The organism is Pandoraea sp. NE5 (genome assembly GCF_024363545.1).
Classification (GTDB): domain Bacteria; phylum Pseudomonadota; class Gammaproteobacteria; order Burkholderiales; family Burkholderiaceae; genus Pandoraea; species Pandoraea cepalis.
Map to the genome: position 1 here is coordinate 3,025,525 of NZ_AP025517.1, position 230,686 is coordinate 3,256,210.

191 protein-coding genes, 4 tRNA genes, 2 pseudogenes and 3 riboswitches (2 of these 200 running past the window's edge) are annotated in these 230,686 nt (G+C 64.1%); of the genes and pseudogenes, 99 read left to right on the forward strand and 98 right to left on the reverse strand.

Annotated features, from left to right (window positions below):
- Window positions 1-252, forward strand: partial view of a glycosyltransferase family 9 protein gene (locus PanNE5_RS13840; RefSeq protein WP_261938165.1) — the 3' end only. 873 nt of this gene lie to the left of the window's left edge; 252 of the gene's 1,125 nt are visible here — the last part of the coding sequence; its start codon lies off the left edge, out of view; the stop codon is at window positions 250-252.
- A 246-nt stretch (window positions 253-498) separates the two neighbouring features.
- Here PanNE5_RS13840 and PanNE5_RS13845 read toward each other — a convergent pair whose 3' ends face one another.
- Both PanNE5_RS13845 and PanNE5_RS13850 read right to left on the reverse strand, forming a co-directional pair.
- A complete protein-coding gene (locus PanNE5_RS13845; protein ID WP_261938166.1) occupies window positions 499-1,659 on the reverse strand; it encodes an iron-containing alcohol dehydrogenase in 1,161 nt (386 codons plus the stop codon).
- A gap of 161 nt (window positions 1,660-1,820) precedes the next feature.
- Window positions 1,821-3,269 (reverse strand): NAD-dependent succinate-semialdehyde dehydrogenase, encoded by a 1,449-nt coding sequence (locus PanNE5_RS13850; RefSeq protein WP_017235229.1) that lies wholly within the window; start codon window positions 3,267-3,269, stop codon window positions 1,821-1,823.
- 245 nt (window positions 3,270-3,514) lie between these two features.
- Here PanNE5_RS13850 and PanNE5_RS13855 point away from each other — a divergent pair, with 245 nt between their 5' ends.
- Both PanNE5_RS13855 and PanNE5_RS13860 read left to right on the forward strand, forming a co-directional pair.
- Window positions 3,515-4,336, forward strand: a complete 822-nt coding sequence (locus tag PanNE5_RS13855; protein WP_261938167.1) for an IclR family transcriptional regulator — start codon at window positions 3,515-3,517, stop codon at window positions 4,334-4,336.
- Between the two features lie 537 nt (window positions 4,337-4,873).
- On the forward strand, window positions 4,874-5,521 hold the full coding sequence (locus PanNE5_RS13860; RefSeq protein WP_261938168.1) for a flavodoxin family protein: 648 nt from the start codon (window positions 4,874-4,876) through the stop codon (window positions 5,519-5,521).
- A gap of 54 nt (window positions 5,522-5,575) precedes the next feature.
- Here PanNE5_RS13860 and PanNE5_RS13865 read toward each other — a convergent pair whose 3' ends face one another.
- On the reverse strand, window positions 5,576-6,292 hold the full coding sequence (locus PanNE5_RS13865) for a GntR family transcriptional regulator (RefSeq protein WP_017235232.1): 717 nt from the start codon (window positions 6,290-6,292) through the stop codon (window positions 5,576-5,578).
- Between the two features lie 176 nt (window positions 6,293-6,468).
- Between PanNE5_RS13865 and PanNE5_RS13870 the strand changes: the two genes are divergently transcribed.
- The 6 genes from PanNE5_RS13870 to PanNE5_RS13895 all read left to right on the forward strand — a co-directional run bounded on the left by PanNE5_RS13870 (window position 6,469) and on the right by PanNE5_RS13895 (window position 13,845).
- Window positions 6,469-7,689: a pyridoxal-phosphate-dependent aminotransferase family protein gene (locus PanNE5_RS13870; protein ID WP_150563431.1), complete on the forward strand. Its 1,221-nt coding sequence runs from the start codon at window positions 6,469-6,471 to the stop codon at window positions 7,687-7,689.
- Window positions 7,690-7,876: 187 nt separating this feature from the next.
- A complete protein-coding gene (locus PanNE5_RS13875) occupies window positions 7,877-9,154 on the forward strand; it encodes an MFS transporter (protein WP_017235234.1) in 1,278 nt (425 codons plus the stop codon).
- 165 nt (window positions 9,155-9,319) lie between these two features.
- Complete coding sequence (locus tag PanNE5_RS13880) at window positions 9,320-12,316, forward strand: FAD-binding and (Fe-S)-binding domain-containing protein (RefSeq protein WP_261939849.1); 2,997 nt, start codon at window positions 9,320-9,322, stop codon at window positions 12,314-12,316.
- A gap of 154 nt (window positions 12,317-12,470) precedes the next feature.
- Window positions 12,471-13,556 (forward strand): DSD1 family PLP-dependent enzyme, encoded by a 1,086-nt coding sequence (locus tag PanNE5_RS13885; protein WP_261939850.1) that lies wholly within the window; start codon window positions 12,471-12,473, stop codon window positions 13,554-13,556.
- Between the two features lie 121 nt (window positions 13,557-13,677).
- Window positions 13,678-13,753 (forward strand) — tRNA-Ala (locus PanNE5_RS13890).
- 16 nt (window positions 13,754-13,769) lie between these two features.
- A tRNA-Glu gene (locus PanNE5_RS13895) sits at window positions 13,770-13,845 on the forward strand.
- A 175-nt stretch (window positions 13,846-14,020) separates the two neighbouring features.
- On the opposite strand, the gene PanNE5_RS13900 is transcribed toward PanNE5_RS13895, so the two are convergent.
- The 4 genes from PanNE5_RS13900 to PanNE5_RS13915 form a co-directional block, all read right to left on the reverse strand.
- Window positions 14,021-14,317, reverse strand: a complete 297-nt coding sequence (locus PanNE5_RS13900; protein WP_026132214.1) for a YciI-like protein — start codon at window positions 14,315-14,317, stop codon at window positions 14,021-14,023.
- Window positions 14,318-14,389: 72 nt separating this feature from the next.
- Window positions 14,390-14,707 (reverse strand): hypothetical protein, encoded by a 318-nt coding sequence (locus tag PanNE5_RS13905; protein ID WP_017235239.1) that lies wholly within the window; start codon window positions 14,705-14,707, stop codon window positions 14,390-14,392.
- 213 nt (window positions 14,708-14,920) lie between these two features.
- A complete protein-coding gene (locus tag PanNE5_RS13910; protein ID WP_017235240.1) occupies window positions 14,921-15,433 on the reverse strand; it encodes a hypothetical protein in 513 nt (170 codons plus the stop codon).
- A gap of 150 nt (window positions 15,434-15,583) precedes the next feature.
- A complete protein-coding gene (locus tag PanNE5_RS13915) occupies window positions 15,584-16,318 on the reverse strand; it encodes a YoaK family protein (protein ID WP_017235241.1) in 735 nt (244 codons plus the stop codon).
- Window positions 16,319-16,593: 275 nt separating this feature from the next.
- Between PanNE5_RS13915 and PanNE5_RS13920 the strand changes: the two genes are divergently transcribed.
- Entirely contained in the window at window positions 16,594-17,115 is a 522-nt protein-coding gene (locus PanNE5_RS13920) for a DUF1993 family protein (RefSeq protein WP_017235242.1), read from the forward strand.
- 107 nt (window positions 17,116-17,222) lie between these two features.
- On the opposite strand, the gene PanNE5_RS13925 is transcribed toward PanNE5_RS13920, so the two are convergent.
- Window positions 17,223-17,933: a type 1 glutamine amidotransferase domain-containing protein gene (locus tag PanNE5_RS13925; protein WP_017235243.1), complete on the reverse strand. Its 711-nt coding sequence runs from the start codon at window positions 17,931-17,933 to the stop codon at window positions 17,223-17,225.
- 239 nt (window positions 17,934-18,172) lie between these two features.
- On the opposite strand from PanNE5_RS13925, the gene PanNE5_RS13930 reads away from it, so the two are divergent.
- Entirely contained in the window at window positions 18,173-18,787 is a 615-nt protein-coding gene (locus PanNE5_RS13930; protein ID WP_017235244.1) for a glutathione S-transferase family protein, read from the forward strand.
- Window positions 18,788-18,844: 57 nt separating this feature from the next.
- On the opposite strand, the gene PanNE5_RS13935 is transcribed toward PanNE5_RS13930, so the two are convergent.
- From PanNE5_RS13935 to PanNE5_RS13950, 4 genes are all read right to left on the reverse strand, one after another.
- Window positions 18,845-19,606: an ABC transporter permease gene (locus PanNE5_RS13935; protein ID WP_026132215.1), complete on the reverse strand. Its 762-nt coding sequence runs from the start codon at window positions 19,604-19,606 to the stop codon at window positions 18,845-18,847.
- 8 nt (window positions 19,607-19,614) lie between these two features.
- Window positions 19,615-20,544, reverse strand: coding sequence for an ABC transporter ATP-binding protein (locus tag PanNE5_RS13940; protein WP_039830619.1), 930 nt, complete (start codon window positions 20,542-20,544; stop codon window positions 19,615-19,617).
- A 147-nt stretch (window positions 20,545-20,691) separates the two neighbouring features.
- Window positions 20,692-21,120 carry a VOC family protein gene (locus tag PanNE5_RS13945; protein ID WP_017235247.1) on the reverse strand — a complete coding sequence of 143 codons (429 nt, stop codon included), beginning with the start codon at window positions 21,118-21,120 and terminating at the stop codon, window positions 20,692-20,694.
- Window positions 21,121-21,183: 63 nt separating this feature from the next.
- Entirely contained in the window at window positions 21,184-21,603 is a 420-nt protein-coding gene (locus tag PanNE5_RS13950; RefSeq protein ID WP_017235248.1) for a YybH family protein, read from the reverse strand.
- A gap of 165 nt (window positions 21,604-21,768) precedes the next feature.
- Between PanNE5_RS13950 and PanNE5_RS13955 the strand changes: the two genes are divergently transcribed.
- Complete coding sequence (locus PanNE5_RS13955; protein ID WP_017235249.1) at window positions 21,769-22,440, forward strand: TetR/AcrR family transcriptional regulator; 672 nt, start codon at window positions 21,769-21,771, stop codon at window positions 22,438-22,440.
- Window positions 22,441-22,510: 70 nt separating this feature from the next.
- Here PanNE5_RS13955 and PanNE5_RS13960 read toward each other — a convergent pair whose 3' ends face one another.
- On the reverse strand, window positions 22,511-23,416 hold the full coding sequence (locus tag PanNE5_RS13960) for a LysR family transcriptional regulator (protein ID WP_017235250.1): 906 nt from the start codon (window positions 23,414-23,416) through the stop codon (window positions 22,511-22,513).
- A 218-nt stretch (window positions 23,417-23,634) separates the two neighbouring features.
- Between PanNE5_RS13960 and PanNE5_RS13965 the strand changes: the two genes are divergently transcribed.
- Window positions 23,635-24,393 carry an SDR family NAD(P)-dependent oxidoreductase gene (locus PanNE5_RS13965; protein ID WP_261938169.1) on the forward strand — a complete coding sequence of 253 codons (759 nt, stop codon included), beginning with the start codon at window positions 23,635-23,637 and terminating at the stop codon, window positions 24,391-24,393.
- Window positions 24,394-24,438: 45 nt separating this feature from the next.
- On the opposite strand, the gene PanNE5_RS13970 is transcribed toward PanNE5_RS13965, so the two are convergent.
- The gene (locus PanNE5_RS13970) at window positions 24,439-25,395 is read right to left on the reverse strand and encodes a DMT family transporter (protein WP_261938170.1); all 957 of its coding nucleotides are present in this window, start codon (window positions 25,393-25,395) and stop codon (window positions 24,439-24,441) included.
- Window positions 25,388-25,867, reverse strand: a complete 480-nt coding sequence (locus tag PanNE5_RS13975; RefSeq protein WP_017234283.1) for an Lrp/AsnC family transcriptional regulator — start codon at window positions 25,865-25,867, stop codon at window positions 25,388-25,390. The genes PanNE5_RS13970 and PanNE5_RS13975 overlap by 8 nt, the downstream gene beginning before the upstream one ends.
- Before the next feature lie 341 nt (window positions 25,868-26,208).
- Between PanNE5_RS13975 and PanNE5_RS13980 the strand changes: the two genes are divergently transcribed.
- The 3 genes from PanNE5_RS13980 to PanNE5_RS13990 all read left to right on the forward strand — a co-directional run bounded on the left by PanNE5_RS13980 (window position 26,209) and on the right by PanNE5_RS13990 (window position 29,777).
- The gene (locus PanNE5_RS13980; RefSeq protein ID WP_261938171.1) at window positions 26,209-28,437 is read left to right on the forward strand and encodes a TonB-dependent siderophore receptor; all 2,229 of its coding nucleotides are present in this window, start codon (window positions 26,209-26,211) and stop codon (window positions 28,435-28,437) included.
- Window positions 28,438-28,631: 194 nt separating this feature from the next.
- Complete coding sequence (locus PanNE5_RS13985) at window positions 28,632-29,216, forward strand: TetR/AcrR family transcriptional regulator (protein ID WP_026132008.1); 585 nt, start codon at window positions 28,632-28,634, stop codon at window positions 29,214-29,216.
- 135 nt (window positions 29,217-29,351) lie between these two features.
- Complete coding sequence (locus tag PanNE5_RS13990) at window positions 29,352-29,777, forward strand: organic hydroperoxide resistance protein (protein WP_017234280.1); 426 nt, start codon at window positions 29,352-29,354, stop codon at window positions 29,775-29,777.
- A 114-nt stretch (window positions 29,778-29,891) separates the two neighbouring features.
- On the opposite strand, the gene PanNE5_RS13995 is transcribed toward PanNE5_RS13990, so the two are convergent.
- The gene (locus PanNE5_RS13995; protein WP_017234279.1) at window positions 29,892-30,470 is read right to left on the reverse strand and encodes a DUF1439 domain-containing protein; all 579 of its coding nucleotides are present in this window, start codon (window positions 30,468-30,470) and stop codon (window positions 29,892-29,894) included.
- Window positions 30,471-30,722: 252 nt separating this feature from the next.
- Window positions 30,723-30,935: a SlyX family protein gene (locus PanNE5_RS14000; protein WP_017234278.1), complete on the reverse strand. Its 213-nt coding sequence runs from the start codon at window positions 30,933-30,935 to the stop codon at window positions 30,723-30,725.
- A gap of 102 nt (window positions 30,936-31,037) precedes the next feature.
- Here PanNE5_RS14000 and PanNE5_RS14005 point away from each other — a divergent pair, with 102 nt between their 5' ends.
- A complete protein-coding gene (locus tag PanNE5_RS14005) occupies window positions 31,038-31,355 on the forward strand; it encodes a YnfA family protein (RefSeq protein WP_026132006.1) in 318 nt (105 codons plus the stop codon).
- Window positions 31,356-31,360: 5 nt separating this feature from the next.
- Here the strand turns inward: PanNE5_RS14005 and PanNE5_RS14010 are convergent, their stop codons facing one another.
- Both PanNE5_RS14010 and PanNE5_RS14015 read right to left on the reverse strand, forming a co-directional pair.
- A complete protein-coding gene (locus tag PanNE5_RS14010; protein ID WP_017234276.1) occupies window positions 31,361-32,926 on the reverse strand; it encodes a GGDEF domain-containing protein in 1,566 nt (521 codons plus the stop codon).
- Between the two features lie 77 nt (window positions 32,927-33,003).
- Window positions 33,004-33,468 carry an Lrp/AsnC family transcriptional regulator gene (locus PanNE5_RS14015; protein ID WP_017234275.1) on the reverse strand — a complete coding sequence of 155 codons (465 nt, stop codon included), beginning with the start codon at window positions 33,466-33,468 and terminating at the stop codon, window positions 33,004-33,006.
- 267 nt (window positions 33,469-33,735) lie between these two features.
- Here PanNE5_RS14015 and PanNE5_RS14020 point away from each other — a divergent pair, with 267 nt between their 5' ends.
- From PanNE5_RS14020 to PanNE5_RS14040, 5 genes are all read left to right on the forward strand, one after another.
- Window positions 33,736-34,365: a LysE family translocator gene (locus PanNE5_RS14020; protein WP_017234274.1), complete on the forward strand. Its 630-nt coding sequence runs from the start codon at window positions 33,736-33,738 to the stop codon at window positions 34,363-34,365.
- A 510-nt stretch (window positions 34,366-34,875) separates the two neighbouring features.
- Window positions 34,876-35,913, forward strand: coding sequence for a ubiquinol oxidase subunit II (gene cyoA / locus PanNE5_RS14025; protein WP_261938172.1), 1,038 nt, complete (start codon window positions 34,876-34,878; stop codon window positions 35,911-35,913).
- A gap of 15 nt (window positions 35,914-35,928) precedes the next feature.
- Window positions 35,929-37,908: a cytochrome o ubiquinol oxidase subunit I gene (cyoB, locus tag PanNE5_RS14030; protein WP_026132005.1), complete on the forward strand. Its 1,980-nt coding sequence runs from the start codon at window positions 35,929-35,931 to the stop codon at window positions 37,906-37,908.
- Window positions 37,909-37,910: 2 nt separating this feature from the next.
- Window positions 37,911-38,537, forward strand: a complete 627-nt coding sequence (locus tag PanNE5_RS14035) for a cytochrome o ubiquinol oxidase subunit III (protein WP_017234270.1) — start codon at window positions 37,911-37,913, stop codon at window positions 38,535-38,537.
- Window positions 38,538-38,903: a cytochrome o ubiquinol oxidase subunit IV gene (locus PanNE5_RS14040; RefSeq protein WP_017234269.1), complete on the forward strand. Its 366-nt coding sequence runs from the start codon at window positions 38,538-38,540 to the stop codon at window positions 38,901-38,903.
- 735 nt (window positions 38,904-39,638) lie between these two features.
- Here the strand turns inward: PanNE5_RS14040 and PanNE5_RS14045 are convergent.
- Together PanNE5_RS14045 and PanNE5_RS14050 are read right to left on the reverse strand one after the other, a co-directional pair.
- Window positions 39,639-41,426: a peptidoglycan D,D-transpeptidase FtsI family protein gene (locus PanNE5_RS14045; RefSeq protein WP_017234268.1), complete on the reverse strand. Its 1,788-nt coding sequence runs from the start codon at window positions 41,424-41,426 to the stop codon at window positions 39,639-39,641.
- Between the two features lie 243 nt (window positions 41,427-41,669).
- Window positions 41,670-42,377 carry a DUF3047 domain-containing protein gene (locus PanNE5_RS14050; RefSeq protein ID WP_261938173.1) on the reverse strand — a complete coding sequence of 236 codons (708 nt, stop codon included), beginning with the start codon at window positions 42,375-42,377 and terminating at the stop codon, window positions 41,670-41,672.
- Between the two features lie 295 nt (window positions 42,378-42,672).
- On the opposite strand from PanNE5_RS14050, the gene PanNE5_RS14055 reads away from it, so the two are divergent.
- The gene (locus PanNE5_RS14055) at window positions 42,673-44,013 is read left to right on the forward strand and encodes a hypothetical protein (protein WP_261938174.1); all 1,341 of its coding nucleotides are present in this window, start codon (window positions 42,673-42,675) and stop codon (window positions 44,011-44,013) included.
- Window positions 44,014-44,040: 27 nt separating this feature from the next.
- Here PanNE5_RS14055 and PanNE5_RS14060 read toward each other — a convergent pair whose 3' ends face one another.
- Both PanNE5_RS14060 and PanNE5_RS14065 read right to left on the reverse strand, forming a co-directional pair.
- Window positions 44,041-44,571, reverse strand: a complete 531-nt coding sequence (locus PanNE5_RS14060; protein ID WP_017234266.1) for a chromate transporter — start codon at window positions 44,569-44,571, stop codon at window positions 44,041-44,043.
- Window positions 44,568-45,170 carry a chromate transporter gene (locus PanNE5_RS14065; protein WP_261938175.1) on the reverse strand — a complete coding sequence of 201 codons (603 nt, stop codon included), beginning with the start codon at window positions 45,168-45,170 and terminating at the stop codon, window positions 44,568-44,570. The genes PanNE5_RS14060 and PanNE5_RS14065 overlap by 4 nt, the downstream gene beginning before the upstream one ends.
- Window positions 45,171-45,328: 158 nt before the next feature.
- Between PanNE5_RS14065 and PanNE5_RS14070 the strand changes: the two genes are divergently transcribed.
- On the forward strand, window positions 45,329-46,252 hold the full coding sequence (locus PanNE5_RS14070) for a LysR family transcriptional regulator (protein ID WP_017234264.1): 924 nt from the start codon (window positions 45,329-45,331) through the stop codon (window positions 46,250-46,252).
- Window positions 46,253-46,308: 56 nt separating this feature from the next.
- On the opposite strand, the gene PanNE5_RS14075 is transcribed toward PanNE5_RS14070, so the two are convergent.
- Together PanNE5_RS14075 and PanNE5_RS14080 are read right to left on the reverse strand one after the other, a co-directional pair.
- A complete protein-coding gene (locus tag PanNE5_RS14075) occupies window positions 46,309-46,908 on the reverse strand; it encodes a TlpA family protein disulfide reductase (protein WP_017234263.1) in 600 nt (199 codons plus the stop codon).
- A gap of 26 nt (window positions 46,909-46,934) precedes the next feature.
- The gene (locus PanNE5_RS14080) at window positions 46,935-48,092 is read right to left on the reverse strand and encodes a transglutaminase-like domain-containing protein (protein ID WP_017234262.1); all 1,158 of its coding nucleotides are present in this window, start codon (window positions 48,090-48,092) and stop codon (window positions 46,935-46,937) included.
- A 294-nt stretch (window positions 48,093-48,386) separates the two neighbouring features.
- Between PanNE5_RS14080 and selD the strand changes: the two genes are divergently transcribed.
- Entirely contained in the window at window positions 48,387-49,466 is a 1,080-nt protein-coding gene (gene selD, locus PanNE5_RS14085) for a selenide, water dikinase SelD (RefSeq protein ID WP_017234261.1), read from the forward strand.
- A 54-nt stretch (window positions 49,467-49,520) separates the two neighbouring features.
- Here the strand turns inward: selD and PanNE5_RS14090 are convergent, their stop codons facing one another.
- The 4 genes from PanNE5_RS14090 to PanNE5_RS14105 all read right to left on the reverse strand — a co-directional run bounded on the left by PanNE5_RS14090 (window position 49,521) and on the right by PanNE5_RS14105 (window position 54,166).
- Entirely contained in the window at window positions 49,521-50,351 is an 831-nt protein-coding gene (locus PanNE5_RS14090; protein ID WP_017234260.1) for an alpha/beta fold hydrolase, read from the reverse strand.
- 14 nt (window positions 50,352-50,365) lie between these two features.
- Complete coding sequence (locus tag PanNE5_RS14095; RefSeq protein WP_261938176.1) at window positions 50,366-51,937, reverse strand: benzoate-CoA ligase family protein; 1,572 nt, start codon at window positions 51,935-51,937, stop codon at window positions 50,366-50,368.
- Between the two features lie 136 nt (window positions 51,938-52,073).
- Window positions 52,074-53,660, reverse strand: a complete 1,587-nt coding sequence (locus PanNE5_RS14100) for a 3,4-dehydroadipyl-CoA semialdehyde dehydrogenase (RefSeq protein WP_261938177.1) — start codon at window positions 53,658-53,660, stop codon at window positions 52,074-52,076.
- A 35-nt stretch (window positions 53,661-53,695) separates the two neighbouring features.
- Complete coding sequence (locus tag PanNE5_RS14105; protein ID WP_017234257.1) at window positions 53,696-54,166, reverse strand: DUF4863 family protein; 471 nt, start codon at window positions 54,164-54,166, stop codon at window positions 53,696-53,698.
- A 160-nt stretch (window positions 54,167-54,326) separates the two neighbouring features.
- On the opposite strand from PanNE5_RS14105, the gene PanNE5_RS14110 reads away from it, so the two are divergent.
- The 9 genes from PanNE5_RS14110 (at window position 54,327) to PanNE5_RS14150 (ending at window position 68,447) form a co-directional block, all read left to right on the forward strand.
- Complete coding sequence (locus PanNE5_RS14110; RefSeq protein WP_017234256.1) at window positions 54,327-55,241, forward strand: helix-turn-helix transcriptional regulator; 915 nt, start codon at window positions 54,327-54,329, stop codon at window positions 55,239-55,241.
- A 112-nt stretch (window positions 55,242-55,353) separates the two neighbouring features.
- The gene (gene boxC, locus PanNE5_RS14115) at window positions 55,354-57,009 is read left to right on the forward strand and encodes a 2,3-epoxybenzoyl-CoA dihydrolase (RefSeq protein ID WP_261938178.1); all 1,656 of its coding nucleotides are present in this window, start codon (window positions 55,354-55,356) and stop codon (window positions 57,007-57,009) included.
- Window positions 57,010-57,108: 99 nt separating this feature from the next.
- Window positions 57,109-58,536: a benzoyl-CoA 2,3-epoxidase subunit BoxB gene (gene boxB / locus PanNE5_RS14120; protein ID WP_017234254.1), complete on the forward strand. Its 1,428-nt coding sequence runs from the start codon at window positions 57,109-57,111 to the stop codon at window positions 58,534-58,536.
- Between the two features lie 47 nt (window positions 58,537-58,583).
- On the forward strand, window positions 58,584-59,840 hold the full coding sequence (boxA, locus tag PanNE5_RS14125) for a benzoyl-CoA 2,3-epoxidase subunit BoxA (protein WP_017234253.1): 1,257 nt from the start codon (window positions 58,584-58,586) through the stop codon (window positions 59,838-59,840).
- A 234-nt stretch (window positions 59,841-60,074) separates the two neighbouring features.
- Window positions 60,075-60,656: a DJ-1/PfpI family protein gene (locus tag PanNE5_RS14130; protein WP_017234252.1), complete on the forward strand. Its 582-nt coding sequence runs from the start codon at window positions 60,075-60,077 to the stop codon at window positions 60,654-60,656.
- Between the two features lie 336 nt (window positions 60,657-60,992).
- Window positions 60,993-62,138 (forward strand): hypothetical protein, encoded by a 1,146-nt coding sequence (locus tag PanNE5_RS14135; protein WP_261938179.1) that lies wholly within the window; start codon window positions 60,993-60,995, stop codon window positions 62,136-62,138.
- A 134-nt stretch (window positions 62,139-62,272) separates the two neighbouring features.
- Window positions 62,273-62,380: riboswitch (ZMP/ZTP riboswitch) on the forward strand.
- A gap of 98 nt (window positions 62,381-62,478) precedes the next feature.
- The gene (gene glyA, locus PanNE5_RS14140) at window positions 62,479-63,726 is read left to right on the forward strand and encodes a serine hydroxymethyltransferase (protein ID WP_017234250.1); all 1,248 of its coding nucleotides are present in this window, start codon (window positions 62,479-62,481) and stop codon (window positions 63,724-63,726) included.
- A gap of 18 nt (window positions 63,727-63,744) precedes the next feature.
- Entirely contained in the window at window positions 63,745-64,227 is a 483-nt protein-coding gene (gene nrdR / locus PanNE5_RS14145; protein WP_017234249.1) for a transcriptional regulator NrdR, read from the forward strand.
- 701 nt (window positions 64,228-64,928) lie between these two features.
- Complete coding sequence (locus tag PanNE5_RS14150; protein ID WP_157211480.1) at window positions 64,929-68,447, forward strand: autotransporter outer membrane beta-barrel domain-containing protein; 3,519 nt, start codon at window positions 64,929-64,931, stop codon at window positions 68,445-68,447.
- A 216-nt stretch (window positions 68,448-68,663) separates the two neighbouring features.
- Here PanNE5_RS14150 and PanNE5_RS14155 read toward each other — a convergent pair whose 3' ends face one another.
- Window positions 68,664-69,728 carry a porin gene (locus tag PanNE5_RS14155; RefSeq protein ID WP_017234248.1) on the reverse strand — a complete coding sequence of 355 codons (1,065 nt, stop codon included), beginning with the start codon at window positions 69,726-69,728 and terminating at the stop codon, window positions 68,664-68,666.
- Between the two features lie 519 nt (window positions 69,729-70,247).
- Complete coding sequence (locus PanNE5_RS14160) at window positions 70,248-71,177, reverse strand: LysR family transcriptional regulator (protein WP_017234246.1); 930 nt, start codon at window positions 71,175-71,177, stop codon at window positions 70,248-70,250.
- A gap of 175 nt (window positions 71,178-71,352) precedes the next feature.
- Between PanNE5_RS14160 and PanNE5_RS14165 the strand changes: the two genes are divergently transcribed.
- From PanNE5_RS14165 to PanNE5_RS14175, 3 genes are all read left to right on the forward strand, one after another.
- A complete protein-coding gene (locus PanNE5_RS14165) occupies window positions 71,353-72,234 on the forward strand; it encodes an NAD(P)-dependent oxidoreductase (RefSeq protein ID WP_261938180.1) in 882 nt (293 codons plus the stop codon).
- A 102-nt stretch (window positions 72,235-72,336) separates the two neighbouring features.
- Window positions 72,337-73,851 carry an aldehyde dehydrogenase family protein gene (locus PanNE5_RS14170; protein WP_261938181.1) on the forward strand — a complete coding sequence of 505 codons (1,515 nt, stop codon included), beginning with the start codon at window positions 72,337-72,339 and terminating at the stop codon, window positions 73,849-73,851.
- Window positions 73,852-74,246: 395 nt separating this feature from the next.
- Complete coding sequence (locus tag PanNE5_RS14175; RefSeq protein WP_017234243.1) at window positions 74,247-75,614, forward strand: DUF3100 domain-containing protein; 1,368 nt, start codon at window positions 74,247-74,249, stop codon at window positions 75,612-75,614.
- 104 nt (window positions 75,615-75,718) lie between these two features.
- Here PanNE5_RS14175 and PanNE5_RS14180 read toward each other — a convergent pair whose 3' ends face one another.
- On the reverse strand, window positions 75,719-76,291 hold the full coding sequence (locus PanNE5_RS14180) for an EF-hand domain-containing protein (RefSeq protein WP_017234242.1): 573 nt from the start codon (window positions 76,289-76,291) through the stop codon (window positions 75,719-75,721).
- Between the two features lie 100 nt (window positions 76,292-76,391).
- Window positions 76,392-76,658: a glycine zipper 2TM domain-containing protein gene (locus PanNE5_RS14185; protein ID WP_017234241.1), complete on the reverse strand. Its 267-nt coding sequence runs from the start codon at window positions 76,656-76,658 to the stop codon at window positions 76,392-76,394.
- Here PanNE5_RS14185 and PanNE5_RS14190 point away from each other — a divergent pair.
- From PanNE5_RS14190 to PanNE5_RS14200, 3 genes are all read left to right on the forward strand, one after another.
- The gene (locus PanNE5_RS14190; protein WP_261938182.1) at window positions 76,657-76,947 is read left to right on the forward strand and encodes a hypothetical protein; all 291 of its coding nucleotides are present in this window, start codon (window positions 76,657-76,659) and stop codon (window positions 76,945-76,947) included. The two genes, PanNE5_RS14185 and PanNE5_RS14190, sit on opposite strands and share 2 nt — an antisense overlap.
- A 480-nt stretch (window positions 76,948-77,427) precedes the next feature.
- Window positions 77,428-78,102, forward strand: coding sequence for a TetR/AcrR family transcriptional regulator (locus PanNE5_RS14195; protein WP_261938183.1), 675 nt, complete (start codon window positions 77,428-77,430; stop codon window positions 78,100-78,102).
- A gap of 11 nt (window positions 78,103-78,113) precedes the next feature.
- Window positions 78,114-79,070 (forward strand): LysR substrate-binding domain-containing protein, encoded by a 957-nt coding sequence (locus tag PanNE5_RS14200; protein WP_017234238.1) that lies wholly within the window; start codon window positions 78,114-78,116, stop codon window positions 79,068-79,070.
- A 210-nt stretch (window positions 79,071-79,280) separates the two neighbouring features.
- On the opposite strand, the gene PanNE5_RS14205 is transcribed toward PanNE5_RS14200, so the two are convergent.
- The 12 genes from PanNE5_RS14205 to PanNE5_RS14260 all read right to left on the reverse strand — a co-directional run bounded on the left by PanNE5_RS14205 (window position 79,281) and on the right by PanNE5_RS14260 (window position 90,049).
- Window positions 79,281-79,640: a helix-turn-helix domain-containing protein gene (locus PanNE5_RS14205; RefSeq protein ID WP_017234237.1), complete on the reverse strand. Its 360-nt coding sequence runs from the start codon at window positions 79,638-79,640 to the stop codon at window positions 79,281-79,283.
- A gap of 212 nt (window positions 79,641-79,852) precedes the next feature.
- Entirely contained in the window at window positions 79,853-80,563 is a 711-nt protein-coding gene (locus PanNE5_RS14210; RefSeq protein ID WP_017234236.1) for an ABC transporter ATP-binding protein, read from the reverse strand.
- Entirely contained in the window at window positions 80,560-81,330 is a 771-nt protein-coding gene (locus PanNE5_RS14215) for an ABC transporter ATP-binding protein (protein WP_017234235.1), read from the reverse strand. The genes PanNE5_RS14210 and PanNE5_RS14215 overlap by 4 nt, the downstream gene beginning before the upstream one ends.
- Window positions 81,327-82,301, reverse strand: a complete 975-nt coding sequence (locus PanNE5_RS14220; protein WP_017234234.1) for a branched-chain amino acid ABC transporter permease — start codon at window positions 82,299-82,301, stop codon at window positions 81,327-81,329. Before PanNE5_RS14220 ends, PanNE5_RS14215 begins: the two co-directional genes overlap by 4 nt.
- An 8-nt stretch (window positions 82,302-82,309) precedes the next feature.
- Window positions 82,310-83,230, reverse strand: coding sequence for a branched-chain amino acid ABC transporter permease (locus tag PanNE5_RS14225; RefSeq protein WP_017234233.1), 921 nt, complete (start codon window positions 83,228-83,230; stop codon window positions 82,310-82,312).
- Complete coding sequence (locus tag PanNE5_RS14230; RefSeq protein ID WP_017234232.1) at window positions 83,227-84,099, reverse strand: alpha/beta hydrolase; 873 nt, start codon at window positions 84,097-84,099, stop codon at window positions 83,227-83,229. Before PanNE5_RS14230 ends, PanNE5_RS14225 begins: the two co-directional genes overlap by 4 nt.
- A 159-nt stretch (window positions 84,100-84,258) precedes the next feature.
- Window positions 84,259-85,452: an ABC transporter substrate-binding protein gene (locus PanNE5_RS14235; protein ID WP_017234231.1), complete on the reverse strand. Its 1,194-nt coding sequence runs from the start codon at window positions 85,450-85,452 to the stop codon at window positions 84,259-84,261.
- A gap of 209 nt (window positions 85,453-85,661) precedes the next feature.
- Window positions 85,662-86,657, reverse strand: a complete 996-nt coding sequence (locus PanNE5_RS14240) for an amidohydrolase family protein (protein WP_261938184.1) — start codon at window positions 86,655-86,657, stop codon at window positions 85,662-85,664.
- Window positions 86,658-86,694: 37 nt separating this feature from the next.
- A complete protein-coding gene (locus PanNE5_RS14245; RefSeq protein WP_261938185.1) occupies window positions 86,695-87,249 on the reverse strand; it encodes a 3-hydroxyanthranilate 3,4-dioxygenase in 555 nt (184 codons plus the stop codon).
- A gap of 45 nt (window positions 87,250-87,294) precedes the next feature.
- Window positions 87,295-87,729, reverse strand: coding sequence for a RidA family protein (locus PanNE5_RS14250; RefSeq protein ID WP_261938186.1), 435 nt, complete (start codon window positions 87,727-87,729; stop codon window positions 87,295-87,297).
- Between the two features lie 88 nt (window positions 87,730-87,817).
- Window positions 87,818-89,290, reverse strand: a complete 1,473-nt coding sequence (locus PanNE5_RS14255) for a 2-hydroxymuconic semialdehyde dehydrogenase (protein WP_017234227.1) — start codon at window positions 89,288-89,290, stop codon at window positions 87,818-87,820.
- 192 nt (window positions 89,291-89,482) lie between these two features.
- Window positions 89,483-90,049 carry an SRPBCC family protein gene (locus tag PanNE5_RS14260; protein ID WP_261938187.1) on the reverse strand — a complete coding sequence of 189 codons (567 nt, stop codon included), beginning with the start codon at window positions 90,047-90,049 and terminating at the stop codon, window positions 89,483-89,485.
- A gap of 314 nt (window positions 90,050-90,363) precedes the next feature.
- On the opposite strand from PanNE5_RS14260, the gene PanNE5_RS14265 reads away from it, so the two are divergent.
- From PanNE5_RS14265 to PanNE5_RS14290, 6 genes are all read left to right on the forward strand, one after another.
- Complete coding sequence (locus tag PanNE5_RS14265) at window positions 90,364-91,407, forward strand: LacI family DNA-binding transcriptional regulator (RefSeq protein WP_017234225.1); 1,044 nt, start codon at window positions 90,364-90,366, stop codon at window positions 91,405-91,407.
- 186 nt (window positions 91,408-91,593) lie between these two features.
- A complete protein-coding gene (locus PanNE5_RS14270; RefSeq protein WP_017234224.1) occupies window positions 91,594-92,607 on the forward strand; it encodes an extracellular solute-binding protein in 1,014 nt (337 codons plus the stop codon).
- 55 nt (window positions 92,608-92,662) lie between these two features.
- Complete coding sequence (locus PanNE5_RS14275) at window positions 92,663-93,487, forward strand: ABC transporter permease (RefSeq protein ID WP_261938188.1); 825 nt, start codon at window positions 92,663-92,665, stop codon at window positions 93,485-93,487.
- The gene (locus tag PanNE5_RS14280; protein WP_410007530.1) at window positions 93,427-94,308 is read left to right on the forward strand and encodes an ABC transporter permease; all 882 of its coding nucleotides are present in this window, start codon (window positions 93,427-93,429) and stop codon (window positions 94,306-94,308) included. Before PanNE5_RS14275 ends, PanNE5_RS14280 begins: the two co-directional genes overlap by 61 nt.
- A gap of 43 nt (window positions 94,309-94,351) precedes the next feature.
- Window positions 94,352-95,395 carry an ABC transporter ATP-binding protein gene (locus tag PanNE5_RS14285; protein WP_017234221.1) on the forward strand — a complete coding sequence of 348 codons (1,044 nt, stop codon included), beginning with the start codon at window positions 94,352-94,354 and terminating at the stop codon, window positions 95,393-95,395.
- Between the two features lie 7 nt (window positions 95,396-95,402).
- The gene (locus PanNE5_RS14290; RefSeq protein WP_261938190.1) at window positions 95,403-96,230 is read left to right on the forward strand and encodes a phosphodiesterase; all 828 of its coding nucleotides are present in this window, start codon (window positions 95,403-95,405) and stop codon (window positions 96,228-96,230) included.
- A gap of 106 nt (window positions 96,231-96,336) precedes the next feature.
- Here PanNE5_RS14290 and hmpA read toward each other — a convergent pair whose 3' ends face one another.
- From hmpA to PanNE5_RS14305, 3 genes are all read right to left on the reverse strand, one after another.
- A complete protein-coding gene (gene hmpA / locus PanNE5_RS14295; protein ID WP_261938191.1) occupies window positions 96,337-97,539 on the reverse strand; it encodes an NO-inducible flavohemoprotein in 1,203 nt (400 codons plus the stop codon).
- Window positions 97,540-97,835: 296 nt separating this feature from the next.
- Entirely contained in the window at window positions 97,836-99,407 is a 1,572-nt protein-coding gene (locus PanNE5_RS14300) for a hypothetical protein (RefSeq protein ID WP_261938192.1), read from the reverse strand.
- Window positions 99,408-99,692: 285 nt separating this feature from the next.
- Entirely contained in the window at window positions 99,693-100,769 is a 1,077-nt protein-coding gene (locus PanNE5_RS14305; RefSeq protein ID WP_261938193.1) for a hypothetical protein, read from the reverse strand.
- Between the two features lie 340 nt (window positions 100,770-101,109).
- Here PanNE5_RS14305 and PanNE5_RS14310 point away from each other — a divergent pair, with 340 nt between their 5' ends.
- Window positions 101,110-101,739 (forward strand): DUF1415 domain-containing protein, encoded by a 630-nt coding sequence (locus PanNE5_RS14310; RefSeq protein ID WP_017234214.1) that lies wholly within the window; start codon window positions 101,110-101,112, stop codon window positions 101,737-101,739.
- 192 nt (window positions 101,740-101,931) lie between these two features.
- Here the strand turns inward: PanNE5_RS14310 and PanNE5_RS14315 are convergent.
- From PanNE5_RS14315 to PanNE5_RS14325, 3 genes are all read right to left on the reverse strand, one after another.
- A tRNA-Thr gene (locus PanNE5_RS14315) sits at window positions 101,932-102,007 on the reverse strand.
- A gap of 203 nt (window positions 102,008-102,210) precedes the next feature.
- Window positions 102,211-103,233: a class 1 fructose-bisphosphatase gene (locus PanNE5_RS14320; protein WP_261938194.1), complete on the reverse strand. Its 1,023-nt coding sequence runs from the start codon at window positions 103,231-103,233 to the stop codon at window positions 102,211-102,213.
- A gap of 151 nt (window positions 103,234-103,384) precedes the next feature.
- Window positions 103,385-104,668, reverse strand: coding sequence for an aspartate carbamoyltransferase (locus PanNE5_RS14325; protein WP_026131998.1), 1,284 nt, complete (start codon window positions 104,666-104,668; stop codon window positions 103,385-103,387).
- A 134-nt stretch (window positions 104,669-104,802) separates the two neighbouring features.
- Here PanNE5_RS14325 and PanNE5_RS14330 point away from each other — a divergent pair, with 134 nt between their 5' ends.
- From PanNE5_RS14330 to PanNE5_RS14340, 3 genes are all read left to right on the forward strand, one after another.
- The gene (locus PanNE5_RS14330) at window positions 104,803-105,723 is read left to right on the forward strand and encodes a LysR substrate-binding domain-containing protein (RefSeq protein ID WP_026131997.1); all 921 of its coding nucleotides are present in this window, start codon (window positions 104,803-104,805) and stop codon (window positions 105,721-105,723) included.
- A 512-nt stretch (window positions 105,724-106,235) separates the two neighbouring features.
- On the forward strand, window positions 106,236-107,654 hold the full coding sequence (locus tag PanNE5_RS14335) for an MFS transporter (protein WP_261938195.1): 1,419 nt from the start codon (window positions 106,236-106,238) through the stop codon (window positions 107,652-107,654).
- Between the two features lie 57 nt (window positions 107,655-107,711).
- Window positions 107,712-108,305, forward strand: a complete 594-nt coding sequence (locus PanNE5_RS14340; protein WP_017234209.1) for a class I SAM-dependent methyltransferase — start codon at window positions 107,712-107,714, stop codon at window positions 108,303-108,305.
- 34 nt (window positions 108,306-108,339) lie between these two features.
- Here the strand turns inward: PanNE5_RS14340 and PanNE5_RS14345 are convergent, their stop codons facing one another.
- Window positions 108,340-109,263, reverse strand: a complete 924-nt coding sequence (locus tag PanNE5_RS14345; protein WP_261938196.1) for a LysR family transcriptional regulator — start codon at window positions 109,261-109,263, stop codon at window positions 108,340-108,342.
- Window positions 109,264-109,398: 135 nt separating this feature from the next.
- On the opposite strand from PanNE5_RS14345, the gene metE reads away from it, so the two are divergent.
- On the forward strand, window positions 109,399-111,705 hold the full coding sequence (gene metE, locus PanNE5_RS14350) for a 5-methyltetrahydropteroyltriglutamate--homocysteine S-methyltransferase (protein WP_261938197.1): 2,307 nt from the start codon (window positions 109,399-109,401) through the stop codon (window positions 111,703-111,705).
- Between the two features lie 105 nt (window positions 111,706-111,810).
- On the opposite strand, the gene pepN is transcribed toward metE, so the two are convergent.
- Window positions 111,811-114,522 carry an aminopeptidase N gene (pepN, locus tag PanNE5_RS14355; RefSeq protein ID WP_261938198.1) on the reverse strand — a complete coding sequence of 904 codons (2,712 nt, stop codon included), beginning with the start codon at window positions 114,520-114,522 and terminating at the stop codon, window positions 111,811-111,813.
- A 200-nt stretch (window positions 114,523-114,722) separates the two neighbouring features.
- Between pepN and PanNE5_RS14360 the strand changes: the two genes are divergently transcribed.
- A complete protein-coding gene (locus PanNE5_RS14360; RefSeq protein WP_017234205.1) occupies window positions 114,723-115,331 on the forward strand; it encodes a DUF4136 domain-containing protein in 609 nt (202 codons plus the stop codon).
- Window positions 115,332-115,501: 170 nt separating this feature from the next.
- On the opposite strand, the gene PanNE5_RS14365 is transcribed toward PanNE5_RS14360, so the two are convergent.
- The 7 genes from PanNE5_RS14365 to xdhA all read right to left on the reverse strand — a co-directional run bounded on the left by PanNE5_RS14365 (window position 115,502) and on the right by xdhA (window position 125,701).
- Window positions 115,502-116,059 carry a TMEM165/GDT1 family protein gene (locus PanNE5_RS14365; protein ID WP_130027900.1) on the reverse strand — a complete coding sequence of 186 codons (558 nt, stop codon included), beginning with the start codon at window positions 116,057-116,059 and terminating at the stop codon, window positions 115,502-115,504.
- A gap of 17 nt (window positions 116,060-116,076) precedes the next feature.
- Window positions 116,077-116,260: riboswitch (yybP-ykoY riboswitch) on the reverse strand.
- A gap of 343 nt (window positions 116,261-116,603) precedes the next feature.
- Entirely contained in the window at window positions 116,604-117,941 is a 1,338-nt protein-coding gene (guaD, locus tag PanNE5_RS14370; protein WP_017234203.1) for a guanine deaminase, read from the reverse strand.
- 19 nt (window positions 117,942-117,960) lie between these two features.
- Window positions 117,961-119,385, reverse strand: coding sequence for an NCS2 family permease (locus PanNE5_RS14375; RefSeq protein WP_017234202.1), 1,425 nt, complete (start codon window positions 119,383-119,385; stop codon window positions 117,961-117,963).
- 276 nt (window positions 119,386-119,661) lie between these two features.
- A complete protein-coding gene (locus PanNE5_RS14380; protein WP_261938199.1) occupies window positions 119,662-120,702 on the reverse strand; it encodes an adenosine deaminase in 1,041 nt (346 codons plus the stop codon).
- A gap of 86 nt (window positions 120,703-120,788) precedes the next feature.
- Window positions 120,789-121,868: a xanthine dehydrogenase accessory protein XdhC gene (gene xdhC / locus PanNE5_RS14385; RefSeq protein ID WP_261938200.1), complete on the reverse strand. Its 1,080-nt coding sequence runs from the start codon at window positions 121,866-121,868 to the stop codon at window positions 120,789-120,791.
- Entirely contained in the window at window positions 121,868-124,216 is a 2,349-nt protein-coding gene (xdhB, locus tag PanNE5_RS14390) for a xanthine dehydrogenase molybdopterin binding subunit (protein ID WP_017234199.1), read from the reverse strand. Before xdhB ends, xdhC begins: the two co-directional genes overlap by 1 nt.
- Before the next feature lie 12 nt (window positions 124,217-124,228).
- Window positions 124,229-125,701, reverse strand: coding sequence for a xanthine dehydrogenase small subunit (xdhA, locus tag PanNE5_RS14395; RefSeq protein ID WP_261938201.1), 1,473 nt, complete (start codon window positions 125,699-125,701; stop codon window positions 124,229-124,231).
- 190 nt (window positions 125,702-125,891) lie between these two features.
- Between xdhA and PanNE5_RS14400 the strand changes: the two genes are divergently transcribed.
- Window positions 125,892-126,857 (forward strand): LysR substrate-binding domain-containing protein, encoded by a 966-nt coding sequence (locus PanNE5_RS14400; RefSeq protein ID WP_017234197.1) that lies wholly within the window; start codon window positions 125,892-125,894, stop codon window positions 126,855-126,857.
- Window positions 126,858-126,952: 95 nt separating this feature from the next.
- On the opposite strand, the gene PanNE5_RS14405 is transcribed toward PanNE5_RS14400, so the two are convergent.
- The 4 genes from PanNE5_RS14405 to PanNE5_RS14420 form a co-directional block, all read right to left on the reverse strand.
- Window positions 126,953-127,465: a disulfide bond formation protein B gene (locus PanNE5_RS14405; RefSeq protein ID WP_017234196.1), complete on the reverse strand. Its 513-nt coding sequence runs from the start codon at window positions 127,463-127,465 to the stop codon at window positions 126,953-126,955.
- Window positions 127,466-127,686: 221 nt separating this feature from the next.
- Window positions 127,687-129,072, reverse strand: a complete 1,386-nt coding sequence (locus PanNE5_RS14410) for an amidase (RefSeq protein WP_017234195.1) — start codon at window positions 129,070-129,072, stop codon at window positions 127,687-127,689.
- 2 nt (window positions 129,073-129,074) lie between these two features.
- A complete protein-coding gene (locus PanNE5_RS14415; RefSeq protein ID WP_017234194.1) occupies window positions 129,075-129,788 on the reverse strand; it encodes a GntR family transcriptional regulator in 714 nt (237 codons plus the stop codon).
- A gap of 71 nt (window positions 129,789-129,859) precedes the next feature.
- Window positions 129,860-130,549 (reverse strand): DUF2848 domain-containing protein, encoded by a 690-nt coding sequence (locus tag PanNE5_RS14420; RefSeq protein ID WP_261938202.1) that lies wholly within the window; start codon window positions 130,547-130,549, stop codon window positions 129,860-129,862.
- Between the two features lie 460 nt (window positions 130,550-131,009).
- Between PanNE5_RS14420 and PanNE5_RS14425 the strand changes: the two genes are divergently transcribed.
- Complete coding sequence (locus PanNE5_RS14425) at window positions 131,010-132,791, forward strand: cation:proton antiporter (protein ID WP_017234192.1); 1,782 nt, start codon at window positions 131,010-131,012, stop codon at window positions 132,789-132,791.
- Between the two features lie 106 nt (window positions 132,792-132,897).
- Here PanNE5_RS14425 and PanNE5_RS14430 read toward each other — a convergent pair whose 3' ends face one another.
- The 3 genes from PanNE5_RS14430 to PanNE5_RS14440 all read right to left on the reverse strand — a co-directional run bounded on the left by PanNE5_RS14430 (window position 132,898) and on the right by PanNE5_RS14440 (window position 135,102).
- Window positions 132,898-133,464 (reverse strand): PaaI family thioesterase, encoded by a 567-nt coding sequence (locus PanNE5_RS14430; RefSeq protein ID WP_017234191.1) that lies wholly within the window; start codon window positions 133,462-133,464, stop codon window positions 132,898-132,900.
- A 188-nt stretch (window positions 133,465-133,652) separates the two neighbouring features.
- Window positions 133,653-134,396, reverse strand: coding sequence for a 3,4-dihydroxy-2-butanone-4-phosphate synthase (ribB, locus tag PanNE5_RS14435; RefSeq protein WP_261938203.1), 744 nt, complete (start codon window positions 134,394-134,396; stop codon window positions 133,653-133,655).
- A 97-nt stretch (window positions 134,397-134,493) separates the two neighbouring features.
- Window positions 134,494-134,673, reverse strand: a riboswitch (FMN riboswitch).
- Window positions 134,674-134,901: 228 nt separating this feature from the next.
- A complete protein-coding gene (locus PanNE5_RS14440; protein ID WP_026131995.1) occupies window positions 134,902-135,102 on the reverse strand; it encodes a heavy-metal-associated domain-containing protein in 201 nt (66 codons plus the stop codon).
- A 271-nt stretch (window positions 135,103-135,373) separates the two neighbouring features.
- Here PanNE5_RS14440 and PanNE5_RS14445 point away from each other — a divergent pair, with 271 nt between their 5' ends.
- The 4 genes and pseudogenes from PanNE5_RS14445 (at window position 135,374) to PanNE5_RS14460 (ending at window position 139,924) form a co-directional block, all read left to right on the forward strand.
- The gene (locus PanNE5_RS14445; protein WP_017234188.1) at window positions 135,374-137,920 is read left to right on the forward strand and encodes a heavy metal translocating P-type ATPase; all 2,547 of its coding nucleotides are present in this window, start codon (window positions 135,374-135,376) and stop codon (window positions 137,918-137,920) included.
- A gap of 174 nt (window positions 137,921-138,094) precedes the next feature.
- Window positions 138,095-138,913: an endonuclease/exonuclease/phosphatase family protein gene (locus PanNE5_RS14450; protein WP_261938204.1), complete on the forward strand. Its 819-nt coding sequence runs from the start codon at window positions 138,095-138,097 to the stop codon at window positions 138,911-138,913.
- Window positions 138,910-139,299: pseudogene (cueR, locus tag PanNE5_RS14455) on the forward strand (Cu(I)-responsive transcriptional regulator); the annotation flags it as partial. The gene PanNE5_RS14450 and the pseudogene cueR, both read left to right, overlap by 4 nt.
- Window positions 139,300-139,783: 484 nt before the next feature.
- Window positions 139,784-139,924 (forward strand): DUF3563 family protein, encoded by a 141-nt coding sequence (locus PanNE5_RS14460; RefSeq protein WP_017234185.1) that lies wholly within the window; start codon window positions 139,784-139,786, stop codon window positions 139,922-139,924.
- Window positions 139,925-140,167: 243 nt separating this feature from the next.
- On the opposite strand, the gene PanNE5_RS14465 is transcribed toward PanNE5_RS14460, so the two are convergent.
- Entirely contained in the window at window positions 140,168-140,632 is a 465-nt protein-coding gene (locus PanNE5_RS14465; protein WP_261938205.1) for a DUF995 domain-containing protein, read from the reverse strand.
- An 83-nt stretch (window positions 140,633-140,715) separates the two neighbouring features.
- Window positions 140,716-140,904: a hypothetical protein gene (locus tag PanNE5_RS23065; RefSeq protein ID WP_410007590.1), complete on the reverse strand. Its 189-nt coding sequence runs from the start codon at window positions 140,902-140,904 to the stop codon at window positions 140,716-140,718.
- A 128-nt stretch (window positions 140,905-141,032) separates the two neighbouring features.
- On the opposite strand from PanNE5_RS23065, the gene PanNE5_RS14475 reads away from it, so the two are divergent.
- Window positions 141,033-141,509: a DUF1348 family protein gene (locus PanNE5_RS14475; RefSeq protein ID WP_017234183.1), complete on the forward strand. Its 477-nt coding sequence runs from the start codon at window positions 141,033-141,035 to the stop codon at window positions 141,507-141,509.
- 58 nt (window positions 141,510-141,567) lie between these two features.
- Here the strand turns inward: PanNE5_RS14475 and PanNE5_RS14480 are convergent, their stop codons facing one another.
- Window positions 141,568-142,878 (reverse strand): Nramp family divalent metal transporter, encoded by a 1,311-nt coding sequence (locus tag PanNE5_RS14480; RefSeq protein WP_261938206.1) that lies wholly within the window; start codon window positions 142,876-142,878, stop codon window positions 141,568-141,570.
- A gap of 19 nt (window positions 142,879-142,897) precedes the next feature.
- Between PanNE5_RS14480 and imuA the strand changes: the two genes are divergently transcribed.
- The 5 genes and pseudogenes from imuA to PanNE5_RS14505 all read left to right on the forward strand — a co-directional run bounded on the left by imuA (window position 142,898) and on the right by PanNE5_RS14505 (window position 149,300).
- A complete protein-coding gene (gene imuA, locus PanNE5_RS14485) occupies window positions 142,898-143,896 on the forward strand; it encodes a translesion DNA synthesis-associated protein ImuA (RefSeq protein WP_261938207.1) in 999 nt (332 codons plus the stop codon).
- On the forward strand, window positions 143,826-145,364 hold the full coding sequence (locus PanNE5_RS14490; protein ID WP_261938208.1) for a Y-family DNA polymerase: 1,539 nt from the start codon (window positions 143,826-143,828) through the stop codon (window positions 145,362-145,364). The genes imuA and PanNE5_RS14490 overlap by 71 nt, the downstream gene beginning before the upstream one ends.
- Window positions 145,365-145,385: 21 nt before the next feature.
- Window positions 145,386-148,694: an error-prone DNA polymerase gene (locus tag PanNE5_RS14495; RefSeq protein ID WP_261938209.1), complete on the forward strand. Its 3,309-nt coding sequence runs from the start codon at window positions 145,386-145,388 to the stop codon at window positions 148,692-148,694.
- A 33-nt stretch (window positions 148,695-148,727) separates the two neighbouring features.
- Window positions 148,728-148,925, forward strand: a pseudogene (locus tag PanNE5_RS14500) (type II toxin-antitoxin system RelE/ParE family toxin); the annotation flags it as partial.
- Between the two features lie 63 nt (window positions 148,926-148,988).
- On the forward strand, window positions 148,989-149,300 hold the full coding sequence (locus PanNE5_RS14505) for a HigA family addiction module antitoxin (RefSeq protein ID WP_017231791.1): 312 nt from the start codon (window positions 148,989-148,991) through the stop codon (window positions 149,298-149,300).
- 61 nt (window positions 149,301-149,361) lie between these two features.
- On the opposite strand, the gene PanNE5_RS14510 is transcribed toward PanNE5_RS14505, so the two are convergent.
- The 6 genes from PanNE5_RS14510 to PanNE5_RS14535 form a co-directional block, all read right to left on the reverse strand.
- Window positions 149,362-150,732 (reverse strand): nucleobase:cation symporter-2 family protein, encoded by a 1,371-nt coding sequence (locus PanNE5_RS14510; RefSeq protein ID WP_017231792.1) that lies wholly within the window; start codon window positions 150,730-150,732, stop codon window positions 149,362-149,364.
- Between the two features lie 431 nt (window positions 150,733-151,163).
- The gene (locus PanNE5_RS14515; RefSeq protein WP_017231793.1) at window positions 151,164-152,672 is read right to left on the reverse strand and encodes an HDOD domain-containing protein; all 1,509 of its coding nucleotides are present in this window, start codon (window positions 152,670-152,672) and stop codon (window positions 151,164-151,166) included.
- 18 nt (window positions 152,673-152,690) lie between these two features.
- Window positions 152,691-154,412, reverse strand: a complete 1,722-nt coding sequence (locus tag PanNE5_RS14520; protein WP_198288636.1) for a putative bifunctional diguanylate cyclase/phosphodiesterase — start codon at window positions 154,410-154,412, stop codon at window positions 152,691-152,693.
- Window positions 154,413-154,766: 354 nt separating this feature from the next.
- Window positions 154,767-155,519 carry an aspartate/glutamate racemase family protein gene (locus PanNE5_RS14525; protein ID WP_083902162.1) on the reverse strand — a complete coding sequence of 251 codons (753 nt, stop codon included), beginning with the start codon at window positions 155,517-155,519 and terminating at the stop codon, window positions 154,767-154,769.
- 77 nt (window positions 155,520-155,596) lie between these two features.
- Entirely contained in the window at window positions 155,597-156,499 is a 903-nt protein-coding gene (locus PanNE5_RS14530; RefSeq protein ID WP_017231796.1) for a transporter substrate-binding domain-containing protein, read from the reverse strand.
- 191 nt (window positions 156,500-156,690) lie between these two features.
- On the reverse strand, window positions 156,691-157,947 hold the full coding sequence (locus PanNE5_RS14535; protein WP_261938210.1) for a D-amino acid dehydrogenase: 1,257 nt from the start codon (window positions 157,945-157,947) through the stop codon (window positions 156,691-156,693).
- Window positions 157,948-158,167: 220 nt separating this feature from the next.
- Between PanNE5_RS14535 and PanNE5_RS14540 the strand changes: the two genes are divergently transcribed.
- The gene (locus tag PanNE5_RS14540) at window positions 158,168-159,127 is read left to right on the forward strand and encodes a LysR family transcriptional regulator (protein ID WP_261938211.1); all 960 of its coding nucleotides are present in this window, start codon (window positions 158,168-158,170) and stop codon (window positions 159,125-159,127) included.
- Between the two features lie 15 nt (window positions 159,128-159,142).
- Here the strand turns inward: PanNE5_RS14540 and PanNE5_RS14545 are convergent, their stop codons facing one another.
- Together PanNE5_RS14545 and dbpA are read right to left on the reverse strand one after the other, a co-directional pair.
- Complete coding sequence (locus PanNE5_RS14545; protein WP_261938212.1) at window positions 159,143-159,754, reverse strand: hypothetical protein; 612 nt, start codon at window positions 159,752-159,754, stop codon at window positions 159,143-159,145.
- A 75-nt stretch (window positions 159,755-159,829) separates the two neighbouring features.
- Window positions 159,830-161,242, reverse strand: coding sequence for an ATP-dependent RNA helicase DbpA (gene dbpA, locus PanNE5_RS14550; RefSeq protein ID WP_261938213.1), 1,413 nt, complete (start codon window positions 161,240-161,242; stop codon window positions 159,830-159,832).
- A gap of 141 nt (window positions 161,243-161,383) precedes the next feature.
- Here dbpA and PanNE5_RS14555 point away from each other — a divergent pair, with 141 nt between their 5' ends.
- Both PanNE5_RS14555 and PanNE5_RS14560 read left to right on the forward strand, forming a co-directional pair.
- On the forward strand, window positions 161,384-166,444 hold the full coding sequence (locus PanNE5_RS14555) for an NAD-glutamate dehydrogenase (protein WP_261938214.1): 5,061 nt from the start codon (window positions 161,384-161,386) through the stop codon (window positions 166,442-166,444).
- A 236-nt stretch (window positions 166,445-166,680) separates the two neighbouring features.
- Window positions 166,681-167,901, forward strand: coding sequence for an MFS transporter (locus PanNE5_RS14560; RefSeq protein WP_261938215.1), 1,221 nt, complete (start codon window positions 166,681-166,683; stop codon window positions 167,899-167,901).
- 15 nt (window positions 167,902-167,916) lie between these two features.
- Here PanNE5_RS14560 and PanNE5_RS14565 read toward each other — a convergent pair whose 3' ends face one another.
- Entirely contained in the window at window positions 167,917-169,554 is a 1,638-nt protein-coding gene (locus tag PanNE5_RS14565; protein ID WP_261938216.1) for a PLP-dependent aminotransferase family protein, read from the reverse strand.
- Between the two features lie 96 nt (window positions 169,555-169,650).
- Here PanNE5_RS14565 and PanNE5_RS14570 point away from each other — a divergent pair, with 96 nt between their 5' ends.
- On the forward strand, window positions 169,651-170,376 hold the full coding sequence (locus PanNE5_RS14570; RefSeq protein ID WP_261938217.1) for a GNAT family N-acetyltransferase: 726 nt from the start codon (window positions 169,651-169,653) through the stop codon (window positions 170,374-170,376).
- Between the two features lie 72 nt (window positions 170,377-170,448).
- Here PanNE5_RS14570 and PanNE5_RS14575 read toward each other — a convergent pair whose 3' ends face one another.
- From PanNE5_RS14575 to PanNE5_RS14585, 3 genes are all read right to left on the reverse strand, one after another.
- Window positions 170,449-171,741, reverse strand: a complete 1,293-nt coding sequence (locus PanNE5_RS14575; RefSeq protein ID WP_017231806.1) for an NCS2 family permease — start codon at window positions 171,739-171,741, stop codon at window positions 170,449-170,451.
- A gap of 91 nt (window positions 171,742-171,832) precedes the next feature.
- The gene (locus PanNE5_RS14580) at window positions 171,833-172,873 is read right to left on the reverse strand and encodes a porin (RefSeq protein ID WP_261938218.1); all 1,041 of its coding nucleotides are present in this window, start codon (window positions 172,871-172,873) and stop codon (window positions 171,833-171,835) included.
- 1,117 nt (window positions 172,874-173,990) lie between these two features.
- Window positions 173,991-174,830: a metal-dependent hydrolase gene (locus PanNE5_RS14585; RefSeq protein ID WP_017231808.1), complete on the reverse strand. Its 840-nt coding sequence runs from the start codon at window positions 174,828-174,830 to the stop codon at window positions 173,991-173,993.
- Between the two features lie 157 nt (window positions 174,831-174,987).
- Between PanNE5_RS14585 and PanNE5_RS14590 the strand changes: the two genes are divergently transcribed.
- Entirely contained in the window at window positions 174,988-175,638 is a 651-nt protein-coding gene (locus PanNE5_RS14590; protein ID WP_261938219.1) for a TetR/AcrR family transcriptional regulator, read from the forward strand.
- A 121-nt stretch (window positions 175,639-175,759) separates the two neighbouring features.
- On the opposite strand, the gene PanNE5_RS14595 is transcribed toward PanNE5_RS14590, so the two are convergent.
- The 5 genes from PanNE5_RS14595 to PanNE5_RS14615 form a co-directional block, all read right to left on the reverse strand.
- Entirely contained in the window at window positions 175,760-178,000 is a 2,241-nt protein-coding gene (locus PanNE5_RS14595) for an NADP-dependent isocitrate dehydrogenase (protein WP_150562823.1), read from the reverse strand.
- A gap of 602 nt (window positions 178,001-178,602) precedes the next feature.
- A tRNA-Val gene (locus PanNE5_RS14600) sits at window positions 178,603-178,677 on the reverse strand.
- 257 nt (window positions 178,678-178,934) lie between these two features.
- Window positions 178,935-179,675, reverse strand: a complete 741-nt coding sequence (dnaQ, locus tag PanNE5_RS14605; RefSeq protein ID WP_017231811.1) for a DNA polymerase III subunit epsilon — start codon at window positions 179,673-179,675, stop codon at window positions 178,935-178,937.
- Window positions 179,676-179,787: 112 nt separating this feature from the next.
- A complete protein-coding gene (gene rnhA, locus PanNE5_RS14610) occupies window positions 179,788-180,237 on the reverse strand; it encodes a ribonuclease HI (protein ID WP_017231812.1) in 450 nt (149 codons plus the stop codon).
- 11 nt (window positions 180,238-180,248) lie between these two features.
- The gene (locus tag PanNE5_RS14615) at window positions 180,249-181,109 is read right to left on the reverse strand and encodes a methyltransferase domain-containing protein (protein WP_017231813.1); all 861 of its coding nucleotides are present in this window, start codon (window positions 181,107-181,109) and stop codon (window positions 180,249-180,251) included.
- Window positions 181,110-181,168: 59 nt separating this feature from the next.
- On the opposite strand from PanNE5_RS14615, the gene gloB reads away from it, so the two are divergent.
- Together gloB and PanNE5_RS14625 are read left to right on the forward strand one after the other, a co-directional pair.
- A complete protein-coding gene (gloB, locus tag PanNE5_RS14620; RefSeq protein WP_026131570.1) occupies window positions 181,169-181,951 on the forward strand; it encodes a hydroxyacylglutathione hydrolase in 783 nt (260 codons plus the stop codon).
- A 325-nt stretch (window positions 181,952-182,276) separates the two neighbouring features.
- Window positions 182,277-183,953: a transglycosylase SLT domain-containing protein gene (locus tag PanNE5_RS14625; protein ID WP_261938220.1), complete on the forward strand. Its 1,677-nt coding sequence runs from the start codon at window positions 182,277-182,279 to the stop codon at window positions 183,951-183,953.
- 75 nt (window positions 183,954-184,028) lie between these two features.
- Here PanNE5_RS14625 and PanNE5_RS14630 read toward each other — a convergent pair whose 3' ends face one another.
- The 6 genes from PanNE5_RS14630 to PanNE5_RS14655 form a co-directional block, all read right to left on the reverse strand.
- Window positions 184,029-185,285 carry a DUF2087 domain-containing protein gene (locus PanNE5_RS14630; protein WP_261938221.1) on the reverse strand — a complete coding sequence of 419 codons (1,257 nt, stop codon included), beginning with the start codon at window positions 185,283-185,285 and terminating at the stop codon, window positions 184,029-184,031.
- A 7-nt stretch (window positions 185,286-185,292) separates the two neighbouring features.
- Complete coding sequence (locus tag PanNE5_RS14635) at window positions 185,293-185,988, reverse strand: hypothetical protein (RefSeq protein WP_261938222.1); 696 nt, start codon at window positions 185,986-185,988, stop codon at window positions 185,293-185,295.
- Window positions 185,989-185,994: 6 nt separating this feature from the next.
- Window positions 185,995-186,873 (reverse strand): class I SAM-dependent methyltransferase, encoded by an 879-nt coding sequence (locus tag PanNE5_RS14640; protein WP_017231818.1) that lies wholly within the window; start codon window positions 186,871-186,873, stop codon window positions 185,995-185,997.
- Window positions 186,873-188,075 carry an MFS transporter gene (locus PanNE5_RS14645; protein ID WP_261938223.1) on the reverse strand — a complete coding sequence of 401 codons (1,203 nt, stop codon included), beginning with the start codon at window positions 188,073-188,075 and terminating at the stop codon, window positions 186,873-186,875. Before PanNE5_RS14645 ends, PanNE5_RS14640 begins: the two co-directional genes overlap by 1 nt.
- Window positions 188,075-189,265, reverse strand: coding sequence for a hypothetical protein (locus PanNE5_RS14650; protein WP_017231820.1), 1,191 nt, complete (start codon window positions 189,263-189,265; stop codon window positions 188,075-188,077). The genes PanNE5_RS14645 and PanNE5_RS14650 overlap by 1 nt, the downstream gene beginning before the upstream one ends.
- A gap of 100 nt (window positions 189,266-189,365) precedes the next feature.
- Window positions 189,366-189,548, reverse strand: coding sequence for a hypothetical protein (locus PanNE5_RS14655; protein ID WP_017231821.1), 183 nt, complete (start codon window positions 189,546-189,548; stop codon window positions 189,366-189,368).
- A 754-nt stretch (window positions 189,549-190,302) separates the two neighbouring features.
- Here PanNE5_RS14655 and PanNE5_RS14660 point away from each other — a divergent pair.
- Window positions 190,303-192,204: a propionate--CoA ligase gene (locus PanNE5_RS14660; RefSeq protein WP_261938224.1), complete on the forward strand. Its 1,902-nt coding sequence runs from the start codon at window positions 190,303-190,305 to the stop codon at window positions 192,202-192,204.
- Window positions 192,205-192,287: 83 nt separating this feature from the next.
- Here PanNE5_RS14660 and PanNE5_RS14665 read toward each other — a convergent pair whose 3' ends face one another.
- Window positions 192,288-193,205 (reverse strand): LysR family transcriptional regulator, encoded by a 918-nt coding sequence (locus tag PanNE5_RS14665; protein ID WP_017231823.1) that lies wholly within the window; start codon window positions 193,203-193,205, stop codon window positions 192,288-192,290.
- Window positions 193,206-193,422: 217 nt separating this feature from the next.
- Between PanNE5_RS14665 and PanNE5_RS14670 the strand changes: the two genes are divergently transcribed.
- From PanNE5_RS14670 to mctP, 11 genes are all read left to right on the forward strand, one after another.
- On the forward strand, window positions 193,423-194,820 hold the full coding sequence (locus PanNE5_RS14670; protein ID WP_261938225.1) for a M20 family metallopeptidase: 1,398 nt from the start codon (window positions 193,423-193,425) through the stop codon (window positions 194,818-194,820).
- On the forward strand, window positions 194,817-196,172 hold the full coding sequence (locus PanNE5_RS14675) for an MFS transporter (protein WP_261938226.1): 1,356 nt from the start codon (window positions 194,817-194,819) through the stop codon (window positions 196,170-196,172). The genes PanNE5_RS14670 and PanNE5_RS14675 overlap by 4 nt, the downstream gene beginning before the upstream one ends.
- 568 nt (window positions 196,173-196,740) lie before the next feature.
- Window positions 196,741-199,083 carry a bifunctional salicylyl-CoA 5-hydroxylase/oxidoreductase gene (locus PanNE5_RS14680; protein ID WP_261938227.1) on the forward strand — a complete coding sequence of 781 codons (2,343 nt, stop codon included), beginning with the start codon at window positions 196,741-196,743 and terminating at the stop codon, window positions 199,081-199,083.
- 9 nt (window positions 199,084-199,092) lie between these two features.
- Complete coding sequence (locus PanNE5_RS14685; RefSeq protein WP_017231827.1) at window positions 199,093-199,905, forward strand: SDR family NAD(P)-dependent oxidoreductase; 813 nt, start codon at window positions 199,093-199,095, stop codon at window positions 199,903-199,905.
- Window positions 199,906-199,940: 35 nt separating this feature from the next.
- Complete coding sequence (locus PanNE5_RS14690; protein ID WP_261938228.1) at window positions 199,941-200,804, forward strand: enoyl-CoA hydratase family protein; 864 nt, start codon at window positions 199,941-199,943, stop codon at window positions 200,802-200,804.
- 13 nt (window positions 200,805-200,817) lie between these two features.
- On the forward strand, window positions 200,818-202,002 hold the full coding sequence (locus PanNE5_RS14695; RefSeq protein WP_261938229.1) for an acyl-CoA dehydrogenase family protein: 1,185 nt from the start codon (window positions 200,818-200,820) through the stop codon (window positions 202,000-202,002).
- A 59-nt stretch (window positions 202,003-202,061) separates the two neighbouring features.
- Entirely contained in the window at window positions 202,062-203,705 is a 1,644-nt protein-coding gene (locus PanNE5_RS14700) for an AMP-binding protein (RefSeq protein ID WP_261938230.1), read from the forward strand.
- 87 nt (window positions 203,706-203,792) lie between these two features.
- Entirely contained in the window at window positions 203,793-204,263 is a 471-nt protein-coding gene (locus tag PanNE5_RS14705; RefSeq protein WP_017231831.1) for an acyl-CoA thioesterase, read from the forward strand.
- 2 nt (window positions 204,264-204,265) lie between these two features.
- Window positions 204,266-204,673 carry a RidA family protein gene (locus PanNE5_RS14710; RefSeq protein ID WP_026131573.1) on the forward strand — a complete coding sequence of 136 codons (408 nt, stop codon included), beginning with the start codon at window positions 204,266-204,268 and terminating at the stop codon, window positions 204,671-204,673.
- Window positions 204,674-204,881: 208 nt separating this feature from the next.
- Window positions 204,882-205,112, forward strand: a complete 231-nt coding sequence (locus PanNE5_RS14715; protein ID WP_017231833.1) for a DUF3311 domain-containing protein — start codon at window positions 204,882-204,884, stop codon at window positions 205,110-205,112.
- Entirely contained in the window at window positions 205,109-206,659 is a 1,551-nt protein-coding gene (mctP, locus tag PanNE5_RS14720) for a monocarboxylate uptake permease MctP (protein WP_261938231.1), read from the forward strand. The genes PanNE5_RS14715 and mctP overlap by 4 nt, the downstream gene beginning before the upstream one ends.
- A 470-nt stretch (window positions 206,660-207,129) precedes the next feature.
- Here mctP and PanNE5_RS14725 read toward each other — a convergent pair whose 3' ends face one another.
- The 3 genes from PanNE5_RS14725 to PanNE5_RS14735 all read right to left on the reverse strand — a co-directional run bounded on the left by PanNE5_RS14725 (window position 207,130) and on the right by PanNE5_RS14735 (window position 210,176).
- Window positions 207,130-207,663: an ureidoglycolate lyase gene (locus tag PanNE5_RS14725; RefSeq protein WP_150564802.1), complete on the reverse strand. Its 534-nt coding sequence runs from the start codon at window positions 207,661-207,663 to the stop codon at window positions 207,130-207,132.
- Between the two features lie 77 nt (window positions 207,664-207,740).
- Complete coding sequence (gene alc, locus PanNE5_RS14730) at window positions 207,741-208,763, reverse strand: allantoicase (RefSeq protein WP_261938232.1); 1,023 nt, start codon at window positions 208,761-208,763, stop codon at window positions 207,741-207,743.
- Window positions 208,764-208,844: 81 nt separating this feature from the next.
- On the reverse strand, window positions 208,845-210,176 hold the full coding sequence (locus PanNE5_RS14735) for a C4-dicarboxylate transporter DctA (protein WP_017231914.1): 1,332 nt from the start codon (window positions 210,174-210,176) through the stop codon (window positions 208,845-208,847).
- 432 nt (window positions 210,177-210,608) lie between these two features.
- On the opposite strand from PanNE5_RS14735, the gene PanNE5_RS14740 reads away from it, so the two are divergent.
- The 8 genes from PanNE5_RS14740 (at window position 210,609) to PanNE5_RS14775 (ending at window position 220,454) form a co-directional block, all read left to right on the forward strand.
- A complete protein-coding gene (locus PanNE5_RS14740; RefSeq protein WP_026131594.1) occupies window positions 210,609-211,376 on the forward strand; it encodes an SDR family NAD(P)-dependent oxidoreductase in 768 nt (255 codons plus the stop codon).
- Entirely contained in the window at window positions 211,373-213,016 is a 1,644-nt protein-coding gene (gene treF, locus PanNE5_RS14745) for an alpha,alpha-trehalase TreF (RefSeq protein WP_017231912.1), read from the forward strand. The genes PanNE5_RS14740 and treF overlap by 4 nt, the downstream gene beginning before the upstream one ends.
- Window positions 213,017-213,160: 144 nt before the next feature.
- The gene (locus tag PanNE5_RS14750; protein WP_017231911.1) at window positions 213,161-213,922 is read left to right on the forward strand and encodes a FadR/GntR family transcriptional regulator; all 762 of its coding nucleotides are present in this window, start codon (window positions 213,161-213,163) and stop codon (window positions 213,920-213,922) included.
- Between the two features lie 195 nt (window positions 213,923-214,117).
- Window positions 214,118-215,263: a glutamine-hydrolyzing carbamoyl-phosphate synthase small subunit gene (gene carA / locus PanNE5_RS14755; protein WP_017231910.1), complete on the forward strand. Its 1,146-nt coding sequence runs from the start codon at window positions 214,118-214,120 to the stop codon at window positions 215,261-215,263.
- A gap of 39 nt (window positions 215,264-215,302) precedes the next feature.
- On the forward strand, window positions 215,303-215,971 hold the full coding sequence (gene leuE / locus PanNE5_RS14760; RefSeq protein ID WP_150562794.1) for a leucine efflux protein LeuE: 669 nt from the start codon (window positions 215,303-215,305) through the stop codon (window positions 215,969-215,971).
- 18 nt (window positions 215,972-215,989) lie between these two features.
- Complete coding sequence (gene carB / locus PanNE5_RS14765) at window positions 215,990-219,232, forward strand: carbamoyl-phosphate synthase large subunit (RefSeq protein WP_017231908.1); 3,243 nt, start codon at window positions 215,990-215,992, stop codon at window positions 219,230-219,232.
- 246 nt (window positions 219,233-219,478) lie between these two features.
- Entirely contained in the window at window positions 219,479-219,955 is a 477-nt protein-coding gene (greA, locus tag PanNE5_RS14770; RefSeq protein ID WP_017231907.1) for a transcription elongation factor GreA, read from the forward strand.
- Window positions 219,939-220,454 (forward strand): DUF4149 domain-containing protein, encoded by a 516-nt coding sequence (locus PanNE5_RS14775; RefSeq protein ID WP_261938233.1) that lies wholly within the window; start codon window positions 219,939-219,941, stop codon window positions 220,452-220,454. Before greA ends, PanNE5_RS14775 begins: the two co-directional genes overlap by 17 nt.
- 118 nt (window positions 220,455-220,572) lie before the next feature.
- Here the strand turns inward: PanNE5_RS14775 and yhbY are convergent, their stop codons facing one another.
- Entirely contained in the window at window positions 220,573-221,073 is a 501-nt protein-coding gene (yhbY, locus tag PanNE5_RS14780) for a ribosome assembly RNA-binding protein YhbY (RefSeq protein WP_017231905.1), read from the reverse strand.
- A 139-nt stretch (window positions 221,074-221,212) separates the two neighbouring features.
- Here yhbY and PanNE5_RS14785 point away from each other — a divergent pair, with 139 nt between their 5' ends.
- The 8 genes from PanNE5_RS14785 to pstB all read left to right on the forward strand — a co-directional run.
- On the forward strand, window positions 221,213-221,863 hold the full coding sequence (locus tag PanNE5_RS14785) for an RlmE family RNA methyltransferase (RefSeq protein ID WP_017231904.1): 651 nt from the start codon (window positions 221,213-221,215) through the stop codon (window positions 221,861-221,863).
- A 119-nt stretch (window positions 221,864-221,982) separates the two neighbouring features.
- The gene (gene ftsH, locus PanNE5_RS14790) at window positions 221,983-223,857 is read left to right on the forward strand and encodes an ATP-dependent zinc metalloprotease FtsH (protein ID WP_261938234.1); all 1,875 of its coding nucleotides are present in this window, start codon (window positions 221,983-221,985) and stop codon (window positions 223,855-223,857) included.
- A 312-nt stretch (window positions 223,858-224,169) separates the two neighbouring features.
- On the forward strand, window positions 224,170-225,066 hold the full coding sequence (gene folP, locus PanNE5_RS14795) for a dihydropteroate synthase (RefSeq protein ID WP_410007531.1): 897 nt from the start codon (window positions 224,170-224,172) through the stop codon (window positions 225,064-225,066).
- Window positions 225,067-225,257: 191 nt separating this feature from the next.
- Window positions 225,258-226,601, forward strand: coding sequence for a phosphoglucosamine mutase (glmM, locus tag PanNE5_RS14800; protein WP_150562791.1), 1,344 nt, complete (start codon window positions 225,258-225,260; stop codon window positions 226,599-226,601).
- Between the two features lie 490 nt (window positions 226,602-227,091).
- Window positions 227,092-228,126, forward strand: a complete 1,035-nt coding sequence (gene pstS / locus PanNE5_RS14805; RefSeq protein ID WP_017231900.1) for a phosphate ABC transporter substrate-binding protein PstS — start codon at window positions 227,092-227,094, stop codon at window positions 228,124-228,126.
- Window positions 228,127-228,262: 136 nt separating this feature from the next.
- The gene (gene pstC / locus PanNE5_RS14810) at window positions 228,263-229,237 is read left to right on the forward strand and encodes a phosphate ABC transporter permease PstC (RefSeq protein ID WP_017231899.1); all 975 of its coding nucleotides are present in this window, start codon (window positions 228,263-228,265) and stop codon (window positions 229,235-229,237) included.
- Window positions 229,237-230,133, forward strand: a complete 897-nt coding sequence (gene pstA, locus PanNE5_RS14815; RefSeq protein ID WP_017231898.1) for a phosphate ABC transporter permease PstA — start codon at window positions 229,237-229,239, stop codon at window positions 230,131-230,133. Before pstC ends, pstA begins: the two co-directional genes overlap by 1 nt.
- A 60-nt stretch (window positions 230,134-230,193) precedes the next feature.
- Window positions 230,194-230,686, forward strand: the 5' portion of a protein-coding gene (pstB, locus tag PanNE5_RS14820) for a phosphate ABC transporter ATP-binding protein PstB (protein ID WP_017231897.1). Its footprint extends 290 nt past the window's final position; 493 of the gene's 783 nt are visible here — the first part of the coding sequence; its start codon is at window positions 230,194-230,196; its stop codon lies off the right edge, out of view.

A 230,686-nucleotide genomic window follows, 5' to 3' on the forward strand; every position in this document is an offset into this window, starting at 1 on the left:
TTGCGCGAAGCGAAGCGGGTGATTGCGAATGCGGCGTTATTCGTGGGTGCCGATGGTGGGTTGATGCATGTGGCGCACACGACGTTGACGCCGAGCGTCACGTTGTTTGCGAAGGCGGAGCCGCCGTATCTCAGGCTCACACCGGGATGTCAGTCGACGCCGTTGCAGACCGATTCGGATGTGAGTGCGGTGGATGCAGCCGAGTTGGCGGAAACGGTGGTGTCGACGCTGGCGAGTATGCCGACGAGGTGAGGGATGGGGGGGGGGTGTTACGGGAAGAGACGGATCGGGGCCCCTTTCTGCAGCGAGTTGGGTTTATGTCTGAGAGGCGGAAAGGGGCCCCGGTCCGTCGTTGAAGCACTGAAGGGGTACGAAGCAGAGGTACGAAGCAGAGGTACGAAGCAGAGGTACGAAGCAGAGGTACGAAGCAGAGGTACGAAGCAGGGGGCCGCATCAGCGACCACAATCGGCGTCATGCAACACCGAGCAGGCGCCCGATCAAAGCGCCGCGCTATAAATGGCAAATGCATCGGCCTGGGTCACTTCGCGCGGGTTATTCACGAGAAGTCGGGTTTGCAGCATCGCGTCGCTGGCCAGACGGGCGATGTCGGTTTGTTTCACGCCGACTTCGCGCAGCGTGCGGGGGATGGCAGTGTCGACGATCAGCGATTCGATGTGTCGGATGAGGGCATCGGTCTTGGCTTCGTCGCTGCCTGATGCCTTGGCGGGCAGAATCACATCGGCCAGTTCCGCGTAGTGCTGGCTGGCGGCGGGGGCATTGAAGCGCATGACGTGAGAGAGCACGAGCGCGTTCGAGAGGCCATGTGCAACGTGAAAGATGCCGCCGATCGGGTAAGCCAGGGCGTGAACGGCGGCGACCGGCGAATTGGCGAACGCTTGTCCGGCGAACATCGCGCCAACCAGCATGGCTTCGCGAGCGGCGCGATTGTTGCCGTCGTGACAGGCGCTCAGCAGATTGCGCGAGAGTAACGCCAGCGCTTTCACGGCGAGCGTGTCCGAGATCGGATTCTTCAAATGGGCGGACGTATAAGCTTCGATCGCGTGCACCATCGCGTCGATGCCTGTGGCGGCCGTGGCCGCGCGGGGTAGACCGAGCGTGAGTTCCGCGTCCAGAATCGCCAGATCCGCAAAAAGCTGCGGGGAGACAACCCCCATCTTCGTCGTCTCGCCTGTCGTCACGATCGACACGGCCGTCACTTCCGAGCCCGTACCGGCCGTCGTCGGCATCTGCACCAGCGGCAGGCGCGTGCCTGTCACCTTCTTGATGCCATACATCTCCTTGAGCGATTGCGCGCCAGGCAGCAGCACCGCAAGCAGCTTCGCCACATCCATCGACGAGCCGCCGCCCAACCCCAGCACGATCTCCGCGTCGGCAGCGCGAGCGCGTTGGGCCGCTTCCAGCACCACATGCTCCGGCGGGTCGGCGATCACATCGTCGATCACCGACACCTGCCAGCCATGCCTGGCGAGATCCGCCAGTGCCGGGGACAGCAAGCCGCTCTTGTGTAGAAAGCCGTCCGTCACCACACACAAACGCGTGCCCGTCGGATATTGCTCGCGCAGCAATGCCCCCAGACGACGCGCTGCGCCAAATTCCACAACGACGGTCGGAACCGTCTGGAAACGAAAAGCGTTCATGGCCGATATCCTCGTGAGACCTTCACTACCGCGTGCGCGACAAGCCTGCCGCGATCTATCCGGTCGATGCGGTTGACGTCGGCGGGCGCCGCGCCGCGCGCCACCGAACGATGCGAGCCTGAGCGTGAGCCTGATCCTGAACCTGATCTGTTACCCAGCCATCACAATTGCAGGCACAGGTACTTCATTTCGAGGTATTCCTCGATGCCATAACGCGACCCCTCGCGACCCACCCCCGATTGCTTGATGCCGCCGAACGGCGCCACCTCATTCGAGATCAGGCCGGTGTTCAGCCCCACCATGCCGTACTCGAGCGCCTCTGCCGTGCGCCATGCCCGTGCGATGTCGCGCGTGTACAAATAAGCCGCGAGCCCGAACTCCGTATCGTTCGCAAAGGCGACGGCGTCCGCGTCGTGCGTGAAACGGAACAGCGGCGCGACCGGACCGAAAATTTCCTCACGCGCCACGCGCATTTGCGAAGTGGCCTCCGCAATCACCGTCGGAGTGTAATAAGTGCCGCCCAGCGCGTGCGCGGTGCCGCCCACCAGCACGCGAGCGCCGCGCGACTTCGCGTCGTCCACCAGCGCCACGACCTTCTCGACCGCCTTGCCCTCGATCAGCGGGCCGACCACCACGCCGTCTTCCAGACCGTTGCCCACCTTCATGCCCGCCACGCGCTTGGCGAATTTTTCGGCGAAGGCGTCGTAAATGCCGTCCTGAATATAGAAGCGATTCGCACATACACAAGTCTGCCCGCCATTGCGGTACTTCGCCGCGATCGCGCCGTCAACGGCGGCGTCGAGGTCGGCATCGTCGAACACGATGAACGGCGCATTGCCCCCCAGCTCCAGCGACATGCGCTTGACCGTCGGCGCACACTGCGCCATCAGCAGTCGGCCCACCGCCGTGGACCCCGTGAACGACAACTTGCGCACCCCCGGATGCGACGTCAACACACCCCCCACCGCGCGTGCGTCGCCCGTTACCACCTGGAACACACCGCCCGGAATGCCGGCGCGGTGCGCCAGCTCGGCCAGGGCAAAAGCGGAGAGCGGCGTCAGTTCCGACGGCTTCACCACAATCGCGCAGCCCGCGGCCAACGCCGGGGCCACCTTCCGCGTAATCATCGCTGCCGGGAAATTCCACGGCGTGATCGCCGCGCACACGCCGACCGGTTGCTTGAGCGTGACCAGACGCTTGTCCGAGGCGGGCGTGGCGAGCACGTCGCCATCCACACGCTTGGCTTCTTCCGCAAACCACTCGATGAAACTCGCCGCATAGGCGATCTCGCCACGCGCCTCCGCCAGCGGCTTGCCCTGCTCGCGCGTCATCAGATACGCCAGGTCGTCCGTGTTGGCGACCATCAGATCGAACCAGCGGCGCAAGACCGCAGCACGTTCCTTGCCAGTGCGCGCGGCCCACGGCTTTTGCGCAGCTTCCGCGGCCGCGACGGCCCGCGTCGTCTCCGCCGCGCCGAGTTCCGGCACCTTGGCCAGGACTTCACCGGTGGCCGGGTCCAGTACGTCGAGCGTCTTGCCGCTGTCGGACGCAATCCATTGGCCATCGACCCAGGCGAGTGTCTTGAAGAGGGAGGTGTCTTTAAGTTGCATGGCAGTTGGCCGGGCTCGCCGGCAGTTCCGGTTGGGGAAACGACGCACGGCAGTCTCTCGAATCGCCGCTTGCCGTTCCATCTATTGAACGATATTCTATGTATTGAACCTCATTCTACGTAGCGAACGTTTTCCGTGCAACTCAGGGTTTTCCGAAGGCGGCATTCCCATCACTTGCCCGTACCCTACGGGCGGCGTAGCCCGCCCCGATCCATTTCGACCCTTCTGAAGCCGATTTCCGATTCATGCCCAAGCGCAAACTTGATATCCCCGCCAACGAAGCCCGCGACGGCGAACCGCTCAAGACCACCGCGCCCGCTGTGGTGCGCGCCGTACGCATCCTCGATGTGATTGCGGCGGCGGCCGAGCCGATCGCGCTGGCCGATCTGGCGAGGGAGACGGGCGTGCCCAAGAGCACACTGCACGGCCTGTGCGACACGCTGGTCAAGTTGCGGCTCGTGAAGCGCCACGCCAATGGCGGCATGACGATGGGCTCGTACGTGATGGGATGGGCGAATGCGTTCCTGTCGCAGACCCACGTCACCGAAGAATTCCGCGCGGTCTGGGAGGCGTCGTCCGCCTTCGAGCAGGAGACCGTCACGCTGTCTGTGCTCGATGGCACCGACGTGATCTATCTCGCCTGTCACAACGGCAATCGGCCGCTCGGCGTGACCTTCCGCATCGGCATGCGGTTGCCCGCGCCCTACACGGCGACCGGCAAGGCCATGCTCTCGACGCTGCCGGCGGATGAGGCCGCCGATCTGCTCGCCGGTGCCTGGCCCGCGCCGCTCACGCGTGCCAGTGTGGCGACGTATGCGGCGTTGGCCGAAGAGATGGCGCAGGCGCGTCGCGATGGCTACTCGATCGACAACGGGCAGATGCGCGAAGGCATGATCTGCTTCGGCGCACCGGTATTCGATGCGAGCGGTGAGCGCGCCGTCGCGGGGCTCGCCGTCAGTTTCGTCACGAACGACATCGACCTGGCAACGGGCCGGCGCCTCGGGCGCCAGATTCGCGAACTGGCCGATCAGTTGTCGGTACGACTTGGAGCGTCGGCGCGACGCTGAGACATTGCGCCGGTATGGTGCTAACCGTCCTGCGTCCTGCCGCGTTGCTGTCGGACCGGTTGGGAACCCCGTTGGCGATCGATTCCGGAGTGATCCTGGATTGATTTCGAAGTAATTTGAGACCAACTTCCGACGTCACCGGACAAAGAGGCTCGTTTTTCCTTCGGACTTATCCCAAATTCGGCGGCAAAAAAGGCGCGAGTTTGCGCAGGGATCTCGTTGATTTGTGGCGTGGCGAGCCCGTCCAGGGCGCAGGGTTACCGGATCGCCTCGATCCGGAAGGGAGCACGGCCCGACCTGCCGTCAGCGGCGTGCCATCTTCCTGTCAGGTACGTGATGACTGGCCGACAGCGTGGCGTCGCCGTTCGATTGTTATCGTTGGCGGAACAGTCATGTTCGATTCTGCCGGCTATTCCCCTAGGGTTTTCACTGGCATCATTTGGCCTTGACCGATGTCCAGACAAGCCAGCGGAAGCGCGGGGAAGCGCGATCCGGGCGGTGCCATGGGGCGGACATCCATTCGGGAAGCACTACGCCATGTCCAATATCGCAATCGTCTATTACTCGCAAGGCGGCGCGACCGCCATGATTGCGCATTCCGTCGCCCAAGGGGTCAACGACGCCGGTGCGCATGCGCAATTGCTCAGCATCGAGCCGCATCAATTCATCGACGGGCAGTGGCACGACGAGGCCATGCTCATGCGCCTGGCTTCGGCGGACGCCATTATTTTCGGCGCCCCGGCCTTCAAGGGCGGCATCGCCGCGCCGTTCAAGGCGTTTGTCGATGCGACGACCGGCATGTGGCGCCTGCTCGGCTGGCGCAACAAAGTCGCTGGCGGGTTTTCGTTCAGCTATCGTCCCGGCGACGACAAGCGCGACACGCTGGACTACTTCGCGGCGCTCGCCGCGCAGCAGGGCATGTTGTGGGCCGATGCCGATGCCGACGACGGCGAGATTGCGCCGCGCGCGAGCGCATCCCTGCAACCGCTCGCCAGTTTTCCGGCCGTCACGGCACCCGGAGGGGATGTCGATGCCGCCTACGCGCTAGACCCGGTGGACGTGATCGCCGGCAAGCAATACGGTCGTCATGTCGCGGCGCTCGTCGCGCGTCTGGCCGGCGAGGTGCTCGAGTCACCGGCCGTGCTGGCACGTCGCGCACGCGAAGCGGCCGAGCGCCGACTGTGATCGGAATCGGCAGCGTCTGAGCGCTGTCGATGCGTGTCAGACGGCCGCTCGAATTCAGTTGCTCGGCGCGCCTTGCGCCGGTTCGGCGTGGATTTGCAACACGGCGTCGCGTTTGGCGAGCAAATGCTTGCGCAGGATGTCGCCGAGGCGTTTGCCGTCGTGCTTTTCCAGCGCGTCGATCATCTGCTCGTGCTCGGCAATGGCGCGATCCCATTTGTCCGCGTGGAAGTTCGAGCGAAAACGCAGCGCCATCAACCGGCGGTTGATCGCGACATAGGTCTGGCGCAACGCCCCGTTGCGCGCGGCTTCATTGATGCGATCGTGAATCGCCTGATTGCGTGCGTAATAGCCCGGCAAATCCTGCTGCGCGCGGCACGCGAGCATCGCATAGTGCAGCGCCTTGATTTCGGCCAGCTCGACCGGCGTCATCCGTTCGGCGGCCAACTCGCCTGAAAACGCTTCGAGCGCGCTCATCAGCTCGAACATCTCCCGGATTTCCTTCTCCGTCATGCGGGCAACACTTGCCCCGCGATTCGGCGCAATCTCGATCAGTCCCTCGGCGGCCAGCACTTTGAAGGCCTCGCGCAGCGGCGTGCGCGAGATGCCTAGCGTCTCGCACAACTCCCGTTCATTGAGTTTCACGCCCGGCGATAGCACGCCCTCGATGATGAGCTTGCGCAGGTGCTCGACGACCGTGTCGTGCAAGCGCAGGCGCTCCACTCGGGGAATGTCTGGGGCGGCAATCGTCGACGTGTTTTCCATGCTTTGCATTCAAAATCCGTAAATCTCTATGGTCGTGATTGTAACGTATGGCGCGACGCGCTCGTGTCTCTAGGGTAAACGACTGTATTAAAACGGCTTCCTGCCTCTTGCGAAAGTAGCGTGCTCTGCTAAAGTATTTTGCATGCAAAATTCAAAATAGAATTTTCAAGAGGAGAAAGACGTTCATGCTGAAGCTTGATTTTCATCCCTCGGGCCGCCATTTCCTGCAAATTCCAGGCCCCAGCCCGGTGCCCGATCGCATTCTGCGCGCCATGAGTTACCCGACGATCGATCATCGCGGCCCGGAATTCGGCGCGCTCGGCCGCAAGGTGCTCGCCGACATCAAGAAGATTTTCAAGACCGAGCAGCCGGTGGTGATCTACCCGGCATCGGGCACCGGTGCGTGGGAGGCGGCGCTGTCGAACACGCTCTCGCCGGGGGATTCTGTGCTGATGTTCGAGACGGGGCATTTCTCCACGTTGTGGAAGAAGATGGCCGAGAGTCTCGGCTTGAAGCCCGAGTTCATCGGCCTGCCGGGGACCGACGGCTGGCGCCGCGGGGTGCAGCCCGACATGATCGAAGCGCGTCTGCGCGCCGACACCGGGCACGCGCTCAAGGCCGTGTGCGTGGTGCATAACGAAACCTCGACGGGCGTCACGTCCGACATCGCGGCCGTGCGCCGTGCCATCGACGCGGCCGGACATCCCGCGCTGTTGCTCGTCGACACGATTTCGGGCCTGGGCTCGGCCGATTACCGTCATGACGAATGGGGCGTGGACGTCACCGTCTCGGGCTCGCAAAAGGGACTGATGCTGCCGCCGGGCATCAGCTTCAACGCGGTCTCGACCAAGGCGCTCGACGCCGGTCGCCACGCAAAACTGCCGCGCGCGTTCTGGGGCTGGCAAGACATCATCGAAGCGAACAAGAACGGCTACTGGCCGTATACGCCGAATACGAACCTGCTGTATGGCCTGTCCGAAGCGCTCGACATGATCTTCGAGGAAGGGCTGGACAACGTGTTCGCGCGCCACCAACGCCTGGCCGAAGCCACGCGCCGCGCGGTGCGCGCGTGGGGGCTGGAGATTCAGTGTCAGGACCCGTCGGTCTACAGCCCGGTGCTCACCGGCGTGGTCATGCCGCAAGGCGTGGACGCCGACGACGTGCGCAAGCGCATCTACGAACGTTTCGACATGTCGCTGGGGCAGGCGCTGGGCAAGATTCGGGGCACGATGTTCCGCATCGGGCATCTGGGCGACTGCAACGACCTCACGCTGATGGCAACGCTTTCGGGGTGCGAAATGGGGCTGCGGATGTCCGGCGTGAAACTCGCCGGGTCAGGCGTGGTTGCCGCAATGGACTACCTGGCGCAAGCGCGGGACACGCCGTCGCTCAAGGTGGCCGCCTGAGGCGTCGTCGTCGCAGGGACTGGGAGATGGGGGGCCGCCAACGTCTGGGGCGCCCCTGCAGTGAACGCTTGATCTGTCCTTCAGACGGCACGGGGCCACACCATAGAAGGGCCCCGGCCGCCGCAACACCTTTTGCGCCGCCGGCATGTTGCCGGCGCGCTTCACAGGCTGTTTCAGGAGACATGCAATGAAGCTTTTCAGAGCGACCCGGGTCGTGCTGGTGATGCTATGCGTCATGTATTTCATCACCTATCTCGATCGCGTCAACGTCAGCACGGCCGCGGCCGGCTTCGGCAAGGAATTCAATCTCAACAAGACGGAAATCGGTCTCGTCTTCTCGGCATTTGCCTACCCCTACCTGGTCTTTCAAATCATTGGTGGCTGGGTGAGCGATCGCTTCGGAGCGAAGCGTACGCTGCTCGTGTGCGGTGCGTTGTGGGCGGTCGCGACGATCCTCACCGGCATGGCGGGTGGTCTCGTCACGCTGTTACTCGCGCGCCTGCTGCTCGGCCTTGGCGAGGGCGCCACGTTCCCGGCCGCCACGTCGGCCATGTCGCGCTGGGTCGCCAAGGAGAAGCGCGGCTTTGCGCAGGGCATCACGCACGCGGCCTCGCGCATCGGTAACGCCGTGGCGCCCGCCGTCGTCGTGTTCATCATGGCCACGCATGGCTGGCGTGAGTCGTTCTATCTGTGCGGGATCGTGAGTCTGGTCTGGGTCGCGGTGTGGGGGCTCACGTTTACCGAGCGCCCGCAGGATCATCCGCGCATCACGACCGAAGAACTCGCCCTGTTGCCGCCGGTGAAAGCCAAGCGCGCGTCGTTGCCGTGGGGACCGCTCTTCAAGCGCATGATGCCGGTCACCATCGTGTACTTCTGCTACGGCTGGACGCTTTGGCTCTTCCTGTCGTGGATTCCCCAATACTTCCTGCACAGCTACGACCTCAATCTGAAGAAGTCGGCGCTGTTCGCCTCGAGTGTGTTCTTCGCCGGTGTGCTCGGCGATACGTTGGGCGGTATCGTGACCGACAAACTGTACGAGCGCACCGGCAGCCTGAAGCGCGCACGTAGCTGGATGGTGTCGATCTGCATGCTGCTCACGCTGCTCTCGCTTGTGCCGATGCTGTTCACGCACCAACTGTATGTGTCGGTGGCATGCCTGGCGTTCGGCTTCTTCTTCGCCGAGATGACGATCGGGCCGATGTGGTCGATTCCGATGGATATCGCGCCGGAACACTCGGGCACGGCCAGCGGCATGATGAACACCGGGTCGGCACTGGCGGCGATTCTCTCGCCGGTGATCTCGGGGTATCTCATCGATCGCACGGGCAACTGGGAATTGCCGTTCGTCGGCAGCATGATGCTCATGGCCCTCGGTGTCGTGCTGGCCTTCCGCATGCAGCCCGAGAGCAAATTCTCCCTCGACGGCGATGCCGCCGCAGCGAGCAACACCCGTCAGGCCGTCTGACTTGCGCATAACCCCTGCCGGACCGGCGTCACGCCTGCCCGGCAGGATCGTCTCGCCCCGATTTGCCCTGGGTCCGTCTCGTCCAACACCCGCAACGTCATGAATTCCCAATCGAACTCTCGCGCGAACGCGCATCCGAATCTCGTCGGCCAGCCCGTGCCTCTGATGCCAATGCAGCGCGGCGGCGTTGCGCTCACGCCGTTGCAGGACCGTCTGCGTCGCGAGCTGCGCGGCGATGTGTGCTTCGATCGCGCGAGCCGTGGCCGCTACGCGACCGACGCGTCGATCTATCAAATTTTTCCGATCGGCGTGGTGGTGCCGCGCGATCAGGACGATCTGATCCTCGCCCTCGATATCGCGCGCGACCTGCGCGTACCGGTGCTCGCACGCGGCGCGGGCACGAGCCAGTGCGGCCAGACCATCGGCGAGGCGCTTGTCATCGACAACAGCAAGTGGCTGGGCCGCGTGGTAGCGTTCGACGCCGTGGCGCGCACGGTCACCGTCGAGCCGGGCATCGTGCTCGATCACCTGAATGCGTGGCTCAAGCCGCACGGCCTGTGGTTCCCGGTGGACGTGTCGACGGCCGCGCAATGCACCGTCGGCGGTATGACGGGCAACAACTCGTGCGGCTCGCGCTCCCTCGAGTACGGCAACATGGTGCACAACGTGCTGAGCATCGATGCCGTGCTGGCCGACGGCGCGCAACTGCATTTCGGCGCGCTCCATTCGCCGCCCACCGACGCCCGCACGCAGGCGATTCTCGCGAGCGTGCACGCCATTGCCATGCGCGAGCGCGAGGAATTGCGCGAGCGTGTGCCGCGCGTGCTGCGGCGTGTCGCGGGCTACAACCTCGATCTGTTCGACTGCCTCAACCCGCGCGCCTATACGGACGACGGCGTCGCCAACCTGTCGCATCTGCTGGTCGGCTCGGAAGGCACGCTGGCGTACAGCCGCCAGATCACGCTCAAGCTCGTGCCGCTGCCGGTGCACAAGACGCTGGGCGTGGTGAACTTCCCCACGTTCTATCAGGCGATGGATCTCACACAGCACATCGTCAAGCTGGGGCCGGTGGCGGTGGAACTGGTCGACCGCACGATGATCGACCTGGCGATGGACAACCCCGCGTTCCGTCCCGTGATCGAGACGGCGCTCGTCGGCGATCCGCAAGCGATTCTGCTGGTGGAATTCGCGGGAGACGACGCCGGCGCGCTTCGCGCCAGGCTCGACGATCTCGCCACGCTCATGGCGGATCTCGGGTTGCCGGGCGTCGTGGTGAAGATGCCCGACGCGGGGCCGCAGAAAGCGCTCTGGGAAGTGCGCAAAGCGGGCCTGAACATCATGATGAGCATGAAGGGCGATGGCAAGCCGGTGTCGTTCATCGAAGATTGCGCGGTGCCGCTGGAACACCTTGCCGAATACACGCGGCGTCTGACCGAAGTGTTCCATCGTAACGGCACCGAGGGCACATGGTATGCGCATGCGAGCGTGGGCACGCTGCACGTGCGGCCGATCCTGGACATGCGTCGCGACGGCGCCGTGAAGATGCGTGCTATCGCCGAGGAGGCGGCGGCGCTCGTGCGCGAATACAAGGGCGCCTATTCAGGCGAGCACGGCGACGGGCTGTGCCGCGGCGAGTGGGTGGCGTGGCAATATGGTCCGCGGCTGAACGCGGCGTTCGGAGAGATCAAGCAACTGTTCGATCCGGACAATCGCTTCAACCCGGACAAGATGGTTCGTCCACCGAAGATGGACGCGCGCGAGTTGTTTCGCTTCGCACCCGGCTACGCCGCCCAACCGATCGCGCCCGCGCTCGACTGGACGGCGTGGAACGTACAGCGCAACGCGCTGACCGGCGAGCAGACGGCGCCCGACACCGGCACCGATGCCACACACGGACTCGCGTCGGCCGTCGAGATGTGCAACAACAACGGGCACTGTCGCAAGTTCGACGCGGGCACGATGTGTCCGAGCTACCGCGTCACGCGCGATGAACAGCACGTCACGCGCGGACGTGCGAATACATTGCGTCTGGCCGTGTCGGGGCAATTGGGCGAGGCGGGGCTCGCCAGCGACGACGTCAAGGCGGCGCTCGATCTGTGCGTGTCGTGCAAGGGCTGCAAGCGCGATTGCCCGACAGGCATCGACATGGCGCGCTTCAAGATCGAGGCGCGTCACGCGCGGGCCAAGCGTCACGGCGTGTCGCTGCGCGACAAGTTGATCGCCTATCTTCCGCGCTACGCCCCATGGGCCAGCCGCGTGGGCGGTCTGCTTGATGCGGCGCAGCGGCTGCCGGGCAGCAACGTGGCGAAGCGCTGGCTCGGCCTAGCGCCGGAGCGCTCGCTGCCGGCGCTGAAGGCTTCGTTCCTGGACCATCAGGTGCCGCTGGCGGACCCGAGCGCGGGAGATTCGGCGGGGCTGCGCCAGGTGCTGCTGTTCGTCGACACGTTCAACAATTACATGGAGCCGGAGAACGCGCGCGCCGCGAAGCGCGTGCTCGAAGCCGCCGGGTATACCGTTCACGTGAATCGGCGGGCGGGCGAGCGGCCGTTGTGCTGCGGTCGCACGTTCCTCGCGGCGGGGCTCGTGGATGAGGCGAAGGCGGAGGCGCGGCGCCTGCTCGACGCGCTGATGCCGTTCGTCGAGCGCGGCGTGCCGATCGTGGGCCTGGAGCCGTCGTGCCTGCTGTCGCTGCGCGACGAGGTGCTGAGCTACGGTTTTGGCGATGCGGCCCGCAAGTTGGCCGACAACGCGTTTCTCTTTGAGGAATTTCTGGTTCGTGAGAAGACGGCGGCGCGCTTCGACGTCGCCTGGCGCGCGCTGCCCGACGGTGTGGGCGAAGCCCTGGTGCACGGGCATTGCCATCAGAAGGCGTTCGACGCGTTCTCGCCCGTCACGGCGGTGCTTGGATGGGTGCCGGGGCTGAAGGTATCATCGATCGAATCGTCATGCTGCGGCATGGCGGGCAGTTTCGGATACGAGGCCGAGCACTATGACACGTCGCGAGCGATGTCCGAATTGACGCTATTGCCCGCGGTCAGACAGCGCGGCGAGAATGCCATTGTGGTTGCCGACGGCACCAGTTGCCGGCATCAGATCCACGATGGCGCGCAGACGCAAGCGCTTCATGTGGCATGTGTGCTGGACCGCGCGCTGCCCGCGTGAATGCCGTTTTTTTGCAAATGCCTTTCAAAGGATTGTGATGCCCGATTCGGACAATACGGCTTCGGCCTCTTCGGCCTCTTCGGACTCTTCGAGCGCCTCCTCCGGGCGTCTTGCGGTGCCGCCGGTCGCCCGTGTGGGAGATTCGCTTGCCCAGGTGGCCACGCCGTCCTTGCTGCTCGATCTCGACGCCTTCGACGCGAACGTCGCGCGCATGGCGAGCGCGGCCGCCGCGCGCGGGGTGGCGGTGCGTCCGCATGCCAAGGCGCACAAGTGCGCCACGATCGCCCAGGCGCAGATGGCGGCGGGCGCGGTGGGCATCTGCTGTCAGAAGCTCACCGAGGCGATTCCGTTCGTCAACGCGGGCATCGGCAGCATCCACATCAGCAACGAGTTCGTTGGCGAAGCCCGTGTGGCGCTGGCCGTGGCGATGGCCGCGCGCGTGACGCTGTCCGTGTGCGTGGACGACGTGCGTCAGGTGGCGCCGCTCGGCAAGGCGGCACAGCGCGCCGGTGTGCGCATCGCGGTGTTGCCCGAGGTCGATGTGGGGCAGGGGCGTTGCGGTGTCGATTCGACGCAGGCGGTGGGCAAGCTGATCGACGCGATCGATCATTACGAAGGGCTGCGCTTCGGCGGGTTGCAGGCGTATCACGGCAGTGCGCAGCATGTCGATGGCTGGCTCGCGCGACGCGACACGGCACGGCTTGCCGCCGATCGTGCGGCGGACTATGTGCGCTTTCTGGAGGCGCGCGGCATCATCTGTCCTGTGGTGACCGGCGGCGGGACCGGCACGGCCGAGTTCGACATCGAGAGCGGCGTTTATACGGAGGTTCAGCCTGGCTCGTATGTGTTTATCGACGGTCATTATGGCTCGCTGGAATGGCGCGGCGACTGGCGCTTTCGTCATGGGCTCTTTCTCGCGTCGACGGTCATGAGCACGGCGCGCGCGGGCATCATCGTTTGCGACGCGGGACTCAAGAGTGTGGCGACCGATTCCGGGTTGCCTCGCTTCTGGTCGTCGCAACAGGCGGGCCAGCCGCAATATCGCACGGCGTCGGACGAGCATGGCGTGCTCGAACTGGCGTCGCCCGACGAGGACGGCGCTCCCTGGCTCGGCGAGCCGATCCTGCTTGTGCCGGGACATTGCGATCCGACGGTCAATCTCTACGACCGATACGTCGCGGTGCGACACGGACGAGTCGAAGGGCTATGGCCTATCGAGGCGCGCGGACTCAGTCAGTGAGCGCGAGCGCGGCATGGCCGATCGGGATGGACGCCGATACGTCGCGTCCGCGCCAAATATTTTGGGGTGGGGGCTTCCCAACCTTCGAAAACCGCGCTATAGTCTCACTTCTTCGCCGTACGGGGGTATAGCTCAGCTGGGAGAGCGCTTGCATGGCATGCAAGAGGTCAGCGGTTCGATCCCGCTTACCTCCACCAAAACGGAAGACTTTATGTCCCCTTCGTCTAGAGGCCTAGGACATCACCCTTTCACGGTGAGTACAGGGGTTCGAATCCCCTAGGGGACGCCAGATTTACCGGCGTGACTCTCGGAGCTTTCCGAAAGCACGACGCTCAATCGGTTGTCGACAAACGCGCTTGGCTTCATCGCCAAGCGCGTTTTGTTTTTCTGCGGTGGATTGCGCGTGCATCCACGGCATGCGATGCGGCAATCGCAGACGCGAACGCACGCAATGGCCGTCGCGCTTAACGCACCGGCGAACTCGCCCGCTTCCCCACCACCGTTTTCCACGGGCGCACGCGCCACGACTTCACCAGTCCATGGGCTACGTAGGGATCGGCGTTCGCAAACGCTTCCGCCGCAGCCGGCGAGTCGCCTTCGAAGAGTAGGGCGGCCGTGTCGACGGGGGATTCCAGGGCGCCGGCCAGGAGCAGTTCGCCGCGTTCGGCCGCTTGCCATGCGAGCGCCAGATGCGCGTCGCGGTACTGACCTCGCCGTTCGAGATAATCGTCGACGAGGTCGTAGGTGAGCAGGTAATGCATGGTCATGCCTCCGTTGAGTTCGCTGCCGTACCGCGTTCATTATCCGCAAAACGCCGACGGCAGGGCAGAGGGCTACGCGTGACGCACCGCTACCCCGTAAGTGCTCACTATGCGTTGGTCCTGCTCCCTCGCGGAAAACGCTTCCCACATCAAGCCGTTGCAATCGGTGCTGCTCGAGTATTCCGGGGCGGCGTCGTCCTCGAAGCCGACGTGTCGCAGTTCTCCGGCGCGTGACGGCGATTGATTGATCGAGAAGTTCAGCAGATCGGTGCGCCACATGGCGTACGCACCCGACACGACAGCCGTTGGCGGCTGACCGAGACGGACCGAATAGTCCTGGATGGACTCGTCGAGATCGCGCACGGCGAGTGCGATGTGGAAGCGCTTCATAGGGTCTCCTGACGGTGAGCATAGCGATGCATCGACGCGGGGCAGTGTGAGTGCCCGCTCGCGTGGCAAGCGGAGCGTCGATGAAGCCCATCATAGAGCGCGTTGGAAGGCCCAGCCAGACGAGCCGCTATCCCGGTATTCAACGTAATGGGGTATGTCGCCGCTCCCGATAGAGCGCCCGACGACAACGCCGGGCGTTACGTGAGCGGGCGCTTACTGGGGCCGCTGGAAATCGTTCTCGATCCACGCGCGGGCGCTGTGGCGCGAGAGCTTGAACGTAGGCGGCACCTTGACCGACGCGACGGTTTCGCCGAAACGGTCGACAGCGCTCAGCACAGCGTGGGGGTCGTAGTCGTCGGGCACGATGTCGAGCGTGACGTCGATGTCGCCGTCGGGGCCGTCGACGCTCACGCGCTTGTGCAACTGGGCGCGCAACTGCTGTTCGTGACGGCGCAGCACTTCGTCGGCCGTTTTCACCAGCGTGTGGAAAGCGCCAACATCGAGCGGCTTCGGATTCTTCTTGTCACGCCCCATGGTCCAGGGACCGACGAGCGCCGGCTCGGATTCGCCGTCCTTGTACATGGCGACCGCCCAGCCGTCGTCGTCCTCGTTCTTGACGACCTTGGCCGTCCATCCGTCGTCGCGCCAAAGGCGGGCGTCGTGGATGGCATCGCCGCTATCGGCGGAGTTCTCGGTCGGAAGAAGGTTGGCGGGGGTGGCAGTCACTGGCGAAGATCGGTGCGTGGGGATGGGCGGATGATGGTGCGAGGCGCGTCGAAGCGCACGGCTGAAGGATGCGATTTTACCGCGTCCGGCCAAAGCGCGGACGCATTCGCTGCGCTGCGTAGGCAAACGCGTGATGCCAGCGTCAACCGCTCACTCGTTGGCGATCGCCAGCGCCACGAGCAGCAGCACTGGCAGCACCACGCACCAGAACCCCGTGCCGTGATACGCGAAGCCGCCGAAAACGGCCCCGACAGCGAACGCCGCCAAGGCGGGAATCATCTTGCGCAGACGCGCTCGCACGGCGTTGTCGTCGCTGCAATGACCGCTCGCCAACTCGACGATATCGATCACGATTTGCGTAGTGTTGCCGGTCATGATCGTGGTGGGGGCCAGATCGGCGAGCACCAGGCGCCCGACGGCATTCTGGATCGCGAGGGCAGCCACGCCGAACATGCCCGACAGAATCGCCAGCGGCGCATCGGCCGAGATGATGGGTTGTGCCGCCATGCCAACGATCATGAAGCCGAGCAGCAGCAACGTTTGCACCACGAGCAGCCGCCGCAGCGGCCGTCGTTCCGTTCGCGAGAAGCGCTGCACCACGAGTTTCACCAGCGCGACGACGATGACGAACACGGGCAGTGCCAACAGTTTGGCCAGCACGCCGACATGGGTGCTCGCGACCAACTGCACGCCGATCATCACGAAGTTGCCGGTCACGTGCGCGGTGAACAGTCCGAACAACGCGATGAAGCCTACGACGTCGATATAGCCCGCCACGAAGGCGAGTGTCATGCCGATGGCCGTGGGTTTGGCAAAGTGGCTCACCCACGTGCGCGCAACGGTGGCGGCCTCGGTCGGCGTGGGGATGTGGCGGGGGGCACCCATGGCAGCTCCTCTGTCGACTTGCATGGCAGGTTTTGCGCATCCGGTTCGGCATGCGAGGCAAGCGCAGGCAGGCACGGTGTGCGAGTGAAGCATATCACCGCCGTATGCGGGACGATCGCGCGGTGACACCGCGCAGCGTCGATCCCGCAGGCGATCGCGTCACCGTTTCCGTGAGGCGTCGGCGTGCCCGGCGAGAATGTTTCGGGGCTGATAGCATGTCTTATCGCACGTTTCGAGTGCGCTCACCGTCATGCCAAACTTCGAGGAGCCTTCCGATGTCGATCTCTCTTTATCGCGCCACCGTCCCGGTCTATCTGCGTGGCCTGACCGTCATGGCCGACTACCTGCAGAAGGCGCGCGCGCATTGCGAAGCGAACGCGCTCGACCCGGCGACGATTCTCAAGGCGAAGCTCGCCCCCGATATGCTCGACTTCGTGGCGCAAGTGCAGCGCGTGAGCGACACGGCCAAGTTCGCGGTCGCGCGAATCACGGGCGTGGAGTCGCCGAAGTTCGACGACAACGAGACGACGTTCGACCAACTGCGCGATCGCGTCGCGAACACCGAGGCGTTTATCGCCGGTATTCTCGAAGATCGATTCGATGGGGCCGAGTCGCGACAGATCACCCTGAAGTTCAAGGACCATCAGACGACGATGGACGCGGTCGACTATCTGTTGAAGTTCGCATTGCCGAACTTCTATTTTCATGTCACGACCACGCACGACATTCTGCGCGCGCAAGGCGTGGCGGTCGGCAAGGCGGATTATCTCGGCCCGTACGAGACGCAGAAAATCTGACCGGCGCGTGCCGATTGGCAGCGCCGGCGGGAAACGCGCCGATGCGGGCTGACTAAAGCCGCCGCGTCAGCGCGTGGAGCCGGCACGATGCAAGCGCCTCTCGTGCATCAGGGAAGGGACGACGGCAGAGACGGCAGACGCGGTTCCATCATGGCGAGCACCGTGCGCGCGGCTTCGTCCGACGAGGCCGGATTCTGGCCCGTGACCAGCCGGCCGTCGCCGACCACATGCGATTGCCAGTTGTCGGCCTTCTCATACAACCCGCCCAGCCGTTTGAGTTCGTCTTCAACCAGGAACGGCACCACGTCGGTGAGACCGACGGCGGCCTCCTCCTCGTTGGTGAAGCCTGTGACGTGGCGCCCCCGTACGAGCGGCTCACCGTTCGCGCTGCGCACCTGACGCAGCACCCCCGGCGCATGGCAGACGAAGCCGATGGGCTTGCCGGCGCGCTCGAAAGCTTCGATCAGACGGATGGAGTTCGGGTCTTGCGCGAGATCCCATAGCGGGCCGTGGCCGCCGGGGTAAAAGACGGCGTCGTAGTCGGTGACCTTGACGTCGGCGAGCCGGAGGGTGTTCGCCAGCGCCTGCTGCGCGACCGAGTCTTCACGGAAGCGTCGCGTGGCATCGGTCTGGGCATCGGGCTCGTCGCTTTTCGGATCGAGCGGCGGCTGGCCGCCTGCGGGGGACGCCAGCGTGACCGCCAGTCCCTCGTCGATGAACACGTAGTACGGTGAGGCGAATTCTTCGAGCCAGAAACCGGTCTTCTTGCCCGTGTCGCCGAGGCGGTCGTGCGAGGTCAGCACCATCAGGATGTTCATGAATCGTCTCCTTGTCGAGTCGGCCATTCGGGCAATTCTACCCGTCATCGGGCACGCTCGCCCGCGACGGGCTCGCGCGCGTCTCTTGTGAGCAAAATTCGCAGAAAGCGGTGATCGAATTCGATTTGCGGAGCATCGGACGTCCGCTATGCTTGTGCGGATGCCGGCACCGCCCGCCGCCATTCAGCCCACGCAAGACCCTACGACCCGGCGGCGACTGCCGTCCTCAGGAGCAAGACATGCAATTGATCGGAATGCTCGATTCCCCCTACGTGCGCCGCACGGCGATTTGCCTGAAGTTGCTGGGCCTACCGTATGCGCATCACGCGCTCTCCGTGTTTCGAACGTTTGACGAGTTTGCCGAGATCAATCCGGTCGTGAAGGCCCCGACGCTCGTGACCGACGACGGCACGGTGCTCATGGACTCCACGCTGATCCTGCAATACCTGGAGACGCTGGTCGATCCGGCGCAGCGGCTTGTACCGAGCGATCCTGCCGAGCGTTTGCGCGCATTGCGCCTGACGGGCCTGGCCTTGGCGGCGTGCGAAAAGTCGGTGCAACTGGTGTACGAGCGCGAACTGCGTCCGAGCGAGAAGCGGCACGTCCCGTGGACCGATCGCGTGCGCAAACAGGTGCATGCAGCCTTTCACGCGCTGGAGGTCGAACTGGCGCAAGTGCCTATCGTGGCAACGCCGGACCGGATCGGCGAGCACGGCGTGACGATCGCCGTGGCATGGCGGTTCCATCACCTGTTGGTGCCGGAACTCGACTTCACGGCCGAGTTTCCGGAAGTCGCCAGCTTTTCCGTGCAGGCGGAAGCGCTCCCGGCGTTTCTCGAAACACCGCCGACCTGACCGACACGGCGGCGGCACACGCCCGGCGCCGGACGGCTTGCCGTCCGGCAGGCGGGGTCAGCTCTTGAGCCGGTAACCGGTCTTGAACATCCAGGCGACGATGCTCAGGAAGACGGCGAGGAAAACGAGCGTCATGCCCAGACTCACCCCGACGCTCACGTCCGCCAGCCCGTAGAAGCTCCAGCGAAAACCGCTGATGAGATACACAACCGGATTGAACAGCGTGACGGTACGCCAGAACGGCGGCAGGATGTGCGTCGAGTAGAAGCTACCGCCGAGAAAGGTGAGCGGCGTGATGATGAGCAGCGGCACGAGTTGCAGTTTCTCGAAGCCGTCGGCCCAGATGCCGATGATGAAACCGAGCAGGCTGAACGTCACGGCCGTGAGCACCAGGAACAACACCATCCATATCGGATGTTCGATGCGCAGCGGCACGAACAACGCGGCCGTGCCGAGCATGATCACCCCGAGCACGATCGACTTGGTGGCTGCCGCGCCCACGTAGGCAATCACGATCTCCATATACGACACCGGCGCGGAGAGGAGTTCGTAGATCGTGCCGGTGAAGCGCGGGAAATAGATGCCGAACGACGCGTTCGTGACGCTCTGCGTGAGCAGCGAGAGCATGATGAGGCCCGGCACGATGAACGCGCCGTAAGGCACGCCCTCGATTTCGGGAATGCGCGAGCCGATGGCCGCACCGAACACCACGAAGTACAGCGAGGTCGAGATGACCGGCGAGATGATGCTCTGCATCAGCGTGCGACGCGTGCGCGCCATCTCGAAGTTGTAGATCGCCCTGACGGCGTAGAAATTCATGGCGCGGCTCATCCTTCTTTCCTGTGCACGAGCGAGACGAAGATATCTTCGAGCGAGCTTTGCGTCGTATGCAGATCCTTCACCGAGATACCGGCGCGTTCCATGTCGCGCAGCAGGGTGGCGATGGACGTCTGCTCGATGTTGGCGTCATAGGTGAAGACGAGTTCGGTGCCGTTGGCGTCGAGCGTGAGGCCGTAGGCAGCCAGCGCCTCGGGCACGGCGCTGAGCGGCTCGGTCAGTTGCAACGTGAGTTGCTTGCTGCCCATGTGCCGCATCAGCTCGGTCTTCTCCTGCACGAGCGTGATCTGCCCGCCGGTGATGATGCCCACGCGATCGGCCATCTCCTCGGCTTCTTCGATGTAGTGCGTGGTGAGGATCACGGTCACACCGGTCTCGCGCAACGAGTTCACGAGACGCCACATGTCGCGACGCAACTCCACGTCGACCCCGGCGGTGGGCTCGTCGAGGAACAGCACGCGCGGCTCGTGCGAGAGCGCCTTGGCGATCAGCACGCGCCGCTTCATGCCGCCCGAGAGCTGCATGATGCGACTGTCCTTCTTTTCCCACAGCGAGAGCGAGCGCAGCACCTTTTCGATGTGCGCCGGATTTGCGGGCTTGCCGAACAGGCCGCGCGAGAACGAGACAGTGGCCCACACCGACTCGAACGAGTCCGTGGTCAGCTCCTGCGGAACCAGCCCGATGGCCTCACGCGCGGCACGGTAGTCCGTGACGATATCGTGACCGTCGACGGTGACCGTGCCCGAGGTCGGACGCACGATGCCGCAAATGGTGCTGATGAGGGTCGTTTTGCCGGCGCCGTTCGGGCCGAGCAGGGCGAAGATCTCGCCGCGCTGGATTTCCAGATTGATGTTCTTGAGCGCCTGGAAACCGGTCGCGTACGTCTTCGACAGATTCTGGATTGAGATCACGGATGGCATGGCGGCGACGATAGCACAGGCGTGAAGAACTTGTTGGGCACGCCGCGCGGGCGCAAAAAAGCGGGCAGCGGGGCCGTCGTCGGCGCCGATACCCGCCCACAGCAACGAAGCGAGCGGCCGGACAAGTGCCCGGCGCGCGCCGATACCTCAGCCCTTCGGCATTTCTTTCGGCACGATCACCATCCAGTTCATGCCGAAGCGGTCCTTGACCATGCCAAACGTCTTCGCGAAGAAGGTCTCGCCGAGCGGCATGTTGACCTCGCCGCCGTCGGCGAGCGCGTGGAAAGCCTTCTCGGCCGCGGCCACTTCAGCGAAGTCGACCGACAGCGAGAAGCCGTCGAACTTGGGCTTGCCGCTCACCATGCCGTCCGAGGCCATCACCATCGAATCGCCGAGGGTGAATTCGCCATGCATGATCTTGTTCTCACTTCCGGGCGGCAGCATCCCCGACGGGCACGGCTCAGGGCTCTCGCCGTAGCGCATGAGCATGCCGCGCTTCGCGCCCAGCACTTTCTCGTAGAACGCAATGGCTTCTTCGCAACGACCTTCAAAAAACAAATAGGAATGGACTTGCATGGAACGCTCCTCTCGATTCGGATAAAGGGGGGGGGGGCGTGGCGACACCCCGGCAGACAAGGATTACGGTGCGAACGTCATGGGTACCGACGCGTGCTCGTGCACCACGCGCCAGCGACCTTGCGTCTTGCGATAGCCCACGGTCGCGCGCACGGTGGCGCCGTGCGTCTGTCCGTCGGGGCCGGTGTTGCGAACCACATTCACACTGTGGCTGAACGCCAGATCGCCGGCGTGCACGAGATGCCACTGCGTGACTTCGAAATGGATTGGCCCGACCGTGTGGCCGAACCAACCCTCGAGCAGACGGCGATACGCCTCGGTGCCGCGATGCTCGATGGGCGGCATCACGTCGAACACGACGACGTCAGGGTCGTAATGATCGAGCAGCGTGCCGACCGACTTGCTGCGCACGGCGTCGAGCCATGCCGAATGAATCGCCCGAATGGCGGCTTCGTCGCCGTGTGCAGGATACGTCTCAACCATAGTGCCTCCTGATGTAAAGCGAGTGACTTCTGGTGGGGAACGGCAACGTCGACGATACGCCCCTGCCGCCCGGTACATCGAGACATGATGCACCGCAACTTGTCTTTGTGGACAGTGTACACAAACAATAGCAGACATAATGGACACTGTCCACAAGGGGTTGTAATGACTGAACAGGTAACAACGGCCGGCCCGGCGCGCACGACATATCGACATGGCGACCTGCGCCGGGCGTTGCTCGAGGCCGGGATTGCGCTGGCACGCGAGGGCGGGCCGGATGCGGTTGTCTTGCGCGAGGCGACGCGCCGCGCCGGGGTCGTGCCGAATGCGGCGTACCGGCACTTCGCGAATCGTCAGGATTTGCTCGACGCCGTGCGCTCGGCGGCCCTGGCCGAATTGGCGGTGGCCATCGAACTTGAGTTGGCGGCACGGGAGACCTCGGCGCTCGACATGGTTGCGCGCGCCCGCGCCGGGCTGCGTGCTGTCGGCATCGGTTATCTGCACTTCGCTCGCGCGCATCCGGGGCTGTTTCGAACGGCCTTTTCTCCGTCGGAGAATGTGCGTTCGGCGGCCGATCCGGCCAAGGCGGGGGCGAGCGGTCTCAACCCGTTCGAACTGCTGGGGGCGGCGCTCGACGGTATGGTCGCGGCCAAGCTCATCGACGCGGCACAGCGACCCGGCGCGGAGTATCTGGCCTGGGCGGCCGTGCATGGATTGTCCGTGCTGGTCATCGACGGCCCGCTGCGCGATCTGCCCGACGATCAGGTCGACGGGTTGGGGCAGCGCCTCGTCGCAATGGTCGAGCGGGGGCTATCGCAAGGGGGGGAGTGTCAGTGAGGCGCAGACAGCCGCAATGGTCGTCGCGTGGGGCATTTGCCCACCGACTTCAACAGATGGCAACGCAACATTAAATCGCCGTCAGACGTGGTGTCAGTAAGTCGGCGAGCCAGTTCATGAACACCTGGGCGCGCCGGGGCAGGTGACGGCGGTTCGCATACAGCAAGGTGACCGCCAGCGGCTGCGCTTGAAACTCCGGCAGCACGGCTTGCAGCGTGCCGTCGGCCAACAGCCCTCGCACGCCGCTCTCGGGCGCCTGAATCAGCCCGAGTCCGGCGAGGCACGCCGCTTGATAGGCGTCGGCATTGTTCACGGTCAGTACGCCTTCCATTGGCCACTGCGCATAGCGTTCGCCGTCGAAGTATTCCCAGCCCACGGGGCGAGCGCCCAGCGTCGTCGCGTAGTGGATCAGTCGATGCGAGCGCAGGTCGTCGAGCGAGCGCGGTATGCCGTAGCGGGCGAGATACGCCGGGCTCGCGACGTTGATCTGCCGCATGTGGCCGAGCGGTCGCGCGATCAGCGTCGAATCGGCGACGGCGCCCACGCGCAGCACGCAGTCGAATCCTTCGCGCACGAGATCGACACGCCGATCGGTGCTCGACAGTTCAAGGCGCAGGGCCGGATGTTGCGCCAAGAAGGCGGGCAGTTGCGGAATGACGGTCGTACGCGCGAGCGTGGCAGGCAAATCGACGCGCAGACGGCCTGTCAGCGCTTCGTCGCGCGCGACGAACATCGTCTCCCACTCTTCCATGTCGGCGAGCAAATCCTGGCATCGCTCAAGGCACGCTTGGCCATCTTGCGTGAGTTGCACGCGTCGTGTGGTCCGATGCAGCAGGCGCGTGCCCAGCTTGGCCTCCAGTTGCTTGATGGCATTGGAGACGCTGGCGCGAGGCAGGCCAAGACTGTCGGCGGCCTGCGTGAAGCTGCCGGTCTGCGTAACACGCACGAAGATGCGCATGGCGTCGAGCTGATGCATGGTAAGCGACGGTCGATCCAATCGTTGATTGTTATGGAAATTTGATCAGTGTAATCAATTATTGCGGGTTTATTGGTGAAATTCGTTGCAATAACCTGTTGAACATACCGCCGCACCTCAACCTGCCGTCTGTCACCGACATCGAACGGCACGGGTGTCGATGGGGTTCAACAGGGCGTTGCCAACCGGCAAGGCCCAACGCCTTCAGGAGAAATACCATGACTCGCAAAATCGTTCTCATCACCGGTGGCAGCCGCGGCCTGGGCCGCGCGTCGGCGCTCGCAGCGGCACGTCGCGGAATCGACGTCATCCTCACCTATCGCAGCCAGCGCGCGGAAGCCGACGCGGTGGTGGCTGAGATCGTCGCGCTGGGTGCGAAAGCCGTGGCCTTGCCGCTCGACGTGTCGGATGCCTCGCAGTTCGGCCCGTTCGCCGCGCAAATCGGGCGCGTGTTGGGCGATGTCTGGCAGCGCGATACGTTCGATTTCCTCGTCAACAACGCCGGAACGGGCTTGCACGCGCCATTCGTCAAGACGACCGAAGCGCAGTTCGACGAGCTCGTGCGGCTGCACCTGAAGGGACCGTATTTCCTCACGCAGACGTTGCTGCCGCTGATCTCGGACGGCGGACGCATCCTGAACGTCTCGAGCGGTCTGGCGCGATTCTCGCTGCCGGGCGCGTCGGCCTACGCGATGATGAAGGGCGGTATCGAGGTGTTTTCGCGCTACCTGGCGAAGGAGTTGGGCGCGCGCGGTATTCGGGCCAATACGGTGGCGCCGGGCGCCATCGCGACGGACTTCAACGGCGGCACGGTGCGTGACAATCAGGGCGTCAATCAGATGGTGGCCGAGAACACGGCGCTGGGCCGCGTGGGCGAGGCCGACGACATCGGCGGCATTGTGGCGGCGCTGCTGGCCGACGAGACCGGCTGGATCAATGCCCAGCGCATCGAGGCGTCGGGCGGGATGTTCGTCTGACGGCCGACGGCCTCATGGGAGCCTCAGTGAGGGGGCGGTGAGGCATCAGTGAGCGGGACGGCGTGAGCGCATCGAACCGGACCAGGCCACGGCGCCGACGATGCACACACCGCCCGCGGCCATCTTGAGCGTGGGCGAGGTGCCGAACAGCGCCCATGCGAAGGCGATGGCGTAGACCGGCTCGAGGGCGATGACGACCGCGGCCTGGCTGGCTTTGACGGTGCGCAGCGCATGGATGAACAGCGTGTAGGCGAGGGCGGTGCACACGACGCCGAGGCATGCGAGCCACCCCCATTGCGTCGCGGGGAGCGACAGTGCCTCGCGCCAGGTGAACGGGCCGAGCACGAGCAGGATGCCGAAGCATTGCCACCAACTGGCCTGCAGCGGCGAGACCTGCGCGCCCAGCACGCGATTGGACAGGGCGATAACGGCGTAGAGGGCGCCGGAGAACACTCCCCACGCGAGACCGACGGTTGCCCCGGCGCGCCAGTCGAACGCCGGGGTGACGAGCGCCAGTCCGACGCACACGAGTGCGATGACGCCCGCGTCGCCCAAGGTGGGGCGCTCGCGACGCAATGGCCATTCAAGCAGGATCACGAACGCCGGGAAGCAGGCGAAGCCGAGCGTGCCGACGGCAACGCCGCCCGCTTTGATCGCCAGGAAGAACGCGAGCCAATGCGCGCCGAGGAGCCCGCCGGCGAGGATGAGTCGCAACGCCGAGGCGGGCGAGAGCCCGCGCCACGGCGCGCCGCCCGCGACCCGCGCGGCACTGCGCATGCCCGCCAGACCTGCGAGGGCAATGACGCTCAGCGCAAGCCACGAAAAGAGGCCGCGACCGAAGACGATCATCGCGCTGCTCGCGGCAATGTGCTCGCCGAACAGTGCCGAAGCGCCGAACAACATGGCCGCGACGTGCAAGGCGATCTGCTGGCCGGCCCCGCCGTGCGGGGGCTGGCCGGCGTCGGACGTCGCGAACGTAGCGGGGGACGCGGCCTCAGGCATCGCCGGAGCGGTCGGGCACCGGGACGGCCGTGGTGTACAAGACCTGCTTGAGCGCGAAACTGGAGCGAATGTTGCGGATGCCCGGGATGCGGGAGAGCCGATCGGTGATGAGCGTCTCGTAGGCACTCATGTCGCTGACCATAACGCGCAGGAGGTAATCGGCGTCGCCCGACATCAGGTAGCACTCCATGACGTTGGGCAATGCGGTGACGGCCGTTTCGAACGCATCCAGACCGTCGCGATTCTGGTTTTCGAGCGTGACGTGGATGAAAACGTTGATGTGCAACCCGAGCCGGGACGGATCGAGCAGCGTGACGCGCTGGCGAATGTAGCCCGCCGCTTCGAGCGCTTTCACGCGCGCCAGGCAAGGCGACGGCGAGAGGTTCACGCGCGAGGCGAGTTCTACGTTGGTGAGGCGGGCGTCCGCTTGCAGCTCCCGCAAAATCTTCAGATCAATGGCGTCGAGGTCCATACCACATTGCACGCGCGCCCCGGATGAGGGTCGGCGGTCCAGTCAATTAGCCGCTCGGTCGGCGACAGTGCCGCAATACTAGCCTATTTGACACGGTTTCCGATGCGCCGGTCAGACCACCGCCCCGAAACCACCGCCGCGGCAACTGTCCGGCAGCGTCGTTTGCCAACATTCCCTTCCTGTATGGGATGGAAATGTTGTATTTCCGTGTTGTCCCGCGACGCCGATCTTCAACACTTGTTGACGATACGTGAACGTTTGTTAATATTCCGATCTTTGAATGGGAATGTTAACGATTCGCATTCAATAAATATTTCAAATCGTCACTCGGGATTTGCAGCATGACCTTCGCTTACCATCACGGCGCCTCGGGGGAGGCTGGCCGCACCGCTACGGGCAACGTCGTCGTTCCCCGAAGCCGTCTGGCGCCGCTCGCGCTGGCCGCACTCCTGGCCTTTGTCGCCGCACCGGCCATCGCCCAGTCGATGGCGGCCACGTCCACGGATGGAACGACAACCGACGCCGATGCCCAAGCCACGCTCCAGGCCACAACGGTGACCGGCTCGGCCCTGCGTGAAACGCCGCAGAACCTCAAGCAGCCAGTGCAATCCGGCGCGCTTGGCTCGCGCAGCCAGCTCGATACGCCGTTCTCCACAACGGTGGTCAGCCAGGAGCAGCTCGAACAACGCCAACCCGCGAAGCTTGGCGACGTGTTCTCGACCGACGCCTCGGTGACCGACGGCAGCAACGCCTTCGATGCCTGGGCCGGCTACATCTATGTGCGCGGCATGCCGATCGACTGGCAATCCGGCTTCAAGCTCGACGGGATGCCCGTGATGACCTACGGCGTGACGATGCCGTACGAGCAGTTCGACCGCTTGGAACTGCTCAAGGGGTTGTCCGGTTTCATGTACGGCTTCGTTGCCCCGGGCGGTGTCGTCAACTATGTGACGAAAAAGCCGACGGACGAGCGCATCGCCAGCATCGATGTCGGTTTCCATTCGAACGGCATCTGGCGCGAGCATGTCGATCTCGGGGGGCGTGCCGGGCCGAACGACATGTTCGGCGCCCGGCTGAATTACACGCACGAGGAAGGCCGCACCTATTCGGACGGCAATCTGAATCGCGACACGGTGTCGCTCGCGCTCGACGCACGTTTGACGCCCGACCTGACGTGGAACTTCGGCGCGATGTACCAGGATCGCCGGGCGACGGGCACCACGCCCTCGCTCTCGACGGCGTCCTTCCAGGGCCATCAGTTGCCGGGGCCGATCAATGTGTCGAACGCGAAACTTCAGACGCAGGCCACGCATCTGAACACCATCACGCAGTTCTACACGACCGGCCTGCAATATCAGTTGAATCCGGACTGGAAGGTGTCGGCCAACTTCGGCTACAACAAGTCGACGCGCGACCGTAACGAAGCCACGCTCTATCTGCTCAACGGCGCAGGCGACTTCCGTGGCCTGAACGATCTGGGCGACGAAATCAATACGTTCCACGCGTGGCAGGTGGCGGCCGAGGGCAAGGTTCGTACGGGGCCACTCGCGCACCGGCTCACGTTCGGCTACGCATCGCAGTATCAGACGAACGACTACGCGTATCTGTACAGCCCGGTCACCGCGAACGCGTATGTTCCCTTCTCGACATACTCGGGCAATCTGTACCAGGGGGCGTCGTATCAGTTCTTTGGCGACGGCTCGACGCTCCAGGCGCAACGCGCCAGCGCCATTGAACAGCGCTCGGTCTTCGCCTCCGACACGGTACAGATCACGGATCGACTGTCGGTGCTCGGTGGCGCGCGCTTCACGAACTACAATCAGACGAACGCGCTAGGGATCTCGACCTACTCGACGAACGGTGTGTTCACGCCGACGCTCGCCATCATGTACAAGCTCGCGCCGAACACGATGACGTACGCCAGCTATGTGGAAGCGCTGGAGGCTGGCGAAGTGGTGGGGGCGACCTACGCCAACGCGGGCGCGGTGCTCAACCCGTTCAAGAGCCGTCAGTACGAGGTTGGCGTGAAGACGGAACAGGCCACATGGAGCACGACGGCGGCGCTCTTCCGCATTGAACGGGGTGCGGTATACACGAACAGCGCCAACGCGCGCGTCTCGGATGGCCAGTCGATCTACCAGGGGATCGAGTTGGCGGGGGCGGTGAAGCTGGGGCCACGGTGGACGCTCGGCGCCAGCGCCATGGCGCTCGATAGCTGGTACGCCCGTACGAACGGTTTCGACGGCAACCGGGTGGGCGGCGCGCCGCGCTTCGTGCTCTCGGGCAACGTCGAGTACAAGGTGCCTTACGTGCCGGGTCTGTCGGTCGGGGGCGATATTCGCTACAACGGTCGCACGGCGCTCAATCCGCAGAACTCGCTGACCGTCTCGGGCTATACGTTGATCAACCTCGGCGCAACGTACCGCACGCGCGTCGCAGGCAAGGACGTGACGCTGCGCGCGGCGGTGAGCAACCTGACCAACCGCAAGTATTGGGAATATCAGTACGACAACTACATCAAGCCGGCCGACCCGCGCATGGTCAGCCTGAACGCGAAGATCGACTTCTGAGCGACGTCGGACACCTGGCGAGATTTGGCCATTCATGGAGCAGCGGCTCGCAAGATTCGCTGTTTGTCTTCTTGGGCGCCGTACATGGGAGGGGGTGAAGTGGCGTCCCGGCTATGGCCTTCATTGAAAAAATCCATCGATCGATCCGATAAAACGGCTTGACTATCTATCTACTGATAGATAAAGTTCGTTTCATGAATCGCACACACACATCGCCAACGACACCGACGGTCAAGGAACAACTACTCGAGCATGCGCAGCGGTTCCTGATGACGCGGGGCTACAACGGCTTCAGCTATCGGGACCTCGCTGAGCAAGTCGGGGTCAAGACGTCGAGCATCCACTATTACTTCCCGGCCAAGGAAGATCTCGTACTCGAAGCCATCAAGGCTTACGACGCGTTGATCAAGGAAGGGCTGGCGGGCATCGACGAGGCACTGCCGCCTGCGCAGAAGCTGGCGTTGTACGCGCGAGGATTCGGGCGCATCGCGGCCGACGGGCATCGGATCTGTCTGTGCGGCATGCTGGCGGCCGACATCGAAACGCTGCCGGAGACGGTTCGCGAAGCGGTGCAGCGATTCTTCGCGTATCACGAAGCGTGGTTGGCACGTGTGCTGGCCCAGGGCGTGGCAGACGGTTCGCTCACGCTGACGTCGTCGCCCGATAGTACTGCGCGTGCGCTGTTTGCCGGGTTTCAGGGGAGCGTGATGGCTTCCCGTTTGTTCCGGGCGCCGTCGCGCCTGGAGGATGTGGTGGCGTCGGTGTGCGGCGTCGCTTGAGTTGACGCCGGCTCGCACGAGCCGGCCAGCGGATGTCAGAGGGGTCGTCGGGCCGGAAGGCAACACCGGGAAGGTGTGCCGGGCTGGGGCGATCGAAGTTTGGAAGTGAAATTCTCTACTCACCAGGAGTTCGTTATGTCGATCGAAAAAGTGCTGTACACCGCCCATGCCACCGCGACCGGAGGCCGTGATGGCCGTGCCGTGTCGTCCGACGGCGTGCTTGACGTCAAGCTGGTTGTACCCAAGGAAATGGGCGGCGCGGGCGTTGGCGGCACGAATCCGGAACAACTGTTTGCCGCGGGTTACTCGGCCTGCTTCCTGGGCGCGCTGAAGTTCGTGGCGGGCAAGGAAAAGATTGCGCTGCCCGCCGACACGAAGATCGACGGAAGCGTCGGAATCGGCCAGATCCCGACGGGCTTCGGCATTCAGGCGGAACTGAAGATCAGCGTGCCGGGCGTGGATCGCGCGACGGTCGAAGCGCTGGTACAGAAGGCACACATCGTGTGCCCGTACTCGAACGCCACGCGTGGCAACATCGACGTGACGCTGACGGTGGTCTGAGTTCGTGGCGTTCCCGGTCTCACGCGCAAGCGCGACGCCGGAGAACCCTGCGGCATAAGGCAAGGGCAGCCCGCGGGCTGCCCTTGTTCTTTTGCGACACGGCGCGCGATCCTGTCACTTCGTTTTGACTTCGACCTTGATGCCGTCGGACAGCACGGTGATGGCGCCCGGCTCGACATCGCGTCCGCCATAACGCAATTGCTCGGGTTTGAATGTATAGATCGGATACTGATTGAGTACTTGCTGGGCGAGAGAGCCGCCAATGGCCGTCAATTGTTGGTCGTATGCCGGGGGCATGCCGTTCACATCCACACGCTCGACGTTCGGGTTGTCGAGCAACACGGCGCGTTTGACCGGGTCGTATTTCAGCGCGCTCGACAGGCTCAGCACGCCAGCGAGCGGCTGGCCTTGCAGCAAGACGTTCTGCAATTGCGCGTCGATCTGCGTGATGACGCGATTGGCCTGCGGGTTGAAGCCGATTTTCGGATGCGTCAGTTCGACGGACAGCAGTTGGCCGTAGTTGAGCGTGGTGGGGAAGCGCTTGCCGACGGCCGCCTCGATGTCCTGACGTGTCATCGTGTACTCGCCGGTCCAGATGTTGTACGCGGCATTGGCCGGGCGCATGAGCGGGGCGAGCGCAAGGCCGAGGAGCCCCGCCGCCGTCAGGCGCAGCGCGTCGCGGCGCGAGGTCACGGAACTGTCCGAGGTGTCGGTGGGGAGGAGGCGACGAGGCGGGCGGTAAGCGGTCATGTTACGAAGGTCCGAGGGACGGGCACGGCACGGCGCGGCCATGCCTGAATCGTCGATGATGATGTGACCCGGACGACGCAGAATCGTTCTGCGTGCGGCAATTGCCCGTGCGAACCGTGTCAATCCGTGCCCACGCACGTTCGTCTTCGCGCAACGGCGCTACCGGCCCGCCAGTTCGATCCGGTTCGATCCAGTTCAATAATGCGGCGGGACTTCATGGCGTGGATTGCCATCGTTCCCCCCCTGTCCCTGCGACTGCATCTGCTGGTACAGCGCCTTGATCTGCTTTTGCAGCAAATCGAGCTGCTGCTCCTGACGCGTGACGATGTCGTTGAGCGTTTCAAGCAAATCTTCCTGAAACGCCGCCTTGACTTCGAGTTCGACGACGCGTGCTTCCAACGATTCCATGAGCTTCTCCGGTAGACGCGGCATTGTAGGCCACCCGGCGATTAGCCTGTCGATGTTGCCTGCGATATGACGCATTCGATTCGCGCCGGGCATAATCGCACGATGAAAACCTTCCTGCTTTATGTCGTCACGGCGGTGGCGGAGATCGTCGGCTGCTATTTGCCCTGGCTGTGGCTCAAGCACGATCGCAGCGCATGGCTGCTTGTGCCGGGGGCGATGTCGCTCGCGCTTTTCGCGTGGCTGCTGACGCTGCATCCGTCGGCGGCCGGTCGTGTTTATGCGGCGTACGGCGGCGTTTATATCAGCGTGGCGATCGTGTGGCTATGGCTCGTGGACGGGGTGCGCCCAACGCCGTGGGACATGGCCGGTGTGGCCATTGCGTTAGCGGGCATGAGCCTGATCGCGTTCCAGCCGCGCTAGTCGCTTCAGTCGCGACTGCCGCCACCGCTCATCTCGCCGGTGCCGGACGGCAGTCCATCGAGCACACGCCGTTCGTTCATGGTGCCGGCGTAGTGATTGCGCTTTTCTTCGTACATCAGCAAATCGGCCCGTTGGGTCGTGGCTTCGAGCCGCTCTCCAGCCTCGCACGTCGCCATCCCCATCGAGAAGGAGAGCGCCGTGCCAGGGTAGAACGAGTTGTTCAACTCCACGAGTTGGCGAATGCTCTCGATCAGCGTCGCGCCACTCGTCGCATCGGTGGAGGGCAGCAGCAACGCGAATTCGTCACCGCCGATGCGCGCCGCGATCTGCGGGGCGGTGACCGCTTTGCCCAACACCTCGCCCGCACGGCGTAGCAGCGCGTCGCCTGCGGCGTGCCCTAGCTGATCGTTCACGGTCTTCAGGCCGTTCAGGTCGGCGACGATCACCGTCACCGGATAGGGCCCCTTGCGCTCCAGCCGATTGAGTTCGTCGACATAGAACGAGCGGTTGCGCAGCTTGGTCAGCACGTCGTGCTTGCCGAGGAATTCGAGATACGACTCGGCCTTCTTGCGCGCGGTGATGTCAGTGAGCGCCACGAGCACCAGGTCCCAGCGCGCCTCGTGACCGGGCAGCACCGCGAATTGCAGATGAACGTTGATCTCGTTGCCATCGAGCGCGTAGTTGACGACTTCGCGCTGCTGGAACAGCTTGTTCTCCCACAGGTCGACCAACTGCTCGCGGAAATTGTGTCGCATGTCGTCGCGGAACACTTCGGGCAGGCGGGCGAGCAGCGAGGCCTTGTCGGGCGCGACGAACATCGCGAGCGTATGGCGATTCACGTCGAGCACGTGGATCTCGGTCATGCACCGTTCCACGAATTCGGGGTGAACGTCGGTAAACGTGCGGAAGTCCGTGATGCCACGCGCACGGGCGTCGTCGAGCAACAACTTGATGGCGCTGAAATCCTCGACCCAAAGCGAGACTGGCGAGTATTCGAACAGCCCGCGTGCGTATTGCTCGCCCATCGTCACGCGCTCGCGGGCGTGTTCGAGTTCGGTCACGTTTTCCAGCGAGATCAGCACGCGTCCCAGCGTGGCTTCGTGCCCGGGCAGGACCGAGCCGTTCAGGAGCACATCGAGACGCCGGCCATCGAGCGTGTAGTTGACCGTCTTGCTCGTGAAGTGTGTACGGCCGTCCCACAACTGGCAAAGCTCTTCGATGTGGGTCTTGAGCATGTCGTCGCGGAAGATGCGCGGCAGGCCGGCCACGAGCGCGTCGAGCGATGGGGCGTTGAACATCGACAACGTTCGTCGATTGACCTTGATGACACGAATGCGCCGCGAGCAAGCGGCGACGTGCGCCGGGTCGATCCTGAAGTGGGCGCGCAGGTCGGTGACCCCTTGCGCGCGCCATTCGTCGAACAGTTGCCTCACACCGCTGAAGTCCTCGAGCCAGAGCGAAACGGGCGCGAGATCGAACATCAGGGCGTCATCGTTGGCGGCGCTGGCCCCGAGCGCATTGCGCGGCAGGGAGGTCGGCTGGGAGGGTACGACGGGCGTGGCGTCCGGCATGAGGCACCTGAGGTCTGCTAAGTCGAGTCAGTCCGCCATTCTACGGGCAAATGCGCGCCACGCCGCCGAGAGTCGGATTAGAGCAACGGCGCACCGGTATCGCGTTTGACTTCTCGCAGCGACAGCATCGATTCGATTGACGAGACGCCGGGCAGGGCGCGCAGCACGTCGCGCGTAAACATGCCGTAATCGTCGAGATCCGTGGCAACCACCTCCAGCAGGTAATCGGCGCTGCCGGAGATGTTGTGGCACGACACGATGCGCTCGATGGCCTGGACTTCGCGCTCGAACTGCTCGGACAGCGCGCGGTCATGCACGGCGAAGCGCACATGCACGAATGCCGTCACGCCCAGCCCCAGCGCGCGGTTCGAAAGTTCTGCCCGATAGCTGGTGATATAGCCCTCGGCTTCGAGCCGTTTCAGACGTCGCGCACAGGGTGTTTCGGACAGCGACACACGTTCGGCGAGCCGGGCGTTGGAAATGCGGCCATCGCGCTGGACGATGGAGAGAATCGCCCGATCGATGGCGTCGAGTTCGTTCATGATGAGTATCCCGCTACGAAAGCTACTACAAAGATGGCATTCCACCACGATCTGCAATTTCCGGAAAGTGTTGCCCTCATCCTTCCGGATTAGGTTGATTGTCGCGGGTGTGACCTCTAACTTGGTGAGACTCCAATGTGAAATGCACTTTATTGGTGAAATAAGCTAAATTATTAAAGAATTGTGAGTGAAAAACGCTGTGTATCGCTCGTTGAATAGCGAGATCATGAGGTTCGTTTCCGCCATTGCGGCCGTCAGGGGAAAATCATGGTTTCGCTGCAGTTGCTCACCGTCTTCGTCGGTGCGTTGATCGTCGTCTACGCGTTGCCGGGCCCGGATATGGCGCTCGTCATGCAGACGAGCATGACGCGAGGGGTGCGGCACGGATTGGCGACGGCGGCCGGCTTGGCGCTGGCGCGTGCCGGGCACGTAACGCTCTCGGCCTGCGGCGTGGCGGCGTTGTTGCGTTCGGCGCCGTGGCTCTTCGAGACGGTGCGCATCGCGGGCGCGATCTATCTGGCGTGGGTGGCGATCCAGATCTGGCGTTCTCCGGCGTTCGGCATCGAGGCCGCGGCCGCGCCGACCGACGCTGCACCGCCGCTCGCGCATGCCGTGCGGCGCGGTGTGCTCTCCAGCGTGCTCAATCCGAAGGCGCTGCTGTTCTGTTCGGTGCTGCTGCCCCAGTTTGTCCGCGCCGAAGCCGGGCCCATGTGGTCGCAGGTGCTCGAACTGGGTGTACTGCTGCTGGTCGTGGGTGCGATCTTCGACGTGACGCTCGCCTTCGGTGCCGCCCGCATCGCCCGCTGGCTGCGCACCCGTCCGCTGGCACAAAAAGTCCAACGCTGGTCGTTCGGCGCGGCGCTCCTGGCGTTCGCCGTGCGCCTGTCGCTGGATTGAAACGCCGGGCCAACGTCCTCAGCTGCCTTCCCTTCCTCTCGATGCACCAATTCGGTGCGTTTCGCTGCGACACGGCAAATGGAGGTGCGACACAACGTCGCACCTCTTGAAATCTAAGAACCTTCCCGAATTGCTGCATTGCACAGCGTTTACCGCCAAACACGTGCCGATCTGCTTTGAAAACGTCGCGCGCGTATGCGTGAGGGCTGCGCGACACATTGTCGCGCCGGTGTGTGTGCGATGTCCGGCCTAATTAAACTTCGGCATAATGCCGCACCGTGATGGAAGTAAAAGACAAGAAGTCGGGCAGTGACTTGAGGTCTTCGGGGCGGCAACCCGCCCCGGTTCCCGTCTTTTCGATGACACAGTCGTCGTAGTTCGGCCGGTGCAATATCGGCGCGGCGACTGCTCCCGTCTCACCTTAACCCTTGCCAACCTCCTGCGACCCTGCATCAGGCCGGTAAGCCCGTGTTGCGCCGTTCGTTGGCCAACTCAACCCTGTCGTGTGACATGAAGAAACACAGAAACCCGCGATTGCTAAGGCTCCTCGCCCTGTGCTCGCCGCTGCTTTTGGCTGGCTGCGACATGGCCGTTCTCAACCCCAAGGGGCAGATCGGAGAAGAGACCAAATCCCTGATTCTCACGGCCACCTGGCTGATGCTGATCGTCGTGATTCCGGTCATCTTGATGACGCTGTGGTTTGCGTGGAAATATCGCGCGAGCAACAAGGCGGCCCGCTACGAACCGAACTGGTCGCACTCCACGGCCATCGAGGTCGTGGTCTGGCTCGTGCCGATCATCATCATTGCGATCCTCGCGCGCATCACCTGGGTCTCCACCCACGAACTCGATCCTTACAAGCCGCTGCAAAGCGATGTGAAGCCGATCACGGTCGAAGTGGTGTCGATGAACTACAAGTGGTTGTTCATCTACCCGGAGCAAGGGATTGCGTCGATCAACGAGTTGGCCGTTCCGGTCGATACCCCCGTGAATTTCAAGATCACGTCGGAATCGATCATGAACTCGTTCTTCATTCCGCAATTGGGTAGCCAGGTCTACTCGATGGCCGGTATGCAGACGAAGCTGCACTTGATCGCCAACCACGTCGGTGCGTACGACGGCATTTCGGCGAACTACAGCGGCGGCGGCTTCTCGGGCATGCGTTTCAAGACGTTGGCGATGACCGACAACGACTTCGAGCAATGGGTGACGAAGGTGCGCGAGTCGAAGAAGGTGCTCGACCGCGACGCCTACACATCGCTCGTGCCGATGAGCGAGAACACGCCGGTCACGTACTACAGCTCGGTCGACGCGAACCTGTTCCAGTCGATCGTGCACGCCCCCATGGCATCCGGCATGGCCCAGCAGCAGGACGGCCATGAGAACCACGGTGCCATGGACATGAAGGGCATGGACATGAAGATGGACATGAAGGGTGCGGCCAACGACACCGCGACGGCACCGGCCGCCGCGATGACCATGGCCATGGACAATGCCGGCGCGCATGCGATGCACGCCGGCGCGTCTGCGCACGCGCACAAGGAGTAAACAACAATGTCAACGCTGTTTGGCAAACTGACTCTCGAAGCCATCCCGTACCACGAGCCGATCATCGTCGGCGCGGTCGGCATGATGGTGCTGGGGGGGCTGGGCATCATTGGGCTGCTCACCTACTTCGGCAAGTGGAAGTACCTGTGGAACGAATGGGTCACGTCGGTCGATCACAAGAAGATCGGCATCATGTACGTGCTCGTCGCGCTCGTTATGCTGCTGCGCGGCTTTGCCGACGCCTTGATGATGCGTACGCAGCTCATGCTCGCGCACAACTCGCCGGGCATTCTCCCGCCGGAGCACTACGACCAGATCTTCACCGCCCACGGCGTGATCATGATCTTCTTCGTGGCGATGCCGTTCATGACGGGTCTCGTCAACCTCGTGGTGCCGCTGCAGATCGGCGCCCGCGACGTGGCATTCCCGTTCCTGAACACGCTCTCGTTCTGGCTGTTCGTGGCCGGCGCAGCGCTGGTGAACCTGTCGCTGGGCGTGGGTGAATTCGCGCGCACGGGCTGGCTGGCTTACCCGCCGCTCTCGGGCATTCAATACAGTCCGGGCGTGGGGGTGGATTACTACATCTGGGCCTTGCAGATCTCGGGTCTGGGGACGTTGCTCACGGGTGTGAACTTCGTCGTCACGATTCTGAAGATGCGTGCGCCGGGCATGAACCTGATGAAGATGCCGGTCTTCACGTGGACCTCGCTGTGCACGATGGTGCTGGTGTGCGCCGCGTTCCCGGTGCTGACGGTGACGCTGGCGCTGCTATCGCTCGACCGCTACCTCGACTTCCATTTCTTTACGAATGAGTTGGGCGGCAATCCGATGATGTACATCAACCTGATCTGGATCTGGGGTCACCCGGAGGTGTACATCCTGATTCTGCCGGCGTTCGGTATGTTCTCGGAGATCATCTCGACGTTTTCGGGCAAGAAGCTGTTCGGCTACAAGTCGATGGTGTACGCCACGGCCGCGATCATGGTGCTGTCGTTCCTCGTGTGGGCGCACCACTTCTTCACGATGGGCTCGGGTGCCAACGTGAACGCGTTCTTCGGTATCGCGACGATGATCATCTCGATCCCGACCGGCGTGAAGATCTTCAACTGGCTTTTCACGATGTATCGCGGTCGCGTACAAATGACCGTGCCGGTGCTGTGGACGCTGGGCTTCATCGTCACGTTCGTGATCGGTGGCATGACGGGGGTGCTGCTGGCCGTGCCGGGCGCCGACTTCGTGCTGCACAACTCGCTGTTCCTGATTGCTCACTTCCACAACGTGATCATCGGTGGCGTGCTGTTCGGTTACATCGCCGGGATGAACTACTGGTTCCCGAAGGCCTTCGGCTTCAAGCTCGACGAGCGTCTGGGCAAGGCAAGCTTCTGGTGCTGGCTGATCGGCTTCTACCTCGCGTTCATGCCGCTGTACGTGCTGGGCCTGATGGGCATGACCCGTCGCCTGAACCACTACGAAAACGCTGCGTGGCAGCCGTGGCTGATCGCCGCGTGGGTGGGGGCACTGTTCATCGCCGCCGGTATCGGTTTCCAGGTGCTGCAACTGGTCGTCTCGATCAAGAACCGCAAGGCGCTGGCCGACACGACGGGCGATCCCTGGAACGGCCGTACGCTGGAATGGATGACGTCGTCGCCGCCGCAGTTCTACAACTTTGCCGAAGAGCCGCGCGTGCATGACATCGACGAGCTGGCCTATCGCAAGGCCCACGGCATCAAGGGCGATCTGAAGACGAGCTACGCACCGATCCACATGCCGAAGAATACCGGCGCCGGTTTCATCATCAGTGCGTTCTCGCTGGTGTTCGGTTTCGCGGCCATCTGGCACATCTGGTGGCTGGCCATCGTCGGCTTCGTCGGCATGATCGTGACCTTCATCTGCCGCAGCAACGACGATTCGATCGACTACTACGTGCAGTCGCCGGAAGTGGTGGCCATTGAAACGGCTCACCATCAGGCACTGGCCGCAGCAGCAAAGGCTTAATCATGACGAGCGAAGTTCTCAAACACTCTGGCGCGCATGCCGATGCGCATGCGCACGACCACGCGCACCACGACACCGGTGGCAACACGATCTTCGGTTTCTGGGTGTACCTGATGACCGACCTGGTGCTGTTCGCCGGCCTGTTCGCCACCTTTGCGGTGTTGCGTGACTCGTCTGCGGGCGGCCCGACGGGCAAGGAACTGTTCGACCTGAAGTTCGTGCTGGTCGAAACGTTCATCCTGTTGTTCTCGTCGATCACCTATGGCTTTGCCATGGTGGGGCTGCACAACGGCAAGAAGAGCACGGTACTGGGCTGGCTGGCGGTGACCTGGTTGCTGGGTGCCGGGTTTATCGCGATGGAACTGTATGAGTTCCACCATCTGATTCTGGAAGGTGCGGGCCCGAACCGTAGCGGTTTCCTGTCGTCGTTCTTTGCCCTGGTGGGCACCCACGGTCTGCACGTGGCCTCGGGCCTGCTGTGGATGGCCGTGCTGATGTTCCAGATCGGCAAGAAGGGTCTGAACTCGACCACCACCACGCGCCTGCAATGCCTGTCGCTGTTCTGGCACTTCTTGGACGTGGTGTGGATTGGCGTGTTCACGGTCGTGTACCTGATGGGAGCGATGTAAATGAGCAATACGAAATCGGTGCAATCGCACGGCCACGACGCTGGCCACAATGCGGCCGGGGGTAGCCACGGCAGCGTGAAGTCGTACCTGATCGGCTTCGTGCTCGCGGTGATCCTCACGGTCGTGCCGTTCAAGCTGGTGATGGATGGCACGATGCCGCCGTCGACGGTGCTGCCGCTGATTCTCGGCGCGGCCCTCGTGCAGATCATCGTCCATCTGATCTACTTCCTGCACATGGACCGTTCGTCGGAACAGCGCTGGAACGTGATGGCCTTCGCGTTCACGATCCTGATCGTGTCCATCGTGCTGGTCGGCTCGCTGTGGATCATGCACAACGCCAACACACTGATGATGCCGGGGATGTAAGGCTTCTTCAGAACTTGTCTGCGTTTCTTCGGACAAGTGAGAGAAAGGCGGCGCCGGTTTCGGGGCCGCCTTTTTCTTTTTGGGGCGCTTTGGAGGGGCGGCCTTCCAGCCGATTTCCGAGCCGACTCGCTAACCGGTTTCGGTGAATGATTCGACGCGTTGCCGGGGGCACGGGCTTGTACCTGCCGTTTGGCGCCTCAGTACGCAAAAAAGGCAGTTCGAGTCATCGAACCGCCTTTTTTGCTCACACCTTCCCGATCCGTCGACACCGCCCGCTCATTCACCCCCAACGCCCCCGCAATCCCCCATACCCGCGACGCTTGCCGGTACCCTGACTGCGCTCCACTTTAAAGTCGCTCCGTCAGGGCACCGGCAAGCGTCGCTCACGCATCCTGTCTCACCACCCGCCTTGGTTGTCCCATGGGGGCGTCGCATCGCAATCGTTGACGGATCGGGGGCGGCGGCACGGTTCGCTCACGCGTCCTGTTTTACCAGCCACCTCGGTCGCCCGACGGGGGCGTCGCATCGTGTGCATTGACGTATCGGGTTGGGGGCCGCCCGCGGTGCGACTTAACAGGCATTGGAGTGCCGCGGGCGGCCCCCAACCCGATTTACCGCTGGCGTTGGAAGCGACCGGGCGCATCAGGACATACGGGCGCATCAAGACATACGGGCGCAACACGGAGCTACGAGGCACTACGAGACGCTACGAACCGATATCAAGCCCACAAAGCCCTATCCGTGCGACGCCGCCTTGTCATCCGGCGGCGTATCCGACGTCGGCGCGGCGAGGATGACCCCGGGCCGCACCGGCAGATCCGGACGAATCCCCAGCAGCGGCAACGCCTGCGATGCAATCTCCGCAAACGCCGGTCCCGCCGCCTGACCGCCAAAGTGCTGCGACGCCTTCGGCTCATCCACCGATACCGCAATCACCAGGCGCGGTGCCGACAACGGCGCGATCCCCACGAACGATGCCCGATACTTCGAGTGATCGTATCCGTGCGCGCCCGCCTTGTAAGCCGTACCGGTCTTGCCGCCAATGCTGTAACCGGCGACCTGCGCCGTCGTGGCCGTCCCGCCCGTATCGACCACGCCCGCCAGCATCTGACGCATTTCAGCCGCCGTGTGCGCGTCGATCACCCGCACGCCCTCGGGCTGCACCGGCGTATCCGGCTTGATGATGGTGATGGGCACGAGCACCCCATCGTTGGCAAAGATCGTGTACGCGCGCGCCAACTGGAACAGCGACGCCGAGATCCCGTAACCGTACGCCATCGTGGCCTGCTCAATCCGCCGCCACGATTTGTACGGACGCAAACGCCCCGATACCGCCCCCGGGAACCCCAGCTTCGGCTGCTGACCCAGTCCGATCTCGGTGAACATGTCCCACATTTCCTCCGCCCGCAACATCGTCGACACCTTGGTCATGCCGATGTTGCTCGACTTCTGAATGACACCCGCCGCCGTCAACACGCCATTCGCGCTGTCGTCGCTGATGGTCGCGCCTTCGAAGACGTATCGCCCGGGCCCCGTGTCAATGAGCGTGGTCGGCGTGAGCCGATGCAGGTCCAACGCCAGCGCCATGGTGAACGGCTTGAGAATCGAGCCCGGTTCGAAGACATCCGTGAACACGCGGTTGCGCAATTGCTCGCCCGTCAAATGCGCTCGGTCGTTCGGGTTGTAGGTCGGCAAGTTGGCCAGCGCCAGCACCTGACCGGACTTGGCATCGATGACGACCGCCATCGCCGCTTTCGCCCCCGTGCGTTCCAGTGCATTCTTCAACGCCTCGTAGGCGATGTACTGCACACGTGTATCCAGCGTCAGGCGAATGTCCTTGCCGTCTCGCGGCGGGCTGGAGTCGTCGAGGTCCTGAATGGTCCGGCCGATGCGGTCCTTGATGACGCGTCGCACGCCCGCCTTGCCCTCGAGCAAGGGCTCCTCGCCCAGCTCCATGCCCTCCTGACCCTTGTCTTCGACATTGGTGAAGCCCACCACATGTGCCGCGACTTCGCCTTCGGGGTAGAAGCGCTTGTATTCGCTGCTTTCGTACACGCCGGGGATGCCCAGGACTTCCATCTGTTTGCCGATCTCCGGCGAGACCTGACGCTTCACATAGACGAACTTCTTCTCGCCGATGAGCTTGGCGCGCAGTTCCTTCGCGGGAATGTCGAGCAGTTTGCTGGCCTTCTGCAGGGCACTGTCGGACAAGTCGTCCGGCACCTCGGCCGGTACCGCCCAGATGGTGCGCATCGGCAGGCTGGTCGCGAGTACGCGGCCGTCGCGATCCTCGATCTTGCCGCGCACCGCAGGCATGACAATGGTGTGCTCGTATCGCTTTTCGCCCTGCGCGATATAGAAACTATTGCCCGGGCCGGCAATCCAGAACGCTCGTGCGACCAGTCCGATGAACGCGAGGGTGATCGTGATGACGACGAACTTGGAGCGCCACATCGACATGCGCGACTGCAATACCGGACTGGAAGCGAACGTAACGTCCTTGGGCTGGCGATTCTTTTGCATGGCGCTCGCGGGGCGGTGAGAGGCGTGAACAGCAATGAGCCCGTCGACAAACTCTGGCTCAGATTCTAGGCGAGATAGCGTAGCACGCAAGTGACTGTTGTAATAGCGCAAAGGCCCCGTCAGACGGGGCGTTCCGGGATTTTTTCGACGGCATGGTCGCCGTCTCTCGAACCGGTGTCGGCAGATAAAACCGGACGCGGAATGTCTCGCGACATCGCCCTGCGCGCGGCGCACGCCGTGGCGTCACTTTCCCGCGCCGAACCGAACGTCGCCGTACCAGGCGTGCGCGCTGGCGTGCGTGTTGTCGCTGTCGGTAAAGATGCCATAGCCGAGCAGCTTGCCCGGCTTCTCCCGGTAGATGCGTTCGTAGTCCGCCGCCACGTTGCGCGAGAACGTTTGCCACTTGCCGAGCGACGCATTGCCGCCCGCCACCACGAGCATCTGCACCCGATCGGTGTGCGGGTTCTGGATGACGCCGCCCGGCGCGGCATCGTTGGACCAGATATACATCAGCGTGGCATAGGGCAGGTCTTTGCCCCCCGCCTTGGCCAGCGCCATGGCCGCCCGATCGCCGAACGGCAGCGACGATGTGTTGCCGTCGAAGAAAAACACCAGCCGCGCCGGCGAATCCTCCTTGTCGCCCACCCGGTTGTCGGCGCCCGGGATCGCCTGGTCGACTCTCCAGCGCCATGACACGACGGGCGTCACGCTCAGGTCGACGCCGTCGCCCTGAGCCATGAGCGCCGAGGCAGAGTCGACCGAAGTGGCCTCGATGACGTTGCGCCCGCCATCGACGACGACGGCGTAGGTGGTGAGTTTCTTCCCGCTCACGACCGGCAGGTTTCGCCATCCGGATGGCAAGGCACTGCCCGGCACGGCTTTTGAGAAGAGAAGGGCCTCCGGGGCAGGATCGGCCGCCCGTGCCACCGCCGCGCTCAGGCCGACGGCCACGACTGTCAGCGCGCCCACGAGCACACGCGTCCCCGCGCGCAGGGGGCCATCACGTCGACACGTCGGGACCCACGAGCGCGCGAGTCGCCCAAGCGGCCCAAGCAAAGCAGAGTGGGATGCGGCCAACTCGGGGACGATCGACATGGAGCCTCCAACGGATTCGGTGGCAACGCAATGCGTCCATCATCCCAGATTCTGCGTGAGGCGGTCCGACAGAAGGGCGGGCGAATCCTGAAGCGTCTTGCGCCGCAACGGTGGACGATGCTCGCTTTTCCGACATCCAGGAGGCGCCGACATGCCATTCGTTTCCCATGCAGCATCCCACCCGGTGAATCCGTTCATGCGCTTGGCCAACGAGGCAGTGAACTGCCTGCATGACGGGGTCCGCGGCGATTTCGCAGGCGCATCCGCGTGTTTGCGAGACAGCGGACTGCACCACCTGCTCAACGACGCATGGCAGAGCGCGTGCCTGGGGTATCAGCGACACGGCGCAGCACTCACCGGGGCCGCTGAGGTGACGTTCGCCTGTGCGCTAAGCGCCGTCACGGTGGGCGCCACGTGCCGATATCTTTGGCCCGAGCTGCGCGCGCTGGAGCGCGCCTGCACTGCGGGCGAGGGCGCGCTGCGCGAGTGGGCGCTCGACACCGATGCGCAACTGCGGCGTCGGACCGTGGAGGAAGTCACGGCCATGCGCCAGTGTCTGGCGGCATTCGACGCAACGCAGACCGCCGCCCATCCCCTGCCACCCACTGCGGTTTCGCAACGCGCCAGCGCAACGACGCGCCGCAAGTTCGCGGAACTGCGCATCGCGGAATCGCTGATTCTGCATCTCGCCGACGCGCCGCAAGCGAGCTTGGCGCAAAGCGACCGCGTCGTCGGGCTTTGCCAGTTACTGGCCCATGGCCTGGGTTTCCGGCTGTCCGGCGCCGTCCGGCACGCGCTCAACCTGAGCGACAACCGTCCCTCGCTGATCCGTGACGATGCTGCCTTCGCGCTGCTGCGCGAACGTCTCGAACCCGATTGGCGACACGATGCCGAGGGCTCGCCGACCTTCAGCGTTCATCCGGTCGACGTGCAACTGTTCGATCCGTTGGAGACGACTGACGATCTCTCGGACGACACGCGAGACGCCCGCGCGATGCTGACCCATCCGGAGGCCCTGCGGCGCGTTCGATCCCGCGTGGTCGCGCTGTTCGCCGCCAGCGTACGCGCTGACTGCGGCGGTGATGGCGACTGGCGAAATCTCGCCGTCCGCGCGCTGAATACCGCCGCGCAGCGCGGGCTGACCTGTGAGCGCGTACTTGACGCCATCGGCGTCGCGACACGCGCGAGTATCAGCGCGCGCTTCGCTTGGCGCTGGACCGACGAACCGGTGCCGCAGGCGGGAGAGGTCGTCGTTCCGGCGATCCCGATAGACGTTGCCCCCTGGATTGCCCGCTTGATGATGGTGGCCGGAACACCCGGGCGGCGTTCCCCATGCCCACCCCGGCTTGCGGCGCTGGCACGCGGCGATACGCCCGCGTCGCTGGTGATCGGGTCCACCGACTGGATGCATCTGGTCGACGGGATCGGCACGTTGGGCCGTGATCACTGGCACGCGTCGTACGCGCACGTGCGCGAGGCGGGCAGGGGGTGACGTAAGCGGCGGGCGCGACCGCTGCCGCTACAGGTACGCCCCACCGAGCAAACCCGCGATGCTGCCCGCAGCGAGCCACCACAGCGGATGCACGCGCGTGCGGATGGCGAGCACCGCCACGGCCGCCGTGATCCCGCCGAGCCACCACGATGTCGCCGACGCTTCGACGATCAAGGCCGCACTCGCGGCAACGAGTCCCGCCGTCATCGGCACCAGACCAGCCTGCACAAGGCGACGCCATGGCCGGTCCTTGAAGCGCTCCCACAGGTGCAACACGCCGATCGTGATGAGCGATGACGGCCCGAACTTCGCGAGCGATGTCACGAGCATGCCCTGCCAGCCGGCCACGTGCCATCCGACGAGCGGCACGATCATGAGGTTCGGGCCGGGCGCCGCCTGCCCCAGCGCAAACAGTGCGCTGAATTGTTCCGACGTCATCCAGTGATGCAGATCGACGACCTGACGCTCCATCTCCGGCAGGATGGTATTGCCGCCGCCGAAGGCCAGCACGGACAACTGCGAGAAGATGAGCGCGAGCGAGACGAGGGTGCCGGTCATTGCGACACCCGCCACGTGGCGTAAAGGGAGATCGGTGTCATCACCAGCATGGTGAGCACGAGCGGCACGCGCAGCACCGCGATGGCGATGAAACACGCCGCCGCCACCGCGGCAAGCACCACGGACTTGCGCAGCGGCCACGAGACTTTCCAGGCGATCTGGATCAACAGCCCGGCAGCGGCCGCTGCGAGTCCGGCGAAGAGATGCCGCACGTGCGGGTCGTGCTGAAAATGCTGATAGATCGTGCCCAGTGCGATCACCACCGCCGACGGCACGGCGATCAGGCCGAGGATCGATGCGAGCGCGCCGCGCCATCCATGAAAGCGCATGCCGAGCGCGACGGACAGATTGATGATGTTGCCGCCGGGCAGAAATTGGCACAGCCCGAGCAAGTCGGTGAATTCGGCGGGCGTGATCCATCGATGCTTCTCGACGATCATCCGACGCGCCAACGGCAGCGCTCCGCCGAACGCGGTCATGCCAAGGCCAAGGAAGCCCAGGAACAAGGCGCGAATGCTTGGGGCGTCGGCAACTGGCGGCGCCGGCGTCGTGGCGGGCAGGCCGGAGTCTGCAGGTGCGGAGGGGGCCGGAAGGCTCATGGCGGGTTCGATCTGAAAACGGGACTGCGGTGGGGGACGCAAGACAGGGGGCCATCGAAGGACGGACAGCACCGATGCCGCGCGCAACCCCTTGAGCGTAGGCGGATTGCGCTATATTGTCCAATATATGGAAGTGACTTGAATCATATCGAATCAATATGGCAAATATCGACGTGCGGTTATTGCGCTACTTCATTGCGGTGGCTGAAACGGGGCACATGACGCGCGCGGCCGAGCGTCTGGGCATCGGACAACCGCCGCTCTCGCAGCAGATCCGGGTGCTGGAAAGCCAGCTGGGCGTGACGCTCTTCGAGCGCCTGCCGCGCGGCATGGCGCTCACCGACGCCGGCCAGGCGTTTCTTGGCGACGCGTACGAGGTCGTGCGCAAACTCGATCAGGCGGTCGACGACGTGCGCCGCGTCGCGGCCGGCATCAAGGGACGGCTGTCGGTAGGCCTGACCAGTTCCGCAGCACTGCACCCGTTCGTGCCGACGGTGATTCGTACCTTCCGAAGCGATGCGCCAGCCGTCTCGCTGATGCTCGACGAGAGCAGTACAAGCGAGCTGCTCGACGGCCTGCGCGACGGGCAACTGGACGTTGCATTCGTACGCCAGCCGCAGGGGGATACCGCGCAGATTGTCTTCGTACCGGTGCTCGAAGAGCCGATGGTGCTCGCGGTCCCGTCGGCGCATCCGCTGGCCCTGACGGGGCGGGCGGGCAAAGCCGCCGTGCCGATGACGGCCATTGCCACGCAGAAGCTGATTTTGTATCGGCGCCGCACCGGGCAGGGGCTGTACGACGCCATCATCGCGGCGTGCCATGGCGCAGGCTTCAGTCCGAACATCGAGCAGGAAGCACCGCGTCTGCTGACGACGCTCTCGCTCGTCGCGGCCGGGTTGGGCGTGTCGGTCGTGCCCGCATCGCTCATGCGCATGCAGGTGGAAGGTATCGTCTACCGGCCGCTTGCGCCCGCGCCACGTGCACCGTTGTTTTGCGCCCACCGCGAAGGCGTGCTCGCCGGGCCGGCGGCGCGACTGCTCTATCACGTGCGCGAGGCCGCGCAGTCGATCGCAGCCGGATGAGGGGGGAAGTCGGAAGAGGCTTGATGCCGTGGGGGGGGGGCAGCAACGACGCACACTCAGGCCGTCGTGCCCCCCTTTTGCGTTAGCAACGCCTCGATATGCCCGTGCAGTCCCACGTCGCTCCATTCCAGTTCGCCCATGCGCCAGAAGCGCGCGTTGCCCGCGCGATCGACGAGATAGGTGGCCGGCAGCCCGAGCGATCCGAAACGCTTGTAGACGGCACCGTCGGCGTCGAGCAGCACGGTGCCGTCGATGGGAAGTTTGTCGAGGAACGGCTTGACTGTCGCCAGGGGTTCCTTGTAATTCACGGCGACCAGTGCGAGGCCGCGCTGACGGTATCGACGTGCCACCTCGCCCATCGCCGGAATCTCCTCGCGGCAGGGGCCGCACCACGTGGCCCAGAAGTTGAGGATGACCACGCGTCCACGCCATTCGGACAAGGCGTGCGGCCGGCCGTCGAGTCCATCGAGCGTAAAGGCGGGCGTGGCCCCACGCCACGCCGAGAGCGTGCCGCCGGACGTGCCCGCGAGCGCGCTGTCATCGACTTCCGCCGCCCCATTGACCGGCCCGGCGGCCCGCGCCGGTGCGCCGACGCCCCCCAGCGCACCGGCCGTGCCGAGGGCGCCGAGGGTGTGAAGAAAATGACGGCGATGCATGGCGGTGCGCTCCTTCGTGCGTGACGTCAGGCGGTGATTTCGCGGGCGTTCATGCGATAGCGGAAGGTGTCCGGATCGAGGCTGTCAAGTCGGGCGTGCGCCACCTCGCCATTCGGATACATGAGGAACGGCACGGTGCTCTGGCGCGCCGCCAGTGCGCCCGGGGCCTCCGGCAACGCAATGTCCGCGCCGTGATTGAACGCGACCCAGTTCATTTCCCATTGGCCGAAGAGCATCGCACGCGCGGCCCGCACGCGCAGGTCGTCGATCGGCAGACCGCCGGCCACTTCTTCGAGCATGACCTTGCGCACGTCCGCCGGGTCGACCGGCACCCACCCGTAGCCGGCCGCGTAGAACTCGGCGCGGCAATGCTGCGCCCGCGTGACGTCACCTGCCTTGCCCAGACTGTTGAAGCCCCGCCGCGACGTCGCGACGCGCACGCCATAGGCATCGCGGGCGGGGATGCCGACCGAGCGCGCGAGTGCGGTGAAGAGGGCGTTGATGTCGGCACATTTGCCCGCAAGGTTGCCGGTGGTGAGCATGTAGCGCACGTCGCCCGTGCCACAGCCGCGCACAGTGCCTTCGCGCCGGCAGTTTTCCACGATCCACTGATAGATGGCGCGCGCCTTTGCCACATCGCCCGTCTCGCCGCGCGTGATCTTCTCGGCCGTCTCGCGCACCAGGCCGTCGGTCGGCTGGAGCGCTGTCGGCTGGAGATACTGACGCAACACCTCCGGCGATTCGCGCGGGGCGTTGGCCGAGGGCGGCTGCGACAAGTCAACGGATCGGTCGCGCGTGGTAAAGGTATTCACCAGCGTGACGGTGCGCGTGTCCTGAGCCGCCCCCTCGGGCCATGCCACCGCGAGCATCGGCACACCGATGCCCGATGCGCCATGCACCATGCGCAACGCGGCATTCGCGCCCGGGGCCTCCCAGCGCGTGCCAAGGGCATGCTGGTAGGTACCGGACGGCGATATCGCCACCGGCAGCCAGACATTCGCCGGGCCTCTCGTGGCGGGCAAGTCGACGCGGGTGGTCAGCTCGAACGTACGCCAGCCGTCGGCCGGGCCCGGCGACGGCGAGTCCGTCGACGCGGCCTGGGCCGCGGTGGGAACGAGTGAAGTGGACAGAACGGAAGCGGGCAGGGCGAAGGCGCCCAGCGAGAGGAAGCGGCGGCGTTGCATGGTGGGGTCCCCTTAGGCGTCAGCGCTCACGGCGCGTAGTGGTTAGGGTGTTGCGATGCTGCGGCAATGGCGTCCCCCCGATGGCGGGACGCGGTGAATCGGTCGCCTCATGCCGTCGACCGCCATTTCGAGACAAATCGACATGCAAAAGCTGCTTCATAATACGTCGACTTTTGGCAAACTGTCGTCATTCCGGGCGCAGCGAGTGCGAATTTCTCGCCGGCGACGCGCCGATCGAGGCTGCCGCACGCCTTGTGACGGGTTCCCGGCCATTCGCAACGCACACCAACGACCATGACCGCAATCGATGCAACCCAAGCGGGCGCCACACCGGCCGCTCCGCGTCTCACTTCGCTCTCGCACGGCGGCGGCTGCGGCTGCAAGATCGCGCCGGGCGTGCTCTCCGAACTGCTCGCCCGCAACGACACGCCGCTGCCGGCACCCGCCGCGCTGCTCGTGGGCACGGAAACCTCCGACGACGCCGCGGTCTACCAGCTCAACGACGAGCAGGCCATCATCGCGACGACGGACTTCTTCATGCCGATTGTCGACGACCCGTTCGACTTCGGCCGCATCGCCGCGACCAACGCCCTGTCCGACATCTATGCGATGGGCGGCAAGCCGATTTTTGCGCTGGCGATCGTCGGCATGCCGATCAACGTGCTGCCACGCGAGACGATTCGCGAGATTCTGCGCGGCGGCGAATCGGTCTGCACCGAGGCGGGCATTCCGATTGCCGGCGGGCACAGCATCGATTCGGTCGAGCCGATCTACGGTCTCGCCGCGCTCGGGGTGGTGCATCCGAAGCGGCTCAAGCGCAACGCCGATGCACAGGCGGGCGACGTACTCGTGCTCGGCAAGCCTCTGGGCGTGGGCGTGATGTCGGCGGCGCTCAAGAAGAACCAACTGGATGCGGCGGGCTATCGCCGCATGATCGACGCCACGACGCGCCTGAACCGTGTCGGCCCGGCGCTCGCGGCATTGCCCGGCGTGCATGCCCTCACGGATGTGACGGGTTTCGGTTTGCTCGGTCACACGCTCGAAATGTGCCGCGGCGCGAATCTGGCGGCGTATCTGCGCATGTCCGACGTGCCGTTGTTCGACGGCGTGCGCGAACTGGCCGACCAGGGATGTATTACTGGCGCGTCTGGCCGGAATTGGGCGTCCTACGGGGCATCGGTCGAGCTGGGGGAGCGGCTGACGACGCGTGATCGCGATCTGTTGTGCGATCCGCAGACGGCGGGCGGCTTGCTGGTGTCGTGCGCGCCCGGCGCGGTCGACGATGTGCTCGCGGTCTTCCGCGCCGACGGCTTCCATGAAGCCGGCATCATTGGCGCCATGCGTCCGGGCACGCCCGGGGTGCGAGTGATCTGACGACGGGCATCGTCGCAACGCGCGCCCTCCCTCGGTGGGCGCGCGCCCGCCACGTCATGCCGCCTGACGGTTTGCCGCCGCGTGATGGCGGCCAATGAACGCGATGATGGCCTCGGCCAGTGGCTGGGGCGCGTCGCGGTGCGGTGAGTGTCCGCACGCCGGCAGCTTCACGACGCTCGCGTGCGGCACATGCGCGGCAATGCTGTCCATCTGCGCCATCGTGCCGTACTCGTCGTCCTCGCCCTGGATCGCGAGCAGCGGCTTCGAGATACTCGCCACCGCGCCGACCAGATTCCACTCGCGAAACGCCGGGTCCAGCCAGATATCGTTCCAACCCCAAAACGCCGAATCGACGTCGTCGTGATAGCGACCAAGCTTCGCGCGCAGGTCGGTCGTCTCGTACACCGCCTTCGTCTTCGCGATGCTCTGCACCGACAGATCCTCGACGAACAGATGAGGGGCGAGCACGACCGCACCGGCGAGCCGCTCGGGGAATGCCGCGCTGAACAGCAGCGCGATCGAGCCGCCGTCGCTATGGCCGACAAGCCACACGTGCCCGGCCTGCTCGGGGCCGACGCCCACCGCATCGAGAAAGGCGGGCAACACTTCCCGCGCCTGACGGTGCATGAAGTCGACCGGCCATTTCTCGCCGGGCTCACGCGGGGTGGAGCGGCCATAGCCGTTGCGCGAATAGACGAGCCCGCGAAAGCCGCCCGCGTCGCACAACTGCTGCGGCCAGTCTTTCCACATCGCAACAGAGCCCAGCCCCTCGTGCAGGAAGACCAGCAGCGGGGCGTCGGCAAGCTCACGGTTGAGCCATCGGTATTCCAGCGAGAGCGGGCCGTGCGAGGCCGTCTCGATCCGGGCGAACTGTACGTCCGACATCGTCTTGTCGTCTCCTAAAGCAACTCGCGCAGCTTGAAGCGCTGCACCTTGCCCGTCGCCGTCTTCGGCAGATCGTCGACGAACACCAACTCACGCGGGTATTTGTGCGGGGCGAGGCGCGCCTTGACGAAGGCCTTCAACTCGGTGGCCATCTCGTCGGTGGCTGCGATGCCGGGCTTGAGCACGACAAAGGCCTGTGTCTTGGTCAGGCCGCCGTCGTCGCGTCCCACGACGCCTGCCTCGAGCACCGCGTCGTGCTGCATCAGCACCATCTCGACTTCGATGGGCGAGACGTACTGGCCGCTGACCTTGAGCATATCGTCACTGCGCCCGGCATAGACGTAATACCCATTGGGCAGACGCTGGTACTTGTCGCCGCTCTTGAGCCAGTCGCCGAGGAACGTCGCGCGCGTCTTGTCGCGATTGCACCAATACATGAGCGCCGCGCTCGGGCCCTTGATGTACAGATCGCCGATCTCGCCGTCGGGCACGGGATGACCGTCTTCGTCGCGCAATGCCACGGCGTAGCCCGGCACCGGTTCGCCCGTCGTCCCGTAGGCGACCTGGCCGGCACGATTGGACAGGAAGATGTGCAACATTTCGGTCGAGCCGATGCCGTCGAGAATCTCCGCCCCGAAATGCGCCGTGAACCGTTCGCCGATTTCGCGCGGCAACGCCTCGCCCGCCGACGTGCACAGCCGCAGCGCCACGTCTTCACGGGCCGGCAGGTGCGGCGAGGCGAGAAGGTTGGCGTAGAGCGTCGGCACGCCGTAGAAAATCGTCGGGCGATGCTCGCGAAGCCGTTGTGCCACGGCTTGCGCGGTCGGTCGCTCGGCCATCAGCACGACGCTCGCGCCGACCGAGAGTGGGAACGTCAGCGCATTGCCCAACCCGTAAGCGAAGAAGAGCTTCGCCGCGGAGAAGGCGATGTCATCTTCGCGAATGCCGAGCACGTGGCGGCCATAGGTCTCGGCCGTCCAGTACAGGTTGGCGTGCGTGTGCACGGTGCCCTTGGGCTTGCCGGTCGAACCTGACGAATATAGCCAGAAGGCGATGTCGTCGCCGTCGGTGTCGGCGGGCAGTGCGCTCGGGGGGCCGTCGACCAGGGCGTCGAAGGTCGGCAGGGCGCGTGCGTTGCCCGCCTCGGTCGCGATCGGTTGCGAGACGATGCACGGCGGCGGCGCGGCGCCCTCGGCCACCTTGTCGAGCGCGGCCTGCACGGTCGGCAGGAGCGCACCGGACGCAATCACGAGCTGCGCCTTGCTGTGCGAGATCATGTAGGCGTAATCGTCGGCCGTGAGCAAGGTGTTGACGACGACAGGCACCACACCGGCGTACAGGGCGCCGAGAAAGGCGACCGGCAGGTCGATGGTGTCGAGCATGATGAGCAGAATGCGCTCTTCACGATGAATCCCCGCGCGCGCGAGCCCGGTCGCGAAACGTCGGCTTTGCTCGGCCAGCTCGCCATAGGTGAGCGCGCGCGTGTCGTCGAGATAAGCAGTCTTGGCAGCGCGCCCGCGGTTGAGCGCCTCCAGATGCGCGGCGAAGTTGAAGTTCGCCGGCGGTGGGGTAAGTACGGCTTCCATGGTGTCTCCGGTGGATCACCGCACGGCGCACTCGTTGGAGGCGTGCACGCGCGGCGTGAGGACTTGTCGGCGCTCTGGCGGCGCCTGAATGAATCACCTTGACTGCGACGGTTTGCGACGGCCGCTGAAGAACAGATTACGCCTTCGGGAGTTCGACAGCATCCTGCGTGATCGCTTCGATCAGCGCGGCGGGACCCTGAACGGCCGAGCGCACGTGATAGAAGCGCAACGCGCGCAAACCGCCCAGTTCCTCGCCGCCGCCGGCGCGGCCCGGGCCGCCATGCAGCGATTGCGGCATGACGTTGCCGTGGCCCGTCTGTGTCTTCACGACGGATGGGTCGACCGCGTGCACACGGCCGTGTGCGTCGGCCAGCGCGAGGGCGGGCGCGCGCATGGCCACGGCGTCGTTGCTGTACAGCGAGACGACGAGGGAGCCCTGCCCACGTTTGGCCAGCGCGACCGCTTCGTCGAGATCGCGATAGCCGACGAGCGTGGCGACCGGGCCGAAGACTTCGGTGTCGTGCACGCGCTGTCCGCGCGCACCATCGCGCAGGCCGAGCAGCACGGGGGCCACGCATGCGCTGTCGGTACCGGCGTCGACGAAGGCAGTCTCGCGATTGCCGTCGTAGAGGGTTTCGGCTTCCGCCTGCAGATAGGCGATGCCGTCGAGCACGGCGCGCTTTTGCGCCAGAGCGACGAGCGAGCCCATCTTGACGGCCTCGTTGCGCGGATTGCCGACGACCGTCTTGGCCAGACGCTCGGCAATGGCGGCGGCCGCGGCATCGAAGTGCGCGACGGGAACCATCGCGCGCCGAATGGCCGTGCATTTCTGGCCAGCCTTGACGGTCATCTCGCGCGCCACCTCGCGCACGAACTGGTCGAACGCGGCGGTGCCGGGCGCCGCGTCGGGCAGCAGCACGGCGCTGTTCAGGCTATCGGCCTCCACGTTGATGCGCGCCGAGCGTTCGGTAAACGCCGGATGCGCGCGCAGCGTGGCAGCGGTGTCGGCCGAGCCGGTGAAGGAGACCACGTCGAACGGGCCGATCCGGTCGAGCAGACCGGCGGCGCTGCCGCAAATCACCGACAGGCTGCCCGGCGGCAGCAGACCGGCGGCGACCACATCGGCCACCATGCGTTGCGTGAGCCAGGCGGTCGATGTCGCCGGTTTGACGATGACCGGCACGCCCGCGAGCAACGCGCCCGCGGCCTTCTCCCAAAGTCCCCACGCGGGGAAGTTGAACGCGTTGATGAACAGCGCCACACCCGGTGTCGGACGGAACACGTGACGCACGGCGAACGACGCATCCTTGGCCAACGGCACCGCCGCGCCGTCGAGCAGCGTGTGCGCGTCGCCCAGCGTTGCGCCGAGCTTGGCATACGTCGACAGGGTGTAGATAGCGCCATCGATGTCGACGGCGGAGTCGGTGGCGACCGTTCCTGAATTGGCTGTGGCGATGGCGTAGTAGTCGTCGCGGTTCGCCTGCAAGGTGGCGACAATCTGTGAGAGTCGCTGCGCGCGTTCGCCATACGACAAGGCGCGCAGCGCCGGGCCGGCGACGTCTCGCGCGAAGGCGAACGCGGCGTCGAGATCCAGACCGGCGCTCGATACGAAGGCGAGTGTCTCGCCTGTCACGGGATCGGTGAGCGCGGTGGGCGCGCCACTACCGGCCACCCAATGGCCGGCGACATAGTTTTCCAGCAAGGCAGGGGAGTGCATGAGCATGAACCGGGGGAATCAGGAAGGGGGCAGGCGCCGGATCAGGCGCTGCGCGTGAATTCAATGGCGCCGTCTGGCAACAGATACAGCACGAGGGCGCGTCCGTGGGCGACTGTCGGTCGATGGGCTGTGCCGGGACCGTAAACGCACCAGCCCGCCGGGTGTCCGTCGAACGTTGCGCCGGGAGTGAGCGGCATGATCAGATCGATTTCGCCATTCGGATGCGCATGGTGCGGTCCGGCCAGATCGGCCATGTCCACCACGTCGACGGAAAATCCGTGCGTGTCGGGCGTGGGCTTGATGACGCGTCCGTAGCGAATGCCACCGCCTTCGCGGTTGCACAGCCAGCCGTCGGCAACGCCGGTGCGACAGGCGTCGGCAAGTGCTTCGTAACCGGCGGAGCCGGCGCCGTAATGCGCGTTGAGCCAATCGGCGAGGGAGGCGTCGAGGGCGCGGCCATCGAGTTGTCGCGTCAGGTCGGCGATCAACGCCTGAAATTGAGGCACATCCATCCATGTCTCCTGGGGACGTCGATATGACGCCGATCAATGGCGGGACTCGGGATGTCCGGTCCGCGTTTGCTTTTTTATCGGCGCATGGTGAAAATTAGAGCATGCAATTTTGGCTGTCAAGCAATATATTACATGTTACCTGCATTGAGGATCTTGTCTGATGAATAAGAGTGCGCAAGCCGATGGGGTGCCGACGGCGCGAGGCGCCGGTGAGAAAGACCCGTTTCTGGTCGCGCTGGGTGAGCGGGTGCGCACGCTGCGCGCCCGGCGTGGCTTGACGCGCAAGGCGCTTGCGCTGGACGCCGGTGTTTCCGAGCGTCACGTGGCCAATCTGGAGTCGGGTGTCGGTAACGCGTCCGTGCTGTTCCTGCGTCAGCTTGCACAGGCACTAAATTGCACATTGGCCGAAATCGTGGGCGACGAGACGACGTCGTCAGCGGAATGGTTGCTCATTCGGGAAATTCTGCACGGGCGCGACGGCGAGGCGCTCACGCGTGCGCGTCAGGCGCTCAGCGAGCTGTTTGCCGGGAGCGAGCGCGACCCGGATCGGCGTGGCCGCATCGCGTTGATCGGGTTGCGGGGCGCGGGCAAGTCGACGCTGGGCCGCATGCTCGCCGACGACATGCATGTCCCGTTCGTCGAACTCAATCGCGTGATCGAACAACTGGCGGGGTGCCCGCCGTCGGAGATCTACTCGCTTTATGGCGCGAGCGCCTATCGCCGCTATGAGTTGCGTGCGCTCGAAGCCGTCGTGGCCGAGCATCCGCGTGCCGTGATCGCCTCGCCGGGCGGTATCGTGAGCGACGCGGCGACCTTCAACTTCCTGCTCACGCACTGCTATACGGTATGGCTGCAGGCGTCGCCCGAAGAGCATATGAAGCGGGTGGTGGCGCAGGGCGATCTGCGTCCAATGTCGGGCAATGCGGAAGCGATGGACGACCTCAAGCGTATTCTGGCCGGCCGCCAAGACTTCTATGCCAAGGCGGATATGAGCTTCGACACCGGCGGGCGGGTGCTGGCCGACGCCTATCTGCAACTGCGCGGCCGCCTCGCCGTGCAATTGTCGTCAGATTGACCTTCATGGGAATGCAAAATAATTCATTTTTGTTTGGAAAATTAGTTGACGGTGTAGTTGTGCTGCACTATATTGCAATCCAACAAGATCATTATTCGTGTTGGAGGCAATCATGTTCGGCAAACCCCACGTCGACTATCGTACGGATCCCACGCAGTACAAGCACTGGAAACTGAGCTTCGAAGGCCCGGTGGCGACGCTCGCCATCGATATCTCGGAAGACGGCGGCATTCGCGAAGGCTACAAGCTCAAGCTCAATTCGTACGATCTCGGTGTGGACATCGAACTGCACGATGCCGTTCAGCGCATCCGCTTCGAGCACCCGGAAGTGAAGACGGTGGTCGTCACGAGCGCCAAGGACCGCGTGTTCTGCTCCGGTGCGAATATCTTCATGCTCGGCCTGTCCACGCATGCGTGGAAGGTCAATTTCTGCAAGTTCACCAACGAAACGCGCAACGGTCTGGAGGATTCCAGCCGCCATTCCGGTCTGAAGTTCCTCGCCGCCGTGAACGGCGCGTGTGCGGGCGGCGGCTACGAGCTGGCGCTGGCCTGTGACGAGATCTATCTGGTCGACGACCGTTCGTCGTCGGTCTCGCTGCCGGAAGTGCCGCTGCTGGGCGTGCTGCCGGGCACCGGCGGCCTGACTCGCTTGACCGACAAGCGTCACGTGCGCAACGACCGCGCCGACATCTTCTGCACCGTCGTCGAGGGCATTCGCGGCGAGCGTGCCAAGCAATGGCGCCTGGTCGACGAAGTCGTCAAGCCCGCGCAATTCGCACAAACGGTGTCGGCGCGTGCGCTGGAACTCGCTCAAGGCAGCGACCGTCCGGGCGGCAAGGGTGTGACGCTCACGCGCCTGGAGCGCACCGACGAGCCGGACGCGATCCGCTATGAATTCGTCGACGTGGAAATCGACCGCGCCAACCGCACCGCCAGCCTCACCGTGAAGGCGCCGAAGTCCACGCCGCCGGCCGACATCGCCGGTATCGAGGCCGCCGGCGTGAACTGGTGGCCGCTGAAAATGGCGCGCGAACTCGACGACGCCATTCTCAATCTGCGCACGAACGAACTCGATATCGGCACGTGGCTGTTGCGCACCGAGGGCGAGGCGAAACACGTGCTGGCGGCTGATGCATCGCTGCTGGCCCATCAGGATCACTGGTTGGTGCGCGAGACCATCGGCATGCTGCGCCGCACGTTTGCGCGTATCGACGTGTCCTCACGCTCGCTCTTCGCGCTGATCGAACCGGATTCGTGCTTCACCGGCACGCTGGCCGAATTCGCCTTCGCGGCCGACCGCACGTACATGGCGGCGCTGCCCGCCAGCGAGGAAGACGAACCGGCAATCACGCTCACCGAAGTCAACTTCGGCCTGCTGCCGATGGTCACCGATCAATCGCGTCTGGCACGGCGCTTCTATGAAGACGCGGCGGAACTCGACGCCGTGCGCGCCACGATTGGCCGCCAGGTGCGCCCCGATGAGGCGGAACGCCTCGGGCTGGTCACGGCCGCCGTCGACGATCTCGACTGGCCGGACGAAATCCGCATCGCGATCGAGGAGCGCGCGGCCATGTCGCCCGACGCGCTCACCGGCCTCGAAGCGAACCTGCGCTTCAACGGCAAGGAGACGATGAACACCCGCATCTTCGGCCGTTTGTCGGCGTGGCAGAACTGGATCTTCATCCGTCCGAACGCCGTGGGCGAGAAGGGCGCGCTCAAGGTCTACGGCAAGGGCAACAAGGCGCAGTTCGATCCGAACCGCGTCTGACGAATGGGCTGCAACGTCGCCGGTGACGAACGCCGGGCGGTGGCAGGACCGAACAAGTCGTTTTACACAGAATACGTACGAGACACGAGGATTCCCACGATGGCTTCGATCAACTACAGCGAGAAGATCCCCAACAATGTCAACCTGTCGGACGATCGCACGCTGCAACGTGCGCTTGAACAGTGGCAGCCGAATTTCCTGTCCTGGTGGGGCGACATGGGGCCGGAAGGCTCGCACGGCTTCGACGTCTATCTGCGCACGGCGGTAAGCGTGGATCCGGGCGGCTGGGCGCACTTCGATCACGTGAAGATGCCGGACTATCGCTGGGGCATCTTCCTCACGCCGGGAGAAGCCGATCGCAAGATCCACTTCGGCGAGCACAAGGGCGAAGCTGCGTGGCAGGACGTGCCGGGCGAACACCGCGCGAACCTGCGTCGCATCATCGTCACGCAGGGCGACACGGAACCCGCGTCGGTCGAGCAACAGCGCCACCTCGGACTGACGGCGCCGTCGATGTACGACTTGCGCAACCTGTTCCAGGTGAACGTGGAAGAAGGCCGCCATCTGTGGGCAATGGTCTACCTGCTGCATCGCTACTTCGGCCGCGACGGCCGTGAAGAAGCCGAAGCGCTGCTCGGCCGCCGCTCGGGCGACGAAGACAATCCGCGAATTCTCGGTGCGTTCAACGAGAAGACGCCGGACTGGCTGGCGTTCTACATGTTCACGTACTTCACCGATCGCGACGGCAAGTTCCAGCTCTCGGCACTGGCCGAGTCGGGGTTCGACCCGCTCGCGCGCACCACGAAGTTCATGCTGACCGAAGAGGCGCACCACATGTTCGTGGGCGAGTCGGGCGTCTCGCGCGTGATTGCTCGCACGGCGCAAGTGATGAACGAATTGAAGACCGATGACGTCGCGAAGCTGCGGGCAGCGGGCGTGATCGATCTGCCGACGATTCAGCGCTACGTCAACTTCCACTACTCCGTGACGATCGACCTGTTCGGTGCGGATCAGTCGTCGAACGCGGCCATCTTCTACAGCTCGGGCCTGAAGGGCCGCTACGAAGAGGGCAAGCGCGACGACGACCATCAGCTCAACGGTCAAATGTATCGGCTGCTGGACGTGGACAACGGCAAGCTCGTCGAGCGCGAGGTGCCGATGCTCAACGCGATGAACGAAGTGCTGCGCGACGATTACATCAAGGACTCGGTCGCGGGGGTGAATCGCTGGAACAAGGTGCTGGAGAAGGCCGGTATCGACTTCCGCCTTAGCGTCCCGCACAAGGCATTCAATCGTCAGATCGGCACATTCGCGGGCGTGCGTGTGTCGCCGGACGGCCGTGTGGTGAGCGAGGCCGAATGGGCTGCGCATGAGCGTGAGTGGCTGCCGTCAGCGGAAGATCGCGCGTATGTGGCGTCGCTCATGGGCCGCGTGACCGAGCCGGGCAAGTTTGCCAACTGGATCGCGCCGCCCCCGCTCGGCATCAACCGTCAGCCGATCGATTTCGAGTACGTGCGCTTCAACTAAGGCCAACGAGAGCCCAGGCGCGAGCCATCCCACAAGGAGACAGCATCATGAACGGCCCCGTTCCGGTCGAAGTTCTGAAGCAGCATCTGATCGATCCGGAGATCTGCATTCGCTGCAACACCTGCGAGGAGACGTGTCCGGTCGACGCGATCACGCACGACGAGAACAACTACGTGGTGCGCGCGGACACGTGCAATGGGTGCATGGCGTGTATCTCGCCGTGCCCGACGGGGGCCATCGACAACTGGCGCGATGTGCTCAAGGCCGACGCGTATGCTGTCGACGACCAGCTCACGTGGGACGAGTTGCCCGTGCAGGACGATGCGCTCGCCGGTCAGGGCACGATCGGCGAGGCGGCGCCGGGCGTGGCTGGCGGTGCGTCGGCCGACGTTCCCGAGCCCGTCATCGCCGGCTCGGATTTCGTGCGCGGCTCTGTCGTGCCGCCGTGGTCCGCCGCCAAGCCCTATGTCAATCTGTACAACCACAAGGCGCCGGTACAGGCGACCGTGGTCGGCAACTATCGCCTGACCGACGCCAGCACCGAGAGCGACATCCACCATATCGTGCTCGACTTCGGCAAGCAGCCGTTCCCGGTGCTCGAAGGACAGTCGATCGGCATCATTCCGCCGGGCACGTCGGGCGACGGGCGGGCGCACCATGCGCGACAGTACTCGATTGCGTCGCCGCGCGACGGCGAGCGGCCCGGTTACAACAACCTGGCGCTCACGGTCAAACGCGTGACGAAGGATCACCAGGAGCAGGCGGTTGGCGGGGTGTGTTCGAACTACCTGTGCGATCTGAAGAAGGGCGACGTGGTGAACGTGATGGGCCCGTTCGGCAGTACGTTCCTGATGCCGAACCACGCCGATTCGCACCTGCTGATGATCTGCACCGGCACGGGGGCGGCCCCGATGCGGGCGATGACCGAGTATCGTCGTCGTCGCCGTCTGAAGGGCGCGACCGGCAAGCTCATGCTGTTCTTCGGCGCGCGCACGCAGGGCGAGCTGCCGTACTTCGGCCCCCTGCTCAACCTGCCGAAGGACTTCATCGACACGAATCTGGCCTTCTCGCGTACACCAGGACAGGCCAAGCGCTACGTGCAGGACGCCATGCGCGAGCGCGCGGCCGATGTGGCGGCGCTGCTGCGTCACGACCACACCTACATTTATGTGTGCGGGCTCAAGGGCATGGAGGACGGCGTGCTGCAAGTGCTGCAGACCATCGCGGGCGACGCCGGGCTCGACTGGCAGGCCCTCTGGCAACGGATGAAGACGGAAGGGCGTCTGCATCTGGAAACCTACTGATTGACTGACGACTGACGATATCGGCTCGCGCAGCACCCGGCAGAGGGTGTGGCGCGAACCTCGGCTTGACCGACGGCGTTTTGCGCCGGCTTGACACCGCGTGCTTCGGCACGCGGTTTTTTTTCGTTCGTCGATGACGGTCGGGGTATCGAAGGCTGTCGCGGCGACGTCACCGGAATTGAGTAACATGGAGGAGCGGTTTCCCTTCCATCTTTTCTCTGAACGGAGAGTCATATGGGCAAGAAGCGGATTCTGGTACTGGCAGGCGACTATGTCGAAGACTACGAGCTGATGGTGCCCGTGCAGGCACTCATGGCCGTGGGTCACCGGGTGGAAGTGGTCTGCCCCGGCAAGAAGGCGGGCGACAAGGTGCGCACTGCGATTCACGACTTCGAAGGCGATCAGACGTACAGCGAGAAGCGCGGTCACGACTTCACGCTCAATGCGACATTCGACGGACTGTCTCCCGCCGACTTCGACGCGCTGGTGATTCCCGGTGGCCGCGCGCCGGAATATCTGCGGTTGAATGATGAGGTCGTCGAGATCGTCAGACATTTTGCCGAGAGCGACAAACCGATTGCCGCGATCTGTCACGGGGCGCAGTTGCTGGCGGCGGCCGGTGTGATCGAAGGGCGCGAATGTTCGGCGTATCCGGCCTGTGCGCCGGAGGTGCGGCTGGCCGGCGGGAAGTACATGGAGATCGGGATCGACGAGGCGCATACCGACGGCAAGCTGGTGACCGCCCCCGCCTGGCCCGCGCATCCGGCGTGGATCGCGCAGTTCCTCGCCGTGCTGGGAACGAAGATCGAGCTCTGACGCGCGGCGGATTTGTCCGAACTTGCCTCGTTTTCGAAAGCTTGACGTCCGGTGGCGCAGCAAGATCGGCCGATCTCAACCAGGTCGGTCGGCAGGCGCTGCGCGCGCCGGAGCCCCGGCATACGACGAAGGAGGGTCGTGATGGACGTCAATGCTTATCCCTTCAGGGGCCATGCCGCAGGCTCCCCTGCCAGTCCCACGGCCGCTGGGCCGACGCGTGCCGGATTATTGCCGGAAGCCGGACCACTTGGAACGTTCGGGGCAGTCACCGGACATGACGGTAGCGGCACGCCGCTGCCGCCCATCGGACCTTACGATTTTTCTACCGCGCGGCGCGTGCACGAGGTCCTTCCGGCAGGGGCCCCCAGTGCGGCTGTTCGACTATCGTTCGAAGCGCACGCGCAAGCACCGCAATACGTGGTGACGGCGTTCCCAAGCGCTGGGCATGCCACGCGAGCGTGGCTTGCCTCTCGCCTGTTCGGCGCGTTGGGCCTGGCGACACCGACGGCCGTGTTGGTGCGGGGATGCTCGCTGGCATTCGATGGAACCCAGGCGCCTGAGCGGATCTACCTGGCGACGACGTATCTTCCCGTGTACCGGCCATTGGGGGAATGGTTGGAGGGGGAGGCCGCGCTGCGCGCGATCGACGCGGCAGATGGCGCGCAAAGCTCGCCGAGTGCGCGCGGCGGTGGGGGCGATGCGTGTGAGCGTGCTCGAGACGGCGCCCGCGCGGCCGGACGGCAAATGGCGCAAGTACTTGCGCAGTCCGGCGGTGCACCACTGCATGCGCTCGCTGGCGCGCCGGCACAGGCGTATGCCGACGCCACACGCACACGCGACGAAATGCGCGGCGTGCTCTGCGCTTGGCTCCCCGAAGTCTATCGATGCGCATTGGAGCGTCAGTACGTCGCCGCGCTGTGGCTGGGCAATCGGAATCTTTTCCACGCCGTCATGGAAAACGTCGGTGTCTGGCGAGACAAGAACGACTTGCCCTACATGATGACGGTCGATTTCCGGGCCTGCCTCGATGCGGGCTTTCAGGGCGCGCTGTCGGATTTGATGCCGTATCGCCTTGGCGAACCTTCCACGGCATTCGTGCGGCGGTTGGCCGGGCTGACACAGACCGTCGACAGCAAGACGGTGCTCGACGAACTGAAGAATCCGACGGGGGTTCGGGCACTGGCGGCCGAGATGGCCTTCCGCCTCGGGCGAATTTCGGCGCACCACATCGCGCCTTGGGTGGACGATGCCCAGGACTTGGTCCGCGCGACATCGGTCGCTGCCAAGGTGGCCGCGGCGGCCGAGGACTGGAGCGGAATCGTGCCCCACCTCCTGGCGCGACGCGACCGTCTCGTGACCCGGCTGGGTGGCGCCTGGGCCGCACAGGCGTGGACACAACTGTACCCGACGCGCGCCCGCGCCATCGAGGCGCATCAGGCGCCCTTTTTGCGTTCGGCCGCAGCCGAACGCGATCGTGTGTGAGCCCGTCGGATCGGGCCGTCCGACCCATTGTCAAGCCGCCTCGGCGAATGGCACCAATTTGGTGCGCGGCGCCGATTGACGTGCGTTTGCCCCGGTTGCCTAACGTCGCAAGCTCGCATAAACTATCGACGCCACAAACCCCGCGTGACTGGCGATTAGGGTGCACAGCCTTGTGTGCCCGAGGTGGAGCAACCCACCGGGAAGCGCCGGGGTCTTATTTGCCGTTCGCCTGGGCAGCCGTGATGGTTGGTGCTGCCCTGTCTATCGTCTTCCGAAGCACAAAGGAAGATGCGCTGCGCCATCCCCTCCCGGAAAATCTGTTCAATTCAACGGAAACGCCATGTTCGACAAATCGAAATCCACCGTTGCCTCCGTCGATCCCGACGTTTGGGCTGCGATTCAGAAAGAAAATCAGCGTCAGGAAGACCACATCGAGCTGATCGCATCGGAAAACTACACCAGCCCGGCCGTGATGGAAGCGCAGGGCTCGCAACTGACCAACAAGTATGCGGAAGGTTATCCGGGCAAGCGCTACTACGGTGGTTGCGAGTATGTCGACATCGTGGAACAACTGGCCATTGATCGCGTGAAGGCGCTGTTCGGTGCCGAAGCCGCGAACGTGCAGCCGAACTCGGGCTCGCAGGCTAACCAGGGCGTGTACTTCGCCATGCTCAAGCCGGGCGACACCATCATGGGCATGAGCCTGGCGCACGGTGGCCACCTCACGCACGGCTCGCCGGTGAACATGTCGGGCAAGTGGTTCAACGTGGTGAGCTACGGCCTGAACGAGAACGAAGACATCGATTACGACGCTGCCGAGAAGCTCGCGCAGCAGCACAAGCCGAAGATGATCGTGGCGGGCGCCTCGGCCTTCGCCTTGAGGATCGACTTCGAGCGTATGTCGCAGATCGCCAAGTCGGTCGGCGCGTACTTCATGGTCGACATGGCGCACTATGCCGGTCTGATCGCCGCCGGTGTGTACCCGAACCCGGTGCCGCATGCCGACTTCGTGACGACGACCACGCACAAGAGCCTGCGCGGCCCGCGCGGCGGCGTGATTCTGATGAAGGCCGAGTTCGAGAAGCCGATCAACTCGGCCATCTTCCCGGGCATCCAGGGCGGCCCGCTCATGCACGTGATCGCCGGCAAGGCCGTCGCGTTCAAGGAAGCCGCGTCGCCGGAATTCAAGGCGTACCAGGAACAAGTCGTGAAGAACGCCCGCGTGATGGCCGAGACGCTGGTCAAGCGCGGCCTGCGTATCGTGTCGGGCAAGACCGAATCGCACGTGATGCTGGTTGACCTGCGCGCCAAGAACATCACCGGCAAGGCCGCGGAAGCGGCGCTGGGCGAAGCGCACATCACTGTGAACAAGAATGCGATTCCGAACGATCCGGAAAAGCCGTTCGTGACGAGCGGCGTGCGTCTGGGCTCGCCGGCCATGACGACGCGCGGTTTCAAGGAAGCTGAAGCCGAACTCGTCGGCAACCTGATCGCCGACGTGCTGGAAAACCCGGAAGACGCCGACAACCTGGCTCGTGTGCGCGCACAAGTGGCTGAGTTGACGAAGCGTTTCCCGGTCTACGGCTAAGCCCCGGACGCCGCCCGCATGCGCTGCCCGTTCTGCCGTCACGACGACACGCAGGTCATCGACTCGCGTGAAGCGGAAGATGGCGCCGCCATCCGGCGGCGCCGGAAATGCCCGGCGTGCGACAAGCGTTTCACCACGTACGAGCGTGTCGAGCTAGCGATGCCGGCGGTCGTCAAGAAAGACGGCAGCCGCGCCGAGTACGACCGCGCGAAGGTGCGCGCCAGCATGCAGTTGGCGATTCGCAAGCGCCCTGTGAGTGCCGAAGCGATGGATGCCGCAATTGCGCGCATCGAATACAAGCTGCTGGCCGGTGCGGAGCGCGAGGTGATGAGTCAGCGTATTGGCGAATTGGTGATGCGCGAATTGAAGCGGCTCGACAAGATTGCGTACATTCGCTTTGCGTCGGTGTACCGCAGCTTCGAGGACATTGCCGAGTTTCGCGATGTGCTCGAGGAAATCGACAGCACCGATGTCAAGCCCAAGCGTAAGCCGGTGGCCTGAGTCGACGGCGATGCGAGAGCGCGTATGAGCTTGCGCTGGCGACCGTAAGGCCCGTTTGCTGTAAAGAAGGACAGGAAACCCGTCGTGTCTGAAAGGGCACGGCGGGTTTTTTTATGGCGCTCCCAGTGCTTTAGGGAACGTCAGCGTGCGCAAGGGCGAGAGCGCGCTAGGTGGCGGTATCTCGGCCAAGTATCGCTTCTGAGCCTGCGTACCCACGTCAGGCGGGCGAAGAATCGTCCTGTTGTGACCAAGCGGAAGTGAAGAAACCCGTCGTGCCTGAGAGAGCGCGGCGGGTTTTTTTATTGGCGCTGGGTATAGGCATTCGGCTCGCATTGTCCGGCCGGAACGCGGTGCAAAACGCATGATGCCGAGCAGAAATTTTTCGTTGGGATATCTCCCGCTTGGTTTCGATATCCGTTGTTTGCGTGTCGCATGCTTCGCATGATTGGGATTTTAATGATGGGATGTATTGAATTATTGGGACCTTCTTCTTTTTTGATTTTGAATATTTAAAGAATTATCCCAACTTATTGATGGATTGTTTTCTTGGGTTAAGTACCAAAACTCAATGACTTTGCGTCGATTTCGATAATCCGAATTTTAGACTTCGTGAGCCTTGACGCACGCCGTCGTGTCGTGTCGTGTCTGGAGCGTGATGGAGCAATTCGTCACTTTTCACGAATTAATTTATGGATTATCGAATGCAAAAGAACCATCCGAAGTCGAGCGCGCTGCGTCAGACAAAGATTTGCATGGCCGTCGCGGCCGTAGTGACCGCAGCAGCACTGCCGGGGTATGCGGCGGCGCAAACCGGGCAGAAACAATGGCAGGAGGATCGGACCGCTCGTCTGGGAAAAATTGATACCGATGCCAAGGCTGTGACGCCCGAACTCCAAAAGGCCATTGCCACGCGGCGACTTGCGGAACGTATGGCTGAGCAAATGGAAGCCGCCTCCGCCGTCATGGATTCCACGGCTACGTGGAGTGACAAGAGCTTGGCGCTTGAATTCGTAAGTGCCGCCGTCGGTTCCATTCTCACTGAAACTGCCGATGCTTCCATTTCCACTGACGGATTGTCAAAAAAGACGGCGCTCGCGACGCTGAAGTCGAGGATCGATGTGGCCGCGAAGGCAAAACATGCTGGGCGGGCAGAAGCATACGGTGACCTCGCAACCGAGATCAACAAGCACGCCACTTTTGCAAAGGCGAGTGCCGATGCCGTCACGCCGCTGCAACGCTCGGCCGATTTGTTGGCACTGAAGCAGGCGCGTGTGCAAGCCGCCGGGACAGAGGCGGCACTGACGGCGCTCAAGAATACGCGTCAACTGGACGCGGCCACGCCGAATGCTGAGAAGCAAGTCGCGCGTTTGACTTGGCACGACAAGCATCTGACCAACTTCATGGGGGACGAAGCGAATTCCGATACGCATGCCGTCATCGGCGCCGACACCACGCTGGAGATCACGAGTGCCTCCGGGAGGTCGTCGGATGCGATCCACGGTGTCGTCGGAGGCAAACGGGACGTGGGTACGCTTTACGTCGCCGAAGGCGCCGATCATGACGTTCTCGTCGCCGGTACGGGTAAGGAACTGATCGTTCATCGTGCCATCGAGGGTGCGGGCGATCTGTCCATTTCGGTCGTCGAGGGGGGCGCGCTGACCTTCGCCGCGCAAGGTGAGAATCAGACCGGTGCCATCTACGCGGAGAACGTTGCGCTGTCCGCGACCGGTGCAAACGGAAAGATCCAGTTCAATGAAGGCACCAGCGCCGGATCGGCAACGATTGCACTCAATAACGGTGGCGAACTGGTGTTCGGAACGAACGCCAATGCAGGCAACAGCCAGATCACTGTCGGCATGGCGGTGACCCAGGGCGATGTCGATGCCGCCCTGCTGGCGAATCCGAAATCCGGGCTTGGCGTTGCCGCCGCTGGGAAGCTGACGGTCAGTGATGCCTCGGCGGGCGACGCGACGGTCGTCAATTTTGGACTCGCATCGTTCGACAAGTCGAAGCTTCAGAATCTGGCGTTGCTGAATGCCGGCAAGACGACGCTCAGCAATCAATCCGAGGGCGGCAAGGCGGAAGTCATTAACCTTGGCGGCGCGACACTGGACATCGCCGATACGAAGCTGCAGCGCATGACGCTGACAAACGCCGGTGAAGTCACGATGTCAGGCAGCACGGTCGCGGGCGAAGCGACCATCAACCTCGTGGGCGGTTCTCTGGACGTGTCGGCGATTGCGCTTCCCGCGGCGGAGCCGAGCGATCCCGTTGTCAAAGCGCTCACTATCGGCTCGCTGACGGGCAGCGGCGAAGTTGTTGCCGGTGAGACCACGATTCGCCTCGGCGCATTGCATCAAGACGACGTGTTCGACGGCCGCATTCTGAGCGTCAAGGCTGCAGTGTCGGATAGTGACGACGTTACGGTCAGGCTGGACACGTTCAACAAACAGCCGCTCGCGCTGGGCGACGCGCCGTTGAGCCACCAAGCCGACGCGATCTCCGATCCACCCACCCACCTGCAAGTGGTCAAGGTGGGTAACGGCAACCTGACGCTGACCAACGACCAAAGCGCCGTCAAGCGCATGGAGATCGAGGCCGGTACGTTGACGGCGGCGCACGCCAATGCGATGGGCTCGGGCACCGTGAGCGTTGCCAGTGCGGGTACGGTTGCGCTGGGCGCAGACGTCAGCGGCGTGACCGACATCACGAATGCCGGCACGATTGAACTCGGTACGAACAAGCTGGCGGTGCGCAAGTACGCGTCGAGCGAGGGGGCGAAGATCAACTCGCGTGTTGCGAAGCAAGGTGAAGACCTGGCGTTCGGCGCGATTCAAGTCTCGGAAAGCAGCGATTTCCGCGCGACCAAGATCAACGTCGCCGTCGATGACGGCATCGAAGTCGCCGATCTGCTCAAGCAGCAAGTGACGGTCGTGGATGCGCCGGGCGACGCCGACGTGCAGATCGGTGAAGTCGAGTTCGGCAGCATCGCGACTGGCGATGGTGCCGATGGCGGCACCGATGGCAATACCGGCGGTCGAGTGACGATTACCGAAACCAGTGCAGTGAATTTCCTCGGGGCAGACGGCGGTTACAACGCCAACGAGCAAGCGGTGCTGGCCTCGGTCGACGGCGTGGCGTTGGGCGATCTGGCCTTGGGCAAGATCGGGGGCAGCGTGCTGTCGGCCATGGCGTTGCAAACGGCGGGTTCGGAAGAGCAACGTCGTTCGGCGCGTCTGCTCTCGGGTGAGTCGCTGGTGAACAACGCGACGACGGCGCAAGGGTCGGCTACGTCATTCCAGCGCGGCATGCAAACGCGCATGATCGCCGGTGGCACGATGTTCGACGACAAGACGGCGAACGGCGCGATGGCGGCGGACAACGGCATCGCGGGTTGGGCCTCGTTCAAGGGCGGCAACGCGAGCCAGCGCGGCGACGGCATGTCGTTCGACGTGAAGGGCCTGGACGGCGCGATCGGTATCGACAAGCGGGTGGGCCAGAATACGCTGGTGGGCGCGTCGATGGGCCTGGGCAACCAGGAGTCGAAGGCGAAGGGCATGCCGGGCGAGTCGAAGGTCAACAGCGTGAGCGTGGGCCTGTACGGATCGCACCTGAGCAGCGCGAACTGGTTCGTGAACGGCGCGTTGTCGTACACGAATCACAGCGTGAAGACGGATCGCACGGTGGCGGCGCGCAATGCGTCGGCCCGCTTGACGGGCAAAACGAGCGGTCAGACGTTCGGGATGTTCGGCGAGGTGGGTAAGCGCTTTGGGGTGTCGGGCGTGAACATCGATCCGTCGGTGGGCGTGCGCGTGGCCTCGACGCGTCTGAACGCGTTCGACGAAACGAACCGGGATGGCCAGGGTAACGACGGCCTGAAGGTGGGATCGCAAACGCAGACCTCGACGCGCGGGGTGTTGGGCGTACGACTGTGGAGCGAAGTGGCGAGCTTTGCGGGCGGCAAGGTGGCGCCGTCGCTGCGCCTGTCGTACGAGCACGAGTTCGGCAACACGCAGAGCCGCCTGACGAATGCGATCTACGGCGCGCCGCGTGACTTCACGGTGAAGGGGCCGAAGTTGGGCCGGGACATCATCGCGGCGGATCTGGGTGTGGACATGCAGATCAAGAAGCAACTGGAAGTGCGCGTGGGCGGCAACGTCAGCGTGCGCAAGGGCGAAAGCGCGATGGGTGGCGGTATCTCGGCTAAGTATCGGTTCTAAGGAAGTCGGCAAGACGCTTTCCTCGCAAGGGGAAAGCGCAGATCGCCTCCGAAGACGATTCAGATCGCGCATCGCGCAGTCATGATCGATGCGTTATTGGCCGAATACATTTGGGTCGAAACCCCCGCTACTTATCGTCAGGAAAAAGCCGTCCGGCAATGCGCCGGACGGCTTTTTCGCATCTCGCGCCCGGGGGCTCGCTACTACGCCGCCTGATCAGAACGAATGCGACACGCCGACATAGGCGCCGGTCTGGCCTTTCCCTGCGGGCGGGTTGTCGAGCGAGTCGCTCGGAATGGCCGCGACCGAGAAGTTCTGGTTCGAACTGTTTTTCACGTAAGCGAGGGTGCCATACAGGAACGTGCGCTTCGACAGGCTGTACGTCGTGCCCACCTCGAACATCGTCGCGTTGCCGAAGCCGCCCGGCACGTTGACATGATAAACCGCCGCATTAGCGGCCCAAACCGGGGTGGCTTGATACCTTACGCCGGCCCAGTAATGGTCGGCACGCGTGGCGAAGTCGGGCGCGGGCGCGTCCGGCGCGGACATATGCGTGTAGCCGAGTGAAATCGTGAAGCGGTTCAGGAACACATTCGCGCCGGCGAAGTACTCGCGCGACGTGGCGAAGACATCAGTGAAGCGCCCCGTGCTATCGCGAATTTCGTCATACAAGGCGCGCAACTGGAACCGGTCATGCGTGTAGGTCAACTGGGCCCCCATGCCACGCCCGTTGTTGAACTGCCCGGCGATGTTGGAGAACGCGTATTGGCCCGCCACGTCGAAGCCGTACCAGTTCGGGCTCTGGTAGTTGACGGTGTTGCTCGCCTGCGGCCAGTTACGCCCGCGCACGAGCGACGCCGAGGAGAAGGCTTGCTGCTGGAATGGATCGAAGTCCCAGACCCCGTTGCTGATGAACAGATTTCGCCCGATCGTCAGTTGCCCCCACGAGCGGGAGTTGAAGCCGACCAGCGCGCGCCGGTCGAAGATCGAACCCGCGCCATTGTTGTTGAAGCCGTTCATCAACTGGAAGCCGCCTTCCAGGTTGAATACCGCATGCAATCCTTGCCCGAGATCCTCATAGCCGCGCAGGCCGAACAGGCTCGTGCCGTAGTCGCCGCCTTGCGCGCTCCAGCGCGAGACGGTGCCGCCGTTGCCGTCCTGAAGGTGGTTCATGAACTGAAAGCCGCCATCGACGCGGCCATAAAGTTGCACGCTCGACTGCGCGTGCGCAAACGTGCCGATGCTGCAAAGCAGGCTCGCTGCGATGAGCTTCTTTTTCATGGTCTGCTCCCCAGTTGCGTTTTGCCCCGCACCTTCTTGCGCGGTTATGACCGTCGTCGTCGCACAGCGTCCAAGCGAAGACAACACGAGATGTCGTCGAAAAAGCTTGAAAAGCCTGAAAATTCGTTACGAGTGACAAAGCATCGGGAAGCGGGCACGCCTGGGCAACGGGCGCCGCATGGGGGCATGCGGGCGGTTGCGAGTGATGCCGTCACGCTCTGGTTGTCAGAGTTCATCGTCATGGCAGTCCACTGGCGTAGCGTCGTCGGCGGGGCGGCGCCAATACAGGCGCACACGCGGCCATACGACCGGATTCAGCTGGCGAGGCGGCAGGCGATGCTTCGCATGTCATGGACTGCGACGCAACGAGCCGTTATCGCCCGGATGGCTTCATTTATAGACGAATTCCCCCGCGCGCAACATCGGGGAAAGGCTTAATACGACGATTGTTGCGTGCCAGCAACCGAAGCCGGGCAACGCGGCGACCGGGTCCATGCCCGTCGACGTTGGCCGTTCACGTCAGTCCGGGGCGCCAAACGCTTCCATCTTGCTCGCCAAATGGGTCAGCAAGCGGTTGGCCGCGCCGGACAGCCGCCGGCCTGTGCGCGTGACGAGATGGGCTTCGGCCTGATTGAGAATCGGGTGATCGATCGGCAGCGCGCGCAGCTCGCCGGCCTCGATCTCCTGTGACACGGCAAACGCGGGCAGGAATGTGGCGCCCAGTCCGGCGCGCACGAAATGCTTGAGCACGGAAATCGAGTTGGTCGTGACCGCGGGCGTCAGCCGATACTTTTCCGACTGCTCGGCCAGCGCCATCAACTGGCGGGTGCCATACGCCCCATGCATAAGGGCGAGCGGCACGTCGTAGAGCGCGTCGAGCTTGAGTCCCCCGGCCGCGCGACACCGCTCTACGAGCGGCGAGTCGGGCGCGACGATCGCGTGCACCGGTTGGCGCATCTGCGCGCGCGACACGATCTTGGGTTCGATCGGGGGGTTATAGACCAGCCCGATGTCCGCATCGTCTTCCGCGACCCGCCGCATGACTTCGTTGGTTCCCGCCAGATCGAGCGTGAGCGTGATGTCCGGATAGCGCTTGCAGAAGTACTGCAGCGGCGCGCCCATCAGATCGCTGACGAACCCCTCGCCGACCGCCAGCCGGATATGCCCGCGCCGCAACCCCCGCACCTCCTGCAGCTTGGCAAGCAAGTCCTCCTGGTGTGCGCGCTGTTCCCGGTAATACTCCATGAGCAACCGGCCGGCCTGCGTCAGATGGACGCCGCGTTTGTGACGTTCGATCAACGGTAGCGCCATTTCGGCCTCCAGCAGGGCGATCTGACGGCTGACGGCCGAAGGGGCAATGTCCAGTCTGTCCGCCGCGGCGCGCACGGTGCCGCACTGGACGGCTTCAAACAGATACAGCAGTCGGTTTTCGTTGATGGCAGGTGTCATACCCTAAAGACTAATTTTTAGAACAAAAATCTTCAAGCGTTGTCATTGAGCGTCGTTTTTTTTCATCCCACACTGCCAATCAATGTCCAAGCGTTGGCCGGCACGTTCGGCCGACGAAGCAACGCGATGTCGCCCAAGGGGGAGACGTCATCCTCGCAGTCAATCTGGAGTCAACATGAAAATCATCGGAGTGGTCGGACTGGGCAACATGGGACGCGGCATGGCGCTGTCGTTGCAGCGCGGCGGTTTCACGGTGCTCGGCTTCGATCCGTCGCCGGCCGCCGGTCGCGCCTTGGCCGACGCGGGCGTCGGACTGCGGGCGTCGGTGGCCGAACTGGCCCGCGAAGCCGACGCCCTCGTGCTGTCGCTGCCGACCTCGCAGGTCGTCGAGGCCGTGGTGAATGGCGCCGATGGGATTGCCGCGAACGGTCGCAAGGGCCTGATCGTCATCGACACCTCGACGGCCGATCCGGCAAGCACGCGTGGACTGGCTGCCACGCTGCGCGAGAAGGGTATCGCGCTGGTCGACGCACCGGTCTCCGGCGGCCCGAAGGGCGCCCTGAACGGCGCGCTCACGATGGTGCTGGGCGGTTCGGTGGAGGACATCGCGCGGATCGAACCGGTGCTCGCCGCCATGTCCGCCAAGCGCGTGCATATCGGCGACGTGGGCGCCGGTCACGTGACCAAGCTGATCAACAACCTGATGTGCGCGGCGCATCTGGTCGTGGCGGGCGAAGCGATGCGTCTGGCCGAAGCCGCCGGCGTAGCGCCGGCGCAAGTGCTGGAGGGGCTGAATGCCGGCTCGGGCCGCAGCGGTGTGACACAGACCAACTACCCGACGTGGATCCTCAACAACGCGTTCGACTCCGGTTTCACGATGAAGCTCATGCGCAAGGACGTGCGTCTGGCGATGGCACTCGCCGAGCAGACGGGCACGCTCGCCACGGGACCGCTCTCGGCCGAAGTCGGTCGTCTGTGGGCCGCAAGCGCGGCAACGGTAGGCGATGACGAGGACTTCAATCGCATCGTGCAGTTCATCGAGCCGGGCCGGGCGTGATCGCGCGTCAGCCCGCTCCGGCATTACGCCGGGTCGTTTGATTTTCCATTGTTGTTTGACGAAACGATGCGCCCGATGCGGCGCGTCGCACGGAGTGTTCTCATGGCAGACCCACAAGCCGCCGCTTTGCTCGGCGCATTCGCAAAGTTCTTCCCCAAGGCCACCACCCTCGGCTCGTTCGTGAATGGCGAACTGCTCGAAGGCACGGGTGACGCGAACATCGAGATCGTGAACCCGGCCACCGGCCAGACGGTATTGTCGTATCGCGACGCCGGTGCCGCCGTCGTGGCCCAGGCGGCCCACGCCGCGCAAGCCGCGCAGAAAACCTGGTGGGCGCTGACCCATGCGGCGCGCGGTCGTGTGATGCAGGCCGTCGGCAGCAAGATCCGCGAAAACGCCGAAGCGCTCGCGCAACTCGAATCGATTGGCGCGGGCAAGCCGATTCGCGACTGCCGCGGTGAAGTCGCCAAGGTCGCCGAGATGTTCGAGTACTACGCGGGCTGGACCGACAAGTTCTATGGTGATGTCATCCCCGTACCGAGCACGCACCTGAACTACACGCGTCGCGAAGCGATGGGCGTGGTGTTGCAGATCACGCCGTGGAACGCCCCGGTCTTTACGTGCGGCTGGCAACTTGCCCCGGCTATCGCCATGGGCAACGGCGTGCTGCTCAAGCCGTCGGAACTGACCCCGGCCAGCTCACTGGCGGTGGCCGAACTGGCCGAGCAGGCGGGCGTGCCGCGCGGTCTCATCAACGTGCTCGCCGGTTTCGGTCACACCACCGGTCAGGCGGCGATCTCGCATCCGGTCGTCAAGAAAGTGGTGTTCGTCGGCTCGCCCGCCACGGGCAGCAAGATCGCCGCGGCCGCCGCGCAGCGCCTGCTGCCGAGCGTGCTGGAACTGGGCGGTAAGTCCGCCAATATCGTGTTCAACGATGCCGACCTGAAGCGCGCCTGCCTCGGCGCTCAGGCCGCCATCTTCTCGAGCGCGGGCCAGAGCTGTGTGGCCGGCTCGCGCCTGCTGGTGCAACGCGGCGTGTACGACGAGATGGTCGACATGCTCGCGCGCGGCGCAGAGAAGATCCGCGTGGGCGAGCCGCTCGACGACACGACCGAAGTCGGTCCGATCTGCAACCGCACCCAGTATCAGCACGTGATGAACATGATCGACGCAGGCGTCGCGGGCGGTGCACGTCTGGCGGCCGGCTCGCAGCAGCGCAGCGACGGCGGTTTCTTCGTGCGCCCCACGGTGCTGGCCGACGCGACCAATGCGATGGGCGTGGCGCGTACCGAAATCTTCGGTCCGGTCGTCGTGGCGATCCCCTTCGACACGGAGGAAGAGGCGCTGGCGATCGCCAATGACAGCGAGTTCGGCCTGGCCGGAGCGGTGTGGACGCAGGATGTCGCGCGCGCGCACCGTGTGGCGGCGCAGGTCAATGCCGGCACCTTCTGGATCAACGGCTACAAGACGATCAACGTGGCGTCGCCGTTCGGTGGCTACCACCATAGCGGTTACGGTCGCTCCAGCGGCATGGAAGCGCTGTATGAGTACACGCAGACGAAGAGCGTGTGGGTCGAGACCGCGGCGAACCCCGCCACGCCGTTTGGCTACGTCTGATGCTGGTCCGCGGCGAGCGTAGGGCCATCCGGGGGGAAGGGGTGTCGTCATGCGTTCGGTCGTCGGGGGCGTCGCGTCGACGGGGGCGCGCTGGACCGGGGCGACGGTCGTGAGACGCCGCTTGGTACGGAGCCGTTTCAGCCCGTGAGATTCGGGGCCGAAACGGCCATTTTGGCCGCGTATAATGCCGCCCTCGGGTGGTTCGGCGCGGAACGCTGTTGCTGTCACCGAGGCGTGCCAACCTGGCGAGCCGTCAGGCGTCATGGGGAAGTCCGACGGTCTGGGGACCGGACGGATGGCGTGCCGAATTTCCTTAACCACCGAAATGTTCGTACACCTTCCGGGTCACCGGACGGCACCGGACCGGTTCAATAGCATGTGCAGGGGAGACCCAGATGGCAGTCATGGAAAAAAGCGCGGGCCAACCGCAAGGGGGCGCCTTCAGCGATGGTGTGCGCCTATATATTTGGGCAATCGTGATTCTCGTCATCGCGGAGCTGATCGGGGCGATCAGCATCAATGCGGGGCACGGCAAGATCGTGTTGCTGCCGATGGTCTGGGCGTTGCTGCTCGGCGCGGCGTTGGGTTTGTCGCAAGCGCGTCTGCCGCGTTTTGCGCAGATCAACCTGCCGATGCAACACAAGGCGTCCGCCATTCTGCAACCGGCGCTACTGCTCTTCGTGGCCAAGCTGGGGCTGCTCGTGGGGGGCTCGCTGCCCAAACTCGTGGCCGCCGGTTGGGCGCTCGTGTTCCAGGAGTTTGGCCATTTCGTGGGCACGATCATCCTGGGCTTGCCGGTCGCGCTGATGCTCGGCATCAAGCGCGAGGCCATCGGAGCGACGTTCTCGGTCGGTCGTGAGCCGAGCCTGGCCATCATCGGTGAAAAGTATGGCTTCGATTCGCCGGAAGGCCGTGGCGTGCTGGCCGAGTACCTGACGGGCACGGTGTTCGGCGCAGTGTTCATCTCGCTGTTCGCGGGCTTCATCGCCAGCCTGAATCTGTTCCACCCGCACTCGCTCGCCATGGGCGCCGGCGTGGGCTCGGGTTCGATGATGGCCGCTGCCGCCGGCGCCATCGCCGCGCAGCAAACGCCGGAAGTCGCCAAGGAAGTGGCCACGTTCGCCGCCGCATCGAACCTGATCACGACGACCATCGGCACGTACTTCACGCTGTTCATCTCGCTGCCGCTCGCCGTGTGGGGCTACCGCGTGATGGAGCCGGTGCTGGGCCGCATGAGCCGCCGCGGTCGCGCCAACGCCGAAGCCGCTGCGGTGGCCGATGCCGACGCCGCCAAGGAACTCAAGGAAGCGAGCACGGCGCACACCGTCGAAATGAATTTCGGTGCACGTTTGTTCGCCTGGGTGTTCTCGGGTGCGCTGGCGCTGGTCGGTAACACCATCGCCTTCAAGACGCCGTTCCTCGACGGCGTGCCGGGCATGGTCATCATGATCGGTGCCGTGATCGTGGGCGAGGCGCTGTACTACGTCACGCGCCGCAAGGTGCCCGCCGTGTGCTGGGTGTCGCTCATTGCGATGTTCCTGACGTCGCCGGCTTTCCCGTTCGCGCCGATCGTCGAGCAGTTCACCGGGAAGATCAACTTCCTCTCGTTGGTGACGCCCATGCTGACGTACGCCGGTCTGTCGGTCGCCAAGGATGTGCCGGCGTTCCGTCGTCTGGGCTGGCGCATCGTGGTCGTGTCGTTCCTCGCGAACGCCGGTACGTTCCTCGGTGCTGCGCTCATTGCCGAGTTCTTCCACGTGTAATACGTGCCTGTTGTGCGCGGCGGTGACACGCCGCACGCATGACGCGCAAGCGAATACGCCACGGCATGCCGTGGCGTATTTTTTTGCGCTACCGAGCGAGGGGCTCAGGGTTTCGTGGTTGCCGCGTCGGCTTGCGCGCGCTCGTGATAGTAACGGCGGAAGTAAGCGCGAATCTCCGCGGGCGAGAGCTTGCCGTCACGATTGGCGTCGATCAGCTCGAAATGCCGATCGAGGAACGGCTCGGCGGCCGCCGTTTCGTCGCGGCTCAGATAACCGTCGCCATCCTTGTCCGCCGCCTTGAAATAGCGCTCGAACGTGGCGCGACGCGCCTGCAACTGGCTGTGCTGATAGGCCGACCATTCATTGCGGTCGATCTTGCCATCGCGATTGGTGTCGATGGCGTCGAACGAGCGTTGCAGGTACAGCCCGAGCGCTGCGTTCTGATCCGACGCGTCGCCGTAGTCCGGGCCCGGTAACGGCGCAGGCATGGGCGCCGAAGGTGTCGTCGGCACGACGCCGTTCATCGGCGTCCGCGTCTGTGCATGGCCGGGCAGCGCGACGAGCGACAGGGCGGCGGCGCTGGCGCAAAGCGTGATGACGGCGAGTGTCCGGCGCGCCGTACGCCGTGTCGCGAGGGTTCGAAGCGTACGTTGATGCGGTGTCTGTTGAGATGTCATGCCGCGCTTCTCCTGATTCGTTGAACAGTGACGGCGGTATCGGCCTCGCGATGCGATGCGCTGACGAGACGGGAGCCGCCCGATGACGGGGAGACCGGTATCAACGGCGACGGCGGTCGTCCGTGATGACGTTACCGATCACGCCGCCGACGACAGCGCCCCCCACGGTCGTGCCCAGGTCGCCGCCGGAGATGAGGGCGCCACCCAGGGCGCCGACGCCGGCGCCAACTGCCGTATTACGCGATTCGCGTGGCGTCATGCCGCCGCAGCCGGCCAGCGTGCCGATCAATGCGGCCCCTGCGAGTACCGGGCCGGCCGAGCGTGACAGACGGGAGAGGTGCGAGATCCATCGTTGTGTAGTTTTCATGACGCATGACTCCTTCAAAGAGGGGGGCGTCGGGCCCCGGGCAATCGCAGGCATCGCCTGCCGTTCAATAACAGCGGTCGCTGACGGCGCAGGCTTGATACACGATCCATTTACGGTCGATGCGCAGTCCAATGCGGTATTGCGCGGTATTGCGCGGTATTCGTATTCATGGCGTCTGTCGCCAGCGCTGATTGATTTAGGTTTGACGCAAGTTGCGGTATTTGGGTCGCCCGATCTTGTAAGACTTTGTAAAGCCCTTGGGTCGGGCGTGACGGTCGCGAACCTGTGAGCTCCACGGTGCTTTCTGTGCGATCGGTATATAAAATGCAGTCCGAAATAAATTGTGGACGTTCTGACGATGCGGAGGGCGACACCAGCGACGCTGGCGCACGCACCATCGCGCATGTTCCTGTGCTTGTGCGACGCCGCGGGCGGATGTCGTCGTAAAGCGGAGCTGGCGAAAGCGTGACATCGAAATTGTTCAAGTTTGAAATGTCTCGGCCGGCGGCTTTAAAAGCCGCCATTCACGCCGGAAGGTGCGGAATGCGCGGAGTATGCGATTACGCGGCGTATTACGCGATGTCTGTCATCGCAAATCGCGCTGAATGCGTTGAAACCATCGGGAAAGTCCGGGGGAGTATTTGCGCTTAGTTTTCGCCGCAAGCTGCGTTTGCGCTGGCATACTGTGCCCGCTGAAGTTCGGTACTGAATTCAGCGATTGTTGAGACAAATCGATTGAGGTGCTCGGCCTATCCGCTCAAGCTTATCCATGCCACAAGTCAAGAAAGAAGACATTCGTCTGGCCATTTTGGAAGCATCGCATGCCCTGTTTCTCGACAAGGGCTATGTCGAAACGACCATGGTGCAGATCGCAAAGCGTGCCGGCATTTCCCACGCGAACATCTACAGCTACTTCACCGCAAAGTTGCAGGTCTTCTTCTGCGTCTACGAAACCTGGTTCAAGGCGCGCATTACCTTGCTCGAAGCCGAGGTGATGGCGGCACACGGCGCCCATGCCCGCATGCGCACCCTGCTCGACGGCCTGCTGGTCCAGATGCCGAGACTCGACAACGGCTTTTCGCACAACCTGGTGCAGGCGCTGGCCACCGTCCGCCCGGGCGATCCGTACGACGCATCGCTGCTGCGCTGGTTTCGCGAGCATCTGTCGGGCATGCTGGCGGCAGTCGCACCGAGCCTTGCGCGCGATAGCGTGCGACGTGCGCGTCTGGTGGATATGCTTGTGCTGACGTTCGACGGATGCCTCGTCAACCATCATGTCAATCCGGCGTCCCTGCCGGACGCCGCGATGCTGGAGGAGTACGTCGTCGCATTCCTGCCGGGCGAACCTGCCGAGTCTGACGCGGCTGCGTCGGTGGCGCCCGCGGCGCAGGGCGTGCCGGGGGCGGGGGCGGTGATACCGTCCGGCTCCGCGGCGGCGGCCTGAACGGCACGCCGATGCGCTCGCTGCCCTGGACCTCCCTCAATCTCGGACGAAAGCTCAAGTTCCACCAGCTTCAGGTGTTCGATCGCGTGCTCGAGACGGGCTCGCTCGTGCGCGCCGCCAACGAAACCGGTCTCACACAACCGGCCGTGAGCAAGATCGTGCACGAGCTGGAATCGTGTTTCGAAGGACCGCTCTTCGTACGCAGTAATCGCGGCATGCAGCCTACGGAACTGGGCGAACTGCTCGGGCATCGCGTGAAATCGCTGATGGCCGAGCTGCGCTACCTCACGGACGAAGTGAATGCGTTCAGCGCAGGTACCAGTGGACACGTCATCGTCGGTACGCTCATCTCGGCCGCCGCGGATCTTCTCCCGCGCACGATTGCGATGCTCAAGTCGCGGACCCCGGGCGTACTGGTCACAGTGCGTGAAGCGACGACCGCGCAACTCTTCCCCGCGCTGGCCAGCGGCGATCTGGATATTGTCGTGGGCCGTCTGCCCGAGCGGGCATTGCCTGTCGCGAACGCCTTCGCCCTGACGCACGAAGTGCTCTTCAACGAATCGCTCAGCGTAGTCGGTGGGGCGCGTCACTGGCCACAGGGGCCGGCGCGCGTGCCGCTTGCGCAGTTGCGTGAAGGGGCGTGGATTCTGCCGGTGCCGGAATCGCCGTCGCGGCTCGCTGCCGAGCGGCTCTTCCACGATGCGGGGCTGGCATTGCCCGAGGACGTCGTCGAGTCGCTCTCGGTGCTGACCAACATCGGCTTGATGCTGGAGACCCCGCGAGTAGCGCTGATGCCGCGTGTGGCGGCCACGCCGTTCGTGGAATCGGGATTGCTGCGGGTGCTGGCCGATACCATGCCCGGCAGCTTCGGCGATGTGGGGTATTCGCTACGTGCCGACAGGCCGCCGAGTCCGGCTTGTGAGCGCTTCGTCGCCTGCCTTCGCGAAGCGTGCGGCCTCAGGCCGTAGCGCCTTCCTGCCGATGTCGCCAAAACGAAGGGCGGCATGCCGGTGCATCGGCGTGCCGCCCTTTGCGATGGGCCGGCGCATGAACCTGCCCACGCGCCCCAACGGTAACGCGAACTGCCGACGCGGCGAATGGCGTGAACGCAATCGCGACACTTGCGAAACCCTGCAGCGAAGCCACCACGGATGCGATGACGATCGTGCGAAGGCGGGTCAGAGACGTGCGAGCGACGAGACTAGCCCGGGGTTCTGTTGCACGAGCCGAATGAGGCAGGCGGCCTGGGCATTGGGGCGCGCGCGACCCTGCTCCCAGTTCTCCAGCGTGCGCGGATTCGTACGCAAGTAGTGCGCGAAGACGTTACGCGACATGCCGAGATGCTTGCGCAGGGCGAGCAATTCGTCGGGAAAAACTTCAAGTTTCGGAAGCGGTGTGCGCGGCAGCTCCTTGATATTGAGCGGAAGATCCGCAGGCAGGCCGTTCTTGACGTGCGCCGGTTCGGCAGGCGGTGGCGCACCGGTGTCCTGAGAGAGCAGCCAGCGGAAGGGATTCGAAGGCGTATTGGAGTAAGCCATAGTCCTACCCGGGTGTCGGTGTTAAGTGAAGGGATAAGCACGCTTGCGAAGTCAATCAAGCGGAACCGATTGCACCACAGAGTTCTACTGGGTGCTTTCACAAAACACTCCGGATTTTCGCGTATGACACCCATCGAGGACCAAGCACCCCGCCGAAACGAGGTGCCGTAGAGTGTACGCAAAACGGTGCGGTACGCAGCGTGGCGCGTGCCTCAAACGCCCAGATACGCCTGTAATTCCGGCAACGCGCGACGCAGGCTTGGCGAGTCGCCTTGCCAAGCTACACGGCCTTTGTCGACGATGTAGTGGCGATCGCCGAGTTCGAGCATCGGTGCAAGGTTCTTGTCGATGCACAGGATCGACAGACCGCTGCCTTTGAGTTGCTTCAGGCACTGCCAGATTTCACCCCGAATGAGCGGTGCCAGCCCCTCCGTCGCTTCGTCGAGAATGAGTAATTTCGGATTCGTCATCAGCGCGCGGCCGATCGCGAGCATCTGCTGCTCGCCGCCGGATAGGTTGCTGCCGAGGTTTTTCTCGCGTTCGCGCAGCCGCGGAAACAGGGCGTAGATGCGCTCCAGTGTCCACGGCGAGCGCGCACCATGACGATTGCTGGCGGTGGCCACGAGGTTCTCGCGCACTGTCAGCGTGGGGAAAATCTGGCGTCCCTCCGGCACGAGCCCCATGCCCGCGCGCGCGATACGGTGCGACGGACTGGCGTGCACCGGCTGTCCGTCGAACACGATTTCGCCACGGGCAGGGCGCATGAGGCCTGTCATCGACTTGACCGTGGTCGACTTGCCCATGCCGTTGCGGCCGAGCAGCGTGACGAACGCCCCCCGCTCGATGTCGAGTTGCATGCCGAACAGCGCCTGACTCGCGCCGTAGTACGACTCGACGCCAGACAAAGACAACAAGGGGCTCATGCGGTCGCTCCCAGCATTTCGTTGCGGGTGTCATCCCCGAGATAGGCTTCGCGCACGCCCGCGTCGTTGCGGATCGTGTCGGCGTTGCCGCAAGCGATGGCGCGCCCGTAGACGAGCACGGTGATGCGGTCGGCCAGGGCGAAGACCGCGTCCATGTCGTGCTCCACCAGCACGATGGCGTAATCGCCCTTGAGATCGGCGAGCAGATGCGTCATCTGTTCGGACTCGGCCTGCGACATGCCGGCCATCGGCTCGTCGAGCAGCAGCAGTTTCGGGCGTCCCGCGAGCGCCATGGCCAGTTCGAGCTGACGATGTTCGCCGTGGGCAAGCGCGCTGGCGGGCACGTGCATGCGCGCGGCCAGTCCGGTGCGCGCCAGGATCTCGCGCGCCGGCTCGACGAGCGCCGCTTCGCGAATGGCTGGCCGCCAGAAGCCGAAGCTATGGCCTTGCATCGCCTGCACGGCCACGAGCACGTTCTCCAGCGCGGTGAATTCTCGAAACACCGACGTGATCTGGTACGAGCGCGCGAGCCCCGAGCGGGCGCGCTGCTCGATCGGCATGGCCGTGATGTCGTGTCCGTCGAAATGGATGCTGCCTTCGTCGGCGCGAAGCTCGCCGGCCAGTTGGCCGATGAGCGTGCTCTTGCCGGCGCCGTTCGGGCCGATGATGGCGTGCAGCTCCCCCGGCGCGACATCCAGGCAAAAGTGATCGGTGGCGATCAGCCCGCCGTAGCGTTTGACCAGTTGGTCGACTTGAAGCAGGGTCATGCCTTGCCCTCCACGGTACGGGCGCGCCGGGCGAGCCGCACCTGCAGGTCGCCGAGCAGGCCATACAGGCCGCGTCGCGACACCAGCACCGCCACGACGATGAGCGGCCCGAAGATAATCATCCAGTGCTCCGTCATGCCCTTGAGCCATTCCTCGATCAGCAGCATGGCGGCGCTGCCCAGTACCGGCCCGAAGAACGATCCCAGCCCGCCGAGGACGACCATCACGATCAACTCGCCCGACGCCGTCCACGCCATGTAAGCGGGCGAGACGAAATGCGTGAGATTGGCGTAGAGCATACCCGCCACGCCGCAGGTCATGGCGCTGATGATGTAGGCCACCAGCTTGTAGCGCAGTGTCGGATAGCCGAGCGCGCGCATGCGGCGATCGTTTTGGCGCGCACCGCGAATGACCATGCCGAAGCGCGCATCGACCAGCCGGCGACCGGCCCATACGCACAGGCACAGCACGGCGAACGCCACGTAATACAGCGTGGCGGGGTCGTCGAGCGTCATGCTGCCGAAGCGGCTGCCGGCGGTGACCGGCAGGCCGTCGTCGCCGCCGTATTGCCTCAGGCCGACGGCGAGGAAGTAGAACATCTGGGCGAACGCCAGCGTAATCATGATGAAGGCGATGCCGGTCGTGCGCAGCGAGAGCAGACCGGTGACGGCGCCGACGACGGCACACAGCAGCAGCGTCGCCCCGAGATGCAGGAAGCCGTTGTCGATGCCGTGATAGCTGAGAATGCCGACGACATACGCGCCCAGCCCGAGATACAGCGCGTGGCCGAAACTCACCATGCCGCCGTAGCCGAGAATCAGATCGAGCGAGACGGCCGCGATGGCGAACACCACAATGCGCCCGAACAGGGTGAGATAGAACGGTTGCTGGGCAAACGTCGCGTAGAGGGGCACCAACGCCAGCACGGCGAGCAACAGCAGCGGCACGGCGGTGCGAAGATTGAGTTTCATTTCCATCGTCAACCGTGTTTGACCGGGAAGAGACCTTGCGGACGCACAGCAAGCACGGCGGCCATGACAAGGTAGATGAGCATCGAAGCGAGCGCGGGCCCGGCGGTGTCGGCGGTGCTGCGCTCCATGAGGCTGCGCAGCAGCGTGGGCAGGGCAGTGCGTCCCACGGTGTCGACCACGCCGACGATCAGCGCCGCGAGAAATGCCCCGCGCACCGAGCCGATGCCGCCGATCACGATCACGACCATCGTCAGGATCAGAATCGGCTCGCCCATGCCCGGCTGCACCGACAGGATGGGGCCGGCCATGAGCCCGGCGATCCCGGCGAGAATCGCGCCCAGTCCGAACAGCAGCGAGTTGAGCAGCACGATGTTCACGCCGAGCGCGCCGACCATCTGGCGATGGGTCGACCCGGCGCGGATCAGCATGCCGATGCGCGTGCGGTGAATCAGCAGATAGCAGCCCAGCGCCACGGCCAGCCCCACCACGATGATCAGGAAGCGATACGCCGGATACGCGAGGCCGAACAGATCCACCGTGCCGGCGAGCCAGTCGGGCACTTCCATGTAATACGGCGACGGCCCCCAGATCATGCGCGCGAGCTCGTTGAAGAACAGGATCAGACCGAAGGTGGCCAGCACCTGATCGAGGTGATCGCGGTCGTACAGCGTCTTGAGCGCGACGAATTCGACGATCAGGCCGATCACGAGCATTGCGGGAACGATGGCGATCGCGGCGAGCGCGAACGATCCCGTATGGTTGTACACGGTGGCGGCGATGAACGCCCCGATCATATAGAGCGAACCGTGTGCGAGGTTGACGAAGTTCATGATGCCGAACACCAGCGTGAGCCCGGCCGCCATCAGGAACAACAGCACCCCGAGTTGCAGCCCGTTCAGGCACTGCATGACGAAAAGCGTCAGACTCATGCGGCCTCCCGGGGTAGCCCCATCAGGCGAAAGATGGCTTGCGTGAGCGGACTGGCGGTGTCGTTGAGCGTGAGCACGATATCGAAGTGATTGGTGCCGGGCATCGGGACATAATCACCTGCGAAGCCACGGGCGCGCCATGCCGCGAGATAGTCCTCGCTCTGGCGCTTGAATTCCGCCGTCTCGCTCTCGCCGTAGGACACCACGATCGGGCAGCCGTGCGCGGGCAGATGGAAGTGGGGGCTGTTGCGATGCGCGTCGTCGGCGGACAGCTTCATCCAGTCGTTGATGTGCGTGAACGGAATCGGCGTGAGATCGAACAGGCCGGAGAGCGGGGCGGCGCCGGCGACGACGTCGTGGGGCACGCCGTAATCGGCGTGCCAACCCTGAGCGAGCAGCATGCCCACGAGGTGGCCACCGGCCGAGCTGCCGCACACGTGGATGCGGCGGGCGTCGCCGTGGTGTTCGCCAATGTGCCGGTGCACCCAGGCCAATGCACGGCGCGTCTGGTCGACGATGGTATCAAGCGAGGCGCCGGGCGCAAGCGAATAGTTGATCGTGACGACCGTCGCGCCGGCGCGTGTGAAGGCGGGCGCCATGTTGCTCGAATCGTCCTTGCCGAGCGCGCGCCAGTAGCCACCGTGAACAAAGAAGAAGACGGGGGCGTCGGGGACCGGTGACGGGAAGATGTCGAGCGTCTCGTCGGGGTGATCGCCGTAGGCGACATCGAGGACGCAGGGCGTGGTCGCGCGGGCGTGCGCGCTCTCGGTGGCGTACTGCGTCAGGATGTCGAGAACGTTGGGCGTGGTGGCGCGAGCGTTGTACTGAACGTCCAGCTCAGCCTCGTCGAAATTGCGGTAGCGCTTCATAAACCCTCGATCGTGCTCAGGTACGGCTCGGGTCGTGCACCTGCAGTGCCGCCGGCCTATCGCGTGGTATCGCGCCCGCCCGGGACGGCCGGGCGGCGCGTCGGCAACGGCGGGCATCGTCCGCGTCGAACCGCACGCCGGCGATGCCCGCCCGTCGCCTTACGACTTGATCTTGCACTGCGCGGCCAGGTCGGCGCGCGTCTTGATCTGAATCTGCCCCTTGGTCGCGAACCGGGCGCCGTTGGCGTCCTTCACGACATCCACGCGGTAGAACTGCGCCACGGGGAACTGGTTGCTGGCGAACTTGAACGGCCCGCGCACCGACGAGAAATCGGCCGCCTTGAGTGCGGCGCGCAACGCTTCGCGATCCGCCACGTTGCCCTTGGTCTTCGTGAGGGCCGAGTCGATCAGGTTGGCGGCGTCGTAGGACTGCGCGGCATACATCGACGGCACGCGGTTGTATTTCTTCTGGAAGGCCGCCACGAACTGCTTGTTCTGCGCGTTGTCGAGATCGGGCGAGTACGGGGCGCTGGTGATGGCGCCGACCGCCAGTTCCTTGAGCGCGGGCAGGGTCGAGCCGTCGATGGTCGACACGGAGATCAGCGGAATCTTGCCGAGCAGCCCGGCCTGACGGTATTGCTTGACGAAGTTCACACCCATGCCGCCTGGATAGAACACATAGACGGCGTCGGGCTTGGCGGCCTGCAACTGGGCGATTTCGGCCGAGTAGTCGGGCTGGTTGACCTGTGTGTACACCTCGTCGACGATCTGGCCCTTGTAGTCGCGCTTGAAGCCGTTCACGGCGTCGCGTCCGGCCTGATAGTTCGGGGCCATCACGTACATCTTCTTGTAGCCCAGGTCGCTCGAGAGCTGGCCACCGGCCTCGTGCAGTTCGTCGTTATCCCACGACGTCGAGAAGAAGTTCGGCGAGCATTGCGCGCCGGCAATCGGGGTCGGCCCGGCATTCGAGCCGACCATGACCACGCCCGCATTCGTCACGGTCTTGTGAATGGCCATCATGACGTTCGAGAACGTCACGCCGGTGATGAGCGACACCTTGTCGCGCTCCACCAGCTTCTGCGCGGCCTGCACGCCGACGTCGGGCTTGAGCTGGTCGTCTTCCTTGATCACCTGCACCGGCACGCCGCCCAGTTTGCCGCCCTTTTGCTCGATGGCGAGCATGAAGGCGTCGTACTGATCCTGGCCGAGCGCGCCGCCCGGGCCGGAGAGCGTGCCGATGAAGCCGATTTTCACCTGGGCGTGCGCGCCGCTCGAGGCGAATATCGCCGCGCCGGCGGCAAGGGCGCCGAGCACGGCGATGGCTTTGCGTTGCGTGGTCTTCGTTCCCGTCATCATGGTCTCCAAACTTAGTTCCAAAACAGGCAAACACTTTCCGCAGAGGACTCGCGCCGGGAGACTTGACCGCTTCTTCACGTCGGTCATCGCAGGCCAGGCGCGTCAGACTACCTAAATTGTTTAAGCATCAAATATTTAAGTACCCAGCGTAAACGACGCCTTTTACGTAGGCAAGCGATTTCAAAAACACCTCGGGAAAGCACCAGTTACAGGCCGAAGAACTCGCGGGCGTTCGCGGCCAGAATGCGGTGGCGAGCCACGTCGTCCAGATCGGGCTGCTCGGCCACCAGGCGGCCGATGTCCTGCTCGCCGAGCGGAAAAGGATGATCCGAGCCCAGCATGATGCGTTCCGAGCCCAGGGTGTCGACCAGCAGGCGCAAGGCGCGCGGGTCGAACACGGCGCTATCCACGTAGAAACGATCCAGATAATGGGACGGCGGATGCGGGCTGTCGGCACGCACGATGTCGCGGCAATGCCAGGCATTCTCGGCACGGCCCAGCAGATACGGGAACGCGCCGCCGCCGTGAGCGAAGCACAGCTTGAGCGAGCGGGGCAGACGCTCGAACGCGCCCGAGAGGATCAGCGAGAGGATCGAAAGCTGCGTCTCGGCAGGCATGGCGACGAGCCACGGCATCATCCATCGCTTCATGCGGCCGTCGGTCATCATGTCCCACGGATGCACGAGCACGGGGATGTGCTCGTTGCCGCAGTGCCGCAAGAAGGCCACGAGCTGTTCGTCGTCCAGGTCCTTGTCGCCGAGATGGTTGCCGATCTGCACGCCGACGTGGCCGCTCGCCTTGGCGCGCGAGGCTTCCGCGCAGGCCAGATCGAGGTTCTGCAGCGGTACTTGCGCCATCGCCTTCAGGCGCGACGGCGCGTAGGCACAGTGCTCGAGCGCCAGATCGTTCATGCGCTGCACCCAGTCCATGACTGCGTGCCCGTCGTAGCGATAGCCGAACATGATCGGCGTGGCACAGACCACTTGCAGGTCGATGCCGTGACGGTCGAGTTCTTCGACGCGCAGCGCGGGGTCCCACAGCGCGCGGTAGACCGGTCGGAAGGCGCGGTCGTCGATCATGATGTTGCCGGTCTCGCCGCCGTCGTCGATGCGCAGCCACGGCGCGGTAGCGGGGTCAAGGCGGGCCGCCTCGTCCCGCGTGATGCGCGGGAAGAAGTGGGCGTGCATGTCGATTTTCTTCATGACGTAACGGGTAAGGGGCTGGGCGCGGCGTCGCGAATCAGGCCGACGCCGGTGCCGTAGTCTTGGGTTGCGCGGCGCGGCCCGGGTGGATCTCGCCGCAACTCGGGCAGCGGCGCAGCGATTCGGTGCCGTAGAACGTTTCGAACAGCGGCGGCAGGTCGGTCACAATGCTCTTGAGCTGCACTTCCACACGGTGAACCAGCGTGCCGCATTGGAGGCAGTACCACTCGAAGCCGTCGAGCAGGCCGGGCGGGCGCTGGCGTTCGATCACCAGGCACAGGCTTCCCACTTCTGGCCGCTGCGGCGAGTGGCGCACATGCGGCGGCAGCAGGAAGATGTCGCCCTCCTTGAGGTCGATGCGCTCCGGGCGGCCGTCGATCCACAGATTGACCCACGCGTTGCCCTTGAACTGATAGAAGAACTCCTCGAGCGGGTCGTCGTGATAGTCGGTGCGATGGTTCGGTCCGCCCACCACCGTCACGATGAAATCGCTGTCCTGCCAGACCTGCTGATTGCCGACGGGCGGCTTGAGCAGTGACGCGTGATCGTCGATCCAGCGCTGGAAATTGAAGGGCTTGCCATACGTCAACATGCTGTCTCCCGGGTCATGCGGCGTCAGGTGGAGTCTCGGGGTGCTTCAGCGCGAACGCGGCGCGTAGGCCACGCACTTGATTTCGATAAGCAGCAACGGATGCGGCAACTGGTGGACGGCCACCGTGGTGCGCGTCGGCCCGCTCTCGTCGAAATACTCGCCGTACACAGCGTTGTAGCCGCCGAAGTCGTTCATGTTCACGAGGAACGCGCCGACTTCGACCACGTCGGCGAGGGCGGCGCCTTCGCTGGCGAGAATGTCGCGAATGTTTTCAATGACGGCGCGCGTCTGCTCACGAATGTCGAGCTGCGTCACGCCCAGCGCATCGACCTGCGCACCGGCGTAGGTGTTGTCCGGGCGGCGCGAACTGGTGCCCGAGACGAACAGAAAGTCGCCGGCGCGCTTGATGTGCGGGAACTTGCCGCGCGGCTTGGCCTTGCCGGCCACCACGCGGGCCTGCGTGTCTTGCGATGCGCTCATGTGTCGTCAGTCTCCGTTGTGCCTTGTTCTTGGGACGGCGCACGGGTGCGGGGGGCTCGACCCCCATCGATACCCCCGCACCGTCGCCTCACAGTTTGATGCAGATGTTGGTGATTTCGGAATAGAAGTCGAGCGAGTGGCGTCCGCCTTCGCGGCCCAGTCCCGAGCGCTTCACGCCGCCGAACGGCGTGCGCAGGTCTCTCAGGAACCAGGTGTTCACCCACACGAGCCCCGTCTGGAACTGACGCGCCACGCGATGCGCGCGCGACAGGTTCGTTGTCCATACGCAACCGGCAAGTCCGTACTCGCTGTCGTTGACGCGGCGAATCACTTCGTCCTCGCGATCGAACGGGGCGACGTGGCACACGGGGCCGAAGATCTCCTCGCGGACACAGCGCGCCGTATCGGGCAGGCCGGTCCAGACCGTGGGTTGGACGAAGGCGCCGTCGTCGCGGGCATCGCCGAAGGCGGGCACGCCGCCGCCGGTCACGACCGTCGCGCCTTCTTCCACCGCCAGACGATAGTAAGCGAGCACCTTCTCTCGATGTTTGCGAGACACGAGCGGACCCATCTGCACGCCGATGGCGTCGGGCGCGTCGATGCGCAACGCGGCGGCACGCTCGGCCAGCGCGGCGACGAAACGGTCGAAGATCGGTCGCTCGACATAGACGCGCTCCGAACACAGGCACACCTGACCCGCGTTGGTGAACGACGAGCGAACCACGCCATCGAGCGCGCGCTCGAAGTCGGCGTCCGCGAACACGACAGCGGCGTTCTTGCCGCCCAGTTCGAACGAGATTTCCTTCACGCCGTCGGCCACGGCCTTCATGATCGCGCTGCCGGTCCGCGACTCGCCGGTAAAGGTGATCGCCGCTACGTCCGGGTGTTTCGTCAGGTGTTCGCCGGCCGAGTCCGGGCCGAAGCCGTGCACGAGGTTGAAGACCCCGGGCGGCACGCCGGCGGCGTCCATCACCTCGGCGAGCAGGGTGGCGGAAGAGGGCGTTTCTTCCGACGGCTTGGCGACCACGCAGTTGCCCATCGCCAGCGCGGGGGCCACCTTCCATGTGAAGAGCAGCAGCGGCAGGTTCCACGGCGAGATGATGCCGATGACCCCGAGCGGTTTGCGCGTGACGTAGCTCATGACGTCGCCCCCGTCGGCGGCGCGCATGTCGTACATCTCGGTGCCGGCCGTCTTGACGAGATCGGCGAACATGCGGAAGTTGGCGATGCCGCGTGCGATGTCGAGGGTGCGGGCCTGTTCGACGGGGCGGCCCGTGTCGGCCACTTCGGCCGCGACGAAATCGTCGAAGCGCGCCTGGATGCCGTCGGCGATCCGATGCAGCACCGCGGCGCGCTCGGCGGGCGTGGTGTTGCCCCACGGCCCGTCGTGCAGGGCACGGCGCGCGGCGCGCACGGCGCGATCGACGGTAGCGGCGTCGGCTTCGCAAACCTTCGCGACGAGCCGCCCGTCGACAGGGCTGACATTATCGAACTGGCGATCGGTGGCAATGAACGCGCCATCTACGTAGTGCCGCAGCAGCGGCGGAGTCGCAAGGCTCACGAGGTCTCCTGGAGCAGGGTGTTTTGCGGGGTGGCGAGGGCGCGAACGCCAGGGCACAACCGCCGGATGCCCTCCAGTCTAGGCATCTGGCTATATAAAAAATAATGAAAACTATCGTGGCGTCTATTCCTGATTGGAATAGCAAGGGGCAGCAGGGAACAGAAAGGGGGCAGCGGGGAACAGCAGCCAGGCTCAGTGGTGCGCGTCGTGGCTCATCCGTGCGCGCGCCTCGCGCAGGTCACGCGCCTCGCGCGCTTCGCCGATGGCGGCGGGCGGCAGGTCGGTGTCGAGGCACTCGACCAGATGGGCGTTGAGCAATGCCGCGAGACCTTCGCCGCCACGTCGCATGACGTAGTTGTGATTCCAGCGGAACAGCGGACGGGCAATGGGCGCGAGCTTGTTCATCCAGGCGCGCTCCGTATGCACGTCCCAGGCATAGCGCACCGCCGTGATCGGCCCTTCCGTGTCGAAGCGCCACACGCCGGTGCCCTCCAGCTCGCCTGACGCGACACTGCGCACCTCGCGCATCGGGTCGACGTGCGTGACGCGCGTCTCGATGGTGAGCGAGTAGGGCAGCGCACCGTGCCAGGTCAGCACACGCACCGCGCCCACGCCTTGCGCGTCGCCCGGATCAAGCGTGCGCACGTCGCGCACGCACGGCCACCACCGTGCCCAGTGGTCGACGTCGCGAATCGCGTCCCAGACTTCGTCCAGCGGCGCGGTGAGCCGCCACAAGGTGAGGAAGTGATAGTCGTTCATGGCCGATCCCGGTCGTGGAGGGAGAGGGTGCCGTCATGCCCCTTCGGGCTGGGGAATTTCAGTATAGGCGGCATCCCGGGGGCCGGCGTGCCGCTGCTCATGTCGACCACGCCGGGCAATGCGAGCCAGGGCTGGACGGGCGAATTGCCGGCGGTGTCTGCCCGTTGTCGTTCCTTGTCATTTTTTGGGCGATGTCATGAATCCATCACATTGTCTCCATAGAATCCCGAAGTGAAAACGTTTTCGTAAACGTTTACATTTGCAAAAAATCCGTCAACGGCAAGTATCGACGGTACGACACAAGGGAGACGAGCGTGGCAGATATCCGGGACGTGGCGCAGCGCGCGGGGTGTTCGATTGCGACGGTGTCGCGCGCGCTCAATTCACCTCGGTTGGTGCGTCCCGAGACACTGGCGCGCGTGCAGGCGGCCGCCGCCGAGCTCAAATTCCGTCCCAATGCACTTGGCCGTCAGTTGCGCGGCGAGCGCACCGGACTGATCGGCGTGATGCTGCCCACGCTGGGCAACCCGGTCTTTGCCGATTGCCTGGAAGGCATTGAAGCCGCCATTGACGGCACGGGCCGACGGTTGTTGCTCGTTACCACCCAATACGACCCGGAGCGCGAGCGCAACGCCATCGAGACCTTGCTGCAACAGCGCGTTGATGGCCTGCTGCTGACGCTGGCCGACGCCGAGCACAGCGCGCTGCTCGACGATATCGCGGCGGAGGGCGTGGCGTGCCAACTCGTCTATAACGATGCGCCGGAGCGTCCATGCGTCTCCGTGGACAATCGGACCGCTGCCGCGCAGGGGGTGGCCATGCTGATCGAGGCGGGTCATCGCGACATCGTGATGGTGACGGGCGCGTTGCATGCTTCCGACCGCGCCAAGCGCCGCTATCTCGGCTACGGCGATGCCATGCAGGCCGCTGGGCTGACGCCGCGGCCGGCCTTTGAGATCGACTTCAACAGCGGGGCCCGTGGCGAGCGGGTGCGCGAATGGCTGGCGCAGCGCGAGCGCGACGGCGCGCGTCCCACGGCACTTTTTTGCTCCAACGATCTGCTCGCCCTTGGCGTGATGCGCGCCCTGCGCGAGGCGGGGCTGCGAGTGCCCGACGATATGTCGGTGCTGGGCTTCGACGGGCTGGGGGTGGGCGAGCTGCTTTCGCCGACGCTGGCGACTGTCGTACAACCGAGTGTGGACATCGGCCGTCACGCGGCGCAACGTTTGCTCGCCCAGATCGACGCGCGCGTCGGCGCGACGCCCTCGCACGACGCCTCACTCAGCCATGCGCTGATTCTGCCGCACGAGATTCGTCGCGGCGGCACGGTGTCGGCACCGCCGCGCCGGCGGGGGTGAGACGCGCCATCGAACGGTATTGCACGGTTTTGAAGGGAACGTAGTAGCAAGGAAAGCGGCCGACGACTGGCTCCGGAAAGAGAGTTCAGCGCCGGCCGAGGCAATCAGGCATCCGGGCATGAGGCCCGCACTTATCCGGCGGCACGTGAGTTCCGCCAACGCTCAGACATTCAGGAGCTTACCAACATGAAGCTTTGGATCACCCGCGCCGCCCGCACGCTGGCGCTGTTCACCCTGCTCGGCGCTGGCGCCGCGCAGGCCCAGCAGACGGCCATCTGCTACAACTGCCCGCCGGAATGGGCCGACTGGGCCGGTCAGGTCAAGGCGATTGCACAAGACACCGGCATTCGCGTGCCGCTCGATAACAAGAACTCCGGCCAGGCCGTTGCGCAATTGATCGCCGAGCAGAAAGCGCCGGTGGCCGACATTGTGTATCTGGGCATCACGTCTGCCATCGAAGCGGCGAAGAAGGGCCTGCTCGCGCCGTACAAGCCGGCGAACTGGGATCAGGTGCCGGCCGCCATGAAGGATCCGAACGGCATGTGGACGACGATCCATTCGGGCACGGTCGGCTTCTTCGTGAACCGCGACGCGCTGGAAGGCAAGCCGGTGCCGCGTTCGTGGGCCGACCTGCTCAAGCCGGAATATCGCGGCATGGTGGGTTACCTGGATCCGAGCAGCGCATTCGCCGGCTATGCCGCCGCGATTGCCGCCAATCAGGCGCTCGGCGGGTCGATGGACAACTTCGGTCCGGCCATCAGCTATCTCCAGAAGCTCAAGGCGAACGCGCCGATCGTGCCTAAGCAAACGGCGTATGCGCGCGTGCTCTCGGGTGAGATCCCCATCCTGATCGACTTCGATTTCAACGCCTACCGTGCCATCTACAAGGACCACGCCAACGTGCAGTTCGTGATCCCGAAGGAAGGCACCGTGTCGCTGCCGTACGTGATCGCGCTCGTGAAGAACGGCCCGCACCCGGACAACGGCAAGAAGGTGATCGACTACACGCTGTCCGACAAGGGCCAGGCGCATTGGGCGCAAGCGTTCCTGCGTCCGGTGCGCGCGAGCACGATGCCGGCCGAGGTCGCCGCCAAGTTCTTGCCCGCGAGCGACTACGCGCGGGTGAAACCGGTCGATTTGCAGAAGCTCGCCGCGCAGCAGGACGCGTTCGGTCAACAGTATCTGAAGAACGTGCGCTAAGCACGCAGGGTCGTTTCGCCCTGATGTTCAACGAGGAAGAGGAGCAAAACAAGCGATGCGTGACCTGACTCTGCCGCGCGGCTGGCGCGTGGCACTGCTGCTGCCGGCGCTGGCGGTCTTTCTGGCGTTCTGGCTGTTGCCAATGGCTGCCCTGGTGCAGGTGAGCGCCGACGGTCACGCGTTCGAGACCTATCGCGCCATTCTCACCAATGCGCGTTATCTCGACAGCCTGTGGCAGACCATCGCGCTCTCGGCGCTGGTCACCCTTGCCACGCTGGCGTTATCGCTGGTGGCGGGCCTCTTCCTCACCCGTCACGACTTCCTGGGGAAATCGGCGCTCGTATCGATGCTGACCCTGCCGTTGGCGTTCCCCGGCGTGGTGGTCGGCTTCATGGTCATCATGCTGGCGGGGCGTCAGGGGCTCATCGGCGATCTCTCGGCGAAACTCCTTGGCCACAAACTCGTGTTCGCGTACTCGCTCACCGGGCTCTTCATCGGCTACCTGTATTTCTCGATTCCGCGCGTAATCCTCGCCGTGATGGCCGCGGCGGAGTCGCTCGATCACTCGCTCACGGAAGCGGCCGCGTCGCTGGGCGCCGGGCCGTTCGCCATCGCGCGCGACGTGACGCTGCCTGCGTTGGCGCCGGCGCTGATCGCGTCGGGCGCGATGTGTTTCGCCACCTCGGTCGGCGCATTCGGCACGGCCTTTACGCTGGCGACCGACATCGACGTGCTGCCCATGACCATCTACACCGAGTTCACGCTCAACGCCAACGTGGCGACGGCGGCGGCGCTCTCGGTGGTGCTCGGCGTGGTGACGTGGGCGGTGCTCATGCTGGCCCGCAATTTCACGGGGCAGGCGGTTGCCGCCGGAGGTTGATTCGCATGCTCAAGAAAACGCTTTTCACGCTGCAACTGCTGCTCACGCTGCTGATGTGTGCGTTCCTGCTGGTGCCGGTGGGTATGTCGATACTTGCCGGGCTGTCGGTGAACTATTTCCGGGGGCCGTCGGCCGGCCTCACGTTCAAGTGGGTGATCCAGGTCTGGCAGGACTATCACGACGCGATTCTGAATTCGCTGTACGTCGGCGCCGCCACGCTTGTGCTGGTGACGCTGCTCGGGGTGCCGGCCGGTTACGTGCTGGCGCGCTGGCGCAGCCGCGTGGCGCGCTGGATCGAGGAGCTGCTGACGTTGCCCATCGCGCTCCCCGGGCTGGCCAGTGCGCTCGCGCTGATCAGCGTGTATGGCGGCATGCGCGGCTTCCGCGAGAGTCTCGCGTTCATTGTCGTGGGTCACGTCATCTTCACGCTGCCGTTCATGGTGCGTGCCGTGGCGGCGGCATGCGCCGACGCGCGCATCAAGCTGATGGAGGAGGGCGCGGCAAGCCTCGGCGCGGGTTTCCTGCGGCGCTTCACGACGGTGGTGCTGCCCAACATCCGCAGCGAGATCGTGGCGGCCGCACTCATCGTGGTGACGCTCTCGCTCGGCGAATTCAACCTGACATGGATGCTGCACACGCCCGACACGAAGACGCTGCCCGTGGGGCTGGCGGACGCTTACGCGTCGCTGCGCCTGGAGATCGGCAGCGCGTACACGGCGGTGTTTTTCGTGATGATCGTGCCGTTGCTGGTCGTCATGCAGATGACGGCGCAACGGGCCAAAGTGTCGAACGGGAAAACGTCGGCGCGTGGCCGCACTTGATCCGGCGGATGCGAGTACGCCACCGAATGCTTAGGATATGACGATGAAACTGACTTCCATCCCAATTCATCTCGAACGCTGTGCCAAGACGTTTCACGGCACCACGGTGTTGCAGCCCCTCGATCTGACGATCGGCGCGGGCGAGACGCTGGTGCTGCTCGGCCCGTCGGGGTGTGGCAAGACCACGACCCTGCGCATGATCGCCGGACTCGAGCGGCCCGACGCCGGCGGCCGCGTGCGCTTCGGCGACGAAGACGTCACGCGCCTGCCCATCGAAAAGCGCCGCGTGGGGATGGTGTTCCAGAACTACGCGCTGTTCCCGAACTTCACCGTGCGCGGCAATGTCGCTTACGGCCTGAAGCTGCGAGGCCTGCCGTCCGCGCAGATCGACAAGCGCGTGAACGAGCTGCTCGACCTCGTGCAGCTCACGCCGTTCGCCGAGCGCGCCATCGCGCAGCTCTCGGGCGGTCAGAAGCAGCGCGTGGCGTTGGCGCGCGCGCTCGCGCCGGAGCCGCGCGTGTTGCTGCTCGACGAGCCGCTCACGGCCCTCGACGCCAAGCTGCGCGAGACGGTGCGCGCCGATATGGATCGTCTGCTGCGTGGCCTGGGGGTCACAACGGTGTATGTCACCCACGATCAGGACGAGGCGATGGCGTTGGGCGATCGCATCGTGGTGATGAGCGCGGGTCGCATCGAGCAGATCGGCGCGCCGCGAGACATCTACTACCAACCGGCCTCGCGCCACGTGGCCAACTTTGTCGGCACGATCAACCGTCTGGCCGGCGTGTGGCGCGAAGGACATTTCCATCTGGAAGGCGGACGTTTTGCCTGCCCGAATGTGCGTGCCGACGTGCAGGAGTTGTACTTCCGCCCGGAAGATGCGGTGGTCGTGCCGGCGGACGATGCAGCGCTCGTCGGCCGTATCGAGGAAGTACAGTTTCTCGGCGACCGCACCCGACTGACGCTGGGCGGCGTGTCCGCCGCGGGGTCGGTGCTGGTCGAAGTGTCCAGCCGTCGCGCATGCCGCGTCGGCGAACAGGTCGGGTTGTCGCTGCCCGCCGCCCATGTCTTTTCGCTTCACGGATAAACTGCCCATGCTGTTCGCACAAATCAGCGACCTTCACATCAAACGGCCCGGCAAGCTGGCCTATCGGCGCGTGGATACCGCCGCCTATCTCGAACGCTGCGTGGCGCGTCTGAATACGCTGGTGCCGCGTCCCGAATTCGTTGTGCTGACGGGCGATCTCGTCGATTTCGGTGCGCGCGAGGAATATGAGCACCTGCGTCGTTTGCTCGCGCCGTTGCAGATCCCGTACTACCTCATCATCGGCAATCACGACGGTCGCGACGCACTGCGCGAGGTGTTTCCCGAGCACACGTATCTCGGCGAGCCGGGCAGCTTCGTGCAGTACACGGCGACGCTCGGCGCGCTGCGGCTCGTGGCGCTCGATACGCAGGACCCGCCCAACGGCGGTGGGCGCTTGTGCGACCAGCGTCTGCAATGGCTCGAAGCGGTGCTCGCCAGCGATACCGCCACGCCGACGGTGATCGCCATGCACCATCCGCCTTTCGCGTGTGGTATCGAGCACATGGATGCTCAGGCGCTCGATGCCGCCGATGCGGCAAAGCTCGCCGACGTGGTGCGCCGTTTCGACAACGTCGAGCGATTGATTTGCGGTCACGTCCATCGGCCGATTCATACGCGCTTTGCCGGCACCATTGCGAGCGTATGCCCGTCACCGGCCCACCAGGTCGCGCTCGATCTGCGCGAGGGCGGACCGTCCGCGTGGGCGCTCGATCCGCCGGCGTTCCAACTGCATCGATTCACGCCGCAGATCGGACTGGTCTCGCATCTGGCCTTCGTCGACGATGCGGGCGGCTCGCATCCGTTCTATGACGCCTCGGGCGCCTTGATCGACTGAGGTGTCATCGGCGGCGGCCCGCGCGGCGGGGGCGCTGCATCTCGATGACAAAACGACACGAGGCCCCCAGATTCGGGGGCCTCGTGTCGTTTACCGCGGGGCTGGATCAGAGCAGGTGATCGAGCGCGTCCGGACCGAAGACTTCACGATGCAGACGCTCAGCCGGCACGCCGGCGTCGCGCAGGGCGCGCCATTGCGTCTGCATGAACGGCACCGGGCCGCACAGCAGGTAATCGGCGTTGGCAGGCATTGCGAGGCGCGAGATGTCCATGCGGCCGGCGTAGCTGTAGTCGGCGCCTTCGCGTTCGTGGCTTTGCGGCGTTTCGAAGAACGTCGCCACGCGCAGGTTGGGCAGTTGCGTAGCCGCGAACGTCAGGTGACGGCGCAGAGCGACATGCGAGCCGTGGCGGGCGGCATGCGCGAACAGAATCTCGCGGCGCGACCCCTTGGCCGCCAGCGCGGCGACCATCGACATCATCGGCGTAATACCGACGCCGGCGCTGAGCAGCACGAGCGGGCGAGCCTCGTCGAGCGACGTCGTGAACTCGCCGTACGGCGCGCTCACGAGCAGGCGGTCGCCGGCCTTCACATTCGCGTGCAGCCAGTTCGAGACCTGACCGGCCGGCTTCGTTTCGTCGGCGGCCTCAGCCTTGACGGTGATGCGCCAGTGCGCGGCTTGCGGTGCGTCGGACAGACTATATTGACGGCGTTGTTGCAGGCCATCCGGCAGCGTTACCGAGACGCTCACATATTGTCCCGGGGCGAACTCACCCGGCGAGCCACCTTCGGGCGTGGTCAGGTAGTACGAGACGATGTGATCCGTTTCGCGGTCGACATCGGCCACCACCAGTTCGCGCAGCGCGCCCAGCGGCGAGTGCGTGCGTTCCGACAAACGGGCTTCGGCCGCGATCAGTTCGCCGGCGAGCAGCCAGTAGGCTTCGTCCCACGCGGCGATCAGTGCGGGCGTGGCGGCGTCGCCCAACACGTCCTTGATGGCACCGAGCAAATGGCGGCCAACGATCGGGTAATGCGACGGCGTGATGCCGACCGACACGTGCTTGTGCACGATACGCTCTAGCACCGGCCCAAGCGCTGCGGCGTTGTCGATGTTCGCGGCGTACGCGAACACGGCCGAGGCGAGCGACTGTTGCTGCGCGCCACTGGCTTGATTGCCCATGTTGAAGAGATTGCGCAGCTCAGGATGGGCTTCGAACATGCTTGCGTAGAAGTGGCGCGTGATCGCAAGACCGTGCTCGCGCAAAACCGGAACACTCGCATCGATGTAGGGGCGGGAAGCTGCGGAAAGCATGGCAAAAACTCCTGAGTTTGTAAGATGCAATTCATATGCATCTTTTTTGTCGCACTTGTGGGTATTCCATCAGCACCGCCGGATCTCATTGTGCGGAAGATTCTCGGTGCGGCATTCGGTCGCCGGTGTCCCAGGGCTCACAACACGACCATCTCTTTAGGGACCCGGCGAGCGCATTATAAGATGCAAATTAAATGCATGTTATGGGGATGCGGCGTAATGTCGCATCGTCGCGACGGGCTGTCGCGCGATCGACACGGCCGAAGCGCCCGATCCGCCGCATGTTGGGGCGCGCGCTATTGCCGTTGGGCGACCTTCTGTCGCGCGCTGTTGCGCGTCTCGGAGACGAACGCGAAGCTGGCCCGCACGAACCGGGTGCGCTCGGTGCTCAGGAACGAGAGTGCCGTATTTCCGCATCGATTGGGCCGGGTGGGATCGCCACCATACCGCAACGCTGTGCTCAGCATGTAGTCGGCCAGGATGGCGCTCTCACGCGTGCGGGTCGCGCCCGCCAGGGCGTGAATGAGCGTATTGCCGTCCGGCCCGCAGGCGTTGGCGTTCGGGTGGAGTGCGAGCAGCACTTCGGCGGCGCCGCAGTATCCCTGTCGGGCCAGCCACAGGACCGGGGGCGTGCCGTCGGTATGTCGTTGCCCGATGTCGACGCCGTCGCGCTGGAGCGACATCCCCAACTGGAAGATCGATTCGTGCGGCAGCAAGGGGTCGTGCCCCTGCGCGATGAGTCGATGCGCCTCGGCGGCCACGGCAATGACGAAGGGCGGTACATGACGGTTGGCGTTCTGGGCACCCGGCGCCGTGGAGGCCGACACGCCACGCCTTGCCCGCTCGCGAGCTTGCGCAATCATCGTCTGATTGAGCCGCAGGTACTGCGCAAGGCCGTCGCGAAGCAGTGCGCACGGCGTCGTGCCTTCCCGGTTGGGTTCGGCGGGATCGTGGCCGAATCGCAAGGCGAGGTTGAGCAGGAAAAAGGCGGAGACGGCGTGTTGCCGGAGGTGCGTCACGGCCGCGAGATAGTGCATGAGCGTATTGCCGTTGCGGTCGGGATGACTACCGCCCGCGCCGAGCGAAAGCAGGGCCTCTGCCGCGGCGCAATAGCCGTTCAGCGCGAGCAGCATGGCAGGGGGGGATCCGGTGCGGGAGCGCTGCGACAGATCGGCGCCATGTGACTGGAACATCGCGCCAAGTTGCTGATACGACACATGCGGGACGAGCAAATCGTGGCCCTCCGCATAGAGACGTTGGGCCTGGGCCGCCAGGGCGGTGGCCACGAGCGGCACACCGTTGACGGTGCGTTGATTGACGTCGGCGCCGTAGTTCAGCAGTGACGGCAACCATTCGGGCGCGACCTGGCTGCACACATGCGAGAGCGGGAGATGGACATCGCCCGCGACTTCGGACGCCGCGACGTCGTTGGTCGTGTCACGGCCGCAGGCGACGAGCACCCGGAGCGCCGCGGCGAGCGTCCCTGTCAGCTCGGCGGGGGCGTTCAGGATCGAATCGACAAACACGCTGAGGTAGCCCGATGGCGACGCGGCAAAACGGAGCCAGAGCCGCAGTCCTTCGTCGCTCAACAGCAAGGCGGCGTCCTCGGGGCGTAACCGATCCCGTCGGGTCCGGTCGATGAAGATGCCGGCGTCGTCGAGTTTGGCCAGAGTGCGGTCCTGCGCTGCCGTGCAGAACAGCGTGGCCATCGAAAAGGCCAATTCCTCGGGGCGGGACGCGCCGGAAATCAGGCAACTGTCGCGTAGCTCCCGGCCTGGCGTCGTGTTCAGGTTCATCAGTATTTCCCATGCCTGCTGCGGCGAGCATTGGCCGTCTTGTTTGGCGGTCAGCAGGCGATCGAGCGTCATGTCGGACAGGGCCGAGGACGCGGTGGCGACTGAACCGTTGGGGCCGATGTCTGAGGGCTTGGGCTGTGCTGCGGGACTCGGGCAAGCGGCGCCGCTACAAGCGGACGGTGTGGCCAGTGGCGACTGAGGCATCGAGAATAGGAGTACAAAGCAATATGGGGATGCGCAAGTCGAGGCAAGCGCGATGCGGCAAGCCGCCGTCGCGCGACGTCATGTCGCATGGCGATGGCCGCCACGCGAGGGCGTGCGCGCCGGAGGACGGCGGAACTCGGGCCGGTGCGCGAACTAGATCAGTGCGCGAATCCGTCGACGCGCCGTGGTTCTGACGGTGTCGAGGTGCTGATCGCCGATCTGCGGGGCGGCGGGCAACGGTTCGGGGATCCACGAGCGCGGCGTTTGTCCTGCATGGTTGGCTCGGGTCATGTCGCCGCCGTAGCCGGACGCGACGACGAGGGCGTGTCGCGCGAGGCACGCGCAGTCGATCTTTACCGGGTCGTCCTGCAGGCGAACGATGTACGCGAGATGGTGCATCAGCGTGTTGCCGTTCCGGTCGGGGGCGTTCGGATCGGCGCCGGCGGCGAGCAGGGCTTCGGCGGCGCCGCAGAGCCCGTGGAGCGTGAGCAGGGCCGGCCCGGGCATACCATCGCGATTCGATTGTGCGAGATCCGCGCCTTGGCGCCTGAGCAGTTGTGCGAGTTGGTGCAGCGAGTCGTGCGGATCAAGGGGATCGTGATCGGCGGTGTACAGGCGAAGCGCTTGCGCGCGCATGGCGACCACCGTCAGCGGCATGCCTTGGTCGTTCATCTGCTCGGGGCACGCACCGAGTTGGAGCAGGCGGCGCAGCCATTGTGGGGCGGTCTGGCTGCACAAATGCGCGAGGGGATTGCGAGGGGCCGTGGCGGTCGGGTTCGCGGGCGTGGCGTCGGTCTTGTCGCGCCCGACCGCCACCAGCACGCGAAGGATCTTGTCGATGCGCGCGCGGCTTTTGGTGGTGGCTTCGCCGAAGACGTCGGAGCCGTCGAACACGCTCAGATAGCAGGTCGGCGACGCGGCGTATTGCAGCCAGAGTTTCAGGCCTTCGTCGCTTCGCAGCAGGGCGGCGTCGTCGGCGCGAAGTTGCCGGGCGCGGGCCGGTACGAGGAAGATGCCCACGTCAATCAAACGATCCAGCGTGCGCTCCTCCTCGGGCGTGTTGAGCAGGGTTGCCATTTGGAGGAACAATGGTCCGTTGGGGGAGGCGCTCTCGCAAGCGAGTCGTAGTTCGCGACCCGCATCGGCTTGGGGATCGACTATCGCACGCCAGATATCCTGTGTGCGATAGTCGCGCGACCGGCTTGCCGCGAGCAGTTGACTGAGTGTCATGCTCGCCAATGACGCTGTGTCGCGATGGTGGATACGCCGCACGGCCCCATTTTCGGCGGAGGGCGGAGCAGGCGAGAGAATTTCGGGCGTGCTGGCGGCGGGAGACGGGATGGACGACGGACCGGGCATAGTCGTTGGACGCGTGGCGGTGGGAAAACCGCATGGTGGCGCAGATGCCGTCGGGCCGTTTTGGCATTCGTGCCCCTGAATTATCGATGCTGAGCATGCTGGCGGACATGCGTGTTGGACGCGGTGGGAATTACAATGCGGTATTCATGATGAATCGCCAAGTGCCCGTATGACGCAGAAGACCTTTCCCGTCCCTGACACCACACCCCCCATGGCGCAAGCGCAAGCGCAAGACCATGAGGCTGTGATCGCGGCGACGCGTCATTGGCTCACGCGTGCGGTGATCGGGCTGAACCTTTGCCCGTTTGCGAAGGCGGTGCACGTGAAGGAGCAGATTCGCTACGTCGTGAGCGCCGCGCGCGACATGGAAGGGACGTTGCTCGATCTCGAACGCGAGTTGCAGTGGTTGGCGCAAGCCGATCCACAAGCCGTGGACACGACGCTGCTGATCATGCCGGGTGCGCTGCTCGATTTTCACGAGTACAACGACGCGCTGTTCTTCGCGCAGCGCATGCTCAAGTCGTTGCATCTCGAGGGCGAACTACAGATCGCGAGTTTTCATCCGGACTATCAATTCGAAGGTACCGCGCCGGACGACGTGGAAAACTACACGAACCGCGCGCCGTATCCGATATGGCATTTGCTGCGCGAGTCGAGCATCGATCGCGCAGTCGAAGCGTTCCCCGAGGCCGAGATGATCTTCGAGCGCAACGAAGCGCTCATGCGGCAGATGGGCGTGGCGGGCTATCACGCGTGGATGGCGCAGGCGGCGGAAGATGAAGATGGGGCGAATGATAATGCGGTCGATGGCGCGGCCGACGGCAGCCAAGCGAAGCGCTGAACCGCGAGGCGATCGCTCGCGCCCCGGTCGTGGTGTGGTGTGGCGGGAGGCCTCGTTATGCCCCTAAAAATGCCCTCGGATGGGGCGAGAATAGGGGGGCATGGCGTCCCAATTGCGAGAAAACAAAAAACCCGCAAAGCTAATGCTTATGCGGGTTTTGAGGACTTCGTCGTACCCAACGATTTAAGTCGCTGGTGCCGGAGAGAGGAATCGAACCCCCGACCTTCTCATTACGAATGAGCTGCTCTACCGACTGAGCTACTCCGGCGCTGCGAAGAAGTGAGATAATAGCAGACTTTGCCCGTTTGTCACTACCTTTTCCAAAGATTTTTTACTGTCTTTGCGTGAGTCACGCGTAAATCTTTGAAATCTCGGACATTCAGCGCTTTCGTCGTCGCGAAGCATTTTTCCCAATCACGGGCTCGCGTCATGCGGCCTTCGCAACGACGATCCATCCGCCTTGATTCCGCTTCATTCGCCCTGTTTCGCACCCGCTTCCAGGTGATAGCCCGTCACGCGCTCGACTTCATGCTTCGAGCCGAGGAACACCGCCACGCGCTCATGCAACTTTTGCGGTTGAATTTCCAGAATGCGCTGCACGCCGTTCGTCGCCGCGCCACCCGCCTGTTCGACCAGGAAGCTCATCGGGTTCGCTTCATACATGATGCGCAGCTTGCCGGGCTTGTCCGGATCGCGCTTGTCGGCCGGGTACATGAACACACCGCCGCGCGTGAGAATGCGATGCACGTCGGCCACCATCGAGGCGATCCAGCGCATGTTGAAGTCCTTGCCGCGCACGCCTTCCTTGCCTTGCAGCAGCTCGTTGATGTAACGCTGCACCGGCGCATGCCAATGACGCTCGTTCGACATGTTGATCGCGAACTCCTTGGTGTCCTCCGGAATGCGCATGCCTTCCTGCGTGAGCACCCACGACCCCATCTCGCGATCGAGCGTGAAGCAGTTCACGCCGTGACCCGTTGTCAGCACCAGTACCGTTTGCGGGCCATACACCGCGTAACCGGCCGCGACCTGTTGCGTGCCCGGTTGCAGGAAGTCCTTCTCGGTCGGATCCGTCACGCCGTCCGGACAACGCAGCACCGAGAAAATCGTGCCGATCGACACGTTCACGTCGATATTTGACGAGCCGTCGAGCGGATCGAACATCAACAGATACTCGCCCTGCGGATAACGGTTCGGAATATGGAAGACGTCTTCCATCTCTTCCGATGCCATCGCCGCCAGATGACCGCCCCATTCGTTCGCTTCGAGCATGATTTCGTTGGAGATCACGTCGAGCTTCTTCTGCACTTCACCCTGGACGTTTTCGCTGCCGGCGCTGCCCAGCACGCCGCCAAGCGCGCCCTTGGACACGGCATGGCTGATCGACTTGCACGCGCGCGCGACCACTTCGATCAGCAGGCGCAGCTCAGCAGGAATATTGTCGAACTCCCGCTGCTGTTCGATGAGATATTGGGTAAGGGTCTTGCGCCGCATGTGGGCCTCCGGAAAAGCAAAAAAGCGTACCGATTCGAGATGGACGCAATTTTACTCGTAAAGACACACTGCCCCCGCGAAAAATCCTTGGGGGCAGTGCAATTTCAGGTGTGTCTGAGGTCGGTTTCGGTGTTTTCCGAGCGACGACCGATCAGTCGAGGCCGTCGAACAGGGCGTCGTCCGGGCCGATGTGCGAAGGCGCGCGCCACGCGGCGTCGCGCATGCTGTGCTGCACCTGCTTGTCCACGCCGAGCAGGATCGCGAAGATCGCCATGCGCACCGGAATGCCGTTGTCGGTCTGACGGAAGATCGCCAGGCGCGGGTCGTGATTCAGGTCCGTCGACAGATCGTTGGCGCCGGGCCGGCTGTCACGCGGCAGCGGGTGCATGATGATCGTGCGGGCGTCGCAGTACTGATTGATCAGCGCTTCGTTGATCTGGAAGTCCGGCGTATAGCCCTCGATGGCCTCATCGGCGAAGCGTTCCTTCTGGATGCGCGTGGCGTACACCACATCCGCACCGTTCAGATCGGCGAGCGAGTGGCTCTGCACGATCACGTGACCATTTTGCGAGATCTGATCGAGGATGTACGTCGGCATTTCCAGCGACGGCGGCGAGATCAACGTAAACTTCAGGCCGCGGTACAGGGCGAGCAGCTTGATGAGCGAGTGCACCGTGCGGCCGTAGCGCAGGTCGCCGACCATCGCGACATGCGCGCCGTCGACCAGCTTGCCCAGACGCGAAAATTCCCGGCCGATCGTGTACAGGTCGAGAATCGCCTGGCTCGGGTGTTCGCCCGGGCCGTCGCCGCCGTTGATCACGGGAATGTTCGTGGCGCGCGCAAACTCGGCGACCGAACCCTTTTCCGGGTGACGTACGACGAGCGCGTCGACATATCCGCTCATCACGCGACTCGTGTCGTAAATCGACTCGCCCTTGGCCATCGACGAGAACGTGAAGCCGGTCGTGTCGCACACCGAGCCGCCCAGGCGACAAAAGGCTGCGCCAAAGCTTACGCGGGTACGCGTGCTGGCTTCAAAGAACAGATTGCCGAGCACCGCGCCTTCGAGCACGCGCGAAATCTTTTGCCGGCGTGCAATCGGTTGCATGATATCGGCAACGTGGAACAGGGCTTCGAGCGAATCGCGCGAGAACTGGTCGACCGAGATCAGATGCGGCTTGCCGTCGAGGCCCATGCGTTCACGCAGCGGTTTGTGTGCGCTTTGCGTAGATTCCGAGGACGGAGCTTCGCGACCGAGGATTTCACCGACGAATTTCTCCACGATGCTCGGCATCGTGCGATATTCGCTCGAGTCCTCCGGCAGCAGCCAGGTGTCGAGGGCGCGCCGGCGAACGCCGATGCGCTCGGCGAAGCTGTCGCGGGTCATGTTCAGGCGGCGCATCGCGTCGCGCAGGAAAGTCTGCTGTGCACTCATGGTCGGGTCGGCAGGGAGGTGTACGCGATGCGTATAATAGGCGTCGATTCGTTGTTTGTCCAGCAAAAGACGTGCCCCGCGCGGGGCCGCGCCAGCCGGGCGTTTCCGGCATTTCCGGCGTATGCCGTACGGGTATGGAAAACCTTCTCCGCAAGCTAGACCTTACATCGTTGCGCCTTTTCGTGGCCGTGTGCCAGGAGCGGAGCATGGCGCGTGCCGCCGAGCGCGAATTCATTGCGCCGTCGGCGATCAGCCGGCGCATTGCCGACATCGAGGCGATCGTCGGCCTCCCGCTCATCCAGCGTCATCAGCGCGGTATTACCGTCACGCCGGTGGGCGAGACGGTGCGCCGCTATGCCGAACACATTCTCGGCACCATCGAATCGCTGGGGGCGGAGTTGTCGCAGTTCCACGAAGGTGCGCGCGGCAGTGTGCGCATCGCGGCGAACCTGTCGGCCATCGTGCAGTTCCTGCCGGAAGATCTGGCCGCGTTCGGCCGAGTGTTTTCCGCCGTGGACGTCGAGCTCGACGAACAGCACAGCAACGAAGTGCTCCAGCGCGTGGCCGAGCGGGCCGTGGACGTCGGAATCTGCAACGCCGTCGAAGGCATCGAGGCGTTCACGATGGTGCCGTACCGCCGCGACCGCCTCGCCGTGATTCTGCCCGCTGGACATCCGCTGGCCGCGCGTGCGGGCGAGATCCCGTTCTCGGCCTGTGCCGGCGAGACGCTGGTGGGCCTTCAAGGCAACAGCGCACTCACGCAGTTGCTGCGCCAGCAGGCGAGCGCAGCAGGGGCGCCGTTGCGGATCAAGATTCGCGTGTCCAGTCTCGACGCGTTGTGCCGCATGGCGCATGCGGGCCTGGGCATTGCCATCGCACCCGAGCAGGTCGGTCAACTCTACGTGGGCAAGCTCGATGTGGTTGTGCGCCCGCTGACCGACGAGTGGGCGCATCGCCAGCTCTGGCTCGTGTTCCCCTCGCGCGAGCAGTTGAGTGCGACAGCATCCGCCGTGGTGAATTTCCTCGCACAAGGGCAGGCGGGATCCGGGCTGTAACGGGAACTCGCGACGCGCGAAGGCCTTTCATCGGCTCGTCGGCGGCACGCCGGCGGCCCGAGGCGCCCCCGCAACGGGTCACGCCGACGCACCGAACCGGCGATCCGCCGCGCGCGCCTCACTTCGCAAACGGTCACGCCGGCCTTGCCAAGACGGCACGGCAGGGCGCAAACCGCGCCGCTATGCTGTCTTCGGGAGCACGGTCCGGCTGCGACGTTCGTTTCGGTGGCTGCATTCGGTTCCTGTCCGACGTTCCGGTCATCGTGCGCGGTGCGCGGACTTGATGAATATCGCCATTTTTCGTAGTACGTGGCAAAGCTGACAGGTGCGGTGTCATTCGTGGCACAATTTCGCCCCCTTGCCTGTCGATTCATGGTGTATCCGATGCGCCGGTCACGGCTCGTCAGGCGATTGCCTGCCAGCCGGTCGGCCGGGACGCGTCGGACAATGATCTGTTCGGCCATGACCGAGCGGGCCCGGAGACGATTTCCATGCTATCCCCCGACGCTTCAATGCCTTCCATGCCTCGCGCCGCTCAAGCCCCCGCTGCGGCAACCCGCCTGAGCGCCGGCGAGATCTCCGCCCGCCTCGACCGTTTGCCTCCGACGCGCACCGTCTGGAAACTGGTGGTGTTGCTCAGCCTGGGCTTCTTCTTCGAACTCTACGACCTACTGTACACGGGCTATGTGGCGCCCGGGCTGGTGAAAAGCGGCATCCTGACGCCCACGACATCGGGGTTGTTCGGGATGACGGGCGTGGCGAGCTTCATCGCGGCGCTGTTCACCGGTCTGTTCATCGGCACCATCGCCTGCGGCTTTCTCGCGGATCGGTACGGCCGTCGCGCCGTCTTCACGGGCTCGCTGCTCTGGTACACGGTGGCCAACGTCATCATGGCGCTTCAGGACACCGCCACGGGTTTGAACTTCTGGCGCTTCGTGGTGGGGCTTGGCATCGGCGTGGAGCTGGTGACGATCGGCACCTATATTGCCGAACTCGTACCCAAGCAGATTCGCGGTCGGGCGTTCGCGTGCGAACAGGCGGTCGGTTTCACCGCCGTGCCGGTCGTTGCGCTGCTCGCCTACTGGCTCGTGCCGCGCGAGTTCCTCGGCCTGGAGGGCTGGCGCTGGGTGGTGCTCATCGGCGCCCATGGTGCGGTGTTCGTCTGGTGGATTCGCCGCGCGCTGCCGGAGAGCCCGCGCTGGCTGGCGCAGAAGGGGCGCCTCGACGAGGCGGACCGCGTCTTGTCAGAACTCGAAGCGAAGGTCGCCCGCGAATACGGCAAACCGCTGCCGCCCCCGGGCGAGCCGGAGCGGGTCGTGCCGAAGGGCGCGTTTCGCGACATGTGGGTGCCGCCGTATCGCAAGCGCGCGATCATGATGATTCTGTTCAACATCTTCCAGACGGTCGGCTTCTACGGCTTCGCCAACTGGGTGCCGACGCTGCTCATCAAGCAGGGGATTACCGTGACGACGAGTCTGGCATACGCCAGCGTGATCGCGCTGGCCGCCCCCGTGGGTCCGCTGATCGGGCTGTGGATGGCAGACAAGGTCGAGCGCAAGCACGCCATCGTGTGGACGGCCGGCATCGGTATCGTGTGTGGGATCGCGTTCTCGCAGGTGACGTCGTCGTTTCTGCTCGTGGCAATGGGGATCGGCCTGACGCTCGCGAACAACATCATGTCTTACAGCTATCACGCGTATCAGACCGAACTGTTCCCCACGGGGATCCGGGCGCGCGCCGTCGGCTTCGTCTATTCGTGGAGCCGCTTCTCTGCGATCTTCACGGCGTTCCTGATCGCCGCCGCGCTGCGCCATTTCGGGGTGACCGGGGTGTTCGTGTTCATCTCCTGCGCGATGCTGATCGTCATGCTCGCCATTGGCCTGATGGGCCCGCGCACGCGTGACATCGCGCTGGAGAAAATCTCGCAGTAAGGCATAGTGCCACGCGCTGACGCGGTCATTCCCCGCTGGCTTCCGGAGTCGCCGATCATGACGGATCTGCAAACAGAAGCGGCCTACGAGGCCAACGCCGTTCGTTACAACGAGGACTGGTGCAACCAGCCGCCGCCGGACGACATGTACGCACTGCTGGTGCGCCATTTCGTCCCCGGTGGACGCACGATCGATGTGGGCTGCGGCAACGGACGCGATGCCGCCTGGCTCGCGCAGCAAGGGTTCGACGTGGTCGGCTACGACAGTTCGCCCGCGCTCGTCGAACTGGCGCGTCAATCGTTTCCGTCGGTGACGTTTCACCTCGGGCACCTCCCGGGACTGGAGGGCGTGACGGCGCAGTTCGATAACGTGGTGTGCGAGACGGTGCTGATGCATCTGCCCGCGAATGATGTGCCGCAGGCGGCCGCCCGGCTCTGGGCGCTCGTGCGTCCGGGGGGCGTGCTTTACGTTTCATGGCGTGTCACCGAGGGTGACGATCTTCGCCATGCGGACGGACGGCTCTACAGCGCCTTCTCGCCCGACGTGGTGCGCGCTGCCCTTCACGGCGGCGTTGTCTTGCACGAAGAAGACGTCACCAGCGCGAGTTCCGGTAAGCGAGTGTGCCGTCTGGTCGTACGTCGCCCGGCATGACACCGCGGATGGCTATCGGCCGCGCGACGCCGCGTCAGAGCAATTCGATTTCCGGAAGCGTGAGCAGGCTCGTCTCGCGCATGAGCGAGACGAATTCGCCGATATAGGGACGCGCGGTGATCGCTGGCAACGTTGCGGCCCAGAGTTCCGCGGTGAGCCCTTGTGGTGTGATCGGGCGCGCGCTCACATAGCGGCGCTCGAGATAGCCCGACACGGCCCACAGCGGCAGGGCAGCCAGCCCGCGCCGGCTGGCGACCAGTTGCAGAATCGCCACCGTCAACTCGGTGGTACGGCGCGTCGGTTCGATCCCTGCGGGACGCAGCACCTGACGCACGATATCGAGCATGTCGTCGGGCACGGGATAGGTGATGAGCGTTTCGTCACGGAAGTCCGCGGCGTCGAGATACGGTTTGCCGGCGAGCGGATGGTCGTTCGCCATGAGCGCCATTATCTGGAAGCGGAACAGCGGGTGGAAATCGACCGCCTCGCCTTCTTCACGTTCGGAAATGATCGCCAGATCGGCGCGGTCCTGATGCAACAGCCCGATGGGGTCGGCATGAAAGCCCGACACGATATCGAGTTCGACTTCCGGCCAGCGTTGCCGGAAGGCATCCATCGCGGGCATCAGCCAATCGAAACACGTGTGGCACTCGACCGCGATGCGCAGCGTGCCCTGGGTGCCCTGCGCAAGCCGCGTGAGGTCGCGACCCGCTTCGTCGACGGCCGGTACGACTTCTTCCGCCAACGCCAGCAGCCGCTTGCCCGCGGGGGTGAACACCAGCGGCGACGACTTGCGCACGAACAGCGGCAAGCCATAGAAATCCTCCAATGCCTTGATCTGATGCGAGAGCGCCGACTGCGTCAGGTGCAGCCACAGCGCCGCACGCGAAACGCTGCCCGTATCGCGCAGCGCGAGCAACGTCTGCAGATGGCGAAGTTCGATGGGAGTGCGTTGCATGAATAAAATTAATAATAAATGGCAAAAACTTTCGTTTGAATAATACACGGATGGCCGGGATACTGCCAGCCTGGGCGGGCATTGCCCGCAGACGACGACTTCGCAACATCGCACGCTTCCCGGAAGGACACCCCCATGGCTCAGACCCACGTACTCGGATTGCCGCGCATCGGCGCACACCGTGAACTCAAATTCGCCGTCGAGGCGTTCTGGCGCGGCGAGATGAGCGCCACCGCGTTGCAAGAGATCGGACGGCAGATTCGCGCGGCCAACCGGCGCGCGCAGCGCGAGGCGGGGCTCGACTGGATCACCGTCGGCGACTTCCATTGGTACGACCACGTGCTCTCGACGCTGGCGCTCGTCGGCGGGCTGCCGGCGCGCTTTGGCTGGGCGCCCGCAGCGCTCAGCCTCGACGACTACTTCGTCGCTGCGCGGGGCGATGCTGGCCAAAGCGCGATGGAAATGACCAAGTGGTTCGATACGAATTACCACTATCTCGTGCCGGAATACTCGCCGCAGACGCGTTTCGGCGAGGGCACCGAGTGGCTGTTCGACGACGTGGCGGAAGCGCTGGCCGAGGGCGGAAGCGTCAAGCCGGTGTTGCTCGGCCCGCTTTCGCTGCTGTACCTGGGCAAAGAGAAGAACGGCCTGGCCGACCGTCTCTCGTTGCTGCCCGACCTGCTCACGCAATATGAGCGGGTGCTGGCGCGCCTGAAGACGCAAGGCGTGACGTGGGTGCAGATCGACGAGCCGATTCTGGCGCTCGACCTGCCCGAGCCTTGGCGCGACGCCTTCACGCCTGTGTATCACCGTCTCGCGCCCGTCGCCCCATCACTGCTGCTCGCCACGTACTTTGGCGATGTCAGCGAGCACGCGGCGCTGCTGGCGGCGTTGCCCGTGGCCGGGGTGCATCTCGACGGCGTGCGTGCACCGAAGCAACTCGACACATTCGCCGCGCAGTGGCCGCAACAGAAGGTGCTGTCTGTGGGAGTGGTCGATAGTCGAAACGTCTGGCGCTGCGATCTGGCGAAGGCGAGGGCGTTGCTCGTGCCGTTGGCGGATGCGCTCGGGGACCGGCTGTGGGTGGCGTCGAGCGGCTCGCTGATGCACTGCCCGGTCGACCTGGTGAGCGAAGGGCGTCTGGACAAGGAAGTGCGCACTTGGCTCGCCTTTGCCGTGCAGAAGCTTGCTGAAGTGGCGTTGCTGCGCCGCTCGCTGGACGCTGCGGCGTTCGCGAGCGCCGACGTAAGCGCCGCCTTCGTCGCCGATGCCACCGCGCAGGCCGCGCGCCGAACGTCGCCGCGCATTCACAACAGCGTGGTGCAAAAGCGTCTGGCGTTGCTCACCGACGCGCACGCGCGCCGTGCGTCCGACTACCCAGCGCGTGCCAGCGCGCAGCGCGCGTGGCTCAAGCTGCCCGTACTGCCGACGACGACCATCGGATCGTTCCCGCAGACGCCGGCGATTCGTCGGGCGCGAGCCGACTTCAAGCGACGCGCGCTGTCGCATCTCGATTACCTGGAGACGATGCGTGCGCAGATTCGTCTGGCCGTCGAGAAGCAGGAAGCGTATGGACTCGACGTGCTCGTGCATGGCGAGGCCGAACGCAACGACATGGTCGAGTACTTCGGCGATCTGCTGTGGGGCTTCGTGATCACCGAGCAAGGCTGGGTGCAGAGCTACGGTTCGCGCTGCGTGAAGCCGCCGGTGATTTACGGCGACGTGTACCTGCCCGAGCCGATGACCGTCACATGGAGCGCTTATGCGCAGCAACTGACGGACAAGCCGGTCAAGGGCATGCTGACCGGCCCGGTGACGATGCTGCAATGGTCGTTCGTGCGCGACGATCAGCCGCGCGAACTCACGGCGTTGCAGATTGCGCTGGCGCTGCGCGAGGAAGTGGCTGCGCTGGAGAAGGCGGGCGTGCGGGTGATTCAGATCGACGAACCTGCGCTGCGTGAGGGGCTGCCGTTGCGCGAGGGCGATTGGCCGTCGTATCTGGCGTGGGCGGTGCGCGCGTTCCGCGTGTGTTCATCGGGCGTGGCCGACGACACGCAGATCCATACGCATATGTGCTATTCGGAGTTCCACGACATTCTGCCGTCGATTGTGGCGCTCGATGCCGACGTGATCTCCATCGAGACCACGCGCTCCGACATGGAACTGCTTGGCGCCTTCGAGGCCTTCGCGTATCCGAACGAGATCGGCCCGGGCGTGTACGACATTCACTCGCCGCGCGTGCCGTCGCAGGCGGAGATGGAGCATCTGATCGAGGCGGCGCTCACACGCATTCCGGCCGAGCGTCTGTGGGTCAACCCGGATTGCGGGTTGAAGACGCGCGACTGGGCGCAGGTCGATCGCGCGTTGACGAATATGGTTGCCGCCGCGAATGCCGTGCGCAAGCGTCTGTCGGCGGGGCAGCGGCAGGTGTTGGCTGCCTGACGTTGCGGTCGTCTCCGGCGTGGGGCATTCAAGACAAAACGCCGCTGATGCACGGGCGCATCGGCGGCGTTTCTTGCGTTGCGGGGCCGGTCAGCCCAGGTCAGCTCAGGCGAGCGATTTTTCGACGATCTCGCGCACATCCTTCGACAGTGCCGCGTGCTGCGAGACTTGCTGCAACGCCTCACACATGCGCTCGCGCAGGGCGGGCGTGTATTTGCGCCAGCGGTCGAGCACGCGAGCCAGCCGGGCGGCCACCTGCGGGTTCAGCGCGTCGAGCGCGAGGACCTGTTCGGCCCAGAATCGATAACCGGAACCGTCGGCCGCATGGAACTGCGCGGGATTGCCGCTGCAGAAGCTGAAAATCAGCGAGCGCGCGCGGTTGGGGTTCTTCAGCGTAAAAGCCGGATGCCCCATGAGGGCGCGCACCCCGTCGATCACGCAATGGCCGCCGTCGCCGCGTTGCATGGCTTGCAGCGCGAACCACTTGTCGATGGCGAGCGGCTCGTGCTCGAAGCGCTGATAGAAGTCTGCCAGTACCTCGGCGGCATGGAGCGACCCATGTGCCGCGTCGCTCTCGCGCGCGGCGCCGCCGCGTTGTACGAGCGCGGTGAGCGCGGCGAAACGGTCGGTCATGTTGTCGGCCGAGTCGTATTGGGTGCGCGCGGTCTGCGCGATACCCGCATCCGAGAGTTCCATCAGGTACGACAGCGCGAGGTTCTTCAGCGCGCGCTCGCCCGCCGAGGCGGCGTCCGGGCGGTAGGCGCCCGGCACGCGATGGTTGTGATACGCGGCGAGCCACTCGGTATGCAGCGATGCGGCCAGACGCTGACGCAGATACTGACGTGCCGCGTGAATGGCCGCCGGGTCGATTTCCGTCATCTGCTCGCCGAGATACGACTCGGCCGGCAGCGTGAGCGCTTGCGCGCGGAAGGCGGGGTCGAGCGTCTCGTCGCGCAGCACCTGGCGGAAGGCTTCGAGCACATAGCTGTCGACGCTCGGCAACTGGCCCATCTGAATCGATTCGACGAGCGCCAGCAACTGACGCGTGGCCAGCCGCTGTCCCGCCTCCCAGCGGTTGAACGGATCGCTGTCGTGCGCCATCAGGAACGCGAGTTCGTCGATGGTGTACTCGTGCTCGACGATCACCGGCGCCGAGAAGCCGCGCAGCAGCGACGGCATCGGGTTGTGCGGCACGTCGACGAACGTGAAGCTCTGGCGCTCCTGCGTGAAGTCGAGCACCTGCGTGGTGGCGGCCGGCGCATCGCCGGGCTCACCGGCCAGACGCAGTGCCATGTCGCGACCGTCGCGATCGAGCAGGCCGACGGCGAACGGGATATGGAACGGCTGCTTGACGAGCTGGCTGTCCTGCAGCTCCACACCGACCTTCGGGCAGCGCTGCGTCAGCGTGAGGGTATAGGTGCGCGCGGCCTCGTCATAGGCGGCTTCGACGCTTACGCGCGGGGTGCCGGCCTGGCTGTACCAGCGGCCAAACTGCGTGAGATCGCGCTGATTGGCATCGGCCATCGCGGCGCGGAACTCGTCGCACGTGACCGCCTGCCCGTCGTGACGCTCGAAGTACAGGTCCATGCCCCGGCGGAAGCCCTCGCGCCCGAGCAGCGTCTGATACATGCGCACGACTTCGGCGCCCTTTTCGTAGACGGTGACCGTGTAGAAGTTGTTGATTTCGACGTAGCTCTCGGGACGCACCGGGTGCGCCATCGGACCGGCGTCTTCCGGGAACTGGGCCTGACGCAGCACGCGCACGTCGTCGATACGCTTGACGGCGCGGCCCGACTCGGAGCCCATCATGTCGGCCGAGAATTCCTGATCGCGGAACACGGTCAGGCCTTCCTTCAGGCTCAACTGGAACCAGTCGCGGCAGGTCACGCGATTGCCGGTCCAGTTGTGGAAGTACTCGTGGCCCACCACGGCTTCGATGTTGCCGAAGTCGTCGTCGGTGGCGGTGGCGGCATCGGCCAGCACATACTTCGTATTGAAGATGTTCAGGCCCTTGTTCTCCATCGCGCCCATGTTGAAGTCGCTCACGGCCACGATCATGAAGCGGTCGAGATCGAGCACGCGGCCGAAGCGCTGCTCGTCCCACCGGATCGAGTTGACCAGCGAATCCATCGCATGTTCGGTCTTCTCCAGATCCTGCGGCTGTACCCAGACCTGGAGCAGCTTCTCGCGGCCGTCGCCGGCGACGAGGTGCTCCTCACGGCACACCAGTTGACCGGCGACCAGCGCGAACAGGTAGCTGGGCTTCTTGAACGGGTCGTCCCAGACGGCGAAATGACGGCCATCGGGCAGGTCGCCCTGGTCGATGAGGTTGCCGTTGGCCAGCAGCACCGGATACGCTTCGCGATCGGCGCGCAGCGTCACGGTGTACGTTGCCATCACATCCGGGCGGTCGAGGAAGTACGTGATCTTGCGAAAGCCCTCGGCTTCGCATTGCGTGAAGAAGTTGCCGCCCGAGACATACAGCCCCATGAGCGACGTGTTCTCCTGGGGGCGACAGCGCGTGACGAGCATGAGGTCGAAGGCCTCGGGGGGCGCGTCGACCGTGAGCGTTTCCTCGCCGGTGCGGTAGCCGGGCCAGGGCTTGCCGTCGAGTTCGAGGCTCACCAGTTGCAGGCCTTGCCCCACCAGTTCAAGCGCGCCGCCCGGACCCGCCGGGTTGCGGTGGACCCGCATGCGGCTGGTGACGGTGGTGACGTCGGGGGCGAGGTCGAAGTCGAGTTGGACGGTGTCGATCAGATACGCCGGGGGCGTATAGTCGGAGCGTTGGATGACACCTGCGAGGTCGGTTCTGAGCATGGACGGTGTTTTGCGGACGGCCAAGGATTTGCAAATTGTAACGGAGTGGCGGCGCCTTGGCGTTCAGGCGAGCGATTTGCTGAATTTTGCTTCGGCGCCGCCGTCAAAGGTTTCGGATGTGCGCGCTGCGCCGTCCTATGTTTAAATCGGCGCGACGGGTGCACGGCGGTGCGCCCGGCCGCTTACTGGAGCAGGCGATCATGGGGAAACGATGGGCCTTGGCGACGTTGGCCGTCGTCAGTGTTTTGCTGGCGGGGTGCGCCAGCACGGTCACGAGCCAGGTGACCGCGTTCGGCGATGCACCGGGCTTCGACGGCCCGCGAACTTACGCGCTCGTGCGCACGCCCGAACAGCAGAACAATCAGGAGCACGCGACTTACGAGCAGTGGCTGCGAACGCGTCTGGCCGGAGACGGCTTCAGCGAGCGAAGCCCGTCGAGCGCGCACTATCTGGTTGGGATGAGCTACGGCATCACCCAACAGATAATGCGTGTGGCTGAGCCCGTCTACGATCCGATGTTTGCGCCCGCCCCGTGGGGGCCTTGGGGGCGTCCGTGGGGCGGTTACGGCTACCCGTTCGGCGCGCCGCCCGCGTACGTCCAGCGGGATTATTCGTATGGGCTGGCGGGTTTGCAGTTGCGCTTCACGGACCGTGCGAGCGGCAAGGAGGTCTACCGAGTGCAGGCCAATACCAGTGACGCAGGCACGTCGCTGGCCTCGGCCATGCCGTACCTGATCGACGCCGCGCTCAGGCAGTTGCCGTTGCCGAGCGGGCGCACGATTAATGTCGAGCAGAAGGTCGGGCGTTAGGTGGGCGTCAGGCCGGCCGAGGGCGGGAAGGGGGTAGGTTGCCAGGGGAGAGACCCGGCAGACGTTGGGCGGTCATCCAGAGGTCACGCCGACGAACGGCATGCGACAGACTTACGCCAAGGCGAGGCGACGTGTCTTCGAGACGCGCGACTCGCCTTGGCGTTTGCGGTTTACTGCATCAACGTGATGATGCCGAGCACTGCGAAGATCACGGCGGCCACGGCGTGTACGGTCTTGGTCGGCAGACGACCGGCGAATTTGTGGCCCACGAGCACGGCCGGCACGTTGGCCAGCATCATGCCGAGCGTGGTGCCGGCCACCACGCCGAAGAAGTCCTGGTAGCGCGCGGCGAGCATTACCGTGGCGATCTGCGTCTTGTCGCCCATCTCGGCGATGAAGAACGTGAAGACGGTCGTCACGAACACGCCGAATTTGCGGCGCGTGGTGGTCTCTTCGTCATCGAGCTTGTCGGGGATGAGAATCCAGATCGCCATGCCGAGGAACGACGCGACGACGGCCCACTTCATGATGGCGGGACTGATGGCCGTGGACAGCCATTCGCCGACGGCGCCGGCAAAGCCATGATTGACGAGGGTGGCGACGAGAATGCCAAGAATGATCGGCACGGGCTTCTTGAAGCGCGCGGCGAGCACGAGGGACAGCAGTTGGGTTTTATCGCCGATTTCAGCGAGCGCGACCACACCGGTCGAGACCAGGAAGGGGGACATCGTATTTTTTATCTCCGCCGGGCCGTGAATACGCGAGCCAATGACCATGCGTCCCGGCCCGGATGGCGGAAGCATCGTCATCGGTCTCGCCAGGCCCGAGGGCTGCGCACGCCATAGCCGGTATCGGCCAAGTCTGTTGACGTACGCCCCTGCAGATGACAATCGTCTCTGACAGGGCGGCTACTCCCCAATGAATCGGAGCGGATTATAGCATTTGCCACGTGACATGGGCATGACGGGGAGGGTTGGCCGCTGGATGGGCACTTGATAAGCACTTGACGGGCGTATGCCGGGAAAGGAAAAAAGGGCAGCCGATCGGCTGCCCAAGGAGATCCCCGGCCGCATGCCCCTTGCGCGCGACCGGTGACCGCGAGGGAATGCGCGTCGTGCCAAGGCGACGGCGCGCGTTCTCTCGCGTAAGTCGTGACGCTCCGTGATGTCTCACAGCGTCTTGCAACGTCTCGCAGCGTCCCAAACGTCCCAAACGTCCCGAATGTCGTGAACAAGCTGAACGACCCGAACGCCCGTGCGGACGCCAGGCGCGTCAGTGCGTCAGTGCGTCCGTGCGGCGATGCACCGGCTGGCCGGCGGCGTAGGTTGTGGCGATGGCACGATCGTCGCCAAGCATGGCGAATGCGAACAGCAGCTCTTCGAGCGATTCGGCCAGTGCCGTGCGACGGGCGAGCAGCGGGGTGGCCTTCGGGTCGAGCACCACGAAGTCGGCCTCTGCGCCCACGGCCAGCGTGCCGATGGTGCCGTGCAGATCCAGCGCGTGCGCGGCGCCTTCGGTGGCCAGGTAGAACATGCGTTCGGCCGAGAGGTGATAGCCCGACAATCGCGCCACCTTGTGGGCCTCGTTCATCGTCTGCAGCATCGAGAAGGTCGAGCCGCCGCCCACGTCGGTCGCGAGCGTCACTGGCATGCGGCTCGCTTCCGCTGCCGCGAAGTCGAACAGACCACTGCCGAGGAACTGATTCGACGTCGGGCAATGCGCGGCGACAGTGCCCGTTTCGAACATGCGGCGACGATCATGCTCGTCGAGCCAGATGCAATGGCCGTACACGGCGCGCTTGCGCAGCAGCTTGTAGTGGTCGTACACGTCGAGGTAGCTGCGATGCCCGGGAAACAGCGAGCGCACCCATTCGACCTCGTCGGTGTTTTCGGCCACGTGGCTCTGGATGAATACGTCTGGATACTGCGTGGCGAGTTCGCCGCAAACGCCCAACTGGGCTTCGGTCGATGTCGGCGCGAAGCGCGGCGTGAGCGCGTAGAGCTGGCGTCCCTGGTTGTGCCAGCGCTGAATCAGCGCCTCGCTGTCGCGCGCGCCGCTCTCGGCCGTGTCGCGCAGGAATTCGGGGCAGTTGCGATCCATCATCACCTTGCCGGCGATCATGCGCAGATTGCGCGCGTCGCTGGCCGTGAAGAACGCATCGACCGAGCCGGGGTGCACCGTGCAGTACACGAGCGCGCTCGTGGTGCCGACACGCAGAAGTTCATCCAGGAAGAACTGGGCGACGTCGGCCGCGTAAGCCGGATTCTCGAAACGGCGTTCGGTCGGGAACGTGTACTTCTCGAGCCACGGCAGCAGCCCCGGCGCGGGCGACGCGATCATGTCCGTCTGCGGATAGTGGATGTGCGTGTCGATGAAGCCGGGCGTGACGACCTTGTCGCGCAGATCGTCGATCGGCGTGCCGTCGGGCAGCGTAGGGGCCACCTTCGCGTAGTCGCCCACGGCGGTGATGCGCCCATTCTCGAAGGCGACGAGGCCGTCGGTATGGTGCACGGTGCCTGGCGAGCCGTCGAGGTAGGCGCGCGACGGATCGTGCGTGAAGTAGACCAGTTGCGCGCGCACAGCGCGCAGGGCTTGGTGTGTCGTGGACATGTACAGGGTCCTTGCGTCGTTACATTTGCGTGAGCAGCAGCACTGCCAGCGCGGCGACGATCCACATCGCCGGCTTGATCTCCTTCACGCGTCCCGTGAACAGCTTGAGTACGACGAACGCGAGGAAGCTATAGGCAATACCGTCGGTGATCGAGTACGAAATCGGAATCATCACGACTGCGATGAAGCTCGGAATCGCTTCGTCCATGCGGTGCCATTCGATGCGCGCCACGGACTCCATCATAAACACCCCGACCAGGATCAGCGCCGGCGCCGTCGCGATGGCGGGCACCAGCGAGAGCATCGGGGAAACGAACAGGAACGGCAGAAACAGCAGGGCGCATACGACGGCGGTCAGCCCGGTGCGTCCGCCCTGGGCAATGCCGGCGGCCGATTCGATGTAGGCGTTGGCCGGGCTCGTGCCGAGCGGGCCGGAGATCAGCACCGAGAACGAATCGACGATCATGGCCTGACGCATATTGCGCGGATTGCCATCGCGATCCTTCATGTTGCCGGCCTCGGCAATGCTCATGAAGGTCGAGAGCGTATCAAAGAACGCGGTGAAGAGCATTACGAAGATGAACGGCAGGTACGCGACCTTGAGCGCACCCAGCAGATCGAGCTGGCCGATACCCGAGAAATCGGGCGCGGCGAAGAAACCGTGGAAGTTCACTAACGTGGCCGTGGCGATTTCCTTGGGGAAATACGCGCTGCCGTCGCCCCACAGACGTCCGACCGGAATGGCCATGAGCGTGGTCGCGATGATGCCGATCATCAGCGCACCGTTCACGCGGCGCGCGACGAGCACGGTCGTGAGCGCCAGCCCGATCAGGAACGTGACGGTCGGCGGCGACAAGTGGGCCAGCCGCACGACGGTTACCGGGTCGCCGACCACGAGCCGGGCGTTGACGAGGCCGATCACGGTGATGAACAGGCCGATGCCGCACGAGATCGCATAGCGCAGGTTCGCCGGAATCGCCTCGACCACGAAGCGTCGCACATTGAGCGCGGCGAGCAGCGCGAAGAGGATGCCCGACCAGAACACGCAGCCGAGTGCGGTCTGCCACGGCATGCCGACGCCGTGCACCATCGTGAACGCGAACAGCGCGTTCAGCCCCATGCCCGGCGCGACCAGCACCGGATTGCGCGCGTAGAGCCCCATCGCGCAGCTGCCGAAGAAGCTGATGAGCACCGTAGCGGTCAGGGCCGCCGGGAACGCCATGCCGGTCTTCGACAGAATGGCCGGGTTGACGACGATGATGTACATCGCGGCAAGGAACGTCGTGATACCCGCGATCACTTCCGTACGGAACGTCGATCCGAGTGCGGTGATGCCGAAATATCGGTCGAGGGTCGAGACAGGTTGCGCGCCCGCCACGCGCGCGCTGTCGTGGGCCGCTTCGGGCGCGGCACTGCCCGCAGGAGGGCTGAGCGATGAGTCCATGGGGTGTTGTCTCCGATGTTCTAAGGTGTCGTGCTCGCATGACGCCGCGGGTGTGGGGGCACCGCGTGACGCCTATCTGGGCACGCTCGAAAAATAGCATCGGGCCCCGGCGAAAATATTCCCCTTGCGGCATGTTCCACATCATCGCGAGATGATGTGGCGATGCATCGGGGCGCGGTGTGCGTTGCGCGGGCATAAAAAACGCCCGAAGGGCCTTCGGGCGTTGTGAGATTCGATGCGGTTCGGGGTGGCCGATCGACAAGGCTCGGCTAACGCTTACCCCGCCTGCGCGGCGCGAAAACGCGCTAATTCGTCCACCAGGCGTCGTTTTTCGCCGTCGTCGATGAACGAGGCTTCGATACTATTCCTTGCCAACGTGTAAGCGTCGTCGAGCGTCATGTCCAGCGCGTCGAACGTGGCGAGGAAGTTCTCATTCAGGTAGCCGCCGAAGTAAGCCGGGTCATCCGAGTTGATCGTGACGGCCAGTCCGCGCTTGAGCAACGCGTGCAGCGTGTGCTGACCCATATGGTCGAACACCTTGAGGCGGATGTTCGACAGCGGGCACACTGTCAGCGCGATCCTTTCCCGGGCCAGGCGCTCGAGCAGCGCCTCGTCTTCAATGGCGCGAACACCGTGGTCCACACGCTCAACGTGCAGCACGTCCAGCGCCTCGTGAATGTACGCGGGCGGCCCTTCTTCCCCGGCATGCGCCACGAGGTGCAGCCCCAACTCGCGGCACCGCGCGAACACGCGTGCGAATTTGGCGGGCGGGTGGCCTTGCTCGGACGAATCGAGGCCTACGCCGACGAGCCGGTGCCCGTGGCTGTTGAAATACGGCAGTGCTGTTTCCAGCGTTTGCAGGGCGTCTGCTTCGGGCAGATGACGCAGGAAGCAGAGGATCAGGCGGCTTGTGATGCCGTGCTGCGTCTCGGCTTCGGCCAGTGCGCGTTCGATGCCGTGGATCACCGTCGCCATCGATACGCCGCGCGCGGTGTGCGTCTGCGGATCGAAAAAGATTTCCGTATGGCGGATATTGTCGGCGGCCGCGCGCGCAAGGTAGGCGCGGGTCATGTCGTAGAAATCGTCTTCGGTGAGCAAGACGCTCGCGCCCGCGTAGTAGATGTCCAGGAACGACTGGAGATCGGTGAAGGCGTAGGCGTCGCGCAGGGCCTCTACGCTCGGGTAGGGCAGCGTGACGTGGTTGCGCTCGGCGAGCCGGAAGATCAGTTCGGGCTCCAGCGTGCCCTCGATATGCACGTGCAGCTCCGCCTTGGGCATGGCGCAAAGGGTCTTGGCGAGTTCGGGCGTGAGTGGCATGACTAGGTCTTGATGAGGGGGATGGGCGGGATTTTACCGTCGCCCGCGAAAGTCGGTCACCCGGTGTCCCGGGCGCCAGGGGGCCTTCAAACGTGGACACCGGTGTCCTGCGACGCGGCCGGTCCGCTGTGTTGCATCTGTTGCTCGCGCACGCGCAGCAGTTGCGCGGCGACCGCGATCGCGATCGTCGCCGGCGCCTTGCCCGTGATGCCCGCCACGCCGATCGGGCAGATCATCTGCGCGAAACGCTCCGGCGGCACCCCGCGATCGCGCAGGCGATGCTCGAACTGACGACGTTTGGTCATCGAGCCGATCAAGCCGAAGTAGGCGAAGTCGTCGCGCTTGAAAATGGCCTCGCACAGGCGCTGATCCAGCGCATGGTTGTGCGTCATGACCAGGAAATACGCGCCCGGTGGCGCTTCGTCAACGACGGCTTCGGGGGTGTCGGTCGACTCGACGATGGTGTTCGGCGGCACCGTTTCCGGGAAGGTCTCGGTCCGCTCGTCGGCCCAGGTGACGCGGCACGGCAGCGTGGCCAGCACCTGCACGATGGCCTGTCCGACGTGACCGGCACCGAACAGCACGATGTGGAAATCGCTGGGCGCCAGCCGCTCGCTCAGCCAGAGCCAGCCATCGCTGGCTTGCCAGAACGAGCAGGCGGCGTCGTCGGCGTCGCGGGTCAGCGTGTGCGGATGCGCGAGCGGTTCGCTCGGATCGAGTGCCGTGAGCAATACGGCGCCGCCTTGCTGCTGGCTGGCCGCCGCATCGGCCCCGGGTGCGCCGAACGCCACGCTGCGCAAGCTGGCCTCGCCGGCTGCGAGCCGTTTGTGCAGGGCACTTACCCAGGCCAGATCGGTTAGCGTGAGCACCTCGAAGGCGAGGGTGACGGCGCCGCCGCAGCACTGTCCGAGGCTCGGGCCGAGCGCGAAACGCTCGACGTGCCGCGCGCCTTGCTGTCCGTACTGGCGCAGCAACTGGCGCGCGACGTCCATCGCCCGCCATTCGAGATGGCCGCCGCCGATGGTCTCCCACGCTTGCTCGCGTGTCACAAGCAGGTGCGTGCCCGCTTCGCGCGGCGCGGAGCCTTCCACGCGCGCGATCGTCACCAGTACCGCGGCCTCGCCGCGGACCAGCAGCCTGTGAGCGGCCTCGACCCAGCGATGCATCAGGCGGCGCTCCGCGTGCGCAGCTCGGTGATCGCCGTGAGCAGCGCCTCGGACGTTGCCGGCGCATTGAGCACCGGCTCGTCCCGATAGTCGTTCACGCTCGCCACGGCGTCGCGCAACGCGTTGAACACCGAGAACGGCAGCAGCAGCGGCGGCTCGCCCACGGCCTTGGAGCGGTGGATGGAGTCCGACACGTTCGTGTTCTCGAACAGCGCCACGCGGAAATCCGTTGGGCAATCGCTGATGCCGGGGATCTTGTACGTGGACGGCGCGTGCGTCATGAGCTTGCCCTCCTGATTCCACCACAGTTCTTCGGTCGTCAGCCAGCCCATGCCTTGAATGAACGCCCCTTCCACCTGCCCGATGTCGAGCGCGGGGTTGATCGATTTGCCGGCGTCGTGAAGCACGTCGGCGCGTAGCAGACGCCATTCGCCGGTGAGCGTGTCGAGCACCACTTCGGAGACGGCCGCGCCGTAGGCGAAGTAGAAGAACGGGTTGCCGTTCATGGTCGCGGCGTCCCAAGACAGGCCCGGCGTGGCATAGAAGCCGTCGGACCACAATTGCACGCGGGCCCAATAAGCCGCTTCCACCAGATCGGGGAAGGGGATGTCGTGGCCATTTGCACTCACCACATCGTTGGCGAACTGCACGTCGTCGGGAGCACCGCCGTACTTCTGCGCGGCAAACGCGGCCAGACGTTGGCGGATCTGCCATGCGGCGTTCTGCGCGGCCTTGCCGTTCAGGTCGGCGCCCGTCGAAGCTGCGGTGGCCGACGTGTTCGCCACCTTGCTGGTGTCGGTCGCCGTCACGCGCACATGCGAGAGATCGACGCCCAGTTCGTGCGCCACGACCTGCGCAACCTTCGTGTTCAGGCCCTGGCCCATCTCGGTGCCGCCGTGATTGACCAGCATCGAACCGTCACGATAGATGTGCACCAGCGCGCCCGCCTGATTGAAGGCCTGCACGTTGAACGAAATGCCGAACTTGAGTGGGGTGAGCGCGAGGCCCTTGCGCAACACGGGACTCGTGCGATTGAACGCGCGCACGGCGTCGCGACGTGCGCGATACTCGCTCGTCTGCTCCAGTTGCGCGACGAGTTCGTGAATGATGTTGTCCTTGACGACCTGTCCGTACGGCGTGACGTTGCGCTCGGTCTTGCCGTAGAAGTTCACGCGGCGCACGTCGAGCGCGTCTTTGCCCAGGCGCCGTGCAATGGCGTCCTGTACGACTTCCATGATGAGCGCGCCCTGCGGGCCGCCGAAACCGCGAAACGCCGTGTTCGATTGCGTGTTCGTCTTGCCGCACAACGCGCGCAGGTCGGCGTCGGGCACGAAATAGGCGTTGTCGAAGTGGCAGATGGCGCGTGTGGCGACCGGTCCCGACAGGTCGGCCGAGAAACCGGCACGCAGTGTCATGTCGACCTTCGCGCCCGTGATACGGCCGTCGTCGTCGAAGCCGACGTCGTATTCGAAGTAAAAGCCGTGGCGCTTGCCGGTCATCATGAAATCGTCGTCGCGATCCAGACGCAGCTTGACCGGGCGTTTCAGACGCGTGGCGCACAACGCGGCGACACAGGCAAACAGCCCCGATTGCGATTCCTTGCCGCCGAAGCCGCCCCCCATGCGACGGCATTCGACCTGCACCTGATGGCTGTGCCAGCCCAGCGCGTGCGAGACGAGCGCCTGCATCTCGGTCGGGTGCTGCGTCGAGCAGTAGACGTGAATGCCGTCGTTTTCCTTCGGGATCGCGTACGAAATTTGCCCTTCGAGATAGAACTGCTCCTGCCCGTTGCACTCGAATGTGCCGCTCAGACGGTGCGGCGCGGCTTGCAGCGCGGCGTCGGCGTCGCCACGGCGCAGTTGATAGGGCGGCAGCACGCTGGCCCCCGCGGCCTTGGCGGCCTGTGGCGTGAGAATGGCGGGCAGGTCTTCGTATTCGCCCTTGGCCAGACGCGCCGCGCGGCGGGCCGCGTCATGCGATTCGGCCACCACGGCGAACATCGGCTGCCCGATGTACTGGACGAGGCCGTCCGCGAGAATCGGGTCGTCGTGAATGACCGGACCGCAATCGTTCACACCGGGGATGTCGGCGGCAGTGTAGACCGCGACCACGCCCGGCGCCCGACGCACGGCGTCGAGATCGAGCGAGAGCACGCGTGCGTGCGCCTTGGGCGACGCCCCGAGCGCGCAGTGCAGCGTGCCTTGCAGTTCGGGGATGTCGTCGGTGTAGGTGGCTTCGCCGGCCACGTGGAGTTCGGCCGACTCGTGGGGCCGCGAGCGGCCCACCTGTGCGCTGGCGCCTGCCGCGGCACCGGTCTGCGTCATGAAGCCTTCGACTTGCGTGTTCATGGGCAACTCCGGTTAGACGTTGGCGAACGCGTTGACTTCGTGTGCCGCAAGCGGCGCATCGAGGCGCGTCTCCAGGAAAAAACGATACAGCAGATTCTGCGCGCCGGCGAGCCGGTAGGCGCTGGTCGCGCGCATGTCCGAGAGCGGTTGGTAGTCGGCGGGCAAGGCCGACATTGCCGCGTGCACGGTGGCGTCGGTCCAGGGCTGGCCGATCAGGGCCGCTTCGATGGCGCTGCCGCGTTTGGGCGTGGCCGCCATGCCGCCGAAGGCCACGCGTGCCGAGCGTACGATCTCGCCGTCGAGTTCGACCGCGAAGGCCGCGCATACCGCCGAGATGTCCTGATCGAAACGCTTGGCCAGCTTGTAGGTGCGAAAGCGTTGCACCGCCGGGGGCAGCGGTACGCGGATGCCCTGCACGAATTCGCCCGCCTCGAGCGCGTTCTTCTGATAAGCCACGTAAAAGTCTTCGAGCGGCATCTCGCGCACGGCCCCGTCGCGATGCAGCACGATGCGCGTGCCGAGCACGATCAACGCGGGCATCGAATCGCCGATGGGCGAGCCGTTCGCGACGTTGCCGCCCAGCGTTCCGGCGTTGCGGATCGGGAACGAGGCGAAGCGCTGACGCAGCTCGGCCAGATCCGGATAGTGGGTGACGAGCGCATCGAACGCATCGTTGAGCAGCGCCCCCGCACCGATGTAGAGGCCGTTCGGACCCTCCGAAATCTCGCGTAGTTCCGCCACCTGTCCGATATAGATCAGATGCTTCAACTCGCGAAATTGCTTGGTGACCCACAGACCGACATCGGTGCTGCCAGCCAGAAGGCGCGCGTCCGGGTAGGCGGCGCGCAGTCGGCCCAGCTCGGCCAGCGTGCGCGGGGCGTGGAAGATCTGGCCGTCGTGCGAATACGACAGCGTGTCGTCGCGCTGCAACGCCTGGAGCTGCTTCGCCAGCGCCGCGCGGTCGAATTCCTGGCGCGGCAGGTCGAACATCTGCTGGGCGGCGTCGACGATCGGACGATACCCGGTGCAGCGGCACAGATTGCCGGAGAGCACGTCGTCGATCTCGCGGCGGGTCGGGCAGCCGGCCTGCTCGGGGCGGTTCACGTACATGGCCCACAGCGACATCACGAAGCCCGGCGTGCAGAAGCCGCATTGCGAGGCGTGGCAGTCCACGAGCGCCTGCTGCACCGGATGCAGTGCGCCGTCGGGCGCGCGCAGATCCTCGACCGTGAAGAGCGCGCGGCCGTCGAGCGTGGGCAGAAACTGGATGCAGGCGTTCACCGCGCGCAGCGCCACGTTGCCGTCGTCGGCCAGTTCGCCGATCACGACGGTGCAGGCGCCGCAGTCGCCCTCGGCACACCCTTCCTTGGTGCCGGTGCAGTGCAGGTCTTCGCGCGTGTACTGAAGCACGGTACGGGTCGTGGCTTCGCCAGTGACCTCGTGCACCTTGCCGCGGTAATAGAAGCGGATGGCTTGTGTCTCCATGGTTCTCAGTGTAGTGCAGTGGGATTGCGGGCGCGCCGGGACATGGCCGGCGTGGGAATGAGCCGAAGATAGCACCGGCGGCGGGGGTAAATATTTCGCGGCCATGATGATGGCTATTCGGTCGCCCCGATGACGTGGCATTGTCATAAACTATGGCTCGACCCCAAGCCTCGCAGAGCGCGCCCGCCCCATGCAAAGACCCCGCGAACAGATCGACGCGTACCTGCTGCGGGTACTGCACACACTGCTCACCGAGCAGAGTGTCTCACGCGCTGCGCTCAAGCTCGGCCAGTCGCAGCCGGCCATCAGCAACTCGCTGCGCCGCCTGCGCGAGATCACGGGTGACGCCATCCTGGTGCGCGGCAAGAGCGGCATGGTGGCGACCGAGCGTGGCCGGGAGTTGCTGGGCTACGCCACCGACGCGCTCGCCGCCATCGAGCGCATCACCCATCCCGCTACGGAATTCGCGCCTCAGACCACCACGCGGGCGTTTCGCCTCGGTGCCCCCGATTACCTGGACGCCGTCTTCCTGCCCAACATCGCCGAAGTGCTGCGCCGTGACGCCCCCTCGGCGCGGCTGCACGTGCAGCCGATCAACACCGCCTTCGACTACGCGGGCGCGTTGGAGAACGGTTCGCTCGACGTGGTGATCGGCAACTGGCTGGAGCCGCCGCCGCAACTGCACATGTCCCGGCTGTTCGACGACGAAGTGGTTTGCATGTTGGGCGCGCAGCATCCGCTCGCGAACAAGGGCATTTCGCTTAAGCATTATCTGGAATTGCCGCATCTGGCACCGACGCCTTACGTGGCCGAGCGCCAGAGTTTTATCGACGGATGTCTGGCCGAGCAGGGCCTGCGCCGCAATATCCAGATGACGATGCCTTACTTCGGACTCGTGCCGTACGTGCTGATGCGCACCGATCTGGTGTTCACGACCGGGCGGCAGTTTGCGCAGCACTATGCCCGCTATCTGCCGATTCGCGTGTTGCCGTCGCCCTTTGCCTTTCCGCCGATGCGCTTCTATCAGCTATGGCACGAGCGCACGCATGCCGCACCGGAGGTGACGTGGCTGCGCCGACGCGTGGCGGAGGTGGCAACGGAACTCGATGCCGCGAACGGCGGCGGGACGCCGGCGCCTGTGGTGGCGCGACCTTGACGGCGGGGGGCGGACGTTTGAACGACCGGACGGCTAAAGGGGCGGTGGGATAAGGCCGCTGCCAAGAAGCAGGCGGCCCGGGAGACGCGTGACGCTCAGCGCAGCGAAATCGCGCGGCGCGGACGATGCAACGCCAGCGAGAGGAAGATCACGACAAACGCGGCGAGCGACCACATCGGCAGGGTGAGACCGAGGATGGGCGGGTACATCGTCTGACACATCCCCTGAACCTGGAAGACTTGCGGCAGCAGGCGCGACGTCGGCAACGCATCGACGAATGCCTCGACCACGTCGTACCCGCAGCTCACCAGCGGATTGGCCTGCACGTAGATCAGATACCCCGACGCCGCCATGCCGCCGATCGCCGACAAAGCGGCGAGCACACGCGCGAACTGAATACCCGCCCAGCCACGCGAGACCGCGCCGGCCAGCCCGAAGATCGCGATCAGCACAAGTGCGTAACGCGCCAGAATGCACAGCGGACACGGATCCTCGTGACGCACATACTGGAAGTACAGCGCGCCGCCCAGCAAGGCGAGGCAGACGACGGTGAGCAGGAGGTACCGCAGGCGTTCGCGGCGCAGGGCCGGGTCGATTTGAGCGTTCATTTCACTTCGGGCGGTAGGCCATCACGAATCCCGCTCAACCCCACATGACGCCGGGCGGCAGGCACTTGGGCTGGCATTGTAACCCCAGCCCGAGGCGTGCGTGAGTCGAAAAGTTGCGGAACTATTTGCCCGAGAATGAGACGGTTGCGGACGCTGCGTCGACGGTCATGGCCCGGTGTTGCGGCGCAGCGCGAGCGGTGCCGCCGCCCGCGCTGCCAACATCAACCGCCCAGGCCGGCCGAGCGCAGGGCGTGCTCGATGGCGCGTCCGACCGGGAACAGGCGGGCGTCGTCGCCTGCCGCGGCGCTGACCATCAGGCCGATGGGCGCTTCGCCCTCGGCCTGGCACGGCAGCGAGAACGCGCAGCCGTCGATCATGTTGATGGCCGTCGGGTTGCGCAGCACCAGCGCGTTGGTGGCCGTAAAAGTGTCGTCGTTCGCCTCGAGCGGCGCGATGGCCGGTGGCGTGAGCGGCACGGTCGGACACAGCACCGCGTCGAAGCCCTGCCAGACAGGGGTCGCTGCGGCGATGAGCGCGGCGCGGGCGTTCAGCAGGTCAATGTAGTCGGCGGCGCTGGCCGGCTCACCCTTGCGGATGCGCACCAGCACCCGAGCGTCGTAGTCCTGCGCACGCTCGGCCTGCAGCTTGCGATGCCACGCGAAGGCTTCGATGGGCGAAAAGCCGAATCGATTGATGGCGGGCAACTGTTCGAACGGCGTGAACTGGAATTCCACCAGCGTCGCCCCCGCCCTGGCGAGCGTGGCGAGGGCGCGCTCGTAGATCTCGATGGCGGCGGGTTCCGCCCCGTCCAGCACGAAGTTCGTCAAGACGCCCAAGCGCATGCCGCGAACGTCGCGCGGCGGCGGCAGGGACTCGTCGACGGCATGGCCCGAGAGAATCGCATCGACCCAGGCGCAGCAATCGACCGAGCGGCCGATGGGGCCGACCGAGTCGAGCGATGTCGACAGCGGCAGGGCGCCGTCGCGCGGCGTGCGCGCCGCCGTCGGCTTGAAGCCTGTCAGGCCGCAGAAGGCCGACGGAATACGGATCGAGCCGCCGGTATCGGTGCCGAGTCCGACCGCCGCCATGCCATCGGCCACCGACGCGGCCGCGCCCGACGACGATCCCCCGGCAATGTGCCCGGCCTGACGCTGCCACGGCGAGCGCGGCGTGCCGTAATGCGGGTTCAGGCCGAGTCCGGAAAAGGCGAATTCGGTCATGTTGGTGCGGCCGATGATGACGGCGCCGGCCTGACGCAGGCGCGCCACGGCGAGGGCGTCGTGCTTGGCCGGGGCGGCGTTCGACAGGACTTTGGACCCTGCGCGCGTGACTTGTCCGGCGACGTCGAACAGATCCTTCACCGACACGGGAACGCCCATCAGCGGCGACAGACGTGCACCGGCCCGGCGCAGGGCGTCGAGGCCGTCGGCGGCGCTGCGCGCGGCTTGTGCATCGACTTGCGTGAAGACGACGTTGCCCTGACCCGCCGGATCATTGATGCGCGCGAGCGCCTGCTCGGTCAATGCGCGGCTGGTGGTGCGTCCGGCGTCGAGCGCGGCGGCGAGGTCGGACAGGGGGCGTTGCAGATCGATGGCGTCGGTGCTCATGGTCAGATCGCTTTCAGGATATGGGTACGGAATTCTTCGATATGCCGGGCGATGGCCCGGCGGGCGCGTTCGGCATCGTGCGCGGCGAGCGCTTCAAATAGTTCGAGGTGTTCCTCGTAGACGTCTTCCATATGGCTGGGCGTCGACAGGGCGAGGAACCAGAATCGCAGCGAGCGCTCGTGCAGACCGCGCAGAAGCTCGGCGAGCGTCTGGTTGCGCGAGGCGCGCGAGATGGCCAGATGGAAGTCGCGGTCGATGCGCATCATCGCCGCCACGTCGCGTGCGGCGATGGCCGCCTGAGACCGTGCCAGCACGGCTTCGATGGCGGCGAGGTCGTCCGGCGTGGCGGCGCGCGCGGCCAGCCCCGCGCAATACGTCTCGTTGATCATGCGCACGTCGATGATCTCGAGCGCATCGTTGAGCGAGACCGGCGCGACCATCGCCCCCTTGCGCGGCAGGATCACCACCCACCCTTCGAGGGCAAGGCGGTGCATCGCCTGATGCACCGGGGTGCGTCCGAGTCCCGTCGACTGCATCAACTGCGCTTCGTTGAGCGTCTCGCCCGGGCGTAGACGCAGCGTGATGATGTCGTGCTTGATCGCGTCGTACGCGCGCTCGGTCAGGCTGCGGCCATCTGCGGCGGCCTGCGGTGTGGCGGTAGCGGACGCATCGGGATTGGCCGCGAGAAGCGTGTCGTCGGGGGTGTCGTTGGGCATCGGGGCGGGTCGGTTCTGTCGGCCAGCGTCGGGTCGGCGCTTCGATGGGCGCCGGTCGGCGTCAGTCGGCTTTAGTCGGCAATCGCCAGCGCCTGCGTGGCGTAGCGATGTCGGATCGTGCGGCCGAGGACCGGATCGTGCAGTTCGATCTCGAACTGCTCGCCGCCAGCCACGCCGCCAATGGCAGCGAGTGTGCCACAGAACATGGCGGCGCCCGCCGGCAGGCCATCCGGCCCGAGTTTGTCCATCAATTCCTGCGGCGAGAGCAGGCTGGCCACGGTGCCTTCCTGATAGAGGCGCCGTTCGCCGTCGCACGTCACCCAGGAGCGCAGCATCAGCTGATCCCAGTGCGCGCCGACATCGGCAAAGCGCCACGCGTCGCGTGCCACCGGCTTCGCGCAGACTTGCTTCGAGACGGTCACGCCATAGGCTTCGACTTCGCGGTCGGTGTGATCCGAGCCCACGCTCACGAGCAAGTCGCCACCGTGGCGCACGAGCACGCATTCAGCTTCGCCGCTGCTCGTCTGGCCGACGACGTCGATGGTGTCATCTTGCGCGAGCAACGCGGGCGCCAGTCGGTAGAAGCACGGCGTGCTCGACGGGCGGCGCACGCCCAATGCGGCCAACTCGGCAATGTGGTGCTCGACGGCGTCGCGATCGCGTCCGGCCCAGCCGGCGATGATCAACGTGTCGACGGACACGTCGACGCACGGATGGGGGGGGCCGTCGCTGGACACCCTGAAGGACAGACGGGAACGCATACGTGACCACTCCTGTAAAATTCTGTTGATATCTGTGTGATATTTCACAAGGTCGGAAGACAAAAAGCAAGCGGAAAAATTTCGTCGTGTGCGACGAATATGGGGAATTTTTTATGAAAAGCCCCGTCAATCCTGGGTTGCGCGCGTGTTCGCCGATCGCGTATATTGAATCGGCATCGGTATTAGATTGGGTATTCGTCTGATTTTTGCCGAAACGGTCGCGGAGGCCGACGCCCCTCAGGGGGATTGGCGGGACAGCGGACCGGCGGCCAATGCCCGAGTGACGACCGGGCGAACGAGCGCAACGTCAATCAGGTCGGCGGCACACCGCCGGCTTCCCACCTTCATCAAGCATCGCGTTTTGCATCGTCGCGGCGGCCCGTCAGGGAAGCGGCGCGCGGCGGGCGTGACATCAAAAACAGCAAAATCGGCGCAGCGCGCCGCGGGGAGAACGTATCGGATGCATCACGCCATCGACTTCATTCAGGACCTGGCCGTCATCATGCTGCTGGCCGGCATCGTGACGGTCATCTTCAACCGGTTCCGACAGCCGGTCGTGCTCGGCTATATCGTGGCGGGCGTGATCATCGGCCCGTATACACCGCCGTTTGCGCTGATACATGACGAGAAGACGATCGGCATTCTGGCCGAGCTCGGTGTCGTGTTCCTGATGTTTTCGCTGGGGCTGGAGTTCAGCTTGCGCAAGCTTGCGCGAGTGGGCGTGACGGCATTCGTGGCGGCGATCACCGAGATTGTGCTGATGCTCTGGCTTGGCTACGAGATCGGCCGCTTCTTCGGTTGGAAGGCGATGGACTCGATTTTCCTTGGCGCGATGCTCGCCGTCTCGTCGACCACCATCATCGTCAAGGCGCTCGACGAACTCGGCATGAAGCGAGAGCGATTCGCCCAGCTCATCTTCGGTGTGCTGATCGTGGAAGACGTGCTCGCCATTGGCATGATCGCGCTGCTCTCGGGCATCGCCATCAGCGGCTCGGTGGATGCCGGCGAGGCCACCTTTACGCTGGGCAAGCTGCTGCTGTTCATGGTGGTGTCGCTTGTCGTGGGCATTCTGCTCGTGCCGCGAATTCTCGCGTACGTGGCGAAATTCAAGAGCGATGAGATGCTGCTGGTCGTCGTGCTCGGCCTGTGCTTCGGCTTCTGCCTGCTGGTGATCCAGATGGGTTACAGCGTGGCGCTCGGCGCGTTCCTGATCGGCGCGATCATGGCCGAGGCGCGAGAGCTGCATACCATCGAACGGTTGGTTGCACCGCTGCGCGACATGTTCAGCGCCGTGTTCTTCGTCACCATCGGACTGCTGCTCGATCCGCACGTGCTGGCGACGTACATCTGGCCGATTCTCGTCATCACCCTCGCCGTCGTGATCGGCAAGATCGTCTCGTGTGGATTGGGGGCGTACCTTTCGGGGCAGGACGGCCGGACGTCGATGCGCGTGGGCATGGGGCTGTCGCAAATTGGCGAGTTCTCGTTCATCATTGCGTCGCTCGGGTTATCGCTCAAGGTGACGAGCGACTTCCTCTACCCGATTGCGGTCGCCGTCTCGGTCATCACGACGCTGCTCACGCCGTACCTGATCAAGAGCGCCGATCCGTTCACGGGATGGCTCGGCCGCATGATGCCCGGGCGCCTGTCATACGTGCTGCGTCAGTACACGCAGTGGTTGCAGAGCATTCATCTGACGGGCGATAGCGCGGCGCTCGTCGGCATCGTGCGTCGCATCGTGATGAGCGTGGCGATCAATCTTGCGCTCGTGGTGACGATCTTCCTCGGCGGCGCCTTCTTCTATCGGCGTTTGGCGGCGCTGATGTCGCCGTGGGTGCGCGACCCGAGCCTGCAAAGCGCGGTGGTCTGGGGCGTGGCGCTCGTGCTGTCGCTGCCGTTCCTGATCGCGGTGTACCGCAAGCTCAAATCGCTCTCGCTACTGCTTGTGGAGTTGTCGGTGCCGCCGAGCCTGACCGGTCGCTACACATACCAGGTGCGCCGCGTGGTGGCCGAAATCCTGCCGATTGCCGCCATGGTCGGGGTGATCCTGCTGGTGGCGGCCTTGTCGGCGAGTATCCTGCCGTCCACGGAGATGGTCGTGCTGATCGTGGCGGGAACGGTGGTGCTGGCGATCATCATGCGGAGCTGGTTCGTGCGCATGCACGCCAAGCTGCAGATTGCACTCAAGGAGACGCTGGAACACCAGCCCGATAGCGAGCAGGGCGGCGGGTCCCCGCATTGAGCGACGCGCGAGCCGTGGCGACGTCCTGACGACGGCGCGCAGCGGCACAAAAGCCCGCCGGGGGATTTGCTTCCCCGGCGGGCTTTTTCATGGGGCGTCGCTGCCCTTATGTCTTGCGCGGCGGCAAGTCGAAGATCAGGCACGTCGTCGTGGCGTGCGCATACAGGGTGCCATCCGGACCGACGATGCGGCCCTCGGCGATGCCGACCTGACGCCCGACCTGGATGACTTCGCCTTCCGCACGCACGCAAGGCACGTCACGCGTGAGGGCGCGCACCATATTGGTCTTGAGTTCGAGCGTGGTGTAGCTGCGTCCGGCGGGTAGCGTGGAGTGCACCGCGCAGGCGACCGCGGAGTCGAGCAGCGTGGCGAACCAGCCGCCGTGTATGGCACCGAGCGGGTTGTAATAGGGCAACGCCGGGCGGCCCTGAAAGACCGCGCGGCCGTTCGCGGCTTCGATGGCGATGAAGCCCAGCGTCTCACTGATCGGCGGCAGCGGCAGCCTGCCGTCGAACATCGCTTCAAATATTTCCATGCCCGACAGGCCGATCACGTCGGACGGCGTTGCCACGCCGTAGCGTAGCGGACCGTTACGTGTGAGCCGTTCGCGCACGGCGGCTTCGTCGGCTTCCCATTGCGCCAGTACGGCGGCGGCATCCGGTCGGGTATTCATGGCGTTTTCCTCGTAACTTTTATCAGGCAAGCGATGGCGCGAGATTATAAAAGTCACGGTGCGCCCCGGGGGTTTCGGCGTTAGAGGGAAGCGTCGAGACCGGAGCACGGCAACGGCGGCTCACGCCGTCGCCGTGATTCGGGTTGTCGTCGTTACCTCGGAAGGAGGGGGCTGGCCGCGCCGCCAGCTCAGGCCGCTTGGGCGTGCCTGCGACGATACTGGGCCAATTCGTCGATGGTCAGGATCGGCAGGCCATGTTGCTCGGCGAAGCGCTCGATGTCGGCGCCGCGCGTCATCGTGCCATCTGGATTCATCAACTCGCACAGCACGGCGGCAGGTTTCAGGCCGGCAAGCACCGCCAGATCGACCGAGCCCTCCGTGTGACCGCGACGCGTCAGCACGCCGCCCGGCTGTGCGCGCAGCGGGAAGACATGGCCCGGGCGGGACAGGTCGGCGGGCTGGGCATCGTCGGCGATGGCGGCGCGAATCGTGGTCACGCGGTCGGCCGCGCTCACGCCGGTGCTCACGCCCTGGCGCGCCTCGATTGTCACGGTGAAGGCCGTGCCATGGCGGCTCTGATTCTGCTCGACCATCGGCGGCAGATCGAGACGGCGCAATGTCTCGTCAGGCAGACACAGGCACACGATGCCACTGCATTCGCGGATCAGCATGGCCATGGTGGCCTGCGTGATTTTCTCGGCGGCGACGATCAGATCGGCCTCGTTCTCGCGGTCCAGGTCGTCCATCAGAATGACCGGACGGCCTTCGCGCATGGCGTCGAGCGCGGCTGGCAGACGGACGTCGACCGGTGCCAGGTTGGCGAACGCCGGGTAGGCATGCAGATCGTCGGTTGTGCGGGTCGCATCGGCCCTGTGAGCGGTCGATGTAACGGCTTGCGATACGGCTTGGGTGGTGCTTTGGGTAACGGACATGAAACGCTCCTCGCGTAAATCAATCGGGCGAAAAACGTTTTCGGGGCATGCGAACGGACGCCTCCATGGGACAGTGCCCCATAGCGCGCGGGTATCGACGCATCTTCTCTCATCCGGACTATGACCGTCGGCTCTGGCTTCGCACCAGATCTGCTGACCCTGTCAGTGTCACGAAAGCGACGGTGACAGGCGCTCGCGGGCTCATGACCCACGCAGCTTGCACTGCGCGGCGTCACATACCGCCGGTGGGGACTTTCACCCCGCCCTGAAGACGTGTATGCCGCAAGCAGCGCGCCTCGCAGTCACTGATCGCGTGGCGTCGTTGCGTAGTCGGCGAGAGAGAGCGTAGCACAGGGTGTTGCTGCGCTGCAGGGAAGACTGCGCGGCGCTCGTGGGAATGATGGCGGACGATTGGCTCAACGTCGGCTCGGGAGGAAGGCCGGCGCGGATGTCGCGCCGACCGCCGATGTGAGCGTTGCGCGACGTCGGACGTGCCAGGCGATGCTCAGGCGTGGGTGCCCTTGACGGTGTACCCGGCGTCGGTGATGACGGCGCTGACCTCGGTGGGCGAGAGGCGGCTTTCGACGTCGACGCGACCCGAGTCCAGATCCACATTGACCTTGGCGGCCGGATCGCGCTCGGTGATCGCACGCGTGACGGCTTTGACGCAATGACCGCAGCTCATTCCTTCGACTTGCACTTGCATGTTGCACTCCTTGAAAGCGATTTCGGTGACGGTGATCAAACAAATCGATGATAGACCTTCCTACGACAGGAAGCTCAAGCGCTATTTTCAGTGTATTCGCTGGATCGCCCAGACGCAGCCCAAACCCGAGCGGTTCCGGGCGCGCTATCGTAATAAATGACGAGACTGTCATGGGATGGTGTGCGGCAGATTGACGCTGGCGGCTTGACCTTCCCTTCATGGAAAGGTCTATGCTTCGACGCATGATGACAGTCCTCCTGGAGACCCTGAAATGATTCGGAACTGGTCGGTCGGTATCGAAGGCATGACCTGCGCCTCATGTGTGACGCGGGTTGAGAAGGCATTGCGGCGCGCGCCGGGCGTGGCCAGCGCCAACGTCAATCTCGCGACCGAGACGGCGGCCGTGGAAGCTGCGCCCGGCGTGACGCCCGCGGCTCTGCTTGGCGCGGTCGAGACGGCCGTCAACGACGCGGGATACCAGGTGGCGGAGCAATCGTTCGAGTTGGCGATTGGCGGCATGACCTGCGCATCGTGCGTGGGGCGTGTGGAGAAGGCCCTTCGTCAGGTGCCCGGTGTGGTCGAGGCAAACGTGAACCTGGCGACGGAGCGTGCCGCCGTGCGCGGGGTGCGTGGCGTCGTCGACGTGGCGGCGCTCACCGCTGCCGTGGAGCAGGCGGGATACGAGGCGTCGCCAGTCACGGACCCCGCGCAGGCGGCCGCATCCCACGAAGGTCCGGCGTGGTGGCCGGTTGCCGTGGCGGCGGTCTTGTCCCTGCCGTTGTTGTTGCCAATGCTGCTCGAACCCTTCGGCATTCATCTGATGCTGCCGCCGTGGGTGCAATGGTTGCTCGCCACACCGGTGCAGTTCTGGCTCGGGGCGCGCTTCTATCGGGCGGGGTACAAAGCGGTGCGCGCCGGTAGCGGCAATATGGATTTGCTGGTGGCATTGGGCACGTCGGCCGCCTATGGGCTGAGTCTTTACGAATGGTGGCGTGCCCCGGCGCACGGCATGACGCACCTGTATTTCGAAGCGGCGGCCGTGGTCATCACGCTGGTGCTGCTTGGCAAGTGGCTGGAAGCGCGGGCAAAGCGTCGCACCGTGGAAGCGATTCGTGCGCTGGCGGCCTTGCGTCCCGAGACCGCGCGCGTGTTGCGCGATCCGCAGGGCGCGGCGAGCGAGGTGACGGTGCCGCTGGGCCAAGTGAAGGTCGGCGACTGGGTGGTGGTGCGCGCCGGTGAACGGGTGCCTGTCGACGGCGTCATTCGCGAGGGGGCGAGCCAGCTCGACGAGTCGTTGCTGACCGGCGAACCGTTACCGATCGAAAAAGCGGCCGGCGACAAGGTCGTTGGCGGCTCGATCAACGGCGCCGGTACGCTGCGGGTGGAGACGACGGCGGTCGGCGCCGATACGGCGCTGGCCCGCATCATTCGCATGGTCGAAGATGCGCAGGCGGGCAAGGCGCCGATCCAGCGCGCCGTCGATCGGGTGGCCGCGGTGTTCGTGCCGGTGGTGGTGCTGGTCGCCGTCGTGACGCTGGTCGTTGGCTGGGGGCTCGGCATCGGCCTGGAGACAGCGCTGCTCAATGCGGTGGCAGTGCTGGTCATCGCGTGCCCGTGTGCGCTGGGCCTGGCAACGCCTGCCGCGATCATGGTGGGCACTGGGGCGGCGGCACGGCAGGGCATTCTCATCAAGGATGCCGAAGCGCTCGAACTGGCGCACCGCATCCGCGTCGTGGCGTTCGACAAGACGGGCACGTTGACCGAGGGCAAGCCGCGCCTCGTGGCACACCTGCCGGTGACGGGGGTGCGTGCCGATACCTTGCTGCGATGGGCCGCGGCGGTGCAGTCGGGCAGTTCGCATCCGCTGGCGAAGGCGGTCACGACCGCCGCAGCGGAAGCCGGGGTGACCTCGGCGGTGCCGACGGCATTCGACATCGCTGCGCTGCCGGGGAGAGGGATGCGGGCACGTATCGAGGAAGTTGGGGAGGGTGGGGGTGTTGGGGGCGTCGAGAACGCGGGCGCCTCGCGCAACGGTCATACGCTGCAGCTGGGGAACGCGCGGTTGCTTGAGGAGTTGGGTGTCTCGGAAGGGGCGCTGGCTCACGAGGCAGCGCGTCTGGCGGCCGAGGGACGTACCGTCTCGTGGCTGGTCGAGACTTCAGGGGAGGGCGCAAATGTCGAGGCACCGGCGCGCTTGCTTGGGCTGTTGGCGTTCGGTGACACGCTCAAGGCCACGGCGCGGCCGGCCGTCGACCGCTTGCATGCGCTGGGCGTGCGTTGCGTGATGGTGACCGGCGACAACGCGGGGAGCGCCAAGGCGGTCGCCGACGCGTTGGGACTCGACGAGGTGCATGCCAACGTGCTGCCGGAGCACAAGGCGGCGGTGATCGCGCAACTCAAGCGTGACGGCGTGGTCGTAGCGATGGTGGGCGACGGCATTAACGACGCCCCAGCGTTGGCCGCGGCCGACGTCGGCATCGCGATGGGCTCGGGTACCGACGTGGCCATGCAGACGGCGGGCATCACACTCATGCGCGGCGATCCGCTGCGGGTGGCCGATGCCATCGATGTGTCGCGTCGCACCTGGTCGAAGATTCGCCAGAACCTCTTTTGGGCGTTCGCGTACAACGTGGTCGGGATTCCGCTGGCGGCGTTCGGGCTGTTGAGCCCGGTGATTGCGGGGGCGGCGATGGCGCTCAGCAGCGTGAGTGTGGTGAGCAACGCGTTGCTGCTGCGGCGCTGGCGTTCATCGGCGACGCAAGACGTCAGTGCCGGCGCTGCCGCCAAGATTGGCGAGGCCCGCAGCGCGAGTGCTTGAGGGCGGTTTGCCCGGGCACAAGGCGAACGGCGCATAATGAATTTGTTAGAGGCACGCGCGGTCGGCGACTGCCCGATGCGTTGCCTGAATTTTTAATTGACTTGAAATTCGTCGAAAGCGGCATCATTTGATTGGTATCGTCTGCCTTCCGGCGCGGAATGAATCCTGCCGAACATGAATAGCCTCCATATCGCAAGTTACAACATCCACAAGGGCTTTTCCGCATTCAACCGTCTGCGTGTTCACGAACTGCGTGCCGGCTTGGAAGGGCTTGCGCCGGATCTGGTCTTCTTGCAGGAAGTGCAGGGCCTGCATCAGGGGCATGCGGTGCGTCACAGGAATTGGCCGGTGCAGCCGCAACACGAGTTTCTGGCCGGCGCCATGTGGCGCGATCACGCGTATGGGCGCAATGTCGTCTATGAACAGGGGCATCATGGCAATGCGATTCTGAGCCGTTATCCGATCGTCAGGTCGGACAACCACGACATCACAACCTATAGTTTTGAGAAGCGCGGCATGCTTCACTGCGAGATTGCCGTGCCGGGTCTGAAGCAGCCGCTGCATTGCCTGTGTGTGCATTTGTCGTTGGCCGGACATGGTCGCCGTCGCCAGTTCGAAATGTTGACGGAGCGTGTGGCCGACGCTATTCCCGCCGATGCGCCGTTGATTATCGCGGGTGACTTTAATGACTGGAGCAATCAGGCAGACCGGTTGCTGGCGGAACGCTTGGCGCTGACCGAGGTGTTTCAGAACCGCGGGGGGCGTCCGGCGCGCAGTTTTCCGAGCGGATTGCCGCTTTTACGACTTGACCGCATTTACGCACGAGGCTTTCATATCGAAGGGGCGCAGGTTTTACACGGGCGTCCCTGGTCACGGATTTCCGATCATTCACCGATCAGCGCCCGACTTGTGCCGTCGGACGTCAACAGGACGATGAGCGGTTCCTCCACTCCCGTCGTTCAACCCTCGTTCCCCCCAGTGAGGCAGCCATGAACATCGGACAAGCGGCGCAGGCCAGCGGCGTCACGGCCAAGATGATCCGGTACTACGAAAGTATCGGCCTGATGCCCCCGAGTCCCCGCTCCGAGGCGGGTTACCGGCGATATGGCGAGCCGGATCTCCATCTGCTTCGCTTCATTCGCCAGGCGAGGCGGCTGGGTTTTGGGATCGATCAGATCCGTCAACTGCTGGCACTATGGCAGGATCGAGACCGATCCAGCGCGCAGGTGAAGGCGTTGGCGCAAACCCATGTCGATGAACTCAACCAACGCATCGGTGAATTGGTGGCCATGCGCGACACGCTCTCTCATCTCGCCATGCACTGTCACGGTGATGATCGTCCAGACTGCCCGATACTCGAGGGGATCGCTGCCGCTGACCTTCCCGGTGACCTGGGCGGCAAGGGGGCGCGTTTCGCGAGCGCGATAGCGTCGTGCGGTCCGGCGCAGTCGGCCACAGCCTCAGACGCCGCAACCGGCACCGATGCCCCGGCGTCGGCAGGCGGCTCGGTCAGTGACAGCGAGGGGCAGATCCGTCACGTCCCCCAGTCCTAACACATGAAGCCGACATGACCGGCTGACGCCCGATATCCCCTATGACGCGCCGCAATGACGGCGCTTTTTTTGTTTCCTGAATTTTGATTCGCCCGCTGCGACAGCATGCCGCAGCGGGTGTTGCGTTACGTCGACAGCCGAATATGTATTTGATTTTAAATAGAATTTTCACGAATTGACTGGATTCGAAGTGAGCCTCTAGCAGATTTTTGATGTTTTTCGCAAATAGAGGCTAACCCTTAACGGGAAAACCCTATACAATGCGAAGCACTGCTGCAATGCAGCACACTAAATGAATTGGAGAAACATCATGGTTGCCGCCCTGTTTGAAGTCGTGAACACTTGGTTTGAAACGGCTGAGCGTCGTCGTCGCGAAGCGTTCCTGGCTGAGTCGAAGGACATCATTGAGTTGGAACAACGTATCCGCGCGCTCGAAACCGCCGGTTACTAAGCAAGTTTGTAGCAAGTCCCTCCGGACGAACGGTCGTCGCTGGCGCAATCAGGCAAGTCGATCGTCACAGCGGGCGATCCCCGTCATCCATGCGATGGCGTGCGACGGCGCCCAACCGTGAGTCCGGATGCCAATCCCTGCGGTTTCGGGGTTGGCGAGTGCAAGCCCGCCACTTTGGCGGGCTTTGTCGTTAATGTCCTGCCCTTTCGTCCTTCGCTTTCGCCGTACCCCGGCGGAACGTGTCTATTTCTCGATTCTGAACTCGGTGGCGAGCGCCGCGCCGTTGGCGAGCGAGGTCACACCGTAGTACTTGTCACCGACCTTGAACATGAAGCGGCACCAGTTCTCGGTCATCGCGCGCCATTCGAGGTTCACGCAATACGAACCGTTGTCGTTGACCGACCACGTGCCGGTGGCGTGAGCGACCTGGTTCGCGCGGCTACCCGACCCGATGCTGCCCTTGTTGTCGCTCGTGGCATTGAGCGACCCATTGGTGTCGTTGATCCATTTGCGCGTACTGCCGTTGTTGGCGAGGTTGGTGATGTGCGCGCCGGGCATGAGCGAGCGCAATTCGTCGACACTGAGTTGCTGACCGCTGGCACTCTTGATATCGGAGAGATGCATCGGGTCCGCGTGGGCGAACGACGACAGTGCGAGCAGGCCGGTAGCAAGGAATGCCGTGGCGGGGGAAGTGAAGCGGCGGACCATGATGACTCCCGGACGAAGCCTGCCAATGTTGCGTGCAGGCCGACGGAACACGCGTCGCGATCGGTCGTGCGTGCCGTCAGACGTTATCGTCCCGCATTGAGACGCGGTGTCGCTATCGGTCCAGATGATGCGCTATTACTATAGGCGACAAGCGGGCGTCTGCACAGATGCGTGCCGTCCGGGGCGCGCGGTGAGCAACCCATCGCCTCGTCCCCGAAGATCTCGCGCAGCTTGGCCGGACTGACCTGGTGGATGTCGCCGGCTACGGTCAGGTCGTTCTGGCGGAACGACTCGTCGTCGTGTTAGTGCGTCGACGGAGGTATGCGCGCCGCTGCGCCAAGCGCAGCTTGGCGATACACTCGCACGGCTTTCCCCTCATACTTTCGATAGGAGTGTTGTCATGGCCGACAGTGAAGCCCGCCCGCCGTTTCCGCCATTCACGCGTGAGACTGCAATTCAGAAGATTCGTATGGCCGAGGACGGCTGGAACTCGCGCGATCCTGCACGGGTTGCGTTGGCCTATACGGTCGACAGCCGCTGGCGCAATCGGGCCGAATTTCCGCGTGGCCGTGAACAGATCGTCGAATTCCTGACGCGTAAATGGCAACGCGAACTCGACTACCGGCTAATCAAGGAACTGTGGGCGTTTACCGAGAATCGCATCGCGGTGCGGTTCGCTTACGAATGGCGAGACGATTCGGGCAGTTGGTTCCGTTCGTATGGCAACGAAAACTGGGCGTTCGACGCGCAAGGGCTCATGGCTGAGCGCCATGCCAGCATCAACGACTCGCGCATCACCGAAGGCGAGCGCCTGTTCCATTGGCCGCAGGGACGCCGTCCCGACGATCATCCGGGATTGACCGAACTCGGGCTGTAAAGCCGGCGGGCATGGCGACGATGACGCTGACGCGCGTCGCGTCGCCGTTTGCGCGACCTCAGTCCAACCCGACGATGAGCAGCAGGTTAGTGGCGGTGATGACCGCGAAGAGGCCCCACGCGAGCGCCTGTGCGGGACGCCCGAGCGTGTTGCCGTTCATCACGCGCGGGTCGCTCACCGAGCGGATGAGCGGCCACATGGCGAACGGTAGTTGCAGACTGAGCAGCACCTGACTCCATACCAGCAGCTTGCCCACGGCGCCGTCGCCGAGCCACAGCACGCCGATCAGCGCGGGCACGAGCGCCAGCCCGCGCGTGATCAGACGACGCTGATAGCAGGGGATCCGGGCGTGCAGAAATCCGTCCATGATGACTTGCCCGGCGATCGTCCCGGTGAGCGTGGAACTTTGTCCCGACGCAAGCAGGGCGATGCCGAACAGGAAGGCCGCGGCGCCGCCCGCAAGCGGCGTGATGAGCCGATATGCCTGCTCGATATCGGTGACGTTGGTCTGGCCGCTGGCGTAAAATACCGAACCCGCCAGTATCAGAATGGCCGCATTCACGCACATGGCGAGCGCGAGCGAGACCCATGTGTCGATGCGCACCAGCGCGAGGGTGTCGCGCACGTCGCCGCGTTTGCCGCCGACCACCCGCCGCGTCTGCACGACCGACGAATGCAGGTACAGATTGTGCGGCATGATCGTGGCACCGACGATGCCGAGCGCCAGCACGAGGGCATCGTGCCGGTCGTGGCTGGGCGCACCCGGCATGAGACCGGCGGCCACCGCATGCCAATCGGGCGGCACCATGGCCACTTGCGCGACGAAGCACAGCGCCATCGTGCCGATCAAGCCGAAGACAATGGCTTCGATCTGACGGAAGCCTTTGCCCTGCAGGCCGAGCACGATCATCGTGTCGAGCGCGGTGAGGACGATGCCCCAGGCGATCGGCACCCCCAGCAATAGCTTGAAGGCGAGCGCACAGCCCAGGACTTCGGCGATATCGCAGGCGACGATCGAGATCTCGGCGGTGATCCACTGGACGAGTCGTCCCGCCCGCCCGTAGCGCTCGTAGCTCGCCTGCGCGAGGTCGCGCCCGGCGACCAGTCCCAGCCGGGCAGCGAGCATCTGGAGAAAGATGGCGGCAAGGCTGGAGAGCGCCACCACCCAGAGCAGCGAATAGCCGAATTGCGATCCGGCCTGGATGTCCGTCGCCCAGTTGCCGGGGTCCATATAGCCGATGGCGACGAGCAGGCCCGGGCCGGCAAAACGCTTGAGTTTGATCCAGCGGGGTTCGCGTGCGTCGATGACGATGCTGCCTTTGACTTCGGAAGGACAGAAGGGCGCAGTGGCGGTGGTCGGCAGCGGCATGAGAAAAGGAGATCGGTCGATGACGCCAACGGTAGCCGGGCCGGCGCCTGCCCGCAAGCGCGATCATGGCGGCGGCAAGGTCACGGATATCACGGCGGTGGCAGATGAACTGTTATACTGTACATTCATACAGTATTTTGGGTGCGCGATGACCCTGCCACTTTCCTCTTTGCCTGCCGGGCTGTGGCGCGCCAGTGAACTGGCGCATTGCCACCGTGCTGGCCACACCACGGGTTTTGCCGCGCTGGACGCCGAGCTGCCCGGCGCCGGGTGGCCGCATGGTGCGGTGACGGAGTTGCTGAGCGAGCGTCCGGGCATCGGTGAATGGCGGTTGCTGGCCCCGACGCTACGCGATCTCACGCAGGCGGGCCAGCCGGTGATGGTGATTGCGCCGCCGATGCTGCCATATGCCCCGGCGCTGGCGGGATGGGGCATCGATCTGCGCTGGCTCAGTGTCGTGATGCGTCCGGTGAGTCCGGCACGTCAGGCGCCTCGGGCGCGCGGCACACGCGGCCTGAAGGCGGAGGATCGCGACATGCTCTGGTGTGCCGAGCAGGCCCTCAAAAGCGCGTGCTGCGGGGCGGTGCTCACCTGGCTTCCGGCCGCGACGCCCGAGCAGATCCGGCGGCTTCAGGTCGCGGCCGGTGGCGGCGAGACGCTGACCTGGGTGGTGCGAGGGCCCGCCGCCGTCGCGACCGCCTCGGCGGCACCGTTGCGACTGGGGCTTGCCGTTGGGCCGGGGAGTCGTCTCGGCGTGCAGTTTCACAAGCGGCGGGGGCCGCCGCGTCTCGAACCGCTCTGGCTGACGTTGCCCGCGCCGTATGCGCATGTCTCGCAACCGGTGACGGGCGCGGCCGACGATGCGCGGCCGGGGCCTGTCGGGCCTGGTCCGGCACCTTCGTCCACACCGTCCACGGTGCCTTTGGTTTCTGTTTCCGGAGTCTCGCATGGCTTGCTGGATCGCCCTGCATCTGCCCTATCTGGCGCTCGAGATCGCCTCTCCGCTCACACCGGCTGACACGCTGACCGACACAACGGTTGTGCTGGCGCAGTCGCGTGTCTGGCAGGCGAGTGAGGCGGCGCAGGCAGCCGGCGTGCAACCCGGCATGCGCCGTGGCGGCGTGCTGGCGCTATTGCCGCAGGCACGATTCCACGATCGCGACGAAGCGGCCGAGACGGTCGCGCTCGAGGCGCTGGCGCTGGCCTTGCTGCGCTTCGGCCCCGACGTTGCGATCGCCTCGCCACAATGCGTGCTGATCGACGTGGCACCGAGCCTGCGCCTGTTTGGCGGTCTGGCATCGCTGGCGGCGCAGGTGTTTGAGAGTGCCGAGGCGCTCGGGCACCGGGCGTCGTTGGGCCTTGCCGCCACGGCCAGCGCGGCGGCGTTGCTCGCGCGTGCCGGTACTCCTTGTGGGTCGCTGCGGTTGCCACCGACACCACCGACGCCGATGACGCTGCCGCAATCCCTCGATTCCCGCTCGGTCGCCTTGTTGCCCGAGGCGCAGCCGTGGCTCGACTGGCTCGCGCAAATCGGCTGTGCGACGTTGGGCGAACTGCGCGCGCTGCCTGCGGCGGGCGTGAGGCGCCGCTGCGGTGCGGAACTGCCCGCTGCGCTTTCCCGGGCCTATGGCGAGACGCCGGAAGCCCCCGCCTGGTATCGCGCCCCGCCCCATTTCGAGGCGATGCTGCCGCTGCCGTCGCTCACGCATGACGTGGACGTGCTGCTCTTCGGTCTGCGCCGTCTGCTCGCCCAACTCACGGGATGGCTGGCCGCCGGGCAACTGGCCACGCGCGCGCTCGCGCTGGTGCTCGAGCATGAGCCGCTCGGGCGGCAAACGCTGGCACCGACGCGTTTCGACATCCGTCTTGCCGAAGCGAGTGCGGCGCCCGCGCACTTGCTGTCGTTGTGCAAGGAGCGGCTGGCCCGCTCGCCACTGGTGGCCCCGGTGCTGACGTTGCGGCTCGATGTCACGCAGACGGCGCCCCATGTGCCGCAAAGCGGCTCGCTCCTGCCGGAGCCGGGCCGCGCCCGGCAGGATTTTGTGCAACTGATGGAGCGTGTGGCGGCGCGGTTGGGCGACGAGCACGTGCGGCGTTTGCAGGTGCGTGGCGATCACCGGCCCGAGGCGGCGTTCGTCAGCTTGCCGTATGGGGCGTCCGGCAATCCTTCCCATGCCTCCCACGGCACGATGTCCGGCGCGGTCGGTCATCGGCCCGATGGCGAGTCCCTGTTGCCGCCGCGCCCGGCGTGGCTGCTCGATGTACCGCAGCGCCTCGGCGTACGTCAGGAGCGCCCGTGGCGGCAGGGGCCGCTACAACTGATGAGCGGTCCTGAGCGTATCGAAGCCGGCTGGTGGGAGCCAGGCACCGTCACGCGCGACTACTTCATTGCGGCCGATATCACGGGGGCGTTGTTGTGGGTGTTTCGCGAGCGGCCCGTGAATGGGGCGGATGCCGCGTGGTACTTGCATGGCCTGTTCGGCTGAGTCCGGCGGGTCCGCTGTGCGATGAATGTCGACGATTTCCTGCCGTGGCAAGGCCCGACCGAAGGGCTGGCCGCCAATGATGAGCGTGCCGACGCGGCCGGCGCCGATCCGGCGGCGCCCCCCGATCCGCGTGCGGCCGACGACGGCAGCCTGCCTGCCTATGCCGAACTGCACTGCCTGTCGAATTTCTCGTTCCAGCGTGGCGCGTCGCATCCGGAGGAACTGATCGCGCGGGCCGCGCACCTGGGCTACACCGCGCTGGCGATGACCGACGAGTGCTCGCTGGCCGGTGTCGTTCGCGCACTGGCCGAGGCGGTGCAGTATCCGTCGGTGTCGTTGATCGTGGGCAGCGAGTTTCGTCTGACGCCCGAGGACAGCGCAGCCGCGCTGGGCAGTGTGCATCTGGTCGCGCTTGCGCAGCACCGCGAAGGCTACGGCAATCTTTCCGAGATGATTACACTCGGTCGCATGCGCGGCCCGAAGCGCGGTTATCGGTTGCACGCGCGAGACTTCAGCGCGCCGGCAACCGGGCAGGCGCATCTGCGGGGTCTGCCGGGGTGCCTGATGATCCTGGTGCCGGAGACCGGCGCGAGTCCCGAGCGCACGCTGGCCCAAACCCGCTGGGCGGCACAGACGTTCGGCGAAGGACGCGTGTGGCTCGCGCTCGAACGCCATCACCGAGCCGACGACGACGCGCATCTGGCCCGGCTGCGGGCGATCTCCGCCGAGTGCGACGTGCCGCTCGTCGCCACCGGCCATGTCCTCATGCATGTGCGCTCGCGCAAGCCGTTGCAGGACACGCTCACCGCCATTGGACTGGGCAAGCCGGTGCAGGCCTGCGGATTGGCGCTCGCCGCCAATGCGGAGCAGCATCTACGCACGCGGTTGCGGCTCGCGTGGCTCTATCCGCCGGACGCGCTGGCGCAAACGATTGCCATCGCCTCGCGTTGCCATTTCGATCTGCGCAGCCTGCGTTACGAGTATCCCGAGGAACTGGTGCCCGCCGGGCATACGCCGGTGACGTATTTGCATCAGGAAGTCGAGGCCGGCGCGGCGCGGCGCTATCCGAACGGGGTACCGCAGAAGGTGCGTCGTCTCATCGAAAGCGAACTGACGCTGATCCGGGAGCTGGCGTACGAGCCGTATTTCCTGACGGTCTACGACATCGTGCGTTTCGCCCGCAGCCAGAACATCCTGTGCCAGGGGCGCGGGTCGGCGGCCAACTCGGCGGTGTGCTATTGCCTGGGAATCACGGCGGTCAATCCTGACGAGGTGCAGGTGCTGTTCGGGCGTTTTCTGTCGAAGGAGCGCAACGAGCCGCCCGATATCGATGTGGACTTCGAGCATCAGCGGCGCGAAGAGGTGATCCAGTACATCTACGACAAGTACGGCACCGACCGGGCGGCGCTGGCTGCGACGGTGATTTCGTATCGCATGCGCAGTGCGGTGCGCGACACGGGGCGGGCGCTGGGCATCGATCTGTCGATTGTCGAGCAGGTCGCGCAGAGTCAGCAGTGGTGGGACGGTCGCGAGAATCTGCTCGCGCGCATGGCGGCACAAGGGTTGTCGCCCGACGCCCCGACCACGCGGCTATGGGCGGATCTGGTCGCCCGGCTGATCGGCTTTCCCCGGCATTTGTCGCAGCACGTGGGCGGTTTCGTGATTTCGCGCGACAAGCTCTCGCGCCTGGTGCCGATTGCGCCGGCGGCGATGGACAAGCGTTACGTCATTCAGTGGGACAAGGACGATATCGAGACGCTCAAGCTGCTCAAGGTCGATGTGCTGGCGCTCGGCATGCTGAGCGCGTTGCGCCGCACGCTCGATCTGCTGGGGGAATGGCGCGGTGAGCCGATCTCGCTGGCGGACATTCCGCGCGACGATCCGGCGACGTACGGCATGATTCGTCGTGCCGATACCGTGGGTGTCTTCCAGATCGAGTCGCGTGCGCAGATGAGCATGTTGCCGCGCTTGAAGCCGGACAAGTTCTACGACCTGGTGATCGAGGTGGCGATCGTGCGGCCGGGGCCGATTCAGGGCGGGATGGTGCATCCGTATCTGCGTCGCAAGCAGGGCAAGGAGGACGTGGTCTATCCGCGCGAGGAGATCAAGGCGGCGCTCGAGCGCACGCTGGGCGTGCCGATCTTTCAGGAGCAGGTGATGCAGATCGCGATGATCGCCGCCGATTTCTCGGCCGGCGATGCCGATCAGTTGCGTCGTTCGATGGCGGCCTGGAAACGCAAGGGCGGGCTCGAGAAATTCCAGACCCGCATTATCGACGGGATGCTGAAAAACGGCTATCCGCGCGAGTTTGCCGAGGCCATCTGCCGCCAGATCGAGGGCTTTGGCGAGTACGGTTTTCCGGAGAGTCATGCGGCAAGCTTCGCACTGCTCGCCTATGCGAGTGCGTGGCTCAAGTGTCATGCACCGGAGATGTTCCTGTGCGGGTTGCTCAACAGTTTGCCGATGGGATTCTATTCGGCGTCGCAGCTGGTGCAGGATGCGCGACGGCATCATGTCGAGGTGCGCGCGGTCGACGTTTGCGTGAGCGATGTCGAGTCGCGTCCCGAGGCGCGCATCGGGCGGTACGGCAATGCCCGCCGGCCGGCGGTGCGGCTAGGGCTGTCGCTGGTCAAGGGCTTGTCCGACGACGGGGCGCGCGCGATCGAGCGTGCGCGTCGGCAGCGACCGTTTACCGACATCGACGATCTGACCGCGCGGGCTGCGTTGTCACGTCGGGACCTCGACGCCCTGGCGGCTGCCGACGCGCTGTCGGCGTTGCTCGGCGGTCGGCGGCAGGCGCGCTGGGCGGTCGCCGCATGGCAGCCACCCACGCCGCTGCTGGGGGCGACGGTGCTGCGCGACGCGGTGCCGGGCAGTGCCGACGAGCAGGTGGCGCTGCCGCCGATGGCCGAGGGGCAGGACATCGTGGCCGATTACGCAAGCACGGGGCTGACGCTGCGGCGTCACCCGCTGCTGCTGTTGCGCGAGACGCTCACCCGGATGCGGGTGCGAACGGCGAGGGATTTGCAGACCGAGGGCGTGCACGGGCGCCGGGTGCGCACGGCGGGCATTGTGACGGGACGGCAGCGCCCGGGCACGGCCAATGGCACGGTCTTCGTCTCGCTGGAAGACGAAACGGGCGTCATCAACGTGATTGTCTGGCCCGATCTGGTCGAATCGCAGCGCACGGCGTTGCTGGCGTCGTCCTTATTGGGGGTGGAAGGGGTATGGCAACGCGAGGAGCGCGTGACCCATCTGGTGGCGCATCGTCTGGTCGATCTCTCGTCGATGCTCGGCGAACTCACGATCTCGAGTCGGAACTTTCACTAAGGGGACTTCGATAGGATGGGGTGTCTCCGGCCCCCCGCCATGCGCAAGCTTCAGCAATTGCATGCCGCCGCGACACTCGCTTTCTCGCGCGCACTGCCGGGTAACCGGCTCGAGGCGCTGAGAGGAAATCGCCTGGGGCAGTACAGCATTCGTATCAACGATCAGTGGCGCTTGTGTTTTCGCTTCGACGCGGGCAACGCCTCGGACGTCGAGATCGTGGATTACCACTGATCGGATGGGCGGGCGCGTTCCGATAATTCTGCGGATTCTGCTAAAGGTCGACGGAGGCCGAAGATGACCCGACAAGTACCCCTGGCGACGCCGGGCGAGATTCTCGCGCAGGACTGGCTGGGCCCGATGGGGCTTTCTCAATATGCGCTGGCGAGGGCCATTGACGTGCCGCCTCGCCGCATCAACGAAATTGTCCTGGGCAAGCGTGCGATTACCGTCGATACGGCGCTGCGCCTGGGGGCGTTCTTCGGCGTGGATGCACAGAGCTGGCTCAATCTGCAAAATCAGTACGATGCCGAGATCGCACGCGCCAACATGGCCGATGTGCTGCGCGACATCAAGCGACGTGCCCGGGATCTTCTCGCTACGGCGTGATGCTCCCCCCAACGACACGTCAGCCGTTGCCGTCGCGCGTCGACGGATGTCATGCCATTGCTCAATGCGCGGCGTCGGCCTGCTTGCCGGCCGCTTGCGCGAGGGCGCTCGCTTCGGCTTCGCTGCGCAGGCCGTTGAAGTGCGCGTTGAGCAGCACCGCGCTGATCGACGCGAGCAGAATGCCGCTGTGGAAGAACGGGGCGAGTGCATGCGGCAGTTTCATGAAGAACTTGTCCGACGCCACCGGAATCATCCCCACGCCAATACTGATCGCGATGATGTACAGGTTGTAACGATTCTTCGACAGGTCCACCGTCGAGAGAATCTTCACCCCCGTGGCCGTCACCATGCCGAACATCACGATGCCCGCGCCCCCCAGCACGAACTGCGGCACCGACGCCACCACGTGTGCCACCTTCGGAAACAAGCCCAGCGCGATCAGGATCAGGCCCCCCATGGCACACACCCAGCGGCTCTTCACCCCGGTCACGCCGACCAACCCCACGTTCTGCGAAAACGAGGTGTAGGGGAACGTGTTGAAGATGCCACCGATCATCGTGCCCAGCCCATCGACGCGCAAGCCGCGCACCAGCGTCTTCCTGTCGACCGGACGGCCGACAATGTCGCCCACCGCCAGGAACATGCCGGTCGATTCGATGAACGTCACGAGCATGACCAGCGTCATCGTCGCAATGGCAACCGGATCGAAGCGTGGCACGCCGAAATGGAACGGCATGACGAAGCCGAACCACGGCGCGTCGGATACGCCCGCAAACGACACTTTGCCCAGCGCCATCGCCACGATCGTGCCGAACAGAATGCCCAGCAGCACCGCAATGTTGGCGAAGAAGCCGCGCACGTACTTGGTGATGAACAAAATGCACAGGAGCACGGCGAACGACACGCCCAGATAGAGCGGATTGCCGTAATCGGGATTGCCGAAGCCGCCCGCCGCCCAGTTGATGCCCACGCCCATGAGGGAGATCCCGATCACCGTGATGACGGTCCCGGTCACCACCGGTGGGAACAGCCGCAGCAGCTTGCCGATGAGCGGTGCCATCAGAATGCCGATCAGGCCCGAGGCAATGGTCGCGCCATAGATATCGAGTAACCCGAGATCGGGATTCGTGCCGATGGCGATCATCGGCGTGACGGCGGTAAACGTCACCCCCATCATGATCGGCAGACGCAAGCCGAAGATCCACAGGCCGAGTGTCTGGATCAAGGTGGCGATCCCGCAGGCGAACAGATCGGCGTTGATCAGAAACGCGACCTGATCGACCGACATGTGGAGCGCACCGCCGACGATCAACGGTACCGCCACCGCCCCCGCATACATCACCAGTACGTGTTGCAGTCCCAGCGTGAACAACTTGGGGAGCGGCAGGCGCTCGTCGACCGGATGCACCGGTGCAGCAGCAGATTGCGTCATGTCTTCTCCTGGTCCGACGGTACGAATCGATTTACATGGTGGAACCGAGCGTAAATTTTTTACCGAGGCGCAGCGAGTGCCGTCAAAAATGCAGAGCGGATGGTGTGGGGTGCGTCGTGCTCGCCCCCCGGCGGGGCGTCATGGAGAAAAATTGAGGCATCGTGACAGGGTACGCCGGTTGGCGCCGCAGCGGGCGACTTCCCGGAAAGCCTTACGACGTATGGCTCAGACGTTGCGGGGGCGTGACAGGCGGGAGGGGCCGCGAAGCGTTCGGACGCGTGCGAATCGTACCGAGCTGTGCGGCGGCCGTTGGCCGCGCGCCGAGGATCATATCGAATCCGCAATACTAAAGATTGCAACTGACGTATGAATCTCGGCGACAGTGCGATACCGGGATATCGCCCCGCCACAACGCCGTAAGGCGGCGCGGCTCAGCGTGTGCCGGTTGTGCCGGAGGCCTTGCGGGCGAGCATATCGCCGGCATTGGCGGTAATGCCCGCGCCACCGCTTTGCTGTGCCACGCTATCGAGCTTGCTGGAGATCTCGTTGCCCATGTGCTGCAGGAATTCCAGCTCCTTCGCGCCGATGCCTCCCGCGCACAGCGTGCCGCCCCAGTCGCCGTAAAGCAGTGCCACGGTCTGGTTACGTTGGCGAACTGGCAGCAGGAAGAACGACTTCACGTTCGAGAAATGCTCACGGTGCCACATCGGAATACGCGGCACGATACGCGGCTCGCGAGCGTTGTCGATCAGAATCGCGCGGCCGTTGGTCAGAGCCAGATGGAAGACGTCCGGTTCGAAGGCTTCGGGGAACGACAGGCCCAGCGCGGGCTGCACGTCGCGGCCGATGCCGAAGCGCAGCTCGAACGACTTGCCCGCCGGCACGCGCACGAAGGCCGCGCAGTTGGCGAAACCCAGCGACTGCATGATCGCTTCGAGCGTCAGGTTGAGCAGACCGACCGCGTCGGTCTCGCCCGTGGCGGCCCGCACTTCCGAGAGACCGTCTGCCAGACGTCGCGCCGAGTCCAGCGGCTTGCCCGCCGGCGGCTGGCGCGTGCTCGACGCCTTGGTGCTGATCGCAATGAATTCCTGGTGGCTCGTGTCGCGCACCATTTCTTCGCCCACGGACACCACGTCTCGCACGTCCAGCGCGAGACGGTCGGCATAGCGCTCCGCCAATTCGGCCAGACGCTCCGGGTCGGCCCCGCGCGTGAGTTCCGTCACCATCTCGTTGGACATGTTCGCCACCGCACACAGCCAATCGCTATGCGAGAGCGGGGCGTCGCCCTCCAGATCGATCGGACGCATGCTCGTCGCGATCGACTCCGGCAAGCCCCACTTGCGGGCCGCCGCTTCGGCCAACTCCGGGAACGAGATGGCGAGCACCTGTTCGCAGGCGTCGCTGTCGCTGATGCCTTGCGCTGCGGCGAGGGTCTGGATTTCCCCCCATTCGGCCGGGAAGCAATAGGTCACGAGCAGTCGTGCGACATGGTGCAGCAAGGTGCAGACTACGGCTTCCTCGCCGTCGCGAATGCCATTCTTGGCGGTGATGTCACGGGCGAACGCCCCGGCGAGCGTGGCGCGCGCAAGTTCGCGGGCCATGTCGTCGCGCTGTGCGGCGACTTCACCGAAACCCTCGAGCAGTTTCAGGCTCAGGGCGAGGTGGCCGATCGTGTCGACACCGAGAATCATGATGGCGCGCGAGACCGTCGTCACGTTGCAGCCGAACGGCGCATACATGGCGGAGTTGGCCAGGCGGATCACTTTCTGGGTGAGGGCGAAGTCGGATAGCACCGACGCCGCCAGGTCGGCCGTGCTCGTGCTCTCGCTTTGCATGGCGCTCACGATGCCGCTGACGGAGCGCTGCAGCGACGGAAATTCGCCGCGCTCAGCCAGGCGCTGCCACAACAATTCGAGCGTTTTTTCTTTGGTCAGGCTCATGGTAGCGGGGTTATCCGGTCAGTGGCCGGCATCCACATTGAGACGCCCGCTCGCAAAGGCCGCCTCCAGTTCTCCCGCAGGCAGGGCCTTCGACACCAGCCAGCCCTGGATGGAATGGCAGCCGCGCTCGATCAGCATCTGCCGTTGTTCTTCTGTCTCGACCCCTTCGGCGACCGCCGACAGCCCCAGCTCACGCGCCAGTCCCAGGACTGCCGTCACAATCGTACGGTCATTCGATGACGTGGGCATGTCTTTCACGAAGCTGCGGTCGATCTTGAGCGCGGAGAGCGGGAAACGCTTGAGGTATCCCAGGCTCGAGTAGCCCGCGCCGAAATCGTCGACGGAGAAGCGCACGCCCAGCGTTTGCAACTCGCGCAGCACCAGATTGGCCTGTTCCGGGTCGCGCATCAGGACGCTCTCGGTAATTTCGAGCACCAACCGGTGCCCTTCCACGCCCGAATCGGCAATCGCTTGCCAGACCAGGCTCGGGAACGACGGATGGTGAAATTGCTGTGCCGAGACGTTGACCGACATGTACAGCCCGTCGAGCCGGGTGCGATCCCAGCGCGCGAGCTGCATGCAGGCGGCGCGTAACGCCCAGCCGCCCAGCAGGTTGATCAGGCCATTGGCCTCGGCCAGCGGAATGAATTCGTTCGGTGACACCGGGCCGAGCGCGGGATGCCAGCGCATGAGCGCCTCGACACCCTTCACGTTCAGCGAGATCGGATCGCAGATCGGCTGGTAGTGCAGGCTGAATTCGCCATTGTGAATCGCCTCGAACATTGCCGATTCGAGCGAGAACGCCTTGCGGTGCAAGTCGCCCAGATCGTCCGTATAGACGAACAGACCGTTACGGCCGCGATCCTTCGCGCAGTACATGGCGGCGTCGGCGTGCTTGATCAGCAGGCCGGCCGAGTCGCCATGGCGCGGATAAAACGACACGCCGATGCTCGTGGTGAGGTGCAGCAACTTGTCGCCAATCTGGAACGGTTGCTGCACCGCCGAGAGCAGGCGCTTCATGATGCCGCCAAGCGCCTGTTCGTCGTCGCAGCCGGGCAGCACGAGCACGAACTCGTCGCCGCCCATGCGCGCGGCCATGTCCGTCTCGCGGATCTGCGCGATCAGGCGTTGGCCAGCGTCGCACAGGAGCTGATCGCCCACGTCGTGGCCGAGCGAGTCGTTGACCTTCTTGAAGCCGTCCAGGTCGAGCAGGGCGACGGCAAAGTTCGGCCCGCCTTCACGCGCGTGCTGGATGGCTTCGGTAATGCATTGATGAATGTACTGACGATTCCCCAGCCCGGTCACCGCATCGCGCACCGCCAGATCGGACAGGCGTGCTTCGTTTTCCTTGAACGCGGTGATGTCCTCGCCGTGCACGACGAACGTTGCGCTCGTTCCGGCGATACGGGGCGTGTACTGGGCAATGCGCAGACGCATCCAGACCCGGTCCGTCAGACCGCGCAGCAGGCGCACGGTGCACTGCTGGGGACCGAGCATCTGGGCGGCGGAGAAGGCATCCTGCAGCGTCGGCACATCTTCGATACCGGTCAGCTCGAAGAGCGTGGCGTGATCGGTGTACTCGCGCGAATATTCCAGCAGGCGCAGGGAGGCTTCGGCAATGAAAAGGAAACGGCCGTCGGCAGCAACGTGCGCCGAGAGGCCGCCGGTCAGCTCGACCAGCGCCCGGGACAATGCCGGGGCCGGCACCGCGGCGTGAGCCTCGGCGATTGCCGATGCCAAGGTCGAAGGTTCGACCAAAGGGACGCCGGCGGGGAGTCGATCTGAACTCATTGTTGTTGTCTGTGCATGCATCACGTCGAGCGCGCTGCGACCCATGTGCTTCCCCGTTCAGGCAAACGCGCTCATGGCCGAACCTTGGTCCGGCAGGTGTCCGATGGATTGTGGGCCATTATAGCCAAAGACGCCAGCGAATTTGGTAGCGGGAATCCCCGATTCATGCCACTTTCCACACGTTTTCTCGCGTAGGTTTTTTTCTGACAAGGCGATCGGGGATTATTCCTGCGCGGCGGCTGGCCTGCCGCCGGTATTTCCTTGGAATTGCCCGTCAGATGGCACTTCCGCACATCGGGACATTCACTGGCGCGATTTTCCCGTGGGCGTCTCGTGCGCGAGCGACCAGGCGATGCAGGCGCGCGCGAGGGCGGCCGAGGCGTCCAGGCCGAAGCGGCCCAGCGGTGTTTCACAGGTGGCCAGCGCCACCGGGATTTCCGTACAGCCGAGAATGACGCGTTGCGCGCCGGCTGCCAGCAGGGTCTCCAACGCCATGGCCAGGGCCTCGCCGCCGCGACGATTCTCCCCGGCCTTGGTCAGCCGGATGCCTTCGTTCACGAGCGCCTGGTGCGCAAGCGGTTCGGCAACCTGAACGAAACGATAGCCCAGCGCTTCGAGCCGTGGCCGGTAGACGTTGGCGTGGTGGGTGCCTTCGGTGGCCATCAGGCCGATGAGCGCGCCCGGCGCGACGCATTGGGCCAGCTCGCCCGCGACGGCTTCGACCACATCGAGCACCGGCAGCCGGGTTCGATGACGCAGTGCGTCAAGCCAGGCATGGGCCGTGTTGCAGGCAATGGCAATGCAGCCAACGCCGGACTGCTCCAGCGCGTGAACGCCGTCGAGCATACCGTCCAGCGGTGAAGCACCGTCGCGCAATAGCGCCTCGGTGCGGTCGGGGATCTGGGGAACCGAGTAGAGAATGAACGGGATGTGATCCTGATCGCGGTGGGCCGGATGTTGATCGACGATCTTGCGGCAGAGGTCGATGCCGGCGGCGGGGCCCATGCCGCCGAGGATGCCGAGCGTGGCGTGCGAGTTCATGGTGATGACCATCATTCAACGGGAACGGCAAACATCGGGATCGCGCGCGAGGGCAGGGGCCGTGGCCCCGCCCCGCACGGCGTCCGACAGGATCAGTCGTAAGCCTTGGTGATCGGATCCTTGAACATGGCACGCATTTCCGCCGTCATCGGATAGTGCATATTCTGGTTCTTCGGCGGCACCGGTTCCATGAACCACTTGTTGTACAGCTTCTCCATCTCGCCGGACTTCTCCATCTTGGCGATGACCGTGTCGACGACCTTCGTGAACGCCGGATCATCGTGGCGCAGCATGCACGCATAGTTTTCGAACTGGAGGTTCGGACCGACGACTTCGTAGCCCTTGGCTTCGTCGGCCGACAGGGCGGCGCGCTGGCCGTAGAGCAACGGCTCGTCCATCACGAAGGCCACCGAGCGGCCTTGCTTGACGGTCAGGAAGCCGTCCGAGTGATCCTTCGTCTGAATCAGGTTGAAGCCGACCTCACCCTTCTTGCCCGAGAGAATCCGATCGGCGGTCGTGCCGGCGGTCGTCGCGATCGTCTTGCCCTTGAGGCTGTTCAGATCGGTGATGCCCGAGCCCGACTTGGCGATCATCTTGATCGAGTACAGGAAGATGTTGTGCGAGAAGCCTACTTGCTTCTCGCGCTCGAACGTGTGCGTGGTCGAGCCGCATTCCAGGTCGATCGTGCCGTTCTGCACCAGCGCGATACGGTTCTGCGACGTGATCGGCGTTTCCGTGACCTTCAGGTTCGGCAGGTTCAGGTCTTTCTTGACGGCGTCGACGATCTTGAGCGCGATTTCCTGCGAGTAGCCGATCGTCTTGCCGGCGTTGTCCGTGTACGAGAACGGAATCGACGACTCCCGCACCCCGAGCGCGATCACGCCGGTGTCCTTGATCTTCTTGAGCGTGCCGGTCAGTTCCTGCGCGCTCGCGGTGTGCGCGAACAGGGCGGCGGCGGCGCTGACGAGCAGCAGGGGAGCAAACAGCTTCTTCATGGTCTCTGTCCTATCGGAAGTGAATGGCACGGTGGTCCGCGCCGTTGGTATGTCAACTGCCAAAAACACTGGTACAACCCGACACGTCCTTCCGCTGTTCCCCACGGAAACGACGCCCCGCAATACTCCATAACGCCCCGTGTCATGACGGCGATCGACCCGGGAGGCCGGCTATGTTCGATCAACGCGATTCACGCGGCCAGCCGGGCAAACCCTGCCAGATCGACCGCGGGACGCTTGCCGCCGATGGCATCGGCAATCACGCGCGCCGCGCCCATCGACAACGTGAAGCCCAATCCGCCATGGCCAACGTTCAGCCACAAATTGTCCAACGTATCCGCGCGCTGGAGGATCGGGCGGCCGTGCGGCGTGGCCGGTCGCATACCGGTCCATTCCAGCGGGGGCCCCTCGCCGGCCAATGCGGGAAACAACGCCGCCGAGAGCGTGCGCAGCGCCTGGATGCGCCGGGCCGCGATGCGATAGTCGTACCCCACGAGGTCGGCCATGCCCGCCACTCGCAGATGCTCGCCGAGGCTGGCGTAGACGACCTTGTTGTCGGCGTCCGTCACCGATACCTGCGGGCGCGCGTCGACCGGGGCGTGGCGATACGTCAGGCTGTAGCCCTTGAGCGGGTAAAGCGACACCGACTCACCGACCTTGTGCAGCAACGGCATCGCCGCCAGGCCGTTGGCGACGACACAGGCATCGACGGCCACGTCGCCCATGCGTGTGCGAATCGACCGCACCGTGCCGCCACGCACATCGAAGCCGGTCACTTCGCGTTCATACAGCAACTTGCCGTCGGCGTGCGCACCGACGATCCGCGCCAGTTCCATGCATAACGACTGGCAGTCCCCGGTGCCTTCGCCCGGCGTGTGAATGCCGCCGGCCAGCTCACCGGCGATCGTCGCCAGGGCGGGCTCCAGCATGGCGCATGTCGCGGCGTCGACCCGACGCTGTGTGTAGCCGAGTCCGTTGGCCAGTTCGAGCGAGCGTTCGGCGGCGGCGAGCTTGTCCGCATCGCGGTACACCACGAGCTTGCCGCTCAGACGGTAATCGAACGACACCGATTCCCGCGCCAGAAATTCCTGCATTACCGCGCGGCTGTGCAGGCCGAGCGAGAGCAAACGCAATGTGGAGCTGGCGTTCGCCTGCGCATTGCAATGCTTGACGAATGCGATCGACCAGCGCCAGAAGTCCGGATCGAACGACGGCTTGATGCGCAGCGGCCCGGTGCGAGAGAACAGCAGCGAGGGCAACTGCGAAAGTACGCCGGGGGCGGCCAGTGGCGACACGTACCCGTAGCTCAGTTGGCCACCGTTGGCGAAACTTGTCGCCAGACCCGGACCGCGTCCGGCGTCGATGACCGTGACCGCATGGCCTGCGCGCAGCAGTTCATACGCGCTGGCGAGGCCCACGATGCCTGCCCCGATGACTCCAATATGCATAGCGATGAATGACAACCAAAAACGTCAGGGAATGCAAGGCGGGAAAATATTCGGCGTGGAGCGCGAGGCCTCGCGGCCGTGTTTTCCCCCTACCTTTGCTACGCAGTGTAGGGCGAGAAAATTCGGTAACCTATGCGGATTTGAGGCAGCATATGTCTTTTGGCTATAGGGTCGGCACCACCGCCGATCCGCTTTTCGCGACACGGGGACAACGTCAGGCATGAAATTGCGGCATATCGAGACGTTTCGCGCAGTGGTACTGACGGGCTCGGCCAGCGGCGCCGCGCAATTGCTCAACGTGTCGCAACCCGTCGTCTCGCGCGTCTTGCAACACGCCGAACAGCAACTCGGCTTCAAGCTGTTCGACCGCGTCAAGGGCCGACTCGTGCCGACGGCCGAAGCGCGTCGCCTCTATCCCGATGTCGAACGCATCTTCAGTGATCTGGAACGCCTGCGTACCACGTCGCGCAATCTACGCCAGCATGGCGTGGGTCATCTGCGCATTGCCGCGACACCGAGTCTTGCGCAGAGCCTGTTGCCTGCCGCCATCGAGCGCATGCGGCGCGCGCATCCAGACGTGGTCTTCGAACTCATTACGCACCACACGACCGAGATGATCACGGCGATCCTCACCTCGTCGGTCGACGTGGGCATCGTGTCGGCCCCGCCGATGGCGGCCGGCATCGTGAGCCGTCCGGTGGCGCAGGGGCATATTGTGCTGGCGGTGCCCGCGGCGTGGCCGAAGCTCTCGCGACGGGGGCCGGCCAGTGCCGAAGCGCTCGCCGGGCGCGATCTCATCAAGCTGCACGATGACACGCCGCTCGGTGCCCTGATCAACGAGCGTCTGGAGCAGACCGAGTTGCTGCAGGACGCCGAAGTGATGGTGCAGACCTATTCGCTCGCGGCGGCGCTCGTTGAGCACGGTCTGGGCTACGCGCTGCTCGATCAATTCACGGCGGCCAGTGCCCATGAGCAGGCGCAGCGCCTGTATCGCGTGGCTCCGGCCATCGAATTTCCGGTAGAGATGTTGCGGCCGTCGCATGAACCCGAGTCGGTGCTTGCCGACACCCTGCGGCGGCATCTGGCGGACGTGGCCAGCGAACTCAGCACGCGAGCCGAGGCGTTGTGCGAAGGGCGCGAGATCGTTCTGGCGCCGGGAACGGACATCGACGAGCCATAAGCGTGCCGGCAGGACTCACCGGCAGCCGGGCTCGCTCTTCATTTCGAAATAGGTAAACGGTTGCGGCTGGAGCTTACCGGCCAGCGACGGATAGTTCGCCTGCACGAAGCGCCGCGCGCCCGCCATGTCGAACTCGGTGCGCAGCCAGAGCTTGCCGTCGTGGCTATCGAGCATCAGGGTGCCCGCGTAGATCACATCGCCCCGCTGGACCTGCACCGTTGGCACCTTGCGGCCCTTGCAATAGCGAAAGCGATAACTCTTGTCGGCCGGCGTGAATTCCATCGGACCGAAGCGCTCGTTGCGCATGAGCGGCGAGACGCGCATCGCCACGAAGCCACGCGTCGGCGGATTGCTGTTGAGTGTGCGCGTGACCTTGCCGCCGACGATGCCATTCACTGTCTGTGAGAAGTCGGAGTAATTCCACGGCCCCCATGTGCTTTGCAGTGGCGTGTCGAGGCCAACGATGACGATCGCGTACTCGTCGAGCGTGTCTTCGGTGAGGACAGGGTTGGGCGGCACGCCCTGGGTGCTGCAGGCCGTCAGCCAGCCTGCGGCAAGCGCGGCGAGCGCCGAGCATCGCGCACGGCGCGCGACGGGAGAGAACCACAGGGTACGCAGTGACCTCATTGCAGCCTCCTTGCCGCGCGCGGCGCGCAGGGGACGATCCGAAAACGGCGTCGGACGCCGGCGTCTGACCCGCCCTTAATCCTGCAGGAATCTTACCTTGACCTTGCGGCCTTTGACGCGGCCGTCGGACAACTTGCGCAACGCCACCGGGGCGATGTCGCGCTCCACCGCAATATACGTGAAGTTATCCAGAACGTTGATTTTTCCGATCTGGCTGGCGGCAAAGCCGGCTTCGCCGGTGAGGGCGCCGAGCACGTCGCCTGGGCGGATTTTGTCTTTCTTGCCGCCCAGCATCTGGAGCGTGACCATTGGCGGCAGCAGGTGCCCGCCGCCCGACGGCGTGAGTTCCTCGAGCTTGTGCCACGGCACTTCGTGGCCCAGCGCCGCTTCGAGGTTACCCACGCGGCCCATCTCGTTCATGCTTGCCAGGCTGAAGGCCCAGCCCGCTTCGTCGGCGCGGCCCGTGCGGCCGATGCGGTGCACATACACCTCGGGGTCGGGCGTCACATCGACGTTGATCACGGCTTCGAGTTGCGTGATGTCCAGCCCGCGAGCGGCCACGTCGGTGGCGACCAGCACCGAGCAACTGCGGTTCGCGAACTGGATCAGCACGAGGTCGCGCTCGCGCTGCTCCAGCTCGCCGTGCAGCGTCAGGGCGTGAAAACCTTCGGCGCGCAGCACGTCGGTCAGATCGCGGCATTGCGCTCGCGTATTACAGAACGCGATGGTGCTGATCGGCCGGAAATGATCGAGCAACTGGCCCACGGCGTGCAGACGTTCCTCTTCGCGCACTTCGTAGAAGCGTTGGCGAATCTTGCTGGCGTCGTGCTTCTCGGTCAGACGAATTTCGCGCGGCGTGCGCAGCAGGCGTTGAGCGAGCTTCGCGATGCCCTCCGGGTACGTGGCGGAGAAGAGCAGCGTCTGGCGCGAGGCGGGCGTTTGACGCGCGACCGTGGCGATGTCGTCGAAAAAGCCCATGTCGAGCATGCGATCGGCTTCGTCGAGCACCAACGTCTTGATCCCGGCGAGCGAGAGCGTGCCGCGCTCCAGGTGATCCATGATGCGGCCCGGCGTGCCGACGACCACATGCGCGCCGTGGGCGAGGCTTTCCGCCTGCGGACGCAGCGGTGCGCCGCCGCACAGCGTCAGGATCTTGATGTTGTCTTCGGCGCGCGCGATGCGTCGCACTTCCTGCGCCACCTGCTCGGCGAGTTCTCGCGTGGGGCAGAGCACGGCGGCCTGCACCGCGAAATCGCGGGCATCGACGCGCTGGAGCAGGCCGAGCGAGAATGCGGCGGTCTTGCCGCTGCCGGTCTTGGCCTGGGCGATGAGGTCGTGCCCGGCGAGCATATCGGGGAGCGACGCCTGCTGAATGGGCGTCATCGAGACGTAACCCAGCCGTGCGAGGTTCTCCTGCATGGCAGGCGAGAGCGGCAGGCTCGAGAAGGGGGCGCTGTCGGTGCGCGAATCGGTGGCTTTTGAGTTCATGCGCAATTATACCGGGCCGACCGGGGCCGCCGGGGTGGGCGCCGACGCGGGGTTAGGGATCGCGCCGTTGCCAGTCCGGGGCCGCCGGGCGTAGCATGGCTTTGCTTGTCGATGTCTCGTCCATTCCCGCAGAGGTTGCCCATGCCTGTGAATCCGGAAGAGAAAGTCCGCCAGCATATGGCGGAAGTCGTCGCGATGGCCCGTGAGCGTGCGCCCGACGTGGTCGCGCTGTTCGAGCCCTTCGTGCGGCATTACTACGGTCTGGCCGATGCCGAGGACGTTGTCTCGCGCAGTGTCGACGACCTGTATGGCGCGGCGATGGCGCATTGGCAACTCGGCCAGAAGTTCGTCAGCGGCGAGCCACGCATCCGCATCTACAACCCCACGCTCGATCAGCATGGTTGGCATTGCAGCCATACGGTCGTCGAGATCGTCAACGACGACATGCCGTTTCTCGTCGATTCGGTGACGATGGAGATCAACCGGCAGGGGCTCGCACTGCACTCCGCGTTTCACCCGGTCTATCGCATCAAGCGCGACGGCGCGGGCAAGCGCCTCGCCGTGTCGCCGGGCGGTGGCCTTGGGCAGCCGGTGTCCGCGGGCGAGCGAGTGACGGGCGATAACGGTGATGGCGGCGATAGCGGCACTAAAGGGGCGAACGGCGTGAACGGCGGCGACGTCGGGGCGCTGCTGGCGTCGGGCGCGACGGCGCAACGGGCGGGCGATGCGAGCGCCGACGGCGGCCGCTTCGAGTCGTATATCCACATCGAAGTCGACCGTTTTTCCGAGCCGGACCGCATTCAGGCACTGGCTGACGGATTGCAGCGCGTGCTTGGCGATGTACGCGCGGCGGTCGAAGACTGGCGCGCGATGCAGGCGGCCGCGCATGCGGCCATCGAGTCCCTTCGGCAGCGGGCCGAACAAACGAGCGTGAGCCCGCCGGAGCGTGTGGAGATTGACGAAGCGCAGGCGTTTCTCGACTGGATGCTTGCCCGGCATTTCACGTTCCTCGGTTATCGCGATTACGCGCTGGTCGTGCGCGACGGCGAGCACTACCTGCAAGGCGTGGCGGGCACGGGGCTTGGCGTATTGCGCGAGGCCCGCCGCGATGCCAGCACCCCCGACGAGACGCGCCTGTCGCCCGGGGCCATTGGCGTGGCCCAGACGAGTACGCCGATCTTTTTGACCAAGGCCAATTCGCGGGCGAGCGTCCATCGTCCCGGCTATCTCGATTACGTAGGCGTCAAATGCTTCGATGCGCAGGGGCGCGTGTGCGGTGAGCGGCGCTTCCTCGGGCTTTACACGTCGAACGTCTACATGGTGCCCGCCGACGAAATTCCGCTCGTACGACGCAAGGTCGCCGAAGTGATCGGGCGCACGGGCTTCCTGCCCAACGGGCATCTGGCCAAGACGCTCGCGACGATCCTCGAACAATATCCGCGCGACGAACTCTTTCAGATCGACGTCGATCCCCTGGCCAATATCGCGCTGGGCATTCTGCGACTGCAGGAGCGCCAGCGCACGCGCCTGTTCGTGCGGCGCGACCGCTTCGATCGCTTTGTATCGTGCCTCGTCTTCGTGCCGCGCGAGAAATTCAACACCGATCTGCGTGTCCGCGTGCAGAACTTGTTGCAGGCGGCGTATCACGGGACCAGTGTTGAATTCACGCCGCAGCTCTCCGAGTCGATGCTCGCGCGCATTCACATCACCGTGCGGACCGAGCCGGGCAATGTGCCGGATGTCGATGTCAACGATCTGGAAGCGCGCATCGTCGAGGCGACCCGCCGGTGGCAGGACGATCTGTCCGACGCGCTGCGCGAGCAGTTTGGCGAAGAGCGCGGCACGCGCGCACTGCGGCGGTACGCGCAGGCGTTCCCCGCGGCGTATCGAGAAGATTACGCCGCGCGCATGGCGGTGCGCGACGTCGAGTTGATCGAGCCGCTGCTGAGCGTCGGACACGCGGTGCCGGTCGAGGCTTCCGACGCCACGCCGCTGGCCATGCAGCTCTACCGGCCGCTGGAGGCCGCGCCCGGCACGCTGCGCTTCAAGATCTATCAGGCGGGCGAGCCCATCGCGCTCTCGCGCAGCCTGCCGATGCTCGAACACCTCGGTGTGCGCGTCAACGACGAGCGCCCCTATCGGATCGAACCGGCCGACACCGGCGTTGTCTGGATGCACGACTTCGGCATGACCAGCCTCGACGGCGCGGATGTCGACCTGGAGAATGCCCGCCTGCGCTTCGAGGAGGCGTTCGCGCGCATCTGGGCGGGCGACGTCGAGAACGACGACCTCAACCGGCTGGTCTTGCGCGCCGGACTGACGTGGCGCGAAGTCCGCATTTTGCGCGCCTACGCGAAGTACATCCGCCAGGTGGGGTCGACCTTCAGCAATGCGTATATCGAGAATGCGCTGACCGGAAATCCGTCGATTTCGGGCATGCTCGTGCGGTTGTTCCTGGCCCGCTTCGATCCGGGGCTGGCGGCGCCGGATCGCGCATCGCAGGCGGAGCGGCTACGGGCGCAAATTCACGCGGCGCTCGAAGACGTTCCCAACCTCGACGAGGATCGCATTCTGCGTCAGTTCCTTGGCGTGCTCGAAGCGACCTTGCGCACCAATTACTTCCAGACGGGCAAGGACGGCGTGACGCAGAAGCGCTATCTGTCGTTCAAGTTCGATCCGTCGAAGGTGCCGGGTCTGCCCGAGCCGAAGCCGATGTTCGAGATATGGGTGTATTCGCCGCGCGTGGAGGGCGTGCATTTGCGAGGAGGGCGTGTGGCGCGGGGTGGCTTGCGCTGGTCGGATCGCCGCGAAGACTTCCGCACCGAGGTGCTGGGTCTCGTCAAGGCGCAGATGGTGAAAAACACCGTCATCGTGCCGGTCGGCTCGAAGGGCGGGTTCGTGGTGAAGCAACCGCCATCGCCAGGCGACCGGGATGCCTATCTGGCCGAGGGGGTGGCGTGCTACCAGACATTCCTGCGCGGGCTGCTGGATCTGACCGACAACTACGTCGACGGCCAATTGGTGCCCCCGTCGCAGACCGTGCGTATCGACGGCGACGATCCGTATCTCGTCGTCGCAGCCGACAAAGGGACGGCGACTTTTTCCGATTACGCCAACGCCATTTCGGCGGAGTACGGATTCTGGCTCGGCGATGCCTTTGCGTCCGGCGGCTCGGTCGGCTACGACCACAAGAAGATGGCCATCACGGCGCGCGGCGCGTGGGAGTCCGTCAAGCGGCATTTCAGCGAGATGGGCGTCGACACCCAGACGCAGGACTTCACCGTGGTGGGTATCGGCGATATGTCGGGCGATGTCTTCGGCAACGGCATGTTGCTCTCGAAACACATCCGGCTGGTGGCCGCGTTCGACCATCGGCACATCTTCCTCGACCCCACGCCTGATGCTGCAACGTCGTTTGCCGAGCGCGAGCGCCTGTTCCAACTGCCGCGTTCCAGCTGGGCCGACTACGACACGCGGTTGATTTCGGCGGGCGGCGGCGTGTTCCCGCGCACGGCCAAAGCCATTGTGCTCTCTGCGCCGGTGAGGGAACTGATCGGCACCGAGGCCACGGAGATGGCGCCGAACGACCTGTTGCGGGCGTTGTTGAAAGCGCCGGTCGATCTGCTGTACAACGGCGGCATTGGCACGTACGTCAAAGCGAGCACCGAGACGCATGCGCAGGTGGGCGATCGTGCCAACGACGGCTTGCGCGTGAATGGCGCGGAACTGCGTTGCAAGGTCGTGGCCGAGGGCGGCAACCTTGGGCTGACGCAGCTCGGGCGCATCGAGTACGCGCAGCATGGCGGTCGCATCAATACCGATGCCATCGACAATTCGGCCGGTGTCGATTGTTCCGATCACGAGGTCAACATCAAGATTCTTCTGGGCCTGGTGGTGACGGACGGCGAGATGACACTGAAGCAGCGCAACACGTTGCTCGCGGAGATGACCGAGGAAGTCGGCATTCTTGTGTTGCGCGACAACTATTTGCAGACGCAGGCGCTCTCACTGGGCCGGTTGCGAGCGGTGGCGTCGCTCGACGACGAGACGCGCTTCATGCGGTACCTGGAGCGGGCACAGCGGCTCTCGCGCACCATCGAGTTCCTGCCCGACGACGAAACACTTGACGCGCGGCGTGCGTCCGGCGCGGGGCTGACCTCCCCCGAACGCGCGGTCCTCATGGCCTACAGCAAGATGTGGCTCTACGACCTGCTGCTGGCAAGCGATCTGCCCGACGCCGATTTCGTTGCCGACGAATTGCCGTCGTACTTTCCCAAGCCGCTCGCGAGCCGATGCGGCGCGGCGATGTTGCGTCATCCACTCAAGCGGGAAATTCTCGCGACGATGCAGGCCAATGCGCTCGTCAACCGGGCGGGGGTCACGTTCGTGCATCGACTCAGCGAGGAAACGGGCGCTGAGCCGGCCGACGTCGTGCGGGCCAGTCTGGCGGCACGGGGGGCCTACGACCTCGACACGTTGTGGGGCGAGATCGATGCGCTTGACGCGCGCGTCTCGCACGAAACGCAGGCCTCGCTCTTTGCCGCGATTGCGCAGTGGCACGAACACGCCACCCTATGGTTCTTGCGGCGGCGTGTGGCCGACGTGCCGCAGACGCTCGAGCGTCTGCGCGCTGTGCTCACGCCCATCCTGCCGACACTGGACACGCTGGTCAGCGGCGCGGCCGCCGATGACGCGCGGGCCAGATGCCAGACCATGATCGATGCGGGCGTGCCGCCGTTGCTTGCACAAACGGCCGCGGGCGTCGGCGCGCGGGTGGCGTTGCTCGACATTGCCGAAGTGGCGAGCAGCAGCGGGTGCGAACCGTCGCTGGCCGCGCAGGTGTATTTCGCCCTCGACGCACCGCTTGGCTACGCTTGGCTCCAGGCGGGGGTGCTCGGCCTGCCGATGCAGACGCACTGGCAGCGCCTCGCGCGGGCCACCTTGCTCGAAGAATTGTCGGTATTGCGGCGACGCCTGACGGCGAGCGTGCTGGCGGGCGGCGAGGCGGTGCTTGATCCAGTGCATGCCGGCGAGCCAGCCGACCCAAGCCCGGCGGGCAAGCGCGTCGCCCACTGGGAGACGTTGCATGCAGACGCGCTCGCGCGCTACCACCGTGTGCTGGCCGACCAGGTCGCGGCCGGTAACGCCGACCTGGCCATGTTGTCGGTGAGCCTGAAAGCGTTGGCGGAAGTCGACCGCTGAGCCGAGCAGGACGGTCGCCCCCGAGCGCCGTGGGGGGCGTCCGCGCCGCGGCTGGCGAATACGCGACGGGCTGTCGTCGAAAGCCGTCGCGGGGGCATTTTTAAGCGTTTACACAAAAGTCACGAAACCGCGTATGATCCGGGAAAACCCTAGGATTGAGTTGACCTGCGCGGATGCTTGCCCGTCGCGCGGGGTGGCGCGTCCTGGGGTTTCGTCGATTCCTGAACTCCTGCGCAATGCCCAACGACACCCGCCCTGCGAACCCATCGTTCGCCACGACGCTGCAGATCGTCTCCACCGTGTTCTTCACGTTCCTCTGCTATCTGACGATCGGATTGCCGCTCGCGGTGTTGCCGTCGTTCGTGCATGTCGATCTCGCATACAGTTCGGTCATTGCCGGCTTGGCCATCAGCGTTCAGTACCTTGCGACGCTGCTCTCGCGTCCTTACGCCGGGCGGACTGCCGACGCCTGGGGCCCGAAACGCACCGTGTTGTGCGGACTGGTGGCTTGCGGTGCCTCCGGGTTGCTCGTGGCCTTGGGCGGTGTGTTTTCCGGCGTGCCATGGTTGGCGCTCCTCACGCTGATCCTTGGACGTCTTGTGCTTGGCTTTGGTGAGAGCTGGGTGTCGACGGGCGCGATCATGTGGGGCATCGGCCAGGTGGGTCCGTCGCACACTGCACGCGTCATCTCATGGAACGGCGTGGCAACCTACGGCGCGCTTGCGCTGGGCGCGCCGCTTGGCGTTGCACTCGACAATGCGTATGGCATCCAAGTACTTGGCGCGGCGATCGCGCTGGCGGGCGTCGCTGGCCTGCTGCTCGCGCGCATGAAGCGTGCGACGCCGGTTATCCATGGAGAACGTCTCGCATTCCGCGCCGTGCTCGGTCGCGTGTTGCCGTTCGGCATGGGGCTTGCGCTGGGCTCCATCGGTTTTGGTGCCATCTCCACGTTCATCACGCTTTACTACGCAAGCCATCACTGGGACAACGCTGCACTGGCGTTGACCGCGTTCGGCGTGTGCTTCATGGGCGTACGACTGCTCTTCGGCAGCAGCATCGGGCGCTTCGGCGGCTACCGTGTGGCCATGATGTCATTCACGCTCGAGGCCTTCGGCCTGATCGTGCTCGGGATCGCGCCTACGGGATTCACGGCGTTGCTCGGCGCGGCGCTCTCCGGCGCGGGGTTCTCGCTCGTGTTCCCGTCGTTGGGCGTGGCGGCCGTCAATCTGGTTCCTGCACAGAACCGGGGTGCGGCACTGGGGGCGTACTCCGTCTTCCTCGATGTTGCGCTTGGCGTGACCGGACCGGTGGCGGGCCTGATCGTCGGGGCATACGGCTACGCCGAGGTCTACCTGTGTGCATCAGTGGCTGCGGTGGCGGCCGTCTTGCTCACGCTATGGATGGCGCGAGCCGAGCAGGCGCGCGACGCCGACAAGAAAGTCGTACAGACGGCGTAATCGCTGACGGCGGGGTCAGTCGGTCGCCACCGTCTCCAACGTCGCCCGCTGCTGCGCCGCGACAATCGCGGCGAGCCGCTGGATCAGGCCCGGGATGCGTGCCGCGTCCGTATCGCCGTAGCCGATCACCAGACCGTTATCCGTGGGGTGTGGATCGAGTGCAAAGCTCGATAGGGCGCGGGGGCCGATGCCTTCGCACTGCGCGGCGGTCACGATCGCCTTGTCCGGGAATGCGGGATCGAGCCGCACCGTCAGGTGCAGGCCGCAGCGCTCGCCAATCACCGCATACGCCGGGTCGAAGTGGGTGGCCAGCGCGTTGCGCAAAGCCGTCTGACGTTCCCGATACAGCCGTCGCATGCGACCCAGATGCCGTGCAAACTGGCCGCTGCGGATGAATTCCGCCAGTGCCAGTTGTTCGAAGCGGTGCCCGCCGCGCAAGAGTTCGTCGAGGGCGTCGCGGGCTTGCGCGGCGAGCGCGGTCGGCAGAATCAGAAAGCCCAGGCGCAGCGCGGGAAACATCGTCTTGCTGAACGTCCCCACATAGACAACGGGGGCGTTGGCCACCATCCCCTGCATCGCGGCGATTGGTTCGCCTTGATGGCGAAACTCGCTGTCGTAATCATCTTCCAGAATCCAGGCGCCGTGACGCCGTGCCTGCGCGATCAGATCGAGGCGGCGCGAGGCCGACAGCACGCTGCCGAGCGGATACTGATGTGATGGTGTGACATACACCAGTCGTGGCGGCGAGCGTTCCCACTGTCCTTCCGGAATCACGACCCCCTCATCGTCGACGCGCAGCGCGTGAAGGCGAACATCGGCCGAATGGAAAGCGGCCTTCGCGCCGCGATAGCCTGGGTCTTCCATCCACACCGTATCGCCGGGATCCGTGAGCAGGCGGACGCAGAGAATCAGCGCCTCGTGGGCGCCTTCCGTGATCACGACTTGCGACGCATCGCAACGCACGCCGCGCGAGATCCGCAAGTGTGCGGCAATGGCGTCTCGCAGCGCGGGTTCGCCGAGGGGATCGCCGTAGTGATAGTGGCGGGGTTGGGCTTCACGCATGACGCGTTCGAGCGTGCGTCGCCAGGTACTGGTGGGAAAGTGGGTGAGTGCGGGAACCCCGGGCGTAAACGGCAGGGGCGACTCGTCGGCGCGGGCGGCGTGGCGCGTCGCGGGCAAGCGTTGGATGCGGCGCGAGGCGAGTGGTGTTGGGGGACCGTCGGGGGCGCTGGGGGGCGTCGCCACCGGGTCATTGGCTTTCGGCGTCTTGGCGCTGGCGGTATGTGCGGCTTTGGCGGCGAAGAGGGGATCGAGAGGGAGTTGGGCGACGCGGGTACCGAGCCGGTGGGGCACGATAAAGCCTTCGGCGGCCAGTTGGTCGTAGACGATCGAGACCGTGTTGCGTGAAATGGCGAGATCTTCGGCGAGCGTGCGCGAGGCGGGCAGACGGGCGCCGGCGGGCAAACGACCTTCGAGAATGGCGTGTTTGAGGCGGGAGAGGAGTTGTTTCTGAAGCGAGGTGCCAGCGCGCCCGGGGCCGGTCGTCAGGGGGCTGTCGAACAGTGCGGCGACGTTCTCCGGAGCAGGATCGGGAGTGCCGGGGCGGGGCGCCGGTCTGGCTTGCCGAGCGGTGGAGTGAGCGTGTGGCACCATGAGATTCTCAAAGAGTGGTGCTTTTCATCGTACCACTGAGGCGATACTTTAGACGTCATGACTTGCGTGTTGCGCCAACTTCCGGAGATGAGCGAGATGACTGACGCCCCGAATTTCAACGAATACGACCAGCCGATCGGTGCAGCGCTGCCGGACTGGAAGTCGAGAGCGCAGCCGCCGCGTGCGCCGATCGATGGGCGTTACTGCCGGATCGAGCCGATCGACGTGGAGCGTCACGCGAAGGACCTGTACGAGGCGTATGCCAGCGCCGCGGACGGTCGCGACTGGACATACATGAGTGGGGGGCCGTTTCCGGATTTCGACAGCTACTACGCGTACGCGACCAGGATGGCGGCGTCCAGCGACCCGTTGCATTACGCGATCATCGATCGGGAGACGGAGCGGGCGGTGGGGACGTTGGCGCTCATGCGCATCGACGCGGTGAACGGCGTAATTGAAGTCGGGCACGTGGCGTACTCGCCGATGCTCAAGCGCACGCGTGCTGGCACGGAGGCGCAATACTTGCTGATGCGTCGGGCGTTCGACGAGTTGGGGTATCGCCGATATGAGTGGAAATGCGACGCGCTCAATGCCCCGTCGCGGCGGGCGGCGGCACGTTACGGGTTCACGTTCGAGGGCATATTCCGTCAGGCGATCGTCTACCGGGGGCGTAGTCGCGACACGGCGTGGTTCTCGATCACGGATGGCGAATGGCCGGCCATCAGTCGGGGGTTCGAACAATGGCTTTCGCTGGAGAACTTTGACGCACAGGGCCGCCAGCGCACGGGGCTAGCCGAATTGATTTCGGCGGCGAGGGCGTGAGCCTCGGGTAGAAACAAACGGCCCGCCGGGGATGCTCCGGCGGGCCGTCACGCTATCGGGACATCGTCTCGATCAGCTCGGGAAGAACACGTACTTCAGTACGAAGAGCACGGCGATCACCCAGGCGGCCGGGTGGACATCCTTCGCGCGGCCCGTGAAGAGCTTGAGCACGGCGTACGAGATGAAGCCGAATGCCAGACCGGTGGCGATCGAATACGTGAACGGCATGGCGAGGGCGGTCAGGGCGGCCGGGGTGGCTTCCGTGATGTCGTCCCACTCCACGTCGAGCAGCTCGCGCAGCATCAACCCGGCCACATAGAGCAATGCCGGTGCGGCCGCGTAGGCGGGCACCGAACCGGCCAGCGGCGCAATGAACAGGGCGAGGATGAAGAGCGCGGCAATCGTGAGCGCGGTGAGGCCGGTGCGTCCGCCCGCCTGCACACCCGAGGCGCTTTCCACGTAGGCCGTCGTGCTGCTCGTGCCCAACAGCGAACCGAAGAAAATCGCAATCGAATCGGCGAAGAGCGCGCGGCCGAGGCCCTTGTAGTGCGTACCTTCGAGCAGGCCGGCTCGCTTTGCCACGCCCATCAGCGTGCCCGTTGCGTCAAACACTTCCACCAGCACGAAGGCCAGAATGACGTGAACGAAGCCTGCATGCAATGCGCCCGGGATGTCGAGTTTGAGGAACGTCGGGGCGAGGCTCGGCGGCATGGCGAAAACGCCCTGGAACTGATTCAGTCCCAACACCATCGAGAGCACCGTCACGGCCAGAATACCGATCAGGATCGCGCCGCGAACGCGCAGGGCGTCGAGCACGGCAATCAGGAAGAAGCCGAAAATCGCGAGCAGGGCTTGCGGGGCGTGGAGATCGCCCAGGCCGATCTTCGTTGCCGGATTGGCGACGACCACGCCGGCGTTACCGAGCGCGATGATGGCGAGGAAGAGACCGATACCGGCGGCGATGGCGCATCGCAACGATTTGGGTACCCCGGCAATCAGCCAGGAGCGTATGCCCGTCACCGTCAGAATGATGAACAAACAGCCTGAGATGAACACTGCCCCCAGGGCTTGCTGCCACGAGTAGCCCATCGCGCCCACGACCGTGAAGGCGAAGAAGGCGTTCAGCCCCATGCCCGGCGCCATACCGATCGGGTAGTTGGCGATGAAGGCCATTACCACCGAGCCGATCGCGGCTGCGAGACAGGTCGCCACGAACACGGCGCTCTTGTCCATGCCCGTTGTGCCGAGAATATTGGGGTTGACGAAGATGATGTACGACATGGTCAGGAAGGTCGTGAGACCTGCCACCATTTCGGTGCGTACGTTGGAGCCATGCTCCTGGAGTTTGAAGAATTTTGTCAGCAACGTGCTCTCCTTGTGCCTTTGTTATGCCGTTGTCCGTGTGCAGCGGGGGCGCGCGCATTGTACTGTGCGCGAGTCCGTGCAGCGGAGTTTCTCAGAACTTGGTTCGCATGCCCAGCCCAAAAGTATTCCCGGCCTCCAGCCCGGATACCTTGTCGTTCAGGTAGGCCACATACAGATCGGTGCGCTTCGAGACGTTGTAGTCATAACCGACGGCCCAGGTATTTCGGCTGACGTCGTTCTGGCCAGAATTCTTCGTATAGGCGTACGACGCGATCGCGCTGCCTGCGCCGAGCGGCACCGACACCCCGAACTGAGCGCCGTTCGACGTCAGATTGCCCCCGGTGATCGTGTTCTTGATGTACTGATATTGCCCGTAGAATTTGACGACGTGAAAATCGTAAGTCAGGCCAGCCTGGAGCGCTTGCTGATTGCGAAAGCCGGTGATGCCGGCCTGATCGTCGGGCGTCGAATCGAACTTCACTTGCTGATACGCGAGCGTGGCGGCGAGCGGGCCGTGAAAATACATCGCGGCGGCGCTCCACTTGTTCTGCCCGGTCTCGCCGGCTTTGTTGCCGAAGGCATAAGACACGCTGGCCCCGAGCCCCTTGTAATCCGGCGTGGCGTACATCACGGCGTTGTTCCATCCCGAATCACCGACGATGCCTTGGCCGGCGAGGCCGAGGAACGTGTGATAGACCATCGGGCTGAACGTATACGAGTCAACGAAGGGGTTGAACAGAATCGTCGAGACGAAATACGACGTGGTAAGTCGGCCCATCGTGACCGTACCGAGCGTATTCGACTGTAGGCCGACGTAGGCATTCCGGGAGAAGAAGCTGTCGCCGGTGAAGCGTCCGTAATGTCCGGTTTGCGGCAGGAAGAAGTCCTCCAGCGCAAAGATCGCCTTGAGACCGTCGCCGAGATCTTCCGTGCCCTTCATCCCCCAGTACGACGTGGACATTCCGCCGCCGGCCTGCGTCCAGGTGCGTTCACCGCCGGGCGTTTTGACCGCACCGGCCCAGGCGTCGACCTGACCGTAAAGCGATACGTTCGATTGCGCGTGGGCGACGCCCGCGGCTCCGCAAACCGCGAGGGCAAGCGCGCCCCGCAGCCAACCTGCTGCCTTGCTCATGACTGTGTCTCCGTCTCGTTTTGATTTATGCGTGCCTCTGAACTTCGCTTCTCACCGAAGGGTGCAAGGGGGCACGCCTGAGTCATTGACACACTGACTTCACGTTGCGCGGGTATCGGTGCTGCTTTGAGGTGTGATTATTATTATCAAGATGCCGCTTGTGGCATATCACTCGGCGTTGATACTCGGTATTCCGTTGTTGGGGTGACGCTTGACCCTCGCATCCCTCTGCGGTCGGCCGCCGGGCCGGTACCCGTTTTCGTCGCTCCACGAAATTCGCTTTGGAAAACGGGTACCGGCCCGACGACTCGAAACACGCCAATCCATCGTCGCAACCTTCCCATCTACCCACCCCGCCACCATCACCACCCCCACCGTCACGACGACACCGCCGCTTCATGCGCGCAGGCTCTCGCCGACCGTCCCCACGTGCTGCGCATCTGCTGGTGACGGTCGGCGAGACCCTCGACATCCCATCAGTCCCTCGCCTCGCCCAGTCCACAACGGCCGTGGCTACCGACAACGCTGCAACACCATGCGTCCAACCAGCCCATGCATCAATTCGCGACAACATCGCAATACCCGGTGCGATCAAGTGTTTCGGCGCGGGCCTAATCAGGGAGAGAAACAGCGCGCGGCGACGACATCACGGTACCTGGCGTGGCCAAGTGTTTCAGAGTGAGCCTACTCAGGGCGAGAAAAAACTCACGACGAAGACATCACGATGCGGGCGTGGCGAAGTGCTCCGGATGCGTCCAGATGGAGCGTGAAACATTTCGCGAAGAAGTCACGAAACCGGGCATAGGGAAGTGCTTGGGGGATGGCGAGGCTCTCGACGATCGTCACCAGCAGATGCGTAGCACGTGGGGACGGTCGGCGAGAGCCTGGGCGCATGAGAAGACGGTGTCATCGTGACGACGAGGTGGGGGAATGCGGTGAGGTGGGGGCGTGGGGGAGGGGGCGACGATGTGTGGGTGCGTTTCGAGCTGTCGGGCCGGTGCCCGTTTTCCAAAGCGAATTTCGTGGAGCGACGAAAACGGGCACCGGCCCGGCGGCCGACCGCAGAGGGAGGCGAGGGTCAAGCGCCAAGCAGCACGAACAAAGCGTCGAGCAAAAATCAGCGAACCGCCCGCCAATTGGCCTGATGCGCCGTCAGCCACTTTTCGGCGAGCGAAGGATCGCCGTGCCGGTTCGGATGAAACGAAGGCGCGAGGTACTTGAGCATTGGCCCGGTGCTACGCCAGACGACCCCATCGCGCCCGAAGAACATCGTGATGAAACCCCACCACGTGCGGGGCTTGAAGAGGGTGCCGTCATGCCAGAGGTTATTGATCGTCTGCGCGTGGCTCTCAACTGCGAACATGAACAGCACGTAGAGATACGTGAGAACGCGTTGGCGTTCGCTGCCGCCTAGCGCGCGATAGAGATCGAATGCCACAGCCTTGTGCTCCGTTTCCTCGGCCGCGTGCCAGCGCCACATCAGGCGCATCTTCGGTTCGGCCTTCGCGAGCCAACGGTCGTAGCGAAGGGCCCCGTCGCCGAATACCGCCGTGCAGTGCTCGTAGGCGGCCGTCACGGCCAGCATGTACATTGGCGAGAGCTTGCGGCGGCGCGCCCACTGAATGCGTGTCGTCGCCCAGTTCTCCCAGTGATTGACCAGTCCCTGCTTCGCCAATTGTGCGTTGTACTGACCATGCAGGTGCCGATGCGTCGCTTCCTGTCCGATGAACTGGGCGATGTCTGCCCGAAGCGTGTCGTAGCTCGCATCGGCGGGCAGGCGATCCATCGTGTCGCGCACCGAGTCGATGAACGATTGCTCGCCCACCGGGAAGCTCATCGACAGCGCGTTGTAATACATGGTGCGATAGGCATCGCCGCTGTGCCAATGACGCGCGAAGCCATCGGCCAGATCGACAGTCAGTTTGCGTACGGTCAGGGCAGAAATGTCGTGGCTCATGGTGTCTTGCCTCTGCGGCGATGTTGAGGGATTCGCAGCGCCGACGCGGCGCGGCAAGCGCGTTCCGTTGCGGTCTCTTGAGTTTTGCGGCGAATGTGAGCATTATTCATTTTTCAGGCGCTTTGCCGCAACTCGCTTCCCGCTCAGGTTTTTCAAAATGGCCACACCCAAGCCGCCCGCGACCCAGAACACCCCGTCCGCCATGCGAAAGCGGCCGATGCAGGCACGGGCGCAACACACCGTCGAGACCATTTTTGAGGCTACCGCTCAGGTTCTCGACGAAGAAGGCGAGGCGGCGCTCACAACCAATCGCATCGCCCGCAAGGCAGGCTTCTCCATCGGTACCCTGTACCAGTACTTCCCGACCAAGGAGGCGATTCTGCTCGCGATGATCGCGCGCGAACGGCGTCGGGTGATGGACGAACTCAACGAGCGCATCGCCCGAGCGGCGGACGAGGGGGCCGACCCGGAACGCGTGATTCGCGAGCGGCTGCGGGTGCTTATCGAAGCTTTCGGCGCAGGCGGGCGTGTGAAACGCTCGCTCATCAAGATGGCGTGGCAACTCGATCACCACGAGAACATCATGCAAGCCATGCGCGAGGCGGCCGAACATATCGCTGTCGCCATGTCGCGGCGCGACGCGCCCGAAATGCGTCCACCCACCGCCGCCACCGTCTTCGTGCTCACGCGGGCCGTCATGGGCACGCTGCGCTCGGCCGCGCTCGAAGACTCCCCCTTGCTTGGCACTCCCGAGTTCGAGGACGAGCTTTACCGGTTGTGCTGGGGGCTGTTGCGCGCGGACGGCTAAGGCTACGGGTGCCCGTGTTGAAGAAGGCAACAAAAAAGCTGGCATCTGCCAGCTTTTTTGTGGGGACTACCGGGCGATCCTTGATGATCGCCCGTCGTTCGGCCCGGACGTTACTTCTTCATTACGCCTTCGCGACGCTTTCCAATGCAGCGTTGAACGTCTTGCTCGGACGCATGACCTGCTCGAGCTTCTCGAAGTCCGGCTTGTAGTAGCCGCCGATATCCGCCGGCTTACCCTGCACGTCGGCGAATTCGCCCACGATGGCCTTCTCGTTCTCGGTCAGTTGCTTGGCGAGCGATACGAAGTGCTTGGCCAGATCGGCGTCGTCCTTCTGCTCGGCCAATTCCTGCGCCCAGTACATCGCCAGATAGAACTGGCTGCCACGGTTGTCCAACTGGCCGGTCTTCGGCGACGGACCCTTGCTGTTGTCGAGCAGCTTGCCGGTGGCAGCATCGAGCGTCTTGGCGAGGATCTTGGCGCGCTGGTTGCCCGTCTTGATGCCCAGGTCTTCCAGCGAGACTGCCAGTGCCAGGAATTCACCCAGCGAGTCCCAGCGCAAGTGGTTCTCTTCCACCAGTTGCTTGACGTGCTTAGGTGCCGAGCCGCCGGCACCCGTTTCGTACATGCCGCCACCGGCCATCAGCGGCACGATCGACAGCATCTTGGCGCTGGTGCCCAGTTCCATGATCGGGAACAGGTCGGTCAGGTAGTCGCGCAGAATGTTGCCGGTCACCGAGATGGTGTCCAGACCGCGAATCACGCGCTCGAGCGTGTAACGCATGGCGCGCACTTGCGACATGATCTGGATGTCGAGACCGTTGGTGTCGTAATCCTTCAGGTACGTTTCAACCTTCTTGATCAGCTCGGCTTCGTGCGGGCGGTACGGGTCGAGCCAGAACACGGCCGGCATGCCCGAATTGCGCACGCGGTTCACGGCGAGCTTCACCCAGTCACGGATCGGCGCGTCCTTGACCTGGCACATACGCCAGATGTCGCCGGCTTCCACGTTCTGCGAGAGCAGCACTTCGCCCGTGGCGATGTCGACGATGTTCGCCACGCCGTCTTCGGCGATTTCGAAGGTCTTGTCGTGTGAGCCGTACTCTTCCGCTTTCTGAGCCATCAGGCCGACGTTCGGCACCGTACCCATGGTAGTCGGGTCGAAGTTGCCGTTGGTCTTGCAGAAGTTGATGATTTCCTGATAGATGCGCGCGAACGTGCTCTCCGGGATCACGGCCTTCGTGTCCTTCGGACGGCCGTCGGCACCCCACATCTTGCCGCCGATACGGATCATGGCCGGCATCGAGGCGTCGACGATCACGTCGTTCGGCGCGTGCAGATTCGAAATACCCTTGGCGGAGTCGACCATCGCCAGTTCCGGGCGATGCTCGTGGCAAGCATGCAGGTCGCGGATGATCTCTTCACGCTGCGTGCTAGGCAGCGATTCGATCTTCTCGTACAGATTCACGAGGCCGTTGTTGACGTTCACGCCCAGTTCGTCGAACAGCTTGCCGTGCTTTTCGAAAGCTTCCTTGTAGAAGATCTTCACGGCGTGGCCGAACACGATCGGGTGCGAGACCTTCATCATGGTGGCCTTCACGTGCAGCGAGAGCATCACGCCGGTCTTGCGCGCGTCTTCCATCTGCTCTTCATAGAAGTCGCACAGCGCCTTCTTGCTCATGAACATGCTGTCGATGATTTCGCCGTCGAGCAGCGCGACCTTCGGCTTGAGCACGATCGTCTTGCCGCTCTTGGTGACGAGTTCCATCTTGACGTCACGGGCGCGGTCGAGCGTCATCGACTTTTCGCCGTGGTAGAAGTCGCCATGCTTCATGTGCGCCACGTGCGTGCGCGAAGCCATGCTCCACTCGCCCATGCTGTGGGGGTGCTTCTTGGCGTAGTTCTTGACGGCGAGCGGGGCGCGACGATCCGAGTTGCCTTCGCGCAGCACCGGGTTGACGGCCGAACCGAGGCACTTCGAGTAACGCTTCTGGATGGCTTTCTCTTCGTCGGACTTCGGGTCTTCCGGAAAGTCCGGCACCTTGTAGCCCTTCGATTGCAGTTCCTTGATCGCGCTCTGGAGCTGGAACACCGACGCGCTGATGTTCGGCAGCTTGATGATGTTCGTATCCGGATCTTGCGTCAGACGACCCAGTTCGGCGAGGTTGTCCGGCACGCGCTGCGCTTCCGTCAGGAACTCGGGGAATTCTCCGAGGATACGAGCCGCGACCGAGATGTCGCTCGTCTCGACCGACACGCCCGCCGGTGCCGTGAACGTACGAATGATCGGGAGGAAAGCGCTGGTGGCCAGAAGCGGTGCTTCGTCGGTCAGGGTGTAGATGATGCTGGGTTGCTGCGTACTCATCGCTGGTCTCGGATTCAAGAAGCAGGGAACGGTGGGGGAGCGCTGCCGACTGGGGTAACAGTCAGCTAGCCATGACGAATTTTTCCGATTGTGACACGGGTCGGGGGCAAAACTGAAATGCCTTTTCGTAATGTGAATGCTTTAGTCTTATATAAGACTGGCACTGAAGCGCCCATGATGTCGTGGAAAACCCCGTAGGACGGGGCACGGCTCACCGAAGCCTGGGTCATGAAGCGAGCGGAAAAGCGATTAATTCAGATTGTTCTTCATTTTCAATAGGTAAAATCTATTGAAAATGAGTGCGGCATGGACTCGGTAGCGCGAGATTCCGTGAGGCGTGCGTGCCGGTTATTCGCATTTCCCCGAGAGAACGAGGGCCTCAGCCTTTCGTGGCTGGAGACATGCCCATGCGACAAGTCCATGAACTACGCGCGTCCAAGTCTGAAATATGCGGGGGGAAGGGCGGACGCGGTTGCGAGCAGAGAGATGTGGGCGCTTTGTCGCCAATAGGATGACGGTCACGCGCCGGGCATTGTGTATTGGCGTATTCAATTCGGACGCCCAATGCAAAAAGGGCCGACGCATCGTCGGCCCTTCGAATCTGGTGGGTGGTACAGGGATTGAACCTGTGACCCCTGCCGTGTGAAGGCAGTGCTCTACCGCTGAGCTAACCACCCAAATCATTAACTAAATCAATGATTTAGTGCTGATTGCTGAAGCTTTTGTTTCGCAATCAGGAGCAGAACTTTAACTGTTTTCGTAGAAGCCTGCAACTTTTCTTTTGTTCTTTTTTGCTGCCGCCGTGACGATATCTCTCGATCACTTCACGCCGTTTCTCGCGATGACTCGCAAGCAGCAAAGACCGCAATTATAGGGATGTTTTTCGTGCTTGGGAAGGCCTTCGTGCGAATTTTCCGTGTGGTTCGTTGCGAACTCACGCCGTTTGTGCCGTGTCGCCTTCCGGGGGCGCCGGTTCGATACGCCATACGCACGTCCCCTTCATCCCCTTGTCGATGTCGTTCAGCACACCGGCATGCTGAGCGACCTCGTCATCTGCTGCCGCGATTACGGGAAGATCGAACTGGCGCAACGAAATCTTTTCGCGCTGGGTGCCCACATCGCCCCCGTCGCCATCGCCGATCTCGATGACGAGACTCTCCTGGCCGCGCGTCATGGCGAGGTACACGTCGGCGAGCAATTCCGCGTCGAGCAAGGCGCCGTGCAGCGTACGGTGCGCGTTGTTCACGCCGAGACGCTCACAGAGGGCGTCCAGCGAATTGCGTCGACCGGGGAACATCTCCCGGGCACGCAGCAGCGTGTCGATCAGACTCGAGCAATGCTGCATGAACGGCGGCCAGCCGAGGCGGGCGAATTCCATATCCAGGAAGCCCAGGTCGAACGCCGCGTTGTGAATAATGATTTCGGCGTCGCGGCAGTACTCGCGCAACTCTTCCGCAATCTCGGCGAATTTGGGTTTGTCGGAAAGGAATTCGGTGGTGAGTCCGTGCACCGCCAATGCGCCCGGATCGCTGTCGCGCTCGGGGTTGATATAGAAGTGCAGGTTGTTGCCGGTCAGGCGGCGATTGACCAGTTCGACGCAACCGATTTCCAGCAGACGGTCCCCCGTCTTCGCATTCAGGCCGGTGGTTTCGGTATCGAGGATCAGTTGTCGCATGCTGTTCGTTGAATCTAGTGTGCTTCGTGTGCTTTCGGAATTGACGCGCCGCGGGTCATGACCCCTCACGCAATGCGCGGATACTGCTCAAGCCGCGGCGATGGCCACCGGCTCACTGGCCGCGACGCAGGCTCTCAACGCCTCGGTTGGCCAACTGGTCGGCGGCTTCGTTGCCGTCGTGGCCGGCATGACCTTTCACCCAACGCCAGTCGATCTCGTGTTTCTGCGAGACGGCGTCGAGTGTCTGCCACAGGTCGGCGTTCTTCACCGGCGCCTTGGCGGCGGTTTTCCAGCCACGGGCCTTCCAGCCGTGAATCCACTCGCTGATGCCTTTCTGCACATACTGCGAGTCGGTGTGCAGCACCACGCTGCAGGGCTTGTTCAGGGCTTCGAGCGCGCGAATGACGGCCAGAAGCTCCATGCGGTTGTTGGTCGTGTTGGCTTCGCCGCCGAACATTTCCTTGCGGTGTTTGCCCGCGACGAGCAGGGCGCCCCAGCCGCCGGGGCCAGGATTGCCTTTGCAGGCACCGTCGGTGTAAATCTCAACTTGCGGCAAGGTCATCTCTCAAACGATCAATCGGGCGCGTCGGCCGCTTCCGCCATCTGGCGATGCGTGGTGTTGGGGGTTGCCACGGGGGCCGCCGCCGGCTGGAGGCCGAGTATACGCTTGCGCACTTTGCCGACCAAGCGCATGCCTCGCACGCGCTTGACCGCGCGCACCGCATAGAGTGCCCCGAAAATTGGCCACCAACGGTCGCCGGCCGGTTCCATGAACTCGAAGCGCTGCAGCCAGTGCTCGCCGCGCAGGGGCGGACGGTAGCAGCCGAAGCGGCCGCGATCGATGTCGAAAGAGAGCAGCTTGAGCCAGTCCTTCAGACGCGTGAAGGCGATGAGATCGGCGCCAGGCGGCAGGAACGGCGTGCCGGCGAGTCGTCCCAGCTCTTCGCGCGCACCCCACAGGCTCAGATTATTGAAGCCGGTGATGATGACCTGTCCCTCGGGCACGAGTATGCGTTCGACCTCGCGCAGGATGTCGTGCGGATTCTCGGCAAACTCGAGCACGTGCGGCAGGACCACGAGATCGGTGCTCGCCGTGGCGATAGGCAACTCGTCGAAGCGGCTCACGAGGATGTCGCGTGGGATCATGTCGGCCGCGCCCGCGTGGCACGACGGCGTGCCACTGGTTGTATCGCTGGCGGCCTTGGTCACGAGCGGCGAGGCGTCGGGGCCGCGCGCAGCCGTCAGGACGAGACCGCGATAAGGCATGCGGTTCTCGCGCAGGGTATCCAGTTCGGGGCGGCCAAGTTGCAGCGCGTGATAGCCGAACAGATCCCCGACCCATTGGTCGAAAAGGGCCTGTTCCCATGCGAGCGCGTAGCGGCCTGGTGGTGAGACGAGCCAGAGGGGCCAGTCTATAATCGGACGTTCTGACATGGTGGCGAGTATATATGGATGCGCACGCAGATGCGGTAAGTGAGGCGTCGGCCGGAACAATGACCGTCTTTCCCGTCCCCGCGTTCCAGGACAATTATCTCTGGGTCGTCGATAACGGCAAAGATGCCGTGGTGGTCGACCCGGGCGACGCCGCGCCGGTGCTCGCCTATCTCGAATCGCGTAATCTCACGCTGCGCGCCATTCTCATCACGCACAAACATGCCGATCACATCGGCGGTGTCGATGCGCTGCTCGAGCATTTCAACGTTCCCGTGCACGGCCCGGCCGGCGAAGCCATCGCCTGCGTCGATCATCCGCATGGCGGCGGCGAGACGGTTCACATCGCCGCCCCGGCCATGACGCTGGAAGTGATCGACGTGCCCGGCCACACCCAAGGGCATATCGCATATTTCCTCGGCGCCGGGGCCGCAGGCGCGCCGCATCTCTTCTGCGGCGACACACTGTTCTCGTGCGGCTGCGGACGCCTGTTCGAGGGCTCGCCTGCACAGATGCTCGCTTCGCTGGATGCGCTCGCCGCGCTGCCGCCCGCCACGCTCGTGCACTGCGCGCACGAATACACGCTGTCGAACATTCGCTTCGCGCTGGCGGTCGATCCGGATAACGCGGCGCTCAATGCGTGGCATCGGGAGGCAACGGCGCTTCGCGCGGCCGGCCGTCCCACATTGCCCACGACGCTCGCCCAGGAGCGCGTGACCAACCCCTTCCTGCGCAGCGACGCACCGGCCGTCATCGCGGCTGCGCAACGCCATGCAGGGCGTGCGTCGCTCTCTCGCGAGGCGGTATTCGCCACCGTGCGTAGCTGGAAAGACAGCTTCCGTTGATCGTGACTCTGCCACGCTGTCAACAGCGTGGCATGGCATGACATTGTCACAAAGCGGGCGTTGACATGTTCGCTCACACCTGCTCAGCCTTGCCGCATCCCCGCCCTGCGATGTTTCGGTCTCTTATCGATCCCATCGGGCCCGCCGTCCCGGCGTCTCGTTTCAGCCACATCGCGACCGTCCAAGATCGGGGATAACCCTCAAATTTGGGGTCTTTTTGCGTAAATTTTGCAAAAAAATTAGGCAGAATGGTTGACGCATCTGAAGGGTTTCCTTACCATTCTTGCCAATTTCATGAAGATGCAACCCAATTCGAGCCCGATCAATGCGACTTATCGTTAGCTTGCTACTGACGCTGCTTCTGGCGGCGTGTGCCGGCACAGCACCGACCAACGGTGCATTGAGTTCCACGCCGACTGCGCAAGGCCAATCGCCTCTCGCCACGACAGCCAAAGGCAAGCAACGCGTCTCAAGCGATCAGACCATTGACCTTGACAGCGACTCGATCAACGACCTGGCCTACGGCAGCGACGACGCCGACCTCTGGTCGCGCATTCGTCACGGTTTCGCGATCCCCGATCTGGACACCGACCTCGCGCAGGACCGCACGCAGTGGTACGCGCAGCGTCCCGAATACGTCGAGCGCATGATCGAGCGCTCGAGCAAATACCTGTTCCACATCGTTGAAGAACTCGAGCGCCGTCATATGCCGACGGAACTCGCGCTGCTGCCGTTCGTGGAAAGCGCGTATAACCCGCAGGCGCTCTCGACGGCGAAGGCGGCCGGCATGTGGCAGTTCATTCCCAGCACGGGCAAGACGTACAACCTCAAGCAGAACATGTTCCAGGACGAGCGCCGCGACGTGCTCGCCTCGACGACCGCAGCGCTCGACTACCTCTCGAAGCTCTATGCGATGTTCGGTGACTGGCAACTGGCGCTCGCGGCCTATAACTGGGGCGAAGGCAACGTGCAGCGTGCGATCGAGCGTAATCAGGCGCAAGGGTTGCCGACCGATTACCTGAGCCTGCGCATGCCGACCGAGACGCGTTACTACGTGCCGAAGCTGCAGGCGATCAAGAACATCATTGCGCACCCGGAAATCTACAGCGTGAAGCTGCCCGAGATTCCGAATCACCCGTACTTCGTCAGCGTGACCACCAAGCGCGACATCGACGTGGCATTGGCCGCGAAGCTGGCCGACCTGCCGCTCGACGAATTCCGCGCGCTCAATCCGTCGTTCCGCAAGCCGGTGATTCTTGGCGCGGCACAGCCGAAGATTCTCCTGCCGTTCGATAGCGCCGAAGTGTTTCAGCGTCGTCTGAAGGGTTATGACAAGCCGCTTTCGAGCTGGACGACCTACACGTCCGCATCGCGTGAGCGTCCGGAAGACGTCGCGCGCAAGCTGGGTGTCGACGCCGCGGTCATCCGTTCGGTCAATAACATTGCGCCGCGCATGCGCCTCAAGGCGGGCTCGACGTTGCTGGTGCCGCGCTCGGACGACATTGACCAGGACATCAGCGCGTCGGTAGCACGCAATGCCGTGCTTGCGTTGGAGCCGGATATTCCCGATACGCGCAAGGTGATGGTGCGCGCTCGCAAGCACGACACGCTCGCCCGCGTGGCCCAGCGCAGTGGCGTGAGCGTCGCACAGATCAAGAGCTGGAATCGTCTGCGTCGCGATACGCTCACGTCGGGCCAACTGCTGGTGCTTCACGTACCGGTCAAGGACGCCTTGCGCGTGGCGGCTGCGTCCGAGGCCCCGGCGGCCACGGGCGACGGCGAAGCGCAGCGTACGCGTCTGGTGCGCGGCAAGCATGGCAAGATGATCCGCGTGGTGGAGCGTCGGCCGGCCAAGGCTGCCGTCGCTGACAATAGGACCGCAACGGCCAAGGTGGCATCGAAGGGGCGGGCGAAGGCCCCTGCGAAGACAGTCGCCAAGATGGCTTCGAAGCCCACCGCCAAGAAGGCACCTGCGAAGGTGACCAAGACGGCACAACGCTGAGCGTAAGCTTTCTGTTAGCCGGGCGATCGCGCGTCCCCAAAGTCAGGTGAGGCAGGACGCCGGTGAGGAATTCAGTCACTGGTGTCCGTGAGATGTCCCCCTGGCTTCGCGATCCGACAGCACCCGTCGATAGACGCCATTGTGACGTTGCAACACACCGCGATCGACAAGATATCGCCGCAGTCGGGCGTAATCGGTGGTGAACAATTGGCAGATTCTGGATATCTCCAATTCCGTGTATTCGACTTCCGGAGCGAAAGCCGTCGCGATCTTTTCGATGACGAGATCCGTTTCCAGCTGTCGATCGCTCAAATCTTCAGCGCTACGATGCTGCCGATCGGCAATGTCCCCCCACGCCGTGTCGACATCCGAAAATCCACGCTCATTTCGCTGAATGAGACCAATGCTCAGTAACTGGGTCACGATTTTGCCGACGACCTTTGCATCGGTGCCAACTCTCTCCGCGATATCGGCAAGGCGACCGACGCCGAGGACGATTGCCGCGTAAACGGCGCGTGTCTCACGTGACGTCATCGTGGCAACGATGGCGTTTTTGCGAAGACGTTGGTTCAGTGCGTGCTCCCCAATCGGCAAGTAGCTGCTGCGAATTGGAATTTCTCCGAGTTCGACAAGCTCGGACTGCAGTGACTGCCAACGGAGCACGCGTTCACTCTGTTGACGCTTCCGAACAATACCCAAGCCACTTTGGCGATATTTGTGCGACTCCGGCAGCGTTATCAACTCGAACGAATTGTCCAGCCTGTGCAACAGGGCTTCCCAGATCGGCGTTCTGACTCTGCGAACGCGTGGCTCGCCATTCCTGCTGATGGTGGTCAGCATGGTCGGCTCATGCAGGCACAGAAAGCCACCGGGCGCGATGTGTTCCCAGAGCGCCGCGACGAATCTGACGTCGTCGGCCGGCGTGCCTGCATCGATCCACGCGATGTCTATCGGTCCCCATGAAGCGATGGTGGCGGCGTCGAGTGCATAGAAGTCGCGGTTGACGAAGGTCACGAATCCTCTGTCGATATCATGATGCTTCAATGCATCCCATGCCGCTTCGGCCGAGGAGCCTTCGACCGAGAAGTTGTCGATGGTAATCAGCCTGGGTTGATAGACGTCGGGAATTCCGGTCGGATCCAGAAGTGCGCTGCGTTCTTGCCAAGTCGAGGCATCCAGCAAATCCCTATCGTGTTGCCATGCCTGCCGCGCCTGCTGGAGTGCCTTCGCGATGAAAATCGTGCTGTCGCCGGCACCTATCTCGACGACGGTTGCGGGGCGGGTCATGCAGATAAGTGCCGAGATTAGACTGGCGCTGCTCTCGGTACCCATTCCGGATCTAATCATGTGCATAGGCACTCCCTCCAGAGAGTAATCGCAGCATGCCGGCTTCCACAAAGTTGGCGATGTTCAGCGGCACGGATTCCGGTATCGCTTTCCATTGCTCGTCCAGGGAGAAGATGCGTTGAGAAGCTTCGCTCAATCGAATGGTTCGGCCGTTAAGCTGGTTGATCACTACGCGTCCGATCCCGGGTGCGTCGGCAAAGCGGCAGGTGGGTTCGATCATGTAGCGGACCGCAGGAGATGCCGGGAACGCCTCATCGAGCTCGATGAATCCATGTCGATACAGCGCGACCAATAGCGTGGCCGCCTCATGCACTACACCATTGACTTCCATGCCCGACAACGCACCCACGGTCGTCCCTCCCACGAGCGCCTGAACGTCCGCATGACGAAACCCTCCAAACGCCTGCGCGCTTTCCACCACAACAAGCGACGATCGAACTCCCCGAGTACCGACAAGCCGAGGCGTGTCGTGAGCGATGCGTACCGAACGAGACCATCTGACTAAGTGATGTGGCTGCAGGAATTCAGGGCAGGCGGCAAGCGGGTTGTGCAATTGCGGCGGTATTGACTTGCAAAGCGTGTAGCTACCGTTTTCGTCGCCGTGGCCGCCCTGGAGATACTCGGCAAGCTGCCAGGCGTATCCGCCCGTGCCCCGATAGAAGTTGGGTTGAATCGGATCGGTTCTCATGGTCGTTCAAGCCGATTTCAATATGACAATTGCCGTTGCCATGCCTACGGCAGCCCCGTCCTGTACTTCGGACGGGATTATTTCTTCGACCGTGAGGCCGCTGGCCTGCGCGATGGGGACGATTGACGACGGTGTCCACATCCGGTCTCGAAGATCGCAAACGACCCCTTCGATATTCCCATCATCACTCCGTCCCGATTGCGCAAACACGGATCGATGCATGATCCGCTTGTCGCTGTCGTATTTGTAGGCCCACCAGATGAGCGTGGCTTCCCCGTTACTCCGCCGAAATGGCACTACGGTGCATCGCTTGTCCATGAACGAAAGGCGCTCGGGTGTCCCGTCACCGAAGACGGCGAGCATCATCCTTGAACCGCCATCGCGCAGTTGCGCCTTCGCGCCACGCAACAGCACTTCGAGCTTGTCGTCGTCGAGAATGAAATTGACGGTCGCATCGCCAAAAAGCACGACATCGAAGCGTCGTTCCGTGATCGGCCTCGGCAAATCAAATATGTCGCCTTGGAGCGCGTGAATGTGGTTGTGACTGATGGCCGCGTTGAAGCGGTCGATGGCCACGGGAGAGATGTCGATGCCAAAGCTCTCCTTCAGCGAAAACTTCCTGGCGAGCTGAAGGAGCAGCCGACCATCGCCGCAGCCGAGATCGAGAACATTTTGCCCATCGCGGACAATAGATTCCGCGGCGGAAAAATCCCACGTCGCACGGACGGTCGTTAACTCATACTCGTCGAATAGCGGCTCGTCGAAGTAGTAATGGCTGGCTCTGAGATTTGCTATGCCCGATGTCACGATGCGATCCAAAGGGGCTTGCAACGTTACCGAGTTCGAATCGTTTGGCTTCGATCCGAAGCGTCCTATCCCATCCATCAACAAGCTCCTTTTGTGACCATGCCTGGTCGGTTTTTGACGTTTAATGCGAGGCCGCAAGCGCCGACGATCGCCGCAGCGACGCCAGCAGCCACGAGCGCCGTGCTCACGTGCGCCGTACTGATCATGCCGGCGCTCAGGAAGCCGAGAAATACCGAAGACTGTATGCAAAACAGGTAGGCGGGCATCAGGTTGACACGCCGCTGAGGATCGATCGCCTTCATCATGAAACTCGCTGTGAGCGTGTTCTGAATGCCGTTCGCCGATCCAATCAGAAACGTGGCGCACATGATGATCCATGCCGTGTCGCTCAAGGCGAGCCATAAAATCCCGAAACCGATGACACTGGCTGCAATAGAGGCGCCGGCGGCGTCGCCGAATCTTGCCAACATCCCGGAAAAAAGCACGGGACCGACGATCAGTCCGACACTCAACGCGCTGATCACGAGTCCGTAGATATCCGCGCTGAATTGCAGTTCGGTGCGAATTCGGAAAATCAACAACACATTTAGGGTGGATGTCAGCACGACCGTCATCAACAATGGGGAGACCGCACGGACCACACCGGCTGTACGAAACAGACCGGTCAGGTCTAGTCGTGCCTTCCGCTTGTCTTGTGTGGGCACCTGATCGGATTTTCTGCCGCAAGCATCCAGTACGTTGAACGACCTCGCGGTGACAGACGCGGCGACCAGCACCAACAGCGCCAGCAGCAACAGCCCCCGCGAGCGCTCGGCCGTGCCGTATAGCAGCCCGCCGAGCGCGGGACCGCCCACGTAACCCATATTTCGCACCGATTGCGCAATCCGGTTGATGCGATCGATGTGCCGTTCGTTGTTGGTAACGCCAGGAATGGCGACCATGATTGCCGCCCACTGAAGGGATCCCGTGGATCCGAGCGCCATTGATACGACGACGTAGCTCCAGAAGTGGTTGGCCAATGACGCGATCGCGATCAGAAGCGATTGAATGAGAAAAGCCGCAGGAATCGTCTTGCGAGGCCCGATTCGCCGGAGGACCATGGGGGCAATCGGACCAGCAAGCATGCCTCCGATGAGACCGGCGGCGAGCAATATCGATATCGAGAGCGTATCGTCGGCCATCCTCAGGGCGAAAGTCACTTGAGCGGCCTCATCGGCGAAGCTGCCGAACGACACGGAGATGCCAATGAAAACGAGCGCCCATCGGCCCATGATGCTCATCAAAGGGCTCCCCACCGCGCCAGCGATGCGGCGACGCTCAGGAGATCATCGTTGAGCATTCGGTCTTTCCCGCTCGATAGGTTGGAAATATTCACTTGCTGGCCGGCGCTCAGGCGACTCAGAAAGTCGTGCAATGCACGGCTGTATCTGAAGTTGCCGCAATGGCCGTTGGCCGCGACCAGGACTTCTCCGTCCCGAAATACCGGCATCCACTGCAGCGTGCTGATGGCGTTGAGGGCGATGATGTTGTTCAGTGTTTCGACGTCAACGATTGGACGACCGACGTTCAACCGGCTGCTGGTGTCCGAGATGAGTTGGGAAATCATCATTCGTCTTTTCAGAGCCTTGTCGTCAAGCAAGGCCCTCAAGGACGAAAGCAGAAGCTCGTCATCGGGGTTCAGACTCGCGATGCCGGACGAGCGCACGTCATGGCGGGTACGATTGGGTGTCTGGAGGCGGTCCTGCACGTAGTTCGCGTTTTGCTGAGCGTCGTTGCCGGTCTCCCAGAATGCGATGTTCACGTTTACCGACACGTCGGATTTTGTTTCGGCAACGTGCAGCCAGTCCTCGGGGAAATAAGTAACTCGATTCCTTTTGTTCTCAAGCGGAATGGCTTCAGACTTGAATGACTCATAGTCTGGAAATCGCACGCCAATGAGATCCGACCGGACTCCGGGCCAAGTGAACATCGTTTTTCCATCGCGCAAGGTGAACCCGAAGTTGTGCGCATGATCCACATGAATTCCGATATGAGTGGATGAATATCGCCCGATAAAGCAATCAAGATCGACGCGGCCGCCAGGTCGATAGCCTATTGATAAGGCGAGTCGATCAGAAAACGCTTTTGCGATATCCCAGATAGTTGGGCTTGCCGCATGAAGCCCGTAGTACATGACCGCCCACTCGTCATCGCCGGCGAGACGCCCGACTCTAGACACATAATCCTCGAGCGTGTTATCCGTGGGAAGCGCAAGGAAATCAGGGCGCGGTTCTGGCGAGCGCTTTCCATTGAAAGCCGTTATGGCTTCGGAATTCGGGTTGCGGGAGCGAATGTCGCTCGCGCACGCAGCATATTCCTGGAGCGCACCCATCAAATCTTTTTCGTTGAATGGAATCTGCGATATGACCATTTCCGTCGCTTGCTTACCCCATAATTCATTCGCGAATTGCGGCGACAGGAAGGTGGCCATATTCGATGTTCCGTTCAGGGAGATTTGGGAAAATGAGCAAGAGGCATCGGCCTCTTGCTCGCAGCGCGGAAACAGCAATGAATGAGCTTTGTTTCGACTTTCAGGTGGCCTCTGCGACGGCCGTGACTTCGTCATCGTTACGCTGCGCATACTTGACATTGGCCACGACAGGCGCCACCTCGAAATCATTGCGCTGTGCATATTTCACGTTGGCTACGATTGGATCAACCTCGTCAGCGGTCAATTCACGATTTCTTGGGATGTTTTTCAGAGGAATCGGCATTTTGACAATCCTTTTAAAGAAATATGAATTTGTGAAAAGTTATGCGCACATCCTGATTTTTCCATTGGAAATGATGGCTGCGTGAGGATTAAAGTTGCATTAGATGTAATAGAAGTGTCAAGCGTGGGTGACGTCGATTTGGCGCGATAGATCCTTTGTGGGTGCACTGAATGAATCTATTTTCTCGGCTTTGATTCATTAAAATCAATGATTTAGAAAGTATCTCTGGGATTTTTCCGATTAATGCAAAGGAGGATGCGGCGGGGCTCAAGTTTCGGACGTTTTCGTACCACAAGGGCGCATCGGTTGAGCACGTGCCCAATCGTCGTTTCTGTTGGCAACTGTTGTAGTCTTGCCTACGCGACGTCGTGAGGTATCCGCCGCTGTCGGCGGGCGGTGCGGTAGTCCGTTCGTGGCGCTGCCAGTCGTCGAAGCTGGTGACGCAGTGCCGATGTCCTTGCTGCAGCTATGACTCCGGTCGCCGAGCCAGTCTGACTCAGCGTAATCCCCTAGCGTTTTGGGTCGCTGGTTAGCCCGTCCGGTAAGCCTTCCGTAAGCGTCAACGCGCACACTGAGCGCGAGGCACGGCATCCGTGTCCGACGATTTCATTGCACCGAAACGCATTGCCTGTCGACGGCGACATGCCGCTCGACCTTGCCGGCCCGATCCGGCGCCGCGCCACCTCCGTTCCCCACCGGCACTCCCGGTCGGGCACCGGGCGCGCGAGCCAATTCTTATATGCAAGGAGACACCATGACTTCGTATGCGTCGTTTCACGCCCGTTCCATTGCGCCCGATTCGCGCGCGGCCTTCTGGGAGGAGCAGGCCCATCTGATCGACTGGGAGACACCCTTCACCCAGGTGCTCGATTACGACAAGCCACCGTTTGCACGATGGTTCGTTGGTGGCCGAACGAATCTGTGCCACAACGCCGTCGACCGCCATTTGCCGTCGCGCGGCTCGCAAAATGCGCTGATCTGGGTGTCGACGGAGACCGAGCAGGAGCGTGTCTACACGTACGACGAACTGGCGGCAGAAGTGAATCGCATGGCGGCGTCGCTGCAATCGCTGGGCGTTGCGCGCGGCAAGCGGGTGCTGATCTACATGCCGATGGTGCCCGAAGCGCTGTTCGCGATGCTCGCCTGCACGCGGCTCGGTGCGATTCACTCGGTGGTGTTCGGTGGCTTCGCCTCAGTCAATCTGGCGGCACGCATCGACGACGCGCAACCGACTGTCATCGTCTCGGCCGACGCCGGTTCGCGCAACGGCAAGGTCGTGCCCTACAAGCCGCTGCTCGATGAAGGCATCGCGCTCGCGCAGCACAAGCCGTCGAATGTGCTGCTGATCGACCGGGGCCTCTCGCCGATGACACGTGTGCCCGGCCGCGACATCGACTACGCGCCATTGCGCGAGCAGTTTTTCGATGCCGCCGTGGCGTGCGAATGGCTCGAGTCGAGTGAGCCGTCCTATGTGCTCTACACCTCGGGTACGACGGGCAAGCCGAAGGGCGTACAACGCGATACCGGCGGGTATGCGGTGGCGCTGGCGGCGTCGATGCAGCACATCTTCTGCGCGAAGCCGGGCGACACGATGTTCTGCGCGTCGGACATTGGCTGGGTGGTCGGGCACAGCTATATCGTGTACGCGCCGTTGCTCGCCGGCATTGCGACCGTGATGTACGAAGGCACGCCGATCCGACCCGATGGCGGAATCTGGTGGCGCATCGTCGAGAAATACAAGGTCACGCAGCTTTTCACCGCGCCCACGGCGATTCGCGTGCTCAAGAAGCAAGACCCGGCGTATCTGACCCAATACGACCTGTCGTCGCTACGGCTGATCTTCCTCGCGGGCGAGCCGCTCGACGAACCCACGGCGCGGTGGCTCACCGACGGCGTGGGCAAACCGGTCGTCGACAACTACTGGCAGACGGAGACCGGCTGGCCGATTCTGGGCATGGTGCGCGGCGTGGAGGCCTTGCCGGGCAAGCTCGGGTCACCGGGCAAACCGGTGTATGGCTACGACGTGAAGCTCGTCAACGAGGTGACCGGCGAGGACTGCGGGCCGAACGAGAAGGGCGTGCTGGCCATCGAAGGGCCACTGCCGCCGGGCTGCATGAGCACCGTCTGGGGTGACGACGCGCGCTTCGTCAAGACCTATTGGCAGACGGTGCCAGGCCGCACGCTGTATTCGAGCTTCGACTGGGGCGTGCGCGATGAAGACGGCTATTACTTCATCCTCGGTCGCACCGACGACGTGATCAATGTGGCGGGGCACCGGCTTGGCTCGCGCGAGATCGAAGAGAGCATTTCGAGTCACCCGGCCGTGGCGGAAGTCGCGGTCATCGGTGCACAGGATGCCTTGAAGGGGCAGGTGGCCATCGCGTTCGCAGTGCTGCGTCAGCCCGCGTTGGCGGCCACGCCCGAGGCGCGTCTGGCGTTGGAGGGCGACGTCATGAAGACGGTGGACAAGCAACTGGGGGCAGTGGCGCGTCCGGCACGCGTGTTCTTCGTCGCGATGCTGCCCAAGACGCGCTCGGGCAAGCTGCTGCGTCGCGCCATCCAGGCCATCTGCGAAGGCCGCGAAACCGGCGACCTGATCACGCTGGAAGATCCGGCCGCGCTCGATCAGGTACGCGATGCGGTGAAGGGCGCGTAGTTCGCAGCGTCATGAGCACGGCGCAGGCGCGTGCTCATGACAGGTCATCGCCCGCCGACTTCCCGTCTCCCAATTCGACCTCGTCACCTGAATGGCTTGTCGAGAATTTCGGGCGCGCGGATGGCGTCGATCAGCAGGCCGAGAAACGCTTCGACGGGGGCGGGCAGGGTGCGTCCGGCCATTGTCTGCACTTGCAGTGAGCGTTGGTGCAGCGCCGGATTTCGAATGGGGATGGCGACGAGCCCTTCCGGATCGAGCCGGCTGCGCACCGTGAGCAGGCCGGTCAGTGTGACGGCGTTGCCGGAGCGCACGAAGCTGTGCAGCGAGGCGTGATAGTTGCTCACGAACACCGGTTCGAACAGCAGGCCTTCGAGAATGCAGCACAGGTCGAACATCTGGCGGATGGTCACGCCGGCATTCGATAGCGCCATCGGGTAAGGCAGCAAGTCGGCAAGCGCGATGTCGCGTCGTTTGGCGAGCGGGTGCTGCTTGGCCATCAAGGCATAGATCGGCGCCGGTTGTGTGTGAACGACCTGCACCCCTTTTTCCGGGGCGACGCTGAAACACACGGCGATATCCGCTTCGCCGTCGCGTACGCGCTCCGTGGCGACGAACGGCGAGACAACATCGAGCAGAAAGTGCGCGCCAGGGTAGGTTTCGCGAAAGCGTGCGAAGACCTGTGGCAGGAAATCCCGCGCGACACCCTCCGCACTGGCGACGCGAATCGTCGCGCGCCCCACTTCCGACAGCCCCCGGATTTCCGACGTGACGCGTTCCGCATCGAGCAGCATGCGACGCGCATGATCGGCAAGCAACTCACCTGCCTCACTCAACACCATGCCGCGCGGACGACGCTCGAACAACGGTGTGCCGAGATCTTCCTCGAGCTTCGCGATCTGTCGGCTCAAGGCAGAGACCGCCACGTGCAGGCGCTCGGAGGCGCGACTGAGCGAGCCGGTACGAGCGACTTCGAGAAAGTAGCGAAGTGCGTGTGTTTGCATGGGCGGATGGGCGGATGGCGCCGTCTGTTGCGAGAGGATTGGCTGCGATTTCAGCTTTGCCGAAACGGCAACGAAACCTTCGAAATATTATCATTGTTGTCAAAAATACCCGCTCCTAGAATGGCCTGAACGGTTGCGTTGCAGCGTGCTGCCGACACGCGTGGCCGTGTGTGCGAGCCAGGCAGCCGTGCCCTCAAAAGCCATCTGGAGACAAGCAGTGACACGTAGCGCAGCAATTTCCCAAGCCACCGCCCAATACGATTCGGGCGCGTTCCTCGATACGCTCAACCGCCGCGTCGCCTACAAGACCGAGAGTCAGGAGGCGGATAGCGGCGATGTCCTTCACTCGTACCTTGCGGATGAGATGACGCCTGCGCTCGCGGCGCTCGGCTTTACATCGCGCATCGTGCCCAACCCGGTGCCGGGCGGCGGCCCGTTCCTGATTGCGCAACGACACGAGAGCGACGATGTGCCCACGGTCCTCACCTACGGTCACGGCGACGTGGTGCGAGGCTACGACGCGCAATGGCGCGACGGCCTGAAGCCCTGGGAGATCGTGGTGGAAGGGGATCGTTGGTATGGACGCGGCACCGCCGACAACAAGGGGCAGCACACGATCAACCTGTCGGCGCTGGCGGAGGTGCTGGCGTTGCGTGGCGGCAAGCTCGGCTACAACGTGAAGATGATCGTGGAGATGGGCGAGGAGATGGGCTCGCCGGGCCTGCATGCGATTTGCGAGCAACTGCGTGACGAACTGCGGGCCGATGTGCTGATCGCCTCTGACGGGCCGCGACTGGCGGCGCAACGTCCGACGGTGTTTCTCGGCTCGCGCGGCTTGGTCAACTTCAAGCTCAGTCTGAATTTGCGCGACGGCGGGCATCACTCGGGAAACTGGGGCGGACTGTTGCGCAATCCCGGGGTGGTGCTGGCGAACGCGATTGCATCGATTGTCGATGGCAACGGCAAGATTCTCGTCGATGGCTTGCGTCCGCCCGAGGTGCCGGCGTCGGTGCGTCGCGCGCTGGCTGGGTTGGAAGTGGGCGGCGGACCGAACGATCCCGAGGTCGACGTTGATTATGGCGAGCCGGGATTGACGCCGACGGAGCGCGTGATTGGCTGGAACAACATCGAAGTGCTGGCGTTCAAGACCGGCAATCCGGAAAAGCCGGTCAACGCGATTCCGCCGTACGCCTATGCGCACATGCAGATTCGCTTCGTCGTCGGTACTGACTGGGAGCGGCTGGGCGAGATCGTGCGCGCGCATCTCGACGCGCATGGTTTCCCGATGGTCGAGGTGGAGGTCGAGCGCGGCGTGATGGCGACGCGTCTCGATCCGGAAGATCCGTGGGTGCTGTGGGCGTTGACGTCGATGCGCGAGACGACGGGCAAGCCGCCGGTGCTGCTGCCGAATCTGGGGGGCACGTTGCCGAACGATGTGTTCGCGGACGTTCTGGGGCTGCCGACGCTGTGGGTGCCGCACTCGTACCCGGCCTGTTCGCAGCACGCGCCGGACGAGCATCTGCTCGGGTCGGTGGCGCGCGAGGCGTTGCAGATCATGGCGGGTCTGTTCTGGGATCTGGGGGAAGTTGATCTGAAAGAGGGGAAGCCGCGATGAACAGCTCAGTGACCGCCGCTGGGGCGGATCAAACGAACGGCGCGCCGCGTGTCGGCAACGAGGGGGTGCGTGCCGACGTGCCCGTGTACAAGTTGATTGTCGCGACGTCGATCGGCAATGCGCTCGAGTGGTATGACCTGATCGTCTATGGCTACTTTGCCGTGACGATCTCCAAGTTGTTTTTTCCCGCGCACGATGCGACGGTGTCGCTGCTCATGGCGCTGGGGACGTTCGCGTTGTCATATCTTGCGCGTCCGCTGGGGGCGTTTGTGCTGGGCGCGTATGCGGACCGCTGTGGGCGTCGTGCGTCGTTGATGTTGTCGATTGCGATGATGACCTTGGGCACCGGGCTGATCGCGTTCATGCCGACGTATGCGGCGATTGGGGTTTGGGCGCCGATCGGCATTTTCTTGTCGCGCGTGTTGCAGGGATTTTCGGCGGGCGGCGAGTTTGGTAGCTCGACGGCATTTCTCGTTGAGCATGTACCGAACCGGCCGGGCTTCATGTCAAGCTGGCAGTTTGCGAGCCAGGGGGCGAGTACGTTGCTGGCGTCGGCGTTCGGGGCGGTGCTGACCGGGGCGCTGACCCAGCCGCAATTGGAATCGTGGGGATGGCGGATTCCGTTCCTGTTCGGGATGCTGGTCGGGCCGATCGGGCTTTACATCCGGAAGTACGTGGACGAGACGCCGGCGTTCGAGCATGACGTGGCGCGCAAGCGTCAGGCGCAGGTGGAGGGCGACGACGCGGGTCAATCGCCGGTACGAGAGGTGTTGGCAACGCAGAAGTCGCGTCTGCTGGTGTCGATTGGGGCGCTGGTGCTGACAACGACGGCCAACTACATGATCCTGTACATGCCGACTTACGCGACGAAACAGTTGGGTTTGCCGCCGGCGCAGGGCTACATTGCGACGCTGGTGACGGGCTTCGTCATCATGACGCTGACGCCGTTCGTGGGGCATTGGTCGGACAAGGTGGGGCGTATTCGCATCATGCTGGCGGCGGGGGCACTGTTCTTCTGTACGGTGTATCCGGCGTTTGCGTACATGAATGCGCATGCGTCGCTGCTGACGATGATGGTCGTGATGCTGTGGGTGGGCACGTTGAAGGCGGTGTACTTCGCACCGATTCCGGCGCTGATTTCGTCGTTGTTCCCGACACGAACACGGGCGACGGGCATGGCGGTGGGTTACAACCTCGGTACGACGATCTTTGGCGGCTTTACCCCGCTGGCGGTAGCGTGGCTGATTGCGTCGACGGGCAACAAGCTGGCGCCGGGGCTGTATTTGATGGTGGGGGCGGTGGTGAGTCTGACGACGCTAGTGATCGCCAAAACGCGGATGGGCGTGCGCTGAGGCGAGACGATTGGCTGTGGAATGAAGAGGCGCCCGGCGGCGTCGCGTGTGAGGGCTGCATGCGAGGCTGGCGTGGCGCCTTTTTTGTTTGTCAGTGATTCCCCTGCCGGAATATATGCGTTTTGCGATACATCCGGAATTCCGGTGAGCAGTCAATCGAGCGGTGCGCCGTGTTCATTTGAAGCATCTGCCCTGCAGTGTCGTTTTGCAACGTGACGTGCTATTCAAATTGGGGGGGGGCGTCGATGAACATGCAGCAGCCGGGGGGGGGCTTACACCCTGGCGTCAGACCAGAGGTTGGAAGGAACCATGAGTGACACGACGGCGAGAATTCTGGCAGACGAGCATTGCCAAATATTTCGGTTTTGGACCCATGGACGAAGTTTCGGAATCGTCCGATGACCGCCTCAGACGATTCACCTTCTAAGGGCTTTCCCGACCCGTCGAACATCAGGGTCTGACCACCTTGCCGGCCGTAATTTTTTTCGCTAGTATTTTAGGTATAAACTATTTATGATTTAACAAAGATCGGCAAACGCGACGCGATCTGTGAATCCGGAGGCTGGAGATGAATATCGTCTGTATCGGTGGCGGTCCCGCGGGCCTGTATTTCGGGTTGTTGATGAAGCTGCGCGACCCGTCGCATCGTGTGGTGGTGGTCGAGCGAAATCGGCCCTACGATACGTTCGGCTGGGGCGTTGTGTTCTCCGATGCCACCATGGACAACCTTCAGGAGGCCGATCCCGAGAGCGCCGCGCAGATCAACGCCGCCTTCAACCGGTGGGATGACATCGACATCCACTTCGAAGGCCGCACGATCACCTCGGGCGGTCACGGCTTCATCGGCATTGGCCGCAAGAAGCTGCTCAACATCCTTCAGGCGCGCTGCGAAGCGCTCGGCGTCGAACTGGTCTTCGAGACCGATGTCGACGACGACGAAGCGATCGCCCGCCGCTATCAGGCCGATCTGGTGATCGCCTCCGACGGACTGAACAGCCGCATCCGCACGCGTTACGCCGACACCTACCGCCCGGACATCGACACGCGTCAGAATCGTTTCGTCTGGCTCGGTACGCATCAACGCTTCGACGCGTTCACGTTCGCCTTCGAGAAGACCGAGCATGGCTGGTTTCAGGCGCACGCCTATCAGTTCGATGCCGACACGTCGACGTTCATCGTCGAGACGCCCGAGGAAGTCTGGCAGGCTCACGGCATCGATCAGATGAGCCAGGAAGAGGGCGTGAAGTTCTGCGAAAACCTCTTCGCGAAGTACCTCGGCGGCCATGAACTCATGAGCAACGCCAAGCACCTGCGCGGCTCGGCCATCTGGATCCGCTTCCCGCGCGTGATCTGCGAACACTGGGTGCACTGGCGCGATGTCGACGGCAAGCGCGTGCCCATCGTCCTCATGGGCGACGCCGCCCACACCGCGCACTTCTCGATCGGCTCGGGCACCAAGCTCGCGCTGGAAGACGCCATCGCGCTTGCGGACGGTCTGCGCACCCAGGGCATCGATGCCCTGCCGCGCGTGCTGGCCGACTACGAAGCGGCGCGCGGCGTCGAAGTGCTCAAGATTCAGAACGCCGCCCGCAATTCGACGGAGTGGTTCGAAACCGTCGAGCGCTACGCTCGCTTCGCGCCGGAGCAATTCGCCTACTCGCTGCTCACGCGCTCGCAACGGATCTCTCACGAGAACCTGCGCGTGCGCGACCCCGCCTATGTCGAAGGCTTCGAAGACTGGCTCGCCACGCGTTCCGGCGTGACGCGCGCCGACGGCCAGCAGGCGATTCCGCCGATGTTCACCCCGTACCGGGCGCGCGAACTCACGCTCAAGAACCGTATCGTGATGTCGCCGATGGCCATGTACTCGTCGGTCGACGGTGTGCCGGGCGACTTCCATCTCGTACACCTGGGCAGCCGCGCGCTGGGCGGTGCGGGCATGATCGTCGCGGAGATGACCTGCGTGTCGCCCGACGCACGCATCACGCCGGGGTGCCCCGGCCTGTGGAACGATACGCAACGCGACGCGTGGAAGCGCATCGTCGACTTCGTGCACGCAGGCAGCGACGCCAAGATCGCCATGCAGATCGGCCACGCCGGTCGCAAAGGTTCGACGCGCCTGGCCTGGGATGGTATCGACCAACCGCTCGACGACGGCAACTGGCCGCTGATCTCGGCCTCGCCGCTACCTTACATCGAGGGCGTGTCGCAGACGCCGCGCGAGATGACCCGCGCCGACATGGACCGCGTCAAGGACGACTTCGTGCACGCCGCCCGCCGCGCTGCCGAGGCGGGGTTCGACTGGCTCGAATTGCACTGCGCTCACGGCTATCTGCTCTCGAGCTTCATTTCTCCGCTCACGAACCAGCGTCAGGACGCGTACGGCGGCTCGCTGGAGAACCGACTGCGTTATCCGTTGGAAGTCTTCCATGCGGTGCGCGACGTGTGGCCGGCGGCCAAGCCGATGTCGGTGCGGATTTCGGCGCACGACTGGGTCGAAGGCGGCATCACGCCGGACGACGCCGTGACGATCGCGCGCGCCTTCAAGGACGCTGGTGCGGATCTGATCGACTGCTCGTCGGGCCAGGTCAGCAAGGACGAGAAGCCGGTCTACGGCCGCATGTTCCAGACGCCGTTTGCCGACCGTGTGCGCAACGAGGCCGGCATTCCGACGATGGCGGTGGGCGCGATTTTCGAGGCGGATCACGTGAACAGCATCATCGCGTCGGGCCGTGCCGATCTGTGTGCGCTGGCGCGACCGCACCTCGCCGATCCGTTCTGGACGCTGCACGAAGCCGCGAAGATCGGCTACAAGGATCTGCCATGGCCGTCGCAGTACTATGCGGGCAAGCGGCAGTACGAGACCAATCTGGAGCGTGCGGCTGCCTACGCTCAACAGATCGGTAAATAAGGACAGTTCATGACGTCAACGACAATCTCGGCCGGCGCGTCGCCAGCATCGCTGGCGGGCGTGCATGCGTTGGTGACGGGCGGCGCGCGCGGCATTGGCGAAGCCGTGGCGCGGTCGCTGCTTGCGCAGGGCGCACGAGTGACGCTGCTCGGGCGCAACCAGGCCACGCTCGCGAGCGGTGCACACGCCTTGGCCGCGCATGGCGAGGTGGCTTGGGTCAGCGCGGATATTTCGGACGCCGCCGCCGTCGCCGCGGCCTTTGCACGCGCGGCCGGCCGCTTCGGCCCGGTGCAGGTGCTGGTGAACAACGCGGGGCAAGCACTCAGCGCGCCATTCGGCAAGACGGACAGTGCGCTCTGGCAACAAATGATCGACGTCAACCTGACGGGGACGTTCCACTGTATTTCCGCCGCGCTGCCCTCGATGCTGTCGGCCGGGTGGGGCCGCATCGTGAACGTGGCGAGTACCGCCGGGCTGATCGGTTATCCGTATGTCACGGCGTATTGCGCGGCCAAGCACGGCGTGGTCGGGCTTACGCGCGCACTGGCGCTCGAAGTGGCGAAGAAAGGGGTGACGGTGAATGCCGTTTGCCCGGGGTATACGGAAACGGATATCGTGCGCGACGCGGTGGCCAATATCGTCGCGAAGACCGGTCGCGGTGAAGACGATGCGCGTGCCGAGCTGGCCCGCCGCAATCCGCAGGGCCGTCTCGTGCAACCGCAAGAGGTGGCCGACGCCGTGCTGTGGCTCTGCCAGCCGGGCGCCGGTGCCGTGACAGGACAATCGATCGCGGTGGCGGGCGGTGAAGTGACCGTCGGCTAAGCGGCCATGCACACACTATTTGAGGAGATCGGCCAATGAGTGACGTGAAACTGACGATGGCGCATCACAAGCGCACGTTCGCGAACTATGAAGCCAAGCACTTTCTGTGGTCGGTGTCGAACGACGCGCAAGGGCGCGCGAGCGTGGGCACGATCACGCTGAACCGTCCCGACAAGAAGAATCCGTTGACGTTCGACTCGTATGCCGAGTTGCGCGATCTGTTTCGCGGTCTCGTCTATGCCACGGATATCAAGACGGTCGTTGTGACCGGCGCGGGCGGCAATTTCTGCTCGGGCGGCGACGTTCACGAAATCATCGGCCCGCTCACGCAGATGAGCATGCCGGAGCTGCTCGACTTTACGCGCATGACGGGCGATCTGGTCAAGGCGATGCGCGCCTGTCCGCAGCCGATCGTCAGCGCCATCGACGGGATTTGCGCCGGGGCCGGGGCGATGATGGCGCTCGCCTCCGACATGCGTCTGGGCACGCCGCAGGCGAAGACGGCGTTCCTGTTCGTGCGCGTGGGGTTGGCGGGTGCCGACATGGGCGCGTGCACGCTGCTGCCGCGCATGATCGGACAGGGCCGCGCGTCGGAGTTGCTGTACACCGGTCGCGTGATGACGGCCGAGGAAGGCCTGCAATGGGGTTTTTTCAATGCCCTGCATGACAGCGGCACCGTGCTCTCGGCCGCGCAGACGCTGGCCGACCAGATCGCCTGCGGCCCGACGTTCGCGCACGGCGTGACCAAGAAGCTGCTGCATCAGGAGTGGAACATGGGCGTGGACGAGGCCATCGAGGCCGAAGCCGAAGCGCAGGCCATCTGTATGCAGACGAAGGATTTCCGCCGCGCTTACGACGCTTTCGTCGCCAAGCAGAAACCGGTGTTCAAGGGCGACTGACGCGAGCGAGACGATGAGCGATATCACTCCCCAAAACGCGCGCAATGGCGACTTTCTGGCATGGCCGTTTTTCGACGAGGCGCATCGCCGGTTGGGCGCGGAACTCGACGCCTGGTGCACGCGCGAACTGAAGGTCGATCACCACGCGGATACCGATGCGACATGCGTGTCGCTGGTGCGCCAACTGGGTCGCGCAGGCTGGCTGAAGTATTGCGTGAGCGCGCGTCATGGCGGCGCGCTGGATCAACTGGATTCGCGGGCGTTGTGCGTGCTGCGCGAGACGCTCGCGCGTCACGACGGACTGGCTGACTTCGCCTTTGCGATGCAGGGATTGGGTAGCGGCGCGATCACGCTGGCGGGCAGCGAGGCGCTCAAGCAGCGCTATCTGCCGCGCGTGGCCTCGGGCGAGGCGATTGCGGCGTTTGCGCTCTCGGAGCCGAATGCCGGGTCGGATGTGGCCGCGATGGCGTGTTCGGCCACGCGCGATGGCGACGACTACGTGCTGAACGGCGAGAAGACGTGGATTTCGAATGGCGGCATCGCGGACTTCTATTGTGTTTTCGTGCGTACGGGCGAGGCGCCCGGCGCCCGCGGTATCAGCGCGTTCGTGGTGGATGCCGACACGCCGGGGCTGACGATTGCCGAGCGAATCGATGTGAGCGCACCGCATCCGCTGGCGCGTCTGAAGTTCGAGAACTGTCGTGTGCCGGCTTCGCAGCGTTTGGGCGAGGCGGGACAGGGTTTCAAGGTGGCGATGATGACGCTGGATATTTTCCGCGCGTCGGTGGCGGCGGCGGCGCTGGGCTTTGCCCGTCGCGCGCTCGACGAAGGGCTGGCGCGCGCGAAGTCGCGCGAGATGTTCGGGCAGACGCTCGCCGATTTCCAGATCACGCAGGCGGCTTTGGGCGAGATGGCGACGTCGGTGGACGCCGCGGCGTTGCTGACGTATCGCGCGGCCTGGCAGCGTGACGTGCAGGGGCAGCGCACGACACGCGAGGCGGCGATGGCGAAGATGTTCGCGACGGAGTCGGCGCAGCAGGTGATCGACCGCGCGTTGCAGATGTTCGGCGGCGCGGGCGTGGTGTCGGGCGCGATCGTGGAGCGTCTGTACCGTGAGATTCGCTCGCTGCGGATCTACGAAGGGGCAACGGAAGTACAAAAACTGATCATCGCGCGCGAACTGCTCAAGGACGGCTGAGCGCGGTCTGTGGCGGCGCGCAGGCGCCAAGCTTGATTACCGGGGGCAAGGAGAAGCACATGGAACGATCTGGACATCTCGACACTTTCGCGCGCGACAATCTGCCGCCCGCGGATCAGTGGCCCGAGTTTCTGCTGGACAATCCGGACGTGGCGTACCCGGCGCGTATCAATTGCGCCGCCGAATTACTGGATCGCGCGATTGCGCAAGGTCGCGGCGAGGCGCCTGCGATTTATTCGGTGGAGAACGGTCAGCCGACGGTCACGACGTATTTCGGTTTGCGTGAGAGAGTCGACCGCATCGCGCACGTGCTGCGCAACGACATGGCGCTGGTGCCGGGCAATCGCGTGCTGTTGCGCGGACCCAATAACCTGTTCATGGCGGCCGCGTGGCTGGCGGTGATCAAGGCGGGGCTGGTGGGCGTGCCGACGATGCCGTTGCTGCGCGCGAAGGAACTCAAGCAGATCGTCGACAAGGCGGAGGTCGGCGCGGCGCTGTGCGACGGACGTCTGAAGGATGAACTGGAGTTCAACCGCCGGGCGGACCATGAGTATTTCTGTCCCGCGTTGACGCAGGTGGTGTACTTCCACGACGTGGGTGAGGACTCACTGGAGGCCCGCATGGCCCGCCAGCCGGCAAGCTTCGAAGCTTGCGATACGGCGGTGGACGATGTCTGCCTGATCGCTTTCACGAGCGGCACGACGGGGCAGCCGAAGGGCACAATGCATTTCCATCGCGATGTGTTGGCAATGTGCGATCTGTTTCCGCGTCATGTGCTAAAGCCGGGGCCGGAGGACATTTTCTGCGGCACACCCCCGTTAGCGTTCACTTTCGGTACGGGCGGCCTGTTGACGTTCCCGTTGCGCGTCGGAGCGGCGACGGTGTTGTTGGAGAAGCTCACGCCGGACAGTCTGCTGCAGGCGATCGAGCAGTACCGCGCGACGATCTGTTTTACGGCGCCGACGTTCTATCGTCAGATGGCTGCGCTGGTGGGCAAGTACGATCTGTCGAGTCTGAAGAAGACGGTGTCGGCGGGGGAGGCGTTGCCGGATGCGACGCGTCAACTCTGGAAGCAGGCGTCGGGTATCGAGATGATCGACGGCATTGGCGGCACGGAGATGATTCATATTTTCATCTCGGCGGCGAACGGCGACGTGGTGCCGGGCGCGATCGGCAAGCCGGTGCCCGGCTATATCGCGATGATCGTAGACGAGAACATGCAGCCGCTGCCGCCGGGCAAGGTAGGCAAGCTGGCGGTGAAGGGGCCGACGGGATGTCGATATCTCGCGGACTCGCGTCAGACGAATTATGTGAAGAACGGCTGGAATCTGCCGGGCGATACGTTCCGTTGCGACGAGGCCGGTAATTATTACTATCAGGCGCGCTCGGACGACATGATTGTGTCGGCGGGGTACAACATCGCGGGCCCGGAAGTGGAGTCGACTTTGCTGCAGCATCCGGCGGTGGCGGAGTGCGGGGTGGTGGGCGCGAGCGACGAGGCGCGCGGCCAGATCGTGAAGGCGTATGTGGTGCTCAAGGCGGGCGAGCCGCGCGACGACGCGATGGTGAAGGCGCTTCAGGAGTATGTGAAGGCTAACATCGCGCCGTACAAGTATCCGCGGGCGATTGAATTTGTCGATGCACTGCCGCGCACGGAGACGGGCAAGCTGCAGCGCTTCAAGCTGCGGCAGATGGCGCATTGAGGTGCATTGAGGCGAGGGTGGGGCGCTCCAGTTGGCGCCCACTCACGTTGACGCGGTGTGACGACGAGGCATGCGGGGGGAGAGGATATGTCGGAAGCTGAGGTGGCGGCGCACGCGTTTGTGAAGCCGTTGTTGGTGCGGTTCAAGCATTGCGACCCGGCCGGGATTGTGTTCTATCCGCGCTATTTCGAGATGATGAACGATCTGGTCGAGGACTGGTGCGCCGAAGGGCTGGGTCTGTCGTTCGGCGAGATGCATTTGCGTAATGCGATGGGCGTGCCGACGGCGAACATTGAGTGTCGCTTCAGTGCGCCGAGTTTTTTGGGTGAGACGCTCCAGCGTTCGCTGGAGGTCTCGCGTCTGGGTCGTTCGTCGATGACGTTGCGCATCCGGTTTTCCGGAGCGAACGACGAGACGCGTTTGCAAGCCACGCTGGTGTTGGTTTGGGTCGCGAAGGGCGAGGGCGGCAGGCCCGCCCCGATCGCGGTGCCCGACGCCCAGCGCGCGGCGATTGTGCGCTTTGCCGCACCTGATTCTGTTATTGAAGGAGTGTCCTGATGCTGCAAGTTCTGCAACCCCCCGAATGGGCGAAGCCGCGCGGCTATGCGAATGGCATGGCTTTCGAGATGACGGCGGGCAGCCGCATTGTGTTTGTCGGCGGTCAGATCGGCTGGAATGGGCAGCAACGTTTCGAGACGGACGATTTCGCGCTGCAGGTGCGTCAGACGCTTGAGAATATTGTGGCGATTCTGGCGGAGGGCAATGCGAAGCCGGAACATATTGTTCGCATGACGTGGTATGTGAAGAATAAGCGCGAGTATGTGGAGTGTTATCGCGCGATTGGGGAGCATTATCGCGCAGTGATCGGTCGTCATTTCCCGGCGATGACGGCGGTGGAAGTGGCCGATCTGGTGGAGGACGAAGCGAAGGTGGAGATCGAGGTGACCGCGGTAGTGCCGGCGGCGTAGGCGTTGGGAATGTTGGGTCGGTGAAGGAGGAAGCTGGATGGCGGGCATGGTCTGACGACGCCGGTTTTTCCTCGCGAAATGCGGCTTACGGCGAATCCGGTTGGGTTGGGGTTTGTCCGTAAGCCGTTTTGCTTTTCAGGACATATAGTCGTTATAGGCACACGTTGCGTGAGCGATCGGTGGCGATCCCGCCGGGAGGTACGCAATCATGAATGAAAACGCGTCGCTATCGCGCGGCAGGGGTTGGCTGTGGCTGTTGTTGCTGCCTTTCGCTGGCGTTCTGTGGGTGCCGTTCTACAACCGGCTCGAGCCGTCTCTCTTCGGTTTCCCGTTTTTCTATTGGTATCAGTTTGCGTGGGTGTTGGTGACCGCGCTGCTTACGGCGTGGGTGCACCGACGCACGGCGCCGGCTGACGCTGCGACGGGAGGTCGATCATGAACTGGACGGCCACGGTGGTTTTTGTCGCGCTGTTTGTGTTTGTCACGATCGTGGGGTTCGTGGCGGCGCACTGGCGACGCGGGGATCTCGCGCAGCTCGACGAGTGGGGGCTGGCAGGGCGACGCTTCGGCACGATTGTCAGTTGGTTTTTGCTCGGCGGCGATTTGTATACGGCTTATACGTTTATCGCTGTGCCGGCGTTGGTGTTCGGCGCCGGCGCGCTGGGGTTCTTCGCGTTGCCGTACACGATTCTGGTTTTTCCGTTTGCGTTTGTGGTCTTTCCGAAGCTTTGGCAGGTGTCGCGAAAGCATGGCTATGTGACGGCTGCGGATTTTGTGAGCGCTCGCTACGGCAGCGGTTGGCTAGGGCTGGCGATCGCGGTCACGGGGATCGTGGCAACGATGCCGTACATTGCCCTGCAATTGGTCGGGATCGAGGTGGTGATCGGCGCGCTGGGCTTTCACGCGACTGGCTGGCTCGGCGATTTGCCTCTGATTATCGCGTTCGTGATTCTCGCGGCTTACACGTACACCAGTGGATTGCGCGCACCGGCATTGATCGCGATTGTGAAGGACACGCTGATTTATCTGACGATTATCGCGGCGTTGATCGTGATTCCGATTCGCCTGGGCGGAATGTCGCATGTGTTCGCGGCAGTCCCCGCAGGGAATCTGCTGCTGAAACCGCCATCAGGCGGTTCGCTCGCAGGCTACAGTGCTTATGCAACGCTGGCATTGGGCTCGGCGTTCGCTCTGTTCTTGTACCCGCACTCGATTACGGCGCTGCTCAGCGCAAAGAGCGGTAATACGATTCGACGCAATATGGCGCTGTTGCCCGCCTATACGCTGCTGCTCGGGTTGATCGCCTTGCTCGGGTACATGGCGTTGGCCTCCGGAGTGAAGTCGATGCCTCAGTTCGCACCCTATTTCGCGCAATATGGGACGAATTTCGCCGTACCGGCGCTGTTCCTCTATGCCTTCCCTTCGTGGTTTGTCGGCGTGGCATTCGCCGCTATCGCCATCGGTGCTTTGGTCCCCGCCGCCATTATGTCGATCGCCGCCGCGAATCTCTATACACGTAATGTGCATAAGGAATTCCTGAATAAATCGGTGTCCGCTGCGCAGGAGACGCTGATCGCAAAACGTGTCTCGCTGGTGGTGAAGCTCGGCGCGCTGTTCTTCGTGCTGTTCTTGCCGCTTCAATACGCGATTCAGCTGCAACTGCTCGGCGGCATCTGGATCATTCAGACGCTTCCCGCAATCGTGCTCGGGCTTTATACGCGTTGGCTCGATCATCGCGGCCTGCTGATCGGTTGGTTCGCCGGTATCGCCGTCGGTACGTGGATGGCCGCCTCTACAGGCTTCAAGTCGTCTGTCTTCGCTCTGCACATCGGCTCGCTCACGATGCCCGGCTATGCCGCACTCTATTCGCTCTTCATCAATCTGCTCGTCGCCGTTCTGGTGACGGCGCTCGTCAAGGTGCTCGGCATGCAACCACGCTCTGATGCCACCCAGCCAGAGGATTATTCGGACGCAGTCCATTCTTGATGAGGTGTTTTGCTGGCGGATCGGGGCCTCAACACCACTCCCCTAGACGGACCGGGGCCCCTTTCCGCCTCTCAAACATAAACCCAACTCGCTGCAGAAAGGGGCCCCGGTCCATCCCCCTCCACGCCCCCAGTCCCCCCACCGACACCGCCCGCTTCCCACGCCTCCCCCCACACCGCCCCTGTCCCGTCGACACCGCCCGTCTCCATCGCCATCGCGACGCCGCACCCGCCCCGCGCGTGCTCCGCATCTGCCGCAGGACGGCCGCGTCGTCGCCCACGCCTCTCCAGTCCCTCTTCTCCTCCTACCTCCTTCTTGCTTCTCCTAGTGCCTCCTAGTGCCTCCTAGTGCCTCCTAGCGTCTCCTCTCGCTCGCCTCCATCGCTCGCTTTTTCATCCCCCCATATGCAAAACGCCGGGCTCTCCCCGGCGTCTTCGCTGTCCTGCACTTATCGTTCGCTACCACTTTGCTTATGCCGCCTTTCTCGCTGAGCGCACCGCCTCCAACGCCGCTCGCGTCAACACATACGTGCCCGGCAAATCCTGCTCGTCACAGTTGTGACCCTCTCCACCCCGATCCACCACCACGAAGTCACTCACCTCATCCAACGCCAACAACGGGTGATGCCACACGCCACGCGCATAGTTCACCCCCTGCCACCCCTCCGAAACAAACGCCCTCATCTGACTCACGTCCAATTCGCCCGCCGGCGCTACCACCACCAGGTACGGCGTCGTCTTCAACGGTATGAACGCCTGACTCCCCAACGGATGCCGCTCCAACATCTTCACCTCATACGGCAACTGCCTCGGCTGGCCACGAAACACATTGACCAACGTGCGGCCGCCCTCCGGCCCCAAATCTACCGTCGCCAAATCGTGAAACCGCTCCGTCGTCCCGCCATTGATCCCGAAATGCTTCGCCCCCGACAACTCAATCACATCGCCAAACGGCGCAAACGCCTCTCGCGTCAATCGCTCGATCTTCAACGCCGCTCCCGCCATGTCACTCTCCTTTTTTTCCTTTTTTCATTTCCCCCCCTCTCGCACCCCTGCCGGGCGCGAGAGGGATTCATTCGCGCTTACGCTTTCTTTTCGCTCAACCGGCCCCACAACCGCAAACGCGATACACCCCCGTCCGGAATGATGTTGAAGCGAATGTGCGTGATCGCCCCCAGCCTCTGTACCTGCTCCTCAAAGCTGAATTGCTTGTCCATCGCCAATTTCTGCTCAGGCAACAACTCCGGCCAGAACATCGACTGCGTAATCAAGGACTGCTCGGTGCCGCCCGTCACATACGCCGCCTGAATGGAACAACGATCCGGGAAGTTGCCCTTGAAGTGCGCCGTGTCCACTTCGATCTTCGCAATCTCGCCCGGCTGCGCCAACGCAATGATCGCCCAGTCGTTGCCCGGCTCACGACGTCGACGCGTCTCCCACCCATCGCCCATGTTCACCCCCCGGCCCGGCATCAACAGGTTCGATGCCATCCCGAAGTGCTGGTTGTTCGCCGCGACGACGTAACCGCCATTCTCCATCGCGATGAGGTCGATCAACTCGTCACGCGAGCGTCGCGCCCAATCGCTCTGCGGCAACCCATACACGCGCAAACGCGCCAGGCCACCATCGGGGTACAGGTTCACTCGCACATGGGTCACCGCACGCGACTGCGTAATCGCATGGTAGTGGTGCGCATTGCCCTGCAAGCTGGTCGACGCCAGCAATTCGAACCACTCGGCCGACTCGCCCGGGGCGCCGTCCGGGCTGTGGCAACCCTCGAGCGACGCGGCCGGCGGAAAGTTGCCGGTGAAGTGGCTGGTGTCGAGGTCAACGCCAAACAACACGCCCGGTCGCGCCAGCTTGACCACACACCAGTCGTAGCCGTTCACACGCTTGCGACGTGTCTCCCAACCATCCATCCACTTGCCGTTGTCGTCGTATTTGCCAGGGATGAACACGGCCGGCTCAGGGTTGAGCATGCGCTCCTTGGCCGCGAAAAACTCGTCGCTGGCCTCCAACGCCTGCGCACCCAGGCGCGGATCAGCCAAGTTGACGTAACGGCGCACAAATTCCGGTGCGTTCGGGTCTTGCGGGGCGAGGGCCATGTTGCGTTTGACTCCAGGAGTAGCTGCCGACGCCTCGCGTCGGCATTGGGTTCGTTGGTTCGTTTAAGTAGTGACGCTCGTTCAGCGTGTCAGTGCCACGTTGGCCGGCGTGCCAGCTTCGGCTATGTCGTCCACGGTCACCGCAATGGGCTCGTAAGGCAGCACGCCATCGAGCACTTTGTGGGCTCTCGCAAAGTCGACGTCTTTTTCCCACGCGGCCACGACGAGGGTCGCGACGCAGTTGCCCAACAGATTGGTGACGGCCCGCGCAATGCCTACGAACCAGTCGACCGGAAGGATCAGTACGAGGCCAATGACCGGGATGGCGGGAATGGCCGTGAGCGTCGCCGCCAGGATCACGATGGCCGACCCCGGAATGCCATGGGCCCCCTTGGACGTCAGCAGCGAGACGAGGATGACGAGGATCAGGTCATGGATGGACAACGGGGTGTTGGTCGCCTGGGCAATGAAGATGACGGCCAGCGTGAGGTAGATGGAAAAGCCATCGAGGTTGAAGGAGTAACCCGTAGGTATCACCAGACCCACGGTGGATTTTTTGATGCCCATCCACTCGAGCTTGCGCATGATGGCCGGCAATACGGCATCGGACGACGCGGTGCCCAACACGATGGACAACTCTTCACGGAAGTATTTGATGAACTTGAAGATGTTGAAGCCCGCCAGACGCAATACGGTACCCAGTACCACGGTGACGAAGACGAAGCAGCTCACGTAGAACACGAGCACGAGCATGCCAAGCTGCTTGAGCGACGACGCGCCGTATTTGCCGGTGGTGAACGCCACGGCACCCAAGACACCCAGCGGCGCGAGTCGGATGATGAACGCCATCACTCGGAAGAAAACGTGGCTCAGGTCTTCGATGAAGCGCGCGACAGGACGCCCACGCTCACCAAGGGCGGCCAAGGCACAGCCGAACATGACGGAGAAGACGAGAATCTGCAGGATGTCGCCTTTGGCAAAGGCGTCGGTGACGGTGTCGGGGATGATCTTCAACAGGAAGCCAGCGGTGTCCTGCAATCCCTTGGCATTCTCGGTGTACGCCGCCATCGCACTCGGATTGAGGCTGCGAACGTCGATGTTCATGCCCACGCCCGGATGCGTCGCCCAAGCCAGCAAAGCACCAATGACTAGCGCGAAGGTGGTGATGACTTCGAAGTACAAAACGGCCTTGACGCCAACCCGGCCGACTTTGCGCAAGTCACCCGCACTCGCCATGCCACTGACCACCACGCAGAAGACGATCGGTCCAATGACCATCTTGATGAGCTTCAGAAAGCCATCGCCCAACGGGCTCAATGACTCTCCCAAGTGCGGAAACCAAATGCCAAGCGCCACGCCAACGATCAGCGCAATGACGACTCGGCCAAACAACGAACGAAACAGCTTGGGCATGGTTTGTCTCCTCTGCCTGCAAAATCACTCTCTCGGATTTCGCAATCTCTACGCCTGACGGACTGCGCTCTCTGGGGGCTAATGTTTTCTACCGCAACCACAATTCGAATCAACACCCATCCATGTATTCAGACAAGTCATACCGGTCTGACCAGTGGTGTTATGGAGAATATTAGAAAGCCAATATGGTGGGGTCAAGACGTGTTTTCTGAGGGGATTCCCTAGGGCAGGGCGATGCCCCACGCAGCTTGGGCCAAGGGCGGCGATTCGCTCGCATTCGCCGGTTTTGTTGGGCGAATCCTCTGCAGTTTGTGTGAACTTCGATTTGGGACGGGCGGTCGCACTTGCGTAGGGTGCGCTGCCTCGACGCCCGGTGAAAGCCGCAAGGCAGTGTGCGCAGATCCCGCAATTTGTGCAGAAATAGGGGGCGCCATGCGAATGAAGGACACGGTGGTATTGGTTACCGGCAGTGCTCAGGGCATCGGACGCGCCATCGCGATCCGTCTCGCACAGGAGGGCGCACGCATCGTGGTGGAGGATCGGCAGCACAACGCGATGGCCGAACAGACGCTCGACGCGGTGCGCACGGCCGGTAGCGACGGCTGCGTGATCGCGGGAGATGTCGGTGTCGCCGCGGACGACCGCGCAGTGATTGCGCAAGCCGTCGAGGCCATGGGACGGGTCGATGTTCTGGTCAATAACGCGGGCGTGGAGCGGCGGGCGCCCTTTCTGGATGTGACGGAAGCGGACTACGACCTGGTGATGAATGTGAACCTGAAGGGGGCTTTCTTTCTCACACAGGCGTTTGTGCAGCACCTGCGCGACACGAAGCGCGGCGGGCGCATCGTCAACGTCAGCTCGGTTCACGAGGAGCTGCCGTTTCCGCATTTCACCAGTTACTGCGCCAGCAAGGGCGGCCTGAAGATGATGATGCGCAATCTCGCGATCGAACTCGCCCCGCTCGGTATTGCGGTCAACAACGTCGCGCCCGGCGCGGTCGGCACGGCGATCAATCATCAGCTCCTCGCCAATAAGGCGGAGCGCGACGCGCTGATCGCCAACATCCCCCTCGGGCGTCTCGCCGATCCGAGCGAAGTCGCCAACGCCGTGCTGTTCCTCGCCTCGCCGGACGCCAGTTATGTTACGGGCACTACGCTGTTCGTCGACGGCGGCCTGCTCTGGCGTTACGCGGAGCAATGACGATGACGGACACTGTACAACGCTCGCTGGCCGCCGGCGGCATGACGCCGGACGTCGCACATTCGGCACCGTCTGACGTACTCACCCCCGCCGATCGCTATCAGCAGTTGTTCGTCGACGTGCAGACGCAGCGCATTTTTCCCGACAGCAAGACGTTTGTGGACTGCGTGCCCACGCTGGCGCCGGACGAGATCCTGCGCCGCTATCGCGACGACGTCGCGAAACCCGGCTTCGACCTTGCGCGCTTCGTGTCGTCGTATTTCACCCTCGAACGCCCACCCGCCAGTCACTATGTCTCTGACCCAGGGCAGGGGCTCGTCGACCATATCGACGGACTCTGGGATGTCCTCACGCGCTTGCCCGAAACGCACCCGGCCTACAGCTCGCTGTTGCCACTCCCCCGGCCATATGTGGTGCCGGGCGGACGCTTCCACGAGCTTTATTACTGGGACTCGTATTTCACGATGCTTGGCCTGGCTTGCAGCGCCCGCCACGATTTGCTGGTGAGCATGGCCGATAATTTTTCTTTTCTCATCGACACTTACGGCCACATCCCGAACGGCAATCGCACTTACTACCTGAGCCGCTCGCAGCCGCCGATGTATGGACTGATGGTGGCGCTGTTCGAGTCGCACGGCGTGGCGCGCGCGATCCGGTATCTGCCCCACTTGCGTCGCGAGTACGACTTCTGGATGGACGGGGAGGCGTCGCTCGCCCCCGGCGATGCCTATCGCCATGTCGTGTGCCTGCCCGACGGCTCACGCCTCAATCGCTACTGGGACGAACGCGATACGCCGCGCGAGGAAGGGTATCTGGAAGATGTGAATACGGCGCTCCATGCGCCGGATCGTCCCGCTGCGCAGGTGTATCGCGATCTGCGCGCCGGCGCAGCCTCGGGCTGGGACTTCAGCTCGCGCTGGCTGGACGACGCGACCAACCTCGGTTCGATCCGCACGACCGCCTTCGTGCCCGTGGACCTGAATAGCTTCCTGTTTGCCTCTGAAGTGCAGATTTCCAGGCTGAGCGAGGCCAATGGCGACACGGAAAACGCCCGAGCCTTTGCCGCGCGTGCGCAAGCCCGGCGCGAGGCGATGACGCGCTATCTCTGGTGCGACGACGAGGGCGCATTCCTGGATTACGACTGGCAGCGCGGTGCGCCGCACCCGCGGTTGTCGGCCGCGCTCGCCACGCCACTCTTTGTTGGATTGGCCTCGCGTGAGCAAGCACGCCGCTCGGCGCAGACGATCGAGGATCGTCTCCTGGCCCCCGGAGGGCTGCGCACGACGCAGGCGTCCAGCCTGCAGCAATGGGATCCGCCGAATGGCTGGGCGCCGCTGCAATGGATCGCCATTCACGGGCTTCGTCAGTACGGCGAGCACAGGCTCGCGAACGATATCGCCCACCGCTGGCTCTCGACGGTCAGCGCGCTCTATGCTCGCGAAAGCAAGCTCGTCGAGAAGTACTCGCTGCATGCGAGCGATGCAATGTCGGCAAGCGGTGGGGGAGGCGGGGAGTACCCGCTTCAGGATGGCTTCGGCTGGACCAATGGGGTCGTGCGTCGCCTCCTCGGCGATCATCCCGAACACCCCGCCCACCAGGCGACGGCGCAAGGCCGCGCGCGCGGAGGCACGCGTCGATAGCGCCTGCCCTGCGCCCGTGCGCCGGGCGAACGGTAAGTCCCCACGCCGCCCGGGTTTGCTCACGCGTTGCCGGCTGAGCGCCTGGGGAGATATTTGGCGTCGTACAATGCGAGATACGTATACCCGCATTCCCTGTGAGGCCTCATGAAGCATTCGGCGCATGCCGTAACCGACGCCGCCGTCGCCATCATCCGCGAGCGCATCGAACGTCAGGTCTATCCGGCTGGCGCGATGCTCCCGTCACAACGCCAACTCGCCGAAGAGCTGACGATCAGTCGCGCCTCGCTGCGTGAGGCCCTGTCGACGCTCGAGGCGCTTGGCATGGTAGCGATCCGCCCCGGTAAAGGCGTTTATGTGAACGACGCCTCGGCGCGCCTGGGCGTCGCCTGGCGCTTCGCCGACCAGATCTCGCTCGCCGACACGTATCAGTTGCGCTATGCGCTCGAAGGCTTCTCCGCCCGCCTCGCCGCCCACGCGGCCAGCAATGGCGAGATCGAGTGGCTCACGGACAACGTGGAGGCGATGAAGGTCGCACTGGTCGACGGCGACGTCGACACGGCCGCCCAACTGGACTTTGCCTTCCACCTGCGCATCGTGGGACTCGCCGGAAACGGGGCCATCGCCGATATCCTGCGCGGCAGCACGGAGATTGTGATGGAAAGCCAGCGCCTTCCGTTCTATCAGCGCGAACTGGTGCTCTCCACCTATCATGAACATCTGGAGATACTCGACGCCCTGCGCCGCCGCGATGGCGCCGTCGCCGGGGCCGCCATGGAGCGCCATATCGTGCTGGCGGCCCAGCGGGCGGGCATCCATTTCCCTATCCCCTCTGCGTATCCGTCCCCAAACAGCCTCACCCCCAGGGAGAACGCAGAGCGTACTGGTGTTCCACATGTTCAGCTTTGAGATGATTGGGATTTGCGCTATACTTTGAAGGTTTTAGTCATTTAACCCTCACCCTAGCGCCTACCCGCCTGACATCTCGTCCGTAGCCCGAGCCTCCGCTGTGCGCATATTCCGCGCAATTCCGGTGCCCGCGCAAGTGTCATCGCGAGCGGACGATGGGGCTGGCAGCCGGGGTGAAACCTCCAGGAGTTTCCCGTGCTGCCGTCATTCCCACCCGCCATTCTCGCGCTCGCTGACGGCACGGTCTTTCGTGGGTACGCCATCGGCGCTGCCGGTCACACCATCGGTGAAGTGGTTTTCAACACCGCCATCACCGGCTATCAGGAAATCCTCACCGACCCCAGCTATGCGCGTCAGATCGTCACGTTGACGTATCCGCACATCGGCAACACGGGCGTCAACGGTGAAGACGTCGAAGCCACGAAAGTCCATGCCGCAGGCCTGATCATCAAGGATCTGCCGATCCTCGAGTCGAATTTCCGCGCCGACAGGACGCTGTCGCAATATCTGAAGGACGAGGGCGTTGTAGCCATCGCCGGTATCGACACGCGCCGCCTCACCCGTATTCTGCGCGAGAAGGGCGCCCAGAACGGCTGCATCCTCGCCGGAGAAGGCGCTGACGCGGCCAAGGCCATCGCGCTTGCCCAATCGTTCCCGGGCCTCGCCGGAATGGACCTTGCCAAGGTCGTCTCGACCACGGAGCCGTATTCGTGGACGGAAACGGAATGGCGCCTGGGCGAAGGCTACGGTGAACAGAAGGATCCGAAATTCCACGTGGTCGCACTGGACTACGGCGTCAAGCGCAACATCCTGCGCATGCTGGCCCAGCGCGGTTGCAAGGTCACGGTCCTGCCGGCGCAAAGCTCGGCCGACGACGTATTCGCGCTGAACCCGGACGGTGTGTTCCTCTCGAACGGCCCCGGCGACCCGGAACCTTGCGATTACGCCATCGCCGCCACGAAGACGTTCCTCGAACGCCGCATCCCGACCTTCGGCATCTGCCTCGGCCACCAGATCATGGGTCTGGCCGTCGGCGCGAAGACGCTGAAGATGAAGACCGGTCACCACGGCGCCAACCATCCGGTCAAGGATCTCGCGACCGGCCGTGTGGTCATCACGTCGCAAAACCATGGCTTCGCCGTGGATGCCAATAGCCTGCCGGCCAACGCGCGCGTCTCGCACGTGTCGCTGTTCGATGGCACGCTGCAAGGCTTCGAGCTGACGGATCGCCCGGCCTTCTGCTTCCAGGGACACCCGGAAGCCTCGCCCGGCCCGCACGACATCGGCTATCTGTTCGATCGCTTCGTGCAGTCGATGGTCGACGCGAAGCAGCCCGCGTAAGGCCTGGCACGACGAGATACGGATAAGGGAACGCTCAACATGCTCGGAAACTCGATCGGCATCGTCAACCTCTGGACCTACCTGGCCGGGGTGGTGGTGATCATTCTGCTGCCAGGGCCGAACTCGCTCTATGTGCTGTCGGTGGCAGCGCAGCGCGGGGTTCGCCAGGGCTACGCAGGCGCATGCGGCGTGTTCCTCGGCGACACGATCCTCATGACCCTGTCGGCCGCCGGCGTGGCGTCGCTGCTGCATGCGCAGCCGGCGCTGTTCTTCGTGGTGAAGTATCTCGGCGCCGCCTATCTTTGCTGGATGGGCGTGAACATGCTGCGCGGAGCCATCGCCAACGCGCGGGCCGCACGCGCCAACGCCGGGACGGCCGTCGCCGCGCCCAAGCCAGTCGACGCGGATCACCCGTTCAAGCGGGCGCTGTTCATCAGCCTGCTCAACCCGAAGGCGATCCTGTTCTGCGTGTCGTTTTTCATCCAGTTCGTCGATCCGGGCTACGCCTACCCCGCCGTGTCGTTTGCGGTGCTGGGCGCGATCGTGCAGACCTGCAGTTTCCTGTATCTGAGCACGCTGATCCTGGCCGGTTACCGCCTGGCCGAGCACTTCCGGCAACGTCGCCGGTTGAGCGCCGGGGCGACCGGCGGCGTGGGCGCGCTGTTCGTCGGCTTCGGTGTGAAGCTCGCGACCGCGACGCTGAGTTAAATTTTTGTTGAGAACGTTATGCCAAAGCGCACAGACATCAAGAGCATCCTCATCATTGGCGCCGGTCCGATCATCATCGGTCAGGCATGCGAATTCGACTATTCCGGCGCACAGGCCTGCAAGGCGCTGCGCGAGGAAGGCTTCAAGGTCATCCTGATCAACAGCAACCCCGCCACGATCATGACCGACCCGGACACGGCCGATGTGACCTACATCGAACCGATTACCTGGGAAGTCGTCGAGCGCATCATCGCCAAGGAACGCCCGGATGCCATCCTGCCGACCATGGGTGGCCAGACCGCGCTGAACTGCGCGCTCGACCTGCACAAGCATGGCGTGCTCGATAAGTACAAGGTCGAGCTGATCGGCGCGTCGCCGGAAGCCATCGACAAGGCCGAAGACCGCCTGAAGTTCAAGGACGCGATGACCAAGATCGGTCTCGGGTCGGCCAAGTCGGGCATCGCCCATTCAATGGAAGATGCGCTCGCCGTGCAGGCGCAGATCATGGCCGAGATCGGCGGCAGCGGCTATCCAATGGTGATCCGTCCGTCGTTCACGCTCGGCGGCTCGGGCGGCGGCATCGCCTACAACCGCGAAGAGTTCGAAGAGATCTGCAAGCGCGGTCTCGACCTCTCGCCCACGCGTGAACTGCTCATCGAAGAGTCGCTGCTGGGCTGGAAAGAGTACGAGATGGAAGTCGTGCGCGACCGCGCCGACAACTGCATCATCGTCTGCTCGATCGAGAACCTCGACCCGATGGGCGTGCACACCGGCGATTCGATTACCGTAGCACCCGCCCAGACGCTGACCGACAAGGAATACCAACTGCTGCGTAACGCGTCGCTGGCAGTGCTGCGCGAAATCGGCGTGGAGACGGGCGGCTCGAACGTTCAGTTCTCGATCAACCCGAAGGACGGCCGCATGGTCGTCATCGAAATGAACCCGCGCGTGTCGCGCTCTTCGGCACTGGCGTCGAAGGCGACCGGCTTCCCGATCGCCAAGATCGCCGCCAAGCTGGCCGTCGGCTACACGCTCGACGAGCTGCGCAACGAGATCACCGGCGGTGCTACACCGGCTTCGTTTGAGCCGACCATCGACTATGTCGTGACCAAGGTACCGCGTTTCGCCTTCGAGAAGTTCCGCGAAGCCGACGCGCGCCTGACCACGCAGATGAAGTCGGTCGGCGAAGTGATGGCCATGGGCCGCACGTTCCAGGAGTCGTTCCAGAAGGCCATGCGTGGCCTGGAAGTCGGGGTGGATGGTCTGGACGAAAAGTCGACCGACCGCGACGAGATCGTGGCCGAGATCGGCGAGCCGGGCCCCGACCGCATTTGGTACGTGGGCGACGCGTTCCGTCTGGGCATGAGCCTGGAAGAGGTGTACGCCGAGACGGCCATCGACCCGTGGTTCCTCGCTCAGCTCGAAGCCATCGTCAAGAAGGAACAGGCGTTGGCCGGCCGTACGCTGGAGAGCCTGTCGACCGACGAGCTGCGCTTCCTCAAGCAAAGCGGCTTCTCGGATCGCCGCCTCGCCAAGCTGCTCGGCACCGACCAGACGGCCGTGCGCCAAGCCCGTATCGCACAGAAGGTGCGCCCGGTCTACAAGCGCGTGGACACCTGCGCTGCCGAATTCTCGACCGACACGGCCTACATGTACTCGACCTATGAGGAAGAGTGCGAAGCCCAGCCGACCAACAAGAAGAAGGTCATGGTGCTGGGCGGTGGTCCGAACCGTATCGGCCAGGGGATCGAGTTCGATTACTGCTGTGTGCACGCGGCGCTCGCACTGCGTGAAGACGGCTACGAGACCATCATGGTCAACTGCAACCCGGAAACGGTGTCGACGGACTACGACACGTCGGATCGTCTGTACTTCGAACCGGTGACGCTGGAAGACGTGCTCGAAATCGTCGACCTCGAAAAGCCGGTCGGCGTGATCGTGCAGTACGGCGGTCAGACCCCGCTCAAGCTGGCCCTCGATCTCGAAGCGAACGGTGTGCCCATCGTCGGCACCAGCCCCGACATGATCGACGCGGCCGAAGACCGCGAGCGCTTCCAGAAGCTGCTGCAGGACCTGGGCCTGCGCCAGCCGCCGAACCGCACGGCGCGCGCCGAGGACGAAGCGCTCAAGCTCGCCGCCGAGATCGGCTACCCGCTGGTGGTGCGTCCCTCGTATGTGCTGGGCGGGCGTGCGATGGAAATCGTCCACGAGCCGCGTGACCTCGAGCGCTACATGCGCGAAGCCGTCAAGGTCAGCCACGACAGCCCGGTGCTGCTCGATCGCTTCCTCGACGACGCCATCGAATGCGATGTGGATTGCATCTCCGACGGCACGGACGTCTATATCGGCGGCGTGATGGAACACATCGAACAGGCTGGCGTCCACTCGGGCGACTCGGCTTGCTCGCTGCCCCCGTACACGCTCTCCGCGCCGACCGTGGCCGAACTCAAGCGGCAGACGGCCGCCATGGCCCGCGCCCTCAACGTGATCGGCCTGATGAATGTGCAGTTCGCGATCCAGCAGGGCAACGGGGTCGACACGATCTACGTGCTCGAAGTGAACCCGCGCGCCTCGCGTACGGTGCCCTACGTATCGAAGGCGACCGGTCGTCAATTGGCCAAGATCGCCGCGCGTGCCATGGTCGGTCAGTCGCTCAAGTCGCAAAACGTGACGAGCGAAGTCGTGCCGCCGTACTTCAGCGTCAAGGAAGCCGTGTTCCCGTTCGTGAAGTTCCCGGGCGTCGACCCGGTGCTTGGACCGGAAATGCGCTCGACGGGCGAAGTGATGGGCGTGGGCCGCACGTTCGGCGAGGCGCTGTTCAAGTCGCAACTGGCCGCGGGCTCGCGCCTGCCGGCCTCGGGCACGGTGCTGCTCACGGTGAAGGACGCCGACAAGCCACGCGCGGTTGAAGTGGCCCGCATGCTGCACGCGCTGGGTTACCCGATCGTGGCCACGCGTGGCACCGCCGCGGCTATCGACGCCGCCGGCATCCCGGTGCGCGTGGTCAACAAGGTGAAGGACGGCCGTCCGCACATTGTCGACATGATCAAGAACGGCGAGATCGCGCTGGTGTTCACCACGGTGGACGAGACGCGCACGGCGATTGCCGATTCCCGCTCGATCCGCATGTCGGCGCAAGCGCACAAGGTTACGTACTACACGACGATCTCGGGTGCCCGTGCCGCCGTGGAAGGCCTGAAGTATCTGCAGAATCTCGAGGTCTACGACCTGCAGGGCCTGCACGCCTTGCTGCCGGCCTGATTGCGCAAGGCCTGAGCGGTTACGCTGCAAGAAATGGCGCGCTCGGCAGGGAACCGATCCCCGTCGGACGCGCCAAATGGTGCATAGCTGTTGCAATGTCGTGCGGCCGGCCCTGTGGTTGGCGGCCTCGACAACTCTGCTACACTAACGCCACATAGGTGTCACAGCCGCGGTCAAGCGGCGTTCGCAAACCAGTGCGAATGCGGCTTTGCTGCGGCAATTTTTTTGTCTTTCGGAACAACGCGTATGAGTACCATTCCTCTGACCAAGCGGGGCGCCGAGCTGCTCAAAGAAGAGCTGCACCGCCTGAAGACCGTCGAACGTCCGGCCGTGATCACTGCGATTGCTGAAGCTCGTGCGCAGGGCGATCTGTCGGAAAATGCGGAATACGACGCCGCCAAGGAAAAGCAGGGCTTTATCGAGGGGCGTATCGCCGATCTCGAATCCAAGCTCTCCGCCGCGCAGATCATCGACCCGTCGTTGCTCGACGCCGAGGGGCGCGTGGTGTTTGCCGCCACCGTCGAACTCGAAGACCTCGACAACGGCGGCACGGTGCTGTACCAGATCGTCGGCGACGACGAAGCCGATCTGGAACACGGCAAGATCTCGGTGAGTTCGCCGATCGCACGTGCCCTCATTGGCAAGTACGCTGGCGATGTGGCCGAAGTGCAGGCCCCGAGCGGCGTGCGTGAGTACGAGATCATCGATGTCCGCTACGTCTGACGTAACGTCCGCCCGCGGCGCACCGCGGCTGGAACGGCTGTTCCGCCTGATTGCGACCCTCTGGTGCGGTAGTCAGTGGGCGATCGGCTATGTCGTGGCGCCCACGCTCTTCGCAGTGCTGGAATCGCGCACCATGGCCGGAACGGTCGCCGGTCGCCTGTTTCACACGCAAGCCTGGATAAGTCTCGTCTGCGGCGTGCTGCTGGTCTGGCTGGCGACGGCGCTGATTGCGCGTGCGGGCGACGCCCAAGCGGCACGCAGCTATCGCGGACTGCGGTGGCTGGCGGTGGCGATGATGGTCTGTGTGCTGATCGCCTCGTTCGGCCTCCAGCCGTTGATGGCGGATCTGCGCGCGCAGGCGGACGCGGCGGGCGTGGAGATCGGCCAGTCGGCGTTCGCTGCACGTTTTGGCATGCTTCACGGTATTTCGAGCGGCATCTACCTGCTGCAAAGCCTGCTCGGCATGGCACTGATCTGGCGTCAGCCGGTGCGTAGCTGAGTGTCGCAGGGGTGCGGCGACGCTGGCTTCGCAGCCAATCCGATCGCGGCATCCATAAAAAAACGCGCCTGTTGTCCGGGCGCGTTTTTTCGAGAACTGGCGGCGGTGTGCCGTTCGCTCAGTCGTTGCGTTGGCGTTTGACGCTGGTCTGGCGCTTTTTGGCCTTCTTGACGATGCCGCCAGCGGTCATGCGTTCGTTGCCGCGAACGGTCACTTTCTTGACGGTCGGACGGCGTCCCGCGTTGGTGCTGGTCTTGACGACCGTGACAGTGCGCGGGGCACGGCCCTTGACCGTCGCACCCGTACCGCCGGTCCGGGAGCGAACCGGCGCTTCCGTTTCGTCCGGCGTCGGGCGGTACAGAACAAGCAGCTTGCCGATGTGTTGTACCGGCGCTGCGCCGAGTTGATCGCAGATGGCTTCGTAGATGGCCACGCGTGCATCGCGTTCGTCGCCGAACACACGTACCTTGATCAGTTCGTGAGCCTTCAGGGCGCCGTCGATTTCCTTGAGCACCGCCGGCGTCAAGCCGTCGGCGCCAATCAGAACAACGGGATTCAGCGCATGGGCGGTGGAGCGCAAGTCGGCGCGTTGCGCCGGGGTCAGGGTCAGGGCGGGCATAGAGGACAGACGAGACAAACGAGTTAGGATGCACCCGTACGCGGCGGCCGGCGCACCTGCAAATACCAGAGGCCGACTCGCGCATTTTGGGCGCGCAAGGGCCTATTATCCTGCAAAATCGCAGCGTTTTTGAAGAATTATGGCAAAAAACCGTTTCAGCCACGCCTGGCTGCACGATCACATCAACGATCCCTACGTCAAAATGGCGCAGCGCGAGGGCTATCGTGCCCGCGCGGCCTACAAACTCAAGGAGATCGACGAGCAGGACCGGCTGATCAAGCCCGGTCAGGTCATTGTCGACCTGGGCGCGACGCCCGGGAGCTGGAGTCAGTACGCGCGCAACAAGCTCGCGGGCGGCAAGCGCACGGAAGGGGGTATCGACGGCACGATCATCGCGCTGGACATCCTGCCGATGGCGCCGATCGCCGACGTCACCTTCCTGCAGGGTGACTTCCGCGAGGACAGCGTGCTCGTGCAGCTCGAAGAAATCCTCGCCGGACGCAAAGTCGACCTTGTAGTTTCCGATATGGCCCCCAACTTGTCGGGGGTAGCGTCGGCCGATGCAGCGCGGATCGAGCATTTGTGCGATCTGGCGATGGATTTTGCTCAGCGACACCTGAAACCGGAGGGTGCATTGCTGGTCAAATGTTTTCACGGCAGTGGCTACAGCCAGATTGTCGAAAAATTCAAGCACCAGTTCAAAACCGTGGCGCCGCGCAAGCCAAAGGCGTCCCGAGATAAATCTTCCGAAACGTTCATTTTGGGACGAGGATTGAAAAATCCGGCTTGATGCCCGTCAAACCAGCGCTCTGGCGCTATGGCGGCGGTAAAGAATCACTATGGCGGTGCGCCTGCGAGTGGATTAGAATGAATTCCTGGCGCGAAGCGATTTCATGAAGGAGCAACGCTTTGAACAATAATATGTTTTCCAAAGCGGCGGTGTGGTTGGTCATCGCGCTGGTCTTGTTTACTGTGTTTAAACAGTTCGACAAGCCGCACGTCCAGGAAGGCGTGACGTACTCCCAGTTCATGGACGATGCCAAAAATGGCAAGGTCAAGAACGTGATAGTGCAAGGGCGCAGCCTTCAGGTGACGCCCAGCGACGGCCAGAAATACACCATCGTGTCGCCCGGCGACATCTGGATGGTGGGCGACCTCATGAAGTATGGCGTTCAAGTTTCGGGCAAAGCCGATGACGAACCGAACGCGCTCATGTCCGTGCTCTACTACCTCGGACCCACGTTGCTGATCATCGGCTTCTGGTTCTACATGATGCGGCAGATGCAGGGCGGGGGTAAGGGCGGTGCCTTTTCCTTCGGCAAATCCCGCGCGCGCCTCATCGACGAGAATGCCAATCCCGTGACGTTTGCCGACGTCGCCGGTTGCGACGAAGCCAAATATGAAGTCGGCGAGTTGGTCGACTTCCTGAAAGACCCTCAGAAATTCCAGAAGCTCGGCGGTCGTATCCCGCGCGGTGTGCTGCTCGTCGGCCCGCCGGGAACCGGTAAGACGCTGCTTGCCCGCGCCATCGCCGGCGAGGCCAAGGTGCCGTTCTTCAGCATCTCGGGTTCCGACTTCGTGGAAATGTTCGTCGGCGTGGGGGCGGCCCGCGTCCGCGACATGTTTGAAAACGCGAAGAAACAATCGCCGTGTATCGTGTTCATCGACGAAATCGACGCGGTCGGCCGCCATCGTGGCGCCGGCATGGGCGGCGGTAACGACGAACGCGAGCAAACGCTGAACCAGATGCTCGTCGAGATGGATGGCTTCGAAGCCAACTCGGGCGTGATCGTGATCGCCGCGACGAACCGGTCGGACGTGCTCGACAAGGCGTTGCTGCGCCCGGGCCGCTTCGACCGTCAGGTCTACGTCGGGCTGCCGGACATCCGCGGCCGTGAGCAGATCCTGAAGGTGCACCTGCGCAAGGTGCCGATCTCGAACGACGTCGACGCTTCGGTCATCGCGCGCGGAACGCCGGGCATGTCGGGCGCCGATCTGGCGAACCTCGTGAACGAAGCCGCGCTGTTCGCGGCGCGCCGTAACAAGCGCATCGTCGAAATGCTCGATTTCGAAGACGCGAAGGACAAGATCTTCATGGGTCCGGAGCGCAAGTCGGCCGTGATGCGCGACGAAGAGCGACGTGCCACGGCGTATCACGAGTCGGGTCACGCGGTGGTGGCAATGCTGCTGCCGGGTGCCGATCCGGTGCACAAGGTCACGATCATCCCGCGCGGCTGGGCTCTGGGCCTGACGATGCAGTTGCCGGAACACGACAAGTACTCGGAGTATCGCGACACGATGCTCACGCAGATCGCCATCCTGTTCGGTGGCCGTGCGGCAGAGGAAGTGTTCATCAACAAGATGTCGACGGGCGCTTCGAACGACTTCGAGCGTGCCACCAAGCTCGCCCGCGACATGGTGACACGTTACGGGATGTCGGACGCCCTGGGACCGATGGTCTACGTCGACACGGAGCAAGACTCGGTGTTCGGCCGGATGTCCGCCAAGTCCGTGTCGGAAGCCACGCAGCAGAAGGTCGACGGGGAAGTTCGCCGCATTCTGGACGAACAGTACGCCCTGGCCAAGACGTTGCTGCAAGACAACCGCGACAAGGTCGAATCGATGACCCAGGCGCTGATGGAATGGGAAACGATCGACGGCGAGCAAATCGGCGACATCATGGATGGTCGTCCGCCGCGTCCGCCGAAGAACGGTCCGACGAACGGTGGCGCGTCGGGCGGCAATCCGCCGCTCAAGCCCAGCAACACCCCGGCGACCGTCTAAACGCGTAAAAGCCTGGCACGCGCAAGCGCTGCCATCCCAGAAAGGCCGGCATTGCGCCGGCCTTTTTGCGTTCAGACGCGGTGGCGCTGCCCGCTGCCCGCTGCCCGCCGCCGAGCGCGGAACGCGACGAATATCGGTGTTACCGAGTGTTTCGATGGTCGATGTGACGGGTGATTCCGGTAACATTACGCCCATACGCAGCGTCCGGTATCTCGGGCGCGCAGGTCCGGTCCTGGCGAACGGGCCGCTATATTTGGCCTTATTGAGCAGAGCTTCCGAATGTCCTCCGAGCCGTCGCAATCCCTTCCTCCCATGTCCCCTGACGCCGACGATATCGTCGAGGCAGGCGCGTTACCGGACGTCCCGGCCCCCCCCGCCACGCTGGCCTTCGGCCCACGTTTCCAGCTCGATGGCCGCCGCGTGCATGTCATGGGCATCCTGAATGTCACGCCCGACTCATTTTCCGATGGCGGCAAGTTTGTCGCGCGCGACGCCGCTCTGCGCCATGCTGAACAGTTGATTGCCGACGGCGTCGACATTCTCGATATCGGCGGGGAATCGACCCGTCCGGGCGCCGAAGCGCTGTCGGAAGCCGCCGAACTCGAACGCGTCGTACCGATCGTCGAAGCGCTGCGCGATTGCGGCGTGCCGCTCTCGGTCGATACCTATAAGCCGGGCGTGATGCGCGCGGTGCTCGCGGCTGGCGCGGACATGATCAACGACATCTGGGGGTTCCAGCAGCCCGGTGCCATCGACGCGGTGCGCGAGAGCGAAGCCGCACTGTGCGTCATGCACATGCTGCACGACCCGAAGACCATGCAGGACGCACCAATCTACACCGACGTTGTCACCGAGGTCGCCGCGTTCCTCGACGGCCGGGTGGACGCACTGCTTTCGGCCGGTGTTGCGCCGTCGCGTCTGTACCTCGACCCGGGATTCGGCTTCGGCAAGAATCTCGCCCATAATCTCGCACTGCTCAAACACTTGCGTGTGCTGTCGCGCGATGGATTGCCGTTGCTCGTTGGCATGTCGCGAAAGCGGATGCTCGGCGAAATTACCGGGCGTCAGGCGCCATTGGAGCGACGGGTGGCCAGCGTCGCCGCAGCGATGTGTGCCGCGCAGCAGGGCGCGGCCATCGTGCGCGTGCACGACGTCGCCGAGACGGTCGATGCGCTCAAGGTCTGGCACGCCGTGCGCGACGCCGAGTAACCCTGCTGCGGGCAAACCCGCCGGAAGGCCCCACCGCCGCAAGCCAATGGGGACCCAGCGGGGACGCGCGCCGGCGATAATGGCGGGGGCGGTGGCCCCCCACCGTCTGACGGCGGCACATATAAAGATTGAACGACGCGCGCGTCCGGTCTCTCATCCGGCGCAGCGCCTCAACTGGGAACGATGCAACGATGAAACGACGCTATTTTGGGACCGACGGGATTCGCGGTACGGTGGGCGAAAGTCCGATCACGCCAGAGTTCGTGCTGCGACTCGGTTATGCCGCGGGTCGCGTGCTGGCCGGCAACCAAACGCTGGGCCGTCCGACGGTGTTGATCGGCAAGGACACGCGCGTCTCCGGCTATATGCTCGAAGCCGCGCTGGAAGCCGGTTTTGCGGCGGCCGGCGTCGACACCATGATGGCGGGCCCGATGCCCACGCCCGCCGTAGCCTACCTCACCCGGGCGCTGCGCCTGGCGGCTGGCGTGGTGATCAGCGCGTCGCACAACCCGTACCACGACAACGGCATCAAATTCTTCTCGGCGGATGGTAACAAGCTGCCGGACCAGACCGAACTGGCCATCGAAGCCGAACTCGACAATCCGATGACCTGCGTGCGCTCCGAGCAACTCGGCAAGGCGCGTCGTCTGGACGATGCCGCGGGCCGCTACATCGAATTCTGCAAGAGTACGTTCCCGAACGACTTCGACTTGCGCGGCATGAAGATCGTGGTCGATTGCGCCAATGGCGCCGCGTATCACATCGCGCCCCATGTGTTCCACGAGTTGGGCGCCGAGGTTATCGCGATCGGCAACCAGCCGAACGGTTTCAACATCAACGAGGACTGCGGGGCGACGGCGCCGGATGCGCTTATGCGCGCCGTGCGTGCGAATCACGCGGATCTTGGCGTGGCGCTCGATGGCGATGCTGATCGCCTGCAGATCGTCGACGGTGCGGGACGTCTCTACAACGGCGACGAGCTGCTGTATCTGTTGGTGAAGGACCGGCTGGACAATGGCGGTGTGCCGGGTGCCGTGGGCACGTTGATGACCAATATGGCCGTCGAAGTCGCCCTCAAGGGCCTCGGGGTGCCGTTCGTGCGCGCCAAGGTCGGCGACCGTTACGTGCTCGAGCAACTGCACAAGCACGGTTGGCAGATTGGCGCGGAGGGCTCCGGCCACATTTTGTGTCTGGACAAGCACACGACGGGCGACGGCATCATCTCGGCCTTGCAAGTGCTGGCGGCGATCCGTCGCGCGGGCAACCCGCCGCTGGCGAAGCTGCTCGACGGCGTGCGCCTGTTCCCGCAACAAATGATCAACGTCCGTACGCCGGCCGGCTACGACTGGCAGAGCGATGCGCGCCTGTCCGACGAGCGCAACGCCGTCGAATCTCAGTTGGGAGATACGGGGCGCGTGCTCATTCGCGCATCGGGCACCGAGCCCGTGCTGCGCGTGATGGTGGAAGCCCGCGAAGCTTCCCAAGCCACGTCCTTCGCCCAGCATCTGGCCGACGTCGTCAAATCGGCCGCCTGAGCGTTCCCTGAGCGCCCGGTCTGCCATCCGTCCTGGCAGGGCCGTGCCCCCCCGAGTGGGGCGGCACGGCAGACAACGCCGAATCCCCCTCATCGAAGTCGATCCCGCGGGCGCAAGCGCCGGTCAACGCGTTGTCGCACCCCTGCGGTTCAGGCTTCCCATCATGGCAATCGGATCAACCCGATATTTCCATTTGTGACACGGTGGCCTAGGATGGTTAGACGGTTTGCACCCGTGTCACGGCGCTGACATGTGTCCCGAATTGGGCGTTTTGCGCGATGGCATGTGCTTGGAGATACCCTAAACCCTTGCCAGACAAGGCTTTTTGGTCCCAACGAGAGGCGAGAGATGCCTCCGGCAACGTGACGATCCCGAGTCAACTTTATGACGCCGATATTGTGAGCTTTCACAGATGACACATGATTGTCACATTCGGACTCTATTCTTCGAGCCAACCACACGCTGTATCCACACCAACTCGGAGAAATCCATGAAGCTGATGAAGACTGCGATTGCCGGCATGGCTGGCATTCTGTTTGCCGCTGGCGCGATTGCGGGCGAAATTACGGGTGCAGGCAGCACGTTCGCCGCGCCGATCTACACGAAGTGGGCTGACGCCTACCAGAAGGCGACCTCGAACAAGGTCAACTATCAGGGCATCGGTTCGTCGGGCGGCATCAAGCAAATCCAGGCCAAGACTGTCGATTTCGCAGGTTCGGACGCTCCGCTGACGGACGAAGAACTGGCCAAGCAAGGCCTGTTCCAGTTCCCGACGGTGGTTGGTGGCATCGTGCCGGTGGTCAACGTGCCGGGCGTGAAGGCGGGCGAGCTGGTCCTGTCGGGCCCGGTGCTGGGCGACATCTATCTGGGCAAGATCAAGAAGTGGAACGATCCGGCCATCGCCAAGCTGAACCCGAAGGTCAAGCTGCCGGATACGGATATCGCCGTGGTTCGCCGCGCCGACGGTTCGGGCACGAGCTTCGTGTTCACGAACTATCTGTCGAAGGTCAATGCCGAGTGGAAGAGCAAGGTTGGCGAAGGCACCACGGTGAACTGGCCGACGGGTACGGGCGGCAAGGGTAACGACGGCGTCGCCGCTTTCGTGCAACGCCTGCCGGGCGCGATCGGTTATGTCGAGTCGGCCTACGCCACGCAAAACAAGCTGACGTACACGGCACTGACGAACGCCGACGGCAAGACCGTTGAGCCGACCACGGAAACGTTCGCCGCGGCAGCTGCCAAGGCCGAATGGTCGAAGACGTTCTACCAGATCCTGACCAACGAGAAGGGCGACAAGTCGTGGCCGATCGTGGCTGCCACCTTCGTGCTGGTGCACCAGAAGGCTGACGCCGGCAAGGAAGCACAGGGCGCCGACGTGCTGAAGTTCTTCGACTGGTCGTTCAAGAATGGCGAGAAGACCGCCAAGGAACTGGACTACATCCCGCTGCCGGAAGCGGTGCTGAAGCAAATCCGTGCAGGTTGGAAGGCGAAGGTTGCCGAGTCGGCCCACAAGGCCGGCATCTAAAGCAGCCTTGCTGGCCCGAGGCAATGCACGGTTGCATTGCCTCGGGCCTCAACCCGGCATTATCCGCGCCGCCTGTTCCGAAGCCCGACCTCTGATCTGGCAACGGCAGGCGGCGCGCTCACGCTGAGACGACATCATGGCAGAAGCCACCCGCCCCCTCGCAACAGCAGGCGCGCAGCGCGCTCCGTCTTCCGTTGGCGACTTTCTTTTCGCGCTGCTCACCCGCGCGGCCGCGCTCATTACGCTGCTCTTGCTCGGTGGCATCATCGTGTCGCTGATGTACAGCGCACTGCCGTCGATTCAGAAATTTGGCTTCGCCTTCCTGTGGACGAAGGAATGGGATCCGCCCGCCGATCACTTCGGCGCGCTCGTGCCGATCTACGGCACACTCGTCACGTCGCTCATTGCGCTCATCATCGCGGTGCCGGTCAGCTTCGGCATTGCGCTGTTCTTGACTGAACTCTCGCCCGTATGGCTGCGCCGCCCGCTCGGTACGGCCATCGAGCTGCTCGCCGCCATCCCGAGCATTGTCTACGGGATGTGGGGTCTGCTGATCTTCGCCCCGATCTTCAGCCAGTACTTCCAGAAGCCGCTGCAGACGCTGCTCGGCAACGTCCCGGTCATCGGCGCGCTGTTCCAGGGACCGCCGCTGGGCATCGGTATTCTGCCCGCCGGTGTGATCCTCGCGATCATGATCATTCCGTACATCGCCTCGGTCATGCGCGACGTGTTCGAAGTCACGCCCGTGCTGCTCAAGGAGTCGGCCTACGGCATTGGCTGCACCACCTGGGAGGTGATGTGGCGCGTGGTGCTGCCCTTCACGAAGACGGGGGTGATCGGTGGCGTCATGCTGGGGCTGGGCCGCGCGCTTGGCGAGACCATGGCCGTCACCTTCGTGATCGGCAACACGAACCTGCTCGACAACGTATCGCTCTATTCGCCGGGCAACAGCATTACCTCGGCGCTCGCCAACGAGTTCGCCGAAGCCGGCCCGGGGCTGCATACGGCCGCCCTGATGGAGCTCGGCCTGATTCTGTTCTTCATCACCTTTGTGGTGTTGGCGCTGTCCAAGCTCATGCTGTTGCGCCTTGAGAAAAGCGAAGGTAAATAATGACCCAACAAGCGCTCGAACTGGAAACCCCAGCCGTGAAGCCGACCGACGCCGTGACCCGCGTGCGGCTGCAAGCTTACCGTCGCCGCAAGAACATTTTTGCGATCGCGATGTCGCTCGCGGCCATGGCCTTCGGCCTGATCTGGCTGCTGTGGATTCTCTACACCACGCTCTCGCTGGGCATCGGCGGTCTGTCGCTGTCGCTGTTCACTGAAATGACGCCGCCGCCGAACACGGCTGGCGGGGGGCTCGCCAATGCCATCGCGGGCAGTGTCGTGATGGTCGGTGTGGCCACGTTCCTCGGCACGCCACTGGGTATTCTGGCCGGGGTGTACCTGGCCGAGTACGGTCAGAAGTCGTGGCTCGCGAGCCTCACCCGCTTCATCAACGACATTCTGCTCTCGGCGCCGTCGATCGTGATCGGCCTGTTCGTGTACGCGCTGGTCGTGGCACAGATGGGGCACTTCTCGGCGTGGGCCGGCATTGTGTCGCTCGCGCTGCTGCAGATCCCGATCGTGATCCGTACGACCGAGAACATGCTCAAGCTCGTGCCGAACAACTTGCGTGAGGCCGCGTTCGCTCTGGGCACGCCGAAGTGGCGCATCATCGTCAAGATTACGCTGAAGGCGTCGATCGCCGGTATCGTGACGGGCGTGCTGCTCGCCGTGGCGCGTATCGCGGGCGAGACGGCACCGCTGCTGTTCACGGCGCTGTCGAACCAGTTCTGGTCGATGAACCTGAATCAGCCGATGGCCAACCTGCCGGTCACGATCTTCAAATTTGCCATGAGCCCGTTTGCGGAGTGGCAGTCGCTCGCCTGGGCGGGCGTGTTCATCATCACCCTCGGGGTGCTGCTGCTGAACATCCTGGCGCGCACGCTGTTTGCCAAGAAGTAAGCGGCAACGCGAGACGATACAACGCGACGACACCACGCATACCTGACGGTTAAGACGACCATGACGAATCCGACGCAAGACATCAAACTGCCCTCGAAGATTGAAGTCAATAACCTGAACTTCTTCTACGACAAATACCACGCGCTCAAGAACATCAACCTGCGCATTCCCGACCGCAAGGTCACGGCGTTCATCGGCCCATCGGGCTGCGGCAAATCGACGCTGCTGCGCACGTTCAACAAGATGTACGCCCTGTACCCGGAGCAACGCGCCGAGGGCGAGATCAACATGGACGGTGAAAACCTGCTGACCTCGAAGCAGGACATTGCGCTGCTGCGCGCGAAGGTCGGCATGGTGTTCCAGAAGCCGACGCCGTTCCCGATGTCGATCTACGACAACATCTCGTTCGGTGTGCGCCTGTTCGAAAAGCTCTCGCGCTCGGAAATGGACGACCGCGTGGAGTGGGCGCTGACCAAGGCGGCGCTGTGGGGCGAAGTCAAGGACAAGCTGCAACAGTCGGGCTACGGCCTGTCCGGCGGTCAGCAACAGCGAC

Coding starts and splice junctions, on each gene's coding strand:
- greA (WP_017231907.1), top strand. CDS start 219,479: ATGAGTACCATTCCTCTGACCAAGCGGGGCGCCGAGCTGCTCAAAGAA.
- alc (WP_261938232.1), bottom strand. CDS start 208,763: ATGGCCCTCGCCCCGCAAGACCCGAACGCACCGGAATTTGTGCGCCGT.
- PanNE5_RS14555 (WP_261938214.1), top strand. CDS start 161,384: ATGCCTGTGAATCCGGAAGAGAAAGTCCGCCAGCATATGGCGGAAGTC.
- gloB (WP_026131570.1), top strand. CDS start 181,169: ATGACCGTCTTTCCCGTCCCCGCGTTCCAGGACAATTATCTCTGGGTC.
- PanNE5_RS14075 (WP_017234263.1), bottom strand. CDS start 46,908: ATGCATCGCCGTCATTTTCTTCACACCCTCGGCGCCCTCGGCACGGCC.
- PanNE5_RS14320 (WP_261938194.1), bottom strand. CDS start 103,233: ATGCGGCGCAAGACCCTTACCCAATATCTCATCGAACAGCAGCGGGAG.
- nrdR (WP_017234249.1), top strand. CDS start 63,745: ATGCGCTGCCCGTTCTGCCGTCACGACGACACGCAGGTCATCGACTCG.
- PanNE5_RS14645 (WP_261938223.1), bottom strand. CDS start 188,075: ATGAGCATCATGGGCCGATGGGCGCTCGTTTTCATTGGCATCTCCGTG.
- PanNE5_RS14090 (WP_017234260.1), bottom strand. CDS start 50,351: ATGTCGGACGTACAGTTCGCCCGGATCGAGACGGCCTCGCACGGCCCG.
- PanNE5_RS14445 (WP_017234188.1), top strand. CDS start 135,374: ATGATTCGGAACTGGTCGGTCGGTATCGAAGGCATGACCTGCGCCTCA.
- PanNE5_RS14425 (WP_017234192.1), top strand. CDS start 131,010: ATGCATCACGCCATCGACTTCATTCAGGACCTGGCCGTCATCATGCTG.
- boxC (WP_261938178.1), top strand. CDS start 55,354: ATGTTCGGCAAACCCCACGTCGACTATCGTACGGATCCCACGCAGTAC.
- PanNE5_RS14705 (WP_017231831.1), top strand. CDS start 203,793: ATGTCGGAAGCTGAGGTGGCGGCGCACGCGTTTGTGAAGCCGTTGTTG.
- leuE (WP_150562794.1), top strand. CDS start 215,303: ATGCTCGGAAACTCGATCGGCATCGTCAACCTCTGGACCTACCTGGCC.
- PanNE5_RS14375 (WP_017234202.1), bottom strand. CDS start 119,385: ATGGACTCATCGCTCAGCCCTCCTGCGGGCAGTGCCGCGCCCGAAGCG.
- PanNE5_RS14235 (WP_017234231.1), bottom strand. CDS start 85,452: ATGACGGGAACGAAGACCACGCAACGCAAAGCCATCGCCGTGCTCGGC.
- PanNE5_RS14105 (WP_017234257.1), bottom strand. CDS start 54,166: ATGGATGTGCCTCAATTTCAGGCGTTGATCGCCGACCTGACGCGACAA.
- PanNE5_RS14285 (WP_017234221.1), top strand. CDS start 94,352: ATGAAACTGACTTCCATCCCAATTCATCTCGAACGCTGTGCCAAGACG.
- PanNE5_RS14185 (WP_017234241.1), bottom strand. CDS start 76,658: ATGAAAACTACACAACGATGGATCTCGCACCTCTCCCGTCTGTCACGC.
- PanNE5_RS14275 (WP_261938188.1), top strand. CDS start 92,663: ATGCGTGACCTGACTCTGCCGCGCGGCTGGCGCGTGGCACTGCTGCTG.
- PanNE5_RS14655 (WP_017231821.1), bottom strand. CDS start 189,548: ATGCCGATTCCTCTGAAAAACATCCCAAGAAATCGTGAATTGACCGCT.
- yhbY (WP_017231905.1), bottom strand. CDS start 221,073: ATGCCCGCCCTGACCCTGACCCCGGCGCAACGCGCCGACTTGCGCTCC.
- PanNE5_RS14685 (WP_017231827.1), top strand. CDS start 199,093: ATGACGTCAACGACAATCTCGGCCGGCGCGTCGCCAGCATCGCTGGCG.
- PanNE5_RS13955 (WP_017235249.1), top strand. CDS start 21,769: ATGACTGAACAGGTAACAACGGCCGGCCCGGCGCGCACGACATATCGA.
- xdhA (WP_261938201.1), bottom strand. CDS start 125,701: ATGGAGACACAAGCCATCCGCTTCTATTACCGCGGCAAGGTGCACGAG.
- PanNE5_RS14045 (WP_017234268.1), bottom strand. CDS start 41,426: ATGCAAAAGAATCGCCAGCCCAAGGACGTTACGTTCGCTTCCAGTCCG.
- pepN (WP_261938198.1), bottom strand. CDS start 114,522: ATGCTCAGAACCGACCTCGCAGGTGTCATCCAACGCTCCGACTATACG.
- PanNE5_RS14430 (WP_017234191.1), bottom strand. CDS start 133,464: ATGAATACCCGACCGGATGCCGCCGCCGTACTGGCGCAATGGGAAGCC.
- PanNE5_RS14240 (WP_261938184.1), bottom strand. CDS start 86,657: ATGAAGAAAATCGACATGCACGCCCACTTCTTCCCGCGCATCACGCGG.
- PanNE5_RS13860 (WP_261938168.1), top strand. CDS start 4,874: ATGTCCAATATCGCAATCGTCTATTACTCGCAAGGCGGCGCGACCGCC.
- PanNE5_RS14070 (WP_017234264.1), top strand. CDS start 45,329: ATGGCAAATATCGACGTGCGGTTATTGCGCTACTTCATTGCGGTGGCT.
- PanNE5_RS14130 (WP_017234252.1), top strand. CDS start 60,075: ATGGGCAAGAAGCGGATTCTGGTACTGGCAGGCGACTATGTCGAAGAC.
- rnhA (WP_017231812.1), bottom strand. CDS start 180,237: ATGACCTTGCCGCAAGTTGAGATTTACACCGACGGTGCCTGCAAAGGC.
- PanNE5_RS14750 (WP_017231911.1), top strand. CDS start 213,161: ATGAAGCATTCGGCGCATGCCGTAACCGACGCCGCCGTCGCCATCATC.
- PanNE5_RS14570 (WP_261938217.1), top strand. CDS start 169,651: ATGACTGACGCCCCGAATTTCAACGAATACGACCAGCCGATCGGTGCA.
- treF (WP_017231912.1), top strand. CDS start 211,373: ATGACGATGACGGACACTGTACAACGCTCGCTGGCCGCCGGCGGCATG.
- PanNE5_RS14680 (WP_261938227.1), top strand. CDS start 196,741: ATGAATATCGTCTGTATCGGTGGCGGTCCCGCGGGCCTGTATTTCGGG.
- PanNE5_RS14190 (WP_261938182.1), top strand. CDS start 76,657: ATGACGCATGACTCCTTCAAAGAGGGGGGCGTCGGGCCCCGGGCAATC.
- PanNE5_RS14460 (WP_017234185.1), top strand. CDS start 139,784: ATGGTTGCCGCCCTGTTTGAAGTCGTGAACACTTGGTTTGAAACGGCT.
- PanNE5_RS14675 (WP_261938226.1), top strand. CDS start 194,817: ATGAACAGCTCAGTGACCGCCGCTGGGGCGGATCAAACGAACGGCGCG.
- PanNE5_RS14305 (WP_261938193.1), bottom strand. CDS start 100,769: ATGACACTCAGTCAACTGCTCGCGGCAAGCCGGTCGCGCGACTATCGC.
- PanNE5_RS14100 (WP_261938177.1), bottom strand. CDS start 53,660: ATGCTCATGCACTCCCCTGCCTTGCTGGAAAACTATGTCGCCGGCCAT.
- PanNE5_RS14340 (WP_017234209.1), top strand. CDS start 107,712: ATGACGGATCTGCAAACAGAAGCGGCCTACGAGGCCAACGCCGTTCGT.
- carB (WP_017231908.1), top strand. CDS start 215,990: ATGCCAAAGCGCACAGACATCAAGAGCATCCTCATCATTGGCGCCGGT.
- pstS (WP_017231900.1), top strand. CDS start 227,092: ATGAAGCTGATGAAGACTGCGATTGCCGGCATGGCTGGCATTCTGTTT.
- PanNE5_RS14250 (WP_261938186.1), bottom strand. CDS start 87,729: ATGAGCGCATCGCAAGACACGCAGGCCCGCGTGGTGGCCGGCAAGGCC.
- PanNE5_RS14095 (WP_261938176.1), bottom strand. CDS start 51,937: ATGGAAGCCGTACTTACCCCACCGCCGGCGAACTTCAACTTCGCCGCG.
- PanNE5_RS14180 (WP_017234242.1), bottom strand. CDS start 76,291: ATGACATCTCAACAGACACCGCATCAACGTACGCTTCGAACCCTCGCG.
- PanNE5_RS14505 (WP_017231791.1), top strand. CDS start 148,989: ATGACCCGACAAGTACCCCTGGCGACGCCGGGCGAGATTCTCGCGCAG.
- PanNE5_RS14015 (WP_017234275.1), bottom strand. CDS start 33,468: ATGAACGAACTCGACGCCATCGATCGGGCGATTCTCTCCATCGTCCAG.
- PanNE5_RS14335 (WP_261938195.1), top strand. CDS start 106,236: ATGCCTTCCATGCCTCGCGCCGCTCAAGCCCCCGCTGCGGCAACCCGC.
- PanNE5_RS13865 (WP_017235232.1), bottom strand. CDS start 6,292: ATGCAAAGCATGGAAAACACGTCGACGATTGCCGCCCCAGACATTCCC.
- PanNE5_RS13845 (WP_261938166.1), bottom strand. CDS start 1,659: ATGAACGCTTTTCGTTTCCAGACGGTTCCGACCGTCGTTGTGGAATTT.
- PanNE5_RS14245 (WP_261938185.1), bottom strand. CDS start 87,249: ATGTTGACGTATGGCAAGCCCTTCAATTTCCAGCGCTGGATCGACGAT.
- PanNE5_RS14325 (WP_026131998.1), bottom strand. CDS start 104,668: ATGAGTGCACAGCAGACTTTCCTGCGCGACGCGATGCGCCGCCTGAAC.
- PanNE5_RS14310 (WP_017234214.1), top strand. CDS start 101,110: ATGGCGCAAGCGCAAGCGCAAGACCATGAGGCTGTGATCGCGGCGACG.
- PanNE5_RS14510 (WP_017231792.1), bottom strand. CDS start 150,732: ATGACGCAATCTGCTGCTGCACCGGTGCATCCGGTCGACGAGCGCCTG.
- folP (WP_410007531.1), top strand. CDS start 224,170: ATGTCCCCTGACGCCGACGATATCGTCGAGGCAGGCGCGTTACCGGAC.
- metE (WP_261938197.1), top strand. CDS start 109,399: ATGGCTCAGACCCACGTACTCGGATTGCCGCGCATCGGCGCACACCGT.
- PanNE5_RS14000 (WP_017234278.1), bottom strand. CDS start 30,935: ATGGAATCGTTGGAAGCACGCGTCGTCGAACTCGAAGTCAAGGCGGCG.
- PanNE5_RS14300 (WP_261938192.1), bottom strand. CDS start 99,407: ATGACGCTCGATCGCCTGCTGACCGCCAAACAAGACGGCCAATGCTCG.
- PanNE5_RS14415 (WP_017234194.1), bottom strand. CDS start 129,788: ATGCCCAACGACACCCCCGACGACACGCTTCTCGCGGCCAATCCCGAT.
- pstA (WP_017231898.1), top strand. CDS start 229,237: ATGACCCAACAAGCGCTCGAACTGGAAACCCCAGCCGTGAAGCCGACC.
- PanNE5_RS14020 (WP_017234274.1), top strand. CDS start 33,736: ATGGTTTCGCTGCAGTTGCTCACCGTCTTCGTCGGTGCGTTGATCGTC.
- guaD (WP_017234203.1), bottom strand. CDS start 117,941: ATGTCCACGACACACCAAGCCCTGCGCGCTGTGCGCGCGCAACTGGTC.
- PanNE5_RS14345 (WP_261938196.1), bottom strand. CDS start 109,263: ATGCAACGCACTCCCATCGAACTTCGCCATCTGCAGACGTTGCTCGCG.
- PanNE5_RS14365 (WP_130027900.1), bottom strand. CDS start 116,059: ATGTCCCCCTTCCTGGTCTCGACCGGTGTGGTCGCGCTCGCTGAAATC.
- PanNE5_RS14580 (WP_261938218.1), bottom strand. CDS start 172,873: ATGAGCAAGGCAGCAGGTTGGCTGCGGGGCGCGCTTGCCCTCGCGGTT.
- PanNE5_RS14165 (WP_261938180.1), top strand. CDS start 71,353: ATGAAAATCATCGGAGTGGTCGGACTGGGCAACATGGGACGCGGCATG.
- PanNE5_RS14010 (WP_017234276.1), bottom strand. CDS start 32,926: ATGCCGGACGCCACGCCCGTCGTACCCTCCCAGCCGACCTCCCTGCCG.
- PanNE5_RS14625 (WP_261938220.1), top strand. CDS start 182,277: ATGCGACTTATCGTTAGCTTGCTACTGACGCTGCTTCTGGCGGCGTGT.
- boxA (WP_017234253.1), top strand. CDS start 58,584: ATGAACGGCCCCGTTCCGGTCGAAGTTCTGAAGCAGCATCTGATCGAT.
- PanNE5_RS14650 (WP_017231820.1), bottom strand. CDS start 189,265: ATGGCCACCTTCCTGTCGCCGCAATTCGCGAATGAATTATGGGGTAAG.
- PanNE5_RS14215 (WP_017234235.1), bottom strand. CDS start 81,330: ATGACCCTGCTTCAAGTCGACCAACTGGTCAAACGCTACGGCGGGCTG.
- PanNE5_RS14450 (WP_261938204.1), top strand. CDS start 138,095: ATGAATAGCCTCCATATCGCAAGTTACAACATCCACAAGGGCTTTTCC.
- PanNE5_RS14700 (WP_261938230.1), top strand. CDS start 202,062: ATGGAACGATCTGGACATCTCGACACTTTCGCGCGCGACAATCTGCCG.
- PanNE5_RS14065 (WP_261938175.1), bottom strand. CDS start 45,170: ATGAGCCTTCCGGCCCCCTCCGCACCTGCAGACTCCGGCCTGCCCGCC.
- PanNE5_RS14640 (WP_017231818.1), bottom strand. CDS start 186,873: ATGGATGGGATAGGACGCTTCGGATCGAAGCCAAACGATTCGAACTCG.
- ribB (WP_261938203.1), bottom strand. CDS start 134,396: ATGTCCGTTACCCAAAGCACCACCCAAGCCGTATCGCAAGCCGTTACA.
- PanNE5_RS14690 (WP_261938228.1), top strand. CDS start 199,941: ATGAGTGACGTGAAACTGACGATGGCGCATCACAAGCGCACGTTCGCG.
- PanNE5_RS14210 (WP_017234236.1), bottom strand. CDS start 80,563: ATGAGCCCCTTGTTGTCTTTGTCTGGCGTCGAGTCGTACTACGGCGCG.
- PanNE5_RS14630 (WP_261938221.1), bottom strand. CDS start 185,285: ATGGGTACCGAGAGCAGCGCCAGTCTAATCTCGGCACTTATCTGCATG.
- PanNE5_RS14735 (WP_017231914.1), bottom strand. CDS start 210,176: ATGCCCAAGCTGTTTCGTTCGTTGTTTGGCCGAGTCGTCATTGCGCTG.
- PanNE5_RS14220 (WP_017234234.1), bottom strand. CDS start 82,301: ATGAAACTCAATCTTCGCACCGCCGTGCCGCTGCTGTTGCTCGCCGTG.
- PanNE5_RS14590 (WP_261938219.1), top strand. CDS start 174,988: ATGGCCACACCCAAGCCGCCCGCGACCCAGAACACCCCGTCCGCCATG.
- PanNE5_RS13920 (WP_017235242.1), top strand. CDS start 16,594: ATGTCGATCTCTCTTTATCGCGCCACCGTCCCGGTCTATCTGCGTGGC.
- PanNE5_RS14785 (WP_017231904.1), top strand. CDS start 221,213: ATGGCAAAAAACCGTTTCAGCCACGCCTGGCTGCACGATCACATCAAC.
- PanNE5_RS14465 (WP_261938205.1), bottom strand. CDS start 140,632: ATGGTCCGCCGCTTCACTTCCCCCGCCACGGCATTCCTTGCTACCGGC.
- PanNE5_RS14150 (WP_157211480.1), top strand. CDS start 64,929: ATGCAAAAGAACCATCCGAAGTCGAGCGCGCTGCGTCAGACAAAGATT.
- PanNE5_RS14080 (WP_017234262.1), bottom strand. CDS start 48,092: ATGCAACGCCGCCGCTTCCTCTCGCTGGGCGCCTTCGCCCTGCCCGCT.
- PanNE5_RS13850 (WP_017235229.1), bottom strand. CDS start 3,269: ATGCAACTTAAAGACACCTCCCTCTTCAAGACACTCGCCTGGGTCGAT.
- PanNE5_RS14635 (WP_261938222.1), bottom strand. CDS start 185,988: ATGAGAACCGATCCGATTCAACCCAACTTCTATCGGGGCACGGGCGGA.
- pstC (WP_017231899.1), top strand. CDS start 228,263: ATGGCAGAAGCCACCCGCCCCCTCGCAACAGCAGGCGCGCAGCGCGCT.
- PanNE5_RS14440 (WP_026131995.1), bottom strand. CDS start 135,102: ATGCAAGTGCAAGTCGAAGGAATGAGCTGCGGTCATTGCGTCAAAGCC.
- PanNE5_RS13875 (WP_017235234.1), top strand. CDS start 7,877: ATGAAGCTTTTCAGAGCGACCCGGGTCGTGCTGGTGATGCTATGCGTC.
- PanNE5_RS14200 (WP_017234238.1), top strand. CDS start 78,114: ATGCGCTCGCTGCCCTGGACCTCCCTCAATCTCGGACGAAAGCTCAAG.
- PanNE5_RS14380 (WP_261938199.1), bottom strand. CDS start 120,702: ATGCCACTCACGCCCGAACTCGCCAAGACCCTTTGCGCCATGCCCAAG.
- PanNE5_RS14195 (WP_261938183.1), top strand. CDS start 77,428: ATGCCACAAGTCAAGAAAGAAGACATTCGTCTGGCCATTTTGGAAGCA.
- PanNE5_RS14495 (WP_261938209.1), top strand. CDS start 145,386: ATGAATGTCGACGATTTCCTGCCGTGGCAAGGCCCGACCGAAGGGCTG.
- PanNE5_RS13960 (WP_017235250.1), bottom strand. CDS start 23,416: ATGCATCAGCTCGACGCCATGCGCATCTTCGTGCGTGTTACGCAGACC.
- PanNE5_RS14040 (WP_017234269.1), top strand. CDS start 38,538: ATGAGCAATACGAAATCGGTGCAATCGCACGGCCACGACGCTGGCCAC.
- PanNE5_RS13935 (WP_026132215.1), bottom strand. CDS start 19,606: ATGAATTTCTACGCCGTCAGGGCGATCTACAACTTCGAGATGGCGCGC.
- PanNE5_RS14405 (WP_017234196.1), bottom strand. CDS start 127,465: ATGAACGCTCAAATCGACCCGGCCCTGCGCCGCGAACGCCTGCGGTAC.
- PanNE5_RS14475 (WP_017234183.1), top strand. CDS start 141,033: ATGGCCGACAGTGAAGCCCGCCCGCCGTTTCCGCCATTCACGCGTGAG.
- dbpA (WP_261938213.1), bottom strand. CDS start 161,242: ATGAACTCAAAAGCCACCGATTCGCGCACCGACAGCGCCCCCTTCTCG.
- mctP (WP_261938231.1), top strand. CDS start 205,109: ATGAACTGGACGGCCACGGTGGTTTTTGTCGCGCTGTTTGTGTTTGTC.
- PanNE5_RS14170 (WP_261938181.1), top strand. CDS start 72,337: ATGGCAGACCCACAAGCCGCCGCTTTGCTCGGCGCATTCGCAAAGTTC.
- PanNE5_RS14480 (WP_261938206.1), bottom strand. CDS start 142,878: ATGCCGCTGCCGACCACCGCCACTGCGCCCTTCTGTCCTTCCGAAGTC.
- PanNE5_RS14290 (WP_261938190.1), top strand. CDS start 95,403: ATGCTGTTCGCACAAATCAGCGACCTTCACATCAAACGGCCCGGCAAG.
- PanNE5_RS14545 (WP_261938212.1), bottom strand. CDS start 159,754: ATGAGGTCACTGCGTACCCTGTGGTTCTCTCCCGTCGCGCGCCGTGCG.
- PanNE5_RS13870 (WP_150563431.1), top strand. CDS start 6,469: ATGCTGAAGCTTGATTTTCATCCCTCGGGCCGCCATTTCCTGCAAATT.
- PanNE5_RS14400 (WP_017234197.1), top strand. CDS start 125,892: ATGCAAAGACCCCGCGAACAGATCGACGCGTACCTGCTGCGGGTACTG.
- cyoA (WP_261938172.1), top strand. CDS start 34,876: ATGAAGAAACACAGAAACCCGCGATTGCTAAGGCTCCTCGCCCTGTGC.
- PanNE5_RS14660 (WP_261938224.1), top strand. CDS start 190,303: ATGACTTCGTATGCGTCGTTTCACGCCCGTTCCATTGCGCCCGATTCG.
- boxB (WP_017234254.1), top strand. CDS start 57,109: ATGGCTTCGATCAACTACAGCGAGAAGATCCCCAACAATGTCAACCTG.
- PanNE5_RS14260 (WP_261938187.1), bottom strand. CDS start 90,049: ATGAACGACTATCACTTCCTCACCTTGTGGCGGCTCACCGCGCCGCTG.
- selD (WP_017234261.1), top strand. CDS start 48,387: ATGACCGCAATCGATGCAACCCAAGCGGGCGCCACACCGGCCGCTCCG.
- dnaQ (WP_017231811.1), bottom strand. CDS start 179,675: ATGCGACAACTGATCCTCGATACCGAAACCACCGGCCTGAATGCGAAG.
- PanNE5_RS14005 (WP_026132006.1), top strand. CDS start 31,038: ATGAAAACCTTCCTGCTTTATGTCGTCACGGCGGTGGCGGAGATCGTC.
- PanNE5_RS13940 (WP_039830619.1), bottom strand. CDS start 20,544: ATGCCATCCGTGATCTCAATCCAGAATCTGTCGAAGACGTACGCGACC.
- PanNE5_RS13945 (WP_017235247.1), bottom strand. CDS start 21,120: ATGCAAGTCCATTCCTATTTGTTTTTTGAAGGTCGTTGCGAAGAAGCC.
- PanNE5_RS14525 (WP_083902162.1), bottom strand. CDS start 155,519: ATGATGGTCATCACCATGAACTCGCACGCCACGCTCGGCATCCTCGGC.
- PanNE5_RS14595 (WP_150562823.1), bottom strand. CDS start 178,000: ATGAGTACGCAGCAACCCAGCATCATCTACACCCTGACCGACGAAGCA.
- glyA (WP_017234250.1), top strand. CDS start 62,479: ATGTTCGACAAATCGAAATCCACCGTTGCCTCCGTCGATCCCGACGTT.
- PanNE5_RS13900 (WP_026132214.1), bottom strand. CDS start 14,317: ATGCATTACCTGCTCACCTACGACCTCGTCGACGATTATCTCGAACGG.
- PanNE5_RS14160 (WP_017234246.1), bottom strand. CDS start 71,177: ATGACACCTGCCATCAACGAAAACCGACTGCTGTATCTGTTTGAAGCC.
- PanNE5_RS14060 (WP_017234266.1), bottom strand. CDS start 44,571: ATGACCGGCACCCTCGTCTCGCTCGCGCTCATCTTCTCGCAGTTGTCC.
- PanNE5_RS13950 (WP_017235248.1), bottom strand. CDS start 21,603: ATGGTTGAGACGTATCCTGCACACGGCGACGAAGCCGCCATTCGGGCG.
- PanNE5_RS14155 (WP_017234248.1), bottom strand. CDS start 69,728: ATGAAAAAGAAGCTCATCGCAGCGAGCCTGCTTTGCAGCATCGGCACG.
- PanNE5_RS14360 (WP_017234205.1), top strand. CDS start 114,723: ATGGGGAAACGATGGGCCTTGGCGACGTTGGCCGTCGTCAGTGTTTTG.
- PanNE5_RS14515 (WP_017231793.1), bottom strand. CDS start 152,672: ATGAGCCTGACCAAAGAAAAAACGCTCGAATTGTTGTGGCAGCGCCTG.
- hmpA (WP_261938191.1), bottom strand. CDS start 97,539: ATGCTTTCCGCAGCTTCCCGCCCCTACATCGATGCGAGTGTTCCGGTT.
- PanNE5_RS14035 (WP_017234270.1), top strand. CDS start 37,911: ATGACGAGCGAAGTTCTCAAACACTCTGGCGCGCATGCCGATGCGCAT.
- PanNE5_RS14530 (WP_017231796.1), bottom strand. CDS start 156,499: ATGAAGAAGCTGTTTGCTCCCCTGCTGCTCGTCAGCGCCGCCGCCGCC.
- PanNE5_RS14230 (WP_017234232.1), bottom strand. CDS start 84,099: ATGAAGCGCTACCGCAATTTCGACGAGGCTGAGCTGGACGTTCAGTAC.
- PanNE5_RS14490 (WP_261938208.1), top strand. CDS start 143,826: ATGGCTTGCTGGATCGCCCTGCATCTGCCCTATCTGGCGCTCGAGATC.
- xdhC (WP_261938200.1), bottom strand. CDS start 121,868: ATGCATCGCTGGGTCGAGGCCGCTCACAGGCTGCTGGTCCGCGGCGAG.
- PanNE5_RS13915 (WP_017235241.1), bottom strand. CDS start 16,318: ATGGGTGCCCCCCGCCACATCCCCACGCCGACCGAGGCCGCCACCGTT.
- PanNE5_RS13905 (WP_017235239.1), bottom strand. CDS start 14,707: ATGAAGCGCTTCCACATCGCACTCGCCGTGCGCGATCTCGACGAGTCC.
- PanNE5_RS14270 (WP_017234224.1), top strand. CDS start 91,594: ATGAAGCTTTGGATCACCCGCGCCGCCCGCACGCTGGCGCTGTTCACC.
- PanNE5_RS14695 (WP_261938229.1), top strand. CDS start 200,818: ATGAGCGATATCACTCCCCAAAACGCGCGCAATGGCGACTTTCTGGCA.
- PanNE5_RS13925 (WP_017235243.1), bottom strand. CDS start 17,933: ATGAACATCCTGATGGTGCTGACCTCGCACGACCGCCTCGGCGACACG.
- PanNE5_RS14205 (WP_017234237.1), bottom strand. CDS start 79,640: ATGGCTTACTCCAATACGCCTTCGAATCCCTTCCGCTGGCTGCTCTCT.
- PanNE5_RS14665 (WP_017231823.1), bottom strand. CDS start 193,205: ATGCAAACACACGCACTTCGCTACTTTCTCGAAGTCGCTCGTACCGGC.
- PanNE5_RS13855 (WP_261938167.1), top strand. CDS start 3,515: ATGCCCAAGCGCAAACTTGATATCCCCGCCAACGAAGCCCGCGACGGC.
- PanNE5_RS14330 (WP_026131997.1), top strand. CDS start 104,803: ATGGAAAACCTTCTCCGCAAGCTAGACCTTACATCGTTGCGCCTTTTC.
- PanNE5_RS14725 (WP_150564802.1), bottom strand. CDS start 207,663: ATGGCGGGAGCGGCGTTGAAGATCGAGCGATTGACGCGAGAGGCGTTT.
- PanNE5_RS14055 (WP_261938174.1), top strand. CDS start 42,673: ATGCCATTCGTTTCCCATGCAGCATCCCACCCGGTGAATCCGTTCATG.
- PanNE5_RS14225 (WP_017234233.1), bottom strand. CDS start 83,230: ATGAGTCTGACGCTTTTCGTCATGCAGTGCCTGAACGGGCTGCAACTC.
- PanNE5_RS13930 (WP_017235244.1), top strand. CDS start 18,173: ATGCAATTGATCGGAATGCTCGATTCCCCCTACGTGCGCCGCACGGCG.
- PanNE5_RS14775 (WP_261938233.1), top strand. CDS start 219,939: ATGTCCGCTACGTCTGACGTAACGTCCGCCCGCGGCGCACCGCGGCTG.
- xdhB (WP_017234199.1), bottom strand. CDS start 124,216: ATGAACACGCAAGTCGAAGGCTTCATGACGCAGACCGGTGCCGCGGCA.
- PanNE5_RS13975 (WP_017234283.1), bottom strand. CDS start 25,867: ATGGACCTCGACGCCATTGATCTGAAGATTTTGCGGGAGCTGCAAGCG.
- PanNE5_RS13970 (WP_261938170.1), bottom strand. CDS start 25,395: ATGCCTGAGGCCGCGTCCCCCGCTACGTTCGCGACGTCCGACGCCGGC.
- PanNE5_RS13880 (WP_261939849.1), top strand. CDS start 9,320: ATGCCAATGCAGCGCGGCGGCGTTGCGCTCACGCCGTTGCAGGACCGT.
- PanNE5_RS14420 (WP_261938202.1), bottom strand. CDS start 130,549: ATGCGTTCCCGTCTGTCCTTCAGGGTGTCCAGCGACGGCCCCCCCCAT.
- PanNE5_RS13965 (WP_261938169.1), top strand. CDS start 23,635: ATGACTCGCAAAATCGTTCTCATCACCGGTGGCAGCCGCGGCCTGGGC.
- glmM (WP_150562791.1), top strand. CDS start 225,258: ATGAAACGACGCTATTTTGGGACCGACGGGATTCGCGGTACGGTGGGC.
- PanNE5_RS14535 (WP_261938210.1), bottom strand. CDS start 157,947: ATGCATATTGGAGTCATCGGGGCAGGCATCGTGGGCCTCGCCAGCGCG.
- PanNE5_RS13985 (WP_026132008.1), top strand. CDS start 28,632: ATGAATCGCACACACACATCGCCAACGACACCGACGGTCAAGGAACAA.
- PanNE5_RS14585 (WP_017231808.1), bottom strand. CDS start 174,830: ATGAGCCACGACATTTCTGCCCTGACCGTACGCAAACTGACTGTCGAT.
- PanNE5_RS14540 (WP_261938211.1), top strand. CDS start 158,168: ATGAAATTGCGGCATATCGAGACGTTTCGCGCAGTGGTACTGACGGGC.
- PanNE5_RS13980 (WP_261938171.1), top strand. CDS start 26,209: ATGACCTTCGCTTACCATCACGGCGCCTCGGGGGAGGCTGGCCGCACC.
- PanNE5_RS14175 (WP_017234243.1), top strand. CDS start 74,247: ATGGCAGTCATGGAAAAAAGCGCGGGCCAACCGCAAGGGGGCGCCTTC.
- PanNE5_RS14615 (WP_017231813.1), bottom strand. CDS start 181,109: ATGTCAGAACGTCCGATTATAGACTGGCCCCTCTGGCTCGTCTCACCA.
- PanNE5_RS14740 (WP_026131594.1), top strand. CDS start 210,609: ATGCGAATGAAGGACACGGTGGTATTGGTTACCGGCAGTGCTCAGGGC.
- PanNE5_RS13990 (WP_017234280.1), top strand. CDS start 29,352: ATGTCGATCGAAAAAGTGCTGTACACCGCCCATGCCACCGCGACCGGA.
- PanNE5_RS14410 (WP_017234195.1), bottom strand. CDS start 129,072: ATGAGCACCGACGCCATCGATCTGCAACGCCCCCTGTCCGACCTCGCC.
- imuA (WP_261938207.1), top strand. CDS start 142,898: ATGACGCCAACGGTAGCCGGGCCGGCGCCTGCCCGCAAGCGCGATCAT.
- PanNE5_RS14565 (WP_261938216.1), bottom strand. CDS start 169,554: ATGGTGCCACACGCTCACTCCACCGCTCGGCAAGCCAGACCGGCGCCC.
- PanNE5_RS14110 (WP_017234256.1), top strand. CDS start 54,327: ATGAATAAGAGTGCGCAAGCCGATGGGGTGCCGACGGCGCGAGGCGCC.
- PanNE5_RS14715 (WP_017231833.1), top strand. CDS start 204,882: ATGAATGAAAACGCGTCGCTATCGCGCGGCAGGGGTTGGCTGTGGCTG.
- PanNE5_RS14560 (WP_261938215.1), top strand. CDS start 166,681: ATGCCCAACGACACCCGCCCTGCGAACCCATCGTTCGCCACGACGCTG.